The organism is Vibrio zhugei, from assembly GCF_003716875.1.
Classification (GTDB): Bacteria; Pseudomonadota; Gammaproteobacteria; order Enterobacterales; family Vibrionaceae; genus Vibrio; species Vibrio zhugei.
The window spans coordinates 115343-346028 of sequence record NZ_CP033077.1 but is presented as its reverse complement, the minus strand read 5'-3'; the positions used below and the strand labels follow the sequence as shown (position 1 = coordinate 346028).

General features: G+C 46.0%; 215 protein-coding genes, 2 tRNA genes and 4 pseudogenes (1 of these 221 only partly in view). 99 read left to right on the top strand and 122 right to left on the bottom strand.

Annotated elements, in window-relative coordinates; translation table 11 throughout:
- Nucleotides 1-92: 92 nt before the first annotated feature.
- Nucleotides 93-452 (top strand): DUF3024 domain-containing protein, encoded by a 360-nt coding sequence (locus EAE30_RS01660; protein ID WP_123014372.1) that lies wholly within the window; start codon nt 93-95, stop codon nt 450-452.
- A gap of 62 nt (nt 453-514) precedes the next feature.
- On the opposite strand, the gene rnb is transcribed toward EAE30_RS01660, so the two are convergent.
- Nucleotides 515-2536, bottom strand: a complete 2022-nt coding sequence (gene rnb, locus EAE30_RS01655) for an exoribonuclease II (protein ID WP_123014371.1) — start codon at nt 2534-2536, stop codon at nt 515-517.
- A 1105-nt stretch (nt 2537-3641) separates the two neighbouring features.
- On the opposite strand from rnb, the gene EAE30_RS01650 reads away from it, so the two are divergent.
- Both EAE30_RS01650 and EAE30_RS01645 read left to right on the top strand, forming a co-directional pair.
- Nucleotides 3642-5465, top strand: coding sequence for a DEAD/DEAH box helicase (locus tag EAE30_RS01650; RefSeq protein WP_123014370.1), 1824 nt, complete (start codon nt 3642-3644; stop codon nt 5463-5465).
- A gap of 268 nt (nt 5466-5733) precedes the next feature.
- Nucleotides 5734-6708: a LysR substrate-binding domain-containing protein gene (locus EAE30_RS01645; RefSeq protein ID WP_123014369.1), complete on the top strand. Its 975-nt coding sequence runs from the start codon at nt 5734-5736 to the stop codon at nt 6706-6708.
- Between the two features lie 57 nt (nt 6709-6765).
- On the opposite strand, the gene EAE30_RS01640 is transcribed toward EAE30_RS01645, so the two are convergent.
- The gene (locus EAE30_RS01640) at nt 6766-7143 is read right to left on the bottom strand and encodes a DnaJ family domain-containing protein (RefSeq protein ID WP_199287038.1); all 378 of its coding nucleotides are present in this window, start codon (nt 7141-7143) and stop codon (nt 6766-6768) included.
- A 170-nt stretch (nt 7144-7313) separates the two neighbouring features.
- Here EAE30_RS01640 and EAE30_RS01635 point away from each other — a divergent pair, with 170 nt between their 5' ends.
- A complete protein-coding gene (locus tag EAE30_RS01635; RefSeq protein ID WP_123014367.1) occupies nt 7314-8645 on the top strand; it encodes an IS4 family transposase in 1332 nt (443 codons plus the stop codon).
- A 45-nt stretch (nt 8646-8690) separates the two neighbouring features.
- On the opposite strand, the gene ushA is transcribed toward EAE30_RS01635, so the two are convergent.
- From ushA to pnuC, 3 genes are all read right to left on the bottom strand, one after another.
- Nucleotides 8691-10376, bottom strand: a complete 1686-nt coding sequence (gene ushA, locus EAE30_RS01630; RefSeq protein ID WP_123014366.1) for a bifunctional UDP-sugar hydrolase/5'-nucleotidase UshA — start codon at nt 10374-10376, stop codon at nt 8691-8693.
- Between the two features lie 160 nt (nt 10377-10536).
- On the bottom strand, nt 10537-11259 hold the full coding sequence (locus EAE30_RS01625; RefSeq protein ID WP_123014365.1) for a nucleoside phosphorylase: 723 nt from the start codon (nt 11257-11259) through the stop codon (nt 10537-10539).
- Between the two features lie 9 nt (nt 11260-11268).
- Nucleotides 11269-11988 (bottom strand): nicotinamide riboside transporter PnuC, encoded by a 720-nt coding sequence (gene pnuC, locus EAE30_RS01620; protein ID WP_123014364.1) that lies wholly within the window; start codon nt 11986-11988, stop codon nt 11269-11271.
- A 220-nt stretch (nt 11989-12208) separates the two neighbouring features.
- On the opposite strand from pnuC, the gene EAE30_RS01615 reads away from it, so the two are divergent.
- Nucleotides 12209-12739 carry an RNA-binding S4 domain-containing protein gene (locus tag EAE30_RS01615; protein WP_123014363.1) on the top strand — a complete coding sequence of 177 codons (531 nt, stop codon included), beginning with the start codon at nt 12209-12211 and terminating at the stop codon, nt 12737-12739.
- Between the two features lie 86 nt (nt 12740-12825).
- On the opposite strand, the gene EAE30_RS01610 is transcribed toward EAE30_RS01615, so the two are convergent.
- The 4 genes from EAE30_RS01610 to EAE30_RS01595 form a co-directional block, all read right to left on the bottom strand.
- Nucleotides 12826-13014, bottom strand: a complete 189-nt coding sequence (locus EAE30_RS01610; protein ID WP_123014362.1) for a hypothetical protein — start codon at nt 13012-13014, stop codon at nt 12826-12828.
- A 104-nt stretch (nt 13015-13118) separates the two neighbouring features.
- Nucleotides 13119-13484: a hypothetical protein gene (locus tag EAE30_RS01605; protein ID WP_123014361.1), complete on the bottom strand. Its 366-nt coding sequence runs from the start codon at nt 13482-13484 to the stop codon at nt 13119-13121.
- 200 nt (nt 13485-13684) lie between these two features.
- Nucleotides 13685-15049 (bottom strand): ethanolamine permease, encoded by a 1365-nt coding sequence (eat, locus tag EAE30_RS01600; protein ID WP_123014360.1) that lies wholly within the window; start codon nt 15047-15049, stop codon nt 13685-13687.
- Between the two features lie 483 nt (nt 15050-15532).
- The gene (locus EAE30_RS01595; protein ID WP_123014359.1) at nt 15533-16102 is read right to left on the bottom strand and encodes a protein kinase family protein; all 570 of its coding nucleotides are present in this window, start codon (nt 16100-16102) and stop codon (nt 15533-15535) included.
- Between the two features lie 619 nt (nt 16103-16721).
- On the opposite strand from EAE30_RS01595, the gene EAE30_RS01590 reads away from it, so the two are divergent.
- From EAE30_RS01590 to EAE30_RS01580, 3 genes are all read left to right on the top strand, one after another.
- Entirely contained in the window at nt 16722-17606 is an 885-nt protein-coding gene (locus tag EAE30_RS01590) for an AEC family transporter (protein WP_123014358.1), read from the top strand.
- 33 nt (nt 17607-17639) lie between these two features.
- Nucleotides 17640-18146, top strand: coding sequence for an HD domain-containing protein (locus EAE30_RS01585; RefSeq protein WP_199287037.1), 507 nt, complete (start codon nt 17640-17642; stop codon nt 18144-18146).
- A gap of 232 nt (nt 18147-18378) precedes the next feature.
- On the top strand, nt 18379-19449 hold the full coding sequence (locus EAE30_RS01580; protein WP_123014357.1) for an FAD:protein FMN transferase: 1071 nt from the start codon (nt 18379-18381) through the stop codon (nt 19447-19449).
- A gap of 86 nt (nt 19450-19535) precedes the next feature.
- Here EAE30_RS01580 and EAE30_RS01575 read toward each other — a convergent pair whose 3' ends face one another.
- Nucleotides 19536-20615, bottom strand: coding sequence for a nickel/cobalt transporter (locus EAE30_RS01575; RefSeq protein ID WP_123014356.1), 1080 nt, complete (start codon nt 20613-20615; stop codon nt 19536-19538).
- A 13-nt stretch (nt 20616-20628) separates the two neighbouring features.
- Nucleotides 20629-21309: a DUF1007 family protein gene (locus EAE30_RS01570; protein WP_241967562.1), complete on the bottom strand. Its 681-nt coding sequence runs from the start codon at nt 21307-21309 to the stop codon at nt 20629-20631.
- 197 nt (nt 21310-21506) lie between these two features.
- Here EAE30_RS01570 and EAE30_RS01565 point away from each other — a divergent pair, with 197 nt between their 5' ends.
- Nucleotides 21507-21932 carry a GNAT family N-acetyltransferase gene (locus EAE30_RS01565; RefSeq protein WP_123014355.1) on the top strand — a complete coding sequence of 142 codons (426 nt, stop codon included), beginning with the start codon at nt 21507-21509 and terminating at the stop codon, nt 21930-21932.
- A 47-nt stretch (nt 21933-21979) separates the two neighbouring features.
- Here EAE30_RS01565 and EAE30_RS01560 read toward each other — a convergent pair whose 3' ends face one another.
- Nucleotides 21980-22219 (bottom strand): RNA recognition motif domain-containing protein, encoded by a 240-nt coding sequence (locus EAE30_RS01560; protein ID WP_123014354.1) that lies wholly within the window; start codon nt 22217-22219, stop codon nt 21980-21982.
- 273 nt (nt 22220-22492) lie between these two features.
- Between EAE30_RS01560 and EAE30_RS01555 the strand changes: the two genes are divergently transcribed.
- Nucleotides 22493-22768, top strand: coding sequence for an ArsR/SmtB family transcription factor (locus tag EAE30_RS01555; RefSeq protein WP_123014353.1), 276 nt, complete (start codon nt 22493-22495; stop codon nt 22766-22768).
- Nucleotides 22769-22839: 71 nt separating this feature from the next.
- Here EAE30_RS01555 and EAE30_RS01550 read toward each other — a convergent pair whose 3' ends face one another.
- The gene (locus tag EAE30_RS01550) at nt 22840-23739 is read right to left on the bottom strand and encodes an endonuclease/exonuclease/phosphatase family protein (RefSeq protein ID WP_123014352.1); all 900 of its coding nucleotides are present in this window, start codon (nt 23737-23739) and stop codon (nt 22840-22842) included.
- A 255-nt stretch (nt 23740-23994) separates the two neighbouring features.
- Here EAE30_RS01550 and nrdD point away from each other — a divergent pair, with 255 nt between their 5' ends.
- Together nrdD and nrdG are read left to right on the top strand one after the other, a co-directional pair.
- On the top strand, nt 23995-26115 hold the full coding sequence (gene nrdD / locus EAE30_RS01545; protein WP_123014351.1) for an anaerobic ribonucleoside-triphosphate reductase: 2121 nt from the start codon (nt 23995-23997) through the stop codon (nt 26113-26115).
- Between the two features lies 1 nt (nt 26116).
- Nucleotides 26117-26593, top strand: a complete 477-nt coding sequence (gene nrdG, locus EAE30_RS01540) for an anaerobic ribonucleoside-triphosphate reductase-activating protein (RefSeq protein ID WP_123014350.1) — start codon at nt 26117-26119, stop codon at nt 26591-26593.
- Nucleotides 26594-26650: 57 nt separating this feature from the next.
- On the opposite strand, the gene EAE30_RS01535 is transcribed toward nrdG, so the two are convergent.
- On the bottom strand, nt 26651-27547 hold the full coding sequence (locus EAE30_RS01535; protein WP_199287036.1) for a LysR substrate-binding domain-containing protein: 897 nt from the start codon (nt 27545-27547) through the stop codon (nt 26651-26653).
- A gap of 250 nt (nt 27548-27797) precedes the next feature.
- Between EAE30_RS01535 and EAE30_RS18920 the strand changes: the two are divergent.
- Nucleotides 27798-29801 (top strand): annotated as a pseudogene (locus EAE30_RS18920) (BCCT family transporter).
- Between the two features lie 127 nt (nt 29802-29928).
- Here the strand turns inward: EAE30_RS18920 and EAE30_RS01525 are convergent.
- Complete coding sequence (locus EAE30_RS01525; RefSeq protein WP_123014349.1) at nt 29929-30366, bottom strand: DUF3859 domain-containing protein; 438 nt, start codon at nt 30364-30366, stop codon at nt 29929-29931.
- Nucleotides 30367-30870: 504 nt separating this feature from the next.
- Here EAE30_RS01525 and EAE30_RS01520 point away from each other — a divergent pair.
- Entirely contained in the window at nt 30871-32484 is a 1614-nt protein-coding gene (locus EAE30_RS01520) for a BCCT family transporter (RefSeq protein WP_123014348.1), read from the top strand.
- A 136-nt stretch (nt 32485-32620) separates the two neighbouring features.
- Here EAE30_RS01520 and phoA read toward each other — a convergent pair whose 3' ends face one another.
- The gene (gene phoA / locus EAE30_RS01515) at nt 32621-34039 is read right to left on the bottom strand and encodes an alkaline phosphatase (protein WP_123014347.1); all 1419 of its coding nucleotides are present in this window, start codon (nt 34037-34039) and stop codon (nt 32621-32623) included.
- Between the two features lie 471 nt (nt 34040-34510).
- Between phoA and EAE30_RS01510 the strand changes: the two genes are divergently transcribed.
- Together EAE30_RS01510 and EAE30_RS01505 are read left to right on the top strand one after the other, a co-directional pair.
- Complete coding sequence (locus tag EAE30_RS01510) at nt 34511-35116, top strand: MarC family protein (protein ID WP_123014346.1); 606 nt, start codon at nt 34511-34513, stop codon at nt 35114-35116.
- A gap of 220 nt (nt 35117-35336) precedes the next feature.
- Nucleotides 35337-35687: a hypothetical protein gene (locus tag EAE30_RS01505; protein WP_123014345.1), complete on the top strand. Its 351-nt coding sequence runs from the start codon at nt 35337-35339 to the stop codon at nt 35685-35687.
- Nucleotides 35688-35818: 131 nt separating this feature from the next.
- Here the strand turns inward: EAE30_RS01505 and EAE30_RS01500 are convergent, their stop codons facing one another.
- The 3 genes and pseudogenes from EAE30_RS01500 to EAE30_RS01495 all read right to left on the bottom strand — a co-directional run bounded on the left by EAE30_RS01500 (nt 35819) and on the right by EAE30_RS01495 (nt 38035).
- The gene (locus EAE30_RS01500; protein ID WP_199287033.1) at nt 35819-37045 is read right to left on the bottom strand and encodes a glycoside hydrolase family 6 protein; all 1227 of its coding nucleotides are present in this window, start codon (nt 37043-37045) and stop codon (nt 35819-35821) included.
- Nucleotides 37046-37120: 75 nt separating this feature from the next.
- Nucleotides 37121-37231 (bottom strand): annotated as a pseudogene (locus EAE30_RS19220) (PKD domain-containing protein); the annotation flags it as partial.
- Between the two features lie 12 nt (nt 37232-37243).
- Nucleotides 37244-38035: a PKD domain-containing protein gene (locus EAE30_RS01495; RefSeq protein ID WP_123014343.1), complete on the bottom strand. Its 792-nt coding sequence runs from the start codon at nt 38033-38035 to the stop codon at nt 37244-37246.
- 328 nt (nt 38036-38363) lie between these two features.
- Here EAE30_RS01495 and EAE30_RS01490 point away from each other — a divergent pair, with 328 nt between their 5' ends.
- The gene (locus EAE30_RS01490) at nt 38364-39311 is read left to right on the top strand and encodes an IS30 family transposase (RefSeq protein ID WP_123014135.1); all 948 of its coding nucleotides are present in this window, start codon (nt 38364-38366) and stop codon (nt 39309-39311) included.
- A gap of 539 nt (nt 39312-39850) precedes the next feature.
- Here the strand turns inward: EAE30_RS01490 and EAE30_RS01485 are convergent.
- Entirely contained in the window at nt 39851-40069 is a 219-nt protein-coding gene (locus EAE30_RS01485) for a hypothetical protein (protein ID WP_164711765.1), read from the bottom strand.
- A gap of 198 nt (nt 40070-40267) precedes the next feature.
- Nucleotides 40268-41215: an IS30 family transposase gene (locus EAE30_RS01480; protein ID WP_123014135.1), complete on the bottom strand. Its 948-nt coding sequence runs from the start codon at nt 41213-41215 to the stop codon at nt 40268-40270.
- A 153-nt stretch (nt 41216-41368) separates the two neighbouring features.
- On the opposite strand from EAE30_RS01480, the gene EAE30_RS01475 reads away from it, so the two are divergent.
- The 6 genes from EAE30_RS01475 (at nt 41369) to EAE30_RS01450 (ending at nt 50116) form a co-directional block, all read left to right on the top strand.
- Nucleotides 41369-44602 carry a non-reducing end alpha-L-arabinofuranosidase family hydrolase gene (locus EAE30_RS01475; RefSeq protein ID WP_123014341.1) on the top strand — a complete coding sequence of 1078 codons (3234 nt, stop codon included), beginning with the start codon at nt 41369-41371 and terminating at the stop codon, nt 44600-44602.
- A 114-nt stretch (nt 44603-44716) separates the two neighbouring features.
- Nucleotides 44717-45880 carry a sialate O-acetylesterase gene (locus tag EAE30_RS01470; protein ID WP_164711764.1) on the top strand — a complete coding sequence of 388 codons (1164 nt, stop codon included), beginning with the start codon at nt 44717-44719 and terminating at the stop codon, nt 45878-45880.
- Between the two features lie 335 nt (nt 45881-46215).
- Nucleotides 46216-47232 (top strand): Gfo/Idh/MocA family protein, encoded by a 1017-nt coding sequence (locus EAE30_RS01465; protein WP_123014339.1) that lies wholly within the window; start codon nt 46216-46218, stop codon nt 47230-47232.
- Nucleotides 47233-47373: 141 nt separating this feature from the next.
- Nucleotides 47374-48555: an amino acid aminotransferase gene (locus EAE30_RS01460; protein ID WP_123014338.1), complete on the top strand. Its 1182-nt coding sequence runs from the start codon at nt 47374-47376 to the stop codon at nt 48553-48555.
- A gap of 27 nt (nt 48556-48582) precedes the next feature.
- The gene (locus EAE30_RS01455; protein ID WP_123014337.1) at nt 48583-49311 is read left to right on the top strand and encodes an ATP-dependent zinc protease family protein; all 729 of its coding nucleotides are present in this window, start codon (nt 48583-48585) and stop codon (nt 49309-49311) included.
- 427 nt (nt 49312-49738) lie between these two features.
- Nucleotides 49739-50116 (top strand): hypothetical protein, encoded by a 378-nt coding sequence (locus EAE30_RS01450; protein WP_123014336.1) that lies wholly within the window; start codon nt 49739-49741, stop codon nt 50114-50116.
- 282 nt (nt 50117-50398) lie between these two features.
- Here the strand turns inward: EAE30_RS01450 and EAE30_RS01445 are convergent, their stop codons facing one another.
- The 3 genes from EAE30_RS01445 to fruB are packed head-to-tail and all read right to left on the bottom strand — an operon-like array spanning nt 50399 to nt 54265.
- Nucleotides 50399-52153 (bottom strand): PTS fructose-like transporter subunit IIB, encoded by a 1755-nt coding sequence (locus EAE30_RS01445; RefSeq protein WP_123014335.1) that lies wholly within the window; start codon nt 52151-52153, stop codon nt 50399-50401.
- 17 nt (nt 52154-52170) lie between these two features.
- Nucleotides 52171-53121, bottom strand: coding sequence for a 1-phosphofructokinase (pfkB, locus tag EAE30_RS01440; RefSeq protein ID WP_123014334.1), 951 nt, complete (start codon nt 53119-53121; stop codon nt 52171-52173).
- A gap of 10 nt (nt 53122-53131) precedes the next feature.
- On the bottom strand, nt 53132-54265 hold the full coding sequence (gene fruB / locus EAE30_RS01435) for a fused PTS fructose transporter subunit IIA/HPr protein (RefSeq protein ID WP_123014333.1): 1134 nt from the start codon (nt 54263-54265) through the stop codon (nt 53132-53134).
- A gap of 338 nt (nt 54266-54603) precedes the next feature.
- Between fruB and cra the strand changes: the two genes are divergently transcribed.
- The 3 genes from cra to EAE30_RS01415 all read left to right on the top strand — a co-directional run bounded on the left by cra (nt 54604) and on the right by EAE30_RS01415 (nt 59896).
- A complete protein-coding gene (gene cra, locus EAE30_RS01425; protein ID WP_123014331.1) occupies nt 54604-55590 on the top strand; it encodes a catabolite repressor/activator in 987 nt (328 codons plus the stop codon).
- Nucleotides 55591-55717: 127 nt separating this feature from the next.
- Nucleotides 55718-56860, top strand: a complete 1143-nt coding sequence (locus EAE30_RS01420) for an exonuclease SbcCD subunit D (protein ID WP_123014330.1) — start codon at nt 55718-55720, stop codon at nt 56858-56860.
- Entirely contained in the window at nt 56861-59896 is a 3036-nt protein-coding gene (locus tag EAE30_RS01415; RefSeq protein ID WP_123014329.1) for an SbcC/MukB-like Walker B domain-containing protein, read from the top strand. It begins immediately after the preceding gene.
- Nucleotides 59897-59953: 57 nt separating this feature from the next.
- Here the strand turns inward: EAE30_RS01415 and clcA are convergent, their stop codons facing one another.
- Entirely contained in the window at nt 59954-61399 is a 1446-nt protein-coding gene (clcA, locus tag EAE30_RS01410) for a H(+)/Cl(-) exchange transporter ClcA (protein WP_123014328.1), read from the bottom strand.
- A gap of 306 nt (nt 61400-61705) precedes the next feature.
- On the opposite strand from clcA, the gene EAE30_RS01405 reads away from it, so the two are divergent.
- Nucleotides 61706-62692 carry a CobW family GTP-binding protein gene (locus tag EAE30_RS01405; RefSeq protein ID WP_123014327.1) on the top strand — a complete coding sequence of 329 codons (987 nt, stop codon included), beginning with the start codon at nt 61706-61708 and terminating at the stop codon, nt 62690-62692.
- A gap of 102 nt (nt 62693-62794) precedes the next feature.
- On the opposite strand, the gene ylqF is transcribed toward EAE30_RS01405, so the two are convergent.
- The gene (gene ylqF / locus EAE30_RS01400; protein ID WP_123014326.1) at nt 62795-63739 is read right to left on the bottom strand and encodes a ribosome biogenesis GTPase YlqF; all 945 of its coding nucleotides are present in this window, start codon (nt 63737-63739) and stop codon (nt 62795-62797) included.
- Between the two features lie 615 nt (nt 63740-64354).
- Here ylqF and EAE30_RS01395 point away from each other — a divergent pair.
- From EAE30_RS01395 to EAE30_RS01360, 8 genes are all read left to right on the top strand, one after another.
- A complete protein-coding gene (locus EAE30_RS01395; protein ID WP_123014325.1) occupies nt 64355-64615 on the top strand; it encodes a hypothetical protein in 261 nt (86 codons plus the stop codon).
- 18 nt (nt 64616-64633) lie between these two features.
- Entirely contained in the window at nt 64634-64903 is a 270-nt protein-coding gene (locus EAE30_RS01390) for a hypothetical protein (protein WP_123014324.1), read from the top strand.
- A gap of 12 nt (nt 64904-64915) precedes the next feature.
- Nucleotides 64916-65422 (top strand): hypothetical protein, encoded by a 507-nt coding sequence (locus EAE30_RS01385; RefSeq protein ID WP_164711763.1) that lies wholly within the window; start codon nt 64916-64918, stop codon nt 65420-65422.
- Nucleotides 65423-65943: 521 nt separating this feature from the next.
- Nucleotides 65944-68253 (top strand): FdhF/YdeP family oxidoreductase, encoded by a 2310-nt coding sequence (locus EAE30_RS01380; RefSeq protein ID WP_123014322.1) that lies wholly within the window; start codon nt 65944-65946, stop codon nt 68251-68253.
- Nucleotides 68254-68374: 121 nt separating this feature from the next.
- Nucleotides 68375-68818, top strand: coding sequence for a hypothetical protein (locus tag EAE30_RS01375; protein ID WP_123014321.1), 444 nt, complete (start codon nt 68375-68377; stop codon nt 68816-68818).
- 188 nt (nt 68819-69006) lie between these two features.
- Nucleotides 69007-69522: a sugar dehydrogenase complex small subunit gene (locus EAE30_RS01370; RefSeq protein WP_123014320.1), complete on the top strand. Its 516-nt coding sequence runs from the start codon at nt 69007-69009 to the stop codon at nt 69520-69522.
- Nucleotides 69522-71102: a GMC family oxidoreductase gene (locus EAE30_RS01365; RefSeq protein ID WP_123014319.1), complete on the top strand. Its 1581-nt coding sequence runs from the start codon at nt 69522-69524 to the stop codon at nt 71100-71102. Before EAE30_RS01370 ends, EAE30_RS01365 begins: the two co-directional genes overlap by 1 nt.
- Nucleotide 71103: 1 nt before the next feature.
- On the top strand, nt 71104-72450 hold the full coding sequence (locus tag EAE30_RS01360) for a cytochrome c (RefSeq protein ID WP_123014318.1): 1347 nt from the start codon (nt 71104-71106) through the stop codon (nt 72448-72450).
- 123 nt (nt 72451-72573) lie between these two features.
- On the opposite strand, the gene EAE30_RS01355 is transcribed toward EAE30_RS01360, so the two are convergent.
- Nucleotides 72574-73149 (bottom strand): TetR/AcrR family transcriptional regulator, encoded by a 576-nt coding sequence (locus tag EAE30_RS01355; protein WP_123014317.1) that lies wholly within the window; start codon nt 73147-73149, stop codon nt 72574-72576.
- 125 nt (nt 73150-73274) lie between these two features.
- Here EAE30_RS01355 and EAE30_RS01350 point away from each other — a divergent pair, with 125 nt between their 5' ends.
- Nucleotides 73275-73793, top strand: coding sequence for an HPP family protein (locus tag EAE30_RS01350; RefSeq protein ID WP_123014316.1), 519 nt, complete (start codon nt 73275-73277; stop codon nt 73791-73793).
- A gap of 51 nt (nt 73794-73844) precedes the next feature.
- Here the strand turns inward: EAE30_RS01350 and EAE30_RS01345 are convergent, their stop codons facing one another.
- Nucleotides 73845-74267, bottom strand: a complete 423-nt coding sequence (locus EAE30_RS01345; RefSeq protein ID WP_261809189.1) for a GGDEF domain-containing protein — start codon at nt 74265-74267, stop codon at nt 73845-73847.
- Between the two features lie 116 nt (nt 74268-74383).
- Between EAE30_RS01345 and EAE30_RS01340 the strand changes: the two genes are divergently transcribed.
- Nucleotides 74384-75331 carry an IS30 family transposase gene (locus tag EAE30_RS01340; RefSeq protein WP_123014135.1) on the top strand — a complete coding sequence of 316 codons (948 nt, stop codon included), beginning with the start codon at nt 74384-74386 and terminating at the stop codon, nt 75329-75331.
- Here EAE30_RS01340 and EAE30_RS01335 read toward each other — a convergent pair.
- The 3 genes from EAE30_RS01335 to EAE30_RS01325 form a co-directional block, all read right to left on the bottom strand.
- Entirely contained in the window at nt 75259-76416 is a 1158-nt protein-coding gene (locus tag EAE30_RS01335) for a pectate lyase family protein (RefSeq protein ID WP_123014314.1), read from the bottom strand. The two genes, EAE30_RS01340 and EAE30_RS01335, sit on opposite strands and share 73 nt — an antisense overlap.
- 366 nt (nt 76417-76782) lie before the next feature.
- Nucleotides 76783-77241, bottom strand: coding sequence for a M16 family metallopeptidase (locus EAE30_RS01330; protein WP_123014313.1), 459 nt, complete (start codon nt 77239-77241; stop codon nt 76783-76785).
- On the bottom strand, nt 77234-78181 hold the full coding sequence (locus tag EAE30_RS01325) for an IS30 family transposase (protein WP_123014312.1): 948 nt from the start codon (nt 78179-78181) through the stop codon (nt 77234-77236). The genes EAE30_RS01330 and EAE30_RS01325 overlap by 8 nt, the downstream gene beginning before the upstream one ends.
- A gap of 569 nt (nt 78182-78750) precedes the next feature.
- Between EAE30_RS01325 and EAE30_RS01320 the strand changes: the two genes are divergently transcribed.
- The 11 genes from EAE30_RS01320 to EAE30_RS01280 all read left to right on the top strand — a co-directional run bounded on the left by EAE30_RS01320 (nt 78751) and on the right by EAE30_RS01280 (nt 85948).
- Nucleotides 78751-79221 carry a GNAT family N-acetyltransferase gene (locus tag EAE30_RS01320; RefSeq protein ID WP_123014311.1) on the top strand — a complete coding sequence of 157 codons (471 nt, stop codon included), beginning with the start codon at nt 78751-78753 and terminating at the stop codon, nt 79219-79221.
- A gap of 87 nt (nt 79222-79308) precedes the next feature.
- Entirely contained in the window at nt 79309-79692 is a 384-nt protein-coding gene (gene gloA2, locus EAE30_RS01315; RefSeq protein WP_123014972.1) for an SMU1112c/YaeR family gloxylase I-like metalloprotein, read from the top strand.
- A gap of 63 nt (nt 79693-79755) precedes the next feature.
- Nucleotides 79756-80355: a pentapeptide repeat-containing protein gene (locus EAE30_RS01310; protein WP_123014310.1), complete on the top strand. Its 600-nt coding sequence runs from the start codon at nt 79756-79758 to the stop codon at nt 80353-80355.
- A gap of 30 nt (nt 80356-80385) precedes the next feature.
- The gene (locus tag EAE30_RS01305) at nt 80386-80943 is read left to right on the top strand and encodes a GNAT family N-acetyltransferase (protein WP_123014309.1); all 558 of its coding nucleotides are present in this window, start codon (nt 80386-80388) and stop codon (nt 80941-80943) included.
- 166 nt (nt 80944-81109) lie between these two features.
- Nucleotides 81110-82111: an ABC transporter substrate-binding protein gene (locus EAE30_RS01300; protein ID WP_199287032.1), complete on the top strand. Its 1002-nt coding sequence runs from the start codon at nt 81110-81112 to the stop codon at nt 82109-82111.
- 59 nt (nt 82112-82170) lie between these two features.
- On the top strand, nt 82171-83127 hold the full coding sequence (locus EAE30_RS01295; RefSeq protein WP_199287031.1) for a FecCD family ABC transporter permease: 957 nt from the start codon (nt 82171-82173) through the stop codon (nt 83125-83127).
- Nucleotides 83120-83554 carry an iron chelate uptake ABC transporter family permease subunit gene (locus EAE30_RS18805; protein WP_199287030.1) on the top strand — a complete coding sequence of 145 codons (435 nt, stop codon included), beginning with the start codon at nt 83120-83122 and terminating at the stop codon, nt 83552-83554. The genes EAE30_RS01295 and EAE30_RS18805 overlap by 8 nt, the downstream gene beginning before the upstream one ends.
- Nucleotides 83500-84147, top strand: coding sequence for a FecCD family ABC transporter permease (locus EAE30_RS18800; RefSeq protein WP_199287029.1), 648 nt, complete (start codon nt 83500-83502; stop codon nt 84145-84147). The genes EAE30_RS18805 and EAE30_RS18800 overlap by 55 nt, the downstream gene beginning before the upstream one ends.
- Nucleotides 84148-84315: 168 nt before the next feature.
- Entirely contained in the window at nt 84316-85089 is a 774-nt protein-coding gene (locus tag EAE30_RS01285; RefSeq protein WP_390258959.1) for an ABC transporter ATP-binding protein, read from the top strand.
- The gene (locus tag EAE30_RS18710) at nt 85079-85228 is read left to right on the top strand and encodes a hypothetical protein (protein ID WP_164711762.1); all 150 of its coding nucleotides are present in this window, start codon (nt 85079-85081) and stop codon (nt 85226-85228) included. The genes EAE30_RS01285 and EAE30_RS18710 overlap by 11 nt, the downstream gene beginning before the upstream one ends.
- Nucleotides 85229-85948, top strand: a complete 720-nt coding sequence (locus EAE30_RS01280; RefSeq protein WP_123014307.1) for an IucA/IucC family C-terminal-domain containing protein — start codon at nt 85229-85231, stop codon at nt 85946-85948.
- Between the two features lie 75 nt (nt 85949-86023).
- Here the strand turns inward: EAE30_RS01280 and EAE30_RS01275 are convergent, their stop codons facing one another.
- Nucleotides 86024-88123: a TonB-dependent receptor gene (locus tag EAE30_RS01275; protein ID WP_123014306.1), complete on the bottom strand. Its 2100-nt coding sequence runs from the start codon at nt 88121-88123 to the stop codon at nt 86024-86026.
- A 344-nt stretch (nt 88124-88467) separates the two neighbouring features.
- Between EAE30_RS01275 and EAE30_RS01270 the strand changes: the two genes are divergently transcribed.
- The 3 genes from EAE30_RS01270 to EAE30_RS01260 all read left to right on the top strand — a co-directional run bounded on the left by EAE30_RS01270 (nt 88468) and on the right by EAE30_RS01260 (nt 91890).
- Nucleotides 88468-89220: an SDR family oxidoreductase gene (locus EAE30_RS01270; protein WP_123014305.1), complete on the top strand. Its 753-nt coding sequence runs from the start codon at nt 88468-88470 to the stop codon at nt 89218-89220.
- 248 nt (nt 89221-89468) lie between these two features.
- Nucleotides 89469-91133 carry an alpha,alpha-trehalase TreA gene (gene treA, locus EAE30_RS01265; RefSeq protein ID WP_123014304.1) on the top strand — a complete coding sequence of 555 codons (1665 nt, stop codon included), beginning with the start codon at nt 89469-89471 and terminating at the stop codon, nt 91131-91133.
- 166 nt (nt 91134-91299) lie between these two features.
- Nucleotides 91300-91890, top strand: a complete 591-nt coding sequence (locus EAE30_RS01260; protein ID WP_123014303.1) for a hypothetical protein — start codon at nt 91300-91302, stop codon at nt 91888-91890.
- A gap of 40 nt (nt 91891-91930) precedes the next feature.
- On the opposite strand, the gene EAE30_RS01255 is transcribed toward EAE30_RS01260, so the two are convergent.
- The 3 genes from EAE30_RS01255 to EAE30_RS01245 form a co-directional block, all read right to left on the bottom strand.
- Complete coding sequence (locus tag EAE30_RS01255; RefSeq protein WP_123014969.1) at nt 91931-92719, bottom strand: lipase family protein; 789 nt, start codon at nt 92717-92719, stop codon at nt 91931-91933.
- Nucleotides 92720-92892: 173 nt separating this feature from the next.
- Nucleotides 92893-93528: a hypothetical protein gene (locus EAE30_RS01250; protein ID WP_123014302.1), complete on the bottom strand. Its 636-nt coding sequence runs from the start codon at nt 93526-93528 to the stop codon at nt 92893-92895.
- A 177-nt stretch (nt 93529-93705) separates the two neighbouring features.
- Nucleotides 93706-95349 carry a DUF2813 domain-containing protein gene (locus EAE30_RS01245; RefSeq protein ID WP_123014301.1) on the bottom strand — a complete coding sequence of 548 codons (1644 nt, stop codon included), beginning with the start codon at nt 95347-95349 and terminating at the stop codon, nt 93706-93708.
- Between the two features lie 252 nt (nt 95350-95601).
- Here EAE30_RS01245 and EAE30_RS01240 point away from each other — a divergent pair, with 252 nt between their 5' ends.
- Together EAE30_RS01240 and EAE30_RS01235 are read left to right on the top strand one after the other, a co-directional pair.
- The gene (locus EAE30_RS01240; RefSeq protein WP_123014300.1) at nt 95602-97320 is read left to right on the top strand and encodes a bifunctional metallophosphatase/5'-nucleotidase; all 1719 of its coding nucleotides are present in this window, start codon (nt 95602-95604) and stop codon (nt 97318-97320) included.
- Between the two features lie 489 nt (nt 97321-97809).
- Nucleotides 97810-98019, top strand: a complete 210-nt coding sequence (locus tag EAE30_RS01235; RefSeq protein ID WP_241967559.1) for a hypothetical protein — start codon at nt 97810-97812, stop codon at nt 98017-98019.
- Between the two features lie 79 nt (nt 98020-98098).
- Here the strand turns inward: EAE30_RS01235 and EAE30_RS01230 are convergent, their stop codons facing one another.
- The gene (locus tag EAE30_RS01230) at nt 98099-98665 is read right to left on the bottom strand and encodes a PhnA domain-containing protein (RefSeq protein WP_123014967.1); all 567 of its coding nucleotides are present in this window, start codon (nt 98663-98665) and stop codon (nt 98099-98101) included.
- 248 nt (nt 98666-98913) lie between these two features.
- On the opposite strand from EAE30_RS01230, the gene EAE30_RS01225 reads away from it, so the two are divergent.
- The 4 genes from EAE30_RS01225 (at nt 98914) to EAE30_RS01210 (ending at nt 102759) form a co-directional block, all read left to right on the top strand.
- On the top strand, nt 98914-99345 hold the full coding sequence (locus EAE30_RS01225) for a hotdog fold thioesterase (RefSeq protein WP_123014299.1): 432 nt from the start codon (nt 98914-98916) through the stop codon (nt 99343-99345).
- A 5-nt stretch (nt 99346-99350) separates the two neighbouring features.
- Entirely contained in the window at nt 99351-99584 is a 234-nt protein-coding gene (locus EAE30_RS01220; RefSeq protein ID WP_123014298.1) for a DUF3389 family protein, read from the top strand.
- Nucleotides 99585-99665: 81 nt separating this feature from the next.
- Nucleotides 99666-101360 carry an SgrR family transcriptional regulator gene (locus tag EAE30_RS01215; protein WP_123014297.1) on the top strand — a complete coding sequence of 565 codons (1695 nt, stop codon included), beginning with the start codon at nt 99666-99668 and terminating at the stop codon, nt 101358-101360.
- A 508-nt stretch (nt 101361-101868) separates the two neighbouring features.
- On the top strand, nt 101869-102759 hold the full coding sequence (locus EAE30_RS01210; protein WP_123014296.1) for a LysR family transcriptional regulator: 891 nt from the start codon (nt 101869-101871) through the stop codon (nt 102757-102759).
- Here EAE30_RS01210 and EAE30_RS01205 read toward each other — a convergent pair.
- Nucleotides 102756-105440, bottom strand: coding sequence for a bifunctional acetate--CoA ligase family protein/GNAT family N-acetyltransferase (locus tag EAE30_RS01205; RefSeq protein WP_123014295.1), 2685 nt, complete (start codon nt 105438-105440; stop codon nt 102756-102758). The two genes, EAE30_RS01210 and EAE30_RS01205, sit on opposite strands and share 4 nt — an antisense overlap.
- 231 nt (nt 105441-105671) lie before the next feature.
- Between EAE30_RS01205 and EAE30_RS01200 the strand changes: the two genes are divergently transcribed.
- Together EAE30_RS01200 and EAE30_RS01195 are read left to right on the top strand one after the other, a co-directional pair.
- Nucleotides 105672-106235, top strand: a complete 564-nt coding sequence (locus EAE30_RS01200; protein WP_123014294.1) for an SPOR domain-containing protein — start codon at nt 105672-105674, stop codon at nt 106233-106235.
- A gap of 155 nt (nt 106236-106390) precedes the next feature.
- Entirely contained in the window at nt 106391-107395 is a 1005-nt protein-coding gene (locus EAE30_RS01195; RefSeq protein WP_123014293.1) for a D-alanine--D-alanine ligase, read from the top strand.
- Here the strand turns inward: EAE30_RS01195 and EAE30_RS01190 are convergent.
- Nucleotides 107379-108347, bottom strand: coding sequence for a tyrosine-type recombinase/integrase (locus EAE30_RS01190; RefSeq protein ID WP_241967634.1), 969 nt, complete (start codon nt 108345-108347; stop codon nt 107379-107381). The genes EAE30_RS01195 and EAE30_RS01190 overlap by 17 nt on opposite strands.
- Before the next feature lie 95 nt (nt 108348-108442).
- Between EAE30_RS01190 and EAE30_RS01185 the strand changes: the two genes are divergently transcribed.
- The 6 genes from EAE30_RS01185 (at nt 108443) to EAE30_RS18705 (ending at nt 113109) form a co-directional block, all read left to right on the top strand.
- Nucleotides 108443-108814, top strand: a complete 372-nt coding sequence (locus EAE30_RS01185; protein WP_123014292.1) for a DUF3319 domain-containing protein — start codon at nt 108443-108445, stop codon at nt 108812-108814.
- Nucleotides 108815-108842: 28 nt separating this feature from the next.
- Complete coding sequence (yciH, locus tag EAE30_RS01180; protein ID WP_123014291.1) at nt 108843-109154, top strand: stress response translation initiation inhibitor YciH; 312 nt, start codon at nt 108843-108845, stop codon at nt 109152-109154.
- Nucleotides 109155-109313: 159 nt separating this feature from the next.
- A complete protein-coding gene (locus EAE30_RS01175; protein ID WP_164711761.1) occupies nt 109314-109967 on the top strand; it encodes a DsbA family protein in 654 nt (217 codons plus the stop codon).
- Nucleotides 109968-110080: 113 nt separating this feature from the next.
- Nucleotides 110081-111028 (top strand): D-2-hydroxyacid dehydrogenase family protein, encoded by a 948-nt coding sequence (locus EAE30_RS01170; protein WP_123014289.1) that lies wholly within the window; start codon nt 110081-110083, stop codon nt 111026-111028.
- A gap of 53 nt (nt 111029-111081) precedes the next feature.
- On the top strand, nt 111082-111762 hold the full coding sequence (gene mtgA / locus EAE30_RS01165; protein ID WP_123014965.1) for a monofunctional biosynthetic peptidoglycan transglycosylase: 681 nt from the start codon (nt 111082-111084) through the stop codon (nt 111760-111762).
- Between the two features lie 1140 nt (nt 111763-112902).
- Nucleotides 112903-113109 (top strand): hypothetical protein, encoded by a 207-nt coding sequence (locus tag EAE30_RS18705; protein WP_164711759.1) that lies wholly within the window; start codon nt 112903-112905, stop codon nt 113107-113109.
- A 199-nt stretch (nt 113110-113308) separates the two neighbouring features.
- Here the strand turns inward: EAE30_RS18705 and EAE30_RS01155 are convergent, their stop codons facing one another.
- The 7 genes and pseudogenes from EAE30_RS01155 to EAE30_RS01125 form a co-directional block, all read right to left on the bottom strand.
- Nucleotides 113309-113467: a YoaH family protein gene (locus EAE30_RS01155; RefSeq protein ID WP_123014287.1), complete on the bottom strand. Its 159-nt coding sequence runs from the start codon at nt 113465-113467 to the stop codon at nt 113309-113311.
- Between the two features lie 40 nt (nt 113468-113507).
- Nucleotides 113508-114693, bottom strand: a pseudogene (locus EAE30_RS01150) (conjugal transfer protein TraF).
- 60 nt (nt 114694-114753) lie between these two features.
- On the bottom strand, nt 114754-115659 hold the full coding sequence (locus EAE30_RS01145; RefSeq protein ID WP_123014286.1) for a DUF2861 family protein: 906 nt from the start codon (nt 115657-115659) through the stop codon (nt 114754-114756).
- Between the two features lie 3 nt (nt 115660-115662).
- The gene (vxrB, locus tag EAE30_RS01140) at nt 115663-116322 is read right to left on the bottom strand and encodes a response regulator transcription factor VxrB (protein WP_123014285.1); all 660 of its coding nucleotides are present in this window, start codon (nt 116320-116322) and stop codon (nt 115663-115665) included.
- Nucleotides 116297-117772 carry a sensor histidine kinase VxrA gene (vxrA, locus tag EAE30_RS01135; protein WP_123014284.1) on the bottom strand — a complete coding sequence of 492 codons (1476 nt, stop codon included), beginning with the start codon at nt 117770-117772 and terminating at the stop codon, nt 116297-116299. Before vxrA ends, vxrB begins: the two co-directional genes overlap by 26 nt.
- A gap of 528 nt (nt 117773-118300) precedes the next feature.
- Nucleotides 118301-118579, bottom strand: a complete 279-nt coding sequence (locus EAE30_RS01130; RefSeq protein ID WP_123014283.1) for an HlyU family transcriptional regulator — start codon at nt 118577-118579, stop codon at nt 118301-118303.
- 9 nt (nt 118580-118588) lie between these two features.
- Entirely contained in the window at nt 118589-118963 is a 375-nt protein-coding gene (locus tag EAE30_RS01125) for a late competence development ComFB family protein (protein ID WP_123014282.1), read from the bottom strand.
- A 250-nt stretch (nt 118964-119213) separates the two neighbouring features.
- Between EAE30_RS01125 and guaD the strand changes: the two genes are divergently transcribed.
- Nucleotides 119214-120578, top strand: coding sequence for a guanine deaminase (gene guaD, locus EAE30_RS01120; protein WP_338419004.1), 1365 nt, complete (start codon nt 119214-119216; stop codon nt 120576-120578).
- Between the two features lie 46 nt (nt 120579-120624).
- Here guaD and EAE30_RS01115 read toward each other — a convergent pair whose 3' ends face one another.
- From EAE30_RS01115 to EAE30_RS01065, 11 genes are all read right to left on the bottom strand, one after another.
- A complete protein-coding gene (locus EAE30_RS01115) occupies nt 120625-121857 on the bottom strand; it encodes an allantoate amidohydrolase (protein ID WP_123014280.1) in 1233 nt (410 codons plus the stop codon).
- A 32-nt stretch (nt 121858-121889) separates the two neighbouring features.
- Nucleotides 121890-123122, bottom strand: coding sequence for a pyridoxal-phosphate-dependent aminotransferase family protein (locus EAE30_RS01110; protein ID WP_123014279.1), 1233 nt, complete (start codon nt 123120-123122; stop codon nt 121890-121892).
- Entirely contained in the window at nt 123115-124692 is a 1578-nt protein-coding gene (locus tag EAE30_RS01105) for a gamma-glutamyltransferase family protein (protein ID WP_123014278.1), read from the bottom strand. Before EAE30_RS01105 ends, EAE30_RS01110 begins: the two co-directional genes overlap by 8 nt.
- Nucleotides 124682-125875, bottom strand: coding sequence for an amidase (locus EAE30_RS01100; protein ID WP_123014277.1), 1194 nt, complete (start codon nt 125873-125875; stop codon nt 124682-124684). The genes EAE30_RS01105 and EAE30_RS01100 overlap by 11 nt, the downstream gene beginning before the upstream one ends.
- Before the next feature lie 54 nt (nt 125876-125929).
- Nucleotides 125930-126934, bottom strand: a complete 1005-nt coding sequence (locus EAE30_RS01095) for a bile acid:sodium symporter family protein (RefSeq protein WP_123014276.1) — start codon at nt 126932-126934, stop codon at nt 125930-125932.
- A 39-nt stretch (nt 126935-126973) separates the two neighbouring features.
- On the bottom strand, nt 126974-127792 hold the full coding sequence (locus tag EAE30_RS01090) for a MurR/RpiR family transcriptional regulator (protein WP_123014275.1): 819 nt from the start codon (nt 127790-127792) through the stop codon (nt 126974-126976).
- 10 nt (nt 127793-127802) lie between these two features.
- Nucleotides 127803-128531 carry an amino acid ABC transporter ATP-binding protein gene (locus tag EAE30_RS01085; RefSeq protein WP_123014274.1) on the bottom strand — a complete coding sequence of 243 codons (729 nt, stop codon included), beginning with the start codon at nt 128529-128531 and terminating at the stop codon, nt 127803-127805.
- Nucleotides 128518-129171 carry an amino acid ABC transporter permease gene (locus EAE30_RS01080; protein WP_241967558.1) on the bottom strand — a complete coding sequence of 218 codons (654 nt, stop codon included), beginning with the start codon at nt 129169-129171 and terminating at the stop codon, nt 128518-128520. The genes EAE30_RS01085 and EAE30_RS01080 overlap by 14 nt, the downstream gene beginning before the upstream one ends.
- An 8-nt stretch (nt 129172-129179) precedes the next feature.
- The gene (locus EAE30_RS01075) at nt 129180-129848 is read right to left on the bottom strand and encodes an amino acid ABC transporter permease (RefSeq protein ID WP_123014273.1); all 669 of its coding nucleotides are present in this window, start codon (nt 129846-129848) and stop codon (nt 129180-129182) included.
- Between the two features lie 14 nt (nt 129849-129862).
- Nucleotides 129863-130654, bottom strand: a complete 792-nt coding sequence (locus tag EAE30_RS01070) for a transporter substrate-binding domain-containing protein (protein WP_123014272.1) — start codon at nt 130652-130654, stop codon at nt 129863-129865.
- Nucleotides 130655-130996: 342 nt separating this feature from the next.
- Nucleotides 130997-132439 (bottom strand): NCS1 family nucleobase:cation symporter-1, encoded by a 1443-nt coding sequence (locus EAE30_RS01065; RefSeq protein ID WP_123014271.1) that lies wholly within the window; start codon nt 132437-132439, stop codon nt 130997-130999.
- A gap of 288 nt (nt 132440-132727) precedes the next feature.
- On the opposite strand from EAE30_RS01065, the gene EAE30_RS01060 reads away from it, so the two are divergent.
- From EAE30_RS01060 to puuE, 3 genes are all read left to right on the top strand, one after another.
- A complete protein-coding gene (locus tag EAE30_RS01060; RefSeq protein WP_123014270.1) occupies nt 132728-133414 on the top strand; it encodes a GntR family transcriptional regulator in 687 nt (228 codons plus the stop codon).
- Between the two features lie 41 nt (nt 133415-133455).
- Entirely contained in the window at nt 133456-134187 is a 732-nt protein-coding gene (locus EAE30_RS01055) for an aspartate/glutamate racemase family protein (protein WP_123014269.1), read from the top strand.
- 100 nt (nt 134188-134287) lie between these two features.
- Entirely contained in the window at nt 134288-135226 is a 939-nt protein-coding gene (gene puuE / locus EAE30_RS01050; protein WP_123014268.1) for an allantoinase PuuE, read from the top strand.
- Between the two features lie 80 nt (nt 135227-135306).
- Here the strand turns inward: puuE and cobK are convergent, their stop codons facing one another.
- Nucleotides 135307-136086 (bottom strand): precorrin-6A reductase, encoded by a 780-nt coding sequence (cobK, locus tag EAE30_RS01045; protein ID WP_123014267.1) that lies wholly within the window; start codon nt 136084-136086, stop codon nt 135307-135309.
- Nucleotides 136087-136561: 475 nt separating this feature from the next.
- Between cobK and EAE30_RS01040 the strand changes: the two genes are divergently transcribed.
- The 7 genes from EAE30_RS01040 (at nt 136562) to EAE30_RS01010 (ending at nt 144104) form a co-directional block, all read left to right on the top strand.
- Entirely contained in the window at nt 136562-137455 is an 894-nt protein-coding gene (locus EAE30_RS01040) for a GHMP family kinase ATP-binding protein (RefSeq protein ID WP_123014266.1), read from the top strand.
- Between the two features lie 187 nt (nt 137456-137642).
- Entirely contained in the window at nt 137643-138242 is a 600-nt protein-coding gene (locus EAE30_RS01035; RefSeq protein ID WP_123014265.1) for an alpha/beta hydrolase, read from the top strand.
- Between the two features lie 210 nt (nt 138243-138452).
- Nucleotides 138453-140207, top strand: coding sequence for an ABC transporter substrate-binding protein (locus tag EAE30_RS01030; protein WP_123014264.1), 1755 nt, complete (start codon nt 138453-138455; stop codon nt 140205-140207).
- Nucleotides 140208-140223: 16 nt separating this feature from the next.
- A complete protein-coding gene (locus EAE30_RS01025) occupies nt 140224-141177 on the top strand; it encodes an ABC transporter permease (protein ID WP_123014263.1) in 954 nt (317 codons plus the stop codon).
- A gap of 10 nt (nt 141178-141187) precedes the next feature.
- On the top strand, nt 141188-142078 hold the full coding sequence (locus EAE30_RS01020; RefSeq protein WP_123014262.1) for an ABC transporter permease: 891 nt from the start codon (nt 141188-141190) through the stop codon (nt 142076-142078).
- Nucleotides 142078-143109 carry an ABC transporter ATP-binding protein gene (locus tag EAE30_RS01015; protein ID WP_123014261.1) on the top strand — a complete coding sequence of 344 codons (1032 nt, stop codon included), beginning with the start codon at nt 142078-142080 and terminating at the stop codon, nt 143107-143109. Before EAE30_RS01020 ends, EAE30_RS01015 begins: the two co-directional genes overlap by 1 nt.
- The gene (locus tag EAE30_RS01010) at nt 143106-144104 is read left to right on the top strand and encodes an ABC transporter ATP-binding protein (RefSeq protein WP_123014260.1); all 999 of its coding nucleotides are present in this window, start codon (nt 143106-143108) and stop codon (nt 144102-144104) included. The genes EAE30_RS01015 and EAE30_RS01010 overlap by 4 nt, the downstream gene beginning before the upstream one ends.
- Before the next feature lie 69 nt (nt 144105-144173).
- On the opposite strand, the gene EAE30_RS01005 is transcribed toward EAE30_RS01010, so the two are convergent.
- From EAE30_RS01005 to EAE30_RS00990, 4 genes are all read right to left on the bottom strand, one after another.
- Complete coding sequence (locus tag EAE30_RS01005; RefSeq protein WP_164711758.1) at nt 144174-144581, bottom strand: OsmC family protein; 408 nt, start codon at nt 144579-144581, stop codon at nt 144174-144176.
- A gap of 401 nt (nt 144582-144982) precedes the next feature.
- On the bottom strand, nt 144983-145378 hold the full coding sequence (locus EAE30_RS01000; protein ID WP_199287028.1) for a phosphate-starvation-inducible protein PsiE: 396 nt from the start codon (nt 145376-145378) through the stop codon (nt 144983-144985).
- 138 nt (nt 145379-145516) lie between these two features.
- Nucleotides 145517-145780 carry an NUDIX hydrolase N-terminal domain-containing protein gene (locus EAE30_RS00995; RefSeq protein WP_123014257.1) on the bottom strand — a complete coding sequence of 88 codons (264 nt, stop codon included), beginning with the start codon at nt 145778-145780 and terminating at the stop codon, nt 145517-145519.
- 176 nt (nt 145781-145956) lie between these two features.
- On the bottom strand, nt 145957-149382 hold the full coding sequence (locus EAE30_RS00990; RefSeq protein ID WP_123014256.1) for an EAL domain-containing protein: 3426 nt from the start codon (nt 149380-149382) through the stop codon (nt 145957-145959).
- A gap of 314 nt (nt 149383-149696) precedes the next feature.
- On the opposite strand from EAE30_RS00990, the gene msrP reads away from it, so the two are divergent.
- Nucleotides 149697-150701 carry a protein-methionine-sulfoxide reductase catalytic subunit MsrP gene (msrP, locus tag EAE30_RS00985; RefSeq protein WP_123014255.1) on the top strand — a complete coding sequence of 335 codons (1005 nt, stop codon included), beginning with the start codon at nt 149697-149699 and terminating at the stop codon, nt 150699-150701.
- Nucleotide 150702: 1 nt separating this feature from the next.
- On the top strand, nt 150703-151335 hold the full coding sequence (locus EAE30_RS00980) for a protein-methionine-sulfoxide reductase heme-binding subunit MsrQ (protein WP_199287027.1): 633 nt from the start codon (nt 150703-150705) through the stop codon (nt 151333-151335).
- Nucleotides 151336-151443: 108 nt separating this feature from the next.
- Here EAE30_RS00980 and EAE30_RS00975 read toward each other — a convergent pair whose 3' ends face one another.
- Nucleotides 151444-152571 (bottom strand): FAD-binding oxidoreductase, encoded by a 1128-nt coding sequence (locus EAE30_RS00975; protein WP_123014253.1) that lies wholly within the window; start codon nt 152569-152571, stop codon nt 151444-151446.
- A 303-nt stretch (nt 152572-152874) separates the two neighbouring features.
- Between EAE30_RS00975 and EAE30_RS00970 the strand changes: the two genes are divergently transcribed.
- Nucleotides 152875-154140 carry an aromatic ring-hydroxylating oxygenase subunit alpha gene (locus tag EAE30_RS00970; RefSeq protein ID WP_123014963.1) on the top strand — a complete coding sequence of 422 codons (1266 nt, stop codon included), beginning with the start codon at nt 152875-152877 and terminating at the stop codon, nt 154138-154140.
- A gap of 215 nt (nt 154141-154355) precedes the next feature.
- Here the strand turns inward: EAE30_RS00970 and EAE30_RS00965 are convergent, their stop codons facing one another.
- The 8 genes from EAE30_RS00965 to EAE30_RS00930 all read right to left on the bottom strand — a co-directional run bounded on the left by EAE30_RS00965 (nt 154356) and on the right by EAE30_RS00930 (nt 164128).
- On the bottom strand, nt 154356-154613 hold the full coding sequence (locus tag EAE30_RS00965) for a hypothetical protein (RefSeq protein ID WP_123014252.1): 258 nt from the start codon (nt 154611-154613) through the stop codon (nt 154356-154358).
- A 103-nt stretch (nt 154614-154716) separates the two neighbouring features.
- Nucleotides 154717-156336 (bottom strand): BCCT family transporter, encoded by a 1620-nt coding sequence (locus EAE30_RS00960; protein ID WP_123014251.1) that lies wholly within the window; start codon nt 156334-156336, stop codon nt 154717-154719.
- Nucleotides 156337-156417: 81 nt separating this feature from the next.
- Nucleotides 156418-157206, bottom strand: coding sequence for an electron transfer flavoprotein subunit beta (gene etfB, locus EAE30_RS00955; RefSeq protein ID WP_123014250.1), 789 nt, complete (start codon nt 157204-157206; stop codon nt 156418-156420).
- The gene (etfA, locus tag EAE30_RS00950; RefSeq protein WP_123014249.1) at nt 157196-158428 is read right to left on the bottom strand and encodes an electron transfer flavoprotein subunit alpha; all 1233 of its coding nucleotides are present in this window, start codon (nt 158426-158428) and stop codon (nt 157196-157198) included. Before etfA ends, etfB begins: the two co-directional genes overlap by 11 nt.
- 10 nt (nt 158429-158438) lie before the next feature.
- Nucleotides 158439-160403, bottom strand: a complete 1965-nt coding sequence (locus tag EAE30_RS00945) for a (Fe-S)-binding protein (protein ID WP_123014248.1) — start codon at nt 160401-160403, stop codon at nt 158439-158441.
- A gap of 9 nt (nt 160404-160412) precedes the next feature.
- Nucleotides 160413-162476 (bottom strand): NADH:flavin oxidoreductase, encoded by a 2064-nt coding sequence (locus tag EAE30_RS00940; protein ID WP_123014247.1) that lies wholly within the window; start codon nt 162474-162476, stop codon nt 160413-160415.
- 88 nt (nt 162477-162564) lie between these two features.
- Nucleotides 162565-163098, bottom strand: a complete 534-nt coding sequence (locus EAE30_RS00935; RefSeq protein ID WP_123014246.1) for a DUF5943 domain-containing protein — start codon at nt 163096-163098, stop codon at nt 162565-162567.
- Between the two features lie 52 nt (nt 163099-163150).
- Nucleotides 163151-164128: a dipeptidase gene (locus EAE30_RS00930; RefSeq protein ID WP_123014245.1), complete on the bottom strand. Its 978-nt coding sequence runs from the start codon at nt 164126-164128 to the stop codon at nt 163151-163153.
- 225 nt (nt 164129-164353) lie between these two features.
- Between EAE30_RS00930 and EAE30_RS00925 the strand changes: the two genes are divergently transcribed.
- Nucleotides 164354-165544, top strand: a complete 1191-nt coding sequence (locus EAE30_RS00925; protein WP_123014962.1) for an ISL3 family transposase — start codon at nt 164354-164356, stop codon at nt 165542-165544.
- A gap of 54 nt (nt 165545-165598) precedes the next feature.
- Here EAE30_RS00925 and EAE30_RS18915 read toward each other — a convergent pair whose 3' ends face one another.
- From EAE30_RS18915 to EAE30_RS00825, 22 genes are all read right to left on the bottom strand, one after another.
- A complete protein-coding gene (locus EAE30_RS18915; protein ID WP_241967557.1) occupies nt 165599-166189 on the bottom strand; it encodes a GlxA family transcriptional regulator in 591 nt (196 codons plus the stop codon).
- Between the two features lie 59 nt (nt 166190-166248).
- Entirely contained in the window at nt 166249-166734 is a 486-nt protein-coding gene (locus tag EAE30_RS18910; RefSeq protein ID WP_241967556.1) for an AraC family transcriptional regulator, read from the bottom strand.
- A gap of 344 nt (nt 166735-167078) precedes the next feature.
- A complete protein-coding gene (locus EAE30_RS00915) occupies nt 167079-168458 on the bottom strand; it encodes an L-serine ammonia-lyase (protein ID WP_123014244.1) in 1380 nt (459 codons plus the stop codon).
- A gap of 184 nt (nt 168459-168642) precedes the next feature.
- Nucleotides 168643-169512 (bottom strand): formyltetrahydrofolate deformylase, encoded by an 870-nt coding sequence (gene purU / locus EAE30_RS00910; protein ID WP_123014243.1) that lies wholly within the window; start codon nt 169510-169512, stop codon nt 168643-168645.
- A 48-nt stretch (nt 169513-169560) separates the two neighbouring features.
- The gene (locus tag EAE30_RS00905) at nt 169561-170229 is read right to left on the bottom strand and encodes a sarcosine oxidase subunit gamma (RefSeq protein WP_123014242.1); all 669 of its coding nucleotides are present in this window, start codon (nt 170227-170229) and stop codon (nt 169561-169563) included.
- Nucleotides 170222-170470: a glycine cleavage T C-terminal barrel domain-containing protein gene (locus EAE30_RS18905; protein ID WP_241967555.1), complete on the bottom strand. Its 249-nt coding sequence runs from the start codon at nt 170468-170470 to the stop codon at nt 170222-170224. Before EAE30_RS18905 ends, EAE30_RS00905 begins: the two co-directional genes overlap by 8 nt.
- Complete coding sequence (locus tag EAE30_RS00900) at nt 170439-173240, bottom strand: sarcosine oxidase subunit alpha family protein (protein ID WP_241967554.1); 2802 nt, start codon at nt 173238-173240, stop codon at nt 170439-170441. Before EAE30_RS00900 ends, EAE30_RS18905 begins: the two co-directional genes overlap by 32 nt.
- A complete protein-coding gene (locus tag EAE30_RS00895) occupies nt 173237-173542 on the bottom strand; it encodes a sarcosine oxidase subunit delta (RefSeq protein ID WP_123014241.1) in 306 nt (101 codons plus the stop codon). Before EAE30_RS00895 ends, EAE30_RS00900 begins: the two co-directional genes overlap by 4 nt.
- 15 nt (nt 173543-173557) lie before the next feature.
- Nucleotides 173558-174811 (bottom strand): sarcosine oxidase subunit beta family protein, encoded by a 1254-nt coding sequence (locus EAE30_RS00890; RefSeq protein ID WP_123014240.1) that lies wholly within the window; start codon nt 174809-174811, stop codon nt 173558-173560.
- A 30-nt stretch (nt 174812-174841) separates the two neighbouring features.
- Entirely contained in the window at nt 174842-176107 is a 1266-nt protein-coding gene (gene glyA / locus EAE30_RS00885) for a serine hydroxymethyltransferase (RefSeq protein ID WP_123014239.1), read from the bottom strand.
- 185 nt (nt 176108-176292) lie between these two features.
- On the bottom strand, nt 176293-177045 hold the full coding sequence (locus EAE30_RS00880; RefSeq protein ID WP_123014238.1) for a copper homeostasis protein CutC: 753 nt from the start codon (nt 177043-177045) through the stop codon (nt 176293-176295).
- A 32-nt stretch (nt 177046-177077) separates the two neighbouring features.
- Nucleotides 177078-177818 (bottom strand): SDR family NAD(P)-dependent oxidoreductase, encoded by a 741-nt coding sequence (locus tag EAE30_RS00875; RefSeq protein ID WP_123014237.1) that lies wholly within the window; start codon nt 177816-177818, stop codon nt 177078-177080.
- Between the two features lie 82 nt (nt 177819-177900).
- Nucleotides 177901-178623 (bottom strand): metal-dependent hydrolase, encoded by a 723-nt coding sequence (locus EAE30_RS00870; RefSeq protein ID WP_123014236.1) that lies wholly within the window; start codon nt 178621-178623, stop codon nt 177901-177903.
- Between the two features lie 407 nt (nt 178624-179030).
- Entirely contained in the window at nt 179031-179720 is a 690-nt protein-coding gene (locus EAE30_RS00865; protein WP_123014235.1) for a hypothetical protein, read from the bottom strand.
- A 208-nt stretch (nt 179721-179928) separates the two neighbouring features.
- Nucleotides 179929-180804, bottom strand: coding sequence for a PhzF family phenazine biosynthesis protein (locus tag EAE30_RS00860; protein ID WP_123014234.1), 876 nt, complete (start codon nt 180802-180804; stop codon nt 179929-179931).
- Nucleotides 180805-180888: 84 nt separating this feature from the next.
- The gene (locus EAE30_RS00855) at nt 180889-181716 is read right to left on the bottom strand and encodes a nucleotidyltransferase domain-containing protein (protein ID WP_241967553.1); all 828 of its coding nucleotides are present in this window, start codon (nt 181714-181716) and stop codon (nt 180889-180891) included.
- 10 nt (nt 181717-181726) lie between these two features.
- Complete coding sequence (locus EAE30_RS00850; protein ID WP_123014233.1) at nt 181727-182026, bottom strand: putative quinol monooxygenase; 300 nt, start codon at nt 182024-182026, stop codon at nt 181727-181729.
- 51 nt (nt 182027-182077) lie between these two features.
- Nucleotides 182078-182503, bottom strand: a complete 426-nt coding sequence (locus tag EAE30_RS00845) for a bleomycin resistance protein (protein ID WP_123014232.1) — start codon at nt 182501-182503, stop codon at nt 182078-182080.
- Between the two features lie 196 nt (nt 182504-182699).
- A tRNA-Gly gene (locus EAE30_RS00840) sits at nt 182700-182774 on the bottom strand.
- A 248-nt stretch (nt 182775-183022) separates the two neighbouring features.
- On the bottom strand, nt 183023-183346 hold the full coding sequence (locus EAE30_RS00835; protein WP_123014231.1) for a hypothetical protein: 324 nt from the start codon (nt 183344-183346) through the stop codon (nt 183023-183025).
- 3 nt (nt 183347-183349) lie between these two features.
- Nucleotides 183350-183724: a hypothetical protein gene (locus EAE30_RS00830; RefSeq protein WP_123014230.1), complete on the bottom strand. Its 375-nt coding sequence runs from the start codon at nt 183722-183724 to the stop codon at nt 183350-183352.
- A 13-nt stretch (nt 183725-183737) separates the two neighbouring features.
- A complete protein-coding gene (locus EAE30_RS00825) occupies nt 183738-184043 on the bottom strand; it encodes a hypothetical protein (RefSeq protein ID WP_123014229.1) in 306 nt (101 codons plus the stop codon).
- Nucleotides 184044-184531: 488 nt separating this feature from the next.
- Between EAE30_RS00825 and EAE30_RS00820 the strand changes: the two genes are divergently transcribed.
- Genes EAE30_RS00820 through EAE30_RS00810 form a run of 3 tightly spaced genes read left to right on the top strand, consistent with a single transcriptional unit; the run spans nt 184532 to nt 188341 of the window.
- Entirely contained in the window at nt 184532-185242 is a 711-nt protein-coding gene (locus tag EAE30_RS00820; protein WP_123014228.1) for a gluconate 2-dehydrogenase subunit 3 family protein, read from the top strand.
- Nucleotides 185242-187020 carry a GMC family oxidoreductase gene (locus EAE30_RS00815; RefSeq protein WP_199287026.1) on the top strand — a complete coding sequence of 593 codons (1779 nt, stop codon included), beginning with the start codon at nt 185242-185244 and terminating at the stop codon, nt 187018-187020. The genes EAE30_RS00820 and EAE30_RS00815 overlap by 1 nt, the downstream gene beginning before the upstream one ends.
- Before the next feature lie 10 nt (nt 187021-187030).
- Nucleotides 187031-188341 carry a c-type cytochrome gene (locus EAE30_RS00810; RefSeq protein ID WP_123014227.1) on the top strand — a complete coding sequence of 437 codons (1311 nt, stop codon included), beginning with the start codon at nt 187031-187033 and terminating at the stop codon, nt 188339-188341.
- A 90-nt stretch (nt 188342-188431) separates the two neighbouring features.
- On the opposite strand, the gene EAE30_RS00805 is transcribed toward EAE30_RS00810, so the two are convergent.
- From EAE30_RS00805 to EAE30_RS00795, 3 genes are all read right to left on the bottom strand, one after another.
- Complete coding sequence (locus EAE30_RS00805) at nt 188432-189175, bottom strand: ParB/Srx family N-terminal domain-containing protein (protein WP_164711757.1); 744 nt, start codon at nt 189173-189175, stop codon at nt 188432-188434.
- Nucleotides 189111-189383, bottom strand: coding sequence for a ParB N-terminal domain-containing protein (locus EAE30_RS19110; RefSeq protein ID WP_123014225.1), 273 nt, complete (start codon nt 189381-189383; stop codon nt 189111-189113). The genes EAE30_RS00805 and EAE30_RS19110 overlap by 65 nt, the downstream gene beginning before the upstream one ends.
- 110 nt (nt 189384-189493) lie before the next feature.
- Nucleotides 189494-190441, bottom strand: coding sequence for an IS30 family transposase (locus EAE30_RS00795; RefSeq protein ID WP_123014135.1), 948 nt, complete (start codon nt 190439-190441; stop codon nt 189494-189496).
- Nucleotides 190442-190954: 513 nt separating this feature from the next.
- On the opposite strand from EAE30_RS00795, the gene EAE30_RS00790 reads away from it, so the two are divergent.
- Nucleotides 190955-191131 (top strand): DUF1328 domain-containing protein, encoded by a 177-nt coding sequence (locus tag EAE30_RS00790; RefSeq protein WP_123014224.1) that lies wholly within the window; start codon nt 190955-190957, stop codon nt 191129-191131.
- A 56-nt stretch (nt 191132-191187) separates the two neighbouring features.
- A complete protein-coding gene (locus tag EAE30_RS00785; RefSeq protein ID WP_123014223.1) occupies nt 191188-191388 on the top strand; it encodes a hypothetical protein in 201 nt (66 codons plus the stop codon).
- An 89-nt stretch (nt 191389-191477) separates the two neighbouring features.
- On the opposite strand, the gene EAE30_RS00780 is transcribed toward EAE30_RS00785, so the two are convergent.
- From EAE30_RS00780 to EAE30_RS00765, 4 genes are all read right to left on the bottom strand, one after another.
- Nucleotides 191478-192002, bottom strand: coding sequence for a GNAT family N-acetyltransferase (locus tag EAE30_RS00780; RefSeq protein WP_123014222.1), 525 nt, complete (start codon nt 192000-192002; stop codon nt 191478-191480).
- A gap of 73 nt (nt 192003-192075) precedes the next feature.
- Nucleotides 192076-192492 carry a GNAT family N-acetyltransferase gene (locus tag EAE30_RS00775; RefSeq protein ID WP_123014959.1) on the bottom strand — a complete coding sequence of 139 codons (417 nt, stop codon included), beginning with the start codon at nt 192490-192492 and terminating at the stop codon, nt 192076-192078.
- A 106-nt stretch (nt 192493-192598) separates the two neighbouring features.
- Nucleotides 192599-192886, bottom strand: a complete 288-nt coding sequence (locus tag EAE30_RS00770; RefSeq protein WP_123014221.1) for a YciI family protein — start codon at nt 192884-192886, stop codon at nt 192599-192601.
- A gap of 253 nt (nt 192887-193139) precedes the next feature.
- Nucleotides 193140-193538 carry a GFA family protein gene (locus tag EAE30_RS00765; RefSeq protein ID WP_123014220.1) on the bottom strand — a complete coding sequence of 133 codons (399 nt, stop codon included), beginning with the start codon at nt 193536-193538 and terminating at the stop codon, nt 193140-193142.
- Nucleotides 193539-193986: 448 nt separating this feature from the next.
- On the opposite strand from EAE30_RS00765, the gene bioB reads away from it, so the two are divergent.
- Nucleotides 193987-195087, top strand: coding sequence for a biotin synthase BioB (gene bioB / locus EAE30_RS00760; RefSeq protein WP_123014219.1), 1101 nt, complete (start codon nt 193987-193989; stop codon nt 195085-195087).
- Nucleotides 195088-195150: 63 nt separating this feature from the next.
- Here bioB and EAE30_RS00755 read toward each other — a convergent pair whose 3' ends face one another.
- The 12 genes from EAE30_RS00755 to EAE30_RS00700 all read right to left on the bottom strand — a co-directional run bounded on the left by EAE30_RS00755 (nt 195151) and on the right by EAE30_RS00700 (nt 206018).
- A complete protein-coding gene (locus tag EAE30_RS00755; protein ID WP_123014218.1) occupies nt 195151-195636 on the bottom strand; it encodes a GNAT family N-acetyltransferase in 486 nt (161 codons plus the stop codon).
- An 8-nt stretch (nt 195637-195644) separates the two neighbouring features.
- Nucleotides 195645-195866 (bottom strand): DUF6434 domain-containing protein, encoded by a 222-nt coding sequence (locus EAE30_RS00750; RefSeq protein WP_123014217.1) that lies wholly within the window; start codon nt 195864-195866, stop codon nt 195645-195647.
- A gap of 142 nt (nt 195867-196008) precedes the next feature.
- Entirely contained in the window at nt 196009-196545 is a 537-nt protein-coding gene (locus EAE30_RS00745) for a nucleotidyltransferase family protein (RefSeq protein WP_123014216.1), read from the bottom strand.
- A 36-nt stretch (nt 196546-196581) separates the two neighbouring features.
- Nucleotides 196582-197268, bottom strand: a complete 687-nt coding sequence (locus EAE30_RS00740; protein WP_123014215.1) for a DUF4336 domain-containing protein — start codon at nt 197266-197268, stop codon at nt 196582-196584.
- Between the two features lie 174 nt (nt 197269-197442).
- On the bottom strand, nt 197443-198372 hold the full coding sequence (locus EAE30_RS00735; protein ID WP_123014214.1) for an alpha/beta hydrolase: 930 nt from the start codon (nt 198370-198372) through the stop codon (nt 197443-197445).
- Nucleotides 198373-198627: 255 nt separating this feature from the next.
- Nucleotides 198628-199272, bottom strand: a complete 645-nt coding sequence (locus EAE30_RS00730) for a carboxymuconolactone decarboxylase family protein (protein WP_123014213.1) — start codon at nt 199270-199272, stop codon at nt 198628-198630.
- A 350-nt stretch (nt 199273-199622) separates the two neighbouring features.
- A complete protein-coding gene (locus EAE30_RS00725; RefSeq protein ID WP_123014135.1) occupies nt 199623-200570 on the bottom strand; it encodes an IS30 family transposase in 948 nt (315 codons plus the stop codon).
- Nucleotides 200571-200660: 90 nt separating this feature from the next.
- Nucleotides 200661-201215, bottom strand: coding sequence for a hypothetical protein (locus EAE30_RS00720; RefSeq protein ID WP_123014212.1), 555 nt, complete (start codon nt 201213-201215; stop codon nt 200661-200663).
- Between the two features lie 871 nt (nt 201216-202086).
- Nucleotides 202087-202161, bottom strand: a tRNA-Gly gene (locus EAE30_RS00715).
- Between the two features lie 234 nt (nt 202162-202395).
- Nucleotides 202396-203493: a M35 family metalloendopeptidase gene (locus EAE30_RS00710; RefSeq protein WP_123014211.1), complete on the bottom strand. Its 1098-nt coding sequence runs from the start codon at nt 203491-203493 to the stop codon at nt 202396-202398.
- Between the two features lie 283 nt (nt 203494-203776).
- Nucleotides 203777-204832: an AraC-like transcriptional regulator QhpR gene (qhpR, locus tag EAE30_RS00705; protein ID WP_199287025.1), complete on the bottom strand. Its 1056-nt coding sequence runs from the start codon at nt 204830-204832 to the stop codon at nt 203777-203779.
- A 175-nt stretch (nt 204833-205007) separates the two neighbouring features.
- The gene (locus tag EAE30_RS00700) at nt 205008-206018 is read right to left on the bottom strand and encodes a phosphotransferase enzyme family protein (RefSeq protein WP_123014210.1); all 1011 of its coding nucleotides are present in this window, start codon (nt 206016-206018) and stop codon (nt 205008-205010) included.
- 281 nt (nt 206019-206299) lie between these two features.
- Between EAE30_RS00700 and EAE30_RS00695 the strand changes: the two genes are divergently transcribed.
- Entirely contained in the window at nt 206300-207637 is a 1338-nt protein-coding gene (locus EAE30_RS00695; RefSeq protein WP_123014209.1) for an aspartate aminotransferase family protein, read from the top strand.
- Between the two features lie 65 nt (nt 207638-207702).
- Here the strand turns inward: EAE30_RS00695 and EAE30_RS00690 are convergent, their stop codons facing one another.
- Both EAE30_RS00690 and EAE30_RS00685 read right to left on the bottom strand, forming a co-directional pair.
- On the bottom strand, nt 207703-208188 hold the full coding sequence (locus tag EAE30_RS00690) for a DUF4234 domain-containing protein (RefSeq protein ID WP_123014208.1): 486 nt from the start codon (nt 208186-208188) through the stop codon (nt 207703-207705).
- A 302-nt stretch (nt 208189-208490) separates the two neighbouring features.
- Nucleotides 208491-209438, bottom strand: coding sequence for an IS30 family transposase (locus EAE30_RS00685; RefSeq protein WP_123014179.1), 948 nt, complete (start codon nt 209436-209438; stop codon nt 208491-208493).
- A 147-nt stretch (nt 209439-209585) separates the two neighbouring features.
- Between EAE30_RS00685 and EAE30_RS00680 the strand changes: the two genes are divergently transcribed.
- Nucleotides 209586-210650 carry an aldo/keto reductase gene (locus tag EAE30_RS00680; protein WP_123014207.1) on the top strand — a complete coding sequence of 355 codons (1065 nt, stop codon included), beginning with the start codon at nt 209586-209588 and terminating at the stop codon, nt 210648-210650.
- A gap of 184 nt (nt 210651-210834) precedes the next feature.
- Here EAE30_RS00680 and rplT read toward each other — a convergent pair whose 3' ends face one another.
- The 4 genes from rplT to thrS form a co-directional block, all read right to left on the bottom strand.
- Nucleotides 210835-211188: a 50S ribosomal protein L20 gene (gene rplT / locus EAE30_RS00675; RefSeq protein ID WP_077315056.1), complete on the bottom strand. Its 354-nt coding sequence runs from the start codon at nt 211186-211188 to the stop codon at nt 210835-210837.
- A 42-nt stretch (nt 211189-211230) separates the two neighbouring features.
- Complete coding sequence (rpmI, locus tag EAE30_RS00670) at nt 211231-211425, bottom strand: 50S ribosomal protein L35 (protein ID WP_045571902.1); 195 nt, start codon at nt 211423-211425, stop codon at nt 211231-211233.
- A 98-nt stretch (nt 211426-211523) separates the two neighbouring features.
- Nucleotides 211524-212051 carry a translation initiation factor IF-3 gene (gene infC, locus EAE30_RS00665; protein ID WP_261809183.1) on the bottom strand — a complete coding sequence of 176 codons (528 nt, stop codon included), beginning with the start codon at nt 212049-212051 and terminating at the stop codon, nt 211524-211526.
- A gap of 27 nt (nt 212052-212078) precedes the next feature.
- Nucleotides 212079-214007 carry a threonine--tRNA ligase gene (gene thrS / locus EAE30_RS00660; RefSeq protein ID WP_123014205.1) on the bottom strand — a complete coding sequence of 643 codons (1929 nt, stop codon included), beginning with the start codon at nt 214005-214007 and terminating at the stop codon, nt 212079-212081.
- Nucleotides 214008-214342: 335 nt separating this feature from the next.
- On the opposite strand from thrS, the gene EAE30_RS00655 reads away from it, so the two are divergent.
- The gene (locus EAE30_RS00655; protein ID WP_123014204.1) at nt 214343-215143 is read left to right on the top strand and encodes a siderophore-interacting protein; all 801 of its coding nucleotides are present in this window, start codon (nt 214343-214345) and stop codon (nt 215141-215143) included.
- Between the two features lie 64 nt (nt 215144-215207).
- Here EAE30_RS00655 and EAE30_RS00650 read toward each other — a convergent pair whose 3' ends face one another.
- Together EAE30_RS00650 and yjjG are read right to left on the bottom strand one after the other, a co-directional pair.
- Entirely contained in the window at nt 215208-215903 is a 696-nt protein-coding gene (locus EAE30_RS00650; RefSeq protein ID WP_123014203.1) for a UTRA domain-containing protein, read from the bottom strand.
- 62 nt (nt 215904-215965) lie between these two features.
- A pseudogene (yjjG, locus tag EAE30_RS00645) lies at nt 215966-216642 on the bottom strand (pyrimidine 5'-nucleotidase).
- A 164-nt stretch (nt 216643-216806) separates the two neighbouring features.
- On the opposite strand from yjjG, the gene EAE30_RS00640 reads away from it, so the two are divergent.
- The 3 genes from EAE30_RS00640 (at nt 216807) to yiaY (ending at nt 219915) form a co-directional block, all read left to right on the top strand.
- The gene (locus EAE30_RS00640) at nt 216807-217745 is read left to right on the top strand and encodes a LysR family transcriptional regulator (protein WP_123014202.1); all 939 of its coding nucleotides are present in this window, start codon (nt 216807-216809) and stop codon (nt 217743-217745) included.
- A gap of 93 nt (nt 217746-217838) precedes the next feature.
- A complete protein-coding gene (gene elbB, locus EAE30_RS00635; RefSeq protein ID WP_123014201.1) occupies nt 217839-218489 on the top strand; it encodes an isoprenoid biosynthesis glyoxalase ElbB in 651 nt (216 codons plus the stop codon).
- 277 nt (nt 218490-218766) lie between these two features.
- The gene (gene yiaY, locus EAE30_RS00630; RefSeq protein ID WP_123014200.1) at nt 218767-219915 is read left to right on the top strand and encodes an L-threonine dehydrogenase; all 1149 of its coding nucleotides are present in this window, start codon (nt 218767-218769) and stop codon (nt 219913-219915) included.
- A 126-nt stretch (nt 219916-220041) separates the two neighbouring features.
- Here yiaY and folE read toward each other — a convergent pair whose 3' ends face one another.
- Nucleotides 220042-220695, bottom strand: a complete 654-nt coding sequence (gene folE, locus EAE30_RS00625; protein ID WP_123014199.1) for a GTP cyclohydrolase I FolE — start codon at nt 220693-220695, stop codon at nt 220042-220044.
- 162 nt (nt 220696-220857) lie between these two features.
- Between folE and moeA the strand changes: the two genes are divergently transcribed.
- The 4 genes from moeA to idi all read left to right on the top strand — a co-directional run bounded on the left by moeA (nt 220858) and on the right by idi (nt 224605).
- Nucleotides 220858-222096, top strand: a complete 1239-nt coding sequence (moeA, locus tag EAE30_RS00620; RefSeq protein WP_123014198.1) for a molybdopterin molybdotransferase MoeA — start codon at nt 220858-220860, stop codon at nt 222094-222096.
- Nucleotides 222093-222887 (top strand): molybdopterin-synthase adenylyltransferase MoeB, encoded by a 795-nt coding sequence (gene moeB, locus EAE30_RS00615; RefSeq protein WP_123014197.1) that lies wholly within the window; start codon nt 222093-222095, stop codon nt 222885-222887. Before moeA ends, moeB begins: the two co-directional genes overlap by 4 nt.
- A 59-nt stretch (nt 222888-222946) precedes the next feature.
- Nucleotides 222947-223783 carry a sulfurtransferase gene (locus tag EAE30_RS00610; protein ID WP_123014196.1) on the top strand — a complete coding sequence of 279 codons (837 nt, stop codon included), beginning with the start codon at nt 222947-222949 and terminating at the stop codon, nt 223781-223783.
- A gap of 270 nt (nt 223784-224053) precedes the next feature.
- Entirely contained in the window at nt 224054-224605 is a 552-nt protein-coding gene (gene idi, locus EAE30_RS00605; protein WP_123014195.1) for an isopentenyl-diphosphate Delta-isomerase, read from the top strand.
- Between the two features lie 45 nt (nt 224606-224650).
- Here the strand turns inward: idi and EAE30_RS00600 are convergent, their stop codons facing one another.
- On the bottom strand, nt 224651-225655 hold the full coding sequence (locus EAE30_RS00600; protein WP_123014194.1) for a sugar-binding transcriptional regulator: 1005 nt from the start codon (nt 225653-225655) through the stop codon (nt 224651-224653).
- A 457-nt stretch (nt 225656-226112) separates the two neighbouring features.
- On the opposite strand from EAE30_RS00600, the gene tal reads away from it, so the two are divergent.
- The 3 genes from tal to EAE30_RS00585 all read left to right on the top strand — a co-directional run bounded on the left by tal (nt 226113) and on the right by EAE30_RS00585 (nt 230508).
- On the top strand, nt 226113-227063 hold the full coding sequence (gene tal, locus EAE30_RS00595) for a transaldolase (RefSeq protein ID WP_123014193.1): 951 nt from the start codon (nt 226113-226115) through the stop codon (nt 227061-227063).
- A 104-nt stretch (nt 227064-227167) separates the two neighbouring features.
- Nucleotides 227168-229159: a transketolase gene (gene tkt, locus EAE30_RS00590; protein ID WP_123014192.1), complete on the top strand. Its 1992-nt coding sequence runs from the start codon at nt 227168-227170 to the stop codon at nt 229157-229159.
- 293 nt (nt 229160-229452) lie between these two features.
- Nucleotides 229453-230508 carry an OmpA family protein gene (locus tag EAE30_RS00585; RefSeq protein ID WP_123014191.1) on the top strand — a complete coding sequence of 352 codons (1056 nt, stop codon included), beginning with the start codon at nt 229453-229455 and terminating at the stop codon, nt 230506-230508.
- Between the two features lie 83 nt (nt 230509-230591).
- On the opposite strand, the gene EAE30_RS00580 is transcribed toward EAE30_RS00585, so the two are convergent.
- A protein-coding gene (locus EAE30_RS00580; protein WP_164711756.1) for an OmpA family protein crosses the window boundary here: on the bottom strand, nt 230592-230686 show its 3' end. Its footprint extends 520 nt past the window's final position; 95 of the gene's 615 nt are visible here — the last part of the coding sequence; its start codon lies off the right edge, out of view; the stop codon is at nt 230592-230594.

Genomic DNA, 230686 nt, shown 5'->3' with positions numbered 1-230686 from the left:
GGGCTAGGTTACGGATCACGCTATTGATGTATGCTATTAGTGGGGTTCATACTAAGATGAGTCAGTAAGAGCTGAGTGAGAGTGGGGTAACTATGTCGGTGATTAATTTACTGCAACACCAACTTGAGAAATCCGCCGAGGTGGCGTGTCATCGGCGTAATCAGAATTTACCGTTTGATGTGGGAACGGCAAGCTACGAGAGAATCGAGCAAGGGGTACAATTCGTTCAGCATCATTACAAACTCGATTCCACTCACAGTGATTACAGCAGTATCGTCGCGAAAATTGTGTATCAAGTCGAGCCATGTCATTGGTCGCTGTCGCTGTTACAGCAAGAGCAAGGGGTGGAAATGTGGGTACCGTACCCGCACTTATCGGGCAGTCATCCTTTATCCGATTTAATCGAAATTGTTGTTATGGATCCGCGGCATATCATTTGGTTTGAGCAATAAAAAAAGCATTCATTGCTGAATGCTTTTTACTTCATATTCGCGAGCCAATCCGCTGGTTCGCGTTATTCTGCGCTTTGCGTGTTGTTTGCGCTTTCTGGCTGCTCGGTTTCTGCTGGCGCGTCAGCAAAGACTTGTACTGGCTTTGCCACAATGCTGCGGTTTTCTTGGTTCACTTCGGTCAGTTGTACCTCAAGAACATCGCCCAGCCTGAAGACTACTTCTTTATCGACAGACACAGTGCCATTGTCACCGTTGCATTCTAAGCGTTGCTTATTGGCTAGGATCAATGAGCTTGGGACAAATGCCATAGCACCGTTTTCAAGTAAACGAACGCGCATGCCAGCGCGGTTGATATCGAAAATTTCACCTTGATAAACCGTCGCGTTCTCAGGTTCGTTTGCCAATGTCCGTGCGTATAGCCAATCACCGACATTACGCTCTGCCATTTTGTGGTGCTTACGATGGAGTGCCAGCTCTTCACCAACGGTATCATCCGGTTGTTGAACCGGCTCTTTGCCAAGAATCATCGCTTTGAGAAGACGATGGTTGATCATATCACCGTACTTACGGATCGGCGATGTCCATGTGGCGTACACATCTAAGCCCATTGCGAAATGAGGAAGCGGTTGGTTGCCAATTTCACTGTAGCTTTGGAATTTGCGAATGCGGTTATCCAAGTAAGATGTGTCTTGATCGGCTAACCAACGGCGTAGGGCTGCAAAACCTTCTACCGTATTTAAGCTTTCAGCAGTGGCGTTAGGCGCGCCGTGTTCGTTCATTAACTCGACTACTTCTGCCAGCTTTTCCTCTTTAAAACCAGCATGGGTATTAAATACGCCAGTCGAGAAGTGTTGGCTCAAGGCTTTACCCGCACAGATGTTGGCGGTGATCATGGCTTCTTCGACCAAGCGGTTGGCGCTGCGACGCATGTCAGCATGAATGGCGACTACGTCATTATCGTCACTCAGTTCAAAGCGGTAATCTGGTCGATCAGGGAACACAACGGCGTTCTCTTGACGCCAAGTAGCACGTGCTTTCGAGAAGTCATACAGATCAGAGACGACTTGAGCGATCGTTTCAGACGGTTGCCATTCATCACAGTGGCCGTTTTCAAGCCAATCAGATACGTTGTCATAGGCTAAACGAGCATGAGATTGGATGTTGGCCGCAAAGAAGCGAATGTCATCGCCAATTACGCCATCAGCACTGACCGTTACACTGCAACATACGGTTGGGCGTACTTCGCCTTCCATGAGTGAGCACAGCTCATCAGCCAAATCACGCGGTAACATTGGAATGTTACGACCCGGCAGATAAATGGTAAAGCCACGCTCACGGGCGACCGTATCCATGGTGTCATCGGGGGTGATGTAGGCCGTTGGATCGGCAATCGCGATGGTCAGTGAAAAGCGGCCATCGTCATGCTTTTGAGCATAAAGCGCATCATCCATGTCTTTGGTTGATGCCCCATCAATCGTCACAAATGGGATGTCGGTAAGATCTTCACGCACGAGATCCGCATCGTCTTTTAGTGACCATTCGTCAATGCCCGCTGGCTCTGAGTTAGGGAGATCATTTTTTGCCAGTGTTACCCACCAAGGCGCGATTTTGTCATCAGCATCGGTGACTTTCTTTGAAATCTCGACAAAGAAACCATTATCGCCTTTCAAAGGGTGACGAACTAAATGCGCCACAACCCAATCGCCTTCTTTGAAGTCTGTTGGGTTTAACCCTTTACGAGTACGCGCTTTCAACGATTGCTTTTTCAACTGAGGGTGGTCTGGCACAACGTTCAATTTGTCTTTGAACATTTTGATACGGCCGATGAAGCGCTCCAGTGATGGCTCAAGTAGCTCTTGTGGCTCAGCCACTTCACGTTCTTTCTCGGTACGGATGATCGCCATTACTTTGTCGCCATGCAGGCATTTTTTCATGTAAGGTGGCGGAATAAAGAAACTGTTTTTGCTGTCCACTTCGAGAAAGCCAAATCCTTTATCCGTTGCTTTGATGGTACCTTCTTTTTTCGGAAGGTTCTCTTGGATGTCCTGCTTTAATTGGGCAAGCAATGGGTTGTCTTGAAACATTATTTACTCTTATTGGTTGGTACTCATTCCATATAAGGAAGAGGTATCCAAAAAATTCACTTAAAAACCGATGGGTTAGTAAGAATAAAAGTTAACTTAAAATACTGTGCTGAGCTGTGCGCATTGGTTGCGCTGGCCTCATTCGTCGCCCAGTACGTGATACATAAAACTGACGGTAATGTTACTAGTTAATCATAAAAAAGTATATCGTTGGATTTGCGTCTGAGCGGTGCTATGAATGGTCATTGATGAGTCTGGCTGACACAGGCTCACCGTCGGTCTGCTGCTGTGAGGAGAGCATCGAAAGCGTAAGCGCGAGTTGTTGGGTGTATATCAAGTGGAACCGCATAAATTGAGGGTTAGCGGCGAGCAGGGGATGGGTTAGTGACTGAACATACGGCGCTTTTTATTGAGGTAAGTTTTATTTTTTGTTAATAAGTTATGAGTAATCGAAGGATAGTTATTGTTATTCAGTGCCTTATGGCTATTATAAAACCGTAATGAGTGTTTTTTATACATTTAAAGTGGTAATTTCATTCAACAAGGTAATTCTTGTCGTTTTATCCACGTTGTTCTCACGAAGGTTGGCGAGAAATATGCACAAACTCAAGTCGGCGAGGAGGAACTCAAATCGATGGCATACTCGATAACGAATGGAAGCTTAAATGTAACTCATCACTATAACTCTATGAATTAACATACCTAATTCCATATATTTTATAATGAATTAAAAAAGACGCAGTAACTCTAACTGGTTAAATTTAAATCAAGTATGGCTATTGGATGAGAATAAATCGGAAAAAACATTCACTTCGTAGTATAATCGCTCTTCATGCTCTTACGGCCACGTCAGAGCATTAGGAGCGCTAGATTTCGAACCGTTATGTTAAATTTTCATCATATGAATGAAATATTTGTGATGAATTTCAATTTTTCCTAGCTTTTTTTATATATTTAGTGAATAATCCGCTCCCCTATGTATGTCCCAAGTGGCTTGATGCGTTTTAATAACTATCCGCATCTGAAAGGAATCAGCAATTTTTGGATTGGTTGGAAATGGTAAAGCTCATGGGACCTTGGTTTATTTTATTATTATGGGAATCCCATGCAAGAAACCGTCATTCATTTTAGTGACTTAGCACTTAACAGTGCAATTTTATCAGCCCTAACAGATATGGGCTTTGAGAAACCAACACCAATTCAAGCAGCGTCAATTCCTGTTCTGATTGAAGGCCGCGATGCCTTAGGTAAAGCACAAACAGGTACAGGTAAAACAGCAGCATTTTCCCTTCCGTTGTTAAACAAGATTGATTTATCTCAGCGTAAACCTCAAGCGATTTTAATGGCTCCAACTCGTGAGCTCGCTATTCAGGTGGCGGCTGAGGTTAAAAACTTAGGTCGTAATATCAAAGGCCTTAAAGTGCTAGAAATCTACGGTGGTGCGTCTATCTCAGACCAAATCCGAGCTCTTAAATCGGGTGCGCACATCGTGGTTGGTACACCTGGCCGTGTGAAAGATTTGATTACTCGCGATCGCCTTCATCTTGATGAATGTCATACCTTCGTTCTTGACGAAGCGGATGAGATGCTGAAAATGGGCTTCGTGGACGATGTAACTTGGATCATGGAAAAATCGCCAGAGACTGCGCAACGCGTATTGTTCTCTGCAACCATGCCGCCAATGGTAAAAACCATTGTTGACCGTTACCTACGTAATCCTGCACGCATTGACGTTGCCGGTACTAACCAGACTGTTGACAAAGTTGAACAGCAGTTTTGGGTAGTGAAAGGTGTTGAAAAAGACGAAGCGATGGCACGTCTTCTAGAAACAGAAGAAACGGATGCCTCAATTGTCTTCGTACGTACTCGTCAAGATACTGAACGTCTAGCCGATTGGTTAAGTGCTCGTGGTTTCAAAGCCGCTGCATTACACGGTGATATTCCACAATCTTTACGTGAGCGTACTGTTGACCACATCAAACGCGGTGTGATTGATATCCTAGTTGCGACCGACGTTGTCGCTCGTGGTCTTGATGTTCCACGTATTAATCATGTATTTAACTACGATATTCCGTTTGATGTTGAATCTTACATTCACCGTATCGGTCGTACTGGTCGTGCTGGACGTAAAGGTAAGGCGATCCTATTGGTTCGTACCAACCAAATTCGCATGCTGCGTACCATCGAACGTGTCACGCGTTCTTCTATGGAAGAAATTCAATTGCCACATCGTGACAAAGTGGCAGAATCGCGCTTGTCTAAATTGGCTGAAGAGTTACGCGCTGAAAAAGAACATAAAGCACTCGAGAAATTCTCTGACTTGATCGAGAAGCTACAAACCACGCTTGAAATCGATGCGACGACATTGGCTGCGATGTTATTGAAACGTCAACAAGGCAAACGTCCATTGTTCTACGTCGGTGAAGACCCAATGCTTGAAGCCATTGAGCGTGATAAAGCGCGTCGCCGTGAGCGTCGTGATACGCGTGAGACCAACAATGCAGATTGGGAAACATACCAATTACAAGTGGGTCGTGAACAAGGCGTTCAAGTTAAAGACATCGTTGGTGCACTTGCTAATGAACTAGGCCTAACGAAAGGGTCTATCGGTGCTATCAAACTAGCGCCAGAGCATACGTTTGTTCAGTTACCTAAGACAATGTCTGCTGAAACAGGTAAGAAATTGCGCAAACTGCGTATTCGCCAAAAAGAAGTGAATGCGGTTGTTTCTGACTTTGATGACTTCCGTGAAAACCGTGGTCGTCGTGATGGCGGTGGCCGTCGTGACGGTGGCAACTTCCGTGGTAACGGTGGCCGTGGTGGTAATGGTCGTGGTAACGGTGAACGCCGTTTCGACCGTAATCGTGGCGGTGATCATCGTGGTAACCACCGTGGTGAACGTGTGAACAAAAGCCGTAGCAGCGACTGATCGCGCTAAGTGATAATAGAAACCCATAGTGTTCGCACTATGGTTTTTTTTTATGTGTAAATTCAATGGGTCAGTATTTTATCGAGCCACTTTAGTTCGATGTGAATAAATGATGATTAGATCGGCATTTAATTATGGAAATATAGAAATATCGTAGATTTAGGCGGCAAGGTTCCTTATTATGGGAGTTCAAGTAGAGCGTAATGCGTCACAGTAGGGCGAGGAAGTCCACTCTAGGCATTGTGGAATTGATGAGGAAGCGTAGAACGTGAAGCTACAGCAATTAAAGTATCTCAAAGCAGTAAAGGATAACAATCTCAATATATCGGCGGCGTCTGAGTCGTTATATACCACTCAGCCCGGCGTGAGTAAGCAGATTTTATTGTTTGAGCAGGAAATGGGGGTGCGGATTTTCGAACGCCATGGTAAGCATTTACAACGTGTGACGGATATCGGTGAGAAAATTTTCCTAGAAGTCGAAAAAATGTTGATTTTGGAAAATAAAATCAAATCTCTTGCCTCAGAGTATGTGGATCCAGGCAAAGGTTCGTTTAATATTTACACCACGCACACCATCGCCAGTTATTTACTTCCCCACAGTGTTGCTGAGTTTACGAAACGCTACCCTAACGTGAACTTTAACCTTTTTCCGACGATTCCGTCTGACAGCCGTGGGGGGATCAGCAAAGGTCATACCGACTTTTCCATCGTCGCACAGGTTGTTGCTCCTGATTCGGACCTGATTGTCTTGCCTGCTTACTTATGGCGCATGGGGATGGTCGTCCATAAAGATCACCCATTGGCGAAAGTGCGTCAACCGACCGCTGAGCAAATCGCGCAACATCCTTTATTATCTTATGAGCCGGGCGCAACTGGGCGCGAGTGTCTCGACAAAGCGATGCGCGAAGCGGGCTGTGAACCGAAGTATTTTATGAGTGCGATGGACGCGGACGTCATCAAACGCTACGTGAATTTGAACTTTGGTGTCGGGATTATCTCGAACCTCGCGGCCACCGATATTACCAATACGGATCTCGTGTATATCAATCTCGATCATCTATTGGACCCCTGTAAGGCGTGGATTTGTTTCAGTAAAGACGTCATTTTACATAATTATATGTATGACTTTTTGGGATCGTTCTCACCCCATCTCACCAAACAATTGATGGAAGAAGTGATTGCCAATAGTGCGCCCTCACGCATTAATACATTGTTCAAAGAGATTGAATTACCCGTCTACTAATGCACGGTCATTGTCTATGGCAGACGATAGAGCAATAGCGTGATCGACTGTGATCTGTTATTGCTCGTCTTCACGGAATTGTTCCCGTTTTTCTAACCAATAGCGCTGTATAAAGTGCGTGTCGACACCTTGTAAACGCATCCGCTGCTCTAGGTAGTGTAAACGTTTGGCGGCGTCTTTTATCTCTGGCGAGTGTGGATCGCTGTGCTCGATAAGGTCGCATAAGGTGAGGGCTTCTTTGCGCTGTTGCAGTTCGGGCGGTAAAAAGCCGGCATTTTTAAGGACGCGGTAGCCCATGCGTAAGTGCTCAGGTACATCACTATCATCGTCGATATTCAATGGTTGCCCCTTGCCGGGTAAATCATCGAAGGCTCCGTTCTCCAGTGCTTCTTGAATACGCTGCTCTGCTAATCGCTCTATCAATAACGTCATCATCGTTCTCCTTCAGAGCAAAGTGTAAAATAGAATCCTTACAGACGTCTAGATCTCATAAAAAAACCGCTCAATGAGTAATGCCGATCAGTTAAGAAATTTTTGAGATCATTTGACCGATCTTTAAAAGGCTTCAAAATCCGATATTAGTGATTTAATATCGGATTTTTTTTATGCGTTTTGAAAGTGAATTAGCCACAGCCTTTAAGTCCTGTAATACCTTCCATACTTTTGAAAAGTATGCTGAGTTACTATCGCCAGAGCTTATTCAGCAAGGCTTTAAACAAGCTGGAGTCGCCACGTTGAGAAAGCGCCGACTACCACTCGAAACGGTTCTATGGTCCATCATCGGCATGGCACTATATCGTCAGAAGTCTGTCTGGGATATTGCAACTCAGATGGATATTATGCTGCCAGATAAAAAGCCTTTGGTTGCCCCAAGTGCTTTGGTTCAAGCAAGGCAACGTTTGGGGGCTGATGCCGTAAAAGAGGTATTTAAAGCCGTCGCTCAACACGGCTATGAAACGAATTCGTTTGAGCAATGGGGAGGGCTGAATTTATTCGCCGTTGATGGCGTTGTATGGCGAACTGCAGACACGTTAGAAAATCATCAAGTCTTTGAAACTCAAAGTAATCAACATCGTGAAAATACTTACCCTCAAATTAGAATGGTCTGTCATATGGAGTTGACAAGCCATCAGCTCATTAACAGTGCTTTTTCTGGTTATCGAACGAGTGAAATGGTGCTCGCAGAACAGCTCATTGATAGTACGCCAGATCATTCATTAACCTTGTTCGATAAAGGTTATTACTCATTGGGGTTACTTAACCGATGGTCTCAAACAGGGACAGAGCGGCATTGGCTAATCCCCGCGCGAAAGGACTTAAACTATGAAGTGCTGCATCGGTCGGGAAAAAATGACTATCGTGTTCGCCTGAAAACGACGCCTCAGTCTCGCAAAAAGTTCGATGAGTTACCGGAATTTATCGAGGCTCGTTTAGTGAGTAAAACCATTAAGGGAAAAGAGTATCGAATCCTCACCTCTATGGTCGATGAATTACGTTTCCCGAGCGACGAAATGGTTGAGTTATATCGTTACCGGTGGGAAATAGAACTGGGGTATAGAGAAATGAAGCAGTCTCTGTTAAACAGCCAATATACACTGAGAAGTAAAAGACCGGACATGATAGAGCAAGAGCTATGGGGAGTGTTGCTCTGTTACAACCTCATACGATTAGGGATGACAGCGGCCGCTAAAAAACTGGATAGTGTTTGGCCAAATCAACTCAGTTTTACCAGTTGTTCAATGGCTATCACTCAGTTTTTTGCAACTTTACCGCTGACAAGTCCGGGAAATATCCCAAAACATTATGAGTCCTTATTGGAACAAATGGGCTATTTTAAACTTCCACCAAGGCGAGAAGACCGAACTTACCCAAGGTGGGTAAAACCAAAACCTCGGAAATATCCGTATAAAAAGAAAAATGCCAATCAGCTTAACTGACTGGCATTACGCTCAATGAGCGGTTTTTTTGTTTCATAACACGGCCTATGGCGCGCAACCATTGTTACTGCTTGAGTTGATATACACAATATGTGAACCGGGATCATATTGTGCGGTATCAATGGAAGGGTGAGCTTTTAAGTAGTCATACAAAACCACCGAATCGACATTACCGGTTGGTTGATAATTCAATTTAGGGTAGCCATCGCCGCCGTTCGCATTGTAGTCAGGTACGGTAAAGGTATACGTGTTTTGAGCATCATAACTTTTACCATCTATCGCATGAATGTCGACGGATTGATTCGCACAATCGACGGTCATATCAATGCCATCGAACTGGGCGTAGCCGCCGGAATCTTGTTGAATCGTGGCCACTTTGCTGAGGTAGTCTTCCAGTTTGGAGCCTTTCATGGTATTTAACGCGACTTGGTTACTAAATGGCTGCACGGTTAAAACGTCATTGTAAGTGATGTCTCCCTTCTCAATGGACGCACGTAAACCGCCACCATTGACGATGCCAAAGTCAGCGATGCCAGTGGATTGGGCGCGAGCCACTAAGACGCCAAGGTTGGTTTGCTTGAATCGGACACTGGAGCGCTCGCCATCAAGTTTACCATTCGTACTGGAGAGTTTTTCACTGAGTTTTTGTTCGCCTTGTTTTTGAAACACTTCTAATCGTTCAAACAGCGCCGTATCTTCAGGAATGTAGGTTTGTGCAAACTCATCGGTACGCTCGCCTTTGTCATCAAGCTTGCGCAGGTTGACGGGCACCAATGCATAAGAAGCGAGGTGCAGCTCATTGTTGTAGTATTCAAAGTCAGCACGACCGACGTATTTTCCCCATTCATAGGCTTGCATGATCCATGCCCCATTCTGGCGATCTGGCATGCACGCATCACCAGGTTTAAACACGGCGTATTCTTTATCGTTGGTGCCCGCTTTCATACAGACTGGGTTTTGCGAATGCCCACCGATAATGCCGTCTAATTCTCCGGGAGCCATGTTGCGTGCAAGTGTGACATCGCCGGGGGCATTGGCACCATGCATTGCATTGAGATAGTGGCCCATATGCGTCACAGCAAAGACCAGATCGGCTTTTTTGTTAGCGTCTAATTCTTGGATAACCGATTTGAGTTCGGTGGTTGGATTACGAAACTCAATCGATTGGATATATTGAGGGTTTGCGATTTTCGCTGTGTCTTGCGTGGTTAATCCGACAATAGCGATGTTTAATCCTTGTACTTTGAAAATCTTATACGGTTCAAAGTAGCGCTTATTTGTCGACTTATCGTAAATGTTGGCCGCTAGCATTGGGAAGTTTGCCCAATTTCGCTGCTTTTCTAGAACATCTAAACTGTTGTCAAACTCATGGTTACCGACCGCCATGGCATCGTAGGCGATATCATTCATACCGATAAAATCAGGCTCCGCATCAAGAAGAGCCGACTGAGGAACGCCAGTATTAATATCACCACCGGAGAAAACCAGCGTCGAACCGCCACTTTCTGCGACTTCATTGCGAATGCGATTAATTAATGTCTTACGCGCTGACATGCCGTATTCTTCGTGGTCATTTTTCCAGAAGCGACCGTGGTTATCGTTCGTATGTAGAATGGTAAATTTGATACAAGAGTCGGCTTGTTCACAGTTCGCGGCTTGCTCGGTGGTTTGGTTGCATCCCGCGAGTGAAAAGGCGATGGTTATCCCAAGTATTAGGCGATTGAGAGTCATGGAAAATCCCTTTGCAATATTGAAGCGCCTAATTTAAACGAGATAAGTGATGTTTTGTTGACATACTTTGACACAAATTTACATCATGTACTGTTTTATGATTATGATCACATTTATATGATGTTAAATGAAACATAACGCATATAATGTGCCTGTTTTATCACAGAGATGTCAGTGCTTCTAATGCGGCTTTGGCAGCCAGTCTCTCGCCATCCATCATAACCGTGTCTTCATCAGCATACTGTTGGATTCCGTCTTTCACATCGTGATCATACAACACGACATTGTTAAGAATCGCGGCGACTTGCACTCCACGCAGGCGGCCAACGGTTAACAGCGCTGCGGTTTCCATATCCGCGGCTAAGATACCGTATTGATTCCAGTAGTGGCAGACGGTGAGTTCATCATCGCGATAAAAGCTGTCATGTGAACGTACAACCCCAAAGTGGCTCGGGCGATCGAGTGTTTTCACGAAGCTTTCAATGCGGTTCAGTAAACGAAAATCTGCGTAGGCTGGGTAGACGTTATCGACATAACTTTGTGAGCCACCGTCATCACGGACCGCACCTTCCGCAATCACCAGATCGCCTAAACCAATATTGGGTTGTATGGCACCTGCAGAGCCGACCCGAATAATGGATTTAGCCCCGCAAAGAATGAGTTCTTCTAAAGCAATTAATGTTGATGGGGCGCCAATCCCGGTGCTGCAAACGGTGATCAACTTATTGCGATACGTGCCTTGGTAGATACGAAACTCGCGATGTTCTGATATCGCTTCGGCATCTTGTAACAGTGATGCGATGCGATTAACGCGGTCCGGCTCCCCGCAGACAATCACCAAAGGTGACACTGAATCGATGGCGATGTGAGGTTGCATGCTCATAAAATGTCCTTATTGTTGATTTGCTTCGGCGTTACTGGAGGCGGTCTTCACCCACTCACGTGTGCCGTTTAAAGCAATAAAGAGTAAAATGACGTATTCGATAGCAAGCGCATAGACTCCTTGTGCGGCGTACACCCCGATACTGATTACATTGACCACAACCCAGAGAATCCAGTTTTCAACGTACTTCCGTGTCATCAAAATTTGCGCCACGATGGATAACACCGTTAAGGTTGAGTCCCAAAATGGAAAGGCATCAGGCGATAAAGTCGGCAGGGTTAAGCGGGCACCAAAGACGTTCATTGTGTTGATGGTGAAGTTGGCAAGCAGCGCAAAAAAGCGGTCAATATACATGGTCATGAGTGCGATACTGATGACCGACAGTACGGCGACGACGGTTTGTTTGCTCGGAGTCATCCAACGGACTGATAAGGTCTCACCGTTATCATCTGTACGAGTCCATGCGTACCACCCATACACATTGGCGGCAAAGAAAAACACTTGCAGCAGTAAAATACCATAGAGTTGGATTTGATAAAAAATGATGGCAAATAAGGTCACGTTGAGCAGACCAAATGGGTAGTTAATGGTTTTTTCTTTGCTTGCAAACCAAATACACAATAAACCAAATAACGTACCGATGGCTTCAATCCATGACATATCGTACCCACTGCCGAGTGGGATGGTCACTAGGGTGTTGTGAATATCGAACAGCTCAAAAACGGTCATAAGGTCATCCTTAACACATAATAGAGTGTCATTATGCTACTGGTTGAACGATTTCTGCAAGGCATCGATTTCAGGAATCGGTCTGAATACGCCGCGTGGTCAACGATAGTCAATGAAAGGCGCTTAGTTTGACGATTATAAGAGGATAAATGCCGTATAACGGTTTAAACTTGCAGAATATGTTTGTACACTTCGTGCAAAATCATAATGAGAGTAATTCATGTCAGAACCCGATCAAGTTGCATTACACGACGATGACGAAATTGAAATTGAAGCCATCGGTGTCGAAGTTTCAGAACAACCTATCGAACTGTATAAAGTATTGAAGATCGCCGATGCGGTCAGCGGTGGGGGAGAAGCGAAATACGCGATCTCTGATGGATTCGTTGCGGTCAATGGCGAGCTAGAAACACGCAAACGTCGCAAACTGTATGACGGTGATCTGGTCGAATTTAATCAAGAGTTCTATCTCGTGATTTGTGATGCGCCAGTGACCGATCCTGCAGTCAAAGAGAAGGCGAAAGAGAAAGCCAAAGCTCAGCAAAAAGCGGATCAAAAAGCGAAGAAAGCGGCCAAGCAACAAGCCGTAAAAGAGCAGCGCGCAGAGCAAAAGTCCAATGCTAAAAGTGGGCTGTCTGCAAAAGCGGAGCCAATGAAGCCTAAGGCGACACCGGAGCAAGACGAGCCTGCGAAAGAAAACGAGTCTGAGCAAACACCGTCAACTGGACGAAATTCTATTCGTTTCTTCTAGTGGATCTTCATTACCTTAGATGAACGTTCATCGATGAAAAAGGGGAGAGAAAGTCTGACTTTCTCTCCCCTTATCGTTATTCTGTTCTAGAGCTCGTCGTTATCAAGATACGTTCTCCCCTCTAACGCGTAAGGATCATCGTCGAAAGGATGAGCCATACGACCTCGTAAATACTCTAATTTTTGTTCTAATTTAGCAACTTGTTCGTAGTTGCCTTCAGAACAAGCCACGTAAATGTCATGTTCGATACTATCAATGCGGTCTTGAATGTTCATGTTCGCTCCTTTCATTGATCAGTGGTGGACAGACACACCATGTTCACTAACAGTGTAGTGAATGTGGCAAATTGATCAAACATGCATGTGTCGCATGACGACAATCAATGCATCAGCGTTGTTCGTTTGGCGGTTGAAATCAATCTCACTGATGTTGGTTTACGTGAGTACGTCATCAGGACATTCAGCAATACGCAACCCACTCCAATCAAAGGAGATAAGCCGATCTCCGAAATAAGGTGGCTGCTTATCACGCACAAAAGGACCACCATATTCACGGTGAAGAGGACTGTTACGCCACGCTGAATGATTTTTTGACTAATGGTTTCTTGCAATGTCATGTTCTCATGACAATGTGGACAGACTAACTGATGAGCGGACGAACGTCGGCGCAGTTCGTTATGACTCAGAGAAAACTCTTGATAACACTGTTCACAAATCACATCGATAGGTTGGGAAGGAAAGGGCATGGTGTCTCCGAACAGTGTGAGGAAAAGCGGCTATTGTAATACCAATGATTGAATAAAAAATAACCAGAAGTGGGTATATTGATGGTATGAATAGAATGAGTCAGTGATGTTGTGTGAGCTTTGGGCGCCGCTGTGTGCTCAGCGAATAAAAAAGCCAGCGAAAGCTGACTTTTTTATTGATAGGGATTCGAGCTGTTCGGTCACTCACCCGCGAGCAAGACATCTTGCTCGGCGTTGTCTCGCTGCTGTTTCGTCAGGGTGAAGTATAGATAACCGACTCCCATTAATAGACAAAACAAAAGGGCAATTTCACGGTTAAACCAAACCATGGCAATTAAGCACAGTACCGCGAGGCCAAGGGCGATGGCGGGGACGATAGGATAAAACGGTGCACGGTAAGTCCGTTGTAAGTCGGGCTCTGTTTTACGCAGTTTGAATAAGCTTAGCATGCTCATGATATACATGACGATTGCACCAAAGACGGCCAAGGTTATCATCGCCGCAGTGAGTCCCATGCCTTGCAGTTCCACAATGCCATCACTGTAAATGGCAATGATACCAATGACGCCCCCTGCAATGGTGGCTCGATATGGGGTATTAAAACGTGACAGTTTGCTTAAGCTCTTTGGCAGGTAGCCCGCACGGGAGAGCGCAAAAAATTGTCGTGAGTAACCCAGAATGATGCCATGGAAACTGGCAATTAAACCAAATAAGCCAATCCACACCAGCATATGGAGCCAATTTGAGTGCTCTCCCACCACCATTTTCATGGCTTGTGGTAAGGGATCATTAATCCCAGAGAGTTTGCTCCAATCTCCCGAGCCTCCGGCAAAAATCATCACGCCAAAGGCGAGAAAAACCAAGGTAATGATGCCACTTAAATACGCTTTAGGGATGGTACGTTTGGGATCCTTGGCCTCTTCCGCAGCCATCGCTGCGCCTTCAATGGCAAGGAAAAACCAAATCGCAAACGGAATGGCAGCAAAAATCGCCGATACGGTTCCCAGACTAAAATGATCGCTTCCCGCCCAGCCATTGGCCACAAAGTTGCTCAGGCTAAACCCTGGCGAGACAACGCCCATGAAAATAAGCAATTCGCCAACTGCCAATACGGTGACACACAGCTCAAACATGGCGGCTAATTTGACCCCTAGAATATTAAGCAGCATGAAGATCAGATAGGCGCCCAATGCCGCAAGTTTCGGATCCAACTGAGGATATTGTACGTTGAGATAGGCTCCGATGGCTAAAGCAATGGCTGGCGGCGCAAAGACAAATTCGATTAATGTGGCGAAGCCTGCGATGAGTCCGCCAGTTTCGCCATAAGCGCGCCGGCTATACGCGAATGGACCGCCAGCATGTGGAATGGCGGTGGTCAACTCGGTAAAACTGAAGATAAAGCAGGTGTACATCAAAGCCACTATGACGGTGGTCACGAGAAATCCTAGTGTCCCTGAAACGCCCCATCCGTAACTCCATCCAAAATATTCACCGGATATTACGAGCCCAACGGCGATTCCCCACAAGGATATCGCTCCGAGTGATTTCTGTAATTTGGCGGTCATATCGATCTCCTGAAAACAATTGAGGGTGACGCACGTCCGTGTTCCACCTTACGCATCAAATCCGCCGTCCTTGTTGGATCTCGCGGACTGACTTGTTCATTCTTACTTACGCAGTGCTAGCGAAACTCATACCGATTTTAAGAACGTGAACAATATTCAGTGTCGAAGAGTGGTTCTCATCTTATTTGCCACATTTTTATCTACCGTGTCATATCATGAGGTCGCTAAAAAGAGAGATACACTGATTTGTTTCCTCTCGCCATTTGACGTGGAGGGGGGAGATTGAACCAAGTTGACACGCTATGGCAGTGCTGTGCACTTTCACTGTGCACGTTTTACTGTGTTAGGTATGAGAGTGAGTGTTCGGGAAAAGTAGGAATAGTAGATATAAAAAAGCCCTAACAATTAGGGCTTTTAGTATCCACAATGATTACCGCAGAGAAAAAGGAGTATAAAAGGACTGAGGTAATGGGTGCAGAGTGTTTAGCGTATCATACGTCCGATGCGTCGAACTTTTCCGCCTAATTCCACCAACTTACGTTGCGTTTCAGACAACATTTGCGGCTGATGCTCAGCAATGAGTCGATAGAGGTGATATAACGATACTTTACGCGCGATACGCCAAATCGGACTCCATGAGCGACGACGTAACGTGGCACGTTCAAAATCCACTAACCCTAAGGTTCCATTTTCATCAACAACAATATCGCGGATCGGCATTGAATGACGAGCAACTCCCGCATTAAGCATATTATTCACGATAGTAGTTAACGTGATGATTTGTTCCGGTGATAGAGTATGTGCAGACTCACCCGATAAGCGAGACATACGGATCACGTGTTTTTGGTCATCCACACCGTATAGGACAGGGATGCCGGCGATACCTTGCAATCTTGACAATGCTTCTTTTTCGATTGCGTAGCGTCGAGGAGTGCTAGATTTTGGTTTGAAAAATTTTGTGACGATATCATCCCCAATTTTTAACAGCATTTTATTGGTTTCGTATACGCCATCGATAACGCATTTATCGATTGTTAATTGAGAGTGTTGCATAGTCGAATAGCCTTATTTAAGAGTGCTTTTTCATCTAAAAAGCCTAATCCACATAATGATGGATTGGATACTTTACCAAGCAGTATGATGGTTTCACCTTATAAATAGACAACGTTGCTGCATCGTCGCGGTGCTCAATACATCGCTTCAATGCGGGATTCGATATTAGTTCGAATTTTGTGATGTTGATCTTACTCCTTTATGGGTAAGAGATCTATTCGTATACATTTATTTACAATCAAATGAGAGGCGACTGCAGAATATGTTGCATAGTACTAACAAACTTACTGATAAAGAGGCCCTGGGGCGCTGATTTTTATCAAAAAATTGCATTTTTCGGGATGTTAATCGCGGGTTAATCGTGTGACAGACGGCGTTTACGGGCCAATCACATGATGGATTGGGTGCATTTTTGGGCGTAAAAAAGCCGAGTGACGCGTGTCATGTTCTGAGTATTTTATGGACGCATTCTGACTCGTAAATCGTATCGATAGAGGACTCATCAAGTCGATGAATTGCTTACTGTTTCGCCAGAATAAATCATAACAATAATGGGTGTCTTGCGCCCAAGCGTGTTAGCATACCGTTTTCATATTGATTGAGCTTAAATAGGGATAATATGTTCGCCGCATTCATTTCTGCGATTTTACCTGTTTTGATTATCGCATTAGTCGGTACGCTGTTAAGTAAAAAGACTCAGTATTTAGATGATCCGAACTTACCTAAGCTGATTGTTAATGTTGGGATGCCCGCACTTCTTATGCATTCCATGCTGGGCGATCATATTGATTTCATGGGGATGGGAAAGTTAGTCATCGCGGCCGCTGCTGCATTAGGGGCGATGGTGGTCCTATCACTGGTGGTACTTAAAGTCATGAAACTGCCCGCACGCTATTACTTACCGGTATTGGTGAATCCTAATACTGGGAATTTGGGCATCCCGATCGCTTATGCGTTGCTCGGCGAGCAAGGATTAGCAGGGGCGGTGATTATTTCATCCATCATTGAAATCAGTCATTTTACGCTGGGCATCGGTATGATGTCCGGCAGCTTTAATGCGCGTCGTTTGCTGGCGAACCCACCAGTGATTTCGCTGATCGTCGGGGCCCTAATCATGGGAAGCGGCATGCCAATTCCGGCTTTTATGTTAACGGTATTTGATATGCTCGGCAGTATTACTGTGCCGATTATGTTACTGATGCTAGGGCGGTCGCTCGCGCATATGAAAGTGCATGAGGCAAAATGGGGACGTTTGATCTTTTTGGCGTGTTACCGACCGATTATGGGAATGTCGATGGCATGGCTAGCGGCTGTGGCTCTCGGATTATCGCCCTTACATACGGCGAACTTACTGATTGCGTTTTGTATGCCAGTGGCGGTGCTGAATTATATTTTTGCCACGCGTTATAAAGGCCCAGTGAACGATGTTGCTGGACTGACATTTTTGACGTTACCGACCGCGTTGTGCGCGCTCGTCATCATTAAAATGTTTGTCATGAACTAATGAATTAGACGTAATTGAGTAGAGACCAGAATTATGATGAATCATCCGGCGCGTGCGTTTGCACAACATTACCATGGTGAGCAACGCTATGGATGTGATCCTTACGTTTACCATTTGGATATGGTGGCCTTGTTGTGTCTGCCTTATGGAAGCGATGCCGTGACTGTTGCCTATCTTCACGATGTGATTGAAGACACGCAGGCCAGTGTGTCGTTAGTCGCGGAGCACTTTGGTGAATACATTGCCGCGTGTGTTGCCATTCTTACTGATGAACCGGGCGACAATCGAGCGATCAAAAAAGCACGTACGTATCATAAAATGGCGCAAGTGAGCGGCCGATTAGAGCTGGCGTTGTTGGTGAAAGCCGCTGATCGCTTAGCCAACCTTCGTATGTGCAGTGTGACGCAAGACCAAGAAAAAATCGCGACCTATCAGCGTGAACATGCGCAATTTGTCGCCTCAGTCTATCGGCCTGATTTATGTGAACACCTGTGGGATCAGATTCATATTGTCATGACTCATTTGCCCAAGATGTCGTAAACGCGTTTTAACGCTATAAAATTCATCAAAATATGTCGATTTTATACACGTATTGAAATTATCTTGAACGAGAGCAGTAATAAGGGTCGCAAAATAAGCAGTGAACCGTTAGACTCTGCACCAACTTTATTCTCCTCCCCATCGAGAGCAGTGATGCTATCAACGCATCAATGTGCGTCACCTCTGATCTCTTGTTGGGCATGTGTACATCGAACAGGGTTGCTTTAATTCCATGAATAACCGTCATGCTACCTCAAAATTATGCCGTAATATTTTGCTTGTAGGGCTAGTAAGCGCAGGATTAACCGCGTGTAATCAACCTCCTGAAATGCAGAAGATCCAAGGTTTTGCTCAAGGCACCAGTTACCATATTAGTTACTGGACCACCAAAGATATCGATAAGAAAACCATCAAGAAACAATTTCAAACTAAGCTCGATATGATCGATGAAGAGCTTTCTACCTATCGCGATGATTCTTACATTTCACGTTTCAATCAGAAAAAAAACACCAACTGGCAGCCAGCATCTAAAGACTTCATCCATTTAATTGATTTATCACGCGTCATTAATCGTGATACTCAAGGCTGTTACGATCCAACGGTGTCACCGTTATTCCAATTATGGGGTTTTCAAAAAGGAACCTTAGTTGTACCTACCGCGGAGCAAATCACCGAGGTTAAAAAGCAAATGGGATTGGATAAAATTCAAGTGGATCACAGTGGCATGCGGATACGTAAAACATTGCCAAATGTTCAACTTGATTTCTCGTCAATGGGAGAAGGTTATACCATCAAGCAATTGAGTCATATTTTAGAGTCGGATGGTATTACTAACTATCTTGTCGAATTTGGCGGTGATATGAAGATCCGTGGTCACAAGCCCGATGGACAGAAGTGGCGTGTGGCGATTGAACGTCCTATTCCGTTAGAAGATGGAATCAAGCCTTATAAAATCGTCACAATTAATGACGAGAAAGGGGTGACGTTGAATACGTCAGGAACCTACCATCACTCCTTTGATAAAGATGGTAAAGAATACCCGCATATTTTGGATCCTCGTACTGGCTCACCTGTGACGCACGATTTGTCTTCTGCGTCTATTTTTAGTGATGATGCTGAAATCGGAGATGCATGGGCAACGGCGATGCTATGTTTAGGCCCGAAAGTGGGTAAAGCGGTCGCGTTGCGTAAAAACCTCGAGGTGTTTTTCATTCGTGGTACTGAGAAAGACGCGAAGAGTTTCTCTAGCGAAGCGCTGCTCAAGTCTCAGCGCGTGAGTTTTTCTCAAGACGAGCCGAATTAAGCGTAACTTCTTCAATACGCTAAAACACACAAAAAGCCCGCCTATGATAGCGGGCTTTTTTAGCGGTGAACTGGGCTTAGGGCATGTTAATGAACATTGAAGATCGGCGAGACGCCAAAACCGCTTTGATGAAACAGGACATAGCTGACCAACATTAATGTCGCCCCAGAAAGAAGACGCAATGTGGGGGCAATCCACGGAAAGTGTTGCTGATCGTCTTTGAGGTAGCGCTGTACAAATTGACGCCCTGACACGGTGGCTAAGGCAATAGCTGAAGTGGTACATGCGGTGCCTACCGACATGATGACCGCGCTGAATACTCCCACCCAGTATTGATGCGCTAAGTTGGCAAAGAACAATACCAAGATGGTCCCAGTGCAGGGCCGGATACCAATACTCATAATGATGGCGACATATTCGCGCACACTTTTCGCGCGATTGATCTCGTTTGGCGTAGCAATATGTTTATGACCGCAACTGCAACTGCAACTGCCGTCTTCGTGGATATGATGTTCATGTTCATGTTCATGATGGTGCTCATGATGGTGCGTCGTGTCATGGGGCGAATGGTCATGATGGCGATGACTTGTTCGCCATTGCTTATAGAAGTAGCGCATTCCTTGATAGAAAATGATGGCGCCAATCAGTAATACACCGACATAACTGAGGGAGAAAATTTGGCCGACAAACGCGTTCACATGACGCATGGTCTGCTTGAGCACAAATAAAAATACCGACACCACACCAATGGCAACCAACGCTTGAACAAGCGCTGACACCACCGTTATCATCAATCCCATTTTGACTTTGGCGGGATTGGTCGCAAGATACGTGCTGACAATGAGCTTACCGTGTCCTGGGCCTAATGAATGAAAAATGCCATAGAGAAAACTCACTTCAATCAGAGAATACATGGCGGTGCGGCTTTGCACGGAATCGTAGATTAAATCACTCAATTGGTCGACCGAGGAGCGTTGCCATTGAACACTCATGATCAAAATATGTGGCCACATAATATAGATAAAATGGATCAGAATCGCGAGGGTTGTGGTCACGACAGCAAGAGTCACGGTACGGCTGAGCGTTAAATACCGTTTTTTTTGTGGCGGCGTCATGGTGTCTATTGCAGCAGTGCTAGGCGAAGGCGGCTCATGAGTGTGCGACATTGGTAACGTCCTCTCAGTGGCAAGTCAGTGTGAGTTTTTGGGTGAAAAGCTGTCCCAACGTATTATCGGGGTCGGCATCGGCGGGCAAATTACTCGCGTAAGCCACCTCTTTGGGAGTGGGATTAGGGGCAAGAATTTTATATTGGCAATGCTGCTCTAAAGCGGGAGAAAGTTGAATGTTCTTTCGGCCTTTCCAAGACATGTCCACATAATACGTTGGATCAAAAATGAGGAGATTCAAGGGAGCGTTGGTGAACTTAAACGGCTGTGTTAGAGGCAAGTCGAAGGTTAGCGTGGCTTTACCTCGATGTGAGGTCAACACGGCGTTTCGCGCAGTTTTATACCGTATCGGTGTGGTTTTATGTTGATAAAAATAGGTAAAGTAGTGAGTGCTGAGCATATTTTTGATCATATTGTCAGCCAGTTTCTGCATGGTTGCCGCGCGATGAGCCTTGGACATATCTTCGCCATCAAAGAGATAGGCGGTCGTCATCGGATCAAATTCCCAAATCATGGAAAACCCGGTGATGGCTTGGTCAGTACCGTTGATTTTTGTGGTCATATCTACCCATGAGTGGGGATGAGCATGCGCATTACTCGGAACAAAAGCCAATAACCCGAGCAAGGACAACCAAGAGCGAGAGAGAAACATTTTGGGCGCGACAGCGCGTAATCTGGGCCAGTCAAACAACACGATAACTCTTATATAGTAGTAGCATTTAGGGAAGTCCGGACGTTATAACATATTTCTGTGTAAAAGACAGTCAAGCAAGTGTCATCCTGCTTATCTGTAATCGGAACGGAAGAAAAAGCGTTTCACGTTGGATTACAGGGTGAAATAGGGGTAAGGTATCGATATTAAAGGAATGTTTTAAGCAGAGGTAGAAAGCAATGGAGTGGTTACCGACCGACGATAAAGAGTTCGCACGAACCCTGACCTTGGCGAATATGCAAGGGTATTATGACCAGTATGGCATCACTTGGGATGATCACATTTTTGATGCTTCATGGCAGAGTTTTGATAATTTTGAAATTTATCAGAGTGGCCAGCGCGTAGGCGTCATTCGTTTTAGCCATGATGACAATGCGGTTTACATTCGAGATTTACAGATCGGTGAGAAGTATCGTAATCAGGGAGTAGGTGCTGCAACCCTCAAGTTTGCTAAGCGTTATTGCCAACAAGCGAAGAGAGCAGAATTGCGGTTGCGAGTCTTCGCGAACAATCCAGCGAAAGCGTTATATGAGCGTCTTGGATTTTCGGTCACAGGGCGTGATGAGTCTTTGATAACAATGGCAACCGTGATATCGCCTGAATGACAAAGCCAGCCCTGAGGCTGGCTTTGTTGTATTTGTGTCACAAGCGTTTATTCTTGCGCTGCTTTTACGCGAATCTTACTTTTTTGGACCGTGGACATATTCAGAGCGTTCATGGCACGCTGAGCATCATCGATGTCAGGCATTTCAACAAAGCCGAAGCCTTTAGATTGCCCCGTTTCTGCATCCAAGACTAAATTGCAGTGAGTGACATCGCCGTATTCTGAAAACAAGACACGGACATCATGCTCGGAGAGCGTACGCGCTAAATTGCGAACAAGAAGTTTCATAGAAAACCGTTTTATGAGTAAATTACCGCGTCATTATGTCACTTCAGCTTGATAAAAGCGACCGCTTATCACGGTATTGCTCGTTAAGCAGGATAACGTTGGTCAATGATGAGAGTAATGGGTCGTTGGCACAGCACGAAAACGTGATGTCTACCCCAAATTAGCCGCACCTAATGTTAGCGAGTCTTATAAAGTTGCAACTAATATTGAGTGGCGCTATGCTATGGTTTTTGTCATAACATGGGGAAATGAGGGGTGAACGACATTCAAACGATGCGCGCACAGTCAGAAGAAGTGTCGGAATGGCTGCGTATTTTAGCTCATCCTGAGCGTTTGATGGTGGTCTATCAATTGACCTCTGGCGAACTGGGCGTAGGAGATTTGCTGAAATATTCCAATCTGAGTCAATCGGCTTTTTCTCAGCATCTTACTGTCTTACGCAATCATCATATCATTCAAGCTCGTAAGGATTCCCAGAAGGTGTTCTATTCCTTAGTGGATCATCGAGTGACCGATATCGTCAATACCTTAAAACGCGTCTTTTTATAACCTTTCAGCGCGTGAATGTGTGACCGTTGCATACATTCACGCTTGCGACGTATCCATATTTATTCGTTTTCTTAATTCGCAGTTAATCGAGTGACGATCGGGCAATGATCGGATAAATGATGTTTAAGCACATCATCGCGAGCGAACGGTTGTTGCTCAGCGGTGCGCATTACAATATTACGACTATGGATAATGTGATCAATTAAGCGTCGAAACGTCACCGTCCGTGTTGGTTTCGATGCGGAGCGAGCAATGCAGCGCGATGCAGTATAACGGGTTGATAGCACGGGGTGGGGCGTAATGTCAGCCGTCATGGTGTTCCATAACCAATCGTTAGGGTAAGCCAATTGATGATTCATATCGCCGAGGATGACATAGGCTTGGTTTTGTTGAACGCGTTGTTGTACCCATTGGTTGAGCGCTTGACCTTGTTTTTTCAGCAGTCGACAACTCCGCTGCTTTGCATGATACGCCGTTTTACAACCGGCTTTTAAATGCACCGATAGCATATGAATTTTCTGTTTAGGAAGCGTCAGGATCACATAGGTCGCAAATCGTAATTTACTGTGGTGGCGATCCGGCAATAAATCCACATCGCTTGGATCCTCCGTTGCAATTGAGCGATGGACGGCGATCCCTGTGTATTGATTGACATTAGGAAACTGGTGGGTGTTGGCATACCGTGCTTGGCGGCGATCAGAGAAGTAAATACGATAGTCTTTGCCAATGACACGCTGCAATGCTTCCGGGCTGTCCACTTCTTGAAAGGCGAATACATCTGGGGTCGTGCGATTCAGTTCTGTTTGCATTGCGGTGTAGTCGCTTTGCGTTCGTGGCGGTCCAAATGGCGAGGGCGTTAGCGTGAGCCATTCCATATTCCACGTCATGACGGTAAGCGGCTGCGCCTTGGCGACCGTTGCATCAGCAAATATCGCGATAATACCGATAAACCAACCAAAAAGTATTTTCATTCTAATTCTCAATAATGTTGACTGTGATGAACGTAACGACTGAATTATATACTCACCAATAGCGGGTGAAAAATTTTCGATCCATCAGTCATTATTGGCGATGTCTTGTGCGCGTGCAGAACCTTTTTGATCTACATCAACAACGACCTCATGAGATCAGCGTCTAATGTTTTCCCTACATATAGTATCAAGAGTGCGAAATAATACCACATCCTGTAATGGGTGCGATTATCGCATTCGAAAAAGGAGAACACAGTGGCACCCACAGTCATCAAACGAGACGGATCACAAGCACGCTTTGACCCCATCCGCATTCAAACCGCCGTTACCAGTGCTGCCAGTAGCGTGACACCTGAGATCACCGAGTATGCCGCGCTGGTGGCGAAACGCGTGACGGAGCAATGCGCAACGTACCAGCGGATTGCGATCAGGGATATTCAAACAAGAGTGGAAAATGAATTGATGCAAGGACCGCATAAAGTGCTTGCCAGAGCGTATATTGAATATCGACATGACCGTGATGTGGCACGTGAAAAGCAGAGTGCGTTGAATCGAGAAATCGAAGGGTTAATTCAAGAAAGCAATGCCGAATTATTAAACGAAAATGCCAATAAAGATGGCAAGGTGATTCCTACACAGCGCGATTTATTGGCGGGTATTGTGGCAAAGCATTATGCCAAAGCGCACATCCTTCCTCGTGACGTTGTCACTGCTCATGAGCGTGGTGAGATCCATTATCATGACTTAGACTATGCGCCGTTTTTCCCAATGTTTAACTGTATGTTAATCGACTTAAAAGGCATGTTGACCGGTGGTTTTAAAATGGGCAACGCGGAAATAGAAACACCGAAGTCGATTTCGACTGCGACAGCCGTGACTGCACAGATCATCGCCCAAGTTGCCAGCCATATCTATGGCGGCACGACCATTAATGGCATTGATGAAATTTTAGAGCCCTATGTGAAAGCCAGTTATCAAAAACATTTGAATGTGGCGATTGAATGGGACATCCCACACCCGGAACGTTTTGCTGAGTCACGCACAGAGAAAGAATGTTTTGATGCCTTTCAATCGCTGGAGTATGAAGTTAATACGCTGCATACCGCGAATGGGCAAACCCCGTTTGTTACATTGGGGTTTGGACTTGGAACGTCGTGGTCAGCAAGGCTCATCCAACAGTCTATTTTGAAAAACCGGATTGCTGGGCTCGGTAAAAATCGTAAGACGGCGGTGTTTCCAAAATTGGTGTTTGCGATTAAACCAGGGGTCAATCAGCGCTTCGGTGATTGCAACTACGACATCAAACAATTGGCGCTTGAGTGTGCCAGTAAGCGTATGTATCCCGATATCCTCAATTACGATCGCGTAGTTGAAGTGACAGGGTCGTTTAAAACGCCAATGGGGTGCCGCAGTTTTCTCAATCTGTATGAAGAACATGGCAAACAAATTCATGATGGACGTAATAACTTAGGGGTGGTGAGTGTGAACCTGCCACACATCGCCCTCAAGGCCAAAGGCGACATCACGCGGTTTTATGAGTTACTGGATGAGACGCTTGTGATCGCGCGTCGCGCATTAGATTCGCGTATTGCACGGCTTGAGAATGTGAAAGCCCGCGTCGCCCCTATCTTATACATGGAAGGCGCTTGTGGGGTTCGGCTGAACGCCGATGATCCGATTGCTGACATCTTTAAGCACGGACGAGCGTCGATTTCTTTGGGTTACATCGGGGTGTATGAAGCCATCAATGCCTTGTTTGGTACTGATGCCCATATCTACGACGATGGCACGCTACGTCAAGAAGGGGTTCGTATTGTACAACACCTACGTCAAGCCGTTGATACGTGGAAGCAAGAAACTGGGTATGCCTTTAGTTTGTATGCCACACCAAGTGAAAATTTATGCCATCGTTTTTGTTCATTGGATGCGAAAACCTTCGGGGTTGTGGACGGTGTGACCGACAAAGGCTATTACACGAACAGTTTCCATCTCGATGTGGAAAAAAGCGTGAATCCGTACGATAAAATTGATTTCGAAATGCCATATCCCGCACTCTCAAGCGGCGGTTTTATCTGTTATGGGGAATTTCCCAATATGCAGCGTAATATCGAAGCGTTAGAAAATGTCTGGGACTACAGCTATAGTAAAGTGCCTTATTATGGCACCAATACGCCAATCGATGAGTGCTATGAATGCGGCTTTACTGGAGAGTTCAATTGCACCAGCAAAGGGTTTGTGTGCCCGAAATGCGGTAATCACGATACGGAAAAAGTCTCAGTGATCCGTCGAGTATGCGGTTACCTAGGCAGCCCTGATGCGCGTCCATTTAACTTGGGTAAGCAGCAAGAGGTTCAGCGCCGCGTGAAGCATCTATAGAATGAACTATCATCAATATCATCCAGTGGATGTGGTGAACGGTGAAGGCACGCGTTGCACTTTGTTTGTGGCAGGGTGCGAACATCACTGTAAAGGCTGTTATAACCAATCCACTTGGCGAGTCGACTCAGGACATGTGTATACGCAGGCCTTGGAAGATCGCATCATTGCCGATCTGATGGATACGCGAATCAAACGGCGTGGTTTGTCGCTGTCGGGGGGGGATCCACTACATCCTGCTAACTTAGCGGTAATTGAACGTCTCGTCACTCGCGTGAAACATCAATGTCCAGAGAAAGACATCTGGCTGTGGACCGGGTACACACTCAATCAACTGAGCGAAGCCCAGCGCGCCATCACAGATCAAATTGATGTGTTAATTGATGGCAAGTTCGAACAAAGCCAATACGATCCTGAGCTATTGTGGCGGGGCAGTGCTAACCAAATCATTCATCGATTTGACTTAAGTAAGAGCTAGCGGGGGATTACTGCCCCGTTCTGCGCTCACATTACGCTCCTTTGAGGGGGCGCATCTTTAGCATAGGGTCTTACCGTTGTTGAGTGGTTTAAGCTGATGGAAGCAATCCACTAGCTCGTCGACGATAGGATTGTCTTTTGCGAAAGGATGACGGTGCAAGGCTATCTCTGTTGAGGGTAAGTCTGGTAAACCGATGTCGGCGTTTAGTGTGACCATACCGGGCACCAGCATGGACGGGGTTAAAATGGTGACCGCCAGCCCCGCTTTCACCACCGAACTTAGCCCAGATAAGCTGGCGCTTGTATAAGCTGCACGCCAGCGAATTCCCGCACTGTTTAGTGCTTCAATACCGCGCTGACGAAAAATGCACATCCCATCTCTTGACAATGCTAACGGTAACTCGGCCCTCTTATTGATGTCGAATCCTTCTGCCGCCGCCCAAACGGTTTTTTCATGATATAGAACTGTGCCACCGGGTGTATAAGGTTGGCGAGTTGTGATCGCTAAATCGAGCGTATTGGCATGCAGCTTATCGAGTAATTCAACGCTTAACCCACAATGCACTTGCAACTCGACGTCAGGAAACCTCTTTTCGAAATTGGATAACATGCTGGGAATATAAACCAAGTAATCATCGGGGATACCTAAGCGTATGGTACCCTCTAGACGATGATCACACAGGTCTTGCCATGCCAGAGTATTTTGATTGAGTAACCTCCGTGCATGCACGAGTAATTTGCGTCCTGCTAGTGTTGGCTCAGGCATACGCTGATGTTTTTCAAGCAAAGCTGAACCAACGAAGGTTTCAAGTCGTTTGATATGGGCGCTGACTGTGGATTGCGCCAAATGCAGTTCTTCGGCCGCCCAGGTAAAACTCTGACTATCAATCACCTGAACGAATGTTTTGAGCAACACTAAGTCCAACGGGCGATGGTTTGCATTCTTTATTATCACGTTTCGTAATACTCTTATTAAGATTTATCGTTTTCATAATATAGCGCCCTGCCTCACAATACCACCCATCAAAATCGACGGCTTTTACTATCAATGTCTATGTTCGTTTGTCGATCACAGTGGCATTAATCACTCCCATTTAAGCGATGCATCATCGGATTAGTTGTCCTGTGTCGTGACTCTCAGCTCATAGTCAAATCAGCCTTCGGTCTCCATTCTCTTATCATGAGGTCAATGAAATCTTCTAATTATGAGTATTACGACGGAAAACAATCACCCTAAAATAGCCGGTATTAATCCGCCCGTGTTTTATCCATCAGCCAGTCTTATCGTCCTGTTTGTGTTATTTACTATATTAATGCCAGAAACGGCAGGCCAATGGTTTGGTTCATTACAAGCTTGGATCATTGATACATTTGGCTGGTTCTATCTGCTTTCGATGGGTATTTTTCTCATCATAACCCTAGTGTTAGCATTTAGCCGTTATGGCAGCATTAAACTTGGACCAGATCATAGCCAGCCGGAATACAGTTATATGTCATGGTTTGCCATGCTGTTTTCTGCGGGTATGGGGATTGGATTAATCTTTTACGGCGTTGCCGAGCCCGTATTCCATTATGCTAACCCACCGACAGGCGACCCTTCGACTGTTGAAGCAGCACGTCATGCAATGACGCTGACTTTCTTCCACTGGGGAGTTCATGCTTGGGGTGTATACGCTATCGTTGCGCTGGCATTAGGTTACTTTAGCTTCCGCCATGGTTTGCCACTGCGTATTAGTTCGGCGCTATATCCAGTTATTGGGAATCGTATTTATGGTCCTATTGGCTATGTAGTCGACATTCTTGCGGTATTTGGCACCATGTTTGGTATCGCGACGTCACTCGGCCTTGGTGTCTTGCAAATCAACTCTGGATTAAATTATCTATTTGATATTCCAATGACAACTGGGGTTCAATTGGTATTGATTGCCATTGTGACAACCATGGCGAGTATTTCAGTGTGCCTTGGATTAGATAGTGGTATTCGCCGTCTGTCCGAGTGGAACCTGAACCTAGCGGTTGTACTATTGGTTTTTGTGGCGATTGCCGGACCAACCTTATTCATTTTCCAATCGTTAGCGCAAAACATCGATAGTTATGTCTCATCAATTGTCGACATGACATTCAATAGCTTTGCTTACATTAACAGTGATAAAACACAGTCATTCTTAGGCGGTTGGACCTTGTTCTACTGGGCATGATTTATTGCGTGGTCTCCGTTTGTTGGTATGTTCGTCGCTCGTATTTCTCGCGGCCGTACGATTAAAGAATTTGTGCTTGGTGTATTATTTGTGCCGGTATTAGTCACCATTATTTGGTTAACCGTATTTGGTGATACCGCATTGCATGGCATCATGACAGGAACAATGCCAAACCTTGTTGATCAAGTGTTTGCGGATACGCCAACCTCATTATTCCGTTTTCTTGATACCTTGCCTTTAGCAAGCATTTCATCGGTTATTGCAACCTTGTTGATTTTCACATTCTTTGTCACATCGTCAGATTCTGGCTCTTTGGTGATTGATACCTTAACAGCTAAAGATGGTGATGAAACACCAGTGAAACAACGTATCTTCTGGTCTGTTTCAGAAGGGCTTGTCGCAGCAGCGTTGGTGATTGCTGGAGGCCAAGACGTGTTAGCGGCATTGCAAGCGGCCTCGCTGGCTTCTGCGTTGCCATTTGCACCGATTTTACTACTGGTTGGATTTGGGTTATTTAAATCTTTGCGTTTGGAAATGATCAAAAAAGATAGCATGCAGCATCTTAACCAATCCACGCCAAGTAGCTTAGCACGTATCCAAGAAACCAGTTGGGAGCAACAATTAGAGCAATTGATCTCTCTGCCGCAAAAACCGCAAGCAATGGACTTTTTACAAAATAATGTGGTCAGTGCAATGCGTGATGTCGCTGGCGTCTTTGAGAAAAAAGGATTGAACACTAAAGTACACGTTGAAGATAGCCACTGCTATCTAGCGGTTGACCATGGCGATGAGCGTAATTTCTTATATGGCGCTTGGGTACGTGAAACGAGTTCCCCTTCTTTCATTGGCGAGCGCAGTAAGAATAAACCAAGCACACAGTGCTGCATTAAAGTGTATCTTCGTGAAGGTTCGCTACAATACGATATTTGTGGTTATAGCCACAATCAATTGATTGCCGATATTATTGACCACTATGAAAAGCATCTGTATTTCTTGAATCAGCTACGCTAAAGAAAGAAATCAGGGAGTATCATGCAAGGTTAAATAGTACGTCATCATGCTTGCGATATCCCCTAACTTTTTATTAGGGGATGTCGCGCTTTTACATACTGAGCGAGATCACGGATCAGTATTAGGATTAAAATCCCCGTTTTTTCCAAAATTGATCGGCGTCGTTTGCCATGACTGTAAACGTCTTTTCCGCAATGACTTTACCCTGCATCTCCATCACCATATGCCATTTGCCCAAATTACTCTCTAAGCCATTGATAGGGCAATGCAGTTGAATCGTGTCGCCTAAATAGAAATCCCAATCGTTACTGCGAACATACACTTCGCCATCAAACGGGGCGAGAATTTGTCCTTTTTTATTTACCACGCCAGGATGGTGAATACAGAACGTCAGCAGTTCGCCTTTGGCTTTTTTGATGTTGACGGTAAAACCAAATTCAATGTCTTCCTTGGCCGGAATAATTTGCGTGAATTCACGAATTTTGGGAAGTGCTTTGGATTTTTCATCCCAATGAGAGTATATGCCATAAGAAGAGATACTGATGACTGGGGTTCGTTTTGCCACGCGTCGTGTCCTGTAGGTGAAGTTGTGGTCGGATTTTACGTAAATACCCGTTAGGCTTCAAATTAAATGCAAGGCGAAGGGATAGAACAGAGTGAATGGCGCTGGGCAGACGCGAATAATCAGTCTGTAGCCCATAAAACCCGCATCACAAGCTCGCCCCCAAATTGTCATAATGAGGCGGTATCTTAGGTGAATAGGGTGCATTCTATCCGCTTTTCTTGCAGATAATAGGCCTTCATGAACCGTGTTTATGGTAAGTGGCTAGGGCGGTTTAACGGTATGATTGGCTCATTGCCGAGTGAGTTAAATCATACGAAAATTCTATCTTTTTGAGGGTAATTTTTAGAGAAAGGTATGTCTTAGTTATTATTATTTATTGCAAAAGAGGCAGTTATGCTGCTAATATCTTGAAAATACAATTAGAGCACTAATCATTTTTTTTCGCTTTTTTCTTGTTTTTCGCTTTTCAAAGGCATGAAGGGCTATAACCATTAGGGTATTATTATGGACGAGGATGCATATAAGCAGCACAATGATAAAGATGTATATAAAAAGTACAGCATAGACACGACGGATTATGAGGTCGGTCAGGATAACGTTCAGAAATGGGGGTTTGACGTACATAACCCTGTTTTTGGTATCAGCGCTGGACTTATTTTATTATTTTTAGGTTCGCTACTTTTTGTTGATCCAAGCGTTGCAAAAGACACGCTGAACGCGGTGAAAAACAGCATCATTGACCAGTTCGATGGGTTGTTCATGTGGTCCGCTAACTTTTTTGTTTTATTTACTTTTGCGATTATGTTATCGCCACTAGGCAAGATTCGCATTGGTGGCAAAGACTCTGTTGCTGACCACTCTCGTGGTTCTTGGCTGGCGATGCTGTTTGCTGCCGGGATGGGGATTGGCTTGTTGTTTTGGGGGGTTGCAGAGCCTACCGCTTATTACACCGATTGGTTCGGAACCCCTCTCAACGTGCCACCAATGACACCGGAAGCGAAGTCTCTTGCCTTGGGGGCGACGATCTTCCACTGGGGGATTCATGGTTGGGCTATCTATGCAATCGTTGCGCTGTCACTGGCCTTTTTTGCTTACAATAAAGGTTTACCTCTTTCCATGCGCTCTGTGTTTTATCCGATTTTTGGTGATAGAGCGTGGGGTTGGTTGGGACACATCATCGATATCATGGCCGTATTGGCGACGTTATTTGGTCTAGCCACGTCTTTAGGGCTGGGTGCTCAGCAAGCCACAAGTGGTATCAACTACGTCTTTGGTACCGACGGTGGATTTGGTATGCAATTGGTGGTCATTGTTTTTGTGACTTTGATTGCCATTATTTCAGTGGTTCGCGGCATTGACGGCGGAGTAAAACTGCTGAGTAACATCAATATGGTCTTCGCGTTCTTATTGCTCATTTTCGTTACGATTGTATGCTTTAATACCGCGATCAAGTCCGTTCCTGAAACCTTGATGGCGTATATTGAAAATATTATTCCGTTGAGTAATCCGCATGGCCGTGAAGATGAAACATGGATGCATGGTTGGACGGTATTCTACTGGGCTTGGTGGATTTCATGGTCACCATTTGTCGGTATGTTTATTGCCCGCGTTTCTAAGGGCCGTACCGTGCGAGAGTTTTTGTTCGCAGTCGTGTTTATTCCAACATTAGTCACTATTGTTTGGATGGGGATTTTTGGCGGTATCGCTTTGGATCAAGTGATCAATAAAGTAGGAGCACTAGGAACGAATGGTCTGACTGATATTTCTCTTACCTTGTTCCAAGTATACGACCAACTGCCATATGGTCACATTATCTCTGTTGTGTCGATTGTGCTTATTTTGGTGTTTTTCATTACATCATCGGATTCTGGCTCATTGGTTATCGATAGCATTACCGCTGGTGGTAAAATTGATGCTCCCATACCGCAGCGTATTTTCTGGGCGTCGATTGAAGGTGCAATTGCCGCGATGATGCTTTGGATCGGTGGTACTGATGCCTTGCAAGCTTTGCAATCGGGCGTGGTAACGACGGCTTTACCATTCAACTTTATTTTGCTCTTGATGTGTTTTAGCTTAGTAAGAGGGTTGAGAACCGAGCTGCATCTTTACACTAAGTAGTAGCGAAGACGATTCCTCGACGAAAAAGACCAGCCTTTGCTGGTCTTTTTTTTGGTCATGCAGTCTGCTGTGATAGCGATGCTGTCATCACTCAATAGGGTCGGTATCTCCATTCATGAGTGAAGAGCCGCCTTACTTATAATTTCAATGCGTTTTTGATCGTGAAAAAGAGATCCGTTTGGTCGGACAATCCGACCACATTGTCAGCTTGAGGGCCATATGCGGCGATGCGCAATTGCGTCCCTGTATGTCCTTGACTGCTCGTTTCTGAGTTACCATAACTGACTGACATCACCGTATGATCATGTGTCATTAGCGCTTCCGATAACCTTGGTGTTTTTGCATCTGGGTACACAATTTGAGAAGAATGGGCATGGTCGGCAGTGACAATCACTAAGGTATGGCCGTCTTGCTTGGCGAAAGCAAGGGCTTGTTGAACCGCTTCATCCAGATCGACTGTTTCGCCAATTTGCCCGCAAGGATTCGCCGCATGGTCTTGTTTGTCAATTGATGCCCCTTCAACCTGTAAAAAGAAGCCTTTATCATTTTCTTTCAAGAGATCAATGGCTTTTTGGGTCATCCGCGCCAGTGTAGGAATATCGGCAGTGCGTTGTGGATTGGTTTGACATGTGACGGGTGGCTGTTTCAGATTGCCGTGATAACTGGCTTTTGGGCCAGTCCAGCGCACGGGCATATTGCCGGGTGCAAACAACCCTAGTACTGGCTGGGATGGGGTGGCGGTGTGTAAGGCGTCCAATTCTTTAGCATTTCGTACAATCTGATAGCCTTTTGCTTGCGCTTGCTGCATTAAGGTTTTGCCGCGCCACTCTCCGGATTGGGCTTGTTCTGCGAAGGTTGCCGCGCCGCCACCGAGAGTAACATCCGCACGCGTGTTGATGAGTTGTTCTGTAATCGACCCCATCCCGCCGTTTGATAGTAAGGCTTGTGGACAACGTTCACTTGTTACTTTCGGCCCATAGCATTTTCGTTGTGAGATATGTGCGTATTCAGCGGCGGGTGTGGCATCTTGAATTTCAGCAGTGCTGACATTGCCAGTTGCCAGTCCGCTTTGTTTTGCTATTTCAAGCAAAGATCGATGAGGCTGGCCGTATACGTCGACTCCTAGAGCGCCGTTATACGTTTTTGTTCCGGTCGACCAGGCCGTGCCTGATGCCGCTGAATCTGTGACATAATTGGGTTTATGCGTTTTTTTATCGAGTGAATAGTGGGTGTATTGACCAGTAAAAGGCAGCATATCAATGCCACTAAAAAAGCCACTTGCCCCTTTGGCGTAATTACGAGCAATGGTAATTTCTGAATCTCCCATGCCATCGCCAATCAATAATATAACGTTTCTCACATCCCTGTCAGTCAGTGCCTGTTGCAATGGTTGATTGATGTCTTGATGCAAACGTCGCGCTCCGCCGAAAGCCGTGAGATCACCCGTTGCTGCGCGTTGAGTCCATGCGAGATCATCATGGGCGGAAGTATGATCCGCACAGCCGGATAAGGCTAATGTCGTACTTACGGCTAGCCCGATTAGAGAGAGTTTCATTCCTTGATTCCTTTATGCATAGTATGAATGAGTGGAGAATTAAGCATAAAAATCAATTATTTCATTATGATGACTGTGGCATATAAAAGGGTGCAAATAGGAGACGGTAAGTCGGGAGTTGCGAACTAAAGAGCCCTAGAAGGTATTGCATAGGATGCTATTTGAGGTGAGAGTAGTGCGAGTTTTCTGCACCATGATGAGCCGTTCCAGCTTGGTTTTATCCGCTTTTGCGTATTTCTAACACGAAACTAAACACTTAGTAACAAATGGCAAAGACATGACGTCATTTATTTACCTTTAATATAGTATTATAGAGATTACGTTCCGCCTGTGTTTGTTGAGTTTTCTTATAAGATGAAAGATGTGGGGTTCACACACCAAACACAACAGGCGACGTCTCTCCAGTCTCGCCTAGTTATCCGATTATGAGGGACTCTCTGTATAGTATATGAATAAAGGAATACACGGCCTGTGATAGATAAAGTAATACATGATTTTCTTATTATTTGGGCTACCGTTGATCCCATCGGTACCATGGCATTGTTTGTGAGTTTAACCGCAACCATGCCGGCGAAAGAGCGAAGAAAAACCGCTTATCGAACCATTTTTTATGCGGTGGTGATCTTAGTTGGGGCCATTGGTGTTGGTCAGTTGCTTTTGGGCGCGATGGGCATTAGCTTAATTTCATTTCAGGTAGCTGGGGGGATTATTTTATTCTTATTCGGTTTGCAGATGATTTTTGCCGATGGCAAGAAAGAGGAAACCGGAGAGCCAATGCATGACATCTCTATCTTTCCTTTAGCGGTTCCCGCGACGGCATCACCAGGGGCCATTCTCGCGGTCATTCTCATCACAGATAACAATGTCTACACGATTCAACAACAAGCGATCACCTCGTTGACGATGTTAGCCGTCTTAGCGTCGACGTTGCTGTTGTTGTTGTTTTCCGGAGGAATCCTTCGTGTTATCGGCAATGGTGGCGCATCCTTGTTAACCCGTATTATGGGGATGATTCTAGCGGCGCTCTCTGTAGAATTCGTGATGGACGCACTCGGTATGGCCAATTTAGGCAGTTAATTCTAGTCATTCGGTAAGAAAAGATGGCAAGCAAACGTCGTCGTCCGCTCTGTGTATTGATTGGCGGATAAGACGTGTTAACGCTTGGCAAGCAATAGAGTCTAGTGACGCCGATGGGATAGGGAACATCATTACAGTGTCACTTTTTTGATGTGGTACGACTCAATAGAGTTGGGCGCTGCTTTCAGATATAATGCTTTGTTTCAAAGGGAGCGCCATCATGGAGATGCTCATTATTTCATCTGAACAGCAAATGCGTTTGATCATGTTGTTCAGCCGCCATTTAGCTAAGCAATCAGATAAAGCGTTAATTAAAGAGTTAGATGCTCATCCGATTGCTTCTACCGCTTATCTTGCATTTAAAGCGGCCACCGATCTACGTGTTGAGCGCATTGCTCTTCCTGTGGGGGACGATAAAAACGCGGCGTTAGAAGGGGGCGATTTTTTATACCGTTATTTGGCGAGAGGATACATTTGTTTGGGAGAGCACAAAGGGGAACCTAAACCCAGTCTTGCCGCATGGGGTGTTCGTTCAATCCGTAAGTTACCCAAAGTTGGTTTTGGATTATAAGTTGTCGCGTTATTGTCTTTGTGTCATGTTTTCCCACAATGAAACACCGGATCTGTTATAAGATCCGGTGTGGATTATCCGACTGTTTCCAATTATTTGGAAACAGTCAGAGAGCGGGTTATTGATTCCGCTTATTCAGCAGGAGGACCCGCTGGCGTGCTCACTGGTGGGTAAGCATTTTGCAGTAGATATTGGAATCCTTCTGAGTACCAACGTCCCGCATGTGGGGCTTCATCCATGGCGCCAGTTGGATAAGCCGCGGCATTACTCATTTTGTCTGGATCGCACATTGGATCATACTGTTTAGCTGGATCATCTGGGTCCGGTTGGAAGTCGGGCTCAGACATACCATCAGATTCACTTGGTGGTTTTACCCACACGAAGGCATCGACACCGTTATAAGGGTCAGCCCATGGTTTGTAGCCAATACCACTTGGTTGGTTACACCAGTTACCACGGTGGTAACGACGGTCAATCCTTGATTCATCAACATAGGTGTTTTTATCCGATGAAGAACTGACTTGAGTGGGTCGTTCAGGACCGCCCCAGCCGTTACGACCAGTATCGATCAACATGCCGATGGTGGTGGGAGCGCCTTTGGCTATCATGCGTTTACGGAACTCAATCGCATAGCCTTTTTCGTCAAAGTTCGGGTTCCACTCATAGAAATCGGCACTGCGAATCGGGCCTCCGCCGACATTCTTGTCTGGATTTGGAAGGTAAGTTTCAACCAATGGACTGTAGTTCGCGGTATTGGTTACAAAACCTGCAACACTGTCCCATTCTGCGTCGGTGCCTTTAATCACGTTGGCAATCAATGTAATCGCCGGATCAAAGTTACTATCCCAGCCGAGCCAACCTGAGTGAGCTGCATCGATGTAGGAATACACGTTTTTGATTGGCGAGAACTTATTCAGGGCGTAAGTGATCCCTTCACGATAGCCACCTGGGCCATTGGCTTCGGCACATTTTGGAATGTCCAAATTGGTGACAAGGTTGGGTAAAGAGTCGATCTCGATAACGGCCGCAATGCGGATGCTCTGATACTTAGGATCGGCAAAGATTTCGGCAATTGGGTTGATAAACTCGTTTTTATAGCGAACCATGTCGCCTTCCGAAATGAGCAATTCACCATTCGAGGCCACCGCTTTACAGTCTCGATTAGGCAAATCATAGACCACCACAGTGAACAGGTTTGCACCTTGTTCAAGCGCTTTATCTAAGTGTGCCCGCAGCCCCATTTTGGTGTCTGTCCCTTCAATTGCACCAATGCGATCTAGCCAAACCCCGGTGTTTTGGTCTGCGATGGCACTACCGCCTGGTTCGGCTTCTGCTTTGCTTGACCACTCTGGGTTCACGTACCATTTGGCATCACGGAATGGGTTGTCTACACGTTCAACTGTTGGTGGGACATCCTCATCGGTAACATTGACTGTTTTGACGAGTTTATGGGTATCGATACTGTCGGTGACAATGAGTGAAACGGTATATTGACCCGCATCGGCATAGGTGTGTGATGTACTGACACCTGACCCGGTTGCTCCATCACCGAAGTCCTAGATATAGGTAAGGACATCGTTGTCCGCATCCGTTGAGGCAGATGCATCAAAGTTAACCAACAACGGTGCTTGTCCGGAGGCGGGGGTGACGGTCATCGCTGCCACTGGTGGAGTGTTGCCCGATTCAGTGGTGACATTAATCACGGCTGTTGCCGTATCCACACCCGTGCCATCATCCACCGTCAGTTTGGCCGTGTATTCGCCCGGTTCGGTATAGGTATGTGTCACGTCTTTACCTGCGGCGGTTTCACCATCACCAAAATCCCAAATATAAGTGAGTGGATCGCCATCGGCATCGCTTGAACGTCCAGCACTGAAGCTGACTTCTAGCGGTGCAATCCCAGAGACAGGGGTTGCGTCAGCGACCGCGTCAGGTAAATTATTGCTCGATGGAGGGGTGTCAGTGCCGCTACAGGTTGACCCCATGAGTTCAACATTGGCTGCACTCACACCATTGCGAGTTCCCATAAAGTTAACGGCTAAGCTTTGGCCTGCTTTGATGGTTCCATTCCACTCTGTATTTTGAATGTAATAAGGGTTACTGCCTGAAAGTGTTCCACTCCAAGATTGTGTGACAGCTATCCCTGCGGGGAACTTCATGCCAATCTGCCAATCATTGATATCGGTGTTCTCGTCGTTAGTGATAGTGACCACACCTTGAAATCCTTTATCCCATTCATTGGTTAATGAATACGAACAGGAAGCGGCTTGCGCACCAATGGACGATATTGCTGCGCCTATTGCAAAGACAAGCGGCAATAGCCGGATCTGTTTCTTCCCTTTTCTCATTTCTAGTCTCCTAACATTGGATTTAATATCATCTCTTAATCTTCCCAATTAAGATGGTGACTACGTTATGGATTGAAGTACGGTTTACATGAATAAACACACTGCTTATTATTCATACTATTTGGGTCTAGGTGGCGCTCATATCTGCGTCAAGAAATAGCGACTAAATAAAATAGACAAAGCGATTTATTGTGAAGTCCTTCCACTAAACAAAGAGGGTAACCCCGATTTCAGATAATAAGTGCGACATTCATGGAAATATGTAGAAGAGGAAGCCAACTGCTGAAAGTGGTACGCTCTTCTCGCCAAAGAAACAAGCAGTACTACCATGAATTATCAACAGTTGACCGAAGGCAGAAGATACCAGATTTCTGCTCTTTTGGAACGGGGAATTTCGGTTCCTGAAATAGCTAAAACAGTTCAGTGCCACCGCTCGACGGTATACCGTGAGCTTAAACGCGGTCGGAAGGGAGAGCATTATTGCCCTAACGAAGCCCAGATGTCGTCTACCAAAAAGCGCAAAACAGCACGTAAATACCGAATACCAAAGGAACGTGTCGATTTTATCCGCCTTCTTTTAGAAACAGATTGGAGTCCAGAGCAGATTTCTAATGTATTAACGAAAATTGGTGCATCTGTCAGTCATGAGTGGATCTATCGCTTTGTTGCTCAAGATAAACGCTTGGGCGGTAAGTTATATCGTCACTTGAGACAAGGTCATAAGCGGTATCGCCGAGGTAAACAAGAGAAAGCTCCAGCGATAAAAAATGCCGTTTCGATTGATGATAGACCAAGCATCGTTGACAGTAAGGAGCGGTTTGGTGACTGGGAAATCGACACTGTGCTAGGTAAGCATGGTACAGGTGCAATGGTGACTATTTTAGAGCGTAAGACTCGATTTTACGTGGTAAAGAAAGTGCCATCTAAGTCAGCGGATGATGTCACCAAAGCGACAATAGAGCTACTGAAGCCCTATAAGAAACATGTCCATACCATTACGGCAGATAACGGGCGAGAGTTTGCAGGTCATGAAACCATCGCAAAAGAATTAAAGGCTGATGTGTACTTTGCTCATCCGTACAGTTCTTGGGAGCGTGGTGCTAATGAGAATGCGAACGGTCTTTTAAGGCAATATGTGAAGAAAGGAACCGATCTAACGACAGTGACGGACATCGATATAGAGTTCGCTTTATCGCGGATAAATTACCGTCCGAGAAAGTGTTTAGGCTTCAAGCAGGCAGCCATTATATTTGAGGAGATGGCTTTAGCTTCTTGATATTGGAGAGTGTCGCACTTCGCAGTTGAATTCGGGGGCGTTGAAATGGCCTCTATGAAGAGATGTATTTAAATAATATTCATCACTTCATTAGCATGACGTAAAAATAGAATAATCGTCAGTTAAGCGCGTCGCGTAATTGAATACTTTTTAAGTGATCTCGTTAACTAATTTGCTAAATTTATGTCGGCATTTTCACGCTAATCTAAAACGTAGTCTTTTACTTTAAAAGTGCAAGATTGATACTTTTCTCATCCATTAGCATTTTATTATCTTTGATCCTTGCCACTTCTTTTAGAGGCACATTAATCTCAACACAATATTCATTGAGGTATGCATCACAATATAGAGGCGACACAAAACTGATTGTGGATGTGAAAGGCAAATAATTCTCTATTTCCGAGGAAGAATTGAAATAACGCACGCAGAAAAGAATGTCAGCATTCAGACATTGTATATCTGTGACCAGAGTAATGTGCTAAATCCTGAGCAAACGAGTATACATTTGAAACACCTGAAAATATTACATCAATAACTCACTAATATATTGACGATAAAAAGTTAATCTCATGCCTAAAATCCCCCAAAACATCCATTAAAAAACTGAAAAATAACCATATTTTTATTAAAACAAGCACACCACGCTCCTCCATCAAGCATTGCCTTGCTTCTTGTTTTTTGAAATATTCTTGAAATTCTTGAAAGATGGAAATATCAGCTATAGCTCGTGACAGCGCTTCCAAATATTTGTAATTCACGTTAAACAACATAATGTATTTCTGATGTTTGGTTGTTAAAAAAGTGGCATTTCACGATTTGTTTAAAATATTACATTGTAATACAAAGATTTAAAGCCAATCACTAAATAAAATAAACCTTATATTAAAAATAAGTCATTGATAAAATTAAAGTATATTAAACCCGAATTCAACTGCGAAGTGCGACACTCTCCAATATCAAGAAGCTAAAGCCATCTCCTCAAATATAATGGCTGCCTGCTTGAAGCCTAAACACTTTCTCGGACGGTAATTTATCCGCGATAAAGCGAACTCTATATCGATGTCCGTCACTGTCGTTAGATCGGTTCCTTTCTTCACATATTGCCTTAAAAGACCGTTCGCATTCTCATTAGCACCACGCTCCCAAGAACTGTACGGATGAGCAAAGTACACATCAGCCTTTAATTCTTTTGCGATGGTTTCATGACCTGCAAACTCTCGCCCGTTATCTGCCGTAATGGTATGGACATGTTTCTTATAGGGCTTCAGTAGCTCTATTGTCGCTTTGGTGACATCATCCGCTGACTTAGATGGCACTTTCTTTACCACGTAAAATCGAGTCTTACGCTCTAAAATAGTCACCATTGCACCTGTACCATGCTTACCTAGCACAGTGTCGATTTCCCAGTCACCAAACCGCTCCTTACTGTCAACGATGCTTGGTCTATCATCAATCGAAACGGCATTTTTTATCGCTGGAGCTTTCTCTTGTTTACCTCGGCGATACCGCTTATGACCTTGTCTCAAGTGACGATATAACTTACCGCCCAAGCGTTTATCTTGAGCAACAAAGCGATAGATCCACTCATGACTGACAGATGCACCAATTTTCGTTAATACATTAGAAATCTGCTCTGGACTCCAATCTGTTTCTAAAAGAAGGCGGATAAAATCGACACGTTCCTTTGGTATTCGGTATTTACGTGCTGTTTTGCGCTTTTTGGTAGACGACATCTGGGCTTCGTTAGGGCAATAATGCTCTCCCTTCCGACCGCGTTTAAGCTCACGGTATACCGTCGAGCGGTGGCACTGAACTGTTTTAGCTATTTCAGGAACCGAAATTCCCCGTTCCAAAAGAGCAGAAATCTGGTATCTTCTGCCTTCGGTCAACTGTTGATAATTCATGGTAGTACTGCTTGTTTCTTTGGCGAGAAGAGCGTACCACTTTCAGCAGTTGGCTTCCTCTTCTACATATTTCCATGAATGTCGCACTTATTATCTGAAATCGGGCCTAATCCAAACTCATAGGATATTATTACTTTGTAAAAGGAATCCACAATGAATATAAAGTGTCTATCTAAGACCATGTATGCCAAGGCATCGGCAGCCATGGTTCTTGGAGTACTTGCAAGCAGTATGACTGTACCTAACTTCGCGCAGGCAGCAAACCCTGTTGTATCACATGTTTATACCGCTGATCCTGCCGCTCGTGTGTTTAATGGGCGAGTCTATGTGGTCACCACGCACGACCAAGATACTCAAACCGATTATAGCCAATTGAAAGATTACTATTTATTTTCTTCCGATGACATGGTGAATTGGCAAGACCATGGCATTATTTGGAATTCTAAAACCAATACCAGTTGGGCTAATTTGGCTTACGCCCCTGATTTTATCGAGCGGAATGGAAAATACTATCTGTATTTTCCTGATGGTGGCGGCTCAATTGGTGTCGCGGTTGCTGATAAGCCTGAAGGCCCTTATATCGATCCACTTGGTCGGCCACTGGTTGATAGCAGCACACCCAATGGCGCCGTTCAGTGGATATTCGATCCCGGCGTGTTTATCGATGATGATGGTCAAGCCTATTTGTACTTTGGTGGCGGTGGTGAAGGCAATGCCCGTGTGATCAAATTAAATGATGACATGATTAGCACCAGTGGCAGCGCGATATCCATCGATGTTCCGAATTTCTTTGAAGCGCTTTACATGCATAAGCATAACGGTACGTACTACTTATCGTATTCTTCCGACACCAGTTCGGGCATGAAAATTAATTATATGACCAGCAACAATCCGACCACAGGGTTTACCTATCGAGGTACGATTTTGCCCAACCCATGGGAAAATAATTCCAATAACAATCATGCCTCCATTGTCGATTATAAAGGGAAAAGTTACATTTTTTATCATAATCGGGTGGTCGCTAACGAGCGTGGCGCAAGTACATTTCAGCGCTCAGTCAACGTCGATCGTTTGGAGTACAACAGTGATGGCAGCATAAAACAAGTCAATGCTGGACGAGCTGGCGCTCCTCAACTGAAAACCGTCAATGCGTTTAATATCAATCAAGCTGAGATGTTTGATGAAGAAAGCGGCATTGAAACGGAGAAGGCGTCTGATGGTACTTTGAACATTATGATGGGCACAGGAGATTGGATAAAAGTCTCGGGTGTGAATTTTGGTAACGGGGCCCAAGAACTGAAATTGCGCGCAGCAACCGACACTGGCTCCAGTGTCGACGTGATTCTGGATAGTCTCAATAACGCGCCGGTCGCAACCATTAATATTAATGACACTGGTGGCTGGCAAACTTGGCAAACTCAACTTAATGCATTAAACACGACGATAAGTGGTGTGCATGATGTGTATTTGCGTGCCAATGGCTGGCATAACTTAAATTGGTATCAATTTAACGGCAGTGGTGGCAATGCGGGCAGTAGCTCATTATCGGTTGAGCTAGAGTCTTTCGCTGGGCAAAGTGGGTTTAGTCCTTTGAGTGTGAAATCAGAAGGAGGAGCATCCAACGGGCGATACATTGAATGGCCTAACAACGGCACTAATCAAGTCTTAAGTAGCCCTTCTAACTCTGCGAGTGGACAGGTAGCAATCACATTCCGCGTGTCTCAAAAAACGGATATCGGTTTTGAAATGCTTGCGTCATTAGCTGCTGGTTACGATGATTCGTTTTACTATCGGTTAGATTCCGGAAGTTGGATCACTCAAAATAACCTTGCCACTAATGGATGGGATAAAATTGCTCTGCAGACGTTCAATAATGTTGCGGCTGGCGATCATACACTCAGGATTTTACGACGTGAGGATGGCGCGAAATTAGATAAAGTGACTTTGAATGCTGCTAACGGCAATATTCGTTTGCTGACCAGTGATGGTGGGGCAGGTGATGGCGGTCAGTATCAAGTCCCTGATAACAACTTTGCCGACAATGGTGGTGCCGAAGGCAGCTTAATGAATTGGTCTAAAACGGCCGGCTCTATTCGTTTAAGCAATGCACAAAGTCACAGTGGTTCATCAAGTGTATTGATTACGGGGCGCACGGCAAATTGGCATGGTATGACCTTTAATGTCGGCTCATTAGTGAATGGTAATCAATATGATGTCGCGGTATGGGTTAAATTAGCCGCAGGCTCAGCGGATACGCCTATCACGTTGACAGCGAAACGCCAAGAAGACGGCGATAGCTCAACTTATAATGAGTATGAACAGGTGGCGACGGCGGTTGCCTCGGCGAATCGCTGGACCTTATTACAAGGTTTTTATACCCAAAGCGGCACGCCATTTGAGCACTTTATTATCGAATCTGACAATGAAACGGTGAGTTTTTATGCGGATGATTTTTCAATTGGTGGCGACACTGATGGGGCGAATCAAACGTGTGATCTGCAATCAAGCTTTAGCTGGACATCAACTGGCCCCTTGATTTCTCCGCAACGACGTAATTGGGCGTCAATTAAAGACCCAACCATTGTGCGCTACAACAATAAATATCACGTATTTGCGACGGTATTTGATACGGCGAAAAACAACTGGGGTGGTGTGTATTTAAACTTTAGTGATTGGAACCAAGCCGGTTCTGCCAATCAAGTTGATATGAGCACCACTCGTGCAGGCAATACGGTGGCCCCTCAAGTCTTCTTCTTTGAGCCGGAAAATAGATGGTACATGATCTACCAATGGGGCGCGAAATATTCCACTAACACGGACATCAGTAATCCAGCGGGTTGGACTACGCCTAAACCGTTGTTACGTAATGGGTTGAGTAATGGTATCGATTATTGGGTCATCTGTGACGATAACTATTGCCATTTATTCTTCTCTGGTAATGACGGCAAGTTGTATCGTTCAAAAGTCTCGATTGGTAACTTCCCGAACTTTTCCGGTTATGAAGTCGTTATGCAAGATAGCGTTGCGAGATTGTTTGAAGCGTCCAACGTTTACAAAGTTGAAGGCACCAATAAATACTTATTATTAGTAGAAGCTTATGCTCCTCGTTACTTCCGGTCTTGGACGGCGACGAGTTTAGACGGTCCTTGGACACCGTTAGCTGATACTAAATCCAATCCTTTTGCAGGCGCGGCCAATGTTGCATTCCCTAGTGGTAAATGGACGGATGATATTAGTCACGGTGAGATGATCCGTTCAGGATACGATCAAACCCTTAAGATTAATGCGTGTAATATGCAGTATTTGTATCAAGGGCAAAATCCAAACTCCGGCGTATCAGACTACAATCGCTTACCGTATAAATTGGGATTGATCAGCGCCAATTAGTCAGGCAGTTAGCCATCGCTACCTGAGAACGGGTAGCGATGGATATCGTAATGATGTGGTGGTGAATGTAGGCCGCCACATTCAATCTTACAACACACTATTAAGATGATGATTATGAACTTTATAAAAAGATCGGGCTTCACCGCGCTGCTTGCTTTATTGTCGATGTCTGCTGTGGCAGCACCGGATCCCAACTTTCATGTGTATTTGATGGTGGGTCAATCAAATATGGAAGGCGCGTCACCTGTCGAGCCTCAAGACCGTGTCACGAATCCCCGAGTCATGGTTCTGCAAGACGAATCGTGTGGCGGCATCGGATACTATGGTCAATGGCGTGTGGCCTCTCCACCGCTGGTCCGTTGTTCTGGTGCATTAGGACCTGGTGATAATTTCGGTAAAATCATGGCCAACAATTCTGATTCTAATGTCACAATTGGGTTAGTGGGCGCGGCACATGGTGGACAAAAAATAGAATATTTTCTGAAAAATTGTCGTGATTTTAACGCATGTACTCCGAGCTTTGGTTCGACACCGAATAACCTTATTGGTGGCTATCAATGGTTGCTTGATTTGGCCCGCAAAGCTCAGCAGAGAGGGGTAATAAAAGGCATTATTTTCCATCAAGGTGAAAGTAATACTGGGGATCCGGCTTGGCCTGGACGTGTTAAGCAATTAGTGACCGATATTCGTAACGATTTGGGCATTGGTAATGTTCCTTTTATTGCCGGAGAGCTTCCTTACCCAGCTTGCTGCTCTAGCCATAATCGTTTAATCGCGCAATTGCCTTCATTAATTACCAACGCCCATGTTGTCAGTGCAGCCGGTTTGAATATTCACGATCAGTATCATTTCGATTCGGCTGGCGCGCGTGAAATGGGGCGGCGTTATGCAACCAAAATGTTACAGTTGGTGGACACGAGTGCCGGGGATAATGATGGGACAGGCAATCACACTATCGTTGTTCGGTTAAGCGGCGTGGTTGGCGATGAAAGCGTTAATCTGCAAGTCGGTGGGACCACAGTAAAAAGCTGGACCGCGACAAATACAATGACAGATTATACGATACACACCGATGCCACCGGTGATATTCGTGTGGGCTTTACTAATGATGGCGGGAATCGCGATGTGCAAGTTGATTATATTGTCGTTAATGGTGCGGTTCGCCAAGCTGAAGATCAATACGATAACTCAGGAGCATGGGGCAATGGCACTTGTGGGGGCGGAACATTTTCTGAATGGCTGAACTGCAACGGCTCCATAGGCTTTGGCGCACTATAATCCCCGTGGCGATACCTATATAAGATGACGGTGAGCGAACTTTGGGCTATTGCCACTCTATGACACAGGTAATAGGTGATACTATTACCTGTTTTTATTTCTAGTCTGTTTTGCACGATAAGTTGAGTATTTTTCCCCAATCTTTGGTTGTTAAGCCAAGTGAATGGTGAGTGATACTATGCTGCGAATAAACGGTTTATTCGCTGGACTAAGCGGTTGAGCGCGCGGCTTTTTAGAGGCTGGCTCTTACCTCTCGCTTTCCATCGATGGATTCATTTATTGTGGTGACCGCAGACAATGTCGCCATCTCTTGAGAAGTATAATAAGGAACGTTTATGAATAAGTCTGAAGTCCGTTGGGGGATTGCTGGTGTGGGTCATATTGCTCATCGTTTTGTCAACGATCTGGTGAATCATTGTCCTAACGCTCTTTTTTATGGCGCTGCGGCTCGTCATAGTGCACGTGCTAAAACATTTGTTGAGCAGTTTGATGGGCAAGTAAGCTATGACTCTTATGTCTCATTAGCACACGATCCCAATATCGACGTTGTCTACATTGCCACTATTCATCCCGCTCATAAACCGTTGATCGAGCTGTACTTAAATCACGGTAAGCATGTACTGGTTGAAAAACCTGCATTAACCAATGTTGCTGACTGGGACGCGATGATGTCTCTTGCTGAACAAAAAGGCCTGCTGCTGATTGAAGCAATGAAAACACTGACATTTCCTGCTTATCGTGCGCTGCGCCAATGGATTCAAGATAAGCAATTAGTGATTGATCATGTTGAGGCCGCGTTCGGTGGTGTGGTACCCGTTGATGATAACAGTCGTTTGTTTGACGCTCATTTATGCGGAGGGGCCTCATTGGATGTCGGTGTGTATCCGCTGTGGCTATATGCCGACCTATGCGAGTGTTTAGGTCAGCCTATGGGGACGTTAACCACGGAATTTATGCAAGATAATCCCCAATCACAAGTCGATGACACGGCGATTTATCACTTTTCTGGTGCCGTTAGTGGCAAAATTGGCGGTTCGATTACGAGAGAACTGTCTAAAGTGGCCACTCTGACTGGCCCAGACTTGACGATTACGATTGCAGAAAAATGGTGGAATCCAAAAAATATTACCATTCATTATCAAGGTGAAGAGCATCGTATTGATACATCACCTTGTGGTGGCGGCTTTGAGCATGAAATTATCCATATGACCGACTTAATCCGTCAGCAAGCCACGAGCTCAGATATCATCAAAAAGCGTGTCGGTCGTCAGGTGATTGCCTGTGTTGAAGCGGCTTTGAGTGCGAATGGGTTTACGCATTTGACGCAGATTAATGGTGTGGCAACACAATGAGAACAAGGGGATTCGTCCCATTTGTTCAAAGCTTAAGCATTCTTGACGTTCTATGGTTAAAAAGATCAAATTTAGTTTGGCTTTTATCCGAGCAATGCTAAATTGAGCATTATTATTGAAGACACAAGGCAGTGATTTTATATGTTCTCCCATTTACCGACTCCGGTACTCGATACGATTATTTCGTTATCCGCAGCTTATCAAGTTGATCCTCGTGAAGAAAAAGTCGATTTAGGTATTGGTGTCTACAAGAATAGTCAAGGGCTTACGCCGATCATGAACGCCGTCAGTGCCGCGCAAACCCGAGTGACTGCTGAGCAAACCACCAAGGCGTATGTCGGTATCGCGGGCTGTGAACGCTTTAATCAAAGTATGACAGATTTAATCTTACCGCAGCCCTCAGTGCAGGCTCGTGTCGCTACGATTCAAACTCCTGGCGCCAGTGGTGGCTTACGTATGTTTGCCGATCTGATCAAATTTGCTGAGCCGGAAGCGACCGTATGGTTATCAAATCCCAGTTATGTCAATCATGCTCCCATCATGGAAGCGGCAGGATTAAAGGTGGAGTACTATGCTTACTTTAACTCTGAAACAAAAACTGTGGATACCGAGGCATTATTAGCCGATCTTGCAAACGTTGGCCCTAAGGATGTGGTACTGCTTCATGGGTGCTGTCATAACCCGACTGGAGCGGATATGGACTTTGCAACTTGGCAAGCGGTTACTCAGTTAGCACAAGCGCAAGGCTTTACTCCATTCGTGGATGCGGCGTATCTTGGTTTTGGCGACAGTCTTGAACAAGACAGTGCCGGATTGCGTTACATGGCCGAGCATGTCGACGAAATGATGCTGACGGTTTCTTGCTCTAAAAACTTTGGTTTGTACCGCGAACGCACGGGTGCCGCCATGGTGATTGCCAAAACCGCTGAACATGCCGCGAATGCAAAAGGGAAATTATTGAATTTAGCTCGCGCTTCTTACACGATGCCGCCAGACCATGGTGCGGCCCTTGTCAGAACGGTGTTACAGGATGATGAACTGAAAGCCAGCTGGATGACAGAGCTTAGTGAAATGCAGCATCGTTTGTTAAGCCTTCGTCAAAGTTTGTGTAAAGAGTTGAGAAATAAACTGAATACTTCACAATTCGACTTTATCGAACAGCACAAAGGGATGTTTTCGGTGTTAGGATTAACGCCAGAACAAATGTCTCGCTTGCGCGAGGAGTTCGCAATTTATGGTGTGACAGATGGTCGTATCAATATTGCTGGACTGACAGAAGATGCAATCCCTTACGTTGCTGATTCAATTATAAAAGTGTGTTAAGTCTTAACCATCTAATTAGGTGAATGAATGAAACAACAATGGAAAATCTTAGTACCTCTGATGTTGAGCGGCGGGCTAATGGCATGTACCACCACAGCAACTCAATCTCCAAATTCAGATGACAGTACTCAAAAAACTGCTGTTGAGATCGAGAAACATAAAACCACAGCACCGAGTGAAAAACAGGATGTGGTAGAGAGTAAAAAGAAACAGGACGCTGTTGTTAAAGATAAGAAAACGACATCCCACACGAGCACGAAGCCGCAGGTTGTAAGACCGAAAGTGGAAGGCAAAAAGCTCAGTGACGGTAAACTTATCCTGGGTTCGAAAGAATGGGTTCATTTACCGAATCTGAAAGAAAATCTTGATGCACGTGTCGATACGGGTGCGACCACCTCTTCATTGAGTGCAGTCGATGTGAAACCGTTTGAGCGCGATGGGAAAGATTGGGTTAAATTCAAACTTGAGCACAATGGTATTAAGAGTGAAGAAGTCAGTTTACCCGTTGATCGCTGGGTAAGAATCAAACAGGCGAATACTGAAAAAGGTGAACGCCGCGCCGTTGTGCGTATGTGGGTCGAAATTGGTGATCTTAAAGAGAAAACCGAATTTACATTGGCGGACCGTACTCATCTGTCGTACCCATTACTGTTAGGCCGTAGTTTCTTCAAAGATGTTGCAGTTGTCGATGTCGGCCGTACTTATGTACAGGGCAAAAACTTAGAGAACGATGATAAGAAAAAAACAGTGGAATAATTGCTCTTAGCAAGTCTCTTAAACCGATTAAAAAGTCAGCGTATTATCGCTGACTTTTTTTATTTTTATGACTATTCAAGTAATAGTGACGGGGTCATACGTTGACTTAGAGGAACCTTTGACACTGTGTTTGCTGAGAACTTTTCATGTAAATTCTTTCCGCGATTATAAACGTCTTTTGCTGTAATGAATCGTTAACTAATGTCGTAAATTTGCGGTTATGGTTAAAAACTATCCGATCGGGTTATTCTTGCAGCAAGGCTCTCATGGTAATGTTAACTCGCTTTTTAGCCTTCTTGGTGGTTATTCAGCTCATCGTGTCATTGATGTGTGATGGAAGTAGGCATTGTTGCGTTGCCTTAATGCAGCAAAGTGAAAACGTTCATATCAATCAATCGGTTAAACTCCGTTATCGAAAGGTCTAGCTATGAAATCTATCGCGATTGCTCAATTGTTTGTTGGTTTATCATGGTTTATATCAGCCCCCAATGCGTTGGCGAACGCTGAGATGACCGAGCCATCAATGACGGAGAACGCGGTATGCATGAATATCAGTTGCGAAGTCGATACGCTTTTCATATACGATGCTAATCGATTGAAAAGTGGCTTGCCTCAAGAGTTATCGAATGATGTGGCGGTGCTTGCGACTCAGAGTAAACGCTCTGAAGCGATAGGGTTGAGTGACAGCCTCAACGAGTCTTCGCGTGTTAGCTTTGCTGATGAAGAAGAGCCGAGCAATTCGTACATGGCTACCATTGATATTGAATCCAAATCGCTTCTGCTGACTGTTAATCTCATTATGTAATTTTTCTCGACATCATTTATACGGCATCAATGTGTGGTTTGCGCATTGGTGCCGTTTTCATTTTTAGCGTCCAGATTATCACGGACGTCTCTTTTATCCCTGTTTTGAAATGACTGATAAGTACGCCATGTTAACAGGGCGTGCTGTGCGTTAGAGAGCCATATTGAGAAGGGAATGTTAAGAAGGAAGAGCGAGCAATAAAAAACCGATGCGCTTGGCATCGGTTTTTTAAGGGGTAAGAGAGACATACATACGCCTCTCTCACCATTTGTGTACAACGTTTTATAGTAGGTTGCTTTCTACTTTAGGCACGGGTTTGATGGCGGAGTAGATAACCGCTGTCACGACAGTACCAACCACAATGGAGATGAGGTATAGCAATGCGTGTGAAATCGCACCAGGAATCAATAGAACAAAGAGACCACCATGTGGTGCCATCAATTTAATATTGAAGTACATTGATAGAGCACCTGTAATTGCACCACCAATCATACATGATGGAATGACGCGTACCGGATCTTTCGCTGCAAAGGGAATCGCACCTTCAGAAATAAAGCACAGGCCTAACACAAACGCAGCTTTACCACCTTCTCGTTCTGCTGTCACAAACTTACGACGTGCAACGAAGGTCGCAAGACCCATCGCGAGTGGCGGAACCATACCTGCGGCCATGATTGCAGCCATTGGTAGGTATTGTTGAGATGCAAGTAGACCCACACCAAACGTGTATGCGGCTTTGTTCACTGGACCACCAAGGTCGAAACACATCATCGCGCCTAAAATAATACCAAGTACGACGGCGTTTGCTTCACCCATGTTGTTCAAGAAGTTGGTCATCGCCGTCATGATTGCTGCGACAGGTGTGCCGACAACATAAATCATGACAAGACCCGTGAACAAACTTGCCACAAATGGAATGATCAAAATGGGTTTCAAGGATTCCATTGAAGTTGGAATCGGTAGTTTATCCGCGATCAGTTTGGCAGAGTAACCAGCGATGAAACCAGCAAGAATACCACCCAGGAAGCCCGCACCTAATGTGCTTGCTAACATACCACCGATAAGACCTGGCGCTAAACCTGGACGGTCAGCAATCGAGAAGGCGATGAAGCCCGCAAGTACAGGAATCATCAGCTTGAATGCCGCGCCACCACCAATGTTCATCAGTGCTGCTGGCAACGTGCCTTCTTGTTCAAATGCTTTAATACCGAACACGAAAGAAAGGGCGATTAATAGACCACCAGCAACGACGACTGGCAACATGTGTGATACACCAGTCATTAGGTGCTTGTACACGCCTTTCTTCTCTTCTTGTTGGCCACTACTTTCTTCTGTAGAGCCAGCGCCGCTTTGTTGGTACACAGATGCGGTCGCAAACGCGTTATTGATTTCTTGTTCCGTTTTCTTCAGTGCCGCACCAGTACTGGTACGATACAGTTTTTTACCGACAAAACGATCAAGAGATACATCGATATCACAGGCGATGATCACGACATCTGCTTGGGAAATCTGTTCGGCTGTAAGTTGGTTTTTCGCGCCCACTGAGCCACGTGTTTCAACATGAATCTCATGCCCAAGACGTTTGGCTTCTTCTGTTAGGGCATCGGCGGCCATAAAGGTATGCGCGACACCAGTAGGACACGCTGTAATCGCAACGATTTTCTTACTACCCGCCGTTTCACCTGCAGAGGAGACAGTTTCAGCGGCTTTGGTGACTTTGTCTGCGGTCAGTTCGGTTGCTTGCTCTGTCGCGGTTTTTAGGTACGCGGCAGCATCTGCCATGCATGCTGTAATGTCGCTTTGGTAGACTTTCTTACCAACGAAACGAGACGTATCAATATCCGTATTCGCGGCAATAATAACCACGTCCGCTGCGTCAATATCCGCTTGTGATAGAGGGGCGGCGTCAATCACCGAACTTTGGCATTCAACTTTTGCAGTCCAGTTTAGTGATTGAGCGGCTTGCTCTAGCAAGCCAGCGGCTATGATGCTGTTCGCCACACCACTTGGGCAGGCTGTAATAATGGCAATATTCATAGTGATGACCTTTTGTCTTATTCAGTAAGTGTACTTACTGGTTTTAATTGGATTTTTTCTTGTAGGGTTTTCAGTGCTTGTACGTCATCCATACCCACGCCCACTTGGGACACGGCTAATGCAGACAGCGCAGTAGCAAAACGAACGAGTTCAGATTTCTCCATTTCTTGCATATGTCCCCAGCACATACCCGCCACCAGCGTATCGCCAGCACCGACAGTACTCACAACATTCATGCGTGGTGGTTGAGCATGAAGCCATTCACCTTGGTTAAACCACATGGTGCCATTCGCACCCATTGAGACCACAATATTCTCAATGCCTTTGTCAGCCAGCTCTTCTGCAGCAACGCGGCATTCTGCTGGTGTATGCAGTTCGCGGCCAACAAATTGTGCCAATTCTTCATCGTTAGGTTTGATCAACCATGGGTGAGCATTGAGGCCCTGTGCTAATGCGGCACGGCTGCTATCAAACAAGACTTTTTTGCCCATTTGATGCAGTTTTTCAATCCATGCAGCACATTGCTCGGCAGAGACGCCCACTGGCAAGCTGCCCGCAATCACAAAGAAATCATGATCGTCGGCTAAACGCATTAGCGTGTCTTCAAAAGCAGCAATGGCTTCCTCATTGACGTGAATGCCTGGGAAGTTGATATCGCTGACTTCGCCATTGGCTTCCACCAATTTCACGTTAATACGAGTCGAACCTGCAATACGTACAAATTCATCGTGTGCGCCCATTTCGCTAAATAACTGTGCGAACATTTCTTGGTTATCAGCCCCTAAGAAACCCGTAACAGTAACATCGGCTCCCAAATCGCTAAGAACTTTGGCAACATTGACACCCTTACCTGCGGCATGGAGATCACTGTCTTTGACTAAGCTCACCGAGCCAACATTCACGGTATCAAGGCTACCGGTCAAATCTAATGCTGGGTTAAGCGTGATCGTGACTACTTTTTTCGTCATAACGATTTCCTTAGCTTTCGCCTAGACCAGAGTCGATTGCCGCGCCAATGGCTGCCAATGCTTCTGAGGCATCCGCACCTTCTGCTGTAAATTGAAGCTGGTGGCCTTTTTTGACACCAAGTGCAATCACTTTCATTAAGCTTTTTGCGTTCACTGAACGGCCATCGCCATCGAGGTTGACGACCTTGATCGTTGCGTCGAATTTTTTCGCTTCTGCCACCAACATCGCGCCAGGGCGGGCGTGCAAACCGTGTGAATTTTTAATCGTAAAGACTTGAGTATTGTCATCGCTGGAAGCGCTTGAGACTTCTTCGCCACTTAAGAGCGCCACCACATTTTGTGCGGAATCCGCACTGACAAGATCGGCTTGCTGCTGTTTGAAGACGAGCGTCGCGATGTTGTTCATGAGACTTTGGTGGGCGCCGTTGCAGCCCGCGACGGCAATCAGCGCTTTCACCGCTTGACCATCGAATTGGCAGTCAGCATTGGTTGAGACAAACGACAGACCTGTGCGCTGCACGCCTTTGCTGCTGCTGACCAGCCATAGACCGTTGCCCAATGATGTTGGCGCTTTCGTCACTAGCTCTGCCACGAAGTCGGCATTGGCATTGCCTTTATTTTTCAGCAATCCACCGGCAACGGCACTGAGTTGCACCATGTCTGTTGCTGGGAATTGGATTTGTACCAATGACGCATCCAAATCTGCGTCAAATTGCACATCACCGTTTAAAATCGCGATAATGTCTTCTTCAGTCTTCGCTGCTTTTAGGCTCTCTTCAACGCCATCTGACGCAAGCACTTTGGTTAATTGCTTTAAAATCCCTAAGTGTTCGTCAGATTTCGCCGCGATACCAATCGCAACGTAAACAGTATTGCCGTCAGCCCAATCGACACCATTAGGAAAATGGTGAATGGCCACGCCAGTACTGTGAACAAGGTCACGGGTATCTGTCGTTCCGTGTGGAATGGCAATCCCATTCCCTAAGAACGTAGAATTCTGACCTTCCCGGTTCAACATTCCTTCTACATAACCGTCCGCGACATAACCGTGAGCAGTTAAGTCTTCAGCGATCGCTCGAATCGCAGCAAGCTTGTCACTCTGTGCTTGGCCAAGTTTGATATCTTGCGTAGTAAGTTGCAGCATGTTTGCCCCTTTATATAGCCTTGCGGCTTTATTGTTGTCACCACATTTCTATGTTGTGGTATTTCGTTTGTGCTTTATTATCGAACAGCTGAATCGGTTCAGTAAAGCAATCAAAAAGTTCAGCGAAGCCATTTTTTATCAAAAATCAATGTTGTTTCACAGAATCAAAAATAGTCTATAAAACGGAATAGGTCGATTATATTATAGCTTTACTGAACTCTTTCGCGTGCTATACTGAATCGATTCAGCAAAGAATGCAACTGCAAAAAGTAAGAGGTCGCGATTTTTATGATCCTACGCACATTGACAGTAAAAACGTTTAAAATGAGATCGAAACTATGACCCTAGATAAGATCGCCAAGTTGGCTGGTGTATCGAAGACAACGGCAAGTTATGTCATTAATGGTAAAGCAAAGAAATACCGGATTAGTGAAAAAACACAGAAGAAAGTATTGGATATTGTCGCTCTGCACAATTATCGTCCTGATCATGCTGCCTCGGCATTAAGGGCGGGGAGCAGCCGCTCGTTTGGTTTGATCATTCCGGATTTAGAAAATACCAGTTACGCCAAACTGGCCAAGCTGCTTGAACAAAACTCTCGTCAAGCGGGTTATCAAATACTCATTGCGTGCTCGGATGATAATCCTGATACTGAGCGAGAAGTGGCGAGCACTTTAGTCAGCCGCCGCATCGAAGCCTTGTTTGTCGCCAGTACCATGCCGAACGCCAGCGATTTCTATCAAACGCTGCAAGAGTCTGGCACACCGGTTATCGCAATTGACCGACCGCTCGATGATGAATACTTTGCTTGTGTCATCAGCGAGGATTTTAATTCGGCACTCGAACTGACACGCTCAGTCGTGGATGATGAGGTACGCAGTATTGGCTTGATTGGCGCTCTGCCAGAATTGAACGTCTCGCAGGAGCGTCAACTGGGGTTTGAAGATGCCATCGCGCCATACGGATTAGTGCCATTATTGGGCTATGGAGAACACTTCCATCGCAATGATGCGCGTGCGGTATTTACCCGTTGGCTGGAGGCCGGATGTGTGCCTGATGCCGTGGTGGCCACTTCGTATACCTTGTTAGAAGGCATATTAGATGTGTTGCTTGAATATCCAGAGGTCATGCAGCGTATTCGTTTGGCGACCTTTGGTGACAATCGCTTACTCAATTTTTTACCGACCAAAGTGAACTCGATGCCCCAGCAATTTGAGTTAATTGCGGATAGCGCTTTGGAGTTAGCGTTGAATGCGTCGGCGAAACGGTGTCAGCCCGGCATCGAATTCATACCACGTAAACTTCGCGTGCGTTATCAGCGGTGACCGACTTGATGGTCTCGGCTATTCTCTGCCCAAATTGTCGATGAATGGTCCGAGTGGCAGTCGCAGTCGGGGCCGGACTTAGGGTATACTGAGTGCCATTCCTTTTGCGCAAAACAACAGGGCACTCATGAAGTTTTTGCATACCTCCGATTGGCACCTTGGTCGTCAGTTTCACAATGTTTCTTTGCTGGACGATCAAGCGGCAATCTTAAATCAAATTGTCCAATATATCGCGGAACACCCCGTTGATGCCTTGCTCATCGCTGGAGATATTTATGATCGTTCTGTACCGCCAGCCAATGCGATTGAGTTGCTCGATCACGTATTAACCACGCTGTGTCAGGATATGGGCGTGCCAGTGATTATGATACCTGGCAATCATGATGGCGCGGCACGTCTTGCCTTTGGTGCGCGCCACATGCGTGATGCAGGTTTGCATATCATTGCCAATTTTGAGCAGATGTTAGAACCTGTGGTGTTGTCCTCGAACGACGCGGGTGAGGTGGCCTTCTATGGTATGCCATACCACGATCCGGAAGTGGTTCGCCATGCCTATCAAGAAGCGGTTCACAGTCACGATGAAGCGCACCAGTTATTGTGTGAAAAAATCACCAAGACATTCGATCCGTCACAACACCATGTTTTATTGAGTCACTGTTTTGTTGATGGTGCGATGGAATCGGAGTCTGAACGGCCGTTATCGATTGGCGGCTCTGATCGCGTTAACCATGAGCACTTTCTACCGTTTGATTATGTGGCATTAGGCCATCTGCATCAGCCACAGAAAAAGGGGCGTGATTCTATCCGTTATTCCGGCTCTTTAATGAAATACAGTTTTTCCGAGCAACATCAGAAAAAAGGGATGACATTGGTGACGTTTGATCAGCAAGGTTTTGTCAGTAGTGAATCCATTCCGCTAATTTCTCCGCATGACATGCGCATTATTGAAGGGGAGCTTGAAGAGATTATTGCTAAGGCGGCTGATGATCCTCGCCCCAATGATTACCTTTTAGTGCGTCTAACTGATAAGCATGCGATTCTCGACCCAATGGAAAAACTGCGTCAGGTCTACCCGAATGTATTGCATATTGAAAAACCTGGTATGTTGATTGGCATGGATCAGCCAGTCGCGAGCCAGCGTTTAAAGCGCAGTGAAGTGGATATGTTTGCGGATTTTTTTCAGGAAGCCCAGCAAAGCGAGCTGACGCCAGCGCAATCTGAGGCGATTGCTGCCGTGGTTCAAGAATTAAAGCAAGGAGACCGTGAATAAATGCGTCCTATTTCTTTGACATTGCAAGCCTTTGGTCCATTTGCCGATCAGCAAACCATCGAATTTGATCGATTTGGGGCTGCGCCGTTATTTCTGATCAACGGGGCGACAGGGGCAGGCAAAAGTTCGATCCTCGATGCGATTTGTTATGCACTTTACGGGGAAACCACGGGTAGTGAACGCACGGGCGATCAAATGCGTTGTGACTACGCCGACCCTAATGTACTCACTTTTGTTCGATTTTCGTTCTCTTTGGGAGATACTCACTATGAGGTGGAGCGTTACCCAGAGCAATTGGTGCCCAAAAAGCGCGGAGAAGGGTTTACCCGTAAAACTCATAGCGCGACATTGGTGCGCCGCGTTGGCGAGCAAGACACACTGTTGGCAAATAAACCCACGCCAGTGAGGCGAAGCGTTGAAGAGCTATTAGGGTTAGAAGTGAATCAATTCCGTCAGGTGATGGTGATCCCACAAGGGAAATTCCGCGATCTACTGATTGCCAATTCTAAAGACCGCGAAGCGATATTTGGTCAGTTATTTCAAACTCACATTTATACGCAAATTGAGCGTGCGCTGTTTGAGCGCGCGTCGGGAATACGCAAAGAAAAAGACGAGTTTGATAATCAAATCAAAGGGGCACTCAATGTGGCGTCATTGGACAACGAAGCGGAGCTTGAGGAAGCGATCGCCGAGTTGACTCCATTATTAGCCGAAAGCCAAACCGCGTATAATATCGCCCAACAGCAGCGCGATAACGCCAAACAAGCTTTGCAAGAAGCTCAGCAACTTAGCCAACAATTCAAACAGTTAGAAGTGCTTAAACAGGCGTTAAATGAATTAAACACACAGAAAGCCAGCATCGAGAGTCAGCGTCAGCAAGTGGCGTATGCCGAGCAAGCGGCTCAATTGGACGTCGCGTATTCTCAATATCAAGATGCACGGACCCAAACGACGCGAAGTCAGCAACAACATGCTCAAGCCCAGCAGGCGGTGAATGATGCCAATCAAGCACTGACGCAAGCACAAGCGCATTACGATGAGGTACAAGCGCGGCAAGCAGATCTGCCAGCATTAACGCAAGAGCAATACGATTTGCAAGGGATGGAACACAATGTCCGGCAGATCGAAACTCAGCAACAAGCGCTGAATCAAGCTCAACATGAGTTGCACCGTCACCAGCAACAACGACAAGAAGCGGAGCGGGCGACTGCTGAGAGTGAACAGCAATTGATTCATCAACGCCAGCAGTGGGAGCAAGCCGCTCAACAACGCGCTGGCTTAGATGGTCACAAATTGGCATTAACGCAATGTGTGGAACGAATCAATAAGCGCCTTTCTGAGCAACAGTTGCTGCGGCAACGTCATGATAAGCAGCAAGCGATGCAGGCGCGTCAGGATGAATACACGGCAGCCAAACAAGCGAGTCAAGCCGCGTCTCAGCACGCTGACGAGCTTGAGCTGCGTTGGCACCAAAACCAAGCTGCTATCTTAGCCGCGCGGTTGCAAACGGGTGAGGCATGTCCGGTATGCGGCAGCCATGAGCACCCGCATCCAGCGCAAAGCTTGGGTGACAGTGTCACAAAAGAGCAGGTGCAAACCGCAAGGCAGCAACAACGTTTTTGCCACCAGCAAGAATTGGCGGCCGCAACGGCTTATCAGCAAGCCAGTTCTGATCATCAGTATATCGAGCAGCAACTGACACAATTGCAGGATGAGTTAGAACAGCAAGCGGGGTTGGAGGAATTGCAGCAGCAGCGTCACGATCTGCAGGCCACGATCCAAAGGTTAGAACGCGTCAATCTTGATCACTATGCGGAGCAAGTCCGCCAAACTGAACACAGTCTCAGTCAGCATAAACAACGAGTTCAGCAGCTCAATCAGCAGGCAGAATCAGCACAGCAGCGTTTTACCCAATTAGAAACCGAGGTTAACCGTTTACAGGCTTCTTTACATCCTGATTGGAATACACTCGATAAAGTGCTAGCACGCAAGCAAACCGTTGAACAACAGATTAAAGAGTTAACCACGCAGCAGCAAGCGGCCGAACAGCGCTTGAATCAATCTAAATCGAGCGTAGCTGGCGCCAATGCTTCGGTCACCTCGGCCGCGGAACAGTTAGCGCAATGGCAGCAGTCTTTGGATACCACACATCAAGCGTGGTTAACCGCGCTGCAACACAGTCCATTCGCCGATGAGCCCGCCTACCAACAGGCGCGCTTAAGCAGTGAGCGCCGAGCGGCACTCACTCAAGCAGTCCATACGTTTGATGGACAATGGGCGCGGTTAACCGGGCAGCTCGAGAGCTTACAGACGCAGCTTGCTAAACAGGTCGTCCCCGATATGGCACCGCTTGAAGCGCGTTTGGATACCCGTCAAAGCGAAGTGACTGCCGCGTTTAATCAAGTGACTCAGCACTCTTCACGGATGGATAACTTACGCCAAGTGAAAGCCAAATTGGCCGATTTATATGCGCGTAACCAAGCGTTAGAGGCGAAATATCAGGTGTACGGTACATTAAGTGATATTGCGAATGGACGAACGGGGGCCAAAGTCAGCTTGCACCGTTTTGTCCTTGGCGTGCTGCTTGATGATGTACTGATTCAAGCTTCTCAACGTTTACAAGTCATGAGTCGTGGGCGATATCTGTTGAAGCGCAAGCAGGAGCGGGCCAAAGGGAATGCGGGATCCGGATTGGATCTGATGGTGGAAGATGGGTACACCGGAAAATGGCGTGATGTCGCGACTCTATCTGGCGGCGAGTCATTTATGGCGGCACTGTCATTGGCGTTGGGGGTGTCGGATGTGGTGCAATCCTACAGTGGTGGAGTGCGTCTAGATACGCTGTTCATTGATGAGGGCTTTGGAAGCTTGGATCCGGAGTCGCTGGATTTAGCCATTCAAACCTTGGTCGATTTGCAGCAGGGCGGACGGACGATAGGGATCATTTCTCATGTCAGTGAATTGAAAGAGCAGATTCCGTTGCGTTTGGACATTCATGCTGCACGTATGGGGAGCCAGATTCATCTCGTGTCATAGCAAAATGCTTAGGCTTTGAACGCAAAGGGCGTCGTTAACGCCCTTTGCTTAAAACCGTTATGGTTGTGGTGTGGAGTTGGTGTTTGCCGCGGTATTCGCTGGTGGTGTTTGCATCGATAACGCAAAATCTTGTTGTTGTAGCTTTTCTTTTTTCAAGGTGCGATGCAGAAGCTGACTGTATATCGGTTGACCTCCGAGCATCTGTGCAAAAATTACGGCGCCTAAACTGGTAATAATTAAAGGCAAAACAAGGTAGTAGTTGTTGGTCATTTCAATCACCAGCAAAATACCTGTCACTGGGGCGCGCACCGTCGCGGCGAACAAGGCTCCCATTCCGGCGATGGCAAACATGCCCGGTTCCATATCCATTCCCGGGAAAATGTTGTGCACAATAAGACCAAAGGCGTAACCAAATAAGGTACCGAGTGCCAGCATTGGGGCAAAAATACCGCCGGGGGCACCGGAACCAAAGCAAACGAGCGTTGTGACAATTCGACCGATGAATAATAACAGCAGAAATCCCGCCGCGTATCCACCCTCGGTAATATTCGGTATGAGCCAAATACCTCCGCCAGTAATTTGTGGCATATAAAGCAGCATTAAACCAAAACAACCGCCAATCGCGCCTCCAACCAATAAAAACCGCTTGCGGTTGTTATGATGTAATTTGGCGAAAAAGTCTTGTGACTTGGTAATTAAGCTATTAAAAATCACCCCGAAAATACCAAATAATATTCCCAGTAATAGAAATAAGCCAAGCGAGGTCAGCTCAGGTGCATGATACTGCGGCATGGTAATAACCGCTTCTTGGCCGTTGATGTAACGAAATACAATATTCGACATCACAGCGGAAATGATGACCGCTTTGATTGAAATCAGTGTATAGCGAAATTGTGGTCGCATCTCTTCAACCACAAACATAATACCAGCGAGAGGCGCATTAAAGGCGGCGGTTAACCCCCCTGCGGCGCCTGCCGCGAGAAGGGAATGGCGCGTATCCTGATTTCGCACACGGAAAATATCGGAAATCATACGCCCAATGGCGCCCCCCATATGTACGGTTGGGCCTTCGCGGCCAAGAACCATCCCCGAGCCGAGCGCGCCCATACCGCCAAAGAACTTCACGGGGAGCACACGCCACCAACGAACGGGACGCATACCGTCCATCGCCCCTTCAATTTCAGGGATACCTGAGCCGCCAGCTTCAGGACAAAAGCGATGTGTCAGGTAGTAGCCGATAATGGCGAGAATCGCACTGATGAGAAAAGCCGCGAGACCGAGGGGCAGCATGCTGACAATTTGATTCGACAACCATTCGGTACGACTATCAGACACCAAATGCACGGCGTGTTCAAAATAACTGCCTACAAGGCCCGATAATAAGCCGACCAGAACGGATAACAGTAAAACGGATATGGGTTTTTTATCGATAGAGAGAAATTGATTGATGGTATCTTTTGGAACTTTGTGTAATAAGCTGTGGGTTATCTCTCGGGCGGTCATTATCAGTTAAGCCTTTTGGTGTTGACGTGGTGAATACAGGGATTCAAATTCGATTATACGCCTGTCATGTCATTACCAAACAACGATATATGGAATGTTCGATTGCAATTTTGATGAAACAGACACGCTGTACGACAAGAAAAATAGGACCCTCGTATCAAATTAATCATTATTATCGGATGTAGCCGCCAAAATACCTTGCTTGTGATCAACGAAAGTAAACACAACGTAAAAATGTGCACTCAGTAGCACAATATGGTGCTTCGTTTTTGATTTCGTTATACTCGTCACATAAAGGAGAAAGCAATGACAAACAGAGTACCGACCAATATCATCACGGGTTTTTTGGGATCAGGCAAAACCACCACCATTCTACATCTGCTCAAACAAAAGCCAGCGCATGAAAAATGGGCCGTGCTCGTCAATGAGTTTGGAGAAATTGGCATTGATGGGGCAATGATGACCGAGCAGGGAGCATGGATAAAAGAAGTGCCCGGTGGTTGCCTGTGCTGCACCGCTGGGGTGCCAATGTCTGTCGCCATTACGGCCTTATTAAGAGAGAAGCCCGATCGACTGTTAATTGAACCGACGGGGTTGGGCCATCCTCAAGAAGTGATCGCGAAATTGGTTGCCGATCAGTACGTGCCCTATATCGATCTAAAAGCGACGATAGCTCTTGTTGATGCTCGCCATTTCGGCGATGAACGTTATACCCAGAATGAGACGTTCAATCAGCAATTACTGTGCGCAGATATTGTTATGATGAGTAAGGCTGATATGGCAAGCGATGCGGAGCATGGTCAGTTTGTTGATTGGGTTGCTCGGCAAGAGCCCGCCAAGTTATTCAGTGGTCAATTAGTTCATGGTAATTTAGCTTTGGAATTACTGGATCGGACACGAATAGAGGGCAGTGCATCCACGCAGATTGAAGCCCACCACCATCATCATGCGGCTGAGGAGCCACAGTTTGAGATTCCACCAGGCAAAGCATTTATTCGCCGTGAAAATCAGGCCAATGGATTTTACAGTTGTGGGTGGTTATTTGGGGCTGAATACGAATTTCCATTCGATGATATGTTTTCGGTCTTCAATGATCTCACGGCTGAGCGAGTCAAAGCCGTCGTGAATACGGAGCAAGGTTGCTACGCGTTTAATGCGTCTGAGGGAGTGGTATCCGTCAACGAATTGAGCTTGTCTGGCTTTGAAAGCCGTATTGAAGTCATCGATCGGCAATTGATGCCTTGGGATGAACTAGAAGGTTTATTAGTCCGCTTAGCAGGGATAGACAGCTAAACAAGGGCTTGACGAATGGACCTTGCCAGCGATAAGGGATGATCTATCTGAGTGGTTAGGCCGTCCGTGCCGCGAGAGATGACGCGACACGGACGATTTGGCTTAGCGCTTGTTACGCAAGTAACGTTTACGGCGCTCTTCTTTGATTCTGGCTTTATCTGCCGCTTTTTGCGCGGCATCGATTTCCACTTGCACCAATTCTTCAGTAATCATCTCTGGTCGTTCTAAAGTAATCTCACCTAAGGTACCTTGACGTAATTCATGCAGCAAAATTTCTGAGGCTTTGTGCAAGTCGACACGTCCACCCGCACGCAGTGCGCCACGTTTACGTCCAATGGCTTCCATCCATTCAATGTCGGATTGTGGTGTTTCGTCGAGTTGATAACGCTCCATTAAACGCTCTGGGTAATACTCGGCAAGGTACTCCACGGTATAAAATGCCACTTCATCATATTCCATCGCCGTATCTTTAATTGCCCCTGTGGCGGCCAGACGAAAGCCACTGTGCGGGTTTTCAACTTTTGGCCATAAAATACCTGGGGTATCGGATAAAACGATGCCATTTTGCAAATTGATACGCTGCTGGCGACGGGTCACAGCCGGTTGGTTACCAGTTTGTGCGATGATACGTCCTGCGAGACTATTAATAATGGTCGACTTGCCGACATTAGGAATCCCCATGATCATGGTGCGAATATTCTTGCCGACTTCTTCACGGTGTGGCGCCAATTTACGGCATAGCTCCATGATCTTATGCACTTCCGAGGATTGAGATGTTGTGATTGCCATGGCTTTGACGCCTTGCTCTTTCTCTAGGTGCTCAATCCATAGCTCTGTCGTGCTTGGATCGGCCAAATCACGTTTGTTCAATACTTTGACAACGGGCTTTTCGCCACGCAGTGAAGAGATCAGAGGGTTTTCACTGCTGAAGGGTATACGAGCATCCAAGACTTCAATGATGACATCGATTTGTGGAATGACTTCTTCGATTTCTTTGCGGGCTTTATGCATATGGCCAGGAAACCATTGAATTTTATTGCTAATCATTTGAAAGATATACCTTTTAATTCTTAAGGCTAAGCGACCAAGACATCAGATGGAAGACCTACTATGTGGGCCAAGTCTGGCTCGATTAGACAGGATGCCTCTCACCTATTGTCTGTCACGGCTGTCACAGCGGTTTTCGATGTGATCATGTTAACATTTTATGGTTAAGACGAACAATGTTACGCGCGTATTCCGCCAATTGTCTTCCTCATGCTCTTGGCGTTATTCCGAGGGTCGGATTGACGAATACAAAATCATAATACAAAACATGGGTAGAGTGAGTATGCCGATCAATAGAGCCCTAGACCGTTAACGAGAGGGGGAGCAGAGTGAAGCGTTATTTCTTGATGAACGGATAAAAAATGTAAATTTATTTGTGATAGAGCTAACAATACTATGTTCATCTATACTATTTATGTCTTAATCATGATAATAATCTCACATTATCATGACATTGACCCCAAAGTTAATGAGTTGGTTTTGAGGTTTTTATCAGTGTTGGGCGAAATATTAGCATCAAGCGCAATGATTTCGCCGTCACCATTCACAGTAAAATAATAAGGCCGATGTATGGCTTATTAGCGTAGAGAATGATTGTAAGGAGCGAGCTAAGCTATGAACTATGATGACCGTTTAGGTGGAGACTCACGTGGTGAGATATCTTCTGCGCTCGCTTTCGAGTCCAAAGCGCATGACGTTGCGCATCCGATGGATGCATTGTTACAAGCGACCCAAGAGTTGATCGTGATTGATCCCAACTTTTGTTTGGCGAAACCGACCATTGCTCATGTTATTTTGGAACGTTTACAAGTTTTGTCGACCGACGTTCAAAAGCTGATATTTATTACCAGTACAGAGACTGATGATGTTGAATAGTTTTATTATCAGAATTTTATGGAACGTTACCAGTTCTTACCTGTGATTGAGCTGTTAGTGGTTCCGCCAGGCGACATTGGGGCGGTGGATGAGTCTTGCTACTTGTTAGCGGGTAACATGGCTATGCAAATCCCGAATGGCGCTCTGTTAAACTTACAAACGCTGAATTCGTTAACGCTCACGTCGTGCTCTATGCAAACTTATCAAATGTTAGACCAGCGAATCAGGCCGCTCATTCAAGATAACTATAGCCAAATGGTGGCTTTCGAGAGTATTTATCTTAATTAAGCGGTGATGACGATGAGTCAACTGACTGAGCCGTTACAGATCGTCATTGAGCCGGCAACTCGCTCGCTGACCGTCGGAGATATCAGGGTATTTTTATCCGCAAAACTGTTGGCGTTGTATTGCTTTATCGCATTGCATGACAGTCGTCGGATTACGGTTGATTCTCGCTTTGTTTCTGACATCAATCACGCAATGCGTTACGTTAACTATGTGTGGCATTTGCGAGGTGATGTCCGTATCTATCAGACCTTTGGGCTGGAGGATGAATCCGATGTGCTTCATCGGTATTATCATAACTTACAGCCCATGACTGCCAAGTTTATCCAAGAGGTTCGTGCTCAAATTCACGCAACATTTCGCCGCGTACTTCCCCCCCATATCATGGATGCGATTAAAATTCATTCTGATGGTATGAAAGGACGTTGTACCTACCATATTGCTCACTCGTTAAAGATTGCTCTGGCCGATAATACGTCCGCCTCTCATCGGCGATGTTCCAATTGTATCGCATGTGAATAGTCTGTTGCAGGCGTATTCTAGATTGTCACAATTACCTAATAATAAATGAGAGTGCTCAACAATAGCAGTTGACGTTTGCGAATGTGAGGAGTAGTTTTTGTCGCATATGAACGTTCTGTTAGGTTTGTTCATGTGGCAATGTTGAGAGCATTACGTCAATCCATTGCTTACCACACATCACCAAATAGCGAGTCCAGCGAGTTGTCCCCGTTATTTTCTGATTAGTCAAATACTCCCATCTTTAGTGACATATTGATGGGATAGTTGTATCTATAATTTGGCGTTATCGTGCCGATTGATTCTTGTGCTGTGACATCATGGTGTTGAGCAGTACGTCAATCACAAAACAGAGTGTTTGCAGAATAATCGACCGATTGGCAAGTAACCGTAGTTGGCGTGTGAACGAGTATACGTTTATTTGGAACAGAGCCCATCAGAGGCTTTCAATCTAAATAGAACCGGTTTGACACAAGGTGAGTAATGCAGGTTGCCCACGTTGTGTAGCACGAGCGAGAAATAACATGAGTATAAAAGAATATAATGGTTCAGCAGGTGGCTGGGGCGCATTAAAAAGCACAACAAAGCATCTTTTGCAAAGTGAAAACGTCGCAAAAAACCTCGCTAACTTAATGAAAACGAACCAAAATAAAGGTTTTGATTGTCCTGGGTGTGCGTGGGGTGAAAAAGGGGTTCCTGGGCGTTTTCGTTTTTGTGAAAATGGCGCTAAGGCAGTAAACTGGGAAGCCACGTCGAAACGTGTTGACCGTGATTTCTTTAGTCAATATTCGGTCACTTGGTTAAATAAACAAACCGATTATTTTCTAGAATATCAGGGTCGGCTGAGTGAGCCGATGCGTTACAATGAAGAAACCGATCATTATGAGCCTATCACTTGGGACGATGCCTTTGCTCTGATTGCTCATCACCTTAACGCGCTTGATAATCCGAACCAAGCGGAGTTTTATACGTCTGGTCGTACTAGCAATGAAGCCGCCTTTATTTATCAACTTTTTGCTCGTCGTTTAGGGACCAATAACTTTCCTGATTGTTCAAACATGTGCCATGAAGCAACCAGTGTGGCGTTAGCGGGAACCATTGGCATCGGTAAAGGCACGACAAAAATTGATGATTTTGACGTGGCGGATGCCATATTTTTATTTGGACAGAACCCCGGCACCAATCACCCACGCATGCTTGAGACCTTATCCAGCGCTTATCGCCGCGGTGCCAAAGTGGTCGCGCTGAATAATTTGAGAGAACGAGGCTTGCAGCGTTTCACCAACCCTCAACATCCATTGGAAATGTTGAGTAATGGTTCGACGCCGACGACGAGCCATTATTTCATTCCCAAATTGGGCGGGGATATGGCGATTGTGCGTGGCATGGTGAAATCTTTGCTAGCTCGTCATGAAGACGCGCAAAAACACGGCGATTCCGTGTTTGACTTGGCGTTCATTGCTGAGCATACGCAGGGGATGGAAGCGTATTTAGAGGAAGTAAGAGCGACGTCTTGGGAGACCATTGTTGAGCAGTCTGGATTGTCATTAGATGATATCACTCAGCTGGCGGACATTTATCAAGCTGCTGAACGTGTCATTGTGACTTGGGCGATGGGGATCACCCAACATAAACATTCCGTCGCAACGATACAGGAATTGGTCAATCTTCAATTATTATTTGGCCAGATTGGCAAAGAAGGCGCGGGCTTGTGTCCTGTGCGTGGTCACTCCAATGTGCAAGGTGACCGCACGGTGGGCATCAATGAAAAACCGGGTCAAGCTTTCCTTGATAACTTTGAAGCAGTATTCGGTTTCAAACCCCCTCGGCAGCATGGGCACAATGTGGTCAATGCGATTGAAGCGATGCTACGCGGCGACAGTAAAGTGTTCATCGGTATGGGTGGTAACCTAGTTGCTGCAGCGCCCGATACTGAACGTGTTGCTCAAGCCATGCACCAATGCAACTTAACGGTGAATGTGGCAACAAAACTCAATCGCAGTCATGTCAATCCAGGCAAAGACTCGCTTATTTTACCGTGCTTTGGCCGGACGGATATCGATTTGCAAGCGTCTGGCGAGCAAAAAGTAACGGTGGAAGATTCGTTTTCTATGGTGCATTCCTCAAAAGGTCAAGTGAAACCGTTGAGTACAGACATGCGCTCTGAAGTCGCGATCATTGCCGGAATGGGAAGTGCGACGTTCGGAGCGATGGATCCGATTGAATGGCAAGCGCTGGCTGACAATTACGATCGCATTCGTGACCTCATGGAGGCCATGCTACCTGGTTTTACTGATGTCAACACCCGTATGGATGAACCAGGTGGTTTTTACTTGGGTAACTCGGCACGTGAATTAACCTGGAATACCGTGCAGGGTAAAGCACAAATCACCACCAATGCGTTACCAGAGTTCGTCACTGGGGTGGATACGCAAACCATGACGGATAAACGAGTGTTTGTATTACAAACCATGCGTTCTCATGATCAATACAACACCACTATTTACGGTATGGATGATCGTTATCGTGGGGTCTTTGGCGAACGTAATGTCGTTTTCATGAATGAAGAAGATATGCAAGAGCAAGGATTGAGCAAAGGGGATTTGATTGATCTCGAAACACTCTGGAATGATGATATTGAACGCCGTATTGAAGCATTCAAAGCAGTACCGTTTGATATCGCGAAAGGGAATGTTGCGGCGTATTTCCCTGAGGCCAACGCGCTCGTCCCTTTAGGAAGCAAAGGGGACTTGTGTGATACGCCGACGTCAAAATCCATCAATGTGTGTGTCAGCCGCACGCAAGCCGAACCTTGGCTAGCGACCAGCGCGTAGACGTTTCTCGTTTGATGTCACTGAATGCCTAATCTTTTTGAGATTAGGCATTTTTTATAAGTGAATCGCCTTGAACGAGGGTTTTGAGTATAATTCGCGTTTTTAGTGTTGAATTTTAAAGATGAATAAACAAACCCTACGCCAAGAGTTGTTACAACGTCTCGACTCTCAGCGCACGACAGCGTTAAACGCCGCAACAAGTGCTCATGATGCCGCAACCCATGAGCAGAGTGTGGCTGAGACCCAGTACGATACCATTGGGTTAGAGGCTGCGTATCTGGCACATGGGCAATCACAGCGTGTTATTGACTGTGATAGAACGATTCATCGAGTCAACGCATTAAATTTGCAAGATTTTAACAATGACGACTGCATTGAATACGGCGCATTAGTGACGCTCAGTAACCATAAAAACTATTGGTTATTACCTGTGTGTGGGGGCACATTACTGGACCATGGTCGCATTACCGTTATTACCCCTCAGGCCCCGCTAGGACAGATGTTAGACGGAGCTGAGTTCGATGAAATTCTTGCCAATGGATTATCCATTATTGAGATTCAGTGATGCGATTTAGCGCTCTCTTCCGCTAAAGCAACGCTATATTAGCAAGTTGTGGAAAATTCGTTACTTTCTGTTACAATGAAATGAGATGAATAACGGAACGAGGTTAACAATTAGCCTCGTTTTTGTATTGTCGTTACAATTTATATACAACTGAGATTAAGCAGTGATTGCGAAATACAGGGTGTGCTATGAGCAAGTATTATTCTAAACATGCGTCGTCTCACGATAAGACTCGACGTAATATTATCAAAGGGCTCGCTTCCACTAGCCTATTATCTTTTTTCCCAGCATTTAATGTCATGGCTGATGCGCTTGCTGATGATGTGCCTTCAGCGTTTGTGTCCGTGTCGAAAACCTTAACAGGACGCGCGTCTTTGCCTGACGTTCTCGTTGACCGTTTTTTTCATGCATTGCAAGCGGAACAATCAAATTTTTCTAATCAAGTCATGTCATTAGAAAAAGAACTAAGTCAATTAGATCCGAAAACCTATACCGAAAAACTGAGTCCAGAGGCACAAAAAACAGCCAAAACCATCTTATCCGCTTGGTACACGGGCATTGTGGGTGACGGTCCTGATGCTCAGGTCATCGCTTACCGCCATGCGCTAGAATTTTCCGCGGTTGATGATGTGCTTACACCGCGTAGCTACTGTCCGAATAAACCTGGCTTTTGGGCCGAGAAACCCGTGGAGAAACACGCATAATGACTATAAAAAAAGCCGATGTTGTCGTCGTTGGTTCTGGTGTTGCTGGTGGCTTAGTGGCAAACGAATTAGCGAAAGCGGGCAAATCCGTACTCATTTTGGAAGCCGGTCCGCGTTATTCTCGTGGTGAAATTGTTGAGCGTTTTCGTAATAAGCCGAATAAATCCGATTTCATGGCTCCGTATCCTTCCACGCCTTATGCGCCTCATCCTGAATTTAATCCTAATAATGGATATTTAATTCAAAAAGGTGAGCAACCATACGATGCACAGTATATTCGTGCGGTTGGCGGCACCACTTGGCACTGGGCGGCTTCTGCTTGGCGTTTTATCCCCAACGATTTTAAACTACAGTCTATTTATGGGATCGGACGTGATTGGCCATTAGAGTATAAAGATTTGGAGCGCTGGTATCAGCGCGCTGAAGAAGAGCTCGGGGTGTGGGGACCGAATGATGAAGAGCTAGGTTCACCGCGTTCTCACCCGTATCCGATGTCTCCGCTGCCGATCTCTTACAATGAGAAAGTGATTAAAGATCGTTTAAATAATCATGATTTTTATGTGGTTACGGAGCCGGTTGCTCGTAATAGTCGTCCTTATGATAATCGCCCGACGTGTTGTGGTAATAACAACTGTATGCCGATTTGTCCAATTGGCGCGATGTATAACGGCATTACGCATGTCGAGAAAGCCGAAGCGAATGGCGCCACCGTGATTGATCAAGCGGTGGTCTACAAAGTCGAGAAAGGGGCAAACAACAAAATTGTTGCCGTGCACTACTACACACCGGATGGTGAATCCGTGAAAGTGGAAGGTGACTACTTTGTACTGGCAGCGAACGGCATTGAAACACCAAAATTGATGCTGATGTCAGACGTGGGTAACAGCTCCGATATGGTGGGTCGTAATTTAATGGATCACCCAGGGACAGGCATTCGTTTTTATGCGAGTGAAAAACTGTGGCCAGGACGCGGTGCTCAAGAAATGACGTCGATTGTAGGCTGGCGAGATGGGGATTTCCGTTCTCAATATGCAGGTAAGAAACTGCACTTGTCGAATATGAACCGCACGGATCAAGTGACGTCAGAAATTTTAGCGCAAGATCAGTTACGTTTGGGCGACGTGTTGGATAATGAGATCCGTGATAAAGCGGCACGTTTTGTTCAATTTGATAGTTTTCATGAATTACTGCCTCATCCAGAGAACCGCATTGTTCCTAGTGCGAACCAGAAAGATGCGATGGGTATCGCCAAACCAGAATTCCACTATGCCATTGACGACTATGTTAAGCGTAGTGCGGTTCACACCCGTGACGCTTATACCAAAATTGCTAAGTTGATGGGCGGGACTGAGATTCAATATCGTGATGAATTCTCAAATAACCAGCACATTTGCGGTACGGTGTTGATGGGCTCTGATCCAAAAGACAGTGTGGTGGATAAAGATTGTCGTACCCACGACCATGATAACTTATTCATTGCAAGTTCAGGCACGATGCCAACGGTGGGCACAGTAAACTGTACGTTAACCATTGCCGCGTTATCGTTACGTATTGCTGATACCCTGATCAAGGAGGTGTAACATGCGCTACCGGAGTTATTTTATTGCGATCATTCTGGTCATATTTGTCTTTGTTGGGGCTATTGTCAGTGGCGTATGGCAACCAACCACTCATTCACCCGCTAATATTCAACAAGTGAAAACAACCGATTTTCCTGATGATATGAGCCGGGGAGAATACGTGGCAAAAATGTCGGATTGTACGGCATGTCACACCACGGATGCGAGCAAGCCGTTTGCGGGTGGTTTAGCTATGCCATTACCGATCGGAACGATCTATTCGACCAATATCACGCCTGATAAAGAAGACGGTATTGGCGATTATAGCTTAGCTGACTTTAAACGCGTACTGCGTGAGGGGATCCGTAAGGATGGTGGACATTTGTATCCAGCGATGCCATATACGGAATATTCTAAGCTGTCTGATGAAGATATTGCTGCTCTGTATCAGTACTTTATGAAGTCGGTGAAACCGATCCATGAACCCAACCGCGCCAATGATATTCCGGCAGTGTTATCTATGCGCTGGCCTCTATCTCTGTGGAATTGGATGTTCCACACACAAGGTGCATACCAGCGTCAACCCGATAAAAGTGACGCATGGAACCGTGGGGCTTACCTCGTGCAAGGTGCTGCACACTGTGGAACATGTCATACACCACGTGGCATTGCGATGCAAACCGTTGCCAATGATGAGAAAACAAAAGGCTTTTTATCAGGTGAAGATTTAGGTGGATGGCACGCGTTCAATATTACTAATGACAAACAACATGGCTTAGGAAATTGGACTCAGGCTGAAATCGTCCAGTATCTAAAAACAGGTTCGGTTGCAGGTAAAGCACAAGCGGCTGGCACCATGGGAGAGGCCGTTGAGCACAGTTTTCAATACTTGACCGATGACGATTTAAATGCGATTGCTACTTATCTACGTTCGGTTCCAGCGGTGAGTGAAGACGGACCCTCTCGCTTTACTCAAGGTAAGCCTGAATCGCAAGATCTGGATTTACGTGGCATACCATTAGAGGATGTTCCCGCTACTCAGCATGCACAATCTCTGTATATGGGCAATTGTGCCGCCTGTCATGGCGCAGATGGTGGTGGTTCGCCAGATGGTTACTATCCTTCGCTTTACCACAACAGTGTGGTGGGAAGTAATAAACCGAATAACCTTATTCAGGTCATTTTGAACGGTGTACATCGTAAAACTCAGTCTGCCGATGTGATGATGCCTGCGTTTGGTCGCCAATTATCCGATCAAGATGTGGCGGACATCGTTAACTTTGTGACAAAAACCTATGGTCAAAAAGAGGCGAAGGTGACGGCTGATAATGTGAAGATGTTACGTTCACAAACAGAAGCGACGCCTTAGTGGTTGACCTCTGACAGTGATAAATATGAGATAAGACTAAGAGTGAAGCGCAAGCTTCACTCTTTTTTTGTGTCAATGAATACGGCATCATCCCAGTTCATGATTTGTCCTTAGTAATGGGTCTTAATTGAGAGGCTTTAGCGCTTTGTCGGCAGGTAAACCGGCTAGACTGAGCATTAGCTCACGTAACACATTCTTATCCTTAGGTAAGTCATCAAATTCGGCGCGCACAATCATTCCTTCTAACAACATCATCATCGCCTCAGCTTGTCGCGAGGTGGTCTTCGTGTCAGTCGTCGCTATGCATTCTTGAATTAAGCCTTTTAACCATTGTTTATGATGTTTGGCGATATCAAGAATCTCTCTATCCGATGCTTTAAATTCTGCTACTGCATGCATGAACATACAGCCATGAAAGCGTGGACTTTCGAACCATGCTAAATGCCAATCGACTAGGGCATGGAGCTTGGCCTCTTTATCTGACGCTGCACGGATACAATCTGTTAATTGACGTTCAAAAACCTCATGCCGACGATGAAGCACCGCGGCGATCAGTTTATTTTTGCCCCTAAAGTGTCGATACATTGACGTTTTGGAAACGCCAGCGCTATCTCGAATCCAGTCAACACCTACCGCGGTGTAGCCATGCAAATTAAATAACTGTTCTGCCACGTCTAGAATCTGCTCTTGTTTACTCATTGGTTGCTCACTTGCTATTCCTGTCTGTGATAAAAAATGTTTGATCTATGTGAACAGATCTGTACTATAAATGCAAGTGTACAGATTTGTTCACTATTAACATTTAAATAATAGAGGAGAGTCATATGAATAAGTTGAAAGGCGGCGGCGCATTACCAGCTCGTGCATCATGGCGGCAATTAAGTAATGGATTAGTGGGAGGAACCGCAGGGATTTTCATGCTCTCGGTACTTGGCGAATACACAGGAGTGCCTTGGTTAATGGCGCCTTTTGGTGCTACGTGCGTGTTGTTATTCGCGGTGCCGGCCTCTCCGCTAGCACAACCTCGTAACGTGATTGGCGGTCATATAGTGACTGCATTCATTGGCATCCTAGTTTTGTATGTCGCAGGAAGCTCTTCGTTGGCATTGGCTGTCGGGATAGCCATCATGTTGATGCAGGCTTTACGTGTCGTTCACCCGCCAGCGGGTGCTAATCCGGTCGTGATCATTCTTGCTGGCAAAAGTGTGATAGGGCTGAGTTTTCTCATCACACCCGTGTTGATTGGTAGCGTGGGATTGGTGATTATAGCGTCAATCGTCAACAATATTGGCGTGACAACACCATGGCCGCTGTATTGGCATGGGATTAAGCGCAAGTCATAATGGGCACAGCGTGTTTGTGAGAAGACGATTCACTCACAAACACGTGTTCGATTAGGTGGGCAGGTGATACGGGTTCCATACCTGTGAGGTGATACTGACTTGATTTCGCCCGCGTTGTTTTGCCATATACAGCTCTTGGTCTGCGCGGCTTAAGATATGCTCAAGGGTATCTTGCGGGTTGAGTATCGCGACCCCGAAGCTTGCGGTAACAGTGACCATGCCTTTTTCAGTCCGTAGCGGCGTTTCTTCGAGTAGACGGCGATTCCTTTCGATTAATACCGCAGCATCGTCGAGCATAGTATGGGGAAGTAATATTGCGATTTCTTCGCCTCCCCATCGAGATACCAAATCGCCTTCGCGAAGGTGAGCGTTGAGAATGCTCGCAGTATGAATGAGCGCAGCGTCACCGACCGCATGACCGTAAGTATTATTAATGATTTTGAAGTGATCGAGAGCCATCATCACGCAGGTCAGTGGTGTATAGGCCCGATTTCAGATAATAAGTGCGACATTCATGGAAATATGTAGAAGAGGAAGCCAACTGCTGAAAGTGGTACGCTCTTCTCGCCAAAGAAACAAGCAGTACTACCATGAATTATCAACAGTTGACCGAAGGCAGAAGATACCAGATTTCTGCTCTTTTGGAACGGGGAATTTCGGTTCCTGAAATAGCTAAAACAGTTCAGTGCCACCGCTCGACGGTATACCGTGAGCTTAAACGCGGTCGGAAGGGAGAGCATTATTGCCCTAACGAAGCCCAGATGTCGTCTACCAAAAAGCGCAAAACAGCACGTAAATACCGAATACCAAAGGAACGTGTCGATTTTATCCGCCTTCTTTTAGAAACAGATTGGAGTCCAGAGCAGATTTCTAATGTATTAACGAAAATTGGTGCATCTGTCAGTCATGAGTGGATCTATCGCTTTGTTGCTCAAGATAAACGCTTGGGCGGTAAGTTATATCGTCACTTGAGACAAGGTCATAAGCGGTATCGCCGAGGTAAACAAGAGAAAGCTCCAGCGATAAAAAATGCCGTTTCGATTGATGATAGACCAAGCATCGTTGACAGTAAGGAGCGGTTTGGTGACTGGGAAATCGACACTGTGCTAGGTAAGCATGGTACAGGTGCAATGGTGACTATTTTAGAGCGTAAGACTCGATTTTACGTGGTAAAGAAAGTGCCATCTAAGTCAGCGGATGATGTCACCAAAGCGACAATAGAGCTACTGAAGCCCTATAAGAAACATGTCCATACCATTACGGCAGATAACGGGCGAGAGTTTGCAGGTCATGAAACCATCGCAAAAGAATTAAAGGCTGATGTGTACTTTGCTCATCCGTACAGTTCTTGGGAGCGTGGTGCTAATGAGAATGCGAACGGTCTTTTAAGGCAATATGTGAAGAAAGGAACCGATCTAACGACAGTGACGGACATCGATATAGAGTTCGCTTTATCGCGGATAAATTACCGTCCGAGAAAGTGTTTAGGCTTCAAGCAGGCAGCCATTATATTTGAGGAGATGGCTTTAGCTTCTTGATATTGGAGAGTGTCGCACTTCGCAGTTGAATTCGGGTTACTTCCTGTTAAATCTAACGGCGAACCATTGAAAGTAGAACCCACATCCGTTAACGAGGCATTACTTTTATACACTTTCACGACTTTGTATTGTTGACTGCTTTTCAATTGGTCGATATCAAATACGTTATAGTGTGATTGAATGGATCCCTCGTATCCCAAACCAAATGCATACATAAAACGATAAACCGGCGCTTTATAATCACCAGTAAATAGATTATTTACCACATGTACTTTCCCAAAACGCACGCGAGGTGTCCGTTGCGTCGTTTTACTAAAAATATTATCAGCTAATGTGACGCGTAAATGTCCTCGATCTTCAGAGGCATTATTTTTACTGTGACCAATCAACATCGTTTTATTATGATTGTTAAATACGGAATAAGAGACAGTCACAAAGTCACTGGCGCGTTTAATATCGAGCATGCCATCATGACGAACATATTCCCAACCGTTTTTTTCGCCATAATCAGCATCAGTAAACGAGCCATCGTCGAAGGTGACATGATCCACCCAGACATTCTTTGAATAAGCAATTGTCATACTGTCCCATTCCGCGTTCCAGCCGTCACCTTGCTCAAAATGAGGCGCTACATCGACCGGAGTTTCAATATTCACGTTACGAATGATGACATTATTCACGCGATTGATCACTAATGAGCCATTAATAAAGCCCGCATCGCCAGTAACACCGATAATGGTGGTATTCGATGGAATCGCTAGTTGCGAACGCTGCTTCTGGTCAGAAAAGCTGGTATACGGTTTACCACCACTGACATCAATGAGCCCTTTCACTTGGATAATGCGAGGTGTTCCTGCGTCCTGTTCGAGTGCACGCGTAAATTGACGGATATTAGAGACAATATAAATGTGTTGAGAGTCCGCACTCGCACCGCCAGTTGTGCCATTATTGAGCGTCGCAAATCCGATATTCGCAGGCTCCAAAGCGGTATTGGTTAGCAGTTGGTCGGCATGAACAGGCACAACGATTGCTGATAACACCGCAGCAACAGCGAGAGAAGAGAGGCTTTTTGAAAAAGTATTCATAACTATTTCCTTAAAATATTCGATACCACAGCGCAATGGCCTAGATGCAATTGACAATAATAGACTGAATGATGTGTGGTGATTTCAAGCGGTCTTTTTATCACTATATTTCATTGGGCGCACATAAAATAATGGATACTTTCAACAATTACTCGATCTCTGCCAAAGTTTGGGCGCTATTATAATTACCGTATCTCAACCGTTAAATACTCGTCCGATAGACTTCTTCTTCACTGCCATTATACGTATCATCCGCTCCTTCAGGCATTCATCAGTATCAACACAACTGGATTGAAAAATACACTGCACAATCACACCGTATAAAAAAGCCAGCGTATTATCGCTGGCTTTTCATGGCGTTTATTTTTACTGGCTTTCTCCAAAACCAATGTCTTGAATATTCACCTGAGTAACATGACCGTATTTTTTCGCGATGGGCGCAATTTTTTCTGCATTGCCCACTAATACAAATTGCAAATTATGTTTGGGAAAATATTGTTGAATAATTCGCTGAGTATCTTTCATCGTCAATCCATCAACACGGGATTGGAATTGATTGATGTCATCATCATTTAACCCATAGATAGATTCTTTAATTAAAAAGTCAGCTAACTCTGCATTGGTTTCATAGTCTCTTGGAAATTGGCCTTTTACGTACGCTTTGGCGGATGCCAGTGTTGTAGCATCCACCCCCTGTTCCCACAGACGTTGATAGGTTTTCATCGCAAGCGCAATGGCTTTTTCGGTAGAAGACGTTTTGGTAAACGATGATATCGTGAACCCCGAATTCAACTGCGAAGTGCGACATTCTCCAATATCAAGCAACCAAAGCCATTTCCTCAAATATAATGGCTGCCTGCTTGAAGCCTAAGCACTTTCTTGGACGATAGTTTATCCGAGATAAAGCGAACTCTATATCTATGTCAGTCACCGTCGTTAAGTCAGTTCCTTTCTTCACATATTGCCTTAAAAGACCGTTCGCATTCTCATTAGCACCACGCTCCCAAGAGCTATAAGGATGAGCAAAGTAGACATCAGCCTCTAATTCTTTTGCGATGGTTTCATGACCTGCAAACTCTCGTCCGTTATCTGCCGTAATGGTATGGACATGGTTCTTATAAGGCATGAGTAGCTCTATGGTGGCTTTGGTAACATCATTCGCTGACTTAGATGGCACTTTCTTTACTACGTAAAATCGTGTCTTACGCTCTAAAATAGTCACCATCGCACCTGTACCATGCTTACCTAGCACGGTGTCGATTTCCCAGTCACCAAACCGCTCCTTACCGTCAACGATGCTTGGTCTGTCATCAATCGAAACGGCATTCTTTATCGCTGGCGCTTTCTCTTTTTTACCGCGGCGATAACGCTTGTGTCCTTGCCTCAAGTGGCGATATAACTTACCGCCCATGCGTTTATCTTGTGCGACAAAGCGATAGACCCACTCGTGACTGACAGCGGCCCCAACTTTCGTTAATACATTGGAAATCTGCTCTGGACTCCAATCTGTTTCTAAAAGAAGACGGATAAAATCCACACGCTCCTTTGGTATGCGGTATTTACGCGCTGTTCTGCGCTTTTTAATCGACAACAGCTGGGCTTTATTTGGGCAATAAATGTTGCCTTTACGACCTCGCTTAAGCTCCCGATATACTGTCGAGCGGTGGCACTGAACGGTTTTAGCTATTTCAGAAACCGAAATTCCCCGTTCCAAAAGAGCAGAAATCTGGTATCTTCTGCCCTCGGTCAACTGCTGATAATTCATGGTAGTACTGCTTGTTTCTTTGGCGAGAAGAGCGTACCACTTTCAGCAGTTGGCTTCTTCTTCTACGCTTTCCATGAATGTCGCACTTATTATCTGAAATCGGGAATATTCCTAATGATGCCTCTTGGTCTATTCCATATAATTACACACTATATAGTACGCAAGGTTTAGGGCAATATCTTAAATCGACCGCGGGTGCGGGTAGACTCGCATTGTAATATGCAGTTTATCTTGAAAAGGGCACTTTAGGTGTCCTTTTTTATTGATTGAGAGTGAGCGCATGATATGCGCCGCTTTGACTGGCGAGGCGATGGTCATCACATCGTGTACGGTGCCAAGATGTCGTTGTTTGGTCTTTGCGGTATGATAACGGTTTGATTAATCCGGTTAACGCGTGTGTATGTTGATCTGCGAATACGGTCTTTCTCCTTAATACACACGGAACTCAATCGTGCTCACCTCGGTGTGATGAGTCAATGATTATCCTTGTGGATTGGTGAGAAGAGCATAGTAAAAATCCGGTCTTTTAGGTGGCACAATCATGTCGCAACGGCGCATAAGGAAGTAAGATGATCGTCATAGAAAAAATAACGCCCGCTACAATTGATGCGGTCAAGCAAGTTTGCGTAACGGATGAGCAGGTAGCATTTGCTTCGACGGCAGACGCGTTTCTCTCAGATACCAGTGACTCCTCCCACCTACATCTGATCAAATATGACGAGAGGGTCGTGGGGTTCTTTAAAATAGACACGGCCTACTCACACCAATATGAGTTTTGTCCTGCCGATGCCATTGGATTACGCTCTTTTGTCATAGATAGATCGCAACAAGGCAAAGGCATTGGAAAGCAGGCTGTTCGCGCATTATTTGCTTATTTACCTCACCACTATGTACGGTTTAATTGGATTTATCTGACGGTAAATGCTCGTAATCTAGGGGCGAAGGCGTGCTATGAAAAGGGCGGATTTGCAGAGACGGGTAAGCAATATCTCGGTGGATCTGCTGGACCTCAGTTCATTATGCGTGGCCGGATTGGTTGAGCAGGCCGTTATTATGGCTCGTGTTGCTCCTCTTTTCAGTGGTGCTTTTTTATTCATCTTTTTATTCGTATCTGAGGAAACGTTGTGATTCTCGACAGTATTCATCATGTGGCTATTATTTGTTCTAACTATGCGCGCTCGAAAGCGTTTTACACACAAGTGCTTGGACTGACGATTATTGCGGAAACCTATCGTGAGCATCGTGACTCGTATAAATTAGATTTAGCCTTACCCGATGGCAGTCAAATTGAATTATTTTCTTTTCCAAATCCTCCTAAGCGCGTAAATAATCCAGAGGCACAAGGCTTACGTCATTTGGCTTTTCGTGTCGATTCTGTCCAGACGATGGCGGAGCAATTGCAAGCCCAGGGGATCAATGTAGAGCCTATTAGGGTGGATGAACTGACGGGGAAAACGTTTACTTTTTTCAATGATCCCGACGGGTTACCGTTAGAGTTATATGAAAAGTAATCGCTATGATGGCATGAAGGCGACCAGGCAAGTCTGAATGGCTCATTGATTCGGAGGGCAAGTATGCCACAGATAAATAATCACGCAGAATACTATGACTCACAGTTTGAAAAGCTGAATTTGACTGAGAGTGCATTCAATGACGTTATGTTCGAAGATTGCGCATTCATAGAGTGCGATTTTTCGCAGGCCGCGTTTACCCATTGCAAATTCACTCATTGTACCTTTGAGCGATGTAATTTGAGCTTGCTTGATGTCTCAGCGACCAAACTGTTTGAATTGGATTTTATCGACTGTAAATTGCTTGGAATTGACTGGGTTAAAGCCATATGGGCATTTTACCATCGCGATTTTAATCTCAGTTTCGTGCGTTGCGTACTTAACGACTCCTCTTTTTTTGGCCTTACTCTACATGAGTTGGTATTGGATGCGTGTACCGTTCACAACGTCGATTTTCGTGAAGGCGACTATACGGACTCAGCGATGACCGACTGCGATTTTCGCCATAGTTTATTCATGCATACGAACCTGCAAAGTGTGGATTTTACTGATTCATTCAACTATGTCATTGATGTGTTAGAGAACAATGTAAAAAAAGCGACATTTTCGCGGCTCGAAGCTATGAGCTTGCTTGAGGGGTTAGGGATTGTTTTAGTGGATTAATACGTCACTACAACGAGATAAGAGGTAATCATGGAAACCGAACGTTTACTATTACGTCAGTGGACCGATCACGATAAGCGACCTTATGTTCGCTTGACCTCGGATTTGCAAGTGATGCGCTATTTTCCAGCGCCACTGAGTCGCGCGCAAAGCGATGAACAAGCTGAGCATATACAAACACTGATCGCTAAAAATGGCTGGGGTTTCTGGGCGGTGGAACTGAAGTCTACCGGAGAATTTATTGGTTTTGTCGGACTGCATTATCAAGATCAAGACAGTGGCTTGCCTCATGCGCCCATGTTTGAAATTGGATGGCGGCTGGACGCACGACATTGGAGACAGGGCTACGCCACGGAAGCGGCGCAACGCGCTTTATGGTTCGCGTTCGAAGAATTAAAAGCTGATAAGGTCTATGCGTTCACCGCTATACAAAATGTACCCTCTCAAGCTGTGATGAAGAAACTTGGAATGATCAATACTCATCACGACTTTGATCATCCTAAGCTCGCGCAAGATCATACTCTGGCGCGTCATTGCTTATACCATCTTTCTCGTGAGCGTTGGCAAGCTATCAACAAGAGAGGATGATGGAAGTATTTTTGGACATGCTTTATTGGCCATGTTTGGCCTTATAAAAGATTAGCGGCCTGCATCGTTGGGGGATTATTAAGCCGTGCGCTTAAAAACAATTGCGTATGAGAGTGATTCTCAATATCATAAGTAAATCTTCATTACTCAGTGGTAAGGTTTACCCATGCGCGTCGGTTATGGTTTTTGGTCTTGTTTACAGTTAGTTATCTCGGCTCGCGCCGTATCGCTGACAAAGACACGCAGTTGTATGGTCATGGCACTGTGCAGTGGCCTGATGAGTTTTTCGGCGTTTGCCGATACGGCGCCGATAGCACCAGAGCACGACTCTGACCGTGTTGCCCATCATCAACCCATGCGGGTGGTTACGTTATTCCAAGGCGCGACCGATTCGGCGGTTGCTCTGGGGATTCAACCTGTTGGCGTGGTCGATTCGTGGAGTGATGCGAAGACTTATCCTTATCTACGTTCTGCACTCAAAGGAGTGGAGCACGTGGGACTGGAAACCCAACCGAACCTCGAAGCGATTGCGGCGTTACATCCTGACCTCATCATTGGCACAACAGTGCGTCATGAAAAAATTCACTCTCAGTTATCTCACATTGCTAAGACAGTCTATACCGATAACGTGTACGACTTTCAGCAAACCTTAACACGTATTGCACACGCGACGGGGCGAGAGGGGAAAGCTCAGCAACTGTTGCGACATTGGCGAGCACGTGTGGCTAACGTTCGTCACGCTTTACAACGTCGCCAACCGCATTGGCCTATCCGCGCTTCTATCATTGATGTGCGACCTGACCATTTACGTTTGTATCTTGATAAAAGCTTTCCTGGCTCGATACTAAGTGCCATTGGTTTTACTTTTCCGACAATCTCAAATGCCGCTGGGTGGGGAGTGAAATTAAAATCAAAAGAATCCTTACCCGCCGTCAACGCGGATGTCTTCTTTGTCATCTTACATGCTGACACGCCAGCCGTTCAGCAAAACTACCAGCAATGGCGTCATCATCCGCTATGGAAAATGCTTTCGGCTCCGAAGCATGGGCAAGTCTCTCGTGTCAATCGCATCGATTGGTTATTTTCCGGGGGGATTTTAGGGGCGAATCGTCTGTTAGATGAACTCAGTCGCTTTTACCATTTGCCCCCTACCACCACACAGAGGTGATGATGCAAGCCCTCAATTCGCGCCGTTCTCGCTTGCTGCTGCTAGGTGTCATCTCCTGTGTGTTCCTATCCATCACGTGTTTTGCAAGCTTGGCCGCCGGTCAGTATTCGATTCCTATCAGCCATGTATGGGGAGCGCTGTGGTCTAATGATTCTCACTCGATCGAACATGTGATCGTGACCACCACGCGATTATCACGCACGGTGGTTGCATGCGCGGTTGGGGCAGGATTAGCGGTGGCTGGCGTTCTTATGCAGTCGTTGACGAGAAACCCGCTGGCATCACCAGCGATATTTGGCGTGAATGGTGGCGCCGTCTTTTTCATTGTATTGGTCACGCAATTTTTTGGCTTGGGAAATCTTAATGACGCTATCTGGATTGCATTTGCAGGGGCGGCATTCGCCGGGGCATTGGTGTATGGCATCGGAATGTTGGGACAGGATGGACTCTCACCGGTGCGAGTAGTATTAGCGGGGGCCGCTATCTCTGCGCTATTCATGTCGTTTACCCAAGGCATGCTGGTCCTTGGGCAAGAGGGCATCGATAGTGTTTTGTTCTGGGTCGCGGGCTCGGTTTCTGGGCGCGAGTTAAGCGTGGTATTGCCAGTGTTGCCCTATATTGGTGTGTCGATAGGCGTGGCATTATTACTATCACCTCACCTCAATATTTTGCTATCCGGCGATGCTATCGCAACAGGATTAGGACAAAACACCGCCTTACTCAAGGTCGCCGTCAGTCTTTTGGTGATTCTATTAGCTGGGGCGAGTGTGGCCATCGCAGGAAGTATCGGCTTTATAGGGTTGATTGTTCCGCATATGGTCAGACAGGTGGTTGGTCATCGGCATCAATGGTTATTAGCGTTTAGCGCGTTATGGGGGGCAAGTTTATTGTTGGTTGCGGATATTGCGAGTCGTTTGCTGTTGGCTCCACAAGAAATTCCGATTGGTGCCATGACGGCGATATTCGGGGCGCCGTTGTTTGTCTATCTCGCGCGCAAAGGTAACGCTCATGACTAAACGATGGTACGTACGCTTACCGGGCTGCTCGTTTTCAGTCACACCCAGTCTTGTTGTTAGGATGACGATGATCGTTTCGCTAACCTTGATCGTTATGGCGCTCAGTTTGTCGCTCGGCTCGCAACATCTGGGGTTACATCGCATTGTCTCATCGTTATTGAACGAGCAATCGAGCGATTCTTTTACCCTTAACACGCTGCGCTTACCTCGCATGTTGCTTGCGGCTTTAGTCGGAGCGGCATTAGGGGGCTCAGGTTTAGTGTTGCAGTCGATGATCCGTAACCCATTGGCTTCACCCGATATTATCGGTATTACCAGCGGGGCGTCCGCTGCTGCGGTTGGATTTCTTGCTTTTTTCAGTCGCTACTCAGTGTGGTTTGGTTGCCCGTCTTCGCCATTATCGGCGCATTTGTTACAAGCCTTGTGATCTCTCTTCTTGCTTGGAAAAACGGTGTGACACCAATGCGTTTAGTGTTGGTGGGGATTGGCGTCTCGGCTGCAATGGGAGCGGTGGTAACCCTGCTCATCGCCTTGAGTTCAGAATCCACGAGTATGACGGCCTATATTTGGTTAACCGGAAGCGTGTACGGAGCCGATTGGCATGATGTCACTCAGCTTTTCCCATGGGTGGCGGGCAGTTTAGGTGTCTCTCTGTATTTCTCTCGGCGAATGAACGCATTGGAATTAGGCGATCACACCGCGGTAGGGTTAGGCGTGTCGCTTCAGTTCACCCGCATGAGCCTGCTGTTCTTGAGTGTCTTAATGGCTGCGCCAGCGATAGCTTATGCGGGCGCGATCAGTTTTGTGGGGTTGATTGCCCCCCATATTGCTCGGCGCTTGGTTGATAGGCACTTTGCAGTATTACTACCGACAACGGCATTGATTGGTGCGTGTTTGGTGATGTTGGCGGATGTATGTGGGCGAACACTATTTCAACCATTGGATATCCCAGCCGGGGTATTTGTCTCAGCAATCGGCGCCCCTTTTTTTATTTTCTTACTCTATCGACAGCGGTTTTGATAGGAGTGACACAATGGAGCAAATAGCATGAGCTTTCAGACAACGTGTCAGCGGACAATGGGTGGGTCTCCTTCGCAGAGCAATCCAGAGCGTCGCTCTGAGCCGGAAAGGACATCGGATGCGCCACTAGTGACAGAAAAAGTGTCTCTCGGCTATGGAAAAACGACCATTATTGATGAGTTAGATCTGTCTATTTTGGCCAATCATATCACCGTGTTAGTGGGAGGGAATGGCTGTGGCAAATCCACATTATTGAAATCGTTGGCGCGTTTATTAGCCCCTCAGGCAGGACGTATCCTACTTTATAATGACGATCTTAATCGACAGTCAAGTAAAGACGTTGCACGGCGTATGGCTATTTTACCGCAAGGCCCAGTCGCACCAGAAGGATTATCGGTTGAGCAGTTAGTCAAGCAAGGGCGTTATCCTCATCAACATTGGCTACAGAATTGGCGTCCTGAAGATGAACGTTTGGTGGAAAAAGCGTTGCGAGATACCAACCTGTTAGCGTTGGCTGACCGGCCTGTGGAATCGTTGTCAGGTGGGCAACGGCAGCGTGCTTGGATTGCGATGGCGCTTGCTCAAGATACCGATATTTTATTACTCGATGAACCGACCACATATCTGGATCTGACTCATCAGATTGAAATTTTAGACCTGCTTTTTGAATTGAATCAAACGCAGCACACCACCATTGTGATGGTACTTCATGACCTCAATTTGGCGTGTCGCTATGCGCAGCAGATGATCGCTATCAAAGAGGGCAAGGTATTTTGCCAAGGTAAGCCAGAAGACATTCTTAATTTCGAGATGGTGGAAACGGTGTTTGGCATGCAATGTCACATTGGTGAAGATCCACTCTTTGGAACGCCCATGTGCATTCCTTATGGCAAAGGACGTCACATTCGTCGTGAAACGGAGGATTGGCGCCATGACCTTTGATAACCGGATCACTGTGAGCGATGAATACTCCCGCTTGCATAGGGATGTCGACCAAGGCACACATGCCTTAGGTAAGCGAGAATGGCAGCGCCTTAGTGAGTTTGGTTTAGCGGACTGCCATGGGCTCTCACCTTTCTGAATGGCCACCGAGCAACTGCTCGATGATACGCGGTGCTTAGAGGTGTTAGCCACCATTCAGGCCGAGCTTGGCGCGCCAGATTTAAAGGTGACGGCGTCTTTAGTCATTAAGCGGATAGGATTTCTTACCCTCGCTCCCATGCTGAGTGCCATGTCTTGGTATGATAAAGGCTTGGATATGACAATAAACAATTGCATCTTCGAATACCCACTTGAGCAGCAGCAATGGCAATCGCGGATGCCGCTTAAAAATTGTCGGGTGAACTCCCCCGGTTGCCAGCGTACGACATGGCGTGAAGCGCTTTTGACCGCTGCATTTGACCAGAATTTATCTTTGCTGGTGAAACAGTTTCATCGCTTAACGCGTGTACCTCAAGCGGTGCTCTGGGAAAATATCGCCATTCGGGTGTTTAGTATTTACGAGCGGCGCATTTTACCTGCGCTCACCGAGCCCACTCAACGAGCGGTCGCCGAAGCCGATTTTGCCTACTTATTACAGGCGGATACCACGCGGGTGTTTGGTCTGGATAAAAACCCGTTGACGCGCTATTTCTATGAATTATCTCAGCACAATGAGCACACCGTGCCAGTGAGGGTTCGGCGCACCTGTTGCTACTATTATAAGGTGACAGACCCAGCGAAATATTGCAGTACGTGTCCGCTAGTGGGTAAAAAGCCCAGTGCTCGAGGTGGATGTGGCTCCGGAAATAAAGGGAGATAATAACCTCGGACTGATGTACGAAAAAGCCATCTGAATCGGTATTCAAATGGCTTTTTTAGGTCTAAAGGAAGTCAGTTAGAAGGTCAGTCCATACCCCAAAGTGATCGTCCGGCCTCGACCTTTGAAATAAAAGTCATCATTTTTATACGCGCTTTGCGAATAGTAGGTAAAGTAGTCTTCGTTCAATAGGTTAGCGATGGAAAGCTTCAGTTGTCCCACTGGCAGTTGATACTGCATGGAGGCATCCACGAGCGTATAGCCATCAAAATCGAGTTCCTTATCATCAAATGAGCGATCAAAATTATGGTTTGCTTGCAGCAAGGTCGAGAAGGTATCGCTCCATTGCGCTGTCCATGCGATACGTAGGCGGTTGGGTGGAATATCCGCCCCAGTCAGTTTGGTATCTACTTTACCATCGCCATCCGTATCCGATTGCCCTTCTATGTATGAATAGCTGGTCTCTAACTGATGCTCAGCATTCAATTGATAGGTGAGGGAGGTTTCTACGCCTTTGATTTCTTTCCGCTCTCGTTTAACCGTATACAGCCCATTATTTTCGACTATCCGACTGCCTAACTTGGATTTGGATTCGTAGTAGCTGATTTCAAAATGCACCTGATCGTAATGAAAGCGCACACCCCCCTCATAGTTATCAGTAATAATGGGAGAGAGGTCAATCAAGTCGTTGACAGTTTGTCCGCTTTGGCTAACACCGCGCAGCACTCGACCGACGTCGGGCATACCAAACCCTTGTGAATAGTTCCCGAAAACATTCACGCTTGGCGTTAGCTTAAATACGGCTCCTGCATTGAAGACGGTTTCATGAAATGTTGGTGAGCCTCCTTCAACCGCCGTGTGATTGCGCGCTGCAACGGTTCGGTAATCCGGAATGTCTAATTTTGCGTGTTCATAGCGTGCACCAGACTGTAAAGTGAGGCGCTCAAACGGTTTGTATTCCAGTTGTACAAAAGGGGCGTAATTGTAATAGGTGGTTTCCGGGACATAAGTACGGCCTGTCAAGGTCAGCGTTTGACTGGTGGTATCTTTGAGAAGATCGAGTCCTCCGGTGACTTTTAATGGCTGTGCAAATACCTCGGATTTTGACAGAGTCAATTTTGCGCCGATTTTATCGGATTCATTTTGTGATTGATCATAGATGGTTTGCGACGTGTTGGTATCTTGGAAGCTTGATGAGGTGGTGGCGCCGTAGCGACCACGAAAACGTTGATAAAATGTTTGAGCTTTTAAGTCCATACCGGCTAAGTCGGTGTCGGTATACAGCAGATTATACGTGTCTACTTTATTAAAGGGGGCGCGGCCCGGTGGACGCTGTTTGATGGCTGAGGTGGCGATCCCATTACGACGGTCACCAGCGACGCCCATATAATTCATGTCACCTTTAATTTGGTAACGGTTAACTTCAAACTGTAAGTTTTGACTGGCACTCAGCCAATAGCCTAATTTTAAGAAAGCGTCATAGCTTTTGGAGTCCATGAGATCACCGCGCACCGTAGCGGCGCCGACATTGTCGCCCTCACTGTCTTTATACAGACCTTGAACATCGTCGGTTAAACCGAATAAATAGTCCCAGTTATCCTTGGACCCTTTGGCATTATAACTGGCTCGGTATGTCAGTGTGTCGCTCGTCGCATCAGTGGTTGGTGTGGTCAGTTGCAGATTCACATGCTGTTTTAACGGTTCACTCGTGTCGTTGGTTTTAGTAATGAAGTTAATGATGGCTCCCGTTGCGCCCATTCCATGAATGGCACTGGCCCCATGGAGTACTTCAATTCGTTCCACCATAGACAGGTCAATGGTATGCGCTGATCGGCTTCCTTCACGCAGAGGATTGGACTGTGGCACACCATCAATCATATAAAGAACGGCCCGCCCACGAAATGTTTGACTGCTGTTGTTTAATTTTTGGGTATTGGGTGAGTAGGCGGGGAGGAGATTGGATAACACTTGTGAACTATCCGCACTGATCGCGAGTTGTTGTTGAATTTGTTTTTGAGTGATAACGCTGATGACTTGTGAGGAATCTTGCCGAGTCGTGTTCATACGACTGGATTCGACCACATAGGTGTCTACCGCGTCATCCTCTGCGAATGCATAGACAGGGGATAGAGTCAGGATGGTGAGTGGGATAATCAGTTTACATTTGGGTTGTTGCATAGTGATAACCTTGGTCTGTCATTAATAAGGTCTCTATAGTAATGAAAATAGTTATCATTTTCATTACTATTTTATAAGAAAAGCCTATTATGATGACGGAGTTAAATGTTGATACGCTCACCGGTGACACATGGAGACATTTTTCCACAAAATGAACGGGGTACATTCACATCTTGAACGTGCGAATCACAGCAACGCTTGCTATTTCACCACTGACATGATTGTCTAATTAAGAATAACAATAAGGTACTTTCAGCAAATAAAGTCCATATAGGGATGCTCTCTCACCATGATGGTGAGTGGGACAGCCGTGATGCAGTTTCACATAGGTGTAAAGGATGACAATGACTCATAATCAGATTGTGCTGGTAACGGGCGGGGGACGTGGTATTGGCGTGGCTGCCGCGAGACTGTTTGCCTTACACGGATATTCCGTGTGCATTAATTACAAATCAAACGAAGTGGCGGCGACTCAAGTGGCTGACGATATTCGTTCGCAAGGCGGCCATTGTATTACAGTTCAAGCAGATGTTTCTCAAGAAAAAGAGGTATCACGTTTATTTTCGGCCGTGGATAACGAGCTTGGTAATATTACCGTATTGGTGAATAATGCGGGAATTCTTCTCCCACAATCGCGGTTAGAAGATATGACCGCCGAGCGGATCAATACCTTATTGACGACCAATGTCACCAGCTATTTTTTATGTTGCAAAGAAGCGATTAAGCGGATGTCTCAACGTTATGGTGGACTCGGCGGCACGATTGTCAATGTCTCTTCTGGGGCCGCGCGTACCGGTTCGCCTCACGAATACATTGATTATGCGGCAACCAAAGGCGCGATTGATACGTTAACCAAAGGCTTATCGCTTGAAGTGGCGGCCGAGGGGATTCGTGTCAATTGTGTTCGTCCTGGATTAATTCATACCGAGATGCATGCTGATGGTGGAGAGCCTGATCGAATTGCTCGGCTGCAAACTAAGATCCCCTTGCAACGCGGGGGGACGCCTGAAGAGGTTGCAGAAGCGATCTATTGGCTCGCCAGCGAAAAATCGTCTTTTTCTACCGGTAATTATTTGGATCTCTCTGGTGGTCTATAGTGTTAAGCGAGCATAGTCTTCCCCTCAATGCCATACCTATCGAGGGGCAGCGTTGTCGTTGATGTCTGCGTTGATGATGAGTGAGCGTGATCATCATCTTATTGATAAAAAACGTCGTTTAGCGGTTCGCTGAACGACGTGGAGTGAACAGAATGTCATTTCTGTGCGACTTGTCATATAAAAAAGTCATCTAGCACTTTAGGGTTATTCAATAGGTTTATTATTGATGATGGTCAAGGAGTGTGCGGATGGTGACATTGAATGATTCTTCTAACGTAATTTGGCACGGTTGGCGCCAAGTCGCCAGTGTTGCGACATTGGCTTTACTGCTGGTTTGCCAAAGCGCCATGGCTCGACAACAGATGCCTCAATCTCCGGATATCCTGTTTGGTCCTTTATTCGACGCGGTGCAACGCGCCCAACTGTTTAGCGATCAAAAAACGTTTGCCGATGCGGTGGCCAAACGTTCCCCACAATTGATTATTCGCGATTGGAAAAAGCAAAAAACCAAGCAAGGGTTTGATTTAAAAACCTTCGTGTTAGCGAATTTCACTTTACCCGAAACTCATTCTGCCTATGTTCCGCCCAAGGATCAGAACTTACGTGAACATATCGATGGCTTATGGAGTGAGTTGACGCGCAGTGCGCAAAAAGCGGGGCAATATGACTCATTGTTACCGATTCCCAAACCTTATGTTGTTCCCGGCGGGCGTTTTTGCGAAGTGTATTATTGGGACAGCTATTTTACTATGCTCGGATTGGCTGAAAGTGGCCACTGGTCGTTGATTAAAAATATGCTGGATAACTTTGCTTGGGAGTTGGATCAATATGGGCTCATCCCAAATGGCAATCGCAGTTATTACTTAAGCCGTTCGCAACCTCCTTTTTTCAGTTTAATGGTCTCTTTGTATGCAAAGCATCAAGGCGATCAAGTGTATGTGGACTATTTGGGACAATTGCAAACAGAGTACGATTATTGGATGGCGGGCGCTCAGCAATTAGCAAAAGGCCAAGCGAACAAGCGCGTAGTGAAACTTGCTGATGGTACGTTACTCAACCGATATTGGGATGCGCGTGATGTTCCGCGGCCGGAATCGTGGTTAGCTGATATTAAAACAGCCTCGCAAGTGCCAGCTAAAGATAAGCCAGCACTGTATCGAGAGCTGCGGTCAGGCGCTGCATCGGGCTGGGATTATAGTTCTCGATGGTTTCGCGATCCTCAGGATCTGAGTACGATCGAGGTGACTCATATTATCCCGGTCGATCTCAATAGCTTGCTATATCACTTGGAGCAAGTATTGGCCAAAGGGTATCAGTTAAAAGGCGATAAGCAATTAGCTGTGCATTATCGCCAGCTTGCGAAGACGCGAGCGAAAGCGATCAATACGTACTTGTATAATCGCAAACAAGGTTGGTATAGCGATTATGATTGGACGACAGGTCAGGTGCGCCAGCAACTGACCGCAGCCACTTTGTTCCCGTTATTTTTTAATCTTGCAACCAATAATCATGCGAATGCAACCGCGAAAGCGGTGTCATCACAGTTGGTGCATCCTGGCGGGTTAGCCACGACAACAGTGGAAACAGGTCAGCAGTGGGATGCACCGAATGGTTGGGCGCCACTGCAATGGATTGCCGTGGTGGGGTTAACCAACTACGATCATCCCGAATTGGCAAAACGCATCGCCATGGGATTTTTGAAAAACGTGCAAGCGACCTATGACAGTGAACATAAGCTGGTGGAAAAATACGTTGTTGAGGGCCGAAAACTTGGCGGCGGCGGCGGTGGCGAATACCCACTGCAAGATGGCTTTGGTTGGACCAATGGCGTCACGCTGATGTTACTTGACAAATATTGTCCAGCAAAACAAACCTGTGACAGTGTCCATGATGTGCCGCAAGCGGTAGAATGAGTATGGGCATCGCGTGTTCTCAGAAAGAGACATAGTTATCACCGCGACACTAGCCGAAAAGCTGGTGTTGCGGTGAAACGCTGAATCTCATTGATCGCGGCAGTGGATTGTCATTTTAGAATGAATCGTATTGAATGTTTTTTAAATTCTATGAATAGGTGAATACATGGATGTGTTCCTTCAACTGTGGGGAGGTCTGTTTTACCTCGTCAATAAAATTCTCTTTGCTATTGCTGAAGTACAGCGCTCGTCTCAACGCCAACGCCGTTTAAAAATCGTCGGCTGGAGTATTTATATTTTGGGTGTACCGCCATGGGTGATGATCTTGGTCGGACATGATAATTGGATCGCCGCTTCCATTGAGACAGGTGGTATTCCGGCGATGGCATTTGGGCTGTATGTGTTGATCAAGCAAGATGTCGTTCACTCTTTCTACGATAGGCTGACTTCGCTGATAACCTATTGCTTTATCATTTTGGGGGTCGGGTACAGTTTTTATGAATATGGCGGCATTACGTCAATTAACCAGTGGTTAGAGCTGGGGGTCATGGTTGGATTTTTATTAGGTGGTTATCTATTAGCTAAAGCTCGGATTGGCGGCTGGCTGTGTTTTGCTGTCATGAATCTCTCAATGGGCACGTTAATGTTGATCCAAGGAAAACCCATTCTCGCCATTCAACAAACCGCGTCTTTATGTTTTGTTTTGTTTGGGCTTGTCAGTATGTACCGAAACCAAAAAGTGCAGGCTGTAGCGTAACAGCGGCTCGAAGTACCATCGTCGGTGGGCGATAGATTGTCTAACGTTTATCGAAGAAATCTTTATTTCGAATATAGCGGCTCATCAAATGATAAGAGAAAGGGCGTAATAGCCAAGACAACAATGTCCGCCCTAAGCGAAAAACTGGCGGTGTATTGTGGTAAATCTTGCCATTATGGAGCCAGAGTAAGCGGCCTACATGCCAATAATACACAGGGATTGGCGGCAGAAAGGTGACAATGTCGAGATCGCAGCATATCCGGTATGTTTTATGATGTAAGCGATATAATCGGTGTAGGCGCCAGCCACCAATGGCCGGCTGACCAAAAGTAACGACGCGTTTAATGGTTTTTGGGTAACGGGTTTCTATCATATCCGCCAAGACACACCCCATGGCTCCGCCTGACGAATGTCCGGTGACCGTAATGCGTTTTCCTTCTTGAATCCGTGGGAGTAGGTAGTGCATCACTTGTTGGTAGACGGACATTTCTTCCGGATAAGACCGACCATTAGGACGGCTGGGCTGAGTCATTAAGTGGTGAAACCCCGCATGAATTGGATAAGGAAGGGGTAACGAAGGGCGACGAATCTTATGCATTGCTAAGCTCCATAGCCAGTCTGTGATTGAGTGAGAACCTTTAAAAATCACGATCACTTCTTCGTCTCGTTTGCTCCACAATATGCGCACCATGATTTTGCCATGCTGATTGTAGACAATTTGTTGACCTTTAGGATCAAAACCATACTGGGTATGCCTAAATATGCGTGGATAAGCGAGTTGGCATAGCACTGCATAGCGTTCATATTGATAGCGTTTTAGGCGTTTCAAAGCGACCACCGATGAGATAAATACCATCAGCAGTGTGGCAAATTTGTATGACGTTGCGATGACATCGGCCGGGCGTACCCCGCATGGTAGCCAGCGCGAGGTCCTTGAACGACTAGGGGATAAGTGGGATCAGATAAGAGCCGCTTGTTGGATTACAAGGGCATCACCATCGTCTAATCCCATTGCAGTACCGCATAAAGTTGAACGTATTTACGCACCAACTGTTGATTTCGCGAGCGCTTGAGTGGGTGACCATATTTTACATAGCAGGGCCGAATATCAAACATGCTATCCAAGGTTTGAGTCATTTGCGACTGGCTTTCGTATAAGGTAATGCCTTGCGTTTTATAGTCGTCGAGTTCGTCCGGTAATTGCCCAGTCCACCAATGTAACAGCTCACGGCTATTGTGGCTGCGACTGATCCAATGATCGGTTAAAACGAGTAGCAAGTCATTCGGTTGTAAGCCGTACCCGTATTCTTCTTTCCATACTGCGATTTCACGCATGAGCTTATTACGGCACGCTGAACTGGCGCTTGCCATATGATGGGTGATGAGCCAAACGGTCCCAATATCGCTACTGACACGATAATGGTGAGGATGATCGTGGCGATTTGCCGATTCTATAGCATCGAAATGACAGCTGTGTCCAAACTCGACAAGCGTGCGTGCTAGACGGCGCGCATAGGCCATTCCTAAATGATGATTACTCATGCCTTGATTGTGTATCGAGGGGTAATGCTTTTCACAGAGCTTTAGACAATCAACCTGAAATTCATTGATACTTTGCGTAACGATATCCAACAACAACGCAGATTACTCCTTGTAAACCCGTTAGCGACGATAAGCTTTAGAGACAATGGGGCGTGGCGAACCCGCTACGAGATGATGTAAAGACTATAAGCATAGCTGGTCATCGGTGCAATTCTAAAGTAGAAATAAGTGGAGGTTATCACGGATATCATTCACTTAGCTCTCACTCCTTACTCATAAATGGGCGCGTGCCATTAACACAACTCGTGACAGCGTCACCTTTATCAAGGTCGGAATAAAATGCTCTCCCTGCTGATGAGTATGACTGACAATCGCCAGTGCTAAATCAGGTTTTGCAAATTTTTTCAGTACCTTAGTCACAACTTTAGGCGGTGAAATCGTATGGTTTGTTGGGATTCTAACGAGATCGCGAAAAAATGACTCGAAGCCATTCATATAGAGGAAGTGTTCAATGTCACGTTCGGACAGTTCGGTTAAACGATGAGCTGGGGTTTCATGATGGAGCATTGACCGTACCGAGTGCGCGTATTTTTTTCCAGCTCCGTCGCCATCGGTAATCACATGCCATTCAATGCCAAATGCCTGTGCGACGTTTATCATTGAGCGTAAGCCTGATTGAGCAAACTCTACGATTTGAATGCCTTCTGCTGGCAAATTGTATTGCAGTTGTCTTGCAAACTCGCTAAACAGCCATACTTCCGTTTCTCCTTCGACTAATAACCAGCAGCGAGCAAACAATGCACCAGGCCGGTGGAAGCGTAAATGAAAGCCGATACGACGCAGTTCGTCGGACGAGAGCCCTTTGGTTGGCATGGTGCGAGCGACAGTACGTTCTTGCTGGCGTACCAACCGGCGAATCGACGCCAATGGCACGGCAGAGATTAAATCGGAACTGTTTGTGGTAAGAATTTTTTGCATCGGCAGACGGTTCAGCAGGCTCCAAGCACGAGCGAGGTGCGTTGGGTGTAATCTGCCTTCCGGATCATCAATGATCACAATTGGTCGGGCGCAGCGCCGCAATGGATGAGGCCCCTTGGCTTGCAGGTAGGTATTCATTAATCGTAAAAATAATAAATGGGTGTGGGGATTTTTGGTCTCTTTGACGATCTCGCTAAGCGATTGTCCTTGCGCTTCTGGTAAGCGGAAAACGGCACCTCTTGCCGAAGCGGAACGAAATGAGCTCGATGACTTAAAAGAGAAGTAATGTTCAACTAAGGCACTCATCGCTTGCATACTGGCGCGGATTTCCCCTTTATTGACATGACCCGGTGTGGCCATTAGCCGCCGACAGGTATTTTCCAAGCGTTTTTCAAATCGTGTGTTTCCAGAGAGTTCGGCTTGTTGCTGTTTTATCTCTTTTGGGAGACGGCGGGCATCAGTCAAGCGCAGTACCGGATGTAACCCCATCAGTTCTTGAGCAAATACCTCACTTTTGGTTAGAACCTTGATTCGTCCTTGGTTATCAAGAAAGTCGTAGCGAGTGGTAATCGAGCCATTGGGTTGTTGGGTGGCTGACAAACGATAGTAAATTCGATGTTGATCATCTGGACCACGACACCATAAAGGTTTGATCCGTCGATAGCGTCCTGCTTGTCGTTCTTTTTCATCGATGGAGGCAAAACATAAAACGATCTGGCAGTGGCGCGCAAGAGGTTGCGATTCAGCAACATCAACATGAAAGTCTTTGCGAGTGAGTTGATATAATTCGCGGCTGGGCGGTAGCATGATGGTGAGCGCATCAAGCAGGGAAGATTTCCCCCAGGTATTTTCCCCAATCAGAGTGGTCAGTTCATCAAAGGTTAAGGACAAACGTCGAATACCGCGGAAATTGGAGACTTCAATACGTTCTAAATGCATAAGCGCTACTCTCTATTGATAGGAATACGAGCACAAGTTTGCTGTATGTTGTCAGGCTAAGTGTAGGAAAAAACCGTCATTTCTGACACTGAGCACATCACAAACCCCAGTTTCTTATTCCTAAGGGGCATGGTGGTGTATTCGCAACGCTATAAAGTCGCGGTAATTTTGGTTATCCTATGACTCTCTAATACGGTGGCTTACTGAGTATTGACACATCACGCCGTTCAGAAAAAGGAGTCTTCTTCATCTATGAGCAAACAACGTCACGTTACTTCTATCACATTGGCCCACATTAATGACACACACTCGTACTTTGAACCGACTCCTTTACAGTTTACGTTGCCTACCCCTCAAGGTCGGTTACAGCCATACGTGAGTGCTGGTGGCTTTGCACGCATCGCCACACGCATCGCACAATTACGTGAGCAGGCGAGTCAACAGCATCGCGATTTCATTTTTCTCCACGCCGGAGATAGCTTTCAAGGCACGTTATATTTTTCTCTATTTAAAGGTAAAGCCAATGCGGAGCTTTTAAACGCCTTACAGATAGACGCCATGACGTTAGGCAATCATGAGCTCGATATGGGCAATGAGCCAGTAGCGGAGTTTGCTCAGGCGATTGATTTTCCATTATTGGCGGGTAACTGGGATTTATCGAGAGAAAACCGGTCGAAACCCGTACGTTTAGGGTCTAATGACAACGTTTACAGTTACGATCCGCATACACAGTGTGCGCGTTGGATTTTAAAAGGCGATGCTGCTAACCCAGTCGCAATTTTTGGGGTGTCGCTGGACAAAATGACGGACATTGCCAACCCAGACCAAGATACGCCATTTGTGAACGCCATTGAGGTGGTACGCAATACCATCGCAGCCATCCATGCCAGTGGCGTGCGGTCAATTATCGTGCTGAGTCATTTGGGCTATCATCAGGATCTGCAACTCGCCGAAGCCGTTGAAGGGATCGGTGTCATTGTGGGGGGACATAGCCATACCTTACAAGGTGACTTTAGTGAGTTGGGCTTTGAGAAAATGGATGAGTATGGTCGGCGCGTTGGTGATACCTATGTCGTCCAATCCGGCTGTCATGCCTTGGCGTTGGGGCATTGCCACATCGATTTTGATGAGCACGGGCACGTGGTTGGCTTCAATGGGAAAAACGAGCTTTTGATCGGACGTCGTCTGTTTATGGACGCAAGTTTAGACACGGAATTTGATGGTCAGCAGTATGCTATTTCGCGTCAGCGGGTCGATGAGCATCCGTATGTGGTGACGTGTGCCAAGCATCCTACGATTCAATCCATTTTATATGAACATTATTTACCCGAAGTCCGTCAACGTCAAAAGCAAATCGTGACCCAACTGGAACGGCCACTGCGTCATATTCGTATCCCTGATGAGCAAGGTGCCAGTGAGCTAGCTCCGCTAGTGGTTCAAGGGTTTTATGAAAGTATGCGTGAAGAGGGACATCCGGTAGAGTTTGCTCTCCATAATGCGGGAGGAATTCGCGCATCGGCCTCGGCAGGACCGTTAACCGTTGCCGATATCGTAGGCAACATATTGCCTTTTGTGATTCCTCTTGCCATTTATAAAGTAACCGGTCAAATATTGGCGGAGGTGTTGGAAGGGGCGATGAATAATGCTCTGAGCAATGGCGTTGTTGGGACTGGTACGGGTAGCTACCCGTATTTGCATCGTTGTCGATTTGAATATCATGGTGATGCACCATTGGGTCAGCGCATTCAAGGCCTTGAAATTTATCGAGATGTTGCATGGCAATGCGTGCATCCCGAGCAGGTGTACTGTGGCGTTTCTTCCAGTTATACAGTGAAAGGGAAAGAGGGCTACGATGCCTTTTTACGCATGACTCAGCCAGTGGTGTACAGCCCACAATCGATGTCAGACGCATTTTTAAAGTTCATGAGTCGGGCCGACACCACCTTAGGCAACAGAAAAACTCGAGCTTAATCTTAATTAGATATTAAATATCAAATGGTTACCTTAATTTTATTCATTGTGGCGTAGTTTTTGCTATTTCTCTAGACACTCGATCGTTAGGCCAAAGAATGCTATGCGATACGTCTCGTTTGGGGGAAGGCAATATGTGGACAAAAGACTGGTTTGATACATTAGTGATTGTGATTTGGGTGAGTGTCTGGGGTGTGATTGCGTATAGTGTTCCTTTTTCATTGTGAAGAAATGAACACTGACTCACTGCGTAGGTAGAAATGAGCCACCAATACATTGGTTAATCACGTCATTTTGTATTTTTATAAACGCTGAGCGATGATAACGATGAATAGTCATTCCCATTTTTCGTGATATTTAGCCGCGTGACAGGAATAATTATTCATCATTTTTATGGCTACATTCGCATAAAAAAAACTAATCCATTTTAATAAGAATTGTCAGTGTTACTTTGCTGTTATTTTGTATATCTTTGCCGCCATGAAGTGAATGACCTTAAAACAGGGGGCGATGATGTCACAAACAATGTCAATGAATACATTAGAGCATGCGTCTACGGATAACAAAACCTATTCGGTTAACTTCAAAGGATTGATTAAGCATTTGTTCGATATTGTAGTATCGAAAAAAGAAAGTACATCTTTTTACAATACTGCAGAGCTGTCTGACTACTTACGTCGAGATATTGGTTTACAGTAATGTGTTGAGCAAGTGTGAATAAAAAGCTGACAGTCATGTCAGCTTTTTTTTATCCATCGATAGCGGTCATTAGACCGGATTATTTCTTACGACAGAACTCAGCAATGATGTACATAGATTGGCCGTTGGCTTTGCCTGATACCAATTTAGGATCGTCAGAGACACTAATGCCACGTACCACGGTTCCTTGTTTAATAACTTGTGATGAACCTTTGATAGGTAAATCTTTAATGATCGTGACGTCATCGCCTTTTTTCAGCTCAACGCCGTTCACATCACGGGGTTTTTCAGCATCGTCATCCATGCCAATTTCTGCCCACTTTTGGGTCTCTTCTTCCATATACATCATGTCTAAGAGATCTTGCGCCCAGCCATTCTCTGATGATAACTGTTTAAGCTGACGCCAAGCGAGAACTTGAACCGCCGGTTCTTGACTCCACATGCTGTCGTTCAAACAACGCCAGTGATTCATATCCACAGTCTCTGGGTTTTCAATTTGTGAGCGACATGTTTCACAAAGCATCACCGCATGGTCTACGGTTACGTTTGTGTGTGGTGATACCACGTAAGGAGAAAGAGGAGCATCGGAATTACATAATTCACAATGAGCGTTGCAGCGTGCAAGTAAAGTAGCTTCAGTTGACATGATATCACCATTTATAAAATCATTAAGGCGCGTATTATCCATTTTATACACAAGATTTAAAGGGGTATTCGAGATATTAGGTAAATTAATCACGCTTTGAGCAGAATTTATCTCATAAAGGCCTAATTAGTGGCTTTAGTTACAACATAACTCCAATTAGCAATGCTAAAGTCATTCGAAAGCATGGCCTTTTCTATAAGTATTTGTTGTAATTGCAGAATAAAAATTAAGAAAAATGAGGTTAGGGTATGAAAATTTGGAAGAAGCCGATAAGTCTCGATATTTTGAATGCGACATCGGCCAATACGTTGATTGAGCATTTAAATATCGTTTATACCGAGATTGGTGATGACCGACTGTCTGCAACGATGCCAGTGTGTTCTTTCACTCATCAGCCGATGGGATTGCTCCATGGCGGGGCATCGGTCGTATTAGCGGAAACCTTGGGATCGGTGGCGGGTTTTTTCAGCGTTGATGAGAATAGCTATTGTGTCGGTATTGATATTAACGCCAACCATATGCGTGGCATGAGAAGTGGCACGGTGACGGGGACCGCGGTTGCCTTGCATCGTGGTGGAATGACTCAAGTTTGGCAAATCGATATCTGTGATGAACAAGGGCGTTTAGTGTGTGCCAGCCGTCTGACGTTAGCGGTCAAACGACATAAGAAAGAGGCGTAACCACAATGCGTGTTGAATTTTCTCAAGGCACGATCATTGTGACGCCTCATGAAATCGTGGTTCGTCTCACTCAGATGCCCGAGACCGTGTTACAAGCACAACAAGAGGCCGTAACGTTATTTGGCCAAACGGCAAATGTCATTATGGCGAATGTGGGTGGGGTAAAGTGGTCTTTAAAACTGGATACATTAGAACAGCTTACCCTGATAAGTGAGCAGTTAGGCTGTGAAATTCGCTAAATCTTGGGTGGGTGACTTGCATCTACTCGCAAAAATGAGGAAACTAAACTTTCTATAATTAGGTAATGAGTTTCCTCCCTTATGAGCAGTCCCCGATTACGTGTACAGTTTGAAACGCTCTTTGAACATTTTCATGGCGAAGATGCGGACACTCAACTCGATGATGTGACAAATATCTTGTGTTGCACACGTCGTAATGCGCGTATCGTTCTCAACAAACTGGAGGAAGAAGGCTGGATTGAGTGGCACCCGGCAGCGGGTCGTGGCAAGTTGTCCCAATTATTGTTTAAGCGCTCACGTGCGGATGTGAGTGAAAACCTCGCTCGGCGTTATCTGGATGAAGGCAAAGTTAGCCAAGCATTAAGTGTACTCGATCAAGATGCGAGTAAACTGACTCAGGTCATCCAAAGCTATTTGGGCGTTCAGCACTCTCACGGACTGCCTGTTATTCGCTTGCCATATTATCGGCCATTATCGATGCTCAACCCATTGAAATCGATGCGGCGCTCTGAACGTCATATCGTTAGGCAGGTCTTTAATGGGTTGACGCGGCTTGATGATGATGAAAACGTACAGCCCGATCTCGCCCACCATTGGGAGGCGATCACACCCGAGCATTGGCGTTTTTACCTGCGCCCAGGGGTACGCTTTCACAACGGTACATTGTTGACCACAGATATTGTGCAAGACAGTTTACGTCACCTGCGTTCATTTCATCTCTTTGCTCATATTGAGCGAATCAGCTCGCCTTCTGAGTGGGTGGTCGATATACAATTAGCACACGCAGACCATTATTTACCACTGTGGCTCTCAGAAACCTGTGCGAATATTGTTCTTCCTGAAGAACAACGGCAAGACGATTTTGATATCTACCCTGTTGGAACCGGTCCATATAAAGTCGTCATGAATGATGATAAGCGACTGATTTTACAAGCTTATGACGGATACTTCGGTTATCGGCCATTGCTTGATCGTGTTGAGGTCTGGGTTATCAGTGAAGTGCATTCATCGTTGGTGTTTCCGTCCATTGATATTCCAAGCCAGTTAGGACAGCGCATGTATTCTAAAGAGGACGTAGATCTAGACCCAGGATGCATGTATTTATTGTTAAATCGCCACAATGGGCTCGCTAAAAGTGATGATTGGGCGCAATATTTCTCTCATCGTTTGCGGGCATTGAACGTAATGCGCTTAATGCCAGAGTCCAGCATTATCGATATGGGATTGGTGCCTGCACATGGTCTTAAACCTGGATGGCATCACCAATTGCCCGCTAACGCGGAATGTGTTCTTCCTAGTAAAGCGCGTGTAAAAATCGCCTATCAAGCCAATCACCCTATGTTCCCGACCTTGGCGAACGTATTAAAATCGATTTTGGCTACCGACGGTGTGACTGTCGAGTTTGTGAAATACGAAACAGAATCCGAGTTGCTACTCGATGTGGATATTTGGTTACAGAGTACCGGTATCGCCAATCGTCGTGACGAGGCGCTTGCGGCATGGCTATTGGACGACTCTCACATACAGCAACTGAGTTCGCCAAAAGTGTTTGCTAAGTGGGTAGGGCAGATTGATGCTTGGCGTTGTGACCCGCAGCGTGAATTCCCTGGGCGAGAGTTAGGACAATCGCTCCTGAGTCATTATCAAATTGTGCCGATGTTCCATTGCTGGCTCGGTGTTTCTAAGGACCAATGTGGCGCTTTACAAAATGCGAAAAGCAATGCATTGGGGTGGTTTGATTTTAGTCGAGTATGGGTAAAACCTGAACGTAGCTAATTCAACGCTTAACGATAAATTGCTGTAAAAAACAGCAGGTTTTGCTATCATTGATTCAGCTATCAACGACTACTGAATAGGGGCTGGTTATGTCTTTGGGACTGATTGTATTTTTTATTGTTACCGGCGTTGTGATGATTTCTAAAGAAATCAAAAACAAGCGTTAAGATAAAACGGGAATTGAGCGTCAACTCACTGTTGTTCACAACCTTCTTTAGCGCTCACTCTGAGATAAAGCAAACCTCGATGGTTTGCTTTTTTATTGGTTTAATTATCTAATGCACTATAACTAAATCACATGGTGCAGATAAAACACTTAACCACCGCATATTACTGATTTTGATTCATATACACAGGTCACTATTTTTTGCTGCTATCTTTGCTTTTGTTTATTAGCCGTGTAAATTGTTATTTTAACCAGCCATTAACCTCCAATCTCCACAATTAACGCCATGATATTGTGGGGATAAGACGCCACTTTTGCATAAATAATAAAGGAATAACCATAGTGCAGAGTCCTATTACTCTTGAAGCTTTACACATCTTGGATGCGATCGATCGACGAGGAAGTTTCGCTGCGGCAGCCAATGAATTAAATCGAGCACCCAGCTCACTCAGTTATCAGATTCAAAAACTCGAGCAAGATTTGGATATCATGATCTTCGATCGCTCTGGTCATAAAGCGAATTTTACAGAAGCAGGGCAATTAATCCTCAAACATGGGCGTTTACTGTTGTCATCCACAGAAAAACTGGTGCACGATGCGACGGTCTTGGCCAATGGGTGGGAGTTGGATATGACCATCGCATTTGACGGTATTATTCCGGTAAAGAACTTCTTTCCTTTGGTTGATGACCTCAGTGTGGTCAGTAAAACGCGTTTACGCTTACAAGAAGAAATTCTCGCAGGATGCTGGGAATCCTTATCAACGGATCGTGCGGATTTGCTGGTATGCCCAAAAATAGAAACGCTGCCACAAGACGTGAAAGCTGAACACTTGGGCAAAATGCAGATAGCGTGGTACGCGGCGAGCGAACATTACGTGCATAAGCGCTCACCGGGTCCATTTGACGATGTGACCCGCCAGAAATATCGCATTGTCGCGATTGCCGATACCGCGCGCGATCAGCCTGCAATCAGTGTGAATATTCTGGAAAAACAGCCTCGCTTAACGGTCACGAATATGAGCGTTAAATGTGAAGCTTTGGTGGCCGGTCTAGGGATTGGAACGTTACCGGTTCAAGTCGCTCAACCGTTTGTTGATAGTGGGCAGCTCACGCTTATTGAAGGCAGCGAACCGAGAGAGTTAGAACTCATCATGGCGTGGCGACGTAATAAACTGGGTGAAGCCAAATCTTGGTGTATTCAATATTTGAAAAAACACTGGTCTTTACGTTAACGCGCTTGACTGTCTTGGAGTGGCAATTCGAGTTCTGCCACTCCATCTTCAAGGTATATTTCCACGGTAAATCCGCACCGTTTGGCTAACGCGATCATGCCCTGGTTAGAGGGCATTGTCATGCCGGATATTTTGGTCGTTCCTTTATCGCGACAATAGTGAATCGCTCGTTCCAATAATTGCCTGCCCAAACCTCGTCCTTTTAAGTCTGAGCGAATTAAAATAGCAAATTCCGCATTGGTATTCTCTGGATTAATCAGCGCACGTGAAACACCAATAATGTTGCCATTTTGCACCGCGACAAACGCCATTTCTCGGTCATAATCAATCTGTGTCATGTTGGCTAATGCTTCATGATTGAATTCACCGACCTCATTAAAGAAACGTTTGTAGAGATCATCTTTCGTGACATGCCGGATAAAGTCCGCGTGAAGCGGCTCATCTTCCGGCAGAATAGGACGAAATGTGACATTGTCACCTTTATTGTCTTGCCACTCACTGATCAGCTCAGTGGGATAAGGGCGAATGGCTAAGCGACTTTGAGCATCACCTGAAAACTCACATAAGGTTAAATCCACATCGAGTAACGTAAAGTGTTCATGTACCGCGAGGAGTGGATGAATATCTAGCACCTCAATTTGCGGGCACTCAATCACCATTTGAGAGAGCCGAACTAAGAATTGCGCTAACTTCGTTTGCTCAAACTGAGCATGCCCCTTTTGTAAGCGGATTTTGTTTTGCTTAAGAGCGCGAATGATCATATAGCGAGCCAGTGTGGTATTGAGGGGCGGTAATCCAGCAACCGCATCACTGTGCGCTCGCCAGTCAGAGCCTCCTTGGCCGAGTAAAATGACTGGCCCAAAAATAGGGTCTTGAATCACCTTGACCCTCAGTTCCTCTGCGCCAGTGGTTGGCGCCATGGCTTGCACCTGCAAACCTTGCAGCAGTGCACCAGGATAGGAGACCTCGGCTCGGTCAATGATCGCTTGCGCAGCACTGGCAACTTCTTGAGCGTTACGTAAGTTGAGCATCACGCCTTGAACGTCGGATTTATGCATAATATCTGGAGAATGCAGTTTTAACGCCACAGGATATCCGATTTGATTTGCCAAGTGGACGGCTTCGCTTGCATCAATGGCGATGTAGGTGGCAAGCACGTCAAATTGATAGGCGCGCAGTAGCGGCTTAATCTGATGAGTTTCTAAATGAACGCGAGGCGCCAGTCTTAATTTATCGTGAATCCATTGATGGGCTAATTGAAGGTGACCTCGTTGTAATGTCTCTGTGGTTGTTGGTGTTTCCATTAATTGTTTTTGGTTACGCCGATACTCGACCAAATGCATGAAGGCACTGACTGCGCTTTCAGGCGTGCGATAGGTTGGAATACCGGCTTGGGTGAAGCGATTCCTTGCACTATGTACCGATTGCTCGCCAGACCAATTGGTCAAGATATTAAATTTCTTGGCGCGGGCATCGTTGTGTATAAACTCGATGATTCCTTTCGCAGTCTCATCGGCATCAGCAATGGCTGAGGGGCTTAGCATGATCAAAATCGCATCAATGTTTTGACTGTCTAACAACGCATTCAATGTGACAATGTAACGCTCAGCATTCGCATCCCCAACAATATCAATCGGATTGTTACGCGACCAACTGGCGGGAAGAACACTGTTCAAACGTTCAATGATCGGGGGCTCAAGCTCAGCGAGCTTACCGCCACGCTCAAGGAGCGTATCCAGCGCCATAATGGCCGGCCCACCGCCGTTGGTCATAATGGCTAAGCGCTCGCCTCGTAGAGGGATTGTATGAGTTAGGGTTTCAACGGCAGCAAATAATTCATGCATGGTGTACACGCGCAGCATCCCAGCACGCTGTATTGCTGAGTCATACACGATATCAAACGATTCAAGCCCTCCAGTATGTTGATGGGTGGCGCGCGTTCCTGTTAACGTGCGGCCACTTTTCACGACCAAAATACGTCGGTTGCGCGCCGCGGCACGAGCAGCGGACATAAAACGCCGCGCATCACGAATGCTATCAATGTAGAGCAGTATCGCGCTCGTGTGACGCTCGACACTGAGATAATCTAACAGCTCTGGAAAATCCACATCACTGGCATTACCCAATGAGATGAAACTCGAGAAACCAATCCCTTTGTCATTGGCCCAATCAAGGATTGTTGTACACACGGCTGCCGACTGTGAGATAAAGGCAATACTGCCTTGCTGAGTGGTGGTGGGAGAAAATGAGCCATTAAAATTCACCCAAGGCAGAATCACGCCTAAACTGTTCGGGCCTAAGATACGCATGCCCGTTAGTTTCGCGATATGCTGACAACGCGCATTAATGGTTTCTCCATGTTCGTCACGACTGTACATATCCGAAGAAATAATAATGGTAAATTTCACGCCTTTATCGGCCAATTGTTGAATCAGCTCGATATTCCGTGACGCATGCGTGCAGAGAATAGCAATATCGGGTGTGAGAGGTAGCGTCTGAATGTCAGGATAAGCAAAGACACCACATACGGAAGAATACCTTGGATTCACAGGCATGATGACCCCATTAAATCCACCACTGAGTAAATTCTTCATCACGACGTGCCCAGCTCGATGTGCACGGGTCGATGCGCCGATCACGGCCACCGATTTTGGGTTGAGTAGGGCGGTTAATCGATTCATATCATTCATTACTCATCAGAACGTAAGTGCTGTTTTGCATCACTATTATAATGAATTGTGTCTTGTTCAGTGTATGATTAGTGTTTGAATGATCACAACTGCTGTGGATTAAGTCTATATTGTGTCATAAATCACAGGAAAGCATTGTATATTAGCAACATCAACTTGATTCTCGCCGCTCCTATCGGCATGATTTGAAGATACATCTATATAAAGAGTGTTAGAGATCCCATGAAAAAGATTATCATCATCGGCTTATCAGCTTTATTGTCTGCTTGTGCCACTGAACATTACGTTACCGATGTCACCTCACAGAGCCACCGGGAAGAATTTAAAATCGCCGACGTTACTCAGCCTCTCTCATCGAACCAAGATGAATTACAAGGTGTGTCTGAGCAAGACGCCGCACCTAAAGTGAGTCAAGCTCCGTCTAAAGCCAAAGCGCCACAAAAACCGAAACGCGCAATGACCAGTATTGTGCCTCCTTCGACGAAACAGCAACAAGCTCAAACGCGTTTTGGTTACACAATTCAAGTGGTTGCTGTCGGTGCGCAGCGCAAAGTTGACCGTTTTGTTAAAGAATTACCGAAGCAAGGTCAACCGATTTGGGAAAACTACAAAGAAGTGAATGGAACTAAATGGTTCTCTGTTCTTTATGGCGATTTTGCAACACGTGGACAAGCGAAAAAAGCCGTCGATTCACTCCCACAAGAGATTCTTAAACTCAAACCCTTCGTGAAGAGTATCGATTCCATTAAGAATTCGAAATTCCCAACCATGAATAAGCTGAATTAAGCGGTCAGACAAAAGGGGCATTTATGCCCCTTAATTGTCCGCGAAATAACCGGTTAAGCTAAAATTCAGTAAACAATGCATTAAGAACACTGTAAGTTGTTGGCTAATCGACTATTATAGTTGAAAACCTCATTAGGTCAGTCACGGATTAAAGAATGGCAAAAGCAACAATTTTATTACTGTGTGGTGGCGGCTCTTCCGAGCACGACGTCTCTCTTATTTCAGCCAATTACATCGAACAGCAGTTGCAACTCAATCATCACTTTGATGTGGTTCGGGTCGAGATAACATCACAAGGTTGGTATAACGCCGCGCAAGAATTGGTTACGCTGGATATCAATTCTGCTTCGTTGGTGAGCGTCTCGCAAACTCATACCATCGATTTCGTTGTTCCTTGTATTCATGGATTTCCCGGAGAAACCGGCGACATTCAATCGATGCTCGATCTGGCTCATATTCCGTATTTAGGCTGTGGCCCCGAAGCAAGCAGTAATAGTTTTAATAAAATCACATCCAAGCTTTGGTACGATGCGATTGGCATTCCTAATACGCCTTACTTATTTTTAACCAGCAATGATGCGGATGCAGTCACACGCACGCAGCAGGCGGTTGAACAATGGGGAGCGGTGTTTGTTAAGGCGGCAAGGCAAGGTTCATCGATAGGTTGTTACAAGGTCATATCTTTAGACGGTGTGGCTGAGGCGGTTGAACACGCGTTTCAGTTTTCTGAACAAGTGCTGGTTGAAAAAGCGGTGCAGCCTCGAGAACTTGAAGTGGCCGCGTATGAATATCAAAATGAGTTATTTATTACTCAGCCCGGCGAAGTCATTGCTCCGAATAATGCCTTTTATACCTACGAAGAAAAGTATGGGGCAGATAGCCACTCTTTGACCAAAGTCGAAGTGGATGATTTGACGGACGAACAACGCGACATCATCCGTGAATCTGCGAAAAAAGCCTTTGTACATATGAAGTTAAGACATCTTTCCCGGATCGACTTTTTCCTCACGCCAGACGGTGACGTCTACCTAAATGAAGTCAATACTTTCCCAGGTATGACGCCAATTTCGATGTTCCCTAAAATGCTTGAACACAATGGCCATGTGTTTGCTGATTTCTTGGGCCAACATATTCTGGACGCGATCAATCCCAAGGTTTGAACGATAAGAACTTAAGTTTTTCTTGCTCTGCCGTATGGGTCTGCCCAAGATACTGATACGGCATTGCAGCACTGAGCCACCGACCAAACGCTTGGATTTCTCGAGGTTTATAGCCTTGTTTTGACAGCTCTTTCACCGCGCCTATTCGCGTTGATTGCCCCGAAAATTTCAGACCAGGTTGTCCCAATCGCTCACCGGCATGACGCAATACGCGATAAATGGATGAATCATCCAGTGGTGCTGATGAGATATGCCCATGGCGGTTAATACCACGAAATAGCGGGCCAGTATCAAGACCGACTTGTTGCTGCCAACGCTGAAGCGCGATTTGCCCCTGTTCAGATAATTGATAATGAGTCTCACCAAGGATAATCATCAGTCGGTTGTCTTCATAGACGCATTGCGTAATATCCAATTGCTTGAGCTCACCACGCTTCAACGCACATTCAAACATCACATGGTAAATCGCAAGATCACGAATATCTTTAATCACATCACTGCGTATTAACGTTTGATGCAGATGGTGTAAATGCGTCGCGGTAAACGTTTCCGCTTGCTTACCATCGCCATGTTTGTCGATACGCAGTTGCATTAACAATTGTCGAATGGGTTGAGTTCGAGTGGGATCACTGTATCCGGACAATTTGTGAAGCGTACTAATAGTGATGGAATAACGACGTAGTGTTGAGAACTTCCGTGAACGGGCTTCTTTCTCAAAAAATAGGCGAATCGCCGTTGTAGAGGCGGGTAACGGACTCACTTGCTTTAACTGGCAAAACTCTAGAAACAAATTCCAATCTTTTACCATGGCAATGCAGGAACGTTTTGCATACCCATTTTGGGTAATATCTTGAAAATCCTCAACTGTTAGCGGATTTCTTAAAATAACTCGATTGCGGCGTACCTGCAGCGGATCTGTGAACTCTGGGGAATTTTTTTTCAATGAAAACACCATAAACTCGAAGTTTAGACACAAAGAGACTTGCTAAGCTAAAATATACAATTATTATTTATACTAACCAAATGAAACAAGAGTAGCGAGCGCTTATGGCTGTATCAATTTATCGAGGGATTCAATTGCAATCTACTTCTGATTCCACTGAAGTTTGGCAAGCCCGAATAAAAAAGCATGTTATCACGGGCAGTCTGGCTGCAGTAAAGAAAAGTATTGATTGGTGGTGCGATACCGCATCCTTAATTGATCCCAAGGAATTCGAATCCTTACAACCGAAAAAAGACGATTCCGCACACGCTGGCGCCCAAGAAAACTTTAACGGTTATACCATCAAAAATGACACTGGCGCGGCCAATGCTTGGTACTGCTTCTTCAATGGTCGTTTGATTAAAGGCTCCAAGCTTGCCATACAAAAACATATTGAAGCATATCTTATCGCGAAAAAGCGAGCAGAAGGCAAATAAGCACAACTCAATAAAGAAGTAGAATATTATGACATTAGTGTATTCAACCGACGTTGGTCGTATTCAACCAGAACCGGAAAAGAAAGCTCGACCTCAAGGAGACGGCATTGTTCGTATTCATCGTGAAACCAAAGGTCGTAAAGGAAAAGGTGTCTCGGTGGTCAAAGGTTTGGATATGGATGATGCGCCGTTGAAACTGCTAGCCGCTGAATTGAAAAAAGTGTGTGGCTGTGGTGGTTCGGTAAAGGACGGCAGTATTGAAATTCAAGGTGACATGCGCGATAAAATTAAAACGCACTTAGAAAAAAAAGGGCATACAGTTAAATTGGCCGGTGGTTAATCGATAACTCTGCACTCAAGATAGCATTGAAGCCATACTCTCAGAGATGGCTTTTTATTTGTGTACTCCCTCAGCTTATCACCTTTATTTCGTATTCTTTAGGCCAACTTTGCGCTAATTTAAAGTGCTATAAACGTACAATTATACAATGGAATGTTCATGACAACCTTACACTATATAATGGACCCGCAATGTGGTTGGTGTTATGCCGCAGCTCCTTTAATCCAAGCATTAGCGCGAGATCCTCGCTTCACCATCACGCTTCATGGTGGTGGATTATTCTCAGGGATAAATAAAAAACCGCTCCCAGAGGGTTTTAAACAGCAGATTATCGCCATGGATAAGCGAGTCACTCAGTTGACCGGACAAGTATTCAGCGATATTTACTACGAAAAATTACTCAATGATAAGCAACGCATTCTCGATTCAGACACGCCCATTACCGCATTATTAGCTGCAGAGGTCTTGTCGATGGATGCCGTCTGTTTTTTACATCGCATGCAATATTCACAATTTGTCGAAGGACGCTCGCTTGCCGATATTCAGCACCTTACTGACTTAGCCACTGAAATGGGGATCAACTCGGCCACGTTTATTGACACCTTTCGACGCCTGTTGGGCAATGAAACTCAGCGACATATCGAAAAATCGCAGCAATGGCTGCGTTCTGTTGGTGGGCAAGGCTTTCCAACCCTTCTTATTGAGCAGGGCGATGGCCTACTCAGGGTTTTAGACCATACTCGGTTTTATGGTCAGCCTGCTCAGTGGCTGGATTACGTCAGCGCCTATTTAAACTCATCGCAAAGTATTTGAACAAACTTGACATAAAACTTAAGTCAACTCTGTAGCATGACAGACAAGCTAGTGGATTATCGCAACTGCGGTAAACGGGCGATATCAGTAAGGTGCTGCTAAGGAAAATGGGCATGAAAATCGGGATTCTGGATGATTATCAAAATGTGGTGAAGGATTTACCATGCTTTACCACATTAGTAGACCACGAGGTCACTATTTTCAATGGGAGCGACTCAGAAGACGAACTCATTAAACAATTACACGACATTGAAGCGCTGGTCTTAATCCGAGAACGTACAGCAATTGATGCTAACTTATTATCCCAATTACCTAACTTAAAGGTTATCAGTCAGACTGGCAAGATCAGTCAACATATCGATATGACGGCTTGCAACCAATACGGCATCACCGTATTAGAAGGACGTGGCTCGCCCGTCGCTCCAGCAGAATTGTGTTGGGCGCTAATGATGGCTGCAACACGAATGATTCCTTCCTATTGCCACTATCTGAGTCAAGGTCATTGGCAACAGAACAATATGCAAAGGTTAGGGCGGACACTGGATGGGTTGCAGCTAGGCATATGGGGCTATGGAAAAATCGGCAAGCGCATTGCGAACTACGCACGCGCCTTTGGTATGACCGTTGTGATTTGGGGAAGTGAGCGGTCTCGGCACATCGCTCAACAAGATGGTTACCTTATCGCGCCATCTCGAGCGCATTTTTTTAGCGAGAGCGATATCATCTCATTACATCTGCGTCTTAATGATCAAACACGTCACACTGTCACAAAATCAGATTTGCAACTGATGAAGTCTGATTCATTGTTTGTTAATACGAGCCGAGCAGAGCTGGTTGAACCTAACGCACTCTATCATGAGCTACGTCATCATCCGACCAAACAAGCCGCTATCGACGTTTTTGATATTGAGCCTGCGACCCCTGAAAACGAATTGTTGTTATCTCTCTCCAATGTGACAGCCACTCCGCATTTAGGGTACGTTGAACGCAATAGTTACGAAATGTACTTCAAGATCGCGTTTGATAATCTCTTAACTTATATCCGTACTAATCTTATTTAAAGACAGTCAACGTAATTCGAATAGGAAACGATGTGGCCAGACTGAAATCCCTCATAATAGCCCGAATAAAAAAAACCGTAATGTGGCTGATGGCCATATTACTAGGCGCTTCAATTATACTTGCGCTGATTCTAAAGTTCGTCAATCCGCCAATTTGGGGGTGGGAGATCCACCGCACGCTATTTCCTATCGCTGGCTACCCGAATCATATTGAACATCAGTGGGTACCGATGAAGAAAATTTCTCCCGCCTTACCATTGGCGGTCATGGCCTCGGAAGACCAACGTTTTCCGGAGCATTGGGGAGTAGATTTTCATGCGCTATGGAAAGTCATCAATACCAGTGGGCCTGGAGGGCCTGATCGTGGCGCGAGCACCATTACTCAGCAAACCGCTAAAAATGTGTTTTTATTTCCGAGTCATACGTATGTTCGTAAAGCCTATGAATTATACATTGCTCTCGTACTGGAACTGATTTGGGGAAAGGAACGCATTATGGAGGTGTACCTCAATGTCATTGAATTTGGACCAGGTATTTATGGCGTACAAGCCGCCGCTCAACATTACTTTGGGATTAATGCCAGTCAAGTCAGTCGCTATCAAGCCGCGCAATTAGCCGTTGTATTACCCAATCCTTATGAGATTCATCCGGTGCCCATGACCGATTATGTTCATCAGCGCGTCAACTGGGTACTTGGACAAATGAGAAACTTGGGTCCAATAAGCTTAGAGTAGCCGCACTGTGTGTTAACGAATGTTGTAAAGACTAATAATCAGTTCAGTATCTGAAAAGATAACTAACTGATTATTAGGTATTTTATGGTAAATAGTTATGTTTAATACACGGCTCATCATAACCTTACTGTGCAAACGAATGGGAGAGGATACTGAATAAGCCATGACCGTGAGTCGAGCATCACTGTCATTACAATTTAACATAACACATATAATGCGCACTAAAAGTAAATGATGAGGCCGCTGGTGAATAAAGAGATTAGCTGAATCATTGAACCCGATTTGCTCTTACTCGATACCGACTGGCAACAGATTATCGAGGCTGGCAATCTAATCACGCACTGACTCATTAAAAGCTGTTGTATAAAAAATGATATCTACTGATACTGAAACGTTGTTACTGGTCATATACCGAGAGTCTTTGCTCGAGATTATTAAGTGACAGCGTATCTTTTTTCTGCCCACCAAACGAGCCACTTATCCATCATGGAATGCCAATAATACCATGATGGATGATAGTCATTATTTAGTGACGGCTAAGAAAAACACAAAGAATGCAAAGCCAAATGAGAGCGTCGCTGCCAAGCCAAGATAGTATAAGTAAGCAGATTTTTCAGTCATGAAGATACCTCATAATAAATGTAGTCATTCATTATAAGCGCTTTAATGAGTAAAGTATATTATAAAACACCTCGTTTTTATGATATTTACCACATTACCGAGCACTATGGAACGTTCCCATTCACCATAATGAGATTTCACTACAGAGCATCTGTAGAATGAATAATATGTGCATAAATACAACAATCGAGACGTAACTGTTTAACATAGGATCCAAAATTTGATTGTGTCGCTTAAGGAAACAATGGTTTCAAGTATGACACGTTTCAAATTTATAGATGATAGATATGTATAAACAACAATGCACATACTGCTTCAATACATCATTGGCTATAATCTAATCTTGCGCCACATAAATGGAATAACTGTGGATAAGTCATCATTATGTCACTTTCTCCACTTAGTGTAGCAAATAAATCCATGTGTTGACGTTTATCTTGTTCATCATTACGTGACAGCGTCATATGCGTCACAACAATGATGGCGTTAAAGCACAAGACTGACATAGAGGGAACGATCATGACACGACGTATAAAAACGTATTTAAGTACCATAACATCCCTACTCGCCTTGGTTCTTAGCGGCTATATCTATTTTGCTTCTTCTCAGCAATGGGCTCTGAACCTGTTTGTACTATTGGGATCGGCGATCATAATTCATCGCTATTGCTGCGCGTTTATGCCGAGAATGCAACATCGTTCCGGTGTAGAACAACATGATAAATAGTGACACTGTCGCGTCTATCGCGTTGTCAGTATATCGTTGAATGGGGACATCAATTAGTTATAGTGCACTAGGATTATGCCATTCAAAGTGACTTAATTGACATCGCTCAGATTACGGCGGGAAAATAGAGGTATTCACGTTTAGAAGTGATCGTGATGCATGGCGCGAAAAATAAAGCACCATGACGGTGCTTTGGGAATTACGACTGTGCTTTGTTGATTTTCTGAGCTTCTCGAATCTCGTTAGCGACTAACTTGATCGCTTCCCCAGAACTCATACCTTGGCGCATCATTTCTTGAATTTTCTCGACGGCTTCTTGTTGTTCAGCATGAGTCATCGTTGGTAGATCTTCAAACATTGTTTACTCCTTAGTTCGGAGACCGAATATAAAGTGAAATCTAATAACTAGCAAGGAAGTTTATGTAAGCGCCCATCGAATCTTCATTTGTGTAACTCGCCGCCACGTCCAATTGAAACAAACCCAGTGGCGCCAAACCAATGCCAGCAGTATAAGTCGGCTCTCGGCCAGAATAAGCAACATTCTTTTTATACCCGATCCGTAACTGCAACTGTCGTAGCAAATCAACCTCTGCCCCTACTCTGAGCATTTGTAGATTATCGTCAAATGCATCGTATCGTCCCAATTCATTCAGATCGTAATCGACACTCAAGGTAAAGAAGTCCGCAACAATACCTGCACCGATCGTATAAAGAGGACGCATTTTATAGGAGTACTGGAGTAATGAACCATCTGAGGCGGTGACGGATTGGGTTTCAATATCGTGAGGCACTAAGTTTGCAGCCGAAAAGCCGAGCCGATAAGGACCATAAAACCAAAGTGCACCGGCATCGAGGTTTATCATGTTATCGACACCACTATTTTTTGTGATGTCTTTTAAATCAAAATTATCAGGGGTTGCTTGATAGACATAGGTATACACGCGCTGCAATTTTGGCGATATACCAAATGCCATATGCTGTCCAAATACCGTACTATAGCGAGCCATCGCCACTCCAACTTCTGCGACCGCAACAGAGACAGAGTCAATAGTGGTATTACGAGCGCGTTGTAATGTGCAGGCGTTTTTATCGCTTGGCGTACCACACTCACCGACATCCGCCGTGACGTAAGTTTCTGAATAGGCTTTACCAAAAATATTCATTGATAAATAAGGATTGGGAACCCCTATCGCAAAAGCGCCACCCAGCTCACCATTGAACTCAGAATCATCCAATTGGTTAAGCGTGGCTATCCATTTCATCAATTTGCTCTTGAGTGACAGTGTCACCAGAGGCATCCAATAAATCTGCCAGCCGGTCAATCAAATCAAGCATTTGGTCTTGGTCATCATAAGTGACACCGACACTAGGTAAGATCATTCCTGCATCGTCGTTACGCCGGTAAATGGCCGTCAATGCAGGATTATAAAAAGGAGCCGTCAGATAGGAAGCTGATACAACACCCACACCTCCCATACCATCACCACGAGCTTCAATAGAGTATGGCGTGGCAGAAAAAGTCGGTGTTGTACACAATAATGAAAGGACTAACGCACTGTATTTAAATAATGATTGTTTATTCATACCAGTTAAACCAACAGAATGTTTTCTTCTTATCGGCTTAACAGAAATGAGCTTTAGTCTTTATTTCTCTTTATTAGGGACAGTATACGTTTTACTGATCACTTGTGAATTTTCTAGAATCAGAGGTCCTTGCCAACGTTGCTGCGTCATTGATATTGCCATGACGTAATTATTCGGTGGCAGGCTATCAATCGGTAGTGAGGTTGGGTAATCAGAATCGTACGAGTGTTTCCAAATAGGTTTATAATCGTCTTTGACATAATCATAGACCGTCACGCCCAATTTGGGTAACGGGCAATATTTATTCAACAAGGCATTTTTTTCGACCTTCCAGTGATCTTTCGACGCCCAGCGCACCGACTGTCGGGCTTTCTGTTTGCCTAAAATAATCCAAGTACTCCAAGATTCCTGATCACTTGCGGTAATATCTAAGCGATATAAACCAACAGAAAGTGCATTATTCAGGTTATAACGCTGTATATAGTGATGCGCATTGTTATTACTATCTTGAGTGGCTGGCGAATAATCGTTGATATCACTGGCTTTCACTTCTTTGAAGCTGGTATCGGATGAAATGGTTTTATCAACCCACTGAGTTAGCCGAATCGCACTGATCGGTTTCCCTGTGGAGGCTTCAATAATGGCTTGGTACACATCTCGGCCAGGACTTTGAATGTTCACTCTTCTCAGAGTGACGGCATTGATCCAGCTAGGAAACTGTTTGCTATCAAGCCCTTTACCGCAATCCGCTTCCAGTGCTTGCATCAGCAAATCATTCAAATGATCGCTAATATTTTTGTTTTTATCTAACTGCCATACTTCAACCATCGAGTCGAACATACTGGTTAAATCCCCTTCCAACAGATGTTGGTGTGCTTGGGTTAACGGTGTGTTCTCTTCAAACCAATCAGCATGAGCAAAGAAAGGCACGCATAAACACGTGCCTAATAAGAGCGCTTTCTTCATTATTTACGCTTTCATTTTATATCCGACACCGCGTAGCGTCTCGATATCTAAGCCTGGCAATTTCTGACGCAGCTGCAGAACATGTGTATCGACAGTACGCGTCGTTGGGAAGTGGTTATAACCCCAAACATGATCGAGTAACTCATCACGGGTAAAAACACGACCAAGGTTGCTGGCTAAGAATAACAACAAATCAAATTCGGTACGGGTTAAGGTAATCGATTCATCATGATAGAACACCTCACGTGTTGCTTTATCGATCACCAAGTGGTTGGTAACCACTTTATTATCATCGGCACCTTCTTCATCCGGAGCACGCATTTGTGCACGAATACGCGCGAATAATTCCGCTTCTGCAAAAGGTTTAGTGAGATAGTCGGTCGCTCCAGCATCCAAACCCGCAACTTTATCTTTGACTGTCACTAGAGCGGTTAACAAAATGACAGGTATATCTTTAATTTGTTTCCAGTCAGCAAGATGTTGAACTGAGTCACCATCGGGCAACTGGCGGTCTAAAACGACCAAGTCAGCGTGTTCCCAATGCGGTTTTACTTCAGCAATGGTTTCAGCGTGTAAACAGTTATATCCCGCTTGTTCCAAACTTACCAATAGGCCGTCTGCTAAATTTTTATCGTCTTCAACGAGAAGCAATGTCTGTTTCACAAGGTATCTCCAATATAAATGTTGTCGGTGGTCCAATAAGGCTCATCGTACCGCCCATTCTTCCAACCATTGATTCTACAATAGTCAATCCAAGTCCAAGACCGCTTTTACTCACAAATGGCTTACGCAATTGCCGCCAATCTTTATGGCTAAGTGAGCCTTGATCCGTCACTTTTATCGTGACTGAGTTATCTGCGGTAGTTACATCCAACGCAACAGGAGCAACGCCATATTTCACAGCATTACGAATCAGGTTATCAACACAGGTTCCTAACCAATATACATTCAGCTTTGCTGCGATATCATTATTTATTTCCAGCGCTATCGGCTCTGAGAACTCCTCTTCTAATTTAAACTCCAACCACTCAGCAACAGATGGAACCCATTGTGTTGATAATGGTTTATTGTCCGATTGTAAATAGTCTTTGCTTGCCTCGGCGAGCTGTCTCAAACGACGAGAGTCTTCACATAGACGTCGAAACTCATCATACACACTATGCGGTAGATGCTCGAACTCACGCCTAAAGCCTTCTACTGTTAAAGATAAGCTCGCAATTGGCGTACGTAGTTCATGCGTTAATATCTGCAGGATCAACATACGACTGCGCATTTCATTCCGCTTGGAATTCCAGCGATAAATCGCCCACCCTAATACCAATAGAATATTGGCAATCACTAACACAATCATACTGATACGCAGTAAGCTGGAGTGATCTTCAATGTCCCAGCAAATATTACCGCGTTGAACAAAGCATGCCGTGTTCGCACTGGTTAGGTTATAGGTTAAGCCTGCTTTTCTTGCATTCTGACTCCACTCTCCTAAATCGAACACATAATATTTGTCACCTTTTCTCAGCCAGAGTTCCTCATGCTCACTGAACATAAGCGATCCGTCGAGTAAGGCTTGCAGCGACTGATTATTCATAGACTGTAAACGTCCTAATAATGTATTTGTCGGTGCTTTTGGTCGTTCTTCAATATGCATGTATTGCTGTAACGCAGCAAACATATTCGTATGTTTCTGCACATACCGAGCAGCATAAGTTCCACCCCCCGGATGAATAAGCCCACTTCGAGCAAACCAGCTCGGCTTTAGTTTCGTCCCTTTACACATCGCTCGTGTGAAAGAAAGGGGTTCCGTCACTAATGGATTATACGGTAATTTACCACTACACGTGTTTGCTAAACGATACAACTGCTGCAGTGCGTTCAACGGATACTTTGTCGTTTGTGGTAACATCGTGCTAGGTCGAATCAACACATCGGGAAAATCACGATGCAACGTATTCAAGTCGTAGGACACTACCGCATCATCGTAATCAAACAGCGATACGAAAAGATCAATACGTTCTGGTAGCGAATCGGCGTGCGCTAAAGCAGAGAACATGGTTCCAATGACTACAAATGCTGTCGTAATCGCGTTTTTCAATAGAAATCTTTTATAAGTCATTAATTCAAAACTTCGGCAAAGTATTAACGATGCAATAAGCCTAAATGTTATATTTATGTCAATAATGGTTATCTTTCAGAAAAGGTCTTGCTGTTATACCATATCGCGACTATACAATATTGCGTTAATGGACCAATAACATACATTTTAAATACTTTTTTGTATACACCATCAGCGTATTTTGCGTGTCTCATTCATGCTATCAATGAAAACGAATTCATACAGTTGCACATCAGACTCAGCCTCATTGAGTCGTACACTGAATCATACCAAGTCTATTCATACTACACACAAATCAACTTAACATCATGACAGATTTTCAGAGCGAAGATACTCATTAGATACCAACCGACCTAAAGCAAAAAATCACCAGTACTCATCACAATGTATTGCCAACGGGAGGCGTTTGGGAGCGGCAATCAGGTACTGGCAACAACAGAAATACCACCGCGGCACTCATCTATAAACGTAGTAAGCCGCACACTAAAAAGCGCCTAACACGGCGCTTTTTTCTATAAAATACAATGATTAGGCGAAAATATTATCACCCATCTGGTCAATGAACATTTTCGCTTTACTTAGCATCAGTTCATTGGCTTCTTGTTCACTCGCTAAGACATCAGAGCGGATAAATCGGTGCTCTTTTTCTTCACCATCAATGGATTTGGTTATGCGACCGGCAACCCGAAACTGGCGGCCTTCCTCTAACGCTTCTTGATAGATAAAGTACCCTTGATACTCAACCGGTGTCACTTCTGGTTTGACGACTGCTTTTTTTTCACCAAATAAACGCGTAAATAATCCCACAATGATTCCTTAATCTACCATCTCTTTCGTTTTTAAAATTGGAGTTTCATACCATTCAAGCTCTTGATCCTCTGCAAACCAATCCCGCGATGGCATGACAACCGGATTGTTGTCACGACTCTGACGTCGGTCATGTATGATCATCGACTCCGCTGCCAATAATGCGGTTTTTGCACTTTCTTTCAAGATGACCAATCGCGCTTCTGTGAGCGCCGATAAAAAATCAATGTCATGTCGAATATAAACAGGCCGCAGTTGGTTAAGCGCGAGGCAAGCTACATCGGCTAGCTGCTCTTCGTGATAATACCATTGAAAATCCAACTCGACTAATGCTTGCCCAACTAAAATTTCCATATAATTATGAACGCCGGAATGAATGTTCATCTCGCTCCCTTCCATAGATGATATAAAGACACTGACATGTTAATTTTAGTCAACGCGAGGTCATTCAACCTATTTTTGTAACTATTCTCAAAAAAAAAGACAAAAATAAATGGTGACGTCCCCTTTCGATTCGCCAAGTTTCATAAGGCTATGGTAAGTTATTGATTAGAGTAGAGGAAGTAGAATTATCTTCCCACATAAACGCGTTTTATCGAATACACGAGATTGTCTCTAGCCACAATCTGATGGGATGAAATGCGACACAGTGACTATCACAAACATACTTAGTAGAATTATGGACGATTGTATACAGATTCATCGCGGTAGAATATTTCACTTTCCTCGGGTAACGAGATCCCCACAAAACGATTATCAGTATTATGATGATGGCATATTAATCACACGTGGTAGCCGTATTGAATATCTCAATACTTACGACCATTTTTTGCATCATCAAACTACGCTGAACCCAAATCACCACCCTGTGACTCATCATCATGGGCTTATCCTGCCTGGTTTAATCGACGCCCATGTTCATTATCCGCAAATGGAAATCATGGCCAGTTATGGCAAACAACTGCTTGATTGGTTAAAAACCTATACCTATCCGACTGAAAAGAAATATCAAGATAAAAACTATGCTAAAGCACAAGCGATCGATTTTCTCAACCAACTCTTTGCAAACGGTACGACTACCGCCAGTGTCTTTGCGGCCCGTTTCCCAGAATCAGTCGACGCTTTCTTTGAAGCCACCGAATTATATCAGGCTCGCATGATCTGCGGTAAAGTGATGATGGATAGATTTGCTTCGGATATGATGAGAGATAAACCAGCAGAAGCCGCCTATCAGACAGAAGCATTAATTGAACGTTGGCATAATAATGGGCGTCATTTATATGCTCTGTCGCCGCGCTATGCGGTGGCATGTACCCCCCAACTTCTTACCGAAATCACTCACATAGCCAAACGTCACCCCGATATTTTTATTCAAAGTCATTTAAGTGACAGTCTTGCTGAGGTAGAACTTGCCAAAAGTCTCTACCCGCAGCATCGAGACTATTTATCGATCTTCGAACAATCAGGGCTGATACGTGAACGTTCACTGCTCGGTCATTGCCTCTATTTTAGTGATGAAGAATTTAAGCGCATCGCTCAATCCGACGCAACGATTGTGAGTTGCCCCACTTCAAACTTCTTCTTAGGTAAGGGACTATTTCCCTACCAAAAAGTCAAAAACCTCGACGGCAATATCGCATTTGGCAGTGATATTGGCGCCGGAACTCGTCTGTCTTTATTTGAAAACCTAGCGGATGCGTACAAAGCATGTCAAATGCAAGCGCATTGCCTTAACCCCTTAGAATCCTTGTATCAATGTACACAAGGCACCGCGGTCTCGATGTCTCTTGAGGATAAGATTGGTAACCTAAACACAGGCACGGAAGCCGATTTCATCGTGATTAATGTCGATAATTTACCGATACTCAAACAACGAATCAGACACGTTGCCGATATAAAAAGCCGATTATTTGCGTTACTGCTCTTAGGGAACGAATCCGTCGTACAATCGACCTATGTTGCAGGTCAGCGAGTCTATGAACGCCATGCTGCACACTGATAGGAATGGACGGTTTGCTCGATAACCATGGAACAAACCGTCACGATTATTGCTTGAGTGACAAACCTTGAATCATGGCAACCAAAGTCTGCAAAGCGACACTCACATCGTCGACACTTACTTGCTCTGCTGGATGGTGACTGATGCCCTTTTCACAACGTACAAAGAGCATGCCAACCTCAGTAAGTGTTGCCATCGCCAGACCATCATGACCGGCACCGCTCGGCAACAGTAACGCCTCTTGTCCTGTCACACGATGAACCGCATCTGCCCACAATTGACTCAATCCCTCGCTACACAGAACCGCGGGAGCATCATAGATATTACTGACCTCTAACTGCAATTGACGATGCTTGGCAATACGTTCAAGTGCCACCATAATTTCTTGCGCAGCATGTTCTAACTTGTCTTGATTCTCACTACGGATATCTAACGTAAATTGCGTCTTGCCCGGAATGACATTGACCGCCCCCTGCGGGGTATGACACATACCAACGGTTGCGACCATATCATGCTTCCCTGCGTAATATTCAATGAACTGAATCATTTCCGCCGCGCCGCACAACGCATCTCGTCGCAACGACAGCGGCACTGTCCCCGCATGCCCCGCTGTTCCAGTTACGTTCAACTCATAACGCTTAGCTCCTGCAATACCGGACACCACTCCGACCGCACGGTTGTTGGCTTCTAACACCGGACCTTGCTCAATATGCACCTCTAAATAAGCGGAGACATCACTTGCACGCCGAGCAGCGGAGGCAATGTTTGCAGGATCGAGACCAAACTTGCGCATGGCATCGCCCATCGTCACCCCATCACGGTCCGTTACGGTAAGCCACTGTGATTGGTAGATACCAGCCACGGCGGAAGAGCCAATGAGTGTGGTATTAAAGCGTGTCCCTTCTTCATCAGCAAAAGCCACCACATCCACATGGAAAGGTAACGCGACCTCACGCAATTGGTCTAGCGCAGCAATGGCCAATAAAATGCCTAAATTACCATCATATTTCCCTGCATTAGTGACGGTGTCACTATGAGAGCCAATAATTAAGGTTGGCAAGGTGGGATTCGGCGACACTTTTCTACCCCACTGATTGCCGACGCTGTCTTCCCAACTCAATAGCCCAGCGTGTTCCATCCAGGCTTGTATTTGCTGGTGAGCTTGTTGGTGCTGCTCAGTTAAGTATGCACGTGTGATGCCATCATCATCGGCACTGAATGTCGCCAAGATATCAGCGTATTCCATAATCTGATGTGCGGCCAATAAAGCGCTATCCATGCTTTTCTTCCTTCTGTTAACGGACACCCATCCTAGCGATAAAATGCCATCGCGGCGCCAACCGCTTGGCCAACATCAATACGTGCTCGGTGGCGAATCAAAATGGATTCTAGCGCTGCCAGTGTGGTCAGTACGCACTCTTGATGAGCGTTATATCCCATGGTGCCAATCCGCCAAATTTTACCGTGGAGAGGGCCAAACGAGGTGCCAATTTCAATCCCAAAGCGGTTAAGAAGCTCTGAACGTACCTCATCGCCCTGCACGCCATCGGGGATATAAACGCCGACCACATTATTCATTTTCTGAGTTTGGTCGCCAAACAAGCGTAGCCCCATCGCCGATAACCCAGCGGCTAACGCCTCACCCGCTTGCTTATGTCGAGCGATCACCTTGTCTGGGCCTTCTTCTAAGAATAACCGCGCGCATTCTCGTGCGGCATACAACATTGACGTCGCCTCTGTATGATGATTCAAACGCTCTGGGCCCCAATAATCCATGATCATGGCTAAATCAAAATAATTCGATTGAATCATTAAGTCCCCCCCTTCTTTGTGATGCGCGGCACGAATACCGGCTTCAACGTGTTTACGACGATTAATGACTTCAGCACATTGATCACTCAATGTGATCGGCGATGAACCAGACGGCCCACCTAAACATTTTTGCAAACCGGCGGAGACAGCATCTAAATGCCATTCGTCCACTTTGAGTTCATTGCCGGCGATTGAGGCCGTCGCATCACAATAAAACAAGACACCGTAACGATGACACACCTCGCCAATCGCTTTCAGAGGTTGATTCATCGTCGTTGACGTATCCCCTTGCACGGTGGCCAAAAGCTTAGGCTGAAAACGTTTGATTTCGTCTTCCACTTGCTCAGCACTGCACACGTGTCCCCATTCAACGTTGATTGTCCGAATTTCAGCCCCAACACGCTGGGCGATTTCACATAGTAAATGACCAAACCGGCCAATCACCGGAATCAAGATTTTATCTCCCGGTTTCAATACGGACACTAAGACCGCCTCAATGCCCGAACGAGCAGTCCCGTCGACAAGTAAAGTTTGTTGATTATTGGTCTCAAAAACGCCGCGATATAAGCTCTGTACTTGATTCATATACTCCGTCATGACCGGATCGTACTGACCTATTAGCGATTGGGATATGGCCTGATGCACTCGTGGGTAGGCATTGATTGGACCGGGGCCCATTAATAAACGTTGTGGTGGATTCAGCGTTTCGAAAATTGATGTTTGATTATCCATGAAAGTCTCCCAGTAGGTAAGTTCCGTCACTGCGCGGATCACTTGTCGCTTGTGCAGTGCCATTGGCGCAGATCATGATGGCACCGGCATGCCCCATCACTTCATTGTTGTTTGGGACCACCGTTACGTCGTGGCCTCGTTTTTTTAAGCTAGCTCCTAAGGTATCGTACAGTCCTTGTTCTAAGCGTAAATTGTCTTTGGCGGTTCCCCATGTCCGGCCAAGTAACCATCTTGGTTTCGCCACCGCGTCTTGCAACGTCTCATTTTGGTAGACGTAACGGCTGAACAAACACCCTTGCGTCTGGGGTTGTCCTTCACCGCCCATTGTGCCGTACACCATACGTCGACCATCGTTCAGTTCGGCATAGGCTGGATTCAACGTATGAAACGGTTTCTTGCGCGGCGCCAAAACATTGTGATGGCGGTCATCTAATGAAAAGCTTTTCCCCCGACAATTCCATACGATGCCGGTTTGGGGTAAAACAACACCAGAACCAAACTCCCAATATAAGCTTTGGATGTAGCTCACCATGGTTCCATCTTTATCACAAGCCCCCATCCATACGGTATCCCCCGGCTTAGCCACATGTGGCCACGGTGCAGCTTGATTGCTATCGACCGCCTGTGCCAGCGCTTCAATGTGATCCGGGGCTAAGTAATCTTGCAATTCTTCGCTCATACACTGGGGATCGGTAATCAATCGATCTCGGATGATGAACGCCTGTTTTGTGGCTTCCACCAAACAGTGGACATGATCGATTTCTAGCATGTTGTCATTCACTAAGCGATCGTAAATGGCTAAAATTAATAGCGAAGCGAGTCCCTGTGTCGGTGCCCCTAAGTTATACAACTGACCTTTAGAAATCGAAGCCGTTAGTGGCTCACACCAGCGTGCTGCATATTCATGAAAATCACTCAATTGCAGTGGGCTGCCAACCGCTTGGAGATCGTCTGCCATGCGTTTGGCTAATTCACCATGATAAAAGTCATCCAAGCCAGAGTGGGCTATATGTTGCAGGGTTTTACTCAGAGCCACGTTAGCGATTTGCTCGCCCGCAGACAGCGGCATGCTATCAGTCAAATACCATTGATTAAAATGAGGCTCATCTTGCAAACGAGCGAATGTTTTATGACTGGCGAACGCCAAACTATCGGTCACATCAATACCGGCTTCTGCCGCTTGAATCGCGTCTCCCAGCAACGCCTCCAAACCCAGTCCTGAATGATTGTATTGCAACGCCATTTGCCACCCCGCAACGGCTCCGGCCATTGTGAGTGCCGCAGCGCCACCACTTTCAGGAATGCCATCAGCTCGTTGTTGATAGGATGTCAACGTCGCTCCTGCTGCGGCAGGACCACTGGCATCAATCGCAACGGGCCGTTCACCGGCTTTCGCGATGAGCCAAAAACCATCGCCGCCTAATCCACTCATGTGTGGATATTGCACCGTAATCATCGCGGCCGCCGCCACCATCGCTTCACAGGCGGTGCCACCAGACTCTAAAATCCGTTGACCGGTTTGTGCGGCCAAATAATGAGGAGCCGTAAATGCGGTTTGTTTATCTGTCATCTGAGCTCCCTGCCTGCAATTTTGCCGCCATAGAAAGAAGCTGAGCATCTTGATAAGGCGCCCCTAATAATGAAATGCCAGCGGGCCCCAAAGCCAGTTCCGGCATAGGAATATGTAACTGAGGTAGCCCCGCTAAGCCGGCATAGGCAGTCAATCCCATCAGTTGCGAGCGATACGTTGCGAGCGCCTCTGGTTCGAGCGTTAAGCTGGGAGGACCACCCGGTGTTGTCGGCAGCACCCAAAGGCTGCCACTGGAGAAAATCACGCTCTGTAACCACTGAGCAAAGGCATGGTATTGTTCTAGTGCTTGCTGGTAGTGCTCTTGCGTAATACACCGAGCCCACTCGACCCGAGCGAGGATCGCGGGGTCCAAACTCTGCCCATATCGTTGCAACCAAGGACCATGATTTTGGATGATGTCATAGCCCTGTATCACGCGAAACAGCTCACTCAGTTGCTGAGAATCCCAGTCACTCGCCAAGCATAGCGAGCCACGAGTTAACGAAACACCAGCCGCATCACACCAAGCCTGCAAACGCTGCTGACGCTCTCTTCCCAATAAATCAACGAAGGCATCATCAAGATACAACGTAGTGAGCGACGCCGTCGGTGCATCTTTGCCCTGATATAGCAAATGAAACACCTTATTTAACACATCCAAGTGCGTTGCGAGTAACCCCGCGGTATCAAACCGTCCCGCCAACTCAAAGGCGGCCTGTAAGCTTAGCCCTCCATGGGTCGGACGCAGACCATAAATATTCGTATAACTCGCGGGAACGCGTATCGACCCTCCCGTGTCGGTACCAATAGCAAAATCGGCCAGCCCTCCCGCGACGGCAACGGCCGAACCACTGGATGATCCACCGGGGATACATTCAGGCGCGGCCGGATTCACCGGAGTACCATAGTGGATATTTTGTCCGTTAAGGCTGTAGGCTAATTCATCGGTTTGCACACGGCCGACACATTCCGCTCCATGAGCCAATAGCGCCTCAATAAGCGGCGATGTGGCTTGCGCGGGTTCATGAGTCACTAACCACTGTGGATTGCCTGCGCCAGTGACATAGCCGGCCACATCAAACAGATCTTTAAAGACAAACCGAAAGCCCGAAAGACAGCCAGCATGATGAGGTAGCAAGTGCATCGGCCCTTGCTGACAAAAGATTCGAGTATCCATACTCATACGACATCCTTGTTTTAAAACGGCGCAGCACTTACTGCGCATAAGTGTTTCGCGTTACGAACTGGTCGCGACCGTTGCTTTGTTCTCCGCTTTCGCGGCATAACGATTGGCAATCATGGCACAATAGAAAATTTGTAATGGGTGGTAGAGCATAATAGGAAGCAGCAGCATGCCTAAGTTTGGGTCACTCCCAAAAATCACTTTCGCCATTGGAATGCCGGCGGCGAGGGTTTTCTTTGTGCCACAAAAGACCGCGGCGACCTCGTCAGACAGTTCAAATCCACAGCAACGCGCACCCCATTGAATGCCATGAACCATAATTAATAACACCACGATACAAATGGCGATCGACAGCAACAGTAAACGCGTCGAGAACTGTGTCCAAATCCCGTTAATTACCGAATCACAAAATGCGTTATAGACAATAAGGATGATCACGTATTTATCCAGTTTGCCGACAATGGCTTTATGACGCGTGGTCCACGCCACTAAATACGGACGCAGTAATTGACCCAAGGCCATCGGCACCAATAACAGCTTACCAATATCAAGCACCGCCTCCCAAAAATTCATGTTAGCGCCTTGTAACCCCATAAACGCTTCGATCAATGCGGGCGTAATAAAAACACCGATAATAGAAGAAAGAGACGCATTGAAAATGGCGCCAGGTACATTCCCTTTTCCGACACTGGTCATCGTGACTGACGATGACACGGTACTCGGTAAGGAAAATAAATAACAAAAACCAAACGCCAACGGTGCTGGCATAAACGCCAAAAATTGATCACCAAAAATAACCCACAATAATGGATAAACAACGAATGTGGCTAATTGCACATAGATATGCAATTTCCAATTGGATAAACCTGCTTTAATGGCTTGCGGACTCAATCCAAGGCCATGCAGAAAAAACACCAAAGCGATACCAAGACTGGTCACAATATCCAACCGTAGCCAGCCATCCGTTTTACCCACATTGGGCGTCACAATCGCCAGTGCAATGGCAACCATCATGCCTAAAATAAACCATTCTTTTTTTAGTTTCTCTAATACTTTCATTACCTTGTTTCTATTTATATTGAGCGGTGGTTATTGGTGTTATTCTACTTCATGTAAACGAGAATAACTCTGACTGATGTGTCTGCTTTTTGTGACAGCATCACTTCCTAACTGTAAATACACCTGATTCACCAAAAATGCGATCAAACTCATCGGCACAGCATAGCTGTCTAAAGGAGCATGATTATTCATCTGACAGATTAATATATGCTGGCATTGTTGGCTATAACGTTGTCCGGATTGGTCGGTGATCAGCAGCGTATGATGAGCCCGTAAGTATTCCATTAGCTGAGCAAAGTGTGTCACGCGGCGCCGAATACCGATCACAATAACAAAATCATCGTCGTTGAGTTGGCTTAAATCTTCCCCCACCGTTTGCCCAGGCAGGGGTAATAAATGAACATTATCTCGGCATTGCATCAGTTGCTGACGTAAATGTAACGCAACCGGATAACTATTGCGATAGCCGATCACCACCACCCGTCGAGCGGTGGCAATCGGTTTGATCAGTTCGTCGATATTCAAAGTCGCCAGTTGCGCCCAGAGTTGCTCTAATGCCTGCATCTCATGTCGAATACTGGGGTCTTCAATCTCCGACGTCAGCACGGGCACGCCCTGCTCACGTTGCTGAATCACTTCTTCTCGCAACGCCAAGTGATCATCGTACCCCAATTGACGAATAAATCGGCTGACCGTGGTTTTTGATACGCCACACGCTTTGGCTATCTGCGCAGTCGATTGCATGACAATTTTGTCGGGATGTCCTTGCAGATAATCCGCAATACGTCGACCGCTTTGACTCAGTTGTTCATAATGAAAGGTAATACGCTCACTCAACGAATCGCTCTGATTGGTCATCTTTTTTTCCTTAGCGAACGGCCGCTAGAAAACTTTGTAACTCGGGCGTTTTCGGGTGAGCAAATACCTCGTTACTCGGCCCTTCTTCCCAAACTTTCCCTTGATTCATGAACACCACACGGTCACCGACATCTCGCGCGAAATTCATCTCATGGGTAACAAGAATCAGCGTCATGCCTTCCTTTTTTAACGTCTCTAATACTTTAAGGACTTCGCCGACCAACTCCGGATCCAATGCTGAGGTAATTTCATCGCACAATAACACCTTCGGTGACATCGCCAACGAGCGAGCGATCGCGACGCGCTGCTGTTGTCCCCCCGATAGCTCTCCCGGATAGGCGTCATATTTATCCGCTAACCCCACTTTTTCCAACAGCGATTTCGCCAACGCTTGGCATTCGGCCGCGTCTTTTTTGAGCACCAGCTTGGGCGCCAAAGTGACGTTGTCACTCACTGTCATGTGTGGAAATAAATTAAAGCTTTGAAACACCATTCCGACGCTGCGGCTCAGTAAACGTAATTTGTAATCATCATTTTCAACCGCTTGGCTATCAACAATGATTGCTCCTTCTTGGTGTTCTTCAAGCCCATTAATACAGCGTAATAAGGTACTTTTTCCGGAGCCGCTACGGCCAATGATGGAGATGACCTCGCCTTGCTTTACTTTTAGTTCGACCCCTTTTAAAACGTGGGCTTCACCATAATATTTATGGACTTGTTCAATACTAACGACGGACATAACGGTGCTTCTCCAAGTAACGAGCTAACGCAGAAAGCGGAAAACAAATAGCAAAATACAAAATAGCCACAAAGGTGAACACTTTAAAAGGCTGAAAAGTTGCATTATTTAGCATGGTGCCGGCTTTGGTTAATTCCACGAAACCAATGATAGAGGCCAAAGCTGTTCCTTTAACAATTTGCACGGAGAACCCCACAGTCGGAGCAATCGCAAGCTGAATCGCTTGTGGCGCGATGACATAACGCATGGTATCTAGGTAAGTCAGGCCTAAAGTACGACAAGCCTCCCATTGTCCCTTGGGTAGAGACTCAATACACCCACGCCAAATGTCGTGAAAATACGCGCTGCTATAAAGTGTCAAAGCAATGATCGCGGCGGTCCACGCATTGACTTCTATTCCGATCAAGGACAAACCGAAGAAACACAAGAATAACTGCATCAAAAGAGGCGTGCCTTGGAATAGCTCCACATACAGTTGAATCACCCGGCCGAAAGACAGATACTTGCTGCTGCGCAGCGCCGTCAGCAGTAAGCCAATCACGCCACCACCGATAAACGCAATGAGCGATAACGCAATAGTCCAACGAGCGGCCATCAATAAGTTACGCAGAATATCCCAATCCGTAAATTGCATCATCATCAGCACTCCTAGCGAAATGAGTAACGAAATACACGCCGTTTCAGCCATGCAAACAATTGACGCATAACCACCGCCAACACCAAATAAATGAGCGCGGTGACAATGTAAGACTCGAAACTTAAAAAGCTACGTGACTGCACAAAGTTGGCCGCAAAGGTCAAATCTTCTACTGATATTTGTGAGACCACCGCTGAGCCCAACATCACGATAATGCATTGACTCACCAGCGATGGGTACACTCGGCAATAGGCTGGCGGTAAAATAATACGACAAAAGATCTGTCCATGGGTTAGACCCAAAGTCCGCCCTGCTTCCCACTGACCTTTGGGCGTTGCTGCAATGCCTGAACGCAAAATTTCCGCGCTGTAAGCACCTAAATTGATGACCATCGCAATAACGCCCGCTTCCCACGCAGACAGTTTGACGCCCAATGCGGGAAGACCAAAGAAAATAAAAAATAATTGTACAATGAACGGGGTATTGCGAATCACTTCAATGTAACACGAGCATAAGCGTGAGCATGCGGTATAGCGGCTGATATTCAGTGCTGCGCATGCGGTTCCTAACGCCAATCCGCCCACGGTCGAAATGAGCGTTAACTCAATCGTCGTTTGCAAGCCAGAGACAAACTCTGGCATGTAAGGGGTCAATCCTGAAAAATTTAACTGATAGCTCATCGGTCACCTACTCATTACGCACCAAGTGATTTAGGAAATGGAGCTTTCAGCCATTTTTCTGACAATCTGTTTAATACTCCCTGCGACTTGGCTTGTTGAATCAACGCATTCACTTTATTCAGTAGCGCTGGTTCGCCTTTCATTACGCCGACGTAGCAAGGCGAGTTTTTTAATAAGAATTTTGTTTTAGGGGCTTTTCCTGGGTAACGATTCGCAATTTCGGTCACGACTAGATTGCCCGTGGCAATCAGACGTACCTGACCAGAAAGGTAAGCAGACAGTGTGGCATTGTTGTCTTCAAAACGTTTAATATGCGCATCTTTTGGAGCCAGATCGCTTAGCACTAAGTCTTCTACTGAGCCGCGCGTCACCGCGATGGTTTTTCCACTGAGCTGTTTAGCGTCGGAGACCTTCTGGTCATCACTACCAAAGACCCCAAGATAAAATGGTGCATAGGCATCACTAAAGTTGATCACTTTCGCACGCGAGGCATTTTTCCCCATGCTAGAAATGACCAGATCGACTTTACCTGTTTGCAGATAAGGAATACGGTTGGCACTGGTCACGGGGACAAGATTTAATTTCACCTTCAGTTGTTTGGCCAGATACGTCGCCATGTCGATATCGTAGCCATGCTGCTGCATGTCAGTACCAATGGAGCCAAATGGCGGAAAATCTTGCGGCACCGCCACATTCAGTACTCCTCGTTGTTCAACTTTCGCTAACTGATCCGCTTGTGCGGCTGAAACGCTTGCCAATACGCCGATCACGGCGACGACTTTGACGATATAGTTTACGATTCTCATCCTTGAACCCTACTTGTTTGATTACGGTCTTATCACTGCGGTGACGGTTAAGCGGCACACATGAAACGTTTGAACCGCTATTTAATTAAAAAGCAACGATTGTGCCATTTTTTAATAAAAAAATTTCCAATTATTTTCAATCACTTAATTAAATTCAACCGTTTCAATATAAGTAGCGACAAGTAAAGAAGCGCTCTTTTAGTGCACAAATGATAGGTTTCGGTGCAACTGTTTCAAAGTAGAAAGTCAATGTTACGATTGTGTCACCCAATGGTCGAAAAAATCCCCTAGCAATACAACGATTGATAGGGGATGAGATGAGCACGTATGTCTAAAGTTGGGCTATTTGATAGGGGCCACTGGCTTATAGGCTGGCTGAGTGACAATTTGCGTCTGCATCAGATAACGATAGAATACAGCAGAACAGCCGCCTCCAATGAATAACGCGTAATTGGCCAATTCTGGAATGAAGAACGTCGCGACAATCGCAATCCCCCCTGAGGCGACAAGCGCGTAGAGGCTTTTCATATTGACGCCATCTTTATACCAATATAAACCGTGCTTTGCTTCCGTGTATAAAGAAGGAATGTCCATCTGGCAGCGTTTAATCAGATAGTAATCGACAATGATAATCCCGTATAAAGGCCCAATCATCGCCCCTAAAACATCGACAGTATAGTGAATGACCGCTGGGTTATTAAACAAATTCCAAGGTGTCAGTAACACGGAACCAATCGCCGCGATAAAGCCTCCGCACTTGAAATTGATCTTTTGTGGTGACACATTGGAAAAATCAAACGCTGGTGCAACAAAATTGGCGACGATATTAATACCAACAGTCGCGAAGATGAACGTCAACGCCCCCAATACCGTAATCATGCCACTGTCTAATCGACGGACAGTTTCCACCGGATCGGTAATCATCTCTCCGAACACTGGCATCGAAGCCGACACAATAATGACGCTAAACGCAGAAAACACGACGAAATTTAATGGCAGACCCAACCAATTCCCCAGTTTGAGTTTTTTATAGCTTCCACAGTAACGAGAAAAGTCACTGAAGTTCAAAGTCGGGCCAGCAAAATACCCAGCGACTAAGGCAGAAGCAACGACCATTTGCAAAATCGCATCACCGCCAGTTAACTTTTTATCACTTAAACTGAACTGGATATTGTCCCAGCCTGCTTGATCAATCATATAACAGCATAAGGCGAACATAGCGATATAGATAGCAGGGCCTGACCAGTCAATCACCTTGCGAATCATGTCCATACCAAACATGAATACCACAGCTTGTAATACCCACATCGACATGAAACCTATCCAGCCTAGATAAGACAACCCAATAAAGCTGGACTCGCGAAGCGAAGCAAGACTTGGGAAAAAGTACAACAATAAAATGATAAACGAGCTTGAGGCAAGGAAAGTTTGAATCCCATACCAGACCACCGCAATTAAACCTCGAATGACAGCGGGCACATTGGCGCCAAACACCCCAAAAGCCATCCGAGCGACAACAGGGAAAGGAGCGCCTGATTGTTGTCCAGGACGCCCCATTAAGTTCGCAAAAACCATGACGATCATGATCCCCACCAGCAAACTAATAAAGACTTGAATGCCATTCAAACCAAGGGCGAATAAACTGGCGGCAAAAACATAACCGCCCACACTATGGATATCGGACATCCAAAAGGCGAAGATGCTATACCATCCCCATTTTTGCTCCGTATCAGGAGCAAGATCCACATTGCTTAATCTTGGGCTTACTGGAAAATCCTTATCCATAATCACGATCCTTTTTTCGATTGTATACAATGGCAAATACAAATTGCATGCCAATTCAAAACAACCCAATGGTGACGCGATATCTCTGGATCTTTTCTCAGCCTAAACCACTGCCATGCACCAATTTGCGTCAAATTTCGCGTAATTTTGGGGCAAAACCGTCCGCTAAGCAGCGGATTGTCCAGCGGACCTATACGGGAATGGTGGCTTACGACTGGAACACTATTAGGTACATTACTTGCATACCGTAGCAAAAGAGATTGTATACAACCTTTCATAGGAAATGTTATGTCAACGGATGAACACATTTATCAACAAATGCGCAACGCTATCGTTGAACATCATTTGATTCCGGGAACTCGCCTTCCCGAAGATAAGCTTTCCCACGCATTTGGCGTCAGTCGCACAGTGACACGCAAAGTATTACAACGTTTATCACTGGAGCGCTTTGTGACCTTACAGGCCAATAAAGGGGCATTTGTCACCCAGCCCACCCAAAAAGAATCCTTGGATGTCCTCGATACACGAATCATGCTGGAGCCCTTGCTGATCCCCGATATTATTGCTCATTGGTCTGATGCTCATTCTCAACGCTTTCGCGCGATGATTGTGCAAGAAAAACAAGCGAATCAAAATCATCAACATGAACAAGCCATTCAATTAACGGCTCGTTTCCATTTTGAGCTCGCCGCTTTAGCCAACAATTCCATCATGGCCGATTACATCAAGCAACTTTGTTATCGGTCGTCACTGGTCATCGCCGCCTATGGTTCGCACACCAGCGTCAGTTGCGATTGTGACGATCACGCCCAGTTAATTACGCTGTTCGAACAACAACGCATTTCTGCCGCCCAAAAATGGATGGTTCACCATTTAGAAACTATTAAAGCGTCCATTCAATTCGAAGACGACGACACGGCTGACGTGGATTTTTGCGCGCTCTTTGCGCCCTCCTCATCCAAATCTATCCAGTGAGCGTCCGTTAAACGATCACTGACTCATGAAAAGGAATGATCATGAAAATACAATTGATTAACCCCAATACCAGCCAAGCCATGACGGAGAAAATGGCCCACGCTGCAAGCGCGATAGCATTGCCGGAGACTGACATCATTGCCATACAACCACAACATGGTCCAATGAGTATAGAATCAGCGTTCGATGATGTGATTGCGGCTGCCGCTTTACTCGATTGCATCGCAGAAGGCAATCAACAACAAGTAGACGCGCATATTATTGCGTGCTTTGGCGATCCCGGATTAGATGCAGCGCGTGAATTATCCAGTGCCCCGGTAATTGGTATTGCCGAAGCTGCATTCCATACGGCAAGCTTACTCTGTCGACGTTTTAGTGTCGTGACAACGTTAAGCAGTACCGTACCGACCACTCATCATTTACTCGAGCACTATGGTTTTCGTCATCTTTGCGCAAACGTCCGCGCAACGGATATTGCGGTGCTGGATTTAGAGCAGTGCGCAGAGTCGGTTTATCAACAGCTACTTGATGAATGCTGGCAAGCCGTTCATGTCGATGGTGCCGAAGCGATCGTGTTGGGGTGTGCCGGAATGGCCGACATGGTCACTCGCCTTAGTGAAGCTCTGCCGATCCCGATTATTGATGGAGTGTCCTCAGCGATAACACTCGCAGAAAATTTAGTCCGTCTTGGACTGACCACTAGCAAACATGGCCATTATGCATACCCGAAAACCAAACCGTTTATTGGTCGCTATCACCATTGGAATCGCTAACTGTTGGACTCCTCTTTACAGTGGTTAATAAGCTTCAAGCAACAGGCAGACAAGCTGCACACATATTGACGAACGATGTATGAATTTCTAAGGACAGATGATGACGTATCAACCCCCTCGTGATTATATCGGTTATGGTCGCCAAGTGCCTCATGCACAATGGCCCAATCAAGCTCGGATCGCCCTACAATTTGTTTTAAATTATGAAGAAGGTGGGGAAAATTGCATACTGCATGGCGATGAACACTCCGAAACCTTTTTATCAGAAATGGCCAACGTCGATGCGTATAAAGACCGTCATATGAGCATGGAATCTTTATACGACTACGGCTCTCGCGCTGGAGTTTGGCGTCTATTAAATGAATTTGAGAAACGGGAAGTGCCGTTGACCGTCTTTGCTATTGCCACAGCATTACAGCGTAACCCAGAAGTCGTGCAAGCGTTACGTCGAGGAAAGTACGATGTGGTCTGCCATGGACTCAAATGGGTCCATCATCAACATATGCCTATGGAGCAAGAGCGAGAACAGATGCAACAAGCTCTCGATATTACCGAATCTCTTTTAGGCAAGCGTCCCATTGGTTGGTACACCGGACGAGATTCCCCGCGAACACGGCAGTTAGTCGCGGAGCAAACAGGATTAGCTTATGATTCCGACTATTATGGAGACGATTTACCTTTCTGGACCTCGGTGCCCGATATCAACAATCCCGGGCATGAACGTCCGCATCTCGTGATCCCCTACACTTTAGATACTAATGACATGCGCTTTGCGTCACCCTATGGTTTTAGTCATGGTGACGAATTTTTACAATATCTCAAAGACCATTTCGATTGTTTATATGAAGAAGGCGCAGAACATCCTAAAATGATGTCTATCGGAATGCATTGCCGCATGCTTGGTAAGCCAAGTCGATTTATGGCACTCAGACGTTTTCTCGATTATGTGCAGTCCCACGATAACGTATGGATTGCCACTCGTGAAGAGATCGCCCGTCATTGGTTTGAGTACCATCCCGCCCACGCATACGGTTTTTAACCGACCTAAAAACGGTGACGCACTCGGCATAGCCCCACCAACGGGGCTATTCAAGCCTGTCACATTGGGTATTGCCAGTGTTAACGCGACCACTCGCTAAATAAAGCCTCGGCATCTTCTAGCGACTCCAATACCTGAGAATAATTCGCCTCTACCGGTAATTTGGGCTTGGCAATGACAATACAGGGAATGCCCATTTCCACGCACGGTTTCACGGTATCGAGAAACGATCCGGTTTCGGCACACTGTTTGGTAATGACGACATCCGGTTCAATTTGTTCATACAAAGCTCGGTTAAATGCCACACTAAATGGACCGCGCATCGCTATCAAGTTATTAATCCCTAATCCTAAAGACTCGCAATACGTCATCACTTCAGTGGTCGGCATAATACGCGCGATCAATCGCTTATCCGGTAATGATTCGCAAAATACGTCCAACTCTTTCGTTCCCGTCGTCAGAAGTACGGTTTTCATTGATGCTGCGACATGATGACATGCTTCACTGACGGAACGCACGTTCACAACCATAGGGTCGTACACCATCTCAGTTGGAGGCTCAAAACGAATCACTGGAATACCCAGCTCTTGCGCTGCACAGAGAATATTTTGGTGTAAAATATCCGAGTGGGCATGAGCGCTATCAATAATCATATTGATGTAATTATCCCGTAGGTAGTGAATCATTTCATTGAAATCCATTCTACCGCGAATCAACGACCCCGCGAGATGCTGCGAGATCTGCTCTCCCGCTTCCGAGGCGACAGAAAGGGTATAAGAATGGGTATAGTTATCTAACGCTTCACATAGCATGACGGAGTTATTGGTGCCGCCGAAGACTAATAATTTCTTATCACTCAAGGTAAGTTCCTCATGAGATATTCTCTGTTTCGGTCGTGACAATCCTTCCCCTATTGTCACAGATCATGACAGTCGCTAATAGGTATAGGGGGTCATCGCATACCGTGATTTATCCTGCAAGATCGACTCTTTAATAGTGAATCTATCCATCAACACAATAAACTAAGACGAAAAACACAGCTTACCGCTTACCGTTATCTGTCATAATGATTCGATGCTGAGAAATGGCGGCTGATCGCTGTTTTTTCAAGTACGGCGACCACTATTATTTTATCTGACGAGATAGAATAGGTTATTGATATTGGACAAAGTCTTGTCATCAGCAGAACGCTTAATATGATGCTCAACCTCCTCAGTGAGGTGTCTTTAGACGATGAACCGATTGTGCCCATCGTGAGGGCGATGGTAACGGGTTCATGGTATATCCATTACCGTAAAGGCATCTCATAACTCTAACCACATCAAGGAGAGAACAATGGCAAAAGCATGTTGTCCCGGAGCTTGCGGTGAGCTCATTCAAGGCTGGCTATACGGTTCAGAAAAACTGATCTCCTGCCCGATTGATTGGTATGCGACGGTAGAAGTCGAGCATAAAAGTCGGCTGACGCACCGAGCCGGGAGTAAAGCGTATCAGGCTTTTCTCAGTACATTGCGGTTTTTGCAGCAGCCATCTGACTACATACACGAACTCGCCGTGCACGTTGAATCGACGATTCCCCAGTCGAAAGGAATGGCCAGTAGTACTGCCGATGTGGCCGCCACCATTCTCGCTACCGCTCGCTATTTTGACTATGATATGCCTGCCGATGAGCTTGCGATGCTGTGCACACAAGTGGAACCTACCGACAGTACCATTTTTTCTGAAGTCACACTCTTTGATCACCATCGAGGGACGGTAAGCGAGTCTTATGGGCAAATCGAGGCTCCGATCCCTATTCTTGTCCTGCAAAGTACTATTCATTTAAATACCGTCGATTATCATCACATGCAACGCTTTGATAAACTTAAATCCTCCGCGCCACAATTAGAAAAAGCGCGCAAGTTACTCCGAAGTGCCATACAAGAAAAAGATGGCGCCTTACTGGCTGAGGCGGCCACATTAAGTGCCATAGAAAGCCAACGAATATTACCAAAACCCTTATTTGCTTCATTACTGGACATTGTCGAGCGTCAAGGACTTCTCGGTATCAATGTTTCTCACAGTGGTAGTGCCATTGGGATCTTATATGATGAACATCGGCACGACATTGAAAAAGTCGTTAACAGTATTGAGCAGGTCGACCGCCTGAACTTTTATCAAACCCGCCATTATCAAAAGCTGATCCCCGGTGGTGCACATAGTCTATTTGATGACGCTAACATCGCGTGAAAAGCCGCTTATGGCCTGAAAGTAACACCAAAGCGCGTCCTTAATGAGGAGCCTCTATCAAGCACTAGTCGGCTTATCGTCATACGCCGACTGGTTGAATTTACTATGAACGCACATCGCAAATGTGACGCTTTTTGTGTAGTATCATCACTCCTCTCCGAAATTTCTCGTTATAAAGGTCACGTCAATGACAACTGCTGTTTTTCTTCATGGTTTAGGGGCTAACGGCCACACCTTTGATCCGATTATTACTATGCTGGACTTGGATCCTGCCATTCATCTTGCGTGCCCAGACGCTCCTTACCCACATGAAGGCTCTGAATTCGGCAAGCAGTGGTATTCTTCAGAAGGAAACGATGACAATAAAATAGCCCGTATAGACAAGACTCTTGAACGTCTTACTAAGACGTTAGAACACATTGGCGATCTTAACGATATGGTGTTGGTTGGTTTTTCTCAGGGAGCGATTATCGCATTACATGCAGCAGCCAAAGGGTTCCCAGTGAAAGGTGTCGTGGCCATTGCAGGTAAGATGTACGAGCCGGTCGCAGCGAGAGATAACTGGCCTTCTATCGTCCTCTTACATGATAATCATGATCCTGTTATTCCGGTGACACAAGCCCAACAAACATTCCACTGGTTGAAAGAGGCTGGTGCGGATCCTGAGGCATTTCTTTCCAATGATGTTGGCCATTCGATCAGTGCCCAAATGCTTCCCATTATTCGACAAGCGATCATGCAACATCATCCACTCAGTCAATCGACACACACTGAAGTATTCTCATAGAAGGCATAGTAAAAAGTTTAATGGCATCATAGTATTGCAATACTTTTGTGAGCGATGATCCTGTTATCATCGCTCATGAATGTCATACTATTATACATGAGACACAGTTAACGCTAACTGGGATAACGCCTTTTAACTGTCATGTTAGATTGAACAACACCGATTTTATCTAGTTATCCCTCATCACATCGAATACAAAAAGGAGTTTGTATGAAAGTCTTAAAGTTGCTGCCATTGGCAGCACTTATTGCTGCGTCTTGCGCATACGCTGGCGAAACCAAAGTGTTCAAGTTTTCAGATAATGGCGCCCCCAATACCTTTGATCCCGTTCAATCGGGCACAACATACAGCAATGAGATCGTAACGGCGGTGTACGATACTCTCTATGAATACAAATACCTTAAGCGGCCATACGAGCTCGAACCAAACCTCGCCGATGGCATGCCACAAGTTTCCAATGACGGCCTTACTTACACCATAAAAATCAAAAAAGGCGTGCATTTTATCGATGATGCAGCGTTTAAAAACGGTAAAGGTCGTGAAGTCACGGCGCAAGATTTTGTGTATTCCATTAAGCGTCATTTTGACCCCCAAAACCGCTCACAAGGCGCATGGGTATGGGCTGGCAAGTTAGCCGGCATGGCGGACTGGAAAAAAGCAGGGTCCGATTACAGTCAGCCCGTGTCCGGTTTAAAAGCGCTCGACGCTCATACAATTCAAATCACCTTAACCGAACCCTTCCCACAATTACTCTATACCTTAGCCATGGGGTATTCAGCTTTAGTGCCTCGTGAAGCGGTCGAAAAATATGGCCGTGAGTTTGGTTTACATCCCGTTGGTAGTGGTCCATTCGAATTGATCTCAACCAACAGTACCAAAACCGTTTTGGTGCGCAACCCCAGCTATCGTAAAAACATATTCGATGCGAAAGCCGAAGGTTATGATCCCAAAGTACATGGTGAGACAGGCATCGCCTCTCTCGATGGGAAAGCCATGCCATTTGTGGACCGCATTGAAGCCAACTGGGTAAAACAACCGTCCGCACGCTGGAATTCATTTAGCAAAGACAATGAAATTCAAAATACCACTCTACAAAATGAACAAATCGACCGGGTTTTGTCGTCCAAATCCCCCGTAACTTTGCGTCCAGAATATGCAAAAAAATACCATTATAGAGTCGCGACCGAAGCTGGTATGGTCTACAACCTGTTCAATTTCGATGATGATTACTTTGGTACAAGCAAAAATCCAAAAACCAACAAAGAAAATAAGGCGCTGCGCTGCGCAATCATAAAATCATTCAACTGGCCGCAACGCATTGATCGCTTCTATCTAGGCTTAGGAAAAGCTTATCCTGGCTTTATTGCTCCGGGGACCGATGGTTATGATCCCAATATGGACACATCGTCCATCCAACAAGACTTGGCAAAAGCCAAACAACTTCTTAAAGATAACGGTTGGACCAAACACAACTTACCTGTGCTTCACTATCCTTCGGTGTCCGGGGTTCGTAGTAAGCAATTCTTCGAACAATTCCGCGGTAACCTGATGAAAATCGGTTATCCAAGAAATAAAATTAAGTTTAAAGCCTATGCCACTTTTGGTGATTTTAATCGTGACATAAAAAACAGCAAGACACAGATGATGCCTATGGCGTGGGGACTCGATTACCCAGATGCGGAAAATACCTTGCAGCTGTTCTATGGCCCAAATCGCTCCCCTGGCGCCAACAGCGCGAACTATGAAAACCCACAATATGACAAATTATTCAAACAAGCGGCCATCATGCAACCGGGACCTGAGCGTACCCAAATTTACCGCAAGCTCAATCAAATGTTGGTCGATGACTGTGTGGGTATTGGTAGCTTCTCTCGCACCAGCGTACTGATGTGGCATAAAGACGCCATTATGTGGCCTGATCCCAGTATCCTAGGTAACTACTTCAAATATGTCGCAGTGAAATAGATAGGATTACTTCTGAATGGAAACGTTAAAATATTGTCTGCGGAAGCTGGTTTACAGCCTTCCGCTGCTTTTTGGTGTGACTCTGATAAGTTTTGTGTTGATGGTTTATTTTGGTCCAGACAAAACCTACGATCTGTTAGGCCGTAATCCAACCACACAACAAATCGCCGAAGTTCGCCATCAATTAGGATATGACTTACCATTTTGGGTACGGTATTGGGATTACCTCAAACAAGTGGTTACTTTCAATTTTGGGTATTCAGATTCGAGCGGTGAGTTAGTCACGACCATTCTCGGTCGTACGATTCCTATCTCGTTAATGCTGGGATTACCTGGGTTTATCTTAGGCCATCTCATTAGTATTATTCTTGGCTTGGTTGCGGCTTATCACCGCGGTAAATGGATTGATAAATTCGTCATGTCCACTTCAGTCATCGGTATGAGCATCTCATTTATCATTGTAATTATTGCCTTGCAATTGGTGTTCTGCTCTAGCTATGGCTTAAATTGGTTTCCCGTTTATGGTTGGAATGTGCATAATTTCAGTGACTTTTTATACTATGTCACTGTACCGACTCTGTGTACCATTTTCGTTTCAGTGGGCTACACCACACGTTTCTATCGTGCCATTTTGGTTGAGGAAATGAATCGCGATCATATCCGTACCGCGCGCGCTTTTGGCCATTCCTCACTGAGAATTTTGCTGAAACACGTACTTAAAAATGCCTTGATTCCAATCATCACTCGGGTGATTTTCTCCATTCCTTTCGTACTCGTGGGGGGCTCACTCTTATTAGAAAGCTATTTTGGTATACCAGGAGTGGGCTTAATCACTTATAACGCCATTACTACAGGCGATCTTCCTTTACTCAAAGCGGTCATCGTACTGATCACGCTGCTCTACATTGCAGTCGTGAGTATTGTTGATGTGATATACAAATTAGTTGATCCGCGTATTTCTCTGCAATAAGGACATTGCTATGACAGATACTATTACGCCACTCGCAGGTCTTGGACCAATAAAACGAGAATCGTTATGGAGCAAAGCATTCGTTAAATTTCGTCAAGATAAAATAGGGATGCTCAGTCTCGCTGTTGTCGGTATCTTTTTCATGATCGCCCTACTGGTGTGGGCTGGCGTGATTGGGCAACATTGGGACCAACTGCTCGCAAGCGGCCAAATGGGGCCGAACGAAACCTATTGGTTTGGTACGACCATCAATGGGCAAGACATTCTTCAGCGCACGTTATTTAGCACCAAAACGGCATTCCAAGTCGGCTTAGTGGTCGCGTTTTTCTCCATCCTATTCGGTGGGGTCTTTGGAGCACTGATCGGCTACTACTCAAACAGTTGGTTCGATGAATTGATCCTTTGGGTCATGAACAGCATCGATTGTATTCCCTACTTTCTCTTGGTTGCCGCCATCTCTGTGGCTTTGTACGATAATCCTTATGCCATGCATATTGCTATGATCATTGCCTTTTGGACCAGCACCGCCAGAGTCATTCGTGGTGAAGTCATTAAACTGAAAAGTATGGAATTCACCGAAGCCGCTTATTCACTGGGTGTGCCGACTTATCGTATTATTTTCAAACATTTATTACCAAACACTCTCCATATCTTGTTGGTCGATATGACATTGCTTTTTATTACTGCGATCAAAAGTGAAGTCGTCCTAAGCTTTTTAGGTATCGGAGTAAAAAACAGCATTAGCTGGGGAGTCATGATTGCTGAGGCCAGTACTGAGGTCAGCGCGGGCCATTTCTGTAACTTTTTCGCCGCATCGGTCCCACTATTTGTCTTGGTACTCGCCTTTAATATGTTCTCTGACTCTTTACAAGATGCATTAGATCCAAGGAAGGTGTCCTAATGGAGCAACATCATACCTCGCCATCCGCGCCTTTACTTTCCGTGAAGAACTTAGCGGTAGAATTTAATACCGATAAAGGCGTCGCCCGAGCCATCAATGGAATCAGCTTTGATGTCATGCCCGGTGAAACTCTCGCCATCGTTGGGGAGTCGGGCTGTGGCAAATCCGTAAGCTCACTGGCGGTCATGGGGTTAATTCCCTCCCCACCGGGTAACATCGTCGAAGGCAGTATCCGTTTCAAAGGTCGCGAATTAATCGGACTCAATGATAAGGCATACCGTTCGTTACGTGGTAACGATATATCCATGATTTTCCAAGAGCCAATGACCGCGCTCAATCCAGTATTAAAAATCAGCACACAAATGGTCGATGTGATTCGTAATCACAATGACCTCAGTAAAAAAGACGCCAAGCAACGAGCCATTGATATGTTACGAACGGTTGGCATTCCTGCTCCAGAAAAACGAGTCAATGAATACCCGCATCAACTCTCTGGAGGCATGCGCCAACGTGTCATGATTGCAATGGCATTATCTTGTCATCCATCATTGCTCCTTGCGGATGAACCGACGACCGCGCTTGATGTCACAATTCAGGCTCAAGTCATGCAAGAAATGGTACGACTTAAAGATGAAATGGATATGTCGATGGTATTGGTCACCCATGATCTCGGAGTCGTTGCTGAATCTTGTGACCGAGTCGTGGTCATGTATTGCGGCGAGGTAATCGAACAAGGTACAGTCCGCGAACTATTTGCTCGACCGAAGCATCCGTATACGCATGGCCTACTCCGATCGATCCCTGTGGTTCGTGATAAGAAAATCCGCCGTTTACCAACGGTCGAGGGGGTGGTTCCTGATTTATTTAATTTACCAAACGGATGTCGATTTGCCGATCGCTGCCCACACGCCACTGACATTTGTCATCATGACTCACCTTCGCTTGAGTCAGTAGCCACGCTGGACGAACATTCTCATGGGCAGTTTGGTCACCAAGTTGCGTGTTTTCATCACGAGGAGATTCAACAATGAACACCGCTACTCCAAAGACTGTCTTAGTGGACGTTAAAGGTCTGAAAAAACACTTCCTCGTGGGTAAAAAATCGTTATTAGGTCGTGCCAAATCAGTCTGTAAAGCAGTGGATGATGTCAGTTTTACGATACAGCGCGGAAAAACACTCGGATTGGTTGGTGAATCTGGCTGTGGAAAATCCACGCTAGGCCGTTGCATATTACGTCTGATTGAACCCTCAGCTGGCAGTATCACCATCGATGAAAAAGACATTGTTCACTTGAGTCGCGGAGAACTCAAGAGCATGAGGCGTGATATGCAGATGATCTTTCAAGATCCCTTTGCCTCATTGAGCCCACGAATGACCATTCATGATATTCTGCGTGAACCACTGGATGTCCATCAAATTGGTACCGTGCAAGAACGCGAAGCAAAAATCGCTGAAGTCATGCAGATCGTCGGATTAAGACCACAAGCACTCAATCGTTATCCTCACGAATTCTCTGGAGGACAACGTCAACGTGTCGGTATAGCTCGTGCGCTGGTACTGGAGCCGAAATTAATTGTCGCCGATGAACCCGTTTCTGCATTGGATGTCTCTGTCCAAGCGCAAGTATTAAACCTGATTGCCGAGTTACAAGAAACCCGACACATTTCCTTTTTATTTATTGCCCATGACTTAGCCGTTGTACAACATATCTGTGATGATGTAGGTGTTATGTATTTAGGCCGAATGGTTGAACATGCGCCTGCAGACGTGTTATATCACCACCCTAAGCATCCATACACACAAGCGTTGTTATCCGCCATCCCAGTCCCCGACCCCACGCACGAAAAAAAACACATTCCTCTCCAAGGAGATGTGCCGTCACCATTATCTCCTCCAAGCGGATGCACGTTCCGAACGCGCTGTCCATTAGCCACCCAACGTTGTGCAGAGGAAGTGCCAGTGAATCGCAATGTCAGTCATGATGCCCGATATCAACATTGGGTCGCTTGTCATTTTGTTGAGTAGGTATTGATGCGTCCCGACAGGATTATCGGGACGCCTTTTAGGTGGGATTGAACTTGCTCAACGAACCATTTATGCAGCGAGCTTCACTACGTGGTAACTGTAGGTTAAATTAACCGCTGGGGTCAGCATTAGACTGACATGGCTGCACTCATGAATCGCAGAAGAGAGCACGCGCATGACTAAGACCTCCGTCATGCCTACCCCTTTGATGACGTAGTGCAGGTTTACGCTGTCAAACAAACGTGGTTGTGCATCCGTCAAGGTATACGTAATCTCGGCTTGCACCCCCACCAATTCCACACCATGATTATTTAACTGGGCAATGACTTCATTGGTGCAACTGGTTCCCAACGCTGAGAGTAATACATCTGTTGCACAAGGCGCGACCTGATCATCCGTATCAACATCGATCGCCTGTTGATTTCCTGTTGTGACCTTAAATTGATATCCTTGCTGCCATTTGACACTAACACTCATGTAAGCCATCTCCTAAACCAATTCAATATCGATGGCGGTGTGGATTCAATAAAGCGTCTAAGGGCGCTTTCACCGTCATTCGTAGCTAAAACACCCAATTCACTATCGTATTCGGGCACTCGTTAGCACATCTACTTACTTTATGAAGCGCAAACTTTGTCTAATATTTGCTCGCATTCAACATGAACTCGTTCAATCATTAATCACCTATCGAGCGAAGCCGGCGATACTAGCAGACTGAGAGATTGCTTTCATTAACCAGATCACTCTTCCGGATAAATTTTTATTTAACTGCTTACTAATTATTCAGTCGTTAACTTTAGCTACTTGGGAGTATTGATATTGGGCGAGAATTATCACCATTAATGGCCAATTTTGTTGCTCATAAGCGGCGAAGTACTTTAGTCATTGTTACTTCCGTAAGGAAAACGCACATGACCAAAACGAATAATGAGAATAGCAACAGCAATCATTAATATTGCTCCCGCTAATCCCAGTAAAGTCGTCATGTCCAAATTTTTCATGTCGAGCGCCATGTAGCGAGCAATAGCCACAATCACAATATACAGAGGCATTCGAACCGGGAAACGGCCCGACTTCAAATACAAACCGACCATGGCCAATACTTCTAGGTAGATGAACAGCAGCAGTAGATCACCCAGCGAGACTTTCTGAATCTGATAAATGCCAAACATTTCTTGCCCCATGGCGATAACCGTTAAAATGGCAATACAAATAAGACCAAGAGATTCTGCCGCGGCCAATAAGTACTTTCCAGCTTGCTTTAAGACTTGCATTTTCATTCCTTTTTACTAGATCCAGATATTTAAAAATAAGTGTCAATACACTGTTAAAATATTGAGCCACGAATACTTCGGTCAAATTATGCGACTAAAATCACATTATAGCAATGATAAAAATCTGGCAAAAAATTCTTATCTATTTGAAAAATAAATAAATTTATATTTACAATTTCGTGGAACTTTTTGAACATCCACTTTTGGTGTTGGATAACCAGTCTCAGGCAAATAGAGATTATTCACTTGCTCAAGCGAACTTCCGGCAAGATCGGCAATCATCTGATAGGCAATGCGTTTAACTTGCTCAAAACGCTCTAGGTCGTAACCATCATGGCTGTATGCGTGTCCCGCTTGCGCAATGGCTTGTAACTCTTTCGCCATTGATAACCAAGAATGCATCTTTACTCCTTATTGATATCGTCCATGAAAATCCTCAAGACACTAGCATAAACCATGAATAAAGATGTGATACACCCATTGAAAATCAAACTTATCAATGAAATAGCAAGCGTGAACCAAACGATCTCCGTAACTACGCCCAGCATGCCGGATATTTGGCTAAAGGTTCACGGCATTTATGAAGAAGAGACTCCCTGTTGCCAAAAGGCGTCGATATCATCGGCGTCCATCGGTTTCGCATAGTAATACCCTTGGCATAGGTGATATCCCTCATTGACCAAAAACTGGTGCTGTTCAAAGGTCTCAACCCCTTCCGCTATCACTTTCAATCCCACGGCATCACCGAGACGGAATATGGCACGACTGATTTCCACATCGTTGTCGTTAGTGGGTAAATCACACACAAACGAGCGATCCAACTTAAGCTTGGTTACAGGCAATTTTTTCAAATAAGAAAGCGATGAATAGCCAGTCCCAAAGTCGTCAATCGCGATGCCGATCCCAAGATTGCGTATATCGATAAGACGGTTGATCGCCGTTTCACTTTCATGCATGACAAAGCTTTCCGTCAGCTCAATCAAAACCTGTTCGGCCTCTAGTTGATATTCATCGAGTACTTGGATCAATAATGCCGAAAAATCCGACTGCATGATTTGCTTACCCGAGACATTGATAGTGACAAAATCTAAGCGTATGCCTTTTTGATTCCAACGCTGTATCTGACGGCAAGCCGTTCTCAGTACCCACTCGCCCAAAGGCAGTATCAGATTATTGTCTTCCGCCACCGGGATAAACTTCTCGGGAGAAATAAGGCCTTTTGTCGGATGATTCCATCTCACTAAAGCTTCAACACCTACACAGCGCTCCGCTTGAATATCGACGATAGGCTGATACTGAACCAGCAATTGTTCTTGCTCAATCGCAATCCGTAAATCGCTTAATAATTCGGTAACTTCGACCAGTTCCGTCGACATTTCCGCCAAATAAAAATGAAATTGATTACGACCGAGATCTTTAGCACGGTACATTGCCAAATCCGCATGTCGGAGCAGGGTATTAATGTCCTTGCCGTCGCTAGGATAACGGGCAATACCAAGGCTGGCTGAAATAAAGAAATCCCCTCGCCCTAAATCATACGGTTTTGATAACGCGTGGCACAACCTTTCTGAGATATCGCTAATGACTGAGCAATCTGCAACGTCAATGAGCAGAATAGCAAATTCATCGCCACTATGACGGCTGACAATATCTTGCTCTCGAATCACATCGCGCATGCGTTCTGCGGCTTGACATAAAAGGATATCACCGACCGTGTGACCTAAGGTGTCGTTCACTTGCTTGAAGTTATCAAGATCGACAAACAGCAGTGCCATTGACACCTCCTGATCTATCGGAGCTTGGATGCATTCCTCAAATTTTTCAATAAATAAGGTTCGATTCGGCAGTTGCGTCAACGTGTCATAATGCGCTAAGCGATAAATGTGCTCTTGGGCTTTTACTTGATTAGAAATGTCATACATGGTCGCAATATAGCGTTCTATGTCACCATGCGCACCAAAGACGGTAGTCAAACTTAACCACATAGGAATGTCATTGCCCGCTTTATCACAATGCCAAACTTCGCCTTGCCACCCCCCACTCGTTTGAGCATCTCGCCATATGTTTTCGTAAAAATATTGGCTGTGATAATCGCTGCGCAACTCAGACAGCGTCTTCGATAATAATTCTTCCTTTTGATAACCAAAGATCTTCTGAGCCGCCGCATTCATTTTGATGATTCTACGATTGACGTCGAGAATAAAAATGCCATCCATGGTGCTAGAAAACACTTTTGCCGCAAGATTGAGTTCAACATCGGCATTTTTACGCTGAGTAATATTGGCCACTGAGGCCACCGTATAGACCTGCCCATCTTCTTCAAGCGGTGCTAAGCCTAATTCCACAGGGAATTCTGAGCCATCTTTATGTCGTGCATATAAATCACGCCCCGCCCCCAGCATCAATGTCTCAGGCTTTTGTACGTAACCCAAGCGGTGCGCGACATGACCATTGCGATAGCGTTCGGGTAATAACATTTCAATAGCGCGACCTTCTATCTCATGTGCTTCATAACCAAAAATCTCTTCGATACGTTTATTGACGATACGCACAATGCCGTGATGGTCCACCACCAATATCGCCTCTGGCATCGAGTTAATGATATGGCTGATCCGGCTCTGACTCCGCTCCAAACTCAATTGTACGCGTTTAAGATCCTCAATATCGTTAAAGCAACCAAACCACTTTGATACAGTCCCTGACTGATCATGTACTGGCACAAATAACGCGTTAAACCAACGAGCGCAGCCATCATAACGCAGTACACGGCACTCAACAGAACGCGGTTTACTGATGTGTTCATGCTTGTCCCAATAGTCACGCAGCACCGCTCGATCCTCGGGGACAATAAAATTAAGCCACGAGATCGCGCCAACCGTAATCGCTTGCGCACCGGTATACGCTAAAAACTGCGAATTGACAAAATGGCACTCCCCGCTCGCAGAAAGTTCGATAATTAATTGAGGAAGAGCTTCGATGACTTGGCGAAAATGCTGTTCACTCGCTCGAAGGTTATTCTCGGCATACCACTTTTCGGAGACTTCTTCGAACACCAGAATAGCGCCACTGACCTGCTCACCTTGTGAATGATACGGCATGACACGCAGCACATAGACACGTTTAAGAGCCTCATTATGCAGAAGCGTTTGCTGTGGCAATCCCGACTCGATGACACCAACAATCAGCTGATCGATATTGGACAAAGGGAGCGACCAATTGAGGTCTTCAATATTTTTTCCCACCACAGATAACATGCCAATGTCTTTAATAATGGAACCACAAGCGTGATTCGCCTGCGTGATGGTTAATGTGCTATCGACCACAAATAAGGGAAAGGCAATGCATTCCTTAATATTAAACAGATCGCGATGATTACGCTCGATCTGCTCAAGATAGGATTCAAACTGCTCGTAAACAGACAGAGTAGAAGGCGCATGAGCAATATGGCTCATCGCATGACGCTGAGTATCAAGTAGGAATGCCATCACGGCTTGCTGCGGATCAGGCTCCTTAGCGTCATCATGTAATTGCACTAACAACGTCATGTACTGATGAATGAAAGGAGAGATATCTGACAAGGGCAGTTCTACTGTGCCAAACGGTACAGTGATATTGAAAAAAGAAGCGCGGCTCTTTACCAAACACACATTTAATGTGGTGTCGACTTCTCCCCAGCGTAAACGAATTTTCAGGCTATCGTCTTGAACAACATACTCACCTAACGGCTCACGGCAATCATGAATTAGGCCAATATTTCCGTTTACGGTTGGCGTCATGCCACTCTCAAGATAGACAGGCGTTGCGCCACTTTGAGAAATACAATCAAAAACCTGACTTATCGCTTGTTGTTCTAGCACAAAAATAGTGACAACCGATTGCTCAATCGAGGACAATAACGCCACCAACGACGCTTCCCTCACGGTGAGTTCACGATTCACCACAATACTGATATCCATAACTTTATAGATGTCAGATGATTGATGAGACGTGTATTTCCTATGCATCACCTTGTCCTATCTTTTTAATGCTTATAATATTTCGCTGATTCTATTTGATTAAAGATGGCTTGCACAATCTTGTGGCACGCTAAACTCACCGTAAGCACAGATCGTGATCACACTTCCAACATCAATATCCTCTCTCACCTCAAGCATAGACAAGACACGAGCAGTTACCAACCCCGATATGACGTTTCCCTCCCACCTACATAGCAATTATTTAACCTTATTTTAACGTACTCCCGTGGTATGCTAGGAATACAGAGTAAAAATACCCGTGTGATACGTAAGCAACGTATTGAATAATTAGGGGAATTGCAATGAAACAGCTATTATCAAAACACAATCGCTTAACAGAAAATGATGTCACGGATGAGTCGGTCTATCGCGAGCGGCGTCAATTGCTAAAATCTCTTGGGTTTATCGGTGCTGGGTCCTTGCTGGCTCCAACCGCCAATGCATTCAGTCTATTTGGCGATGACACCCCTAAAAAACACTTTCCGACCACACCACTTCACTACGAGAAAGCCACCGGCCCAGAAACTCAATGGGTCAAAACGCCTTATGATAAGGTCACAAGCTACAACAACTTCTTCGAATTCGGGACCAGTAAAAGCGATCCCGCTGAAAATGCGCAAAATTTCCAAGTGGATCCTTGGACACTCACGATTGAAGGTTTAGTCGATAATCCCATCACCTTGGACTATGACGATTTGTATAAACGATTCGCTCTCGAAGAACGCATCTATCGTTTTCGTTGCGTCGAAGCGTGGTCGATGGTCATACCATGGATTGGCTTTGAACTCCGCCATCTCATTGCACTTGCCAAACCACGCTCGTCAGCCAAATATGTTGCATTTGAAACGTTGTATGATCCCAAACAAATGCCAGGACAAGAGAGTCGCTTTGTCGGTGGTGGCTTAGATTACCCGTACGTTGAAGGGCTCACGATTGAAGAAGCCACTCATCCTTTAACACTGCTCAGTGTCGGCTTATACGGTAAAACGCTCCCCCCGCAAAATGGCGCGCCAATCCGTTTAGTCGTACCGTGGAAGTACGGATTTAAAAACATCAAATCGATTGTCAAAATTCGCTTGACCGACACCCAACCTGATAACACCTGGAACTTGCTCGCTCCCCATGAGTATGGGTTTTATGCAAACGTCAACCCCAATGTTGATCACCCTCGCTGGAGTCAAAAAACAGAACGCCGAATTACCAGCGGTGGATTACTCTCAACGAAGCGGATTAACACGCAATTATTTAATGGCTACACCGAAGTCGCGGATCTCTATAAAAACCTCGATCTCAGGAAGAACTTTTAATATGTTAAAACGACGCTGGCGTATCTCACCATGGCAACGTGTATCACTCAAAGTTCTACTGCATATTGTCATTGGTGGGTATCTTGCCTATACCATTTGGTTAGGCATACAAGATAAATTAGGGGCCGATCCCGTCGATGGATTACTGCATTTTACAGGCATTGGCGCCATTAACTTACTGCTGATTACGCTCTGTATTTCACCATTAAGTCGCCTCATCGGTGGTGACATCATGCGTTTTCGTCGCCTCATTGGCGTTTATGTCTTTGTCTATGCCTTGTGCCATATGCTGACTTTTCTTGTGTTTATCTTAGGATTAGACTGGTCTCAACTCAGCAATGAAATTATTAAACGCCCTTATATCACGGTCGGTTTTAGCGCGGTATTGTTGTTGCTGGCCTTGACGGTCACCTCCCCCAATGTTGTCCGAAAAAAAATGGGCAGCCGCTGGCAAGCATTGCATCGCTGGGTCTATCTGGCACTTTTTCTGATGTTGTTGCATTACACTTGGTCGCAAAAAACACTCTGGGGAGATCCCATTTACTACTGGGCCCTTGCCGTGCTCGTTTTATCACCGCGTATCAAACGATGGATAACCACAGGGAAGAAAAAAATAGACAGATTGCGGTCGTAGTCCCCATAACGGTCCAACCATAACTGGCCAACGATGGCTGGCCAGTTATAGGGCTATTGCAATCGGGACAACCGCTACAGATGTTGTCTTACCACACCTTGCTTGTGATCAATATTCAATCACCACATCATCACTTGGGATACTGCAGCACGATAAAATGTAGCCTTCAGCCACATCTTCATCAGTAATACCGCCATTGTGATTCATTTCAACTTCGCCCTGCACTTTTCTCACTTTGCATGTTCCACAGATGCCCATTCCACACGCTCGTGGAATCGTTAAGCCCGCTTTAGCGGCTGCAGCATGAACCGTGTCGCCCGGGGCAATTTGCACGCGCTTATCGCTTTCGGTGAAACTGACTTCAATCAGATCACTTTCCGTCAGCGCTTCGGCTTCCTCAGCCGCAATTTCAGCACTTTGTACCGCTTGCTCCTCGGCATTTTCTGGGGTCGCACCAAACGTCTCTTCATGGTAGTGCTGCATGTTAAACCCAATTTTAATCAGGATTTCTCGCACAGCTCGCATGTAAGGCGTTGGGCCACAGCAAAAGATCTCCCGTTCATGAATATCTGGGGTCATCATCAATAACTTTGTTTCATCGAGAAAACCGCGATATCCAGACCAATTCTGCCCAGACTCTAAGCGTTCACAAATCAAATGTAATTGAAAATTAGCGATACGCGACGTCATGAACTCTAACTCAGCGTGAAAAATGATGTCACGAGGCGTGCGCGCGCTGTGGATAAAGGTGATATCGACATCCGTATTGGTATCATAGATCCAACGAGCCATTGACATGACCGGTGTGATACCGACACCACCGGACAAATACAGCACTTTTTCAGATGGAAAATCGATGCTATTGAATTCGCCTACCGGCCCATGTACGGCAAGCTCTGAACCTTCTTGTAAATGGTCATGAATCCAGTTAGATACCCAACCGCCTGGTACACGTTTTACTGTAATAGAAAAACTGTACGGTACCGAGGGAGAACTCGATATCGTGTAAGATCGGAACACCTGCTCACCATCAATGTCGAGCTCTAGCGTGACAAGTTGCCCCGGTTTGAAAAAGAACATCACGGGCTGATCAGCCATAAAACAAAATGTCTTAGTATCCCATGTTTCTTGGATGGTTTTCACGCAACGAACCGCGTGACGACCGTTGTCCCAAATCTGTGTTTCAACAGGAATGAAAGCGCCACCTGTAGTGACTGAGTTAGTTGGGGTATTCATATCCGGCTTCTCCGGTGTGTGTAGTGGTATCCCTCCATGGGTTGTGCGTATTGTTGAGGTATCTGGGTTTGATCAGTTACCCATTTACGACATGAAGTTATCCAAAACAGTCAAGCCGTGACAATAGCGTGATCTCATGTCTCAAATAGGATCGGTACATGTCGTGTTTAGACCACTGAATAACAGCCCAATAATGGCAGGATAGCGCTAAGCCACACAGTGACCCACAATGCGCGTGATTGGCTTACGCAAGGAAGCCCGCAATGGGCATATCGTCCACATTTTCGAGTAGAAGATAGCGCCATGAATCAAAACGATATTCTCAATATTACTTACCCCAGCATGGATGTCGCACGGGAAGAAGTGAAACACATGCTCAGCGAACGTCAAACCGACTATTCGCTGCCGCGTTCGCTATACAATGACCCGTTATTATTTCGGATTGATGTTGAAGAGATCTTTCAAAAAGAATGGCTTTTTGTTGGTATGACCAGCGAAATTCCGCAAAAAGGCGACTATTCTACCGTTGAAATTGCCCAAGATCCGGTGCTGATCGTGCGAGATGCTGACGGTCATGTGAATGCCTTCCATAACACCTGCCGCCACCGCGGTTCGCGCATCTGTACTGAGCATCGTGGCAAGGTGGCCAACTTAGTCTGCCCTTATCATCAATGGACTTACGATACCAAAGGCAACTTACTGTTTGCGGGCACGGAAATGGGCGATGAATTTGATATGCAAAAACACAAATTGAGTCCCATTCACTGTAAAACGGCTGACGGTTTTATTTTTATTTGTCTGGCTGAGACTCCACCCGAATCCGATTTTGATGAGTTCTTAACTTCATTAGAAGCGTACATGGAACCGTACGATATCGACAACACCAAGCTGGCAGTCGAATCCAATATGTATGAGAAAGCTAACTGGAAACTTGTCTTAGAAAACAATCGTGAATGTTACCATTGTTCAGGTAGCCATCCAGAATTGCTCAACACCCTACTCGAATGGGATGACACGACGGATCCACGAGCAACCCCTGAATTTTTAGCCTACTGTGAACGCATGGCCAATGAATGGGATGATGAACAGATCCCTCATGCGCATAAAAACTTTGGTAAACGGAATCGCTTAGTTCGTATGCCTCTCAAAGAAGGCACCTCGGTGATGACGATCGATGGGGCACGCGGTAGCCAAAAAATGCTGGGGCGAATTAAGAACGATAAGTTGGGATCATTGCGCATTTTGCATCTCCCCAACTCATGGAACCACATGCAAAGTGACCATTTTATCGTCTTTCGCGTTCTCCCGATTTCAGCGCAAGAATCCATGGTCACCACCAAGTGGTTCGTGCATAAAGACGCCGTTGAAGGGGTTGACTACGATACCGACACGTTACGCCGAGTCTGGGATGCCACCAACGATCAAGACCGTAAGCTAGGAGAAGAGAACCAACGTGGGATTAACTCGCTACGCTACCAACCAGGTCCTTACTCTAAGACGTTCGAATATGGCGTGATTGATTTCGTCAACTGGTATGCAGACACACTGCAGCAACATTTGTCTCGCTGATAAAGCGACCGGTAAAAAACAGCAACCAATGAGAGCAATGATGCTCTCATTTTTTATGATGTTCAAGACAGAGACCTCGTTAAACACACAGAGTCGCTCTCATACCGATTCTGATTCGGGTTAATCCACTGTGGCTCATCGTCTGTCTCTTTTTGTAGGCCTAAAAAAACCCACAAATCGATGCGGGCTTTTTAGGCGAGGTAAAGACAAGAACGTCAGTGGGACGTCGATGATACTTCACTGTATTGATGGCTCCAATTAATCACATTTTCCACATCAGGTAATAGTATTCCTTCTGCTTCAATCCGTAATAACATATCCCAAAAACAATCACTGGTTGCGTCGTCCGCAGTCTCCAACCAGCGCTGAATGCTAGTTTGTACACTATTGGGATACTGAAACTCACACACCACGCCTAAACCTTGCAGTGCCAGTACAAAATCGTCCATATCGACTAAGTCCGCATACATCATTTTTTATTCTCCAATCTAGGGAGGCTTCCCGCCTCCCCTTTATGTGTGATGTTTCTCGGCAAACCATCACTATGGTGATCACCCTGTCTTTCATCGTAACGAGTTACACGACCGCAGGCTTAGTATATAGGTGCTGCTCAGAGCGTAACCCTTTATATAGGCTCCAACACATGATGATCAGAACTAAGGTAAACGGCAATCCTGTCGTGACGGCGCCCGCTTGTAGCGCGGTTAATGCCTCTGAGCCGCCGCCAACAAGCAGCGTCATGGCTATGAGCCCTTCGACCACCGCCCAAAATACGCGTTGGCCAACCGGGACATCCTCTTTACCACCAGCGATAATGCTGTCAATAACTAGCGAGCCCGAGTCTGAAGAGGTCACGAAAAACACTAAAATGAGCAGAGTGCCGACAACAGACAATAACGTACTCACGGGAAGATGGTCGAACATTTGATACATCGCTAACGCAACATCACTAATACCACTCGATAACTCACCAATACCACTGGTCGTTTGTTGTAATGCCGTTCCGCCCATCACACTTAACCAAACCATGGTCACCAAAGTTGGAATCAATAGAACAGCGGTAATAAACTCTCTTACAGTACGTCCTTTCGATACGCGTGCGATAAACATACCGACAAATGGAGACCAAGAGACCCACCATGCCCAATAAAACACGGTCCAGCCATGAAACCACTCCGCGTCATCACGGCCAATCCAATTAGACAGTGGGATGAAATTATCCACATACCCGACGGCAATATCACCAAACGTATGAACAATCGACAGTGTTGGTCCAACGACAACAATCAGTGCGATGAGCCCAGCAGCAATGAACATATTGATATTACTTAAGATCTTAACCCCCGCATCTAGCCCACGCGCGACGGAGATGATCGCGATGGTCGTCACCACAATAATAAATCCAATTTGTGTCCCGAGACCATTGGATATCCCAAACAGGTGACTGAGCCCTGCAGCGGCTTGCTGCGCACCAAACCCTAGCGAGGTGGCTAAACCAAATATGGTTGCAAGCACAGCAAGGATATCAATAAAATTGCCGATCGCGCCCCAGCAGCGCTCTCCTAACAATGGGAAAAACGCCGAGCGGATGGTCAATGGCAAGCCTTTATTGTAGGAGAAAAACGCCAAGGCCAACCCGACCACCGCGTAAATTGCCCACGGGTGCAATCCCCAATGATAAATGGTCGCACTGAGTGCCAGTGTTCTTGCCTCTTCCGTACGAGCAGCGACATTTAATGGCGTACCAAACCAATCGGTATAGTAAGCCACAGGCTCTGCGACGCTCCAAAACATCAGGCCAATCCCCATCCCAGCCGCAAACAACATGCTAAACCAAGAGAGATAAGAAAACTGAGCTTTCGCATCTTTGCCACCTAAACGGATTTTTCCTACCGGTGACAACAACAAAAACACGCAAAACAACACGAAAATATTGCATCCAACGATGAAAAACCAATCAAAGTTATTGATTGACCAACTGCGTGCAGTGGTCAGTATGTGGTTTGCTCCGTCAGGAAATACTAAGGTAAGCACAATAAACAAAAGAATCAGAGCAGCACTGGTGCCAAAGACCGGATTATGGATATCCATCCCCCAAACATTGACGTTGTCCTGCCCAATACAATAATCGGTATGATACAACTCTTTCGTCTTACGCTTGTTATAGCGCTTGCGACTTTCGACTGCACTTTTCATATGATCCCTCTTTCCATGATGACCCTGATTGATTCCTTTCTATGAACCAATCATATTCTGCAGTACATCCTTGCTCTGCCCTTATGACTGATGAACAACATGCTCTTCAATCAGTAAATCCAATACTGCTTGAGCCATATCGTCTATCGGCTCATCCTTAATCACGCGTCCCCCGGTGGACTCGGCTTTCGCCGTCGCCGCTTTAAAACGGTCCGCAGCACTTTTGGCTTTGACGACTTTCAAACGCTTGGCTCTCGGTTTAGCTGGGCTTTGCTCCCAGCTTTGCCTCTCCTCATCAACCACATGCTCTGCCACTTCATGAGTGACAACGTCACAGTGTCTCGCGCGCCCAAATGCACTCTGGCGCGGGACACTCGCCGCCAAGTCAACACTGGCCACAAAAGGTAACGCCACTTGAATCGCACGACGTTGTCCGCGCGGTAACGCTTGTAATACTTTGGCTTTTCCTTCCTCGATGGATAATATTTCTGCAATTCCCATAACCATGGGACAGTGCAATTGCTGCGCAAGAAAAAATGGCAGCATTCCAGACGACTCCCCATCTTCGGCTCGCATCCCAGTTAAGATAATATCTGGCATCGCGTGCTGAAAATAAGCGGTAAGTGTACTAAGTGCATCGTCTTCCGCGGCCTGCGCTAAGACACGAATCTGCTCCAATCCCATACCGCTGTAATACGCCAGTGCGGGATCGCTCGGATCGCCTGCATGCACCACATCAAGCTCACTCGGATTCAATCCCAGTGCCAGTTCAACCGCTCGTGCGTCCGTATTAGAGCGCCGTGCTCGCCCGGTATCGGGATGAGCACCAATGGATATTAACGTGCTGACCTTTACTCTATTAAGCGGCATCTTGTCGTTCCTCTGCATGCTTATCGGATAGCAAACCGATCAATGCTCTTAAAAACTCATCACTGTCGGCAATCACACTAAGATCAGCGCGTTTGACCATGTCACATCCTTCATCGGTGTTGACTGCAATCACTTTATCGCAAGCTCCAATCCCTTGTAGATGCTGAATCGCACCTGAAATGCCAACCGCGATGTACACACGCGCGGTGACCCAGCTTCCAGTGGCGCCAACTTGACGCGAGCGTGGCATGAAGCCATCATCCACTGCGACACGACTCGCCCCTTCTGTCGCACCTAATCGCTCAGCCGCCTCATGGAATCGAGCCCATTCGTGCACGCCATTGCCCGCCGAGAGGATAAACTCCGCCTCGGTCAATGGAACCGCCTGTGGATCGACAGCAACAGCGCCCAAATCCTCAAGGTCTCCTTGAGTGATCTCAAACGTGACGGCCATGGGGCGAGCTTCATGCCGCGTCTCATCAACTGGCAGTGCACACTCTTGTGCCAATAGCAGCACTTTAGGCGTCGTCCGTTTCACATCATGGCGTCCTCCCGCTGCGCGGCATACCACCTCACTGGTATTGACTGACCAAGCCTGAGTTGCCGGGCGCTCGTGTATCAGCGCACAGAAACGAGCGCCGATTTCAAACCCGCCATCGATACTGTCAGGAAACAACCAGTACATAGGAGCCAATTGGGTGTCGATCGCCGCTAACACTTGAGCTCGCACATCTGGGACATAGTGCTCAAAGCACGCGGCTTCAATTGTCACTAGGCGATCAACCCCAGCCAACGTGAACCCCTCTTCTTTATGCGCGCCAAACACGACGGCCACTACCGCTCCCTGACCGTCACTTTGTTTCACCAACTGATACGCTTGCCCTAGCACGTCTTTATCATGACTTGATAAACGTCCGCCTGACATATCAGGAACTACTACCACATAGAAATCGGGATGACTGACCTGATGCAGGGGTAATACTGTTTCATCCGATTGACGATGGCGAGACACCCCAGTGGCGGCCACTTGGCGATGTAAACGGTCTATGCGTTTGAGTCCATTGGGGCCAAGATACCCCACTCGATGGGGATAACGGCGTAACAAGCCGTTCGGTCCCATTTCTTCTACTGGCTGAATCCGCATACTGTCATGTTCAGGATGAAGGCGGTTGCGCCGAATCCACTCCGCTCTAGGGTCGCGTCGTATAATGTAATCTGCCATTTCAACTCTCCTATACGGATGCCACAGCACTGATTTTAGCGGGCTGCCACTCTTCAAGGGCCGTCTGTGTCGGTTCAAGCAGTTGCTCTGCCACCAGTTCAGCAATGTCTTTCACTTCTGGTCGCGGCTCAACGACACCTTCCAGCATCGCAGTACATTGCTGGCAACCGACGGCGACCAACTCAGCGCCTGTTTCACGAATGTCATCCATGCGCATGTCCGCGATACGACGTTCTCCAGGAATATCGGTAATCGGCGCACCGCCGCCGCCTCCACAGCAACGTGAGCGAAATCCTGAGCGTTCCATTTCCGCAATCTCGACGCCCAACTGTTTCAATACCGCGCGAGGCGAATCATATTCTCCGTTGTACCGGCCTAGGTAACAGGGATCGTGATAGGTCACTTTTTGGACTGACAAGGAACCGAGGCGAATCAAGCCTTTTTCAACCAACTGGTTGATAAACGTGGTGTGATGCCACACTTGATAATCCGGAGTTTCGCCTTGCGGATAAAACTCTGGATATTCATTTTTCAAACAATGGAAGGCATGCGGATCGGTGGTAACAATGCAATCGAAATCGTATTTGTTTAAAGTGCGGATATTTTGTTGCGCGAGGCGCTGATAGGTCGCGTCATCTCCCAAACGACGGGCAACATCACCACAATCGAGCTCTTCGTCGCCTAAAATCGCCACATCAATCTTCGCGGCTTTTAAAATAGTCACAAACGCTTTCAAGATGCGTTGGCTGCGCATATCAAACGCCCCATCAGAGACCCAGAACAAAACATCCGCGCGTTTAACGTCGGACATAACATTCAGGTTTTGATCCGCCGCCCAATGGGCACGTTTGTTTGGGGCATGACCATTAGGGTTATCGGTGAAAATGATATTTTCTAATACTTCCACCCCTTTACTCGGCGTCTCACCTTTCTCTAAGGTCAAGAAGCGACGCATATCAACAATCGCATCTACATGTTCAATCATCATCGGACATTCTTCAACACAGGCGCGACATGTGGTACATGACCACAAAGTGTCTGCATTGACCACACCGCCCACGATGGGTTGATGTGGATTGCCTTTCGCGTCGCCAATATGTTTGCCTGGATACGGACTGCCCGCGTATTTCTCATCGGTTCCCCCAGCAAAGCCGACGACCATATCTTGGATGAGTTTTTTCGGGTTCAGTGGCTGACCCGCCGCGAAGGCGGGGCATACGGCTTCACAGCGGCCACATTGCACGCAAGCATCAAATCCAAGCAACTGATTCCACTTAAAATCCGTCGGATTTTCTACTCCCAATTTACTCGCATTCAAGTCCACAGCTTTCAGACCCGTTGAACGGCCACCACCAAAGCGTTCAGGACGACGATGAAATGCTAAATGCAGTGCGCCAGCAAAGGCGTGCTTCATTGGGCCACCCCATCCCATCCCTAAAAACATCTCACCTAACCCCCACACAATCGCAGCCAGCAAGAAAAGCGATGCCAACACATTAAATGCCTCTCCAGAGAGCAGGCCAGACGCAGGTAAGGTAGCCACTAAAAAACCCACCGAGAACATCAACAAGCTTTTCGGTAGACGCATCCACGGACCTTTCGATAAACGACTTGGTGGATTGACGCGCCTTAGAGCCACAAACACCGCACCAGTGCCCATCATGAGTAAAGCCGCGAGTAACAACCAGGAGAGAATTTGGGGGGCAAAATCAAAGACATGCACCATAAAAATCAGCAACACTGATAATACAAATCCCCCGGCGGTGGCCACATGCGTATTCGACATGACCTTATCGCGTGCAACAACATGATGCAGGTCGACTAAATAGCGACGAGGAATCGCCGCAAGCCCAGCGAAGATCGCGACGTTTTCGGCTTGTCCTTTACGCCACATCATGATGCGACGTATCATGCCCACCACTGCCAAAAACGTGGCAGTCACAACGAGCACGGGAAGTAATGATTCTAGGAACATAGGCTCCCCCTACAAATCTTTGCACAAACGTAATGCGTCATAAATCGCGGCATGCACGTTTCGTTGCGAGACACAATCCCCGATGCGCCATAGAATCATGCCGTCATGTGCTTCAGATAACACAGGCTGTGGCTTGGCATCAAACAACGTTTCTACGTCAATCTGCCCTTTATTGGCCGATTCAGCCTTGAGTTCATAATACAACGCTTCATTAGGGCGAGTGCCATTTTCAACCACCACTTGGTCTACGACGCGCTCTTCTTTTTGCTCGGTATACTCATTTTCTAAAACCGCCACTAAGTTCTCGCCCTCGCGATACACCTTAATCAGCGCCAGATCGGCAGTCATAATGACTTCTTTTTCATATAAGCTTCGATAATAGGTCGGGAACGTCGTGCCTCCAATGCCCACTCCGGGTTTGATATCGTCCGTGACAAGCTCAACTTTTGCGCCTTTCGCGGTTAAGTAATCCGCTGCCGACATGCCCGAAAACTCACAAATAGTATCGAATACCAAGACATTGTCGCCCGGTTCTACCGTGCCATTAAGAATGTCCCAAGAAGACACGACCAAGCCTTCATCGGCCCCCCAGTCAGGGTTTTGCTCGATAAATGGCGTGCCGCCGGTAGCCAAAATACAGACATCAGGTGCCAGCTCTCGAATCATATCCGCAGTTGCCGCGGTCTCTAAAATGACGTCAACATTCAGGCGAGTGAGCTCCATTTCTAGCCAACGCGTAATACCCGCCATTTGATCGCGCTGCGGTGCTTTGGCCGCAATGCTAACTTGCCCTCCTAGCTCAGGGGCTTTTTCAATTAAGGTGACATGATGCCCGCGCTCTGCGGCCACCCTTGCAGATTCTAAACCTGCGGGGCCGCCACCGATGACCACCACTTTACGAACGGGTCCAGTGGTTTTTTCAATGATATGCGGCATGCCCATGTACTCTCGCGACGTGGCAGCATTTTGAATGCACAACACATCCAACCCCATATATTGGCGATCAATACAATAGTTGGCGCCTACACATTGGCGAATTTGATCAGTTTGATCGAGCTTGATTTTAGTAATCAAATGCGGATCGGCAATGTGCGCGCGAGTCATGCCGACAAAATCCACATAACCGGCCTCTAAAATGCGTTTGGCTTGATTCGGATCTTTAATATTTTGTGCATGAATCACTGGGACAGACACCACTTCTTTGATTCCAGCCGCCAAGTGGAGGAAAGGCTCAGGTGGATAACTCATATTGGGAATGACGTTGGCTAACGTGTTGTGTGTATCACATCCTGAACCGACCACGCCAAAAAAGTCGATCATCTTAGTGTCATTGTAATACGCCGCTATTTGCTTCATGTCGTCATGCGTTAACCCGTCGGGGTGAAACTCATCGCCAGTGATACGCATACCCACCACAAAATCAGGTCCGACCGCAGCGCGAACCGCTTTGACCACTTCCATACCAAAACGCATGCGATTCTCAAAGCTCCCACCCCATTGGTCGGTGCGCTTATTCACCCGTGGTGACCAAAATTGATCAATGATATGTTGGTGAACCGCTGATAGCTCAACCCCATCGAGCCCGCCTTCTTTGGCACGTACCGCCGCCTTGGCAAAATCACCAATAACCCGCCAGATTTCTTCTTCTTCAATGGTTTTACACGTCGCGCGATGCACAGGCTCACGCACCCCTGAAGGCGACATTAAATTCGGCCAATTTTCTCCATCCCAACGTGAACGACGTCCCATATGAGAAATTTGAATCATGATTTTGCCACCATGCTTATGCACCGCATCGGCCAAATTTTGAAAATGAGGGATAATGCGATCGGTGGACAAATTCACCGAGCTCCACCAGCTTTGTGGACTATCAATCGACACCACACTGGATCCACCGCAGATGCATAAACCACAGCCACCTTTGGCTTTTTCTTCGTAATATTTGACATAGCGATCCGTCGTCATACCGCCATCGGTCGCATACACTTCGGCGTGGGCAGTACTGACAATACGGTTACGAATCGTCGTATTATTAATTTTTAATGGTTGGAACAGAACATCGAACTGAGACATGCTTCACCTCTGTATCAGCCTTACTTCTCAATGGGTAAGGCTATCTTCCTTGACATTGCTTACGAAATTCACTGGGCAACACTTGGCGCTACGCGATGGGTGCCACATCGAACAGGCCAAATTCACACCCGTCTTCCGCACCACTTTGTATTTGTACCGCATGGGTGGCCGTGTTCAATCCCATGCTTTGACCAACTTGATCCATTGCTCCGGCAAACCAGCCAGTAAACATATAATCGACTTTGCGATTCACCTTGCCGTATTGATAAACAAAACAAGAATGTTCTAACCGAACGCGTGCTTCGCCTTTGGCAATGTCTAAATGCTCAATGATGAAAAAACCCCATCCACGCTGTGATAAACGCTTCATATAGTGTTCAAACACCGCTTCACCACTTAAGCCATGTTCTTGGGCTTCCTTTTCACACCAATAGTAGGCTGACTTATATCCCGCTTTATATAAGATGTCTGCGTAGCGTTCTGCGCCAATTTCTTCTTCTATCCCCATATGGTTGTTGACAAAAAAGTGGCGTGGAACATACAACATTGGCAACCCATCGGTGGTCCAAACGCCAGTTTCATCATCAACCATAATTGGCATTTCTGGTGCATGTGTGCTCATTTCGAATTCTCCATTTCAAATACTGTCTGGTGATAGTGGAACCAGAGGTGAACTACTCGCCCCACACATCGCCTAAAACACGAAGCCAGTTCTCACCCATAATCTTGCGCACTTGCGGTTCGGTAAAACCATGACGTAATAGCGCCTCAGTCAGATTTGGGAAATCCCCCAAAGTACGAATGCCGTCAGGATTGATGATTTCACCAAAATTCGTTAATCGACGGGCATACCCTTTATCATGGGTTAACCATTCAAAGAATGACTGACCGTGGCCTTGCGTAAAGTCCGTCCCAATCCCAATTTGATCTTCTCCGACGAGGTTATAGATATACGCAATCGCCTCAACATAATCATCAACCGTCGAGTGGATGCCGTTTTTCAAGAAAGGAGCAAACATGGTCACGCCGACAAAGCCACCATGGTCGGCAATGAATTTAAGTTCTTCATCGGATTTGTTACGTGGGTGGTCTTTTAAACCGCTCGGTAGACAGTGTGAGTAACACACGGGTTTTTTAGATGCCAGAATGACTTCCTTGGAGGTGTGCGCACCAACGTGTGACAAATCACACATCATGCCGACGTCATTCATTTCGGCGACAATTTCATGGCCAAAACCTGACAAGCCACCGTCACGCTCGTAGCAGCCCGTGCCCACTAAATTCTGGGTGTTGTAACACATTTGCACGACACCGACGCCTAGGTCTTTAAATATCTGAACATAACCCAGCTGATCTTCGAAGGCATGCGCGTTTTGAAATCCCATCATCACGCCGGTTTTACCTGCCTGCTTGGCACGACGAATGTCTTCTGTTTTGCGAACTTTTAATACAAGATCACTGTTTTCATCCAGTAATGCATTCATCGCAACGATGTTGTCGACCGTGTTTTGAAAGCCTTCCCATACAGAAACCGTGCAGTTCGCGGCCGTAATTCCACCTTTGCGCATGTCTTCAAATAGTTCACGTTCCCACTTTGCGATGACCAACCCATCAATCACTATCGCATCATCATGCAAATCCGTTGCGTTCATTTCATCACCTATTCCGTCTGTCCTTGTTAGACTCCAGAATAGGTATTAAGCCTTTTTAAAAGTGTTCTGAAAACGGCATCCTAAATCCCTTTTGCGTACTAAGGCGCGACAAATAGGCATAAAAAAAGGTTCATCGCGGATTAGCGGGAATTTAAAACAAAAACGGTAGAAAGTGATATGGTTTAGTCGCCAAACAAAAATCATACACAAACTACCGTTTTCATGATGAATCATACTTTTCTATCCTCTTTTTGGGAAGGCTTTCATGTCGTAAAGTCTGCTCAAACGTCTTCTCTTATCACCATTACTCTCAAACCCAGCACAACCGCTCGGTGTTCATGTGGGCAATATGTTCAAGCCATACATGATTATCAGTGGCGAACGATTAAGGAAGCGATGATGCTCGGCGTACCTGTCGAACTATCCGTACAAACAAGGCGTATCAAGTGCCCTGACTGTGGTATCAAAACCGAATCTATTTCTTGGCTTGAACCTTTTGCGCGCCTAACTAACCGCTTACGTAGTTATATTGAACAGTTGCTGCCTCTTCTTCCTATTAAGCATATTTCCCAGATGACGGGCGTTCATTGGCACACGATTAAGGAGATAGATAAGCGCCGACTAAAAAATGGGGTGCCAGAGGTCAACTGGGCCGAGCTGAAACAACTGGTCATGGATGAGTTTGCGCTCTTTAAGGGACATCGTTATGCCACCGTTATCGCGGATGCTAAGACGCATCAAGTGCTGTGGATAGGCGTTGGACGAAGTCGACAAGATATCCGTCCCTTCTTTGAGTTACTTGGTCAGTATTGCCAGAACATAGAGGCGGTTGCGATGGATATGAATACGGCTTTCGACCTCGAAGTGCAGCAACATTGCCTCAACGCTCGCATTGTGTACGACTTATTTCATGTGGTCACCAAATTTGGTCGGGAAGTGATGGATAGAGTCAGAGTTGATCAAGCGAATCAACTCAAACAAGACAAGAAAGCACGCCAATGGATTAAGCGCTCTCGCTGGATTCTCCTTAAAAACAGAGGCAACTTAGACAGTAAGCAGGAGAGCTACCTAAGTGAGATACTGAGTATGAACAAGGACTTAATGGTGACGTATTTACTTGGCTCTCAGCTTAAAGAGTTATGGCGATGCCAGTCAGAAAGCGAAGCGAGAGACTTATGGGACGTATGGTGGGGGCAAGTTCAAGAAAGCGGGATCAAGCCGCTTATGGACTTCGCAAGAAAGCTCAAACCTTATCTTCATGGCATCGTTGCTTCTGCATGCTATCCACTCAATACCTGTACGCTCGAGGGCATAAACAACAAGATAAAGTTAATCAAGCGAATGGGTTACGGCTATCGAGATACTGATTACTTCTTTTTAAAGATAAAAGCGGCTTTCCCCGGAAAGCCGCGATGAACCTAAAAAAAGCCGCCGTTTTCATCAACGGCGGCTTTTCAGGACAGACTGTCATTACAATGAGACGGAACCATAGGTCGGTTCATGTTGCGCTTCAAATAACACCTTAGATGAACGCAACGGCGTCATATTATATTCCATCAAATCCACCACATTTTGCTGACCGATGGCGGCTGCCACCAGCGGAACGTTACTGAGCGCTACACCTTGAGTGCCGACGCGTTCAGCCTTAGGAGAAATGCCGATATGAATACGATAACATTTGCTAAAATGTGGTGATGAAACAAAACCACAGGCGGTTGCAATTTCAATGATGGACATCGAGGTTTGGCGTAGCAATTGCCTTGCTCGATAAAGACGCAATTTCAAGTAATACTTTGATGGTGAGCAATGGAGGTATTTCTGGAACAAACGTTCCAATTGACGACGAGATAACCCCACATAGGACGCCAACTCATCCAGTTCAATGGTCTCTTCAATGTTGGCTTCCATCAAAGTGATGGCTTCAACCAATTTGGGTTGCGCGGTGCCAATCATATGTTTCAGTGGAATACGCTGATAATCACTGTCGCCCCGCACTCGGTCGCAAATAAACATTTCAGAAATACTCGAGCCCAGCTCTCGCCCATAATCCTTCTGAATCATCGTGATCATCATATCCAGAGGCACAGACCCGCCGCTGCACGTCATACGATCCCGATCGATCACAAAAAGGTGGTTGAGACAACTGACGCGAGGATGGCGCTCTTGCAAAGTCGCGATGCACTCCCAATGCACGCTGCACTGATAACCGTCAAGTAATCCTGCCTCAGCAAGTAAATACGGGCCTGTGCAGACGCCCCCAATTTGACATGTTTACGCGCCAGCGACTGTAGCCAATAAATTTGTTTGGAGGTAAAGCTGCGAGTGATGTTGACGCCTCCCACAACAATCAGTGTATCCAATAACGGAGCGTCTGCCATCGAACTGTCCGGGATCACGCTGATGCCGTCACTCGCCGTTACCGTCTGACCATTTTCAGAGATCGTATACCAATCATACAGCTCTTTTCCCGTCAGTTGATTCGCCATTCGTAGCGGATCAACCGCCGATGCCAATGCTAACATTGTAAAATTATCCAACAGTAAAAAACCAATGCGATTAACTGGTTTGGTGACTGTTGTGTTGTGGTGATAGGTTGAGACTGACATAGCGCACTCCATTGCATATTTATTTGTTGGAGAGAAAATGTAGCGACTCGATACCTTAATAATTATTGTCTGGATATGAGTCTTGTTTACTCCAACAACATAGCAACAAGTGTGCCCTTTGACGCGCCTATTGTTAAATTTTTGTGTCATAGCATAAATAAAATGACCCATTGCTTATTATTTATGCGATCTAGCTAAAAAATTAGATTTATCACATAAAATTGCAGCTAAGTCACAGCTAAAATGTGACATACATCAGACCTTTACGTTGCACCATGGCTGCGACACTGCACTATTTCAGGGCTAAATGTTAAAAGGTTTAACAAAAACAAGTGATAAAAAAATCAGCACTCGATCGCATTCACCGCCAATCCACCACGCGAGGTTTCTTTATACTTATCTTGCATGTCCCTGCCAGTATCACGCATTGTCCTGATCACTTTATCCAACGAGATAAAGTGCTGTCCATCACCACGCAGCGCCATGTTGGCCGCGTTGATCGACTTTACGGCGGCAATGGCATTGCGCTCAATGCATGGCACTTGCACTAGACCTCCAACCGGATCGCATGTGAGGCCGAGGTTGTGTTCTAACGCGATTTCAGCGGCATTTTCCACCTGCTCAGGGGAGCCACCAAGAATTTCCGTCAATCCCGCAGCCGCCATGGCACTGGCAGACCCCACTTCCCCTTGGCAGCCCACCTCCGCTCCTGATATCGATGCATTTTTCTTGCATAAGGCGCCAACCGCTGTCGCCGCTAAAAAGAACGTCATCACATCGTCTTCTTTGGCTTTTGGGTGAAAACGCATGTGATAAGCCAATACGGCAGGAATGATGCCCGCCGCACCATTGGTCGGCGCGGTAACCATACGTCCCCCTGCTGCATTTTCTTCATTGACCGCGAGCGCAAACAAATTGACCCAATCCATCCCGCTAAGAGAACTATAAATCACATCGGCTTCGGAGGTAGCGGTCAGGGCCTGATGCAACGCCGAGGCGCGCCGCTTGACATTCAATCCGCCAGGTAAAATCCCAGTATTTTCTATCCCATTCACAATGCATTCCTGCATTACCCCCCACAACTTAAAAATGCTGGCTTTGACGTCGGCGTATGGACGTAGCACAGTTTCATTCGCCAGAACGATGTCACTAATCCGTAAATGATGCTGCTTACATAACGCCAATAATTGCTCACCAGTCGCATATTCATAAGGTAGCGTTATCGTCTCCTGTGGCCAATGATCATCTTGGATCTCGTATTCATCTAATACGAACCCACCACCAATCGAATAATAGGTTTTCTCTTTGATTAATTGTGAAGCCCTATCGTAAACCGCGAGTGTCATCGCATTAGGGTGATAATCCAAAACTCGGTCATCGAACACCAATTGCGTATCCCAGTCGAAAGCAATCGGCTTTTTGTTGCCAAAGACCAACGTATTCGTTTCGCATACCGCTTGAATGGTGGGCTCAATCAATGTGGGATTGATCGTCTCTGGTTGATAGCCCATCAAGCCCATCACGACCGCATTATGGGTGTTATGTCCTGCGCCCGTTGCACTGAGAGAACCGAATAGCTGAATATTGACGCTATCGACCGCGTCGAATAGGCCTTGGGCCTCCAACTCTTGAATAAATAAGTATGCCGCTTTCATCGGACCGACAGTATGAGAGCTTGATGGGCCGATGCCTATTTTAAATAAATCAAATACGCTGATATTCATGGCACACTCCTAAAACATTCCGTTTTCAAATGAAAACAGATTATTTATCAATAATAGATTATTTAGATACTCTGAAACGACATTTGCACCACTAAAGTCGACGTAATGAGACACCACAGACAAAAGCCGTGCGCATGAGTCGCGTTGAGAAAGTGTGGGGAGAGGCCTTCCCCAAGAAGAGGCGTTAATTACTAAAAACCACGGTGCGCTTTCCGCTTAAAAACACCCGTTTTTCGACATGATAACGCACGGCATTGAACAAGGTAATACGTTCAATATCTTGTCCCTTAGAAATCAAATCTTCAGGGTAATGCGCATGATCGACGGTCTGAATGCCTTGTGTGATGATCGGCCCCTCATCAAGATCATTGTTGACATAATGGGCCGTCGCGCCCACCATTTTGACCCCTTTCTCCCATGCCTGATGATAGGGCCTTGCCCCCTTAAAGCCGGGCAGTAGCGAATGGTGAATATTAATGGCTTTACCATCTAGGTGACCACACATTTCAGGCGACAGCACTTGCATATACCGAGCAAGCACCGTGAGATCAATGCGGTACTCCTCCAACAGACCTAAAATCTGCTGTTCTTGCGCTAACTTCGTCTCTGGTGTGATTGGCAAATGGTAATAAGGAATATTATGCCATTTCGCCAACGGTTCTAAATCTGGGTGGTTGGAAATAATCACCGGAACTTCAATCGCTAATTGCCCAGTCCGTACCCGAAACAACAGATCGTTTAAACAATGATCGAATTTTGATACCAGAATCGCCACACGTTGTTTTTGAGAAGATGGCGACAAATCCCACTGCATATCAAACTGTCTGGCCCGCTTGGCAAATTCGTCATTAAACCGTGTGACTGAAAAATCATCCTGATTGGGAGTAAACTCAATACGAAGAAAAAATTGTCGCTGTAGACGATCATCAAAGGAATGAATTTCATCAATATAATTCCCTGATTCCGCCATAAAACGGGTGACCACATCCACGGTCCCCAACTGGCTAGGGCAACTGCCCGTAAATACCCAAGTATCAGATTTTATATGTGCCATGTGTTGCTCCATACGATAAGCCGAGCAATCGTGCTCGGCTTGCTATCCTTATTTTTCAATCGTTAGACCAAATTCTTGGCCTGCATCCAATAGCCAGCGCCATAGGTAATCAGCAAAACTGCGCCTGACAACGAGTTGCCACTGCATGTCCCCCGTGCGACAAATCAAGGCTGAGCTTTTTGCAAATACCGAGGTCGCCGCTTTCCCTACAGGAAAGGCTTTCGGATGCACATCCAGCGGAGTGCTTTTCTTGAGCATCACTCTTGCACTTTCTCCAGACAATTGAATGATGGTTTGGCCGCCACTTTGGTTCACAAGCGAGTAATGTCCGGTCAATTTCGCGCGCAGCGCCACTTCGATATCAAAGATCATATCGCCCGAAGAAATGATCAACCATTCATCGGGGGTCACCCACAATATGCGAGTCACATCGTTAGAGACACTGGTTAACGGTTTGACGGGTAAGTCCATACCAAGCACCTGAGAGACCCCACGAACGAAATCGGGATTGTCGCTGTTCCCTCGCAAAATGAGATGTCCCATAAACGCCAGTTCTTTCATGACAGCCCCCGCTTTGCTGGTGGTCGGTTGGATGCTGAAATGTTTTTGGTCATCAAAAATCGGGGATTGTGCTGGCCGCGTACAATAGTGATCCATTACCGCCACATCTTGCGTTGCATTGACCTCTGTTTTATTGCTCGAAACGACATCAGACATTTTGGCGTTCTCCTTTTGGATCCAAGAATATAGGGCTGCAGATTTCCGCTTCTATCACTTGCCCGTCCGCAAGTGGGTAATACACGGTATCGCCCATTTTATTTTGCCCATCAATAATAAAGCCCATTGCGATACCACGTTGTAACGTGGCACTCCAATAGCTCGAACTCACATGCCCTAACATCGTCATCGGCACTGGCTCATTGGGATCAGCAACCGCTTGCGCTCCTTCCGGTAGCACCTCTTTTTGGGTTCACCGTTTTAAGTCCAACCAATTGCTTGCGAGCTGGGCGCGCATTGGCCTCTAACGCCATACCTCGTTTACCAATAAAGCTAAATGGCTTTTTCATCCCGACACACCAGCTCATTCCTAAATCATGAGGCGTCATGGACCCATCCGTGTCTTGCCCGGTAATAATGAACCCTTTTTCCGCTCGAAGAATGTGCATGGTTTCCGTGCCATAAGGCGTTAAGTCGTATTTGTCACCGTGTTCGAACAATTTATCCCAGACATAACGGGCATAATTGGCTTGCACATTGATCTCGTAGGATAATTCACCCGTAAATGAAATACGGAAGATGCGCGCCGGGACTCCTGCGACGTTCCCTTCTCGCCAGTCCATAAACTTAAAGTTATCCGCACTCAGATCCATATCCGTTAGCTCTTTGAGCAACTCTCGACTTTTTGGCCCCCCAAGTGTCATGGTGGCCCAATGATCCGTAACGCTGTTCATATACACTTCCAAATCAGGCCATTCTGTTTGGTGGTATAACTCAAGCCATTCCAATACATGCGCGGCGCCGCCAGTCGTTGTGGTCATTAAAAAGTGGTTTTCGCCCAAACACGACGTCACACCATCGTCGAAGACCATGCCATCTTCACCACACATTAATCCATAGCGACACTTACCTATGGCTAATTTCGCCCAAGCGTTAGAGTACACACGCCCGATAAACTCACGCGCATCTTTGCCTTGAATATCAATTTTCCCTAAGGTGGACGCATCCAAAATACCGACGCCTTCTCGCACAGCCAGACACTCACGATTGAGCGCCTGTTGCATGGTTTCACCACCTTTCGGATAATACCAAGGGCGTTTCCATTGACCGACGTCTTCAAGTTTTGCCCCATGCGCCTCATGCCATTCGTGCATCGCGGTATAACGAATGAGGTCAAAAAGCTCATTGCAATGACGACCAGAAATCGCGCCAAACGTCACTGGCGTATAATTAGGACGGAAAATCGTCGTCCCTGTTTCCGGAATGGTTTGCCCCAGTTTTTTTGCGGCAAACGCCATACCATTGATATTACCGAGTTTGCCTTGATCCGTGCCAAAACCTAATGCCGTATAGCGTTTCACATGCTCAATGGATTCAAAGCCCTCTCGCGTGGCGAGTTCGATTGCAGACGCCGTAACATCATTTTGATAATCGACAAACTGCTTGGGTGCGCGTGACGTCGGTTTGGTATGCGGAATATGAAACAAAGCCATTGGTGGGTTGCTGCGTAATGTCTCGACTTTCGGACAGCTCAGAGCACTGGCCACCAGTGATAAACGCTGTACAGCGCTTTGACCGACTTCCAAACCTTGTTCTAGCACCGACTGTAAGGTTTGTAGCCCGTTGATCGATCCTGCTGTTAATTGGCGTTGGACGGTTTCCCCAGGAACGAACCCGATTGCTTGTTCATCCCACACCGGACGGCTGCCCATATGGCACGATAAGTGAACGGCTGGACTCCATCCGCCTGAGCTGGCAATCGTATCACAGGCGAGTGTGCGTTCTTTTCCAGTGACCGCGTCACCTTCTTCATTGATGCTCGCCACCACCGCACCTGATACACGTTTCGAACCGGTCACATCGATGACAGCGCTGCCGGTGATGACCTCTATCCCCAGTTCTTTTACCGCGTCGATACGTGCGCCCGACACGGTTTGACGGGTATCCACTACCGCCACCACTTCTTTTCCAGCATTCGCCCAGTCGAGTGCCGTTTGATAGGCTTCGTCATTGGTGGTCATGAGTACCAATTGCTCACCCGGCACCACCGCATAACGTTGAATGTAAGTGGATACCGCTGACGCTTGCATGCACCCAGGAACATCGTTGTTGGCATACACTAATGGCCGTTCATGAGCGCCAGTCGCTAAGATCACCCAATTCGCGCGAACTCGGTGCATACGCTGACGCACTTTATCGCGACCAATTACATCGGCGACGTGATCACCGATCCGTTCATGAATCGTCAGGAAGTTATGATCGTGATAGCCATTCACTGTCGAGCAGCTCAACAACGTGACGTCATCATAAGTGGCCAGTTCATCCACCACCGATTCCACCCAAGCACTCGCTGGTTTACCATCAATCAATTCACGACTCGCGAGCAAACTGCCACCAAACTCATTTTGCTCGTCGGCGATGATCACCCGTGCCCCGGCTTTTGCCGCACATAACGCACTCATTAACCCGGCCGGGCCTGCACCAACCACAAGCAGATCGCAATGCTGGTTAATGTGATCGTAGATATCCGGATCCGGCTCACTTGACGCTCGCCCTAATCCAGCCGCTTTGCGAATGTATTTTTCGTAAGTCGGCCACATTTTCGCCGGACTCATGAAGGTTTTGTAGTAAAAACCGGGCGGCATCAAGCTGGCACCGACTTTGCCTACCATGCCCATCAAATCAGTTTGCACATTCGGCCAACCATTGGTTGACGAACACACTAACCCTTCATAGAGCTCTTGCTGAGTCGCGCGTACATTGGGGATCTGTGTGGCTTCCGTTGCCCCCACTTGTAAAATGGCATTAGGTTCTTCCGCTCCCGCCGCAATCACGCCCCGAGGACGACTGTATTTGAAGCTGCGGCCGACGATATCAATGCCATTGGCCAACAAAGCAGACGCGACCGTGTCGCCTTCAAACCCTTGATAGGATTTTCCATTAAAAGTGAAGTTCAGCACTTTAGCGCGTTTAATTCGGCCCCCAGAGGCTAAGCGATTAGGTTGTTTCATGATTCCACTCCTTGGCTTTCATGCTCAGACGCTTTGGGTTCTTCACCCATTTTATATACCTGTTCGATTTCATACGTTGCAGTGTTACGAACGATATTGAAATACTTCCGGCATCCTGCTGCGTGGTGCCACATCTCATGATGCGTGCCTTTAGGGTTGGTGCGAAAATGGAGGAACTCTCCCCACTCTTTGTCCGTGCAATTATCGGGGTCTAAAGGACGAGCAATACTGGCTTGTCCTTTGGCGTGAAATTCTTCTTCTTCACGCATTTCTTGGCAATATGGGCAATAAATATGAAACATTTGGCTCTCCTTAGCTTAATGCGCAACACCAGCGGCACCATGTTCATCCACCAACGCACCATCATGAAAACGGAACATTGAAAACGGTGCGGCGAGTTCATGCATCTCCCCCTTGGCTAACGAGGCGGCAAACACATTGCCTGACCCTGGGGTGGCTTTAAATCCCCCTGTCCCCCAGCCACAGTTAAAGAACAGATTCTCAACGGGCGTTTTAGAGATGATCGGGCTGGCATCATGGGTGGTATCGACAATCCCGCCCCATTGACGGTTCATCCGCACCCGGCTAAAGCTTGGGAACATTTCAACAATCGCTTGGATAGTATGCTCGATGGTAGGGTACGATCCTCGCTGGCCGTACCCGGTGTATCCATCAATCCCAGCGCCAATGACCAAATCTCCTTTGTCTGATTGACTGACATACCCATGCACATGATTCGACATAACGACGGTATCAATCACCGGCTTGATGGGCTCTGATACCAACGCTTGTAACGGGTGAGATTCAACCGGTAATTCAAAGCCCGCCATTTTTGCCATGACCCCAGAGTGGCCCGCGGTAACACATCCGACGCGGTCGGCGCGAATCACGCCATGGCGATGTGTTTTCACCCCGACTACCGCGCCATCTTCCATTTCAAACCCAACAACTTCGGTTTGTTGCAGCAGATCGACCCCCATTGAGTCAGCTCCGCGTGCGTATCCCCAAGCTACCGCATCGTGACGTGCGACCCCTGCACGAGGCTGCCACGATGCCCCCATCACGGGATAACGACGATTTTGCGAGCAATCCATCGCCGGAACGATTTCCTTAACTTGCTGAGCATCCAGCACTTCACCATCAATCCCATTAAGACGGTTTGCGTTCACTCGGCGCTCAATGTCACGCATGTCTTGCAACGTATGTCCCACATTCAAACAACCTCGCTGTGAAAACATCACGTTGTAGTTCAGATCTTGCGAGAGCCCTTCCCACAGTTTGAGAGAATGCTCAAACAAGTGTGCGGCTTCATCCCACAGATAATTAGAACGAACAATCGTGGTATTACGGGCGGTATTACCACCGCCTAAATACCCTTTTTCGATCACCGCTATATTTGTAATGCCATGTTCTTTGGCCAAATAATACGCCGTTGCTAAGCCATGACCGCCACCACCTACGATAATGACATCGTACTTTTTCTTCGGCTGAGGGTTGCGCCATAGGCGCTGCCAATTTTCGTGATAACCAAAACTGTGTTTCAACAGCCCAAATCCTGAATAACGCTCCATATATTCTCTCCCGAGTTTCCTTTCCGTGGCTTAGCGATACACAGGGAATTGCGCACAAAGTGCGATAACCTGTGATTTGACGTTACGAATGGTGGATTCCAAGTGTTCTTCATTCTCTAATGCGTCCAAAATATCGGCGATCCAGCCTGCCAACTTGGTGCATTCAGCGTCTTTAAAACCACGCGTCGTCACAACTGGCGAGCCAATACGTAAACCGGAGGTCACAAAAGGCGATTGAGGATCGTTCGGAACGGTATTTTTGTTCACGGTGATATTGGCTCGGCCTAACGCGGCGTCGGCCGCTTTTCCAGTCAGTCCTTGTTTCACTAAGCTAAGCAGAAACAAGTGGTTATCGGTGCCATTTGAAACGATCTCAAACCCTCGTCCCCGCAATACTTCCGCCATGACTTGCGCATTCATCACAACTTGTTTTTGATAGGCAGTAAACTCCGGTTGTAAGGCCTCTTGAAACGCAATGGCTTTGGCTGCAATCACGTGCATCAATGGTCCACCTTGTCCACCGGGAAATACCGCTGAATTGAGTTTTTTCTCTATGTCTGGATTTGCTTTAACGAGGATCAAACCGCCACGTGGACCACGTAAGGTTTTGTGTGTTGTCGTCGTCACCACGTCTGCCCAAGGGATGGGATTCGGGTATAACCCTGTGGCCACCAAGCATGCAACATGGGCCATATCAACAAATAAGTAGGCATCGACTTGATCCGCAATAGTCCGAAAACGTGACCAATCAATTTTACGTGAATAAGCAGAAAATCCGGCCACGATGACTTTGGGGCGATGCTCTAGCGCCAGTTGCTCGACTTGTTCAAAATCGATCTCCCCAGAATCTGCGGTAATGCCATATTGAATGGCATGATAAATTTTACCTGAAAAGCTGACTTTGGAACCATGAGTCAAATGGCCTCCATGATCCAAACTCATACCAAGAATGGTATCACCGGGTTGACACAGCGCGGCGTACACCGCTGCATTGGCTTGCGAGCCGGAATGAGGTTGCACGTTGGCATAATCAGCGCCAAAGAGACGACAAGCGCGCTCAATAGCAAGCTGTTCGATTTGGTCAACATATTCACATCCACCGTAATAACGCTTACCAGGATACCCTTCAGCGTATTTATTGGTTAAGACCGAACCTTGTGCTTCCATGACGCGGGGGCTGGTGTAGTTCTCAGAAGCGATCAGTTCAATGTGCTCTTCTTGACGTTGTGTCTCAAGCTGCATTGCCGTCCATACCGCTTCGTCGAACTCAGCTATCGAATCTTTTTTCGTAAACATCCTTCTCTCCATGCAGGCCTTCAAATATGAAGTGACTTTCTTCCTTGGGATAGAGTAGATGTTATAGACTGCCGCTCATTCGAATATGCTTAGTAACGTCTAGCGAATGTCGATTTGCGACATTGCCACATCGAGAAAACAAAAACCCCGGCAAGCCGAGGTTTTTTACTGTGTGAATCTATGTTTTATGTCATCAACGATTGACACTGAACAATGGTTTGGCGAATCTGCTCGCTATCCGTTACGGCTCGGTAACTATCCGCTTGCGCATCACTGCCCATCACGGCACGCTGGGTCTGAACACTCATTCGACTGGGTTGCAACGCTTTACCGGATAAATGCACCTCACAGGCGCCAGTATACTGGAGTATCTCACTCACATTATGCGGCGTGATCCCGCTGCCTAGCATGATGGACAACCGCCGCTGAGTTTGTTGAATCCACTGACGTAAATAGTGCATTCCGACTTGTGCCGTCGCTTGTCCCCCAGAGCTCAATACGCGTTCACATCCAAGATCAATCAAGGTTTCTAGTGCGCGCTCCGGATCTGCGGTCCAATCAAAGGCGCGGTGGAACGTCATTCCCATCGGACCTGCACTGTATTTCCAACAGGCTATTGCCTTACTATCAATCGCGGCATCGGCGGTTAATGCACCGACAACAACCCCATCAACCCCCTGATCTCGTAAGAACTCAATCTCATCGGCCATCATCGCGACTTCATCCGCACTATAGAGAAAATCACCGCTGCGAGGGCGAACCATGGCATATACGGGTACGCTTGACTGTTCAACCGCATATTTGATCAATCCCACGGTTGGCGTGATCCCGCCAAGAGCTAATGAGCTGCACAGTTCAATACGTCCCGCGCCTCCCTCCAGCGCATTGTGCAGCGATTCAATACTATCAACGCACACTTCCACACAGATGTTTGTCATGTTAATTCCTATCTCAGCTATCTACGCGCGAGTTACCATGTCAATGTCAAACCACCATCAACCACCAACGTATGGCCGACAATATAGCTGGCTTTATCAGAGAGTAAAAATTCAATCGCATTAACTATCTCTTGTGGGTCAGCGAAACGCTGTACCGGCACCACGTCTGAAACCTCTTCACGAATGTTCGGGTTATCGACTCGTTTCTCATCCCAACGCGGCGTCCATGTGACCCCTGGCGCCACCGAATTAATACGAATACCGGCCGCGATATTTTCTAACGCGACGGACTGCGTTAATCCCTCAAGCGCATGCTTTGCAGCACTGAACATCGCCGCCCTCGGAGTTGGGCGAATGCCATTGATTGAACTGACATTGACAATCGCACCACCATCACTCATCAGATCAATTTCATATTGAAAGCACAACGCCTGCGCCCAGAAGTCGACATCCAACGTTTCTTTGAGTTTTTCCGCTTTCAACGTCGCAAACGGTCCACCAGAAACTAACGCAGGTGAGGCATTATTCACTGCGTAATCGAGACGGCCATAACGCTCTTTAATGCCCGCATAAAACGCGGCGAGTGCGGCCTCATCACTGATATCAACACATCGATGATCAACAGCAGCAAGCTGTGGATAGGTATTCACGGCCTCGGACCAAGTCTCTCGTGAGCGAGAACAGGTGATCACTTGGTGCCCCAACTCGACCATCCGCAAAACGGTATGTAATCCAATCCCTTTAGAGCCACCGGTGACTAATGCGATTTTCATTCCTTATCCTTCCTTTGATGTGATGAAAATAGTGGTTCATTGTACCCTTGGCTCAGACATAAACCTAGGACTTGTGCGGGGTTTATCCCCAATATAACTGAAGGTGATGCCACTCTTTGGTAAGCCACGCTATCGCATGTTCTGGCTGAGGTAACCAAGTCAATGACGCTTGCCACGCGCTGGCATCAGGGCTAAACAGATAACCTACGGCACAAGCAATGACCAACACAAAAGAGGCCAGCGGTTCTCCCCAGTCGGTCAACTTAAGCGCGGTCCCAAATGAACGTTTAACACGCATACCTGACAGTTCGATACTATAAATCTCATCAAGTATCAGATGAATCATCGCCCCAAAAAACACAAAGGCGCCAATACCCCATGCGGTTTTCGCACTGAGTTTAAAGACATGATACGCCAAAGGAACAGATACCGCCGCAAACATGATATTGGCCAATAGGCTATGTAACGTTCCTCGGTGAATCGTTAATTGCTCAAAGACCCATTTTATTGGAAAACGCATCACCAAATAACTGGCTATCGCGGCAACAAGTACCTGCCAATGCGCCAATTTTTCTAACCAAAACGCAATGGTTAATCCCGCAACCAATGCACTGATTAAACGAAAAACCAGCCGAATAGCGAGAGATTCATCCGAATCAATATCCGGCAGCAACCCGCCTAATGTGCCGGCTAAGGCATAAAAAATCGCATCGTTCATGGTCGCAAAGCCTGCGATGAAAGCGCTTGCAGATAACGGGGCACTGAGGGCGGCAGCGACAGTGACGTGGGTTTTAAAATCGGCCATTTTCTATTGCTCTTACTGCGAAAATCTAAAGGAAGCTCAGTATTGACTGAGGGTTTACGGTTAGTGCCCACATACTACAAGAATTAAGTCGAAGAATGAAAGGCTTATCGCCCTCTTAATCAGGCCAACCGATAGGCACAAGCTCAACGGGTTCTTTTAGCCAGACACTTCATCCACAAAAACCCTGTCAAGCTTGATTGAAGACTTAGAATAAACGAATGGAGGTAAGTCAGGTGTCAGTAATTCGAGGAGATAACGTCAATTCCCTTAGGCATCACGTCTTAGACGTCTGCCCCTACGTATCAATAGGATAGATCGAATCTGTAGTATCATAAAAAAGGCCAGCGATTGGCGCTGGCCTAAAACTCTCTCTGTCTATAAAACGAAATGACAACCAGATCAGAACACTATTCCTCTGAATCTGCGTGAGAAGACGCATCAAAACGGGTCATATTCTCGAACGCCTCCATCCAAAAATAAGAACTTATAAAATGAAATTGGCGTGACAAGCCGTTATCAGCGATCTGTTGCAACTGCCAGACAATACCTGGGGCTTCTGGAAATTGAGTCCCCTGTATCTGTTCGTCATACAGGCGATTAATCAAAGCAAGTTCACCTTGGCCATCAGCGAGCAAACGAACCATAGAAGACTCTAAGGATGTATCGAAAATCGTCATGGCCTCTTCATTCTCCGCTGTCACCGTGAGCGTCATTTCCACTCCGGTTGGCTCGGCAAATGTGCCATTAAATGCTTCTCTTAATAACGCATAAGCACGGAAAAAGCGTTCATGGTAAAGGCAATTTGCGTATTCTTCCCAATACCGATCTTCGAGCATATCGTGGCTGACTTGATCGATTTTCCCCTGTGGTAAATCGGGGAAAAGGTGCGTTAATACGACCGCTGCGGCGCCCTCTGGCCCTTGGTCGTTAAGCGACATCATGCACATTTCTCTAAGCTCAGTCGCGTCCATCGCGTCTAAGTCTTCATCAAAGCTCATGATATGCATTAAAGCGCGATAATCGGCATTCGACCACGCGTTGTTGATCTGGCTAATTTTCTGGAAGGAATCGATTTGAACTGTAAATTGTGGCTGCATTGTGCACTCCTACTTGACGTTCATCTTGCCGAGAATTTGGCTGTCCGTGTTGATAGCACGTCAACCTAGCTCTTGAGAAAAACAAGATCGAACGACCAATGTACCTCGTGTGGCAGCAATACGCTAATCTTAAATATCACCATCAACACCACCACATGCACCGATTCACTGACTCGTCTGATGTTACTGGCCACAATTCAACTTGGCATCATAGCTGGATATTTTTGCTTGCCATTAACTGAGCCGCCCCACCGACTCGCACATCGATAATCCCATGCTCGTCTGACTCGACGGTGACAGAGATGAGTGATAGGCACTCCATGGCGCGACCTTGTTCAAACGTGAAATGAGGCGAATCGGCCATGACGCCATGCTTGGTTAAATAACAAGCGAGCGTGCCGTTAGCGCTGCCAGTTGCCGACTCTTCAGCAATGCCCACTAAGGGAGCAAAATTACGGCAGCTTGCCGTCACGTCAGTGGAATCGTTCGATAACTCGAACGCATGAAGGCCTATGACATGGTGTTTGTGACAAAATTCAGTCATTAATGGCTGATTCACTTGGATGCTATCAAGATAGCCATGAGGGATGGGAACAATGATATCCGCCAATCCTGTCGATACAATCTCAATGGGAAGCTGAGTAGACGCCAGTAATGCGGCATCCAATCCAATTAACTCGGCTATCGCTTCATAGCTTAATACCCCCCGATACTCGGGAAGCCGCTGCTGCATGACAACATGACCCGAAGGATCAATGGTCACCGCGAGTAAGTCGGCTTTTGTTCTTTGCGTAAATTGGCCCTCGCGCACCAGTCCGGTCTTATACATCATTGAAAATGCAGCCAATGTTGCATGACCACAAAAATCGACTTCTTCTGTCGGGGTAAAGAAAGACAATTCAAAATCGACCTCGTCATCTTGGGCGACAAATGCGGTTTCCGACGCGCCGACTGCGTGAGCAATGGCGAGCTTTTCTGCTCTTGTTAACTGCTGGCGATCAGCATGAAATACCACACCGGCAGCATTCCCCCCAGCACCTTGATGGATAAAGGCATTCACTAACAAAACTTCCACATTTTTCATCGTTTCATCATTCCTTATTCTTTCTCGGGGCATTGTTTTTCAAGATATTCGTTTCCAAGAGACAGCAGGTATTCATTGCTTGCGCTATTCGCAGCGGGGCGGAGTCTCGGTGATATTTTCAACGGCGGACATAATCGCTTGGCTGAGTCGGACATACAGCTCAAACGCGGATGCTTTGCAGCCGCATGCGCCAATAGCGCACTCATAAGCCAATTGCAGATCATCGCGCTGCTCGGGATAATAGCGCTTAGCAACCTCAGTGCAGTGCGCTAAATCGGTATACCAACTGTTATCCTGCTCTGCGACAAAATAATAAGCCGCTCTGATCAATTTCTTGCCCAACACTTTGACGACGGCTGCGTCATCCATTCTCGAGAACGGAGGAACTCGCATTTGCTCAGTAAAGGTCAACAGATCGCCATTCAATGCGTGAGCGATATGTCGGCTGGGTGTGTGAGGAGACAAACCAGCCGCCAGATCCTCTCCCCAAATACAACAGCAACAGTGCTTTAACCAAAACTGCCAATAATATCGTTGTTCCCGCTCCCAAATACACTCAATATGGCCAGGATCAATATCCAATTTACTGATTTCAGGATAATGCTGTGGTATCTGTCCGGAGATTTGCGCAAAAATCTCGCGCTCCTCTTCACCAATAGGAGTATTGAGAACAACAGACACATCGAGGTCAGAACGTCCCACGACCGCAAGGCCTCTGGCGACACTGCCGTATAAGTAAATCCCGACTAGTTGCTCAGGAAACTGACGGACTAACGCTAAAACCGTGGCATCAACCACAGGTTTAAACTCTGGTTGGAGGCGTTCAAAGGCGCAATCATTACGGATAAAACCTTGGCAATCTAAGCCGCGATAATGGACAGCTGCCAAGGTGTGCTCTTTTCCTAATTTCACGTAATGAGTCTCACTTTAAGCCGTCAACCATGCCTGTATCAATCACCTCATAATGCCGTTCGACACTCTGAGTGAGCTCCCCCCATCGCGATGATTGTACTCTTCGCTGATGAGCATCAAATGCGGCTCTATCGACAAACGCTTCATAAACGTTAAAACGAGAGGGGTTGTGTGGATCCGCGGTGACTTGAAAGGTTATGCACCCAAGTTCGGCACGAGTGAGGCGCAGATGATTAACTAACTCGAGTTGAATCTCTTCTCGCTGTGAGTTCGGAACTAAAATAAATCCCTTAAGTATGACTGTTGACATTCCCTATCCTTAAATATCGACACATTTATCCACGCATCGAAACAAAACGCGTTACTTTTCATGTCCCTTTTCACCCAAATACTGAGTAAATCGCAACAAATATCCATCAGGATCTTGAACCAAAAATTCGCGTTGGCCACTCATCATCTCGCCTTCATCGTACCAGTTGTCCTGCGGCTGCCGATACAGCTCGACATTGGCTTTCAATAAACGCTCGAGCACTGGTGAAATATCGGTTAATTCTATTTGGAAATTAACGCCGCGTCCGAGCGGATATTGCAACGCTCCGGTCACCCAACCTGAGTCATGAATTTGTTCAAGCATGATATGGACTTTTTCATTCTCAAGATAGGCAAAATTAGGGCGAGTTCGTTGATTTCTGACGGTAAAACCCAGTAAGTCTCGATAAAAGCTCAAGGATTGATCAAAATTGCTCACTGATAATTCAGGGACCATTGGGTTCCAGTAATCGTCCATGATTTCCTCATTCACAAAAAACACAGTGCATAGACAGTGACGTTATCTGGTTGGGTCTGTGTTTTCAACAGTAATGTTAACTATTGAGAAAAATCATCGAGTTATTGCTGGGAAACACTCGCAGAGGAAAATAAAACAATCGCTAGAAACAATGACAGAGTAGGATGAAGCAGGCGTAAAACGAATAACGAAGGATTGGAGCGGGCAGCGGGAATCGAACCCGCATCATCAGCTTGGAAGGCTGAGGTAATAGCCATTATACGATGCCCGCTTTGGTGTGCATCGAGGCGATGAAGATAATATGCCACCCTTATTGCTAAAAAGAAACCTTTTTTCACCACTCATCCATCCAGTTGAATACGAAACAAACAATAAGGAATTCAAACGATTAAAAAACACACCACCCGTCTAAAAAACGCCCCTCACAGAGTAAACTCAAACGGCCCCCCTAAGCACAGCCAATGCTAAAAAGGCGATGAATGAATCATTCAAACAACAACAAGGGCGCGATGCGGATACTTACTCAGTACCCACACTGGAATCGGCATCGGAGGGGGTATCGGCTTGAGAGGGCTTAGCCATGCTCGCCATCATCTGGGCCGACAGGAAACTAAACACATCACGAGTCGCCCTGCTCAATAAATTCCGCCGAGCATGGGTTGCCAGATCCGTTTGCGTCGTCGCACCTAAGAGAAAACTGACCAGCAGGCCTTGTGGACTGCTCGCCGTTTGTAGAGCACGGTCTTTGGCTTGTTTACGACAGACAGCGGCAATGTTTTCCCACTGTTTTGTCTGACAATACAGAGTATCGCGCTGTCGTTTCATCTGTTTAATACCAAACATCGCCTACTCCTCTTCCACAGGAATAATCGCATCCAAAGTACGCGAAAAGTTCATGTTGTTAAGCGTACGTTTGACCAAGTACATCAAAACAATTGCGCTAAGCAGAGTGACCAAAGTGGCGGATAAAAATATCCCAATTAACGAAAAACCGTAGCTCCAAGCCACCACGGCGGTCGTCGCTATAATGAGCAGCCAAGTGGTTAATAACAGAAAAATGACACCGCACATCAACGCTAAAAGTTGAGCGCTAGAGGCTACCCAAAGTTTTGCCTCTAGCGCTCCAAGCCCTAATACACTCTTAAACCACCGTTTGTGAGACGTCACCGCATCGCTAAATTCTGATGCACCTGACGACGTGTCAGAGTGTGGTGCTTCCATATTGGTGATTCCTTTATTTACGCTTGCATAGGAAACTCGCAGCAACAGCCCCTGCTAGAAAAGCAATACCAATGGCTTTTACTGGGTTTTCTTTCGCATACTCGCCGACCGCTGAACTGACCTTTTCAGACTGTTGTTTCGCTGTATCAGCGATTTTATGCGCTTGCTCGCTGATTTGCTGCGCGACTTCTTCAATACGTTCTTGGCTTTCTTCTTTCGCTTCAACTGCGCTGTCAACACCTTTATGTGCAGCGTCTGCAGCTTCGTCGACTTTCTCATGTGCTTTTGACTGGGTCGTACTCTTAGTTGCTGTAGCCATTTTAAACTCTCCTTTGATTTAAAAATGAAGCTCTCAACGCTGATGGGAATTCAATAATTTAGCGCTCAAGATACCCTTAATTGCATCTACCACTTTAGCGTATTTTCTTAAGCTACGCCAATCCAGCTAGAGTAGGCAATGTCATTTTTCTGTTTGATTTACAATATGATGTGAGACGCGTTCAAGTGCCAGTGAGACAAATAACCGATAAAACGTGTATTGATAATACTGATAAACTTATCCATTGATACATACAATGTCTGAATATAAGGCTCATCAACAGACTTCATTTTTTGTTGCGTTGAGAATTACCTAGATTAAAAAACCGCAATTTTGAAGCTAAGTCATAAAAATAAAACACAAGCGCTGATATTTTATTTTAACCCACCCAAGAGAAAGCCTGCGATTGAGACGCCATTTAGTACGACGCCATGGCATCGTTTAAACCTAAATTGCGACCCATCACGTGATTAGTAAGGACATTAGACATGGAAGAGTCTACAGATAAAGCTCGTCGGAAATTTTTAAAGAGTACGTTGATTGTCGGTTCGGCGAGCGTCCTCGGCCCAACCCTGATATTCCCCGCTTTTGCGGATCCCATGACGCCTATTAACTTGCAAGATTACCAACCGATTTTTTTCAACAGCGACGAATGGTCGTTTATTCTTACGGCCGTTGATCAACTCATTCCAGCGGATGAGTATGGCCCTAGCGCCATTGAAACCCATGTTCCCATATTCATCGACCGACAAATGCAGGGAAATTTTGGCAAAGCCGCGGATTGGTATATGGAACCCCCGTTTGCGCCACACTCACCTCCAGAACTCGGATATCAGTCGCCTCTCACCCCAGCAGACACATACCGGCACGGTATCAAGGCGACCAATCAATACTGCGTGAAAACGTTCGGTACCGTGTTTTCCAAACTGCCAGCGCAACAACAAGTTCAAGTGCTTACCGATTTGCAGCATGGCGAGATTCAATTCAATGACGTCAGCGCTTCTCAGTTCTTTGCTTTTCTTCTACAAAACACAAAAGAAGGCTACTTCGCCGACCCCATCCATGGTGGAAACAAAGGCATGGCAAGCTGGAAAATGATCGGGTTTCCTGGGGCGCGAGCCTCATTCAAAACGTGGGTGAATTACCCAAATGCAACCTATCCGTTAGGTCCGGTGAGCATTCAAGGAGAGAGAGGATAATGATGACACCACGCCAAGAAAAACCCGTCGACGTCGTCATGGTAGGGCTCGGTTGGACCAATTCGATCATCGGAATGGAAATGACGGATGCCGGACTCAATGTCCTTGCGCTTGAGCAAGGGGCAGACAGAGAGACAGTGCCGGACTTTTCCTATCCCCAAATGGCGGATGAATTAACTTATGGCGTGCGCTACAAATTAATGCGCCGCCCTGCCGCCAATACCGTCACCGTGCGACACTCGATAGGCGACACCGCCTTACCCTACCGTAATTTGGGGTCGTTTCTCCCCGGAGATGGTGTGGGTGGAGCCGGCAGCCACTGGAATGGGCAGTCTTGGCGCCCCATGCCAGAAGAGTTGTATCTGCGCACATATGTCGAGGAAAAGTTCGGTAAAGACATGATCCCCGAAGACATGACGATTCAAGATTTTGGGGTCAGTTATGAAGAGCTGGAACCGCATTTTGATTTTTTTGAGAAAGTAATGGGGATCTCGGCGCAGGCAGGCAACCTTCAAGGCAAGATTCAACCCGGAGGCAATCCTTTTGAAGGGCCGCGACAAAACCCTTATCCGCTGCCACCGTTACCACGCACCCTCAATGACACTCTGTTTGCGAAAGCGGCAAGTCAAAAAGGGCTTCATCCCTTCCCCATGCCCGCCGTCAATGCGTCGCAAGCGTATACTAACCCGTACAACATGCAGCTTGGCCCTTGTAACTTTTGTGGGTTTTGTGAACGTTATGGCTGCATTAATTACTCTAAGGCATCACCACAAACCTGCATTTTAGGGGCATTAAAACAGCGTAACAACTTTGCTTACCGGACGCACAGCGAAGTCATTAAAATCAATGTCGACGATTCAGGCAAAAAAGCCACCGGAGTCACTTACATCAATGGCGAAGGCGAAACGATTTTTCAACCCGCCGATATCGTCATCGTCGGATCCTTTGCCTACAATAATGTCCGTCTTCTATTACTCTCCAAAATTGGGCAACCTTACGATCCTGTGACCAACACTGGCACGGTTGGCCGTAATTATGCCTATCAAATGACAGGAGGCGCCTCAGTCTTTTTTAAAGACAAAACATTTAACCCCTTCATCGACACTGGTGCGAATGGCGAAGTCATCGATGACTTTGCTATCAACCAGATTGATTTTCGTAAAGAAAGGTTCATTGGCGGCTCCTACATTAATGCAGGCATGACCAACGGACAGCCAATTCGTAATATGCCGCTACCTTCGGGGACACCAAGCTGGGGATCACAGTGGAAAAAAGCGGTGAAGGATAATTACGGTCACGTAATGAGTATTGGATCTCATGGTTCCAATATGTCTTACCGCGATTGTTACCTGAGTCTCGATCCCACCTACAAAGATCGTCACGGCTTACCGTTACTCCGCATGACATTCAACTGGAAAGAAAACGATATAAAAATGACGCAGTTCATGAAACGGCAAATCGAGTCGATCGTCGAGGTCATGAAGCCCGATAGTGCTAAGTACGGTTTCAAAGACTTTGGCTCGAAGTACGATGTTCGCCCTTATCAATCTACCCATAATGTAGGCGGTGCGATCATGGGAACGACCCCCAAAAACAGTGTGCTTAATCGCTACCTACAAAGTTGGGATGTGCATAATGTCTTTGTTATGGGCGCCAGTGCTTTTCCACAAAATATCCAATATAACCCAACCCTTTTGGTCGGGGCGCTGACATATTGGTCGGCCAAAGCGATTCGGGAGCGCTATATTCCCAATCCCGGCCCATTGGTTCAGGCGTAAGGATGCAGCTATGAAGACATTGATAATAGGATTGGGGTCATTGCTTACCCTATTGCCTGCCTGCGGTTACTCCGCAGATAACATTCAAATCACGGACAAACTGATCAAACAAGGGGAGTACATGGCGAGGGCCAGCGATTGTGTTGCATGCCACACCGCCCCAGGCGGTAAGCCATTTGCTGGCGGACTCGCGATTGATAGCCCTTTTGGTACCATCTACTCAAGCAATATTACCCCCAGTCAAGACCATGGCATTGGTCACTATAGCTATCAGCAATTCGAGCGTGCTCTGCGCCAAGGTATCCGTGGCGACGGAGCGTTATTGTATCCAGCCATGCCTTATCCTGATTATGCCAAACTGACCGATCAAGATGTGGAAGCACTCTACGCTTACTTCATGCATGCAGTCACACCGGTCAATCAGGCCGCCAAAAAAACCGATTTAAGCTTTCCTTTCAACCAACGTTGGGGAATTCAATTATGGAATTGGATCTCACTCGATAACACCCCTTATCAATACGATCCCGCCCAAAGTGCGCTCTATAATCGCGGTGCTTATCTGGTTCAAGGGCCCGGACACTGTGGCAGTTGCCATACACCTCGTGGGCTGTTTTATGCAGAAACCAGCTACGATCAAAAAACCTCAGACTTTCTCTCTGGCGCGATGGTCGGTATTTGGTCCGCGCCCGAAATAAGAGCCGGCCACAGAGGGGCGTTACAACACTGGTCAACGAAAGATATCACGGAATATTTAGCCACAGGACGCAACCAACACTCCGCGGTAGTCGGAGAAATGACGCCAGTGATTGCACGCAGTTTAAGCCACCTGAGTGACCAAGACTTAACTGCGATTGCCACCTATCTAAAAGCGCTGCCGGGTAAGAATAGTCATCAACCTGAGTCTAATGACAAGCGTAAAAAAACCACCGAAACGCTGATACAAGGCAACTACGCCAAGAACTCAGCAGAACGGCTCTACGCCGATAATTGCAGTGCTTGTCACTTTGATAATGGGCAAGGAGCCCCTAAAGTTTTCCCAGCACTTGATGGTAACTCTTTGGTCAACGCTAAGGATCCCAGTGGCTTAGTCCATGTTATCTTAGTAGGAGCGACCTTACCCTCAACACCAAAAGCCCCAGAGGCTCTGGCGATGCCGGGCTTTGGCTGGCGATTAAGCAATAAAGAAATAGCGAAACTTGCCACCTTCTTACGCAGTGGATGGAGCAACAACGCTCCGGCAGTGTCTGCACACGATGTGGCGAAAATACGCAAAACACTGTCGAAAGCCGCTCTTACCAAAGACAAACCATCGGTCGACTGATCCCTTTAAAACACACAGGGCATACAACAGTTAATATTGTATGCCCTCGTTTTTATCGCACTCAGACCGAATCCAGTATCAATTGTCGGCTCACCGTTGCTTGTGCAAAGCAGACAATCGCTTTCCATCTGGACTCTCTTTATAGCGCAACATGTTATCCAATTTACCATCCGGCTTCAGTAGCTTATCGAGACCCTTTTGATGAAACTGCTTAAACTGTCCCATTTGCTCAACGGAACGGTGAGATCCCCCCACATCACTGCTTTTCAGAGATAAAATAGCTCTACTGCTGACTTTTATTGCCTGCTCATAGCCAAGTTTTGAATTGAGGTCGAATTGGTTTAAGTTGATGGTGTTACGTAACTCTTTTGCCCAATAAAATTCTAAAAACGGCACTGGAGACGATGGTTTGTTCCAACTAATATTACGCGTGAAATACAGCATTGATCGGTAAGGATCATTGGCAAAATGACGTAAACCCAGAGATTTAGGTAGCTGGTTAGGCAAAATCGGTTGACTATGTATATCAAACAACCACACATTCCCATCGTGCTGCATCGCCTGCCAAAACACCTGCATGGTTGGCAACTGGCGGTAATCATTGGCGACAACCACGTGAACATGAAAATCACCGCCCCCCTTAGGCAGATGATAAAAGGCATTGAAGGTATGATGTCCATCGGTCAGATAGTAGTGTCCATTTGGAGCAATAACGACGGTTTTCATCGCTTGCTTGTCTTTACCTACCGGTTCCTGACACGTATACGTTTTAGTCTCGTTCGCGACTGATTGACGATGAAACTCGGCAATCCCCCCCTTGGCCGTTGGCTTCACAGATATCATCAAACATTTTCTGACGGTCGTAACGATAACGACCCAGCTTATACATCACCTGATCGTAGCCTACCGATGGCTGAGTTGGATATAATTGGTTTAACGTCACATCAATGATGGTACCCACTTTAACCGATTCATTACGATTTGCCTGAGCAGTAAAGCAAAAGAAATAAAGCGAAAAAATGAACAAAAAGCGAAAAAACATGGCTTACCTTTGTGACAAGTCGCAATATACTGACATTATAAAACCGTAAAATGACAAAGATATTGCGAATAATGCCCGAATTCAACTGCGAAGTGCGACACTCTCCAATATCAAGAAGCTAAAGCCATCTCCTCAAATATAATGGCTGCCTGCTTGAAGCCTAAACACTTTCTCGGACGGTAATTTATCCGCGATAAAGCGAACTCTATATCGATGTCCGTCACTGTCGTTAGATCGGTTCCTTTCTTCACATATTGCCTTAAAAGACCGTTCGCATTCTCATTAGCACCACGCTCCCAAGAACTGTACGGATGAGCAAAGTACACATCAGCCTTTAATTCTTTTGCGATGGTTTCATGACCTGCAAACTCTCGCCCGTTATCTGCCGTAATGGTATGGACATGTTTCTTATAGGGCTTCAGTAGCTCTATTGTCGCTTTGGTGACATCATCCGCTGACTTAGATGGCACTTTCTTTACCACGTAAAATCGAGTCTTACGCTCTAAAATAGTCACCATTGCACCTGTACCATGCTTACCTAGCACAGTGTCGATTTCCCAGTCACCAAACCGCTCCTTACTGTCAACGATGCTTGGTCTATCATCAATCGAAACGGCATTTTTTATCGCTGGAGCTTTCTCTTGTTTACCTCGGCGATACCGCTTATGACCTTGTCTCAAGTGACGATATAACTTACCGCCCAAGCGTTTATCTTGAGCAACAAAGCGATAGATCCACTCATGACTGACAGATGCACCAATTTTCGTTAATACATTAGAAATCTGCTCTGGACTCCAATCTGTTTCTAAAAGAAGGCGGATAAAATCGACACGTTCCTTTGGTATTCGGTATTTACGTGCTGTTTTGCGCTTTTTGGTAGACGACATCTGGGCTTCGTTAGGGCAATAATGCTCTCCCTTCCGACCGCGTTTAAGCTCACGGTATACCGTCGAGCGGTGGCACTGAACTGTTTTAGCTATTTCAGGAACCGAAATTCCCCGTTCCAAAAGAGCAGAAATCTGGTATCTTCTGCCTTCGGTCAACTGTTGATAATTCATGGTAGTACTGCTTGTTTCTTTGGCGAGAAGAGCGTACCACTTTCAGCAGTTGGCTTCCTCTTCTACATATTTCCATGAATGTCGCACTTATTATCTGAAATCGGGATGAACTAATTTTCAACATGGTTGCCTAATTCGTTTAAGCGTAATCATAAACTGGATGGCAAAAACGCCTCTCAGCAAGGAGTGCCACAATCAAAAAATAAACAAAAAACTATACAAAACAAAACCTTATGATTTTATAATGGCTTGTTTTTTATTATGGCCGCCATTATCTTCCTTATGACAGTAAAAATTATCAACCATACATTCTTCCGATTTATGTTAGCTACTTTTGCATTTTTGTCAGTGCAAGATTAACTTTTCCATTTTTTGAACCCATCTAACTCAAATACATAAAAAATTTTTATTATTGCCCGTAGGTTGTCTATAGTTGAACACAAGTTAACGTTATCACCCATTGATGAAATGAATCGTTACTGGGATAACACAAACGACTTTAAGGAGAACTTAATGTTAGGTTGGACCGTACTATTTTTAGTCATTGCGCTTATCGCTGGCCTTCTAGGATTCACTGGTATTGCTGGCGCAGCGGCTGGGATCGCTAAAGTTATTTTCTTTATTTTTATCGTGCTATTACTGATTTCGTTAGTCTCTAGAGCATTAAAGGGGAAAGCCCCTAGGCCTTAGTATTTATCGTCCATAAAATAAATATTAATTAGACTTAAAGTATTTGAGGAGTTCATATGAAAAACCTAGTTTTAATCGTTGTTATTGTTGCCGCTGTATTATTTGGTGCATCTATGTTTATGAAGTCAGACGACAACACTACTGCCGAAGATATCGGTGAAACAATCGATAACACCGTTACAGACAGTGGTAATGCGATTGAAGATAAGTGTGAGAAGCTAAAAGAAAACGCAGGTGCTGAAGACACTGACTGCTAAGCAAAGTATTTCCTTTGATTCGTTATTAATAAGCGTTCAAAAGGTGAAAAGCCCGTATTGTATACGGGCTTTTTTGTGCAATATTACCTTCAATTTTTCCCGTTATTCGCATCACTATAAATTGATATCGTGCGCGGTGATAAATACACATTATTTTCAACAGTGTGTCCTGAGATATCAATACTGATTGTGCCGACCTTATGGAATCCTAAATGCTGATAAAAGCCATTGGCTGCATTTTCTACCCAACTGTATAGCCAATAGGTTGGACCAAAACGCTGTTCTATTTCGGTGAGTAGCGCCAGCCCAATCCCCTGATGTTTAAAGCGTCCATCAATATACAGTCGCTGTACCTCATAACCGTTCGCTGGAGAAACATAGTAAGACGTCAAATTCAGCAATGCATACCCTTGTATCGCTCCACGTTCTTCGCACACAAGCAGGCGACAATTTGGATCATTCACATGCTCAATGAATTTTTTCTCAGAAAACGCATCAAACACGTACTGTGAAAACTCACGGCGAATACCGACGATAGCATAATTATCCAACCAAACTTTTATCGATAACGCGGCTAGATTGATGCAATCACTGCTTGTTGCTTGCCTGATCATTGGCTCTCCAATAGTCGAATTGCAAAGAGGATGAAGGAATTAGCGCCTTATTCGTTAGCCATAATAATCCGCGCTACACATTGTCATTACTGGAACTATTGAACGAGTACATGCGTACTTCATCTCTTGGAAACCAGTCCAGATGTTGATAAAACTGCTGTGCGTTTGCATTATCATTAAGCACAAACAGATGTGTTTTGGAAACCCCCATCTTAGCAAGCGCTTCAATCACGTGTTCCAACAGCCTTCGTCCCAGATTTTGCTTACGATAATACGGTGATACAGCCAGATGCTGCACATACCCTCGCCTTCCGTCCGTCCCCACTAATATCGCTCCAGCAATGTCATGCTGACATTCTGCCACAAAACTTAACCCTGGGTTGCGCGCTAAATAGTGAGCGATACTGTCTCGCGAGTCCGCATCTTTGATGCTCATGCCCTCAGTATTCAACCAAAGTCGCCTCACACGGTCATAATCACTCACCGTCATTTCTCGAATCCCCACATTCACACACAAAGTGTCTTTCCCTTCCACTGCATGACTCCCTAACAATGCACCAATCCTATCATGGCCTAATATGCCCACACCGTTGCTATCAAGCGAGCAAAAATTGAAATGCCTCAGATGCCTTGGTTGGTAGAAGTTCGGTCACTTCGTACGTGGCAATATTCTCTCGGTAAAACGGATCCTGAGACAATATGTCATCCAATGCTTCTCTATTACTTAACAATGAGAGAATCACGCCTCCGGTGCGAGGATTTTTACGCCCAGATAATTCGAAATGACCTTGTGCGTATTGCTCATTTAAAAAATCAATATGGGCAGGAATCCATCGTTCAACCTCTTCCATCGGTACTTGGTAATCCAGAGAAATAATAAACATTCGAACTCCTTTGTCTAAACGATCGTAATAAAGCGAGCCTTTTACTTTCAACTCTCTATCGTCAACAAGCGCAACAACTCCATAATGCAAAAACACACTATCAGCGCTAAGCAAGTCGCCATGCCATAGAGACAGAGACGAAGAGACGCTCACTACTCTTTAATGCCTAATTAAGACGTCACCATGATAAGCCAATATTAACGAGGAGAACGCGTCCTCTCCGTGATAATATTGCTCGTTACTCTTATGATGTTCAGGTTCGGTCTGCTGGATGATTTACCCCATCATTAGTGACAACGTCACCCAAGTCAAAGGGGTTCACTCCGTCCAAACACCCAATATTAAAACCATACTCAGTCGGATTTGAACGCCGTTGATGATGCGTGTAGATACCACAATGTGAGCAGAAAAAATGTTTCGCGGTATGCGTGTTAAATTGATACAAGGTTAAGTTCTCAGCCCCAGAGACAATCCGAATTCCCGATAACTTAACCGAACCGACGATCGCCCCCTTTCTTCGACAGATAGAACAATCACAGCGTCTCGGATTCTCGATACCATTGGGTAATGTCAGTTCTAAGACTACCGCGCCGCAATGACATGTCGCTCTATGCTTTTCCTTAATTTCCGTTTGTCCAACGTATTTAATCATCATACAACTCCTTGCACAGCCGTCCGTCAAAGGCTTTAGCTAATCATACTTCGGGCTCTTTTCAGGAAAACTCGTATTTCATCAATACCATACTGCGTGGGTTCAGTCGTGATATGACAATCCCTGTTCATCTGCCATTATCCTTAAATGCATACGATAAAATAACGACAGCTCGCTGCAGTGTCATGATGTGACGCTCCAATATCGCTGATTTAAATTAGCACTAATCGGCTGGCATATGAACCCCAAAACCATAAAAACGGCCCCCCTTGAAAGTAGCCACCCATTTATATTCTTTATACGAATCAAATCATTAACAAACATATCCAAGCACTCGATGAAGAGAACATAATTAACACACATGTAAACCAAATATAATTAAATTTGTTGACAATGATTTTTGCCCGATTACACTGACCCCATAATTCATTGATTAAAAAGTAGAAGCATGTCCGTTTTGTCACACAATCCCGAATCACAGACTTCTCTTCGTCACGATTGGAGCAAGTCTGAAATCGAAGCCTTATTTGCCCTTCCCTTTAATGATCTCGTCTTTCAAGCACAAACTCTTCACCGTCAATTTTTCAATCCCAACGAGATTCAAGTGAGTACATTACTCTCGATTAAAACGGGGGCTTGCCCGGAAGACTGTAAATACTGCCCTCAAAGCGCACGCTACGACACAGGATTAGAAAAAGAACGCTTAATGGAAATGGACGCCGTCCTCCAACGCGCCAAAGAAGCAAAAGAAGCAGGCTCAACGCGTTTTTGTATGGGAGCAGTATGGCGTAATCCAAAAGAAAAAGACATGCCATATCTCACTCAGTTAGTCTCTGAAGTGAAGCAATTAGGCTTAGAAACGTGTATGACTCTTGGAATGCTGAGCCGTGACCAAGCCATTGCACTAAAACAAGCAGGACTGGACTATTACAACCACAATCTTGACACCTCCCCTGAATACTACGGCGAAGTCATCACAACACGTACCTATGCAGACCGCCTACAAACATTAGAGCATGTTCGTGAATCGGGCATGAATGTCTGCTCTGGCGGCATTATTGGTATGGGAGAAACCGCTGATGACCGCACGGGGTTACTCAAGCAATTAGCCAATTTGCCCGAACATCCCCAAAGTGTCCCGATCAATATGCTAGTTAAAGTGCAAGGCACTCCGATGGCGGATTTGGATGATCTCGACCCTTTTGATTTTGTGCGGACGATAGCGGTTGCAAAAATCATGATGCCCGCGTCGCACATTCGGTTATCCGCTGGTCGAGAGAACATGAGTGAACAAACTCAGGCGTTGTGCTTTTTGGCCGGTGCGAGTTCCATTTTTTATGGCTGTAAACTGCTCACCACATCAAACCCTGACACCGACGCAGATACTCAGCTATTTAATAAGTTGGGCATGAACAGAGAAACAACCCGAGATTTTTCGGATGAAGCGCACGCCCAAGCCCTACACGATGAAATACTGACGCATGAAAACACTCATCACACGCCGTTTTATGATGCGACGGCGGTAAGAAAAACCGTTGCCCATAAATAAACTCATGCACACTTGAAGTGAACACGAGTATCATGTGTTAACACTCACCACTGATTCAGATATCTATGGCTGATGTTCAGCGAAACGTCGCAGCTCATCACCTTCAAAACGATAGTATTGCTTTTCTTGAATCAGTTGTGCCCCGATGGCGTGATAAAATTGTCCCGCCTTCGGATTGGTGGATTCAGCCGTCCAATCAAAGCGGCGTACCCCATGCTCAATGGCAAGCTGAGCTAAATAACGCATCAATTGTTGACCGACCTTTTCCCCTCTAGCATCAGCCGAAACAAATAAATCCTTCATGAACAATTGACCCGATAAATTAGGCGCTGGGAACAAAATACTAAATGTCGTGAAACCAACAACCTCAGATTCATCATAATAAGCGACGACGTGGACACCTGAGTAATCGGAGAAAACACCGTTGAGTAGATAGGTCGCGATCTCTTCCTTGGTGGCGGCATTGGCACCAAAATAATAGTTTTCCATTTCCGAAAATATGGGCACCAAATCCAGTGACTGTTGCTTTGTTAACTCCTGTATCATCATAAATATCGCTACTTCTGTGTTTTACTGGAACGGCTGGACCATTCTCGACATGCATCGGCCATGGTTAACCCGGTCGCATTTTGCATCCACTGCATGAATTGGCGATCAAATTTAAAATCATCACCGAATTTGGATTTGAAATAGCGACGCACATTCTGGGTTGTTTTATAACTATCGGTAATCATTGTATGATCATCAATTTGATTTTTGTGCCAATAAACCTTTTCCATAGTTATCTCTCCCTTATAATTGAAATCCGTAAAATACAATATCTATCAATGAATAACTTGCTGCAATTAGCCCTGTCGGCACTGCATTAATGGATGAACTGGGTGTTTGCAAGGCCAAATGATCTTCAGTGCTCCTGAAGATCTATAAGACAACTCTCAAACGTGGCCACTTGCTCAGCCATTGTTTCGCATTGACACGATGTTCAAATATATCCCGTGAACGCTTAGGGTTATGTGTGACACAATAGTTCAATAAAGATTGAACCCCAAAAGCGGCCACACACTCATACTCACTATCACCCACTTGACGAACCGCTACCGCCGTTTCTTTTTCAGGCCAATAACGCATCGCATCAATAGCGCTTTGATAAGGCGCATCACCATTACGCGTATGCATTATTGCCTGATTTCGCACTTGCCAATTAAGCTGAGGTAAACATTGACGCAACTGCGCTTCATATTGCAGATATGCTTTAGGACTAACTTCATCAGGATCAAAATAGATCACGTCGACATCATTTAATGGCGTTGCAACCTCAACCTGATGTAATGCATCCCAAACAAGATTGCGGACAAACCCAGCCGCGATATAGCATTGCGGCAACTTCAATTGCCAGACACAGTTCAATGCGGTCACTCTGATAGGATCACGTTTGATTAAATCGATGATCGTCTCCAATGATATCCTCCTACATCGGTTATGTGATAAAAATGGTCATAACAACCAATGAAAGGCGCGTTCTAAAAATGTGTCAGTGCGCTCTGTGACGATTTCACCATGCGACATGACCAAGATTTCAGCTTCCCAAGCCAACATCCGTGCAAGATGTTCTCTTGCTTGCGCTTTACCAAACATAAAACTCATGCGCCAATCAATCGGCATTTTTCCATTGGGAGCAAGAATACCCACCCCTTTCGCGATGAATTTCTGCCAATAGTTAAAGTCTTGGCCGGAAAAGTTCTCAACTAAATCCGTCACAATCAGCGTCCGTGAACGCTGATGAAAAAAGACACATTCCTGCATTAATGGCGAGCCTGAAAATAGCTCTTGTTTAATCTCTCGGCGCCATGGCCAATCTTGAGGGTGATTCAAAGAGTCAGTAAACGACAGATCACGCCGTTTTTTGATCACTTCTGTCGTGCCATACACTTGCGCGCTTGGATACGCGGCCATCCATTCAGCCAAGAACAAATGATGCAGGTGGTTAGGAGCAATCAAATATTTTACCTCACCGAGGTCATCAAGCTGTGTGATCATAGATTGCGATAACTGAATTGGGCTATGCGCCCAAAGCTCGCCACCAGCTAAGCGCACTACCGTCATCCGAGTAGAAAAAGGCAGCCCTAAAAACTGAACCGGTTTACCATTACCTATCCATATCTCTTCCGCTAATTTTTCCATCTATCTCCATCCCATTCGTATGCAACTTAGGCAGTCTATGCGCCACACCCCTCTTTCCTCAATGTGACATAAACTCGCCCTGTCATCTAAGTATCTGAATCATAGAAAAATCGAGAGAAACTGACTGTGCTATAGCTAATAAAATCAGACATCAACCGCGCACATATAAAAAATTTAACGTATTCTGCGCACCGAATGGATTTGACTGGATACCAATGCCATACATTGCTTAGCGGCCTCGCTAACCCCCGCTAACTGGAAAAAACCATGAATAACCCCTAAGAAACGTTGGCAATTCGCTTGCACACCTTGAGAAGTCATTAATTGGTAGAGTTTCTCGCCTTCATCACGTAATGGGTCAAATTCTGCGGTGATAATCGTGGTTGTTGGTAGCCCTTTAAAATCACACTTCAATAAGTTCAATTCGGGGTGTGCTAGCACCTTCGCATCACTGTTTGTATATAAATCGAAGCCAGACAGCAGCATATCAGCGGTAATCACATAATCAGAACCATAATCAACGTAGCTCTGTGATTGACCGTAAGGATCTAACATTGGATAGATAAGAATTTGCCGACATGGCAGCCACTGCTGTGACTTTTTGAGCCTCAATGTCGTAGCCAACGCTAATTGCCCACCAGCACTGTCACCGACAAACACTAATCGCTCGGAATCGCCGCCATAGTTGCCGCCATACTCTTTAATTCCCAACACCGCTTGATAAACGTCATCATGTGCTGCTGGATAACAATGCTCTGGCGCAAGTCGGTATTGTATGCAAATAACGATTGAGTGAGACTGAAGTGCCATTTGTCTTAGTTGAACATCGTGAGTGTCAAAACCTCCACTAACAAAGCAACCACCATGAAAATAGACAGTGATCGGTAACGCTTCTTCATGAGTCGGCTTATACACTTTCACCGGAATACCATGTAATACATCGGTAAATTCGCTGGCAACGGTGGGGCTCTGACCAGCCAAAACAACACTACCCACATAACCAGCACGGCGATCCGCAATAGATTGTTTTGCTGGGCATGGTCGGCCACTCGCTTGGAACTCGTTCACGAGATCTCTAATACCCGCTTCAAGATGATGATTCATTGCTCTACTCTCTATAGATACCATCCGGCGATCCTACACCTTACAGCCAAAACTGTATATAAACACAGTATCAATATGAGAGAGACATCAACCGTAATAGTGCATCAATCATCACGCCCTTGGCGCGTCATCGCTCTCTGATGAGTCGCAGAAACGATCCTGCTCGATAACTGAACTCCAATACTGAGACCGTTCGATGTATTCTCACTATAAGGTCAACAAGCTAGTTCTATGGTGTGATGGCGTGATGAAAACTTAGTGCTCCTCAATCGTGTTCAACACGTTTTGTAATACATCATTCGCATTATTGGCAATCTCACTACCACAGCAGTCTTGCACAATAGTAATAAATTCAGACAGCAGATCAGCCGTCATGCCATTATTTAAACTAATAAAATAATGCATATGCAATTGGCTATTGACGCCTTGCATCGTCGATAAGGCCGACAGAGTCGCAAGTTCGCGTTGCTTCCAACTAAGAACATCATCCTCAAAGATGTCACAAAAGAGGTGAGCTTTAAGATAGGCATCAATAGCCGGAGCAAATTCGTACAATGGGCCTGTAACCACTTCGCCAACAAGTTTGGTTTGGTTTTTTGTACCAACGCTTACGCTTTTTTCAACAACAGGACTGACCGTCGATGCATTGCCTTGCACATCATTAATGCCTTGTGCTTTACGTTCTGCGACGACAGTCATCAATGTGTTCAGTGCGTTTAAACTTCTTGGAAAACCGCAGTACGCGTACATCTGTACAAGCACCGACTTAATTTCATTCACTGTTAATCCCAAATCCAGTCCATTGTTCAATCTCATTTTTAGATTCTCAATATCGCCGCTTGCTGCAAAAGCGGCAATTGGGATGATCGCCTTTTCAGTTTGATTAAATTGTTCTCGCATACATACTCCGATAGTTATGTGAATTCATCTCTAAAATTCCATCACTATCAATCTAACGCGTCGCTCCTCTTTCCGTTAGCCCAATCATTTTTATTCCTTGCCTATTTTTCCAAAAACACCACGTTCAGACTGAATTGAAACATCTCATCTGAATAATAGGGAGATAAAAATCAAAATAACTAACTGATATTTATTAAAATATTAAGAATAACCACAGTATCAATCGTTAAGTACGCAAAGAAGCGCTTTAAGAATGTCGCTTTGTACTGTTTAGCTAATAGTCTTTTCCGGCACGAAAAGTCCTGTTATAAATACCCGAATTCAACTGCGAAGTGCGACACTCTCCAATATCAAGAAGCTAAAGCCATCTCCTCAAATATAATGGCTGCCTGCTTGAAGCCTAAACACTTTCTCGGACGGTAATTTATCCGCGATAAAGCGAACTCTATATCGATGTCCGTCACTGTCGTTAGATCGGTTCCTTTCTTCACATATTGCCTTAAAAGACCGTTCGCATTCTCATTAGCACCACGCTCCCAAGAACTGTACGGATGAGCAAAGTACACATCAGCCTTTAATTCTTTTGCGATGGTTTCATGACCTGCAAACTCTCGCCCGTTATCTGCCGTAATGGTATGGACATGTTTCTTATAGGGCTTCAGTAGCTCTATTGTCGCTTTGGTGACATCATCCGCTGACTTAGATGGCACTTTCTTTACCACGTAAAATCGAGTCTTACGCTCTAAAATAGTCACCATTGCACCTGTACCATGCTTACCTAGCACAGTGTCGATTTCCCAGTCACCAAACCGCTCCTTACTGTCAACGATGCTTGGTCTATCATCAATCGAAACGGCATTTTTTATCGCTGGAGCTTTCTCTTGTTTACCTCGGCGATACCGCTTATGACCTTGTCTCAAGTGACGATATAACTTACCGCCCAAGCGTTTATCTTGAGCAACAAAGCGATAGATCCACTCATGACTGACAGATGCACCAATTTTCGTTAATACATTAGAAATCTGCTCTGGACTCCAATCTGTTTCTAAAAGAAGGCGGATAAAATCGACACGTTCCTTTGGTATTCGGTATTTACGTGCTGTTTTGCGCTTTTTGGTAGACGACATCTGGGCTTCGTTAGGGCAATAATGCTCTCCCTTCCGACCGCGTTTAAGCTCACGGTATACCGTCGAGCGGTGGCACTGAACTGTTTTAGCTATTTCAGGAACCGAAATTCCCCGTTCCAAAAGAGCAGAAATCTGGTATCTTCTGCCTTCGGTCAACTGTTGATAATTCATGGTAGTACTGCTTGTTTCTTTGGCGAGAAGAGCGTACCACTTTCAGCAGTTGGCTTCCTCTTCTACATATTTCCATGAATGTCGCACTTATTATCTGAAATCGGGATTTTTTAATTCATGTATATTTTGAGGTGTTATTTCGTATGTTCTTCCTAGTTTGAGAAATTCGTAGAATATTGATGAGTGAATTTCTCTGATTGGAGCAGCTCTATATTTCTTGTTTTCTTCTCCCTCCATGAATGCTTTTACAAAATAGGGAGCCCTTTTACTATAGATAACACCAGCAAGTACAAAGAGCATGCCAGAAAGGAATATGAACGCCATTTGTATAGGGAAGTTAAAATTAAAAAATAGAGGCTTGCTTATCGCTAAGCTAGCTAGAATTGGAGCCGTTACGATACCAGCAAGCCCTGCTTTATAAGCTTTTTCGTTCTGGAGCCGAGAAATGTAATGCCAAGAATAGGCTTGCCTTATCTTTTCCCGCTTATAGTTTTCCACAACTGTGCGAGGCATTATTTTATGTGTCTCGTAAGGGTACGGATCTAAAACCCATATCAACTTAGACTTGTGTATGAAATTTCTAATTTTTTCGCGGCGTTTATTTCGCCTCACCATTTCATAAATTTGTTTTTCTCGATCATCCATTACCTACTCTCTACTCCTGATAACAAATCTAACAGATATTAGAAAGACAACATCTATATTTTATTGTCTATCTATATTTTATCTTCTTTTCCACTACTTTCCCCTCATAATTAACAACCAAGTATGAGAGAAGTAGGGTTTTACGTTTTCGTAATCACAAAATACCGACATTGTCTGTTTAATCTATCCACAGGCATAATTTACAATTACTGTATATTAGACAGCATTGGTATTTTTATGAAGTCGCCTTTTTTAACCAGCCTAAAAGAGTTCATGTTGGCGCGACATTACACTCGCAAAACCATTCAAACCAACACAAATTTGCACACACGCGCTATATCATTTTCCCTAGGCACGTTATTCTCGCTGCGATACGAATTACTTATTGATTTTAAATCACTTTCATTAATATTTTTATGACAAACCGTGCAACTAAAGTAATGTATTCACAAGGGCTGCGCGATGTCTTCCTGTCTATTTATGCGTGACCTTAGAAGAAATGCAAAAGGTCAATCGTCGATGATTACATACGAGAGCGGAGAGAAAAGTATGCGCTCAAGTGTAGATGAGAGTCAATTAGACCTGTCCCACGCTACCGCCATACGTTGCAAGTAGCAAAGCACATGAATAACAACCGATTGTATAAATTTATATCAAAAATGGCGCAGGATTCCTATGCGAAATCTGACAAAAATAAAAATTGATGAGAAAAGTTGTTGAGAAAACGAGATGTGAGGAATATATGCGGCAGAGCATACTCCCTAAGGCGGTAATGGGCTTAGGATTATGGGGAATAAAGTATAGACGTACGAAATCACGCTTAAGTGCGTGTGGAAATATAAAAGGAAAATAGAATGGATAAACAAGAGATTGGAGCGGGCAGCGGGAATCGAACCCGCATCATCAGCTTGGAAGGCTGAGGTAATAGCCATTATACGATGCCCGCTTTGGTACGCATCGAAGCGATGGAGTTAATATGCCACCTCTTTAGAAAAAAGAAAACTCTTTTTTGATGATTTCATGCTGTTTGTACAGTAAATAATCAATTAAAGATCAGGTGGTTATATATACGCCGCTTTTTTATAGCCGATTTAGAATCAATTAACAATAATACCATGCAGCGAATAAAAAGGCAGCGACGTTGCTCGCTACCTTTTACAGACTTTACTCTCGTTGAGCCTCAATCGATGCGAGGTGTATTTTCCGCAAAGTATTCGTGCGAGTCGGCATTGGTAATGGCCTTCGCTGGGTTAGAACGGGCCAATTGACGTGCGTTATATTGACCATACGCGACATCGTCCGTCCCCCCATTGACGGTAAAGTGACTCATTTCATGAACTAATGTACCAGCCTTAGAATCCGTGCCTGTGGTTGGCGCGTTCCAAAATGCCCCACACAAATGAATATGATAAGGCTGATTCGGATACACATAAGCGAAGGCAGACGCGTAATCAGGATCGCAGCCACAATCTGCAGTCACGGTCTTATTCACCAGCGCATCAGTAATGCGATAAAAATGCTGAGTTACCGTTGCGTAACGGCTGCTACTGTACGTGCCAAACCATTGAGCATAGCGACGAGATGCGCTCCCATTGTCGTAGTAATCCAGCAAGTAGTTATAAGCGCTGGACGAGATAGACTGCGCCGCTTGTACTGCCCCACTGATGGATGCTCGTTGGCTATTGGAACAATTTCCGACATAGTCAATACCACTTTTCGCTTGAATGGCTTGCGCTATTTTTGATTCAGCGAGTGCCGCGAACTTTGGGTCAATCCCTGCCACATAAAAATTCACGTCATTAGAAGATAAGCTCTGTGGACCTTGCGCGGCCGCACTTTTCGCTTGATACGGCTGTTTGATCAAATTCAAGGCGCTGACATCAAACTGTACATTGTAGGTTCCTGCTGTGGTCATATCGTAATACGCCGATAAATCCACCGTGTGAGTCACCGTTTGTCCTGCTCCAATCGCTAAGTAGTCCGCGTCTGTAGGGCTTGGGCGTTTGACGATAGGACCAGTATAATCGACCTTCTGTCCGTTCACGCTGACATCGAACGCATCACTGTTAAGCTTATTATTTTTCAGTAAAAACCAATCTAATACTTTAACATTGTGACTGCTCTGGTTGGTGATCGTCACTTTGACTTTCACATCACTGTTCTCGCCATACGAGGCATGCAACGGAGTGACATTCACACTCAACGCAGAATCTGCATACGCCATTGAAGAGCTCAGCCCTAACGCGATCGCCACCCAAAGTGGTGTCTTTTTGTTCATGTTATTCTTCCTCTTTCCTTGATAATAAACATTGACTACTCACCAACAGATTTTATCTATTGATATATTTCATTGTTTAATATTGTAAGAAAATGTAAAGACTAAAGCGTCACAGCGAGCCGACTTCGTTCGCTTATGGAATACAGCTTATATAAATGCACGAATTAACTAATAGAATATGCAATTAAAATCATAATGAATAGCATTCTTAACCGATTCACACTCGATAACACTCACCCATGTAGGAGAGAGAAACGTCACGGATTGCATACCAGCGGTTAGATTAATTGCATCGATATTGCCGCGGACTCACACCAAACCAACGACGAAATGCACGAGAAAACGCACTGGTTTCTGAATAACCAAGTAATAATCCCATTTCGGTGATCGGTAAATGAGATTGTTGCAAGTAATGAGACGCTAAATCACGTCTCACATTCTCTAATAGCTGGCGATAACTGACGTGCTCGGCTTTTAAACGACGCTGTAACGTCAATCGGCTCATCCCCATGCTATCTGCAATGTTGTCTAACTCTGGCTCACCCTCCACTAAGTGAGTTTGAATATGTGCTCTGACTTGCTCTGATAACGATTGGCCGGTTTGAGACACATTTAAGCGCTGCAACGCTTCGGTCATCAAAGACAGTAACATGGGATCCGCATTGGGCATGACGCGCGTTAAATACGCTTTTTCAATCACGACCGAATTGAACGGCTGACTAAAATAGACGGGCGCATCAAAGACTTTACAGTGCTCATGCCAGCTCTCGGGGCTGGCGTGCTCAAAATGCAGCATACGAGGAGCAAAAGTCTTTCCTGTACCTTGCCGAACCAGGTTGACGATCATCCCCATGGTCAACTCCGCATCTTGCCGACGAACCACAATGCCGCCGTGGCGAATTTGATAATCCACCCGCACCGCATCGCCAAGATTCACCAATTGCATGAAGGTGTCATGCTGATGCCAATGAAAGGCGTTCACGACATTCACTAATGCCTGATGTACGGTCGCCGAGCACAATCCAATGTAGCCAATCAATCCCAAATGCTGTGGCATAAACTGCTGACCGTAATATAGGCCGAAATGATCGCACCCTGTTTGCTGCGCAGCTTGCTCAAGCACTTGACAATAATGCGTTAATTTAAGGCTGGAAGTCGGCTGAGTCAGGATCTCTGGATTCACACCGCTGCGACCCAAGATGCGGTCAATATCACCGCCCTGCTGAGTAATAAAGGTCGACAGTCCGGTTGCGGCCGCGGCAAGTACACCTTGGTTACCCACGGAGTGCTGGGTAAGCGCCTGCATTGCCGAATGATTGTGTACGCTCAACATGTCCATATTCGTGATCCTTCATCAACGTTCGTACAGAAGGTTCATATCAAGCAAAAATCGCTCCACGACCAAACGGCCTATCGGGCCTTCATTATGTGATGATGTGCACTACAATCGCCCATAATGATGCGTGTTTGCACAAACTATGGGCAATGCTAGCGAGGCTCGGCATGTCAGGCTCTTATCCTACCGCCTCAAGTGCCTTGGCATGAATACGTAAGTAGTCCTGACACAAACGAACCGTTTCTGCGACCCAGTGCTCGCCGAGGCTCTGTGCCATTTCCGTTTGTTGATGAGAGCCGACCCAAGCGAGCAATTGGATGCGACGCTGCATCACCATCACGGGCAAAATATCGAGATCCCGTTGGGACAAGGGACGAACCTTCTGGTAGCCGCGCAACACACTGCTCATCCACTCTTCAGCGTTCTCATGGTGCTCGTAAAAGCTTATCGCGGCGGCAATGTCATGCATGAACCACCCTTCGCCGCAATCATCGAAGTCTATTGCACGCGTCATACCATGATGAAACAGCAAGTTAGTGAGTCGTAAATCGGCATGAATTAAGCCATAGGTTTGGCTCTCTTTGCCATAATGTTGAACATGCAGTGCAATGCTGTCCACAGCACGCTGTACCGTCTCAATATCGGCCGGCGATAAGCCGGGTACCTTTTTCCAATGCCCCCAATGACCATGCTCGCCCACCATCGATGGGTGGTCCCATTGCAAACGCTTAAACCATGCAGGTCTCGGCCAATGAATACTGTGCAAATGCAAACGCGCCATGATTTCGCCCAACGGCTCAAACTGTTCAGGTTCGATGTCCGTTGTGGGCATGCTTCCCTCAATCCAACGAAATAACACGGCAAAACGTCGGTCTTGGTCACTGACCTCAATGGGTTGTACCTGAATGCCGTTTTTATCCGCGACGGGCATCGGAACGACGAACCCTTGTTGCTCTAGCGCGGCGAGCCAAGCGAGCTCGCTTTGAATGTTGATCGCATCATGATAATCAGGACGATGAATACGCAAGGCAAACTGCTCTCGCTCTGTGCGCACTTTGAAGGTCGCGTTTTCAGAGCGACAGATTAATGTTGCCGTGCCTTGATGTTCCGGTAGGTAGCGCGTTAACACATCATTGGCCATGGCAATCATCTCATCATCGGTTAATGTATCGTATTGTTCCATCTCCATAAGCTCATCCTTGTCATTCATCAGCGTTGTCGCCAGCATGCCGCAACTGAATCACATCGCGCTTGACCAGACATTACCTTTACGCCATCCCCCTTGCTGCAATCGGGTAACTGTTGATAAAACTTGTCTTCAAAACACGGATACAGCTTTGTACGGTCAAGTTTTTTACTGTGACGTCACGCAAGATAGAGTCATTCACCGTGAAGAGGCCAAGACATTATTCGCCTTATTCATCCCGCGCATCACGGTATGTTTTTTCGCTATTAAAGACCGGAGGATTTATGGTCGTACGCTCTACCATCATGGACACCAATAGTTTTCGTCCCGAACACGCCAGTGAGCTCGATGAGGCGACCCGCCAACTGACCGCGAAACGCGAGCGATTACTGGGCGAGTCTTACCGTTTGTTCTACCGTCGGCCTGTGCATTTGGTCAAAGGCCTAGGCCAATATCTCTGGGATGCGAACGGCGATAAATATCTCGACGTCTACAATAACGTTGCCAGTATTGGTCACTGTCACCCCGCGGTGATCGCCGCAGTCAATGAACAAATGCAAAGCTTGAATACTCATACCCGTTATTTACACGAGCGCATACTGTCTTACAGCGAAGAGCTACTAGAGACGATGCCAAGCGAGATCAACAAGGCCATGTATATGTGCACCGGCTCTGAGGCCAATGATCTGGCGATGCGTATCGCTCACGCGTATTCCGGTGGAACAGGAATCATCGTCTCGCAAGAAGCCTATCACGGGACCAGTGCGTTGACCTCGGGCGCTTCACCAGCACTGGGCTCAGGTCAACCGTTATCACCGAACACCGGGCTTCTCGCCTCGCCGGATCACTATCGCTTAGCAGGCCAAGATGTTGGGGTTTGGTTGGCGGATAGAATGCAGGAGAAAATCGATGAAATGACGACGAATGGTATTCAATTCGCTGGCTTTATGGCCGATTCCATTTTTTCTTCGGATGGTGTACTGCCTGGTAACGCTGGCTTTTTAAAACCCGCCATCGATGTGGTCCATAAAAACGGAGGAATTTTTATTGCCGACGAAGTGCAACCTGGTTTTGCGCGTACTGGTGAGGCGTTCTGGGGGTTTGCTCGCCATGGCGTTATCCCTGATGTCGTGACCAGTGGCAAACCCATGGGCAATGGGATTCCTGTTTCAGGTTTATTTGCCAAACAAGAGGTGCTGGCAGCATTCAGTGATCAAATTCCTTATTTCAATACGTTTGGTGGCAATCCTGTGGCCATGGCGGCGGCACAAGCTGTATTAAATGTGATTAAAGAAGAAGGACTGCAAGCACACAGTGCCCAAGTCGGACAACAGCTATTGAATGAATTAAAAGGGCTACAAGAGAAATATGACTGCGTTGGTGATGTACGGGGCGCGGGCTTATTTATAGGCTTCGAGTTGGTCAGCGATAAAGAATCCAAAACACCGAACAAAGCGCTTGCGTTGGATTTAATTGAAAAATTGCGTGAGCGAAAAGTCCTGACCTCTGTTGCAGGGCCGCATGGTAATGTTTTGAAATTGCGTCCACCCTTGGCCTTCCAAGCACACGATATCGACTGGTTAGTCGGCGCGCTCGATGACGCGTTACACATGATTCTGTGACTATTTTTTAGCCACAGACAATAAAATAAGAAGATAAGGTTTTCGCCTTATCTTCTGTTATTTCTTTAGCCTTCCAGTGTCATTTTTTCATCGTTTTCATGTGACTCATCAGAATTCACCTCTGGCTCTGAATATTCTGCCAGTTTATTAATCGAATAATTCACATACATAAAGCTAAATAATAGTGTCCAAATAATATTTATCTTAAAGTCATCAATATTAAGGGTGCCATGAGCATATTTTTGAATGGCATCTCTGGCGCTAAAAGACCACACCAAATACAAAATACCGCTAACCACTGTGATCAATAAATTGAGAATTGATGAAGCCGCATTGTATTCCGTCAGCAATACACTACTTAGCCCAGTACACGCGGCTAAACCGATCACTAACCCATCTGAAGCAACCTTATATTGAGTAATATTTTCAATAACTTTGGTATTACGATACAGGTATAACAGCGGATAAATACCAAATGTACACATGGTCAACAAGACAATATGAACAGTGTGAGTATCGATTTGCTTTTGTAAGTCACTAGCGTGAGACATGGTTATTTTTCCTATTATCAATAGCTATTAATTTAAGTATGAAATTTAAAGGCGTCATATTGGCATATTTACTATGCTGCTGCCAGAGATAGGAAAACGATAAAAATTTTTATGAATCTATGTCACCAAAACGTCATCATATCGTGTATTTTTTATTAATTTATTCCTTTTATTTTATGACTCAATCGATATAGGCTCATTGCTGATACCGCCTTTGCAATATACGTCTCAGTTATCGTAAGATGAGATATGTTACGTTGGTTTTCCCCGAATTCAACTGCGAAGTGCGACACTCTCCAATATCAAGAAGCTAAAGCCATCTCCTCAAATATAATGGCTGCCTGCTTGAAGCCTAAACACTTTCTCGGACGGTAATTTATCCGCGATAAAGCGAACTCTATATCGATGTCCGTCACTGTCGTTAGATCGGTTCCTTTCTTCACATATTGCCTTAAAAGACCGTTCGCATTCTCATTAGCACCACGCTCCCAAGAACTGTACGGATGAGCAAAGTACACATCAGCCTTTAATTCTTTTGCGATGGTTTCATGACCTGCAAACTCTCGCCCGTTATCTGCCGTAATGGTATGGACATGTTTCTTATAGGGCTTCAGTAGCTCTATTGTCGCTTTGGTGACATCATCCGCTGACTTAGATGGCACTTTCTTTACCACGTAAAATCGAGTCTTACGCTCTAAAATAGTCACCATTGCACCTGTACCATGCTTACCTAGCACAGTGTCGATTTCCCAGTCACCAAACCGCTCCTTACTGTCAACGATGCTTGGTCTATCATCAATCGAAACGGTATTTTTTATCGCTGGAGCTTTCTCTTGTTTACCTCGGCGATACCGCTTATGACCTTGTCTCAAGTGACGATATAACTTACCGCCCAAGCGTTTATCTTGAGCAACAAAGCGATAGATCCACTCATGACTGACAGATGCACCAATTTTCGTTAATACATTAGAAATCTGCTCTGGACTCCAATCTGTTTCTAAAAGAAGGCGGATAAAATCGACACGTTCCTTTGGTATTCGGTATTTACGTGCTGTTTTGCGCTTTTTGGTAGACGACATCTGGGCTTCGTTAGGGCAATAATGCTCTCCCTTCCGACCGCGTTTAAGCTCACGGTATACCGTCGAGCGGTGGCACTGAACTGTTTTAGCTATTTCAGGAACCGAAATTCCCCGTTCCAAAAGAGCAGAAATCTGGTATCTTCTGCCTTCGGTCAACTGTTGATAATTCATGGTAGTACTGCTTGTTTCTTTGGCGAGAAGAGCGTACCACTTTCAGCAGTTGGCTTCCTCTTCTACATATTTCCATGAATGTCGCACTTATTATCTGAAATCGGGTCTAACCATTCATTTGAATAAGCACAGCGAAGGAGTGCGTCAATGGAATATCGTCAACTGGGCCATTCAGGCCTACGTATTTCGGCTTTTACTCTCGGCACCATGACTTACGGCGGGCAAGGTAAGTTTGCTCATGTGGGCGACGGTGGTGTCGATGTAGCAAAACGACAAATCGACATGTGTATCGATGCGGGGATTAACATTCTCGATACTGCAGATATCTACTCAGACGGCGCATCAGAAGAGATCTTAGGCAAAGCATTACAAGGTCGACAAGATCAAATGTTGCTCGCAACAAAAGCTCGTTTCCCTACCGGCCCCGGTCCAAACCAAGGTGGCAATTCTCGCTACCATATCATTGAGGCCTGTGAAGCGTCACTTAAACGACTAGGCCGCGATCATATTGACTTGTACCACATTCACGAGTGGGATGGCTGGACTCCAGTGGAAGAAACGTTAGAAGCCATGGATCGTTTAATCCGTGACGGTAAAGTGCGCTATTACGGTGTGTCCAACTACGCGGGTTGGCAGCTTATGAAAACGCTAGGCAGTGCCTCAGAAAATCATTACTTACGCCCGATCAGTCAACAAATTCATTACACACTACAAGCTCGTGAAGCGGAATATGAGTTATTGCCGATTGCCAACGATCAAGGCGTCGGCGTTATGGTCTGGAGCCCGCTCGCGGGAGGATTGCTATCTGGTAAGTTCCGCCGTGATAATCAAACACCGCAAGATTCACGTCATCTACAGGGTTGGAAAGAGCCACCAGTATCGGATACCGACAAACTTTACGACATTGTCGATGAACTTGTCGCCATCGGGGAAAACCATGGGGTCTCAGCTGCGCAAGTCTCATTAGCTTGGTTGCTCACTCGCCCTACGATCAGTTCAGTTGTCATCGGAGCACGTACCGATGAACAGCTAAAAGATAACTTAGCCGCGGCCGACTTAACGTTAACCAACGATGAGTTGCAGCGTTTAGAAAAAGTGAGTCGTCCACCCCTGCTCTACCCTTACTGGCATCAAGCAATGACCGCCTCGGATCGCTTAGGCGCATCCGATTTGCAATTGCTGCAGCCCTACTTAGATGATGAGCAGTCATAATCTCAATATTTTAAATGTGACACCGTCACTAAAATAACCAAAAAAAAGCGCACCGCGAGAACTGTCTCATGGTGCGCTTTGTGTTTGTGGGAGCAGTGTTTGACCGCTTCCCCAAATAATAATCGGTAATAAAAAAGGAGAGCTTGCGCTCTCCTTTTAATTAAACCTGTAAAACTACTTCTAATTAAAGAGCAGCTTTCGCTTTTTCAACAAGTACTGTAAATGCAGCTTTGTCGAATACCGCGATGTCTGCAAGAATCTTACGATCGATTTCGATAGATGCTTTTTTCAGACCGTTGATAAGACGGCTGTAAGACAGACCGTTTTGACGAGACGCAGCATTGATACGAGCAATCCAAAGTTGACGGAATTGACGTTTCTTGTTACGACGGTCACGGTAAGCGTATTGACCAGCTTTAGTAACTGCTTGGAAAGCTACACGATAAACACGTGAACGTGCTCCGTAGTAACCTTTAGCTTGATTAAGAACTTTCTTATGACGTGCACGAGCTTGTACACCACGTTTTACGCGAGGCATTATGCTTCTCCTAAACTAAACGAATTAAATAACTAAAAAGAATTAAGCGTACGGTAGACAACGTACAATGCCAGCCACTTCACATTTTGGAAGGATAGCATTTGGACGAAGCTGACGCTTGTTCTTAGTAGTACGCTTAGTCAGGATGTGACGTTTAGTAGCGTGCTTAAATTTGAAGCCACCAGCAGTTTTCTTAAAACGCTTAGCAGCACCTTTGTTGGTTTTCATCTTAGGCATGATGAATAACTCCGCATTGTAATAGTTAATAACACGTAATCAAGGCGAACAAAACCGACCGCTAAAGCGGACGGTTTTATTACTTGTAAAGCCGTTAATTACTTCTTCTTAGGGGCAATCACCATAATCATCTGGCGGCCTTCTATACGCGACGGGAAAGATTCTACTACAGAAATATCTGCCGTGTCTTCTTTAATTCGGTTTAGAAGGTCCACACCGATGTTTTGGTGAGCCATTTCGCGGCCACGGAAGCGAATTGTTACCTTCACTTTGTTGCCGTCTTCAAGGAAACGGGTCAGGTTGCGTAGTTTTACCTGATAGTCTCCAATATCAGTACCAGGACGGAATTTTACTTCCTTAATCTGGATCTGTTTTTGTTTTTTCTTCTGATCTTTTGAAGCCTTGCTCTTCTCGAAGAGGAACTTGCCATAGTCCATCACTCGACAGACTGGCGGCTCGGCGTTAGGGCTGATCTCTACGAGATCCAAACCAGCTTCTTCAGCTGTAGCTACTGCTTCTTGAATCGACACGATACCTACAGACTCGCCGTCTACGCCAGTTAAACGAACTTCACGAACGCCACGAATCTCACCGTTTAAACGGTGCTGGTTTTGTTTGGCCGGCAATTGGCCACGTCTTCCGCCTTTAATAGTTTATTCCTCCAGATTAAGCTTACGGCTAGCAATCTCAGATTGGATATGTTCAATAAAGTCATCCAATTTAAATTTACCGAGATCCTTACCTTTACGAGTACGTACTGCTATTTCACCGGCTTCCATTTCTTGGTCACCACATACCAGCATGTACGGAACACGTTTTAAAGTGTGTTCACGGATTTTAAAGCCTATTTTTTCATTTCTCAAGTCTGCTTTCACACGAATTCCACATTTACGCAGTTTTTTCGCGACTTCTTGAGCGTAATCAGACTGTTTGTCCGTAATATTCAGCACAACGGCTTGTTCAGGCGACAACCATGTTGGGAAGAAGCCAGCGTATTCTTCGATCAAAATACCGATGAAACGCTCAAGTGAACCAAGGATTGCGCGGTGAATCATGACAGGAACCAAACGCTCGTTGTTCTCACCTACGAAAGTCGCACCTAAGCGGCCTGGTAAGTTGAAATCAAGCTGAACAGTACCACATTGCCATGCGCGATCTAAACAGTCATATAAAGTAAATTCAATTTTAGGTCCGTAGAATGCGCCTTCACCCTCTTGAATGTCAAATGGAATATCCATTGATTCAAGGGATTTGATCAGATCCGCTTCGGATTTGTCCCAAATTTCATCACTCCCCACACGTTGTTCTGGACGTGTAGACAGTTTTACTGCGATGTTATCAAAACCAAAGGTTTGATATGTATCGTAAACCATTTTAATGCATGATGTCACTTCTTGTTGAATTTGTTCTTCAGTACAGAAGATATGAGCATCATCTTGTGTAAAGCCACGAACACGCATAATGCCGTGCAGTGAGCCTGATGGTTCGTTACGGTGACATGAGCCAAACTCCGCCATACGTAACGGTAAATCACGGTACGACTTCAAGCCTTGGTTAAAGATTTGGACATGTCCAGGGCAGTTCATTGGTTTGATGGCGTATTCACGATTTTCTGACGATGTGGTAAACATCGCATCGGAATATTTGTCCCAGTGACCAGAACGCTCCCATAACACGCGGTCCATCATCAATGGGCCTTTCACTTCTTCGTAATCGTATTCTACCAATTTGCTACGAACAAATTGCTCAAGATCGCGGAAGATAGACCAACCATTATGATGCCAGAATACCATACCTGGTGCTTCTTGCTGCATATGGAATAAATCAAGCTGTTTGCCTAATTTACGATGGTCACGCTTCGCCGCTTCTTCAAGACGAGTTAAGTGTGCTTTCAGCGCTTTTTTATCATGAAAAGCGGTGCCGTAAATACGTTGCAGCATTTTGTTATCACTGTTACCGCGCCAGTAGGCACCCGCGACGTTTAACAGTTTGAAGTTCTGACAAAAGCCCATGTGCGGTACATGAGGACCACGACACATATCGACGTATTCAAGATGATGGTACAAGCCAGGGCGATCATCGCGTGCGACGTTCTCATCCAAGATTTCCATTTTATATGGTTCACCTCGAGACTCGAAGGTATCACGTGCTTCCTGCCAGCTCACTTTCTTTTTGACGACTTCATATTTGGTTTTTGCTAGCTCTTTCATGCGAGCTTCGACTTTTTCTAAATCGTCTTGAGATAAAGAATGCTCTAAGTCGATGTCGTAGTAAAAACCACTATCGATGGTCGGACCGATCGCCATTTTTGCATCTGGGAAAAGCTGCTTAAGCGCATGCCCCAATAAGTGGGCACATGAGTGACGAACGATTTCTAAACCATCGGTTTCATCTTTGGCTGTGATGATTTCAAGACTGGCATCGTGCTCAATCAAATCACACGCATCGACACGCTCACCATTCACACGGCCAGCGATCGTTGCTTTCGCAAGACCAGGACCAATAGATTGAGCAACATCGAGAGTAGAAACTGGGTTATCAAATTGACGCTGACTGCCGTCAGGAAGAGTAATTGTAGGCATTTTATATCCTTACAGTGGTGTTGCACACCAAGCAACACTTGTGGGTGAATGTTGTGTTATTCAGCAATGTAAACAAAACACATAAGACAATGTCAAACAAATTTAGGGACAAATACGGATGCCCCTGCTTAAGCCGACGCTATTATTCTAAAGCAATCCCCTGAAATGACAACCCATTTGTCATTGACGCCACCAGCAACGAGGCTTGCGGCGAGTTCTCTTATCCTGAAACACAGGCAGGCAAATACTAATGAAAATTGTTATCATTGAGTTTTTGACTGATCATCGCTATAATATCCGCCCTTTCCTATTATCAAATAAGCGAGCCCATTCTTATGTCAAAAACCCCTTCACGCCGTCCAAGCTTTGCGCTTACCGTTATTGCAACGGAACGTATTTCACCAAACTTTCAACGAATTCAACTACAAGGTGACAGCATTGCGCACTTTGATACAGATTGCATCGGTGACTACATCAAACTGCAGTTCACACCACAAGGCAGCACCGATTTAAGTACATTAGATGACTCGGTTCGCCCTGTCTTGAGAACGTACACCATTCGTGATTTTGATCCTCAATCGCATATCCTGACGTTGGATTTTGTTCGTCATGAGGTTAAAGACCCTTGCTGCGGGTTTGCAGCGCGCTGGGCATTAGAGTGCCAAGTCGGCGATAGCATCCAAATTGCCGGTCCCGGTAAAAGCCCAGGTATCAACAACTCTGGTGATTGGTTCTTTTTAGTGGCAGACATGACCGCCCTTCCCGCCTTGAGCGCACAATTAACCGCCCTTCCTGCCGATGCGCAAGGCTATGCCGTTATTGAAGTCGCGGATGCGAATGATGCCCAAACACTGACAGCCCCCGAAGGTATGGACATCATTTGGCATGTGGCTGGCCAAGGAACAGAGTTAGTGGATGCAGTAAAAGCTCTGACGTGGCGCGCGGGTCAATGCGCGGTTTGGTGCGCGTGTGAATTCGACGCAATGCGGGCGTTCCGCCAGTATTTCCGTCAGCAACATAATATTGACCGCGACTACATATACATCAGCAGTTACTGGAAAAATGGGGTCACTGAAGAGGGGCACAAAGTGATAAAACGCGAAGATAACGAAGTCCAAGCGTCTTCTTTCGCTTGAGCATGATATTGCCATGAATGAACGTGACAGGGCTCATGTGCCCCTCTCTGGTACTCAAACCGTATTATTGTGCCTCGCCGCACACGATAATCGCGTCATGGCGCCAATATTCAATGTCGGCTCGAACAAATGCCTGCTGTTCATCTCGATATTGACGCGTCACCACCAGCGCAGGTGTACCTACTGTGGCATGCAGGTGTTGAGCACGCTCACCAGAAAGCGCCCCAACGTTGACTTGATAGTCATGCACTTGATGAGTCACTGAAAACGTCTCACGCAATTGCTCTGTCAGCGATTGCTTGACCGAGACCGTCTTCCATCCCAATACCTTGGGATGATGCAGGTAACTCAGCACATAGGCGACGGGGCGACCTTCCAAACAACGAACGCGTTCAATGCATTGTACATCGGTGAACGGTGGTAACGTCGCCATGTGTGCAATGCTTTTATCCGCCATTTGCCGAGACACACGGACGAGCCGCACCTCGGTTTGTCGGTCCTGCTGCTGCGCTAGCTTGTGAAACGGCTGCTGACTGCCTACATAATAACGAAGAGCAGGGGGCGTAATGAACCATCCACGTCGGTCTTCACGATAAATGGCCCCTTCCGCTTCCAATAGACTCAACGCTTCACGTAATGTCACGCGCGTGGTGTTAAACGACTCAGCCAGTTGACGTTCTGACGGCAATTTTTGCCGTGGCGCTAAAAGCCCAGCAGCAATTTGCTCAATAATGATATTTTTTATCGCGACATATTGCACAAGCCAGCCTTATCTTGATGACAAATGGAAATAACAGTCTGAAATTATTACTTACATGCGGGTTATAAAGCAAATAAATGGCGATGTAATTGTTCAAGATGCGTCACGTGTAGCGTAGGAGTGATCCCTTCGGGCACTGGCTCCTGATTTTCATTTAACCAACACGTATCAAATCCGATCTGCATCCCGCCAAGAATGTCGGAGTGAGGGTTATCCCCCACCATCAACACGCGCTGTTTGTCTGGGTGGCCCATCGTTTTCAGCGCATACTCGAAAATACGAGGATCCGGCTTAGCACATCCAACCGCTTCAGAACATACAATGACATCGAAGTGATCATACAAGCCATTTTTTTCGAGTCGAGCCTGCTGTAAATCAACAAATCCATTGGTCACAATGCCGAGCTTAACATGGCCTCGTAATGCCTCCAGCAGTTCTTTCGCACCCGGCAAAGGCACACAGATGTCACTCATGGCTTTGAGAAAATCTTGTTGCAACAATTGTGGGGTTGAATGGATTCGTTTTGCTAAAGGAACAAACCGGCCATATTTGAGTTGGTCGACATCAATTTCACCGTTTTGATATTTCACCCATGCTGGTTTATTGATTTTTGGTATTCAGTAAAGTCGTCGGCGGTAAAAGTCATGCCTTTCGAGGCCAGCATGGTTTGCAGCCCACGAAAAGCATCAAAGCGGAATATCGTTTCATCGGCATCAAATAAAATCCAATCGTATTGCATGAGTTCTCCTTTGTTGGTCTCGCCTCAGTGTAATGGTTTTACTACTCGGAGGTAAGTCTTCTTCAATACACATATTGTTTCTTTAAGGTCAACAATGGTTGTTCCGACAACGCTTTTGTTGCTAAAATAACCAATGTAATGTCTCACATTGACGAGAGGATGGTATGTTTACGGATTTCTCCGCTATTCCGATTTTTATCGCTGTAGTTGAACTGGGTAGTTTCTCTCGAGCCGCAGAACGCTTGAATATCACTAAATCCGCGGTCAGTAAACGTATTACTCAACTTGAACAAGGATTGGGAGCGCGCTTGCTCAATCGTACCACGCGCCAAATCAGCCTCACCGAAGCGGGCGAGCGCTATTACTCTCATGTGTCCACTGCGCTCAATTGGGCCCAACAGGGTGTTGAAGCCGTGGCGGAGTTACAAGGTGAGCCAAGCGGTCATCTCAGAATGAGTGTGCCGATGTCATTCGGTGTTCGACACATTGCCCCCTACATCGCTGAATTTGTACAACGCTACCCCAATGTGCATATCGATATTCAATTTGACGATCAATTCGTCGACATTGTGGCACAAGGCCTCGACATGGCGATTCGGATTGGAAATATGGAAAGCTCCACCTTAGTGGCCAAACGGTTAACGCGCTGTCGCACCGTTTTGTGTGCCTCACACGATTACCTGCAACAGCATGGCAAACCTCAACATCCTGCACAGCTTCGCGACCATAACTGTCTACAATATTCCTATTTTCGAGGGGGGCAAAGCTGGATGTTTGTCCGCGGGAATGAGCAGGAATCGGTGATTCCCAATGGCAATATTCATGTGAACAATAGTGAAGCCATTCGACGCATGTTACTGTCTGGTTTAGGCATCGCGCAATTGCCGACCTTCATTGCTGGCGATTATATTCGTGCCAACACATTAACCACGGTCATGCCCGATTATCAATTGCCTGAAGCGGCGGTCTATGCCGTCTATCCCGAACGCAAATATTTGCCGCAAAAAGTTCGACTCTTTATCGACTACCTAAGTGAAAAATTTGATCCCAGCCAACCTTATTGGGATGACGCCGTATTTTCTTCTCCTCATTCCCCAGAATGATACATCGAGACTTTCCAAACTCACGATGGCCCTGCTAAGGTCGTTATTCACACGTTCTATAAGATAACGTTCTCAACAACAAGGAGTGACCTCATGAAAAAAGTGGCAGTAATTCTGGGCGGCTGCGGCGTTTACGATGGCAGCGAAATTCACGAAGCCGTGTTAACACTGCAAGCGATCGAACGCTACGGGGCAAGCTGGCATTGCTTTGCGCCCAATATTGAGCAAGCTGAGGTCATTAATCACCTCACCGGTGAGGTAATGCATGAAAAACGTAATGTCTTAGTCGAATCTGCACGCATTGCCCGAGGCCATATCAGTGATGTCGCTGAACTGTCAGCCCAAGAGTACGATGCCATTGCGTTACCCGGTGGCTTCGGTATGGCAAAAAACGTCACCAATTTCGCCGTCAAAGGGGCCGATTGCCAACTCAATGACGATGTGGCCGCCGCTTGCCAAGATTTTGCCGCCACCGGTAAACCAGCGGGTTATATTTGTATTTCCCCGCATATCATTCCGATGATCTATCAACATGGTGTGGAAGGCACCATTGGCAATGATGAAGACACTGCAGCGGGTTATACCGCATTGGGCGGCCAACACGTTGACTGTCCCGTGGAAGATTACGTGCTCGACCAGAAAAATAACGTTCTCTCGACACCCGCGTATATGCTGGCCAACAACGTTACTGAAGCGGCGACCGGTATTGATCGTTTGATCAAAAAGCTGGTGGAATTAGCGTAGTCACCCCGCTCACCCGCCGCTGTTCACGAACTAGCACAAGCGCCTCCATCGGCGCTTTTTCTTATTTTTGTCCATAATATCAACACACTATATGCTCAAAGCTGCATACGTTTTTGTGCGCTAAATTGATCATAATCAATTTGCGAGCTACATTATTTACGTGCTTCTGGGAAATTTGAGTTAGATCAATTATTGCCATTCTGGAGTCTGTCATAGTGCTTCACACAGGGGTTACCCCATCAATAAACTCTCGCTTATTTCTGTTTGGAGCTGCCTAATGACAAGTGCATTTTTTATTCCTACTGTTAACCTAATGGGTGCCGGATGTTTAACTGACGCGGCTGATGCCATTCAATCAAAAGGATTCAAAAAAGGATTGATTGTAAGTGACGCGGTACTTAATAAAATCGGTGTCGTACAAGAAGTCGCTGACTTGCTTTCCGCTCGCGATGTTGCCACTGTGGTTTATGATGGTACTCATCCAAACCCAACTGTGACTAACGTAAATGAAGGCTTGGCGATTTTAAAAGACAATCAATGTGACTTCGTCATTTCACTGGGTGGCGGTTCGCCACATGACTGTGCGAAAGGCATTGCTTTATTAGCCTCCAATGGTGGTAAAATTGGCGATTACGAAGGCATCGACCAATCTCCTAAACCTATGCTGCCATTAATTTCGATTAATACCACAGCAGGTACCGCTTCAGAAATGACGCGCTTTTGTATTATCACCGATGAAGAACGCCACATTAAAATGGCGATTGTTGATAAGCACACTACCCCTCTTATTTCCGTCAACGATCCGAAATTGATGCTAGCGAAGCCGGCTTCGCTGACTGCCGCAACCGGGATGGATGCACTGACTCATGCGATTGAAGCCTACGTTTCAACCGCAGCGACGCCCATTACTGATGCCGTCGCCATTAAAGCCATTGAAATGATTCAAGCCAACCTACGTGAAGCCGTGAAAAACGGTCAAAACTTAGAAGCTCGTGAAGCGATGGCTTATGCGCAGTTTATGGCAGGTATGGCCTTTAATAATGCGTCATTAGGGTATGTTCACGCGATGGCGCACCAACTGGGCGGTTTTTATAACCTACCACACGGTGTATGTAATGCTGTATTGCTGCCACACGTACAACGCTATAACGCGTCAGTATCTGCTGAGCGTCTGCGCGATGTCGCGAAAGCCATGGGCGTGGATGTGGAAAACTTAACCGCAGAGCAAGGTGCGGATGCCGCAATCAATGCCATTGTCGAGTTATCAAAAGAAATTGGTATTCCGGCGGGTCTTGAAGAGCTCGGTGCGAAAGTGGAAGATGTACCAACATTGGCCACCAATGCCCTAAAAGATGCGTGCGCCGTGACCAATCCTCGTCAAGGTTCTCATGAAGAGGTGTGCGCTATTTTCCAATCCGCCTTCTAATTACTGCAGGCCGTAGTGTCTCAAGTAATGAGCATGATGCATAAAAAAACGCCAGTATTGCACTGGCGTTTTTTTTTTGGATTGGATTCACAGTCGACGTCTGCCTCATGACACATCATGCAGCAATTAACGCAATCCACTTAAAAATTCAGCGCGTGTTGAGGCATTCGATTTAAAAATGCCACCCAGAGCCGTTGTCGTGGTTTCGCTGGTCGCATCCATCACACCACGCGACTTCACGCAATAGTGGGTCGCATCAATGGTGACGGCAACATCGTCTGAATCAAGCAATGTTTGTAGTGCCACTAAAATCTGTTGCGTCATGCGCTCCTGTACTTGAGGACGCTGCGCAAAAAAACGGACAATACGGTTAATTTTGGAGAGCCCGATAATCTTACCGCGGGGAATATAAGCCACTGCGGCTTTCCCATCAATCGTCACTAAATGATGTTCACAGGTGCTGGTGACGGTGATATCTTTCACGCGTACCATTTCACTGACGTTCATTTTATTTTCAATGACCGTGATTTTCGGAAAGTTTTGGTAGTCTAATCCTGAAAAAATCTCGTCAACATACATTTTTGCAATGCGATGTGGTGTTTCTTCAAGACTATCATCAGTCAAATCGAGTCCAAGAATATTGAGAATTTCATGCATGTGATGCTCAATTTTCTCTTTCTTTTCAGCGCGCCCCATCTCATTGGGTTGCATTGGCGTTTCCAGTCCACGACTTTCCAACGCTGCGATTACTTTTTTTGCTGAGTCGCTCAGACCAGACATTGCACTACCTCTTACGTTGCCCTTAGCAGATGGCGACCAAGGATACGCGTATTTATGGATAATTACACCCCATTTTATCTCGGGTCATGATTATTTCTGTTTGTGCATTTGTGATAAACTGTTGAGCATTAATCAATGTCATCAATTGCAAGGATCAAACTCATGGGATGCTGCGATGTACCAGGCTTAATGCCCCTTGAAGACGCACAACAAAAACTCCTCGCTGGTATTCAACCAGTGACCGATACATTGACCTTACCGATTGCCGATGCGGTCGGCTATGTCCTCGCTGAAGACATTCGCTCACCACTCAATGTCCCGCCATTTGATAATTCGGCGATGGACGGCTATGCCGTGCGTCGCGACGAAGTGATGGCCAATCAGCCGTTACCGATTGCGGGCCGTTCAATGGCCGGGTCACCGTTTGATGAACCCTGGCCAAGCAACACCTGCGTGCGCATTATGACCGGCGCGCAAATCCCCAGTGGCTGCGATGCGGTTATCATGCAAGAAAATGCCACTGTCAGCGATGCGGGCGTTACATTCAATGAAACGGAGTTAAAAGCCAACCAGAACATTCGTCCGATTGGCGATGACATTCGTCAGGGCGATTTAGCTCTTGCGAAAGGCACACGCTTAACCGCTCGTGATATCCCGATGATAGCGACCTTAGGTATGGCGACAGTCATGGTGCTTAGAAAGCCAATCGTGGCGTTTTTCTCAACGGGTGATGAACTGCAACCACTGGGTAATGAACTGGCGGCAGGACAAATCTACGACAGCAACCGTTATGGAATCAAAGCGTTGATTGAGCAGTTTGGTTGCGAGCCACTCGATTTAGGGATCATTCCCGATAACCCTAAGCAATTGACCGCGACCTTTATGCATGCACAGCAAGCCGCCGATGTGGTGCTAACATCCGGTGGTGTGAGTGTCGGTGAAGCCGACTACACCAAAGACATTCTCGGCCAATTAGGTGAAATTAATTTCTGGAAACTCGCGATTAAACCCGGTAAACCGTTCGCTTTTGGTACGTTACCCAACGCTTGGTTTTGCGGCTTGCCGGGCAACCCGGTTTCGGCCTTCATCACCTGCTATGTGCTGGTACAACCGCTCTTAGCAAAATTGGCAGGTCATACTCAATGGCAGCCCCCTATCACCATTCCAGCCATTACTCGCTCAGGATTTAAAAAGTCCCCCGGCCGCACTGATTATCAACGTGCTATCTACTACATCGAAAATGGGCAGTTTGTGGTCGAAAGTACCGGAAATCAAAGCTCCGGAGCATTTCGTTCCATGTCGCTTGCCAACTGTTTTGTGGTGCTGGAACGTGAACGCGGCCGTGTCGAAGCAGGAGAAACGGTCAATATCGAATTATTTAACGCCAGTATCAGCGCATGAGTGAATCACTAGACACACTGTCTGATGCCGAGATGCTGCGGTATAATAGACAGATTATTTTAAAGCACTTCGATTTTGACGGGCAAGAAGCGTTGAAAGACAGTCGCGTTCTGATCATTGGAGCCGGTGGATTAGGATGTGCGAGCAGCCAATATTTAGCCACCGCAGGCGTCGGTCAGATCACGCTGGTGGATTTTGATCGTGTCGAGCTTTCAAACCTGCAGCGTCAGGTATTACATCATGATGCTGACATCGGTCGCTATAAAGTGGACTCTGCCGTCGACTCACTCAAGCAGTTAAATCCATACTGTGAGGTTGAGGGGATTGCCCGTCAGCTTGATGATGATGCCCTCAATGACCTCATCGCACAGCACACCCTCGTGATTGATGCCACGGACAATATCACAACACGTAATCAACTCAATCAGCTATGCTTTGCCCAGAAAGTCCCATTGATTTCTGGTGCTGCGATTCGTATGGAAGGTCATGTCAGTGTCTTTACTTATCAAGATGCCGATGACCCCTGCTATGCCTGTCTCAGTGCCCTATTTGGCGAGAACACACTGACTTGTGTTGAATCGGGCATCATGGCTCCTGTGGTCGGGATCATCGGGGCGGTGCAAGCGATGGAAGCCATCAAAGTCATTGCGACGGTCGGCCAGCCGTTATCCAGTCGGTTATTGATGCTAGATGCAATGTCAATGAGTTGGCGTACCATGGCATTGATGAAAAATCCCCAATGCCCGGTATGTGGATCAGCGACTCATCGCCAAGAGGTTTCTCAGGAATAAGAGACAAAACTCACCCTAGTCGCATCCCTCGGATGCGCAGTGCTAAATAAGGAGTATGTATGTCACCTTTAGTGTCTGTTGATTGGCTTAAAAGCCATCTAAATGATAATGATGTGGTGGTTCTAGATGCCAGCATGGCCTTTAAAATCCCCGTTGAGCCAGAAAAAGATACCGTTAATGTTATCGCTGGAGCACGCCGTTTTGATTACGATGAGCAGTTCTGCGACCCCGATAGTCCTTTACCGCATATGATGCCGTCAGAAGAACGTTTTACGCGGTTAGCGCAAGACCTTGGGCTCAATCACCATGACACCATCGTCGTTTATGATAATAGCGGAACCTTTGCTTCGCCGCGCGCTTGGTGGATGTTACGGGCGATGGGCCATCAACACGTGTATGTACTGGATGGCGGCTTAACAGAGTGGAAACAACACAACGGCGTGTTAACTCAGACATACACTCCCGCGCCTAGACGAGGCGATTTTCAAGCGAAGCTGGACACTCACGCATTCGTCGATGCGCAAACCGTATTCGATCGGATTGGTGACACCCACACCCAGTTGATCGATGCGCGTGGCCGTGAGCGCTTTTCTGGTTCCGTCAAGGAGCCACGCGAGGGGTTACGGAGTGGACATATTCCATCCGCGCAGTGTTTGCCTTTTACCGAACTCATGGATAATCATAGGCTCAAATCACGAGCCGAGTTAATGCCGATCATCGATACGCTGCTCACACGTGATAAGCACACGATTTTTAGCTGTGGTTCTGGAGTCACCGCGTGTATTGTCTTACTGGCCGCCTACCTCTGCGGTTACACCAATACGTCGGTGTATGATGGTTCATGGACCGAGTGGGGGCAACGCCATGATTTGCCGATTGAATGTGGTATCGCTTAAGTCGAAAACGCCGATGGCGTCGATAGTTAACTCTGCAGACGATGTCGGGCAACGCCCCTATGGTGCCGAGCATTCCGCCGTTGCTACCTGAATCGGAGCGTTGATTCGCCGCCAAAGAACGACTATCCTTACCCCGCTTTATGCCAGTCAAGAGACTGGCATTTTTAATTAGGATTTCATGCTTGACCTAGCTATTTTGTGTTGCGCTATTTTTCTATCTTCCAGTCATTTTCTACACGGCAGTGATCTGATTGGTGCAAGTGAGGCCTTATGACATCATCCACTGAACACGTTGTGTTGCTCAATAATGACTTTCAACCGATGGGGACTGCAGACAAAGCGACGATCCACAATGAAAACACGCCACTCCATCTGGCTTTTTCCTGCTATTTATGGAATACACGTGGGCAGGTGCTGGTCACCCGCCGTTCACTAGATAAAATCGCTTGGCCTGGCGTTTGGACAAATTCGTTTTGTGGACACCCCTTGCCAAATGAAGAGTTCAGCGACGCAGTTCAACGCCGCGCCCAATATGAGCTCGGCGCGACAGCCACTGACATTCAATGCATTTGTCCTGATTTCCAATACCTTGCCCGAGATGATAATGGTATTGTTGAGAATGAATTTTGCCCAGTATTTCAAGCCCGTTTAACCTCACCTCTGGCCCCCAGAGCCAGTGAAGTGGCCGATTATGCCTGGGTAGACTTTGATGATTTGCTTGTCAGTGTGCAAAACACCCCTTTTGCATTCAGCCCGTGGATGTGTGAGCAATTGGCCAATAGCGGATTAGTGACGCATATCAAGCAAGGTTTCCGCGCCTGAAACATTCATGAAGATACCGATATGTTGCTGGCGCTGGGTTTGGCGTTACTCTGGGTAGTTCACCTGCGCCGTTTGCATTTGCTCATCTAAGTTCAGTACGGTGAGCGCATTGCTCACACTTGTCGCGACCACATCCACCGCTCCAGTGCGTAACGCGCCGAGTAATGCCAACGGTTTGCTGTTTTCCGATGCAATCGCGATGACATCAGCGATTGGGCGAAACTCTTCAATACTCATTCCAATCACACGGTCGCTCATCCCCGTTTTCGCAATGCGCCCGCGAACGTCAAAAAAGTCATGACCGGCAAAATCGCCCACCACCCCTTGTTGCAAACGAGATTGCACCACCTCATTGGGTGTAAACCAACCTAAATCCACCATGTAACTGTTTTCACTCATATCGCCGATACCAACGAGCGCAACATCTGCCTTACGTGCCAAATCGAGGGTTTGTTTGACGGTACTATTTTGCATGAATACCATTTTCTGCTCATAATTCTCGGCATAAGCTGGCGCATAGAGTGTTTCAGAGGTTCCACCGTATTTTTTCGCCAACTGACGACAAATATGATCCGCATTAAACATGCTGCCTCGCGGATGTATCCCACCGATCCCACAAACGAAAGTACAATCTCGCGGGGTAATCACCCCAACATGATGGGCGACAGAAGAGACGTTTCTGCCCTGCCCAACCGTCACTACCATGCCATTTTTTAATGTTTGCGAAAGATAATTCGACACCAGACCCGCCACTTGGTGACGCTGCGCCTTTTCACTGGGTTGATCCAACGCAATCAGTGCACGTTTCAGCCCGAAGCGTTCAATCAAGCGTTGTTCAATTTTCGCGCTAAATACAGGATGATATTTCACCGTAATCTCGACAATGCCTTCGTCTCGAGCTTGCTTGAGTAAGCGACCGACCTTCGCCCGGGAAATCGAGAATTTTTTTGAAATTTCTTCTTGCGTTGCGCCATCTTGGTAGTAGGCAACGGCAATTTCTGTCAAGAGATCGCTGTCTTCGAGGGAGATCTCGGATTTATGGCTATTCATATTTTACTCTTAGACTAGGGATTAGACGGTGTTACGCTGGACAATTGTTATAAACTGTTACATAAAGTGCGTTCATAAACATTGTGAACATATGTTACATCATAATACATTTGTTCATACGATGTAACTTTAGATTCCACAATGTCAATGTTAACGCCAAGTAATGCCTTGCAGCCATTGGTTATCATAGCATCAGGTGATGATTCAATAGGTGATATGCATGGTAGTAATAGGCAAATTCGGATTGACTTTCAACCCAAATAAGATAAATATGGACATATCATTTACTCATCAATCGATCATATGTTCATAAGTAACACAGTTTGGTTGATTCAAACGGAACGAAGAGTGATGTGTATTTTCCGTCATGACTTCGTAATCTAAAAAGACCATGCTTTTTAGACGCCTGTTGCACTGCAAGGGTCGCCTAAACCAACGACGAATGAAGGACTATAGAATGAGCAATAAATTAGAGCAACTACGTAAAATGACTACTGTTGTCGCAGACACAGGTGAGATCGAAGCGATCAAAAAATACAAACCTGAAGATGCTACAACCAACCCATCTCTGATTCTTAAAGCCGCTCAAATCCCTGCCTATGCCCCACTGATTGAACAATCTATCGAAGCTGCAAAAAAACTCAGCAACGATACTGATGAACAAGTGGATAAAGCCTGTGACATGCTTGCTGTGAATATCGGTAAAGAAATCCTAAAAACCATTCCTGGTCGTATTTCTACTGAAGTTAACGCACGCCTTTCTTACAACACAGAAGCGAGTGTTGAGAAAGCACGTGAGCTGATTAAATTGTACAACGATGCGGGTATTTCAAATGACCGTATCTTGATTAAACTGGCGTCTACTTGGGAAGGCATCCGTGCAGCGGAAATTCTAGAGAAAGAAGGCATCAACTGTAACCTGACTCTCCTATTCTCATTTGCACAAGCACGTGCCTGTGCAGAAGCGGGCGCATACCTAATTTCTCCTTTCGTTGGTCGTATTATGGACTGGTACAAAGCGAAAGAAGGCCGTTCATTCGAAGCACAAGAAGATCCAGGCGTGCAATCTGTGACTAAGATTTACGAATACTACAAAGAACACGGTTACGATACGGTTGTGATGGGCGCAAGCTTCCGTAATATCGGTGAAATTTTGGAACTCGCAGGGTGTGATCGCCTCACTATTAGTCCTCAGTTACTTCAAGAACTTGAAGACTCGGAAGGCGAAGTCGTTGAAAAATTGGTAGACTCTAAAGGCACAAAAGCTACGCCAGAGAAAATGACACACTCTGAGTTCTTGTGGGAACACAACCAAGATCCAATGGCGGTTGAGAAACTGGCTGAAGGTATACGCAACTTTGCTGTTGACCAAGGCAAACTTGAAGCAATGATCAAAGAACAACTTTAACCATTGCTCATAACGAGTGGCTTTAGGTCACTCGTTTTTTCATTTTATTTCTCAGGAAGCCAATACAGGCTTCCACCTACAACCTTAAATCGAGACATCCAAATATGAATCGTAAATATTTAGCAAACGCTATTCGTGCACTGAGCATGGATGCGGTACAAAAAGCAAAATCTGGCCACCCTGGCGCTCCTATGGGTATGGCAGACATCGCGGAAGTGTTGTGGCGTGATCATATGAATCATAACCCAACCAACCCTAATTGGGCCGATCGTGACCGTTTTGTTCTGTCTAACGGACATGGGTCAATGCTGATCTACTCTCTACTTCATCTTACTGGCTATGAGTTAGGTATTGACGATCTGAAAAACTTCCGTCAATTACACTCAAAAACGCCAGGTCATCCAGAATATGGCTATGCACCAGGTATCGAAACGACAACCGGTCCTTTAGGCCAAGGTATCTCAAATGCGGTTGGTATGGCGATCGCTGAAAAGTCTCTTGCTGCGCAATTCAATAAAGAAGGTCATGCGATTGTTGACCACCACACGTACGCCTTCATGGGTGATGGCTGTATGATGGAAGGTATCTCACACGAAGCCTGCTCACTTGCAGGAACGCTAGGCTTAGGTAAACTGATCGCCTTTTGGGATGACAATGGCATCTCTATCGATGGTCATGTTGAAGGTTGGTTCAGCGATGACACAGCGAAACGCTTCGAATCCTACGGATGGCAAGTCATTCCAGCGGTTGATGGCCACGACTCTGATGCAATTAACCAAGCGATTGAAGAAGCGAAAGCGGATACCTCTCGTCCAACGTTGATCTGTTGTAAAACCATCATTGGTTTTGGTTCACCAAACAAATCTGGCTCTCACGACTGTCATGGCGCACCACTTGGTGATGACGAAATTGCCGCAACACGTGAATTCCTTGGTTGGGAGCACGCACCGTTTGAGATTCCTAGCGATGTATACGCGAAATGGGATGCGAAAGAAGCAGGTAAAGCCAAAGAATCGGCTTGGGATGAGAAATTTGCCGCCTACGCAAATGCTTACCCAGAACTGGCTGCAGAATTCAAACGCCGTATCGCGGGCGATCTTCCAGCAAACTGGGAATCATCCACTCAAGAAATCATTGAAAAGCTACAAGCGAATCCAGAGAAAATTGCATCTCGTAAAGCCTCTCAAAACGCGCTTGAAGCATTTGGTGCCCAGCTTCCAGAATTCATGGGTGGCTCAGCTGACTTAGCGCCATCTAACTTGACTATCTGGTCTGGTTCACAATCGCTCACCAAAGATGATGCGTCTGGCAACTACATTCACTACGGTGTGCGTGAGTTTGGTATGACAGCGATGATCAACGGTATCGCACTGCACGGTGGTTTTGTACCTTACGGTGCGACCTTCTTGATGTTTATGGAATATGCACGTAATGCGCTACGTATGGCGGCATTGATGAAAATCCAAAACATTCAAGTCTACACCCACGACTCTATCGGCTTAGGTGAAGATGGTCCAACACACCAACCTGTTGAACAAGTGGCCACATTACGTCTAGTGCCAAACTTGAGCACGTGGCGTCCATGTGACCAAGTAGAATCGGCCGTAGCTTGGAAATTAGCGATTGAACGTAAAGATGCGCCAACGGCACTGATTTTCTCTCGCCAAGGCTTAGCTCAACAAGATCGTAATGCCCAGCAATTGGCGAATATCGCCAAAGGTGGTTACATTCTTAAAGATTGTGAAGGCAAACCAGAGCTTATCTTGATCGCCACTGGTTCTGAAGTGGAACTGACTGTCAACGCCGCAGACGTTTTAGCGAAAGAAGGTAAAAAAGTACGTGTTGTCTCTATGCCTTCAACGGATACGTTCGACAAACAAGATGCTGCTTACCGCGAATCCGTGTTACCTGCTGATGTGACAGCTCGTGTCGCTGTTGAAGCAGGTATTGCTGACTACTGGTTTAAATATGTTGGCTTGAATGGCCGTGTGGTCGGTATGACAACATTTGGTGAATCTGCACCTGCAGAGCAACTGTTTGAAGAGTTCGGCTTTACCGTCGACAACGTGGTTGCCAAAGCGAAAGAAGTGCTATAATTCGTTGTAACACGTTGTAAGCTTATACCAAAGCCAGTCATGATGACTGGCTTTATTATCTTTATCATCGCCAATGCTCGCAAACTGCCCGCCTTTGTTAACTTACTGACATAACATCATAACTCTCTGACAATATTACATTAAATGATGTCTTACTGCTGACAGAGCTCTGATTTAGCCAGCCTAAGATGTTTAGGTCTCAAAGAACGAATAACCAGACAGCGTATCTTAGAAGTGCAAACATCATTTCTTTGTACGATGCCAATAATTAGACTCAAATAAAGGGTTTTATCATGAAAAAAAACATCGCTCTTACACTCATCGCAGGTATGGCAAGCAGTGGCCTCTTTGCACAAAATGTTTTTGCAGACAATCTCTATATGGGGGCTCGCGCTGGTCAATCATTTTCAAATGACGCGTGTTCAACCAATCACAATTGTAACGATGACGACCCAGCCGCCGGTCTTTTCCTAGGTTACGATGTTAACCAATACATGGGTGTCGAATTGGGCGCAGATTGGTTAGGTAAATACGACCTCAACTACATGGATAACGGAACACTGAGCCGCAGCGAACATAACTTATCTGCCATCACTTTAGCTCCTAAGTTTTCTTACCCTATGTCAGAGAAAGTTGATGTGTACGCCAAAGTAGGTGCCGCTTACATGCAGTACGGTGATGACTCCGATTATGTACCAACAGGCACCGTGGGTGCTGAGTATCATATTTCGAAGAAATGGGATGCTCGCCTAGCCTACCAACGCTATGAAGGCATGTCTGACCATGTGATGCATGACATGGATACGGATTTGGTCACGGTTGGACTAAGCTATAACTTTGGTCAAGATGATAACGCAGCGCCTATGCCAACGAAGGCAACGGAACCCGCTCCAGCGCTACAGCCAAAAGCAGAACCTGCGCCAAAACCACAGCCGAAACCAAAGTGGGTCATGAAACAACATAATGATGTCACCGATAAGAGCTTTTTTGAGTTAGACAGCGCAAAACTGACTGATTCAGGTAAAGAAGCCTTAGCACCACTTTTGGCGACACTGAAAGAATACCCTAAAGCGAATGCGAATATTGTTGGTTACACAGATACCACAGGTACGAAAGCGTATAACAAACAGCTTTCTAAGAAACGTGCACAATCTGTTGCAGACTACCTTGTTGAAAATGGCATTGATAAAAACAAATTGACGGTTGATGGCAAAGGCGAAGCAGATCCAATCGCGAGCAATGCGACTCGTCAAGGGCGTGAGCAAAACCGCCGCGTAGAAGTCACCATTCCAGAGTTTGAATATAAAGTAAAAACATTTAATGGTGAAGAAACCACAACTAAAGCTTAATCAGTTTTGGTAATCATAAAAAAGACAGAAGCTTAGCTTCTGTCTTTTTTTTTGGCTCTATCACAATGCCACATTCTCTATCGTTATGAACCATTGAGTATAAACAACAGTTCCGCCCGACGATTACAGGCTCTACCCGAGGGGGTTTTATTGGTACAGACGGGGAAGTATTCCCCGT

Excerpts from the sequence above, each read along its gene's own strand:
- EAE30_RS01300 (WP_199287032.1), top strand. The coding sequence starts at position 81,110 with ATGCGCGTCGGTTATGGTTTTTGGTCTTGTTTACAGTTAGTTATCTCG.
- EAE30_RS00720 (WP_123014212.1), bottom strand. The coding sequence starts at position 201,215 with ATGGATGATCGAGAAAAACAAATTTATGAAATGGTGAGGCGAAATAAA.
- EAE30_RS01595 (WP_123014359.1), bottom strand. The coding sequence starts at position 16,102 with ATGCAACACTCTCAATTAACAATCGATAAATGCGTTATCGATGGCGTA.
- EAE30_RS01275 (WP_123014306.1), bottom strand. The coding sequence starts at position 88,123 with ATGCAACAACCCAAATGTAAACTGATTATCCCACTCACCATCCTGACT.
- EAE30_RS01205 (WP_123014295.1), bottom strand. The coding sequence starts at position 105,440 with ATGAATCGATTAACCGCCCTACTCAACCCAAAATCGGTGGCCGTGATC.
- EAE30_RS01305 (WP_123014309.1), top strand. The coding sequence starts at position 80,386 with ATGGAAACCGAACGTTTACTATTACGTCAGTGGACCGATCACGATAAG.
- eat (WP_123014360.1), bottom strand. The coding sequence starts at position 15,049 with ATGACCGCCAAATTACAGAAATCACTCGGAGCGATATCCTTGTGGGGA.
- EAE30_RS01260 (WP_123014303.1), top strand. The coding sequence starts at position 91,300 with ATGGATGTGTTCCTTCAACTGTGGGGAGGTCTGTTTTACCTCGTCAAT.
- EAE30_RS01280 (WP_123014307.1), top strand. The coding sequence starts at position 85,229 with ATGGCCACCGAGCAACTGCTCGATGATACGCGGTGCTTAGAGGTGTTA.
- purU (WP_123014243.1), bottom strand. The coding sequence starts at position 169,512 with ATGGCACATATAAAATCTGATACTTGGGTATTTACGGGCAGTTGCCCT.
- EAE30_RS01590 (WP_123014358.1), top strand. The coding sequence starts at position 16,722 with ATGTTCGCCGCATTCATTTCTGCGATTTTACCTGTTTTGATTATCGCA.
- EAE30_RS00600 (WP_123014194.1), bottom strand. The coding sequence starts at position 225,655 with ATGAATAGCCATAAATCCGAGATCTCCCTCGAAGACAGCGATCTCTTG.
- EAE30_RS01155 (WP_123014287.1), bottom strand. The coding sequence starts at position 113,467 with ATGTTTGAAGATCTACCAACGATGACTCATGCTGAACAACAAGAAGCC.
- EAE30_RS01035 (WP_123014265.1), top strand. The coding sequence starts at position 137,643 with ATGACAACTGCTGTTTTTCTTCATGGTTTAGGGGCTAACGGCCACACC.
- clcA (WP_123014328.1), bottom strand. The coding sequence starts at position 61,399 with ATGACCGCCCGAGAGATAACCCACAGCTTATTACACAAAGTTCCAAAA.
- EAE30_RS00690 (WP_123014208.1), bottom strand. The coding sequence starts at position 208,188 with ATGTCTCACGCTAGTGACTTACAAAAGCAAATCGATACTCACACTGTT.
- EAE30_RS00970 (WP_123014963.1), top strand. The coding sequence starts at position 152,875 with ATGAATCAAAACGATATTCTCAATATTACTTACCCCAGCATGGATGTC.
- phoA (WP_123014347.1), bottom strand. The coding sequence starts at position 34,039 with ATGAAACTCTCTCTAATCGGGCTAGCCGTAAGTACGACATTAGCCTTA.
- EAE30_RS01605 (WP_123014361.1), bottom strand. The coding sequence starts at position 13,484 with ATGCCCTTTCCTTCCCAACCTATCGATGTGATTTGTGAACAGTGTTAT.
- EAE30_RS01460 (WP_123014338.1), top strand. The coding sequence starts at position 47,374 with ATGTTCTCCCATTTACCGACTCCGGTACTCGATACGATTATTTCGTTA.
- EAE30_RS01395 (WP_123014325.1), top strand. The coding sequence starts at position 64,355 with ATGAACTATGATGACCGTTTAGGTGGAGACTCACGTGGTGAGATATCT.
- bioB (WP_123014219.1), top strand. The coding sequence starts at position 193,987 with ATGTCCGTTTTGTCACACAATCCCGAATCACAGACTTCTCTTCGTCAC.
- rplT (WP_077315056.1), bottom strand. The coding sequence starts at position 211,188 with ATGCCTCGCGTAAAACGTGGTGTACAAGCTCGTGCACGTCATAAGAAA.
- EAE30_RS01550 (WP_123014352.1), bottom strand. The coding sequence starts at position 23,739 with ATGAAAATACTTTTTGGTTGGTTTATCGGTATTATCGCGATATTTGCT.
- ylqF (WP_123014326.1), bottom strand. The coding sequence starts at position 63,739 with ATGATTAGCAATAAAATTCAATGGTTTCCTGGCCATATGCATAAAGCC.
- EAE30_RS01040 (WP_123014266.1), top strand. The coding sequence starts at position 136,562 with ATGGCAAAAGCATGTTGTCCCGGAGCTTGCGGTGAGCTCATTCAAGGC.
- EAE30_RS00835 (WP_123014231.1), bottom strand. The coding sequence starts at position 183,346 with ATGTTTGGTATTAAACAGATGAAACGACAGCGCGATACTCTGTATTGT.
- pfkB (WP_123014334.1), bottom strand. The coding sequence starts at position 53,121 with ATGACGAAAAAAGTAGTCACGATCACGCTTAACCCAGCATTAGATTTG.
- EAE30_RS01370 (WP_123014320.1), top strand. The coding sequence starts at position 69,007 with ATGAGCAAGTATTATTCTAAACATGCGTCGTCTCACGATAAGACTCGA.
- EAE30_RS01010 (WP_123014260.1), top strand. The coding sequence starts at position 143,106 with ATGAACACCGCTACTCCAAAGACTGTCTTAGTGGACGTTAAAGGTCTG.
- etfB (WP_123014250.1), bottom strand. The coding sequence starts at position 157,206 with ATGCCGCTTAATAGAGTAAAGGTCAGCACGTTAATATCCATTGGTGCT.
- EAE30_RS00775 (WP_123014959.1), bottom strand. The coding sequence starts at position 192,492 with ATGACGGTGAGTGATTATGACCGTGTGAGGCGACTTTGGTTGAATACT.
- EAE30_RS00960 (WP_123014251.1), bottom strand. The coding sequence starts at position 156,336 with ATGAAAAGTGCAGTCGAAAGTCGCAAGCGCTATAACAAGCGTAAGACG.
- EAE30_RS01520 (WP_123014348.1), top strand. The coding sequence starts at position 30,871 with ATGGACGAGGATGCATATAAGCAGCACAATGATAAAGATGTATATAAA.
- EAE30_RS00585 (WP_123014191.1), top strand. The coding sequence starts at position 229,453 with ATGAAAAAAAACATCGCTCTTACACTCATCGCAGGTATGGCAAGCAGT.
- EAE30_RS01505 (WP_123014345.1), top strand. The coding sequence starts at position 35,337 with ATGGAGATGCTCATTATTTCATCTGAACAGCAAATGCGTTTGATCATG.
- EAE30_RS01225 (WP_123014299.1), top strand. The coding sequence starts at position 98,914 with ATGAAAATTTGGAAGAAGCCGATAAGTCTCGATATTTTGAATGCGACA.
- EAE30_RS00850 (WP_123014233.1), bottom strand. The coding sequence starts at position 182,026 with ATGTCAACAGTCATACTTAAGGGATTTATTTTAGTTCCGAACTCACAG.
- EAE30_RS01025 (WP_123014263.1), top strand. The coding sequence starts at position 140,224 with ATGGAAACGTTAAAATATTGTCTGCGGAAGCTGGTTTACAGCCTTCCG.
- moeA (WP_123014198.1), top strand. The coding sequence starts at position 220,858 with ATGGGATGCTGCGATGTACCAGGCTTAATGCCCCTTGAAGACGCACAA.
- EAE30_RS01445 (WP_123014335.1), bottom strand. The coding sequence starts at position 52,153 with ATGAATATTGCCATTATTACAGCCTGCCCAAGTGGTGTGGCGAACAGC.
- EAE30_RS01270 (WP_123014305.1), top strand. The coding sequence starts at position 88,468 with ATGACTCATAATCAGATTGTGCTGGTAACGGGCGGGGGACGTGGTATT.
- EAE30_RS00610 (WP_123014196.1), top strand. The coding sequence starts at position 222,947 with ATGTCACCTTTAGTGTCTGTTGATTGGCTTAAAAGCCATCTAAATGAT.
- cra (WP_123014331.1), top strand. The coding sequence starts at position 54,604 with ATGACCCTAGATAAGATCGCCAAGTTGGCTGGTGTATCGAAGACAACG.
- EAE30_RS01380 (WP_123014322.1), top strand. The coding sequence starts at position 65,944 with ATGAGTATAAAAGAATATAATGGTTCAGCAGGTGGCTGGGGCGCATTA.
- EAE30_RS01325 (WP_123014312.1), bottom strand. The coding sequence starts at position 78,181 with ATGAATTATCAGCAGTTGACCGAGGGCAGAAGATACCAGATTTCTGCT.
- EAE30_RS01610 (WP_123014362.1), bottom strand. The coding sequence starts at position 13,014 with ATGAACATTCAAGACCGCATTGATAGTATCGAACATGACATTTACGTG.
- EAE30_RS01350 (WP_123014316.1), top strand. The coding sequence starts at position 73,275 with ATGAATAAGTTGAAAGGCGGCGGCGCATTACCAGCTCGTGCATCATGG.
- EAE30_RS01385 (WP_164711763.1), top strand. The coding sequence starts at position 64,916 with ATGAGTCAACTGACTGAGCCGTTACAGATCGTCATTGAGCCGGCAACT.
- vxrA (WP_123014284.1), bottom strand. The coding sequence starts at position 117,772 with ATGACTTATAAAAGATTTCTATTGAAAAACGCGATTACGACAGCATTT.
- EAE30_RS00770 (WP_123014221.1), bottom strand. The coding sequence starts at position 192,886 with ATGTTTATTATTTCTCTGGATTACCAAGTACCGATGGAAGAGGTTGAA.
- EAE30_RS01640 (WP_199287038.1), bottom strand. The coding sequence starts at position 7,143 with ATGATGACGTTATTGATAGAGCGATTAGCAGAGCAGCGTATTCAAGAA.
- pnuC (WP_123014364.1), bottom strand. The coding sequence starts at position 11,988 with ATGACCGTTTTTGAGCTGTTCGATATTCACAACACCCTAGTGACCATC.
- EAE30_RS18915 (WP_241967557.1), bottom strand. The coding sequence starts at position 166,189 with ATGATTCAGAAGGATTATGGGCGAGAGCTGGGCTCGAGTATTTCTGAA.
- EAE30_RS01340 (WP_123014135.1), top strand. The coding sequence starts at position 74,384 with ATGAATTATCAACAGTTGACCGAAGGCAGAAGATACCAGATTTCTGCT.
- EAE30_RS00860 (WP_123014234.1), bottom strand. The coding sequence starts at position 180,804 with ATGAAAAATGTGGAAGTTTTGTTAGTGAATGCCTTTATCCATCAAGGT.
- EAE30_RS01095 (WP_123014276.1), bottom strand. The coding sequence starts at position 126,934 with ATGAAAGTATTAGAGAAACTAAAAAAAGAATGGTTTATTTTAGGCATG.
- EAE30_RS00735 (WP_123014214.1), bottom strand. The coding sequence starts at position 198,372 with ATGAATCATCATCTTGAAGCGGGTATTAGAGATCTCGTGAACGAGTTC.
- EAE30_RS19110 (WP_123014225.1), bottom strand. The coding sequence starts at position 189,383 with ATGTTTTTTCGCTTTTTGTTCATTTTTTCGCTTTATTTCTTTTGCTTT.
- rnb (WP_123014371.1), bottom strand. The coding sequence starts at position 2,536 with ATGTTTCAAGACAACCCATTGCTTGCCCAATTAAAGCAGGACATCCAA.
- EAE30_RS00875 (WP_123014237.1), bottom strand. The coding sequence starts at position 177,818 with ATGAAAATCGCATTAGTCACCGGTGGCTCTAAAGGGATTGGATTACAT.
- EAE30_RS00710 (WP_123014211.1), bottom strand. The coding sequence starts at position 203,493 with ATGAACAAAAAGACACCACTTTGGGTGGCGATCGCGTTAGGGCTGAGC.
- EAE30_RS00730 (WP_123014213.1), bottom strand. The coding sequence starts at position 199,272 with ATGCGAGAACAATTTAATCAAACTGAAAAGGCGATCATCCCAATTGCC.
- EAE30_RS00815 (WP_199287026.1), top strand. The coding sequence starts at position 185,242 with ATGATGACACCACGCCAAGAAAAACCCGTCGACGTCGTCATGGTAGGG.
- msrP (WP_123014255.1), top strand. The coding sequence starts at position 149,697 with ATGAAACAGCTATTATCAAAACACAATCGCTTAACAGAAAATGATGTC.
- EAE30_RS01455 (WP_123014337.1), top strand. The coding sequence starts at position 48,583 with ATGAAACAACAATGGAAAATCTTAGTACCTCTGATGTTGAGCGGCGGG.
- EAE30_RS01065 (WP_123014271.1), bottom strand. The coding sequence starts at position 132,439 with ATGGATAAGGATTTTCCAGTAAGCCCAAGATTAAGCAATGTGGATCTT.
- EAE30_RS01220 (WP_123014298.1), top strand. The coding sequence starts at position 99,351 with ATGCGTGTTGAATTTTCTCAAGGCACGATCATTGTGACGCCTCATGAA.
- guaD (WP_338419004.1), top strand. The coding sequence starts at position 119,214 with ATGAAATGCGACACAGTGACTATCACAAACATACTTAGTAGAATTATG.
- EAE30_RS00795 (WP_123014135.1), bottom strand. The coding sequence starts at position 190,441 with ATGAATTATCAACAGTTGACCGAAGGCAGAAGATACCAGATTTCTGCT.
- EAE30_RS01060 (WP_123014270.1), top strand. The coding sequence starts at position 132,728 with ATGTCAACGGATGAACACATTTATCAACAAATGCGCAACGCTATCGTT.
- EAE30_RS01355 (WP_123014317.1), bottom strand. The coding sequence starts at position 73,149 with ATGAGTAAACAAGAGCAGATTCTAGACGTGGCAGAACAGTTATTTAAT.
- EAE30_RS01475 (WP_123014341.1), top strand. The coding sequence starts at position 41,369 with ATGAATATAAAGTGTCTATCTAAGACCATGTATGCCAAGGCATCGGCA.
- EAE30_RS00865 (WP_123014235.1), bottom strand. The coding sequence starts at position 179,720 with ATGCAGCCACAATTTACAGTTCAAATCGATTCCTTCCAGAAAATTAGC.
- EAE30_RS00725 (WP_123014135.1), bottom strand. The coding sequence starts at position 200,570 with ATGAATTATCAACAGTTGACCGAAGGCAGAAGATACCAGATTTCTGCT.
- EAE30_RS01320 (WP_123014311.1), top strand. The coding sequence starts at position 78,751 with ATGATCGTCATAGAAAAAATAACGCCCGCTACAATTGATGCGGTCAAG.
- EAE30_RS01030 (WP_123014264.1), top strand. The coding sequence starts at position 138,453 with ATGAAAGTCTTAAAGTTGCTGCCATTGGCAGCACTTATTGCTGCGTCT.
- EAE30_RS01580 (WP_123014357.1), top strand. The coding sequence starts at position 18,379 with ATGAATAACCGTCATGCTACCTCAAAATTATGCCGTAATATTTTGCTT.
- EAE30_RS01075 (WP_123014273.1), bottom strand. The coding sequence starts at position 129,848 with ATGAGCTATCAGTTAAATTTTTCAGGATTGACCCCTTACATGCCAGAG.
- EAE30_RS00965 (WP_123014252.1), bottom strand. The coding sequence starts at position 154,613 with ATGATGTATGCGGACTTAGTCGATATGGACGATTTTGTACTGGCACTG.
- EAE30_RS00895 (WP_123014241.1), bottom strand. The coding sequence starts at position 173,542 with ATGTTTCATATTTATTGCCCATATTGCCAAGAAATGCGTGAAGAAGAA.
- EAE30_RS01585 (WP_199287037.1), top strand. The coding sequence starts at position 17,640 with ATGATGAATCATCCGGCGCGTGCGTTTGCACAACATTACCATGGTGAG.
- EAE30_RS01185 (WP_123014292.1), top strand. The coding sequence starts at position 108,443 with ATGGCTGTATCAATTTATCGAGGGATTCAATTGCAATCTACTTCTGAT.
- EAE30_RS01420 (WP_123014330.1), top strand. The coding sequence starts at position 55,718 with ATGAAGTTTTTGCATACCTCCGATTGGCACCTTGGTCGTCAGTTTCAC.
- EAE30_RS01565 (WP_123014355.1), top strand. The coding sequence starts at position 21,507 with ATGGAGTGGTTACCGACCGACGATAAAGAGTTCGCACGAACCCTGACC.
- EAE30_RS01105 (WP_123014278.1), bottom strand. The coding sequence starts at position 124,692 with ATGACAGATAAACAAACCGCATTTACGGCTCCTCATTATTTGGCCGCA.
- EAE30_RS18805 (WP_199287030.1), top strand. The coding sequence starts at position 83,120 with ATGACTAAACGATGGTACGTACGCTTACCGGGCTGCTCGTTTTCAGTC.
- EAE30_RS01070 (WP_123014272.1), bottom strand. The coding sequence starts at position 130,654 with ATGAGAATCGTAAACTATATCGTCAAAGTCGTCGCCGTGATCGGCGTA.
- EAE30_RS01170 (WP_123014289.1), top strand. The coding sequence starts at position 110,081 with ATGAAAATCGGGATTCTGGATGATTATCAAAATGTGGTGAAGGATTTA.
- EAE30_RS01195 (WP_123014293.1), top strand. The coding sequence starts at position 106,391 with ATGGCAAAAGCAACAATTTTATTACTGTGTGGTGGCGGCTCTTCCGAG.
- EAE30_RS00980 (WP_199287027.1), top strand. The coding sequence starts at position 150,703 with ATGTTAAAACGACGCTGGCGTATCTCACCATGGCAACGTGTATCACTC.
- EAE30_RS00990 (WP_123014256.1), bottom strand. The coding sequence starts at position 149,382 with ATGCATAGGAAATACACGTCTCATCAATCATCTGACATCTATAAAGTT.
- EAE30_RS01090 (WP_123014275.1), bottom strand. The coding sequence starts at position 127,792 with ATGACCAATCAGAGCGATTCGTTGAGTGAGCGTATTACCTTTCATTAT.
- EAE30_RS01480 (WP_123014135.1), bottom strand. The coding sequence starts at position 41,215 with ATGAATTATCAACAGTTGACCGAAGGCAGAAGATACCAGATTTCTGCT.
- EAE30_RS01310 (WP_123014310.1), top strand. The coding sequence starts at position 79,756 with ATGCCACAGATAAATAATCACGCAGAATACTATGACTCACAGTTTGAA.
- etfA (WP_123014249.1), bottom strand. The coding sequence starts at position 158,428 with ATGGCAGATTACATTATACGACGCGACCCTAGAGCGGAGTGGATTCGG.
- EAE30_RS00945 (WP_123014248.1), bottom strand. The coding sequence starts at position 160,403 with ATGTTCCTAGAATCATTACTTCCCGTGCTCGTTGTGACTGCCACGTTT.
- EAE30_RS00750 (WP_123014217.1), bottom strand. The coding sequence starts at position 195,866 with ATGGAAAAGGTTTATTGGCACAAAAATCAAATTGATGATCATACAATG.
- qhpR (WP_199287025.1), bottom strand. The coding sequence starts at position 204,832 with ATGGACATGTTGAGCGTACACAATCATTCGGCAATGCAGGCGCTTACC.
- thrS (WP_123014205.1), bottom strand. The coding sequence starts at position 214,007 with ATGCCTACAATTACTCTTCCTGACGGCAGTCAGCGTCAATTTGATAAC.
- EAE30_RS00935 (WP_123014246.1), bottom strand. The coding sequence starts at position 163,098 with ATGAGCACACATGCACCAGAAATGCCAATTATGGTTGATGATGAAACT.
- EAE30_RS00845 (WP_123014232.1), bottom strand. The coding sequence starts at position 182,503 with ATGGACGATTACTGGAACCCAATGGTCCCTGAATTATCAGTGAGCAAT.
- EAE30_RS01555 (WP_123014353.1), top strand. The coding sequence starts at position 22,493 with ATGCGCGCACAGTCAGAAGAAGTGTCGGAATGGCTGCGTATTTTAGCT.
- idi (WP_123014195.1), top strand. The coding sequence starts at position 224,054 with ATGACATCATCCACTGAACACGTTGTGTTGCTCAATAATGACTTTCAA.
- EAE30_RS00915 (WP_123014244.1), bottom strand. The coding sequence starts at position 168,458 with ATGAATATCAGCGTATTTGATTTATTTAAAATAGGCATCGGCCCATCA.
- EAE30_RS01020 (WP_123014262.1), top strand. The coding sequence starts at position 141,188 with ATGACAGATACTATTACGCCACTCGCAGGTCTTGGACCAATAAAACGA.
- EAE30_RS00685 (WP_123014179.1), bottom strand. The coding sequence starts at position 209,438 with ATGAATTATCAACAGTTGACCGAAGGCAGAAGATACCAGATTTCTGCT.
- EAE30_RS01005 (WP_164711758.1), bottom strand. The coding sequence starts at position 144,581 with ATGAGTGTTAGTGTCAAATGGCAGCAAGGATATCAATTTAAGGTCACA.
- EAE30_RS01660 (WP_123014372.1), top strand. The coding sequence starts at position 93 with ATGTCGGTGATTAATTTACTGCAACACCAACTTGAGAAATCCGCCGAG.
- EAE30_RS00655 (WP_123014204.1), top strand. The coding sequence starts at position 214,343 with ATGTCAAAAACCCCTTCACGCCGTCCAAGCTTTGCGCTTACCGTTATT.
- EAE30_RS01650 (WP_123014370.1), top strand. The coding sequence starts at position 3,642 with ATGCAAGAAACCGTCATTCATTTTAGTGACTTAGCACTTAACAGTGCA.
- EAE30_RS01100 (WP_123014277.1), bottom strand. The coding sequence starts at position 125,875 with ATGAGTATGGATACTCGAATCTTTTGTCAGCAAGGGCCGATGCACTTG.
- EAE30_RS00880 (WP_123014238.1), bottom strand. The coding sequence starts at position 177,045 with ATGACAAACATCTGTGTGGAAGTGTGCGTTGATAGTATTGAATCGCTG.
- EAE30_RS01110 (WP_123014279.1), bottom strand. The coding sequence starts at position 123,122 with ATGGATAATCAAACATCAATTTTCGAAACGCTGAATCCACCACAACGT.
- EAE30_RS00810 (WP_123014227.1), top strand. The coding sequence starts at position 187,031 with ATGAAGACATTGATAATAGGATTGGGGTCATTGCTTACCCTATTGCCT.
- EAE30_RS00975 (WP_123014253.1), bottom strand. The coding sequence starts at position 152,571 with ATGAATACCCCAACTAACTCAGTCACTACAGGTGGCGCTTTCATTCCT.
- EAE30_RS01235 (WP_241967559.1), top strand. The coding sequence starts at position 97,810 with ATGACCTTAAAACAGGGGGCGATGATGTCACAAACAATGTCAATGAAT.
- EAE30_RS01625 (WP_123014365.1), bottom strand. The coding sequence starts at position 11,259 with ATGAGCATGCAACCTCACATCGCCATCGATTCAGTGTCACCTTTGGTG.
- EAE30_RS00825 (WP_123014229.1), bottom strand. The coding sequence starts at position 184,043 with ATGGCTACAGCAACTAAGAGTACGACCCAGTCAAAAGCACATGAGAAA.
- moeB (WP_123014197.1), top strand. The coding sequence starts at position 222,093 with ATGAGTGAATCACTAGACACACTGTCTGATGCCGAGATGCTGCGGTAT.
- EAE30_RS01230 (WP_123014967.1), bottom strand. The coding sequence starts at position 98,665 with ATGTCAACTGAAGCTACTTTACTTGCACGCTGCAACGCTCATTGTGAA.
- EAE30_RS01465 (WP_123014339.1), top strand. The coding sequence starts at position 46,216 with ATGAATAAGTCTGAAGTCCGTTGGGGGATTGCTGGTGTGGGTCATATT.
- EAE30_RS00640 (WP_123014202.1), top strand. The coding sequence starts at position 216,807 with ATGTTTACGGATTTCTCCGCTATTCCGATTTTTATCGCTGTAGTTGAA.
- puuE (WP_123014268.1), top strand. The coding sequence starts at position 134,288 with ATGACGTATCAACCCCCTCGTGATTATATCGGTTATGGTCGCCAAGTG.
- tal (WP_123014193.1), top strand. The coding sequence starts at position 226,113 with ATGAGCAATAAATTAGAGCAACTACGTAAAATGACTACTGTTGTCGCA.
- EAE30_RS00925 (WP_123014962.1), top strand. The coding sequence starts at position 164,354 with ATGAATCATACTTTTCTATCCTCTTTTTGGGAAGGCTTTCATGTCGTA.
- yiaY (WP_123014200.1), top strand. The coding sequence starts at position 218,767 with ATGACAAGTGCATTTTTTATTCCTACTGTTAACCTAATGGGTGCCGGA.
- EAE30_RS01375 (WP_123014321.1), top strand. The coding sequence starts at position 68,375 with ATGAATAAACAAACCCTACGCCAAGAGTTGTTACAACGTCTCGACTCT.
- EAE30_RS18910 (WP_241967556.1), bottom strand. The coding sequence starts at position 166,734 with ATGTCAGTCTCAACCTATCACCACAACACAACAGTCACCAAACCAGTT.
- EAE30_RS18705 (WP_164711759.1), top strand. The coding sequence starts at position 112,903 with ATGACACGACGTATAAAAACGTATTTAAGTACCATAACATCCCTACTC.
- EAE30_RS01635 (WP_123014367.1), top strand. The coding sequence starts at position 7,314 with ATGCGTTTTGAAAGTGAATTAGCCACAGCCTTTAAGTCCTGTAATACC.
- EAE30_RS00830 (WP_123014230.1), bottom strand. The coding sequence starts at position 183,724 with ATGGAAGCACCACACTCTGACACGTCGTCAGGTGCATCAGAATTTAGC.
- EAE30_RS01415 (WP_123014329.1), top strand. The coding sequence starts at position 56,861 with ATGCGTCCTATTTCTTTGACATTGCAAGCCTTTGGTCCATTTGCCGAT.
- EAE30_RS01240 (WP_123014300.1), top strand. The coding sequence starts at position 95,602 with ATGAGCAAACAACGTCACGTTACTTCTATCACATTGGCCCACATTAAT.
- EAE30_RS00780 (WP_123014222.1), bottom strand. The coding sequence starts at position 192,002 with ATGATCAGGCAAGCAACAAGCAGTGATTGCATCAATCTAGCCGCGTTA.
- yciH (WP_123014291.1), top strand. The coding sequence starts at position 108,843 with ATGACATTAGTGTATTCAACCGACGTTGGTCGTATTCAACCAGAACCG.
- EAE30_RS00755 (WP_123014218.1), bottom strand. The coding sequence starts at position 195,636 with ATGATGATACAGGAGTTAACAAAGCAACAGTCACTGGATTTGGTGCCC.
- EAE30_RS01490 (WP_123014135.1), top strand. The coding sequence starts at position 38,364 with ATGAATTATCAACAGTTGACCGAAGGCAGAAGATACCAGATTTCTGCT.
- EAE30_RS00940 (WP_123014247.1), bottom strand. The coding sequence starts at position 162,476 with ATGTCTCAGTTCGATGTTCTGTTCCAACCATTAAAAATTAATAATACG.
- EAE30_RS00695 (WP_123014209.1), top strand. The coding sequence starts at position 206,300 with ATGGTCGTACGCTCTACCATCATGGACACCAATAGTTTTCGTCCCGAA.
- EAE30_RS01615 (WP_123014363.1), top strand. The coding sequence starts at position 12,209 with ATGTCAGAACCCGATCAAGTTGCATTACACGACGATGACGAAATTGAA.
- EAE30_RS00890 (WP_123014240.1), bottom strand. The coding sequence starts at position 174,811 with ATGGAGCGTTATTCAGGATTTGGGCTGTTGAAACACAGTTTTGGTTAT.
- EAE30_RS00740 (WP_123014215.1), bottom strand. The coding sequence starts at position 197,268 with ATGGAAAAATTAGCGGAAGAGATATGGATAGGTAATGGTAAACCGGTT.
- EAE30_RS00700 (WP_123014210.1), bottom strand. The coding sequence starts at position 206,018 with ATGGAGATGGAACAATACGATACATTAACCGATGATGAGATGATTGCC.
- EAE30_RS01450 (WP_123014336.1), top strand. The coding sequence starts at position 49,739 with ATGAAATCTATCGCGATTGCTCAATTGTTTGTTGGTTTATCATGGTTT.
- rpmI (WP_045571902.1), bottom strand. The coding sequence starts at position 211,425 with ATGCCTAAGATGAAAACCAACAAAGGTGCTGCTAAGCGTTTTAAGAAA.
- folE (WP_123014199.1), bottom strand. The coding sequence starts at position 220,695 with ATGTCTGGTCTGAGCGACTCAGCAAAAAAAGTAATCGCAGCGTTGGAA.
- EAE30_RS01080 (WP_241967558.1), bottom strand. The coding sequence starts at position 129,171 with ATGATGATGCAATTTACGGATTGGGATATTCTGCGTAACTTATTGATG.
- EAE30_RS01470 (WP_164711764.1), top strand. The coding sequence starts at position 44,717 with ATGAACTTTATAAAAAGATCGGGCTTCACCGCGCTGCTTGCTTTATTG.
- EAE30_RS00820 (WP_123014228.1), top strand. The coding sequence starts at position 184,532 with ATGGAAGAGTCTACAGATAAAGCTCGTCGGAAATTTTTAAAGAGTACG.
- EAE30_RS01560 (WP_123014354.1), bottom strand. The coding sequence starts at position 22,219 with ATGAAACTTCTTGTTCGCAATTTAGCGCGTACGCTCTCCGAGCATGAT.
- EAE30_RS00870 (WP_123014236.1), bottom strand. The coding sequence starts at position 178,623 with ATGGCCGATTTTAAAACCCACGTCACTGTCGCTGCCGCCCTCAGTGCC.
- tkt (WP_123014192.1), top strand. The coding sequence starts at position 227,168 with ATGAATCGTAAATATTTAGCAAACGCTATTCGTGCACTGAGCATGGAT.
- ushA (WP_123014366.1), bottom strand. The coding sequence starts at position 10,376 with ATGACTCTCAATCGCCTAATACTTGGGATAACCATCGCCTTTTCACTC.
- EAE30_RS01215 (WP_123014297.1), top strand. The coding sequence starts at position 99,666 with ATGAGCAGTCCCCGATTACGTGTACAGTTTGAAACGCTCTTTGAACAT.
- EAE30_RS01085 (WP_123014274.1), bottom strand. The coding sequence starts at position 128,531 with ATGTCCGTCGTTAGTATTGAACAAGTCCATAAATATTATGGTGAAGCC.
- EAE30_RS00680 (WP_123014207.1), top strand. The coding sequence starts at position 209,586 with ATGGAATATCGTCAACTGGGCCATTCAGGCCTACGTATTTCGGCTTTT.
- EAE30_RS01115 (WP_123014280.1), bottom strand. The coding sequence starts at position 121,857 with ATGGATAGCGCTTTATTGGCCGCACATCAGATTATGGAATACGCTGAT.
- EAE30_RS00930 (WP_123014245.1), bottom strand. The coding sequence starts at position 164,128 with ATGAACGCAACGGATTTGCATGATGATGCGATAGTGATTGATGGGTTG.
- EAE30_RS01335 (WP_123014314.1), bottom strand. The coding sequence starts at position 76,416 with ATGAATACTTTTTCAAAAAGCCTCTCTTCTCTCGCTGTTGCTGCGGTG.
- elbB (WP_123014201.1), top strand. The coding sequence starts at position 217,839 with ATGAAAAAAGTGGCAGTAATTCTGGGCGGCTGCGGCGTTTACGATGGC.
- EAE30_RS01000 (WP_199287028.1), bottom strand. The coding sequence starts at position 145,378 with ATGCAAGTCTTAAAGCAAGCTGGAAAGTACTTATTGGCCGCGGCAGAA.
- EAE30_RS01125 (WP_123014282.1), bottom strand. The coding sequence starts at position 118,963 with ATGAACATTCATTCCGGCGTTCATAATTATATGGAAATTTTAGTTGGG.
- EAE30_RS01145 (WP_123014286.1), bottom strand. The coding sequence starts at position 115,659 with ATGAAGAAAGCGCTCTTATTAGGCACGTGTTTATGCGTGCCTTTCTTT.
- EAE30_RS00790 (WP_123014224.1), top strand. The coding sequence starts at position 190,955 with ATGTTAGGTTGGACCGTACTATTTTTAGTCATTGCGCTTATCGCTGGC.
- EAE30_RS01405 (WP_123014327.1), top strand. The coding sequence starts at position 61,706 with ATGACAAACAGAGTACCGACCAATATCATCACGGGTTTTTTGGGATCA.
- EAE30_RS00905 (WP_123014242.1), bottom strand. The coding sequence starts at position 170,229 with ATGTCTGATGTCGTTTCGAGCAATAAAACAGAGGTCAATGCAACGCAA.
- glyA (WP_123014239.1), bottom strand. The coding sequence starts at position 176,107 with ATGTTTACGAAAAAAGATTCGATAGCTGAGTTCGACGAAGCGGTATGG.
- EAE30_RS00785 (WP_123014223.1), top strand. The coding sequence starts at position 191,188 with ATGAAAAACCTAGTTTTAATCGTTGTTATTGTTGCCGCTGTATTATTT.
- EAE30_RS01365 (WP_123014319.1), top strand. The coding sequence starts at position 69,522 with ATGACTATAAAAAAAGCCGATGTTGTCGTCGTTGGTTCTGGTGTTGCT.
- EAE30_RS01175 (WP_164711761.1), top strand. The coding sequence starts at position 109,314 with ATGACAACCTTACACTATATAATGGACCCGCAATGTGGTTGGTGTTAT.
- EAE30_RS01495 (WP_123014343.1), bottom strand. The coding sequence starts at position 38,035 with ATGAGAAAAGGGAAGAAACAGATCCGGCTATTGCCGCTTGTCTTTGCA.
- EAE30_RS01245 (WP_123014301.1), bottom strand. The coding sequence starts at position 95,349 with ATGCATTTAGAACGTATTGAAGTCTCCAATTTCCGCGGTATTCGACGT.
- EAE30_RS01390 (WP_123014324.1), top strand. The coding sequence starts at position 64,634 with ATGGAACGTTACCAGTTCTTACCTGTGATTGAGCTGTTAGTGGTTCCG.
- treA (WP_123014304.1), top strand. The coding sequence starts at position 89,469 with ATGGTGACATTGAATGATTCTTCTAACGTAATTTGGCACGGTTGGCGC.
- EAE30_RS18710 (WP_164711762.1), top strand. The coding sequence starts at position 85,079 with ATGACCTTTGATAACCGGATCACTGTGAGCGATGAATACTCCCGCTTG.
- EAE30_RS01015 (WP_123014261.1), top strand. The coding sequence starts at position 142,078 with ATGGAGCAACATCATACCTCGCCATCCGCGCCTTTACTTTCCGTGAAG.
- EAE30_RS00995 (WP_123014257.1), bottom strand. The coding sequence starts at position 145,780 with ATGCATTCTTGGTTATCAATGGCGAAAGAGTTACAAGCCATTGCGCAA.
- EAE30_RS01200 (WP_123014294.1), top strand. The coding sequence starts at position 105,672 with ATGAAAAAGATTATCATCATCGGCTTATCAGCTTTATTGTCTGCTTGT.
- EAE30_RS01575 (WP_123014356.1), bottom strand. The coding sequence starts at position 20,615 with ATGTCGCACACTCATGAGCCGCCTTCGCCTAGCACTGCTGCAATAGAC.
- EAE30_RS01360 (WP_123014318.1), top strand. The coding sequence starts at position 71,104 with ATGCGCTACCGGAGTTATTTTATTGCGATCATTCTGGTCATATTTGTC.
- fruB (WP_123014333.1), bottom strand. The coding sequence starts at position 54,265 with ATGCTGCAACTTACTACGCAAGATATCAAACTTGGCCAAGCACAGAGT.
- EAE30_RS01055 (WP_123014269.1), top strand. The coding sequence starts at position 133,456 with ATGAAAATACAATTGATTAACCCCAATACCAGCCAAGCCATGACGGAG.
- EAE30_RS00900 (WP_241967554.1), bottom strand. The coding sequence starts at position 173,240 with ATGAAACAACCTAATCGCTTAGCCTCTGGGGGCCGAATTAAACGCGCT.
- EAE30_RS00765 (WP_123014220.1), bottom strand. The coding sequence starts at position 193,538 with ATGATTAAATACGTTGGACAAACGGAAATTAAGGAAAAGCATAGAGCG.
- nrdG (WP_123014350.1), top strand. The coding sequence starts at position 26,117 with ATGAACTATCATCAATATCATCCAGTGGATGTGGTGAACGGTGAAGGC.